Origin of the sequence: Bradyrhizobium sp. 6(2017), assembly GCF_011058295.2 — a bacterium.
Lineage (GTDB): Bacteria > Pseudomonadota > Alphaproteobacteria > Rhizobiales > Xanthobacteraceae > Bradyrhizobium > Bradyrhizobium septentrionale.
In genome coordinates, this window is the sequence record NZ_CP049289.2 from 3,537,567 (window position 1) to 3,768,252 (window position 230,686).

Genomic DNA, 230,686 nt, shown 5'->3' on the forward strand with positions numbered 1-230,686 from the left:
TCGAGCGCGCGATCAGGAGTTACTTGAACCGCGCTCACCTCGAAGACCCCGCAGGCGGGTGCCCCTCGGCGGCGTTGCTCCCGGAAATCGCCCGTCAGCCCCGGGCCACGCGGCGGGACTACGAGAAAGGCCTACGAAGCTACGTTTCGACGCTGGCCGCGCTGCTTCCTGACGCCGATTCCGTAGCGAACGACCGCCGCGCGATGGCCATCTTCGGCCTCATGATGGGCACCCTCCAGTTCGCTAGGGCCGTGCCCGACGCTGCCCAGGCGGAGCAGATCCTGGAAGGCGGCATTGAGGCTGCGTTGCACCTGGCACGAGCTCCATCTTCCTGAATTAGGGAGGCCGGAGGCTCAGCTTGGACATCTTTGTGGGCGGGATCACCGAGGTCAGCGACTGGCCCGACCGGACCTCCGGAGAGGTCCGTTTTGTGCGCCGCTGTTGAGGCATTGTAGATTTCAACGACGCTCAGGCGCGCAGCGTCCCGGTTCGCGAAGACACACTCCAAGCCGCGTCGCTTGCGCGCGCGGCCTGCCGGGGCAGCTTCACCAGCTCCAGCAGCATGGCTTCGCCGGCATCGCGCGCCGGCCGTGCATCGATGCCGCTACGCAAAACCACATGCTTGAGCGGGACATTGCTGGTTCCGAACCGGAAATTTCGTGCCTTTTTGATCTGGATCAAGGCCGGGAAACGATGCGCGGAATTGGCTCTAGGTGTCGGTAATCTCATTTGGGAGACATGCATGATGCGCTTGGCTGCGGGTGCGCTTTTCGTTGGCGGGTTGTTAGCGGTGTCGCCATCCTCAGTTGGCGCTCAAACGTCGATCACCGAACAAGAGGCGCACGCGATCGGCGTCGATGCTTATCTTTATTTTTATCCGCTGATTTCGATGGACGTTACGCGGAAGGTGGCCACGAATGTGGAAGCCGGCAAGATACCGGGCTTCGGCCCAGCCAACATGTTTCACAACTTCACAGCCTATCCGGCCGCTGACTTCAAGGCCGTGGTTCGGCCGAACTTCGACACGCTCTACTCCACCGCCTTTCTCGACCTGACGACAGAGCCGTTGATCGTGTCGGTGCCCGATACCAACGGCCGGTATTATCTGCTGCCGATGCTCGACATGTGGACCGACGTCTTCGCTTCACCCGGTTGGCGAACGACCGGCACTCAGGCGGCCAACTTTCTCATCACGTCGCCTGGCTGGAGCGGAAGCCCTCCCTCGGGAGTAACGCGCATCAGTGCACCAACGCCCTACGTGTGGATCATTGGACGAACCAAAACGGACGGCCCGCCGGACTATGACGCGGTTCACAAGATTCAGGCTGGCTACAAGATCACCCCGCTGTCGGACTGGGGCAAGCCGGCAAAGCCTGTGGAAGTGAAGATCGATCCGGCCGTCGACATGAAAACCTCCCCGAAGGTTCAGGTCGATACCATGCCTGCAGACAAGTTCTTCGCTTACGCCGCTGAGCTTCTCAAGGTCAACCCGCCTCACATGACCGATCAGCCTATCATCGCCCGGTTGAAGAAGATCGGCCTCGAGCCCGGCAAGAGCTTTGAACTGGATAAGGCGGACCCTGTCATTCGCAGCGCTTTGGCGAATGCTCCGGAGGATGCGCAGAAGCTCATCGCGTGGAAGTTGCCAACCCTTGCCCGGGTCGTGAACGGCTGGTCGATGAACACCGACACCATGGGTGTGTATGGCAACTACTACTTGAAGCGTGCCCTGATCGCGCAATTCGGCCTCGGCGCGAACGTCCCTGAAGATGCCGTCTACCCGGCCAATCTGGCCGATGAATCCGGCAAGCCGCTCGATGGTTCAAACAAATACGTGCTTCACTTTGAGAAGGGCAACACGCCTCCGGCGAACGCCTTCTGGTCGATCACCCTCTACGACAACGATGGTTTCCAGGTGGCGAACCCGCTCAACCGATTCGCCGTCAGCAGTTGGATGCCATTTAGATACAACTCAGATGGGTCGCTCGATCTGTACTTCCAAAACGAAAGCCCCGGCAAGGATAAGGAAGCCAACTGGCTCCCGGCGCCGAAAGGCGCGTTCAACCTGACCATGCGCATTTATGCTCCGAGATCGGAAGCTCTCACCGGAAAATGGAATCCGCCGCCGATCACGCAGGCGCAGGCACTTCCAGGCTTGGCCGCTCAGTAACGGCGGCCAACGATCACGGTTGGGTGGCGGCATGGTCAATATCGCCAGCCCGACCGATGGCATATCGAGGGCACGCAGCTCCGGCCGCTCCCAGGCGTGCCTGCCGCCGCATGCACATCGACCGTGCGTCAATCTGAAGGGAATGCCCCAATGCACTGAAGATGACCATGGGGCCCCAATGATTCCCGACATGCCGTCCGTCGAACAACTTTCGCAGGTGTTTGAACTGGCGGCGGGAGCGCTTGAGACCGATGTCTCGCCGACGCTGCTCGACCGCGCCGCACCGCTCACGCGCGCGCGGCCTGCCGGGTCAGTTTCACCAGCTCCAGCAGCATAGCTTCGCCGGCATCGACGAGCTGTTCCAGCGTGATCTCTGATTTGCCTGATGTGGCCGTTCCGTCATGGGCGAGCGGCGGGACATGGACGAATTGCGCCAGCCGCAGGCCATTGTTGCCGTTCACGGCCTCGATCGCGCGCCAGCTCAGATAGTTGCAGAGATAGCTGCCGGCATCGCGCGACAGCCGCGCGTCGATGCCGGTGGCCAGTGCGGCGCGCAGCAGCTTTTCGCTGTGTGGCCCGAACATTTGCGCATCGGCGCCGCCCTCGATCGATCCTTTGCGGGCATGCTGGCGGCCGGCATCGGGAAATCTGGTCGTCACCGCGTTGCGGGCGCGGCTTTCGATCCGCAAATATTCGGTGCGGCCGGCGAGGCCGAACATCAGGAGCGCCTGCGGGCGATGCGTTGCGATCAGCTCCGGCAATTCGCGATCGACGGCAGCATAGGTGACGTCGAAGATGTGGCTGGTCAGCGCGACATCGTCGAACGCCGGGCGGCGCAGCGTGGTCAGCCGCCTGACCAGCGGCATGGTCGGGTTGAACGGCGCACCCGGGAACGGCCCGAAGCCGGTGAGGAGGATGCGCAGCTTCTCGCTCAATGCAGCATCTCCGCGATCTGTCCGGCGGCGACCGCGGGCGAGATGCGGCCGGCGGCGACCTCGGCCTCCATCTTCTTCACCCTGGCGCGGATCGCGGCATCGGCGCGCAGCCGCGCCATCATCCGGCCCTCCAGCATCGACCACATCCACTTCACCTGCTGCTCGCGGCGGCGGGTCTCGAATTCGCCGGAGGCATTCATCGCGCTGCGGTGGTCGAGGATCTTCTGCCAGAGCCGGTCGAGCCCGGCGCCGGTCAGCGCGGAATAGGTCTCGACCGGCGGATGCCAGTGTTCGGAGCGCGGCGCCAGGATGTGCAGCGCGCTGCGATAGTCGGCGGCGGCGAGGTTGGCGCGCTTGAGGTTGTCGCCGTCGGCCTTGTTGATCGCGATCATGTCGGCGAGCTCGACCAGGCCCTTCTTGATGCCCTGCAGCTCGTCGCCGGCACCCGGCAGCATCAGCGCCAGGAAGAAATCGGTCATATCGCAGACCGCGGTCTCGGACTGGCCGATGCCGACGGTCTCGACCAGCACCACGTCGAAGCCGGCGGCTTCGCACAACAGCATCGCCTCACGGGTTTTCGCCGCGACGCCGCCGAGCGTGCCCGAAGACGGCGAGGGACGGATGAAGGCCTGGTCGGAGACGGCGAGCCGCGCCATCCGGGTCTTGTCGCCGAGGATCGAGCCGCCGGTGCGCGCCGAGGAGGGGTCGACCGCCAGCACCGCGACCTTGTGGCCGCGCTCGATCAGAAACATGCCGAGCGCATCGATGGTGGTCGACTTGCCGACGCCGGGCGAGCCGGTGATGCCGACCCGCACCGCCTTGCCGGTGTCCGGCAGCAGCGTCTGCACCAGCTCGCGCGCCGCCGCCTGGTGATCACCGCGCCGGCTCTCAACCAGCGTGATCGCCCGCGCCAGCGCGGCGCGATGGCCGGCGCGAAGGTCTTTGGCGAGGGTACGGATATCGGGAGAGGCAGGCTTCGACGCGGTCATGGCACTGGTTTACAACGGCCGGCGATTGCAGGCGAGGGGGACGCGGAGTGGCGCCAGCGAGGCTTGTTGATGACGTCTATTGCTGGTCGTCCGCGTCGCCCTTGGGCCGTGCACTGCCAAAAATCCTGGCGCCTTCCGGCGTCAGATACGGCTTCAGCGTCTCCCACGGCACGAAGACGACATACTGGCCTTCGGCATAGGGGCCGACGGCATAGGGCGGGTAGTGGAAGGTGAGGCCGGAGCTCTTGCCTGACACGGTCGACGGCGCCAGCGTCACGGCGCCGATCTTGAGCAGGGTCGGCTTCAGCTCCTTGTACCACTCGGCGGTGGCCGTTTCGCCGGCGCCGCGCCGCTTCTTCTCGGCGTTCAACGCGCTGACGATGGCCCTGCGCATCGCCGTCAGGGTCGGGCCGTTGTCAGCGGTCTCGGTGAAGAAGGGGCGGATGCTGATGCGCTTCTTCGCGCTCGCGTCCCACAGGATGGTGTTGACGTCGGTGTTCGGGTGCGCGCCGAGCGTGTCCATGTAATCGTCGCGCAGCACGCTCACATAGCGGTCGTCAACGACGGAGCGCACGGAATATTTGCGTTCGAATGAATAGCCGCCGCGGTCCTTGAAGAGGTCAGGCTCATCCTTGCGCGCCGCCGCGGCCTCGGCGGCGTTCTTGTCGATCCATTTCCTGCCTTCGGCGAGGCAATCGGCCGCCAGCGCGCTATCTGCCTTGATCTTGTCGTCGAGATAGACGGTGGCCTCGATGCTCGCGGTCTTGATCGTGGCGTCCGGCTTGGGATCGGCGGCGCGCGCGGGAAGGCAGAGGCAGGCCAGCAGGCCGGCAAGACAAAGCAAGTAAACGGGCGTCACGAGCCGCGCGGCACGCATTGAGAACTCCGTTCGGAGGACAGGCAATCGCGTAATAGCGCTGGTGGGGTTCTGGAGCCACCAATTCGCCATCGTCATGGCCGGGCTTGGCCCGGCCATCCACGTCTTTCTTCCGTTAGAACCAAAGACGTGGATGCCCGGGACAAGCCCGGGCATGACGAGTCTTGTGGACGGGGACGCGGCAGCGTTACTCCGCTGCCGCCTCGCTGTGGCCGAGCCGGGCGTTGAGCTTGCGGATCAGCTCCTCGGCGGCATCCGAGATCACCGTGCCCGGCGGGAAGATCGCCTCGGCCCCCGCGGCATAGAGCGCGTCGTAGTCCTGCGGCGGCACCACGCCGCCGATGATGATCATGATGTCCTCGCGGCCGTGCTTCTTCAGCGCGGCCTTCAATTCCGGCACCGCGGTGAGATGCGCCGCGGCCAGCGAGGAGACGCCGAGGATATGGACGTCGTTCTCGACCGCTTGCCGCGCAGCCTCGTCGGCGGTTGCGAACAGCGGCCCGATATCGACGTCGAAGCCGACATCGGCGAAGGCGGATGCGATCACCTTCTGGCCGCGGTCATGGCCGTCCTGGCCGATTTTTGCCACCAGGATGCGCGGCCGGCGGCCCTCGGCTTCCTCGAAGGCGTCGATCAGCTCCTGCACCTTTTCGACCTTGTTGGACATCGCCGCTGCCTCTCGCTTGTAGACGCCGGTGATGGACTTGATCTCGGCGCGGTGGCGCCCGAACACCTTTTCCATCGCGTCCGAAATTTCGCCGACCGTGGCCTTCGCGCGCGCGGCGTCGATCGCGAGCGCCAGCAGATTGCCGTTGCCTTCGCCGGCCGAGCGGGTGAGCGCGGCGAGCGCCGCGTCGACGTCTGTCTGGTTGCGCTCCTTCTTGAGCCGGCCGAGCTTGTCGATTTGCAAACGCCGCACGGTGGAGTTCTGCACCTTCAGGACGTCGATCGGCTTCTCGTTCTCCGGCTTGAACTTGTTGACGCCGATCACCGCCTGGCGGCCGGCATCGATCCGCGCCTGGGTCTTGGCTGAGGCTTCCTCGATCCTGAGCTTCGGCACGCCGGCCTCGATCGCCTTGGCCATGCCGCCGAGTTCTTCAACCTCCTGGATGTGACCCCAGGCCTTCTGCGCGAGATCGCGGGTCAGTCGCTCGACATAATAGGAGCCGCCCCAGGGATCGATGATGCGGTTGGTGCCGCTCTCCTGCTGCAGGAACAGCTGCGTGTTGCGGGCGATGCGCGCCGAGAAATCGGTCGGTAGCGCCAAGGCCTCGTCGAGCGCGTTGGTGTGCAGCGACTGGGTGTGGCCCTGGGTCGCCGCCATCGCCTCGATCGTGGTGCGCATCACATTGTTGAAGACGTCCTGCGCGGTCAGCGACCAGCCCGAGGTCTGGCAATGCGTGCGCAGCGAGAGCGAGCGCGGATCCTTCGGATTGAACTGCTTGAGCAGCTTGGCCCACAGCAGCCGCGCCGCGCGCATCTTGGCGACTTCCATGAAGAAGTTCATGCCGATCGCCCAGAAGAACGACAGCCGCGGCGCGAAGCGGTCGACGTCGAGGCCCGCGGCAAGCCCGGCGCGCAGATATTCGACGCCGTCGGCCAGCGTATAGGCGAGCTCGAGGTCCTGCGTCGCGCCGGCCTCCTGCATGTGGTAGCCGGAGATCGAAATGGAATTGTATTTCGGCATCCGCTGCGAGGTGTAGGCGAAGATGTCCGAGATGATCCGCATCGAAGGCGCCGGCGGATAGATATAGGTGTTGCGCACCATGAACTCTTTCAGAATGTCGTTCTGAATGGTGCCCGACAGCTTTTCCGGCGGCACGCCCTGTTCCTCGGCAGCCGCAACGAACAGCGCGAGGATCGGCAGCACCGCGCCGTTCATGGTCATCGACACGCTCATCTGGTCGAGCGGGATGCCGGCGAACAGCGTGCGCATGTCGTAGATGGAATCGATCGCGACCCCAGCCATGCCGACATCGCCGGAGACGCGCGGATGATCCGAGTCATAGCCGCGGTGGGTGGCGAGATCGAACGCGACCGACAGGCCCTTCTGTCCCGCCGCGAGGTTGCGGCGGTAGAACGCGTTGGAATCTTCCGCCGTGGAGAAGCCGGCATATTGCCGGATAGTCCAGGGCTGGTTGACATACATGGTCGGGTAGGGGCCGCGCAGATAGGGCGCAATCCCCGGCCAGGTCTCGAGGAAGTCGATGCCTTCGAGATCGGCCTCGCTGTAGGCCGATTTCACCGGAATGCCCTCGGGCGTCAGCCACGGCTCAGCGCTCGCGGCCGGCATTGCCGGGGCAACGGGCTGGAAGGCGACATCGGCGAAATTGGGAATGCGGGTCATTCCTAGGCTTCCTCAAACTGGCGATTTCGTTCGATCAATCGCTGTAGATTCTTCTTGTAGACGGGATCTTCGAACCCGGTCTTGCGCGGCTCGATCGGAGCATTTTCTGGATCATGCGACGCATTTTCGAACGCCCGGACTGCGAGCAAGATCGCAAGATCCGGTGAAAAGAGCGCAGTCGTCAGGAAATACCACATGGTCCAATTCTAGCACGGTCGGAGCCGGTCACGTGCCGCGAAACCTCAATCATGGTCCGGATGCTGATGGCTGGTGATGGTCGCCATCTTCTCCGGTCCATAGTTCTGCATCGTGGTCTGGCTGGGCAGATTGGCGATACCGACCACCCAGCCGTGCCGGGACTCGGTTCCGAATTGCTGCGTCGGGATCACCCGGTCGGGCCGGTCGAAGGTGCCGGTCATGATCTCGATGCGGGGACCGTCGATCCGGCGGAAGCTGAGCGGCGTGCCGCAGGCGGCGCAGAAGTCGCGCTCGGCGATCGAGGAGGATTTGAACGCCGCCGGCTTGCCGCGGGTCCAGGTGAAGTTCTCACGCTCGATATCGGCGAAGGAGGCGAACGGCGCGCCGGAGGCCTTTTGGCACATCCGGCAGTGACAGATGCTGATCTTGGCCGGGACGCCCGTGACCGCAAAGCGGACGGCGCCGCACTGGCAACCGCCGGTCAGAACGTGGGTCGATGGTGCTTCTGCAGTCATGCCTGCTCCATCCGCCGATAGGCGTCGCGCAATGTCGCCAGCGCATCACCGCCGGCGAACACGAACTCGCCTATGCCGGCCGCTCGCAGCGCCGCTTCCTGGTCGCCGGGCCGCCCTGCCAGATAGATAAGCCTTGCTCCGGCGCCGTGAAGGGCCTTGGCGGCGTCAGCGGCGCTCGTGGCATAGACCTTGTCCGAGGAACAGATGCACGCTATCGCGGCGCCCGAGGCCTTGAAGGCCGCGGCAAGCGCCGCCGCATCGGCAAAGCCCTCGCTGTCGATGGCCTCGATCCCGCCAGTCTCGAAGAAGCTTTTTGCGAACGTCGCGCGCGCGGTGAAATCAGCTGCTGTCCCGAGATTGCCGAGAAAGACCTTTGGCCGCGCGCCGCGCGCCTTCAATGCGGCGTCGGACTTGTCGCGCAGCGCCTCGAACGGTTCGGCGAGCCGCATCGGCGCGAGGGCGTCGAATTTGACCTTGGCATCGGCTGACGACACCGGCGCGGACGGCTTCACGTCCAGCACCGCGATGTCGGCCTCGTGCAGGTTCGGGAATTCGCTGGCGCCGGTCAGCACGTCGCGGCGCTTCGCCACATTGGCTTCGCGCTGCGCCCGCGTCGCCGCGACTTTCTTTTGCAGCAGCCCCTGCTGGAGTGCCGGGAAGACGCCGCCGGCCTTTTCGAGCTCCTGGAACAGCGTCCACGCCGCCTCGCAAAGCTGCGCGGTCAGCGTATCGATGCTGCCTGAACCCGCCGCGGGGTCGGAGACTTTTGCAAGGTTGGATTCCTCGAGCAGCACGAGCTGGGTGTTGCGCGCCACGCGCCGGGCGAAATCATCCGGCAGGCCGAGCGCCAGCGTATGCGGCAGCACGGTGATCGCGTTGGCGCCGCCGAGCCCCGCGGCAAACGTTGCCATGGTGGCGCGCAGCAGGTTCACATTGGGGTCGCGCTGGGTCAGCATCCGCCAGGCGGTCTGCGCGTTGACGAAGATCGGCTTCGGCGCAAGACCGCAGGCCTCTTCGATCCCCGCCCAAAGGCGACGCAGCGCGCGGAATTTCGCCATGGTCAGGAACTGGTCGGCGTCGGCGCTGAGCCGGAACGAGACGCCTGCGCGCGCCGCATCGAGGTCGATCCCGGCGGCTTCCAGCATGCGCAGATAGGCCAGCCCCAGCGCGAGCGTGAAGGCCAGTTCCTGTACCTCCGAGCCGCCGGCATCATGCACCGGCCGGCCATCGGCCAGCACGAACGGCCCCTTGAAGCCGCGCTTGATCAGCCCGTTGACCACCTGGCCGAACGGCTTTGCGTAGTCGGCCCAGGCTGCGGCCGCCGCACCGCGTACGGCCGCCGTGCTGAGCGCCTGGTAATTGAAATGAAGGTCGAGCTTGGCTGGATCGAGCTTGCGGGCCTCGACCATGTCGGCAAAGGTCTCGCCGGCGTTCTCGCGTCCGAGCACCGGGTTGAGCGCGATCATGATGCCGGCATCGAGATGGATGCCGCCGCAGGCCCGCGCCAGCGTCTTCTTGCTGGCATCGGCAAGACCGAAGCCACGCGTGCCGGGACCGCCGGCGAACTCGAATTCGAGACCGGTCGCCCCGTTCTCGAGATCCTCCAGCGCCTGCGCATTGGCCTGCGCGGCATCGGGATGGTCGACCCGTTGCAGGATCTGCCAGGGGGCCGCAGCGGCGCGGCCGGGAAGTGGGCCCGTGTTGGTGGCGCGGCGGTAGATCGGATCGATCTTGAGGCCATCATAGGTCTTGCCGACCAGCTTCTCGAACGGGGCGCCCTTCAGCACGCCGTCGACCAGCTTGCGCCAGTCGTCGTAGGTCGCCGATGCAAAATCCGAAGCCAGAGGCAAGTCGTCAGTCGAGGTCGTCATCCGCCCAGAATATCCTTCACCGGCCCCCGCGAGGGGGTCCCTTGATTTGGCCGGAAATTGCCACGGGCGGGCGGCCAAGCCAAACGGTTGTTTGCGGTGGTTCGGCTTTAATCGAGGTCCGCTAGACGGAAAATACCGTCGGCGGAGACCTCGGCCAGCGCGTCCGCGACGCGGCGCCCGGCGATGATGCGGTCCGGAACGATCTCGGCCAGCGGCACCAGCACGAAGGCGCGCTCGAACAGGCGCGGGTGCGGCAGCGTCAGTTCCGGCTTGTTCAGTGTGACGTCGTCATAGGCGATCAGGTCGAGGTCGAGGGTGCGCGGGCCCCAGCGCTGCTCGTTCTTGCGGTCGCGGCCGAACTTGGTTTCGATCTTGTGCAGCGTGAACAGCAGCGCATGCGGATCGAGGCTGGTCTCGATCTCGATGCAGGCATTGATGAAGCTGTCCTGCTGCTGATCGCCCCAGGGCGGCGTCGAATAATCCGACGAGCGCGCCAACAGCGCCGCCTGCGTCATGCCGCAGATATTGGCGATCGCCTTGCGAAACGTCGCGCGGACGTCGCCGACATTGCCGCCGAGTGCGATCAGGACATCAGCCATCGGGGGTCACCCTTGGGGCGGTGAATGCGGCGGCGGATGGCGCGAGCGGGTCAGCACCACGCCGACATCGTCGAAGATCGCGGCGATCGGCGCATGCGGCTTGTGCACGGTGACCTTGACCGCCCTGACGCGCGGGAAGGTGGCCAGGATGTCGTCGGCCACCGCGCCGGCGGCGCGCTCGAGCAGCTTGTAGTTGGTGTTCTTGAACGCCGAGGTCGCGGTCGCCACCACGTTGGAATAGGAGACGGTGTCGGAGAGGCGGTCGGTGCGCGAGGATTCCGAGAGGTCGGTGTAGAGCTCGAGATCGATCACGAAGCGCTGCCCGACCTCGGTCTCATGTTCCATCACGCCATGGCGGGCATGGATGACGATCCCGGTGATGAAGATCGTGTCGGTCATTGCTGTCCCTTGATTGCTGCGGCCACCCGCAGCGCCTGAACGGTTTCCGCGACGTCATGCGCGCGGATGATGCGGGCGCCATTCTGCACGGCGATCAGGTGCGCGGCGATCGAGCCGCCGATCCGCTGTTGCGGCTCCGAGGGCACGACCGTGCTGATGAAGCGCTTGCGCGAGGCGCCGACCAGCACCGGCAGGCCGAAGCAGTCGAGCTCGGCGAGCCGCGCCAGCGCCATCATGCTCTGCTCCGGCGTCTTGCCGAAGCCGATGCCGGGATCGAGCACGATCCGGTCGTCGGCAATGCCGGTGCGCGCGGCAATCTCGAGCGAGCGTTCGAAGAAGGCGGTGATATCACGCATGATGTCGATCGTCGGATCGGCCTGCTCGCGATTGTGCATGATGATCACGGGCACGCCGCGCGCAGCGACCATTGGCGCCATGCCGGCATCGCGCTGCAGGCCCCAGACGTCGTTGGCGATCGCAGCGCCCTGATCGAGCGCCCAGGCCACGACCTCCGACTTCATGCTGTCGATCGAGACCGGCACGCCGAGCGCGATCACCTCGGCCAGCACCGGCTTCAGCCGCGCCATCTCGGCATCGGCGGAGACCGGCTGCGAGCCGTAGGGACGGGTGGATTCCGCGCCGATGTCGATGATGTCGGCGCCCTCGGTGACCAGCCTGCGGGCCTGCGCCAGCGCCTGCTCGGGTGCGACGAACTGTCCGCCGTCGGAGAATGAATCCGGCGTCACGTTCAGGATGCCCATCACGGCCGGATAGGGCATCGACAATAGCGCCGGCAGCACCGCTGATACGGCCGTGCCGGCCCCCGCCGATGCTATGGGCTTGGTCGCCATCATGCGGTGGCTTTGCGCTGACGACAGCGGCAAGTCAAGATGTCGCAGGGATGCATGGGCGCCTGCGGCCGCTGAGTGCCTTTAAGGAGGGCTAATAGGTCACCCTAGTAGGTGATTTTGGGAGGCAGCTTGCGTGCCTGCTCGATCAGCAACTCGACCGATTTCTCCGACGGCATCACGCGGACGAGCTTCCGTCGCACATTGGCGTCCTTCATGCTCTGCGCCAGCCGAGACGGGTTGCGGTGGGCGAGCTCGCGCACCGTGGTGACGCCGGCTGCGCGGACCAACCCGACCTTCGCCTTGCCCATGCCGGGAATCCGCATGTAGTCGGAGATGTTGGCCCACTCGAGCAGTTGCTGTTCGCTGATCCCGGTCTTGGCGGACAGCTCCTTGCGTCCCTTGACGGTGCGGGCGGCTTCAAGCAGCCCTTCGGTCGTGCGGATACCCTGCGATTTCAGTTTGTTGGCGCAATAGGCGGACAGGCCTTCGATCTCGGAGAGGGGGTATGTCATGATACTCGTATGCAGGTAGAAGGGAGCGCACGCGCAAAAGGCGTTGGGAAAATGCTTCAGGCGAACTGGCTGAGGCCCGGCGTCCCCGAGATGATCTCGCCCATTTGATCCGCTCCGATTTTGTCGCGGCCAAACCTAAAAAGTTCACGCGCGACGTTCTGTATCTCACTCATGCTCAATCCGAGCGCCATCAGCCGGGTGCCGACGGCCATCAGCCCGCCACCCATCAACCGCGATAGACCACCGCTGTTGTTGGCGGTGGCAATTGCCGCTTCGGCGCCGGGGATTTGGTCAATCAGAGCCTGGACCTTGTCGGAAGGTCCCTCATTACGGAGGAAACCCAGAACGATGCCGATGGTTTTTTCAGCGACAGCACCATCGATGCCGGCCTTCGCGGCCAGCCGTCCAACCAATTCGTCCATATTGCCCCGCCTCAACCGGCTTTAGCCGGATCGTTCTTGAGGATTTATCTTGAGCGCCTGTGTCACGAAATTCAAGCGATCCGCGCATTTCAGTTCGTTTTCTTTTTCGATCGCGCCGTGACTGTTGCCTCGCTGCAAGAGTGAGCGGCGGATTCACACTATCTTGTCGCAATGCGCAATGCCTTTCGTCACTTGGCCGGGAATAAAGTATGAGGAACTGGTGAAGCGACAATCTACGTCGGCACGCGTCGATGGTTTCAATCGACCTGCAAGATGCAATATGATGGCGTAGGTTCGACACATCGAACCGATCTAATCCGCGCGAAGAGGCGAAGCGATGGCGACCTCCGACAACAAATTGGCCGATACGGACGAGAAGATTTTTATCGGCAAGGGCGAGGAGACGGCGTGGCTGACGCTGGCGCTGGCCAACCGGCATGGCCTTGTCACCGGCGCAACCGGAACCGGCAAGACCGTCTCGCTGCAAGTCATGGCCGAAGGATTTGCACGCGCCGGCGTTCCGGTTTTCGCAGCCGACATCAAGGGCGATCTCTCCGGTATCTCCGAAATCGGCGAGGCCAAGGACTTCATCGTCAAACGCGCCAAGGACATGGGGCTGACGTTCCAGCCGGATCAGTTCTCGACCGTGTTCTGGGACGTGTTCGGCGAGCAGGGCCACCCGGTGCGCGCCACCGTCACCGAGATGGGACCGCTGTTGCTGTCGCGGATGCTCGATTTGAATGACGTGCAGGAGGGCGTGCTCAATGTTGCCTTCCGCGTCGCCGACGAGAACGGCCTCACGCTGATCGACATGAAGGATCTGCGTGCGCTTCTGGATGCGATCGCGCCCGACGGCAGCAAGAAAGCGGCCGACGACGAGGAATATCCGCTGGCGCCGATCCGCAAGGCGGCCCAGAGCTACGGCAACGTCTCCAAGGCGACGGTCGGAACGATCCAGCGCCAACTCCTGGTGCTCGAGAACCAGGGCGGCGCGAAGTTCTTCGGCGAGCCAGCGCTGACGCTGAAGGATTTCATGCGCACCGACCGCGACGGCCGCGGCATGGTTAACATCCTCGTCGCCGACAAGCTGATGCAGAGCCCACGGCTTTACGCCACGTTCCTGCTCTGGATGCTCTCGGAATTGTTCGAGGAATTGCCGGAGGCGGGTGACCTGCCGAAGCCGAAGCTGGTGTTCTTCTTCGACGAGGCGCATCTGTTGTTCACCGACGCGCCGAAGGCGCTGATGGACAAGATCGAGCAGGTGGTGCGGCTGATCCGCTCCAAGGGCGTCGGCGTCTATTTCGTCACGCAGAATCCGATCGACGTGCCGGACAAGGTGCTGGCGCAGCTCGGCAACCGTGTGCAGCACGCGCTGCGCGCCTTCACGCCGCGCGACCAGAAGGCGGTCGCCGCGGCCGCCCAGACCTTCCGCCCCAATCCGAAGCTCGACACCGCACGGGTGATCATGGAGCTCGCCAAAGGCGAGGCGCTGGTGTCGTTCCTCGAAGGCGGCGGCACGCCGTCGATGGTCGAGCGCATCATGGTGCGGCCGCCGTCGGCGCGGATCGGGCCGATCACGCCCGAGGAGCGCAAGGCGATCATGGATGCGAGCCCGGTGAAGGGCAAATACGACACCGCTGTTGACGCCGAATCCGCCTACGAGATCATCCAGAAGCGGCTGTCCGGGGCGGCGGCAGCGCCGGCCGATGGCGGCGGCGAGGGTGGCGGCATCCTCGGCCAGATCGGCTCGATCGCGGCCACGATCTTCGGCACCAACGTCAAGCGCGGCCGGCTCTCGACCGGGCAGGTGATCGCGCGCAACGTCACGCGCTCGGTGACCGACAAGGTGATCGGCGGTGTGGTTGCCGATCTCGGCAAATCGGTCGGCGGTTCGGTTGGCGGCTCGATCGGCCGTGCCCTGGTGCGCGGCGCGCTCGGCGGAATTCTGCGCCGGTAGCGTCGCGCCGCTCCGGGTGGAGCGCGGGAGCGGCTTTGCCTCCGGCGGCCGGCGCGCTACAAGTTGGCGCAACGTCCAACCAATAGGATATCCGCGATGTCCAATGCCAAGCTGCAGCCCGTCCTCGACCGCATCGACGCCGATTTCGACAACAGTCTGGAGCGGCTGTTCACGCTCCTGCGGATCAAATCGATCTCGGCCGATCCGGCCTTCGCCAATGACTGCAAGGCTGCCGCCGAGCATCTCGCCAAGGATATCGCAACCCTCGGCTTCAAGACCGAGGTGCGGCCGACGGCGGGCCATCCGGCCGTGGTCGGCAAGCTGAACGGCTCGACCGACGGCCGTCCGCATGTGCTGTTCTACGGCCATTACGACGTGCAGCCGGTCGATCCCTTGAATCTCTGGCACCGTCCGCCATTCGAGCCCGTGGTGACCGACCATGCCGACGGGCGCAAGATCATCGTCGCGCGCGGTGCCGAGGACGACAAGGGACAGCTGATGACCTTCGTCGAGGCATGCCGTGCCTGGAAGAACGTGACGGGATCGCTACCGGTCGACATCACCATCGTCATCGAAGGCGAGGAGGAGATCGGCTCGAAGAATTTCGTGCCGTTCTTGGAGGCGAACAAGGATGACCTCAAGGCCGACTTCGCACTGGTCTGCGACACCGGCATGTGGGACCCCAACACGCCGGCGATCACGACGTCGCTGCGCGGCCTGGTTTATGACGAGGTCAAGATCAAGGCCGCCAACCGCGACCTGCATTCCGGCGTGTTCGGCGGCGGCGCGCAGAACCCGATCCGCGTGCTGACGCGGATCCTCGGCGGCCTGCATGACGAGAACGGCCACATCACCATTCCCGGCTTCTATGACGGCGTGAAGGATCTGCCGCCGGACATTCTGGCGCAGTGGAAGCAGCTCAACCTGACGCCGGACAGCTTCCTGAAGCCGATCGGCCTCTCGCTGCCGGCCGGCGAAAAGGACCGGCTCCTGATCGAGCAGGTCTCCTCGCGCCCGACCTGCGACATCAACGGCATCGTCGGCGGTTACACCGGCGAGGGCTCGAAGACGGTGATCCCCGCCGAGGCGTCGGCGAAGGTCTCGTTCCGCCTGGTCGAGGGACAGAATCCCGAGAAGATCCGCCAGGCGTTCCGCGACTACGTGAAGGCGCGCGTGCCGGCGGATTGCAAGGCCGAGTTCACCGATCATTCCTCAGCGCCGGCGATTGCGCTCGACTGGAACATGAAGCCGCTCGCGGCCGCCCGCCGCGCGCTGACCGATGAATGGGGCAAGGAGGCGCTGCTGGTCGGCTCCGGCGCCTCGATCCCGATCGTCGCCGACTTCAAGCGCACGCTCGGCCTCGACAGCGTGCTGGTCGGCTTCGGGCTCGACGACGACAACATCCATTCGCCGAACGAGAAGTACGACCTCAAGAGCTACCACAAGGGCATCCGCTCCTGGGCGCGGATTCTGGCGGCGTTCGCCGACGCCAAATAGCGCGAGGCGCCCCGCACGTAAAAACGCCGCCCGGAATTGGGCGGCGTTTTGATTCCGAACGTACAGAGGGTGTTGGCGAACAGTTTACCCGAAGATTGTGAAATTTCAATCGCGGTAGCCGGGGTTCACCCGGTCGAGCTTGCGCAGCAGCGGCGGCCAGACGAGCTGGGTCGAACGCAGTTCGGCGCGGTCCGGGTTGGACAAGAGCTCGGTGTTCTTGTCGATCGCCTCCGCCTCGACCGGATAGGCGATCGGGCCAAGTGCGCGGGTCGCCACCTGCATCGAGCAGGCACGCTCCAAATGGTACATCCGCTCGAAGGCGGAGGCGACCGAGCGGCCGACCGTCAGCGTGCCGTGATTGCGCAGCAGCATGTGGTTCTTGCCGCCGAGATCGCGCTGCAGGCGCGGGCGCTCGTCGTGATCGAGCGCGATGCCTTCATAGTCGTGATAGGCGAGGTCGTGGGTGATGAGCTGCGCGGTCTGGTTCAGCGGCAGCAGTCCCTCCGGGCTCGACGACACCGCGGTGCCGTCGACGGTGTGCAGATGGAGCACGCAGCCGGCGTCCTCGCGCACCTCGTGGATCGCCGAATGAATGGTGAAGCCGGCCGGGTTGATGCTGTAGTCGCTCTGCGAGAGCTGGTTGCCGTCGAGGTCGACCTTGACCAGGCTGGAGGCGGTGATCTCGTCGAACATCAGCCCGTAGGGGTTGATCAGGAAGTGATGCTCGGGTCCGGGCACGCGTGCCGAGATGTGGGTATCGACCAGATCATCCCAGCCGTAGAGCGCGACCAGCCGGTAGCAGGCGGCGAGATTGACCCGCTGTTGCCACTCCGCGTCCGTCATGCCGGACGGAATTTCCTTCAAGCGTGCTTCGGCCGGCGACATGGGTGGGGTCTCCCGTGAATATTGGTTGTCTGGGAAGGATAGACCCGTGTGCTTCCCCCAGCAAGGCACGGGCGGGGTGGCAGTCATGCGTCGGCGGCGTTTCGCGCGGAATGTGCGAGATTGTTGACGAAGTTCGCCAGCATGTTCGCGCCGATCACCGTAGCGATCTCGACGATCTCGGCGTCGCCGAATCCCGCGTCGCGGACGGCCGCGAACTCCACGGCATCGACACCGCCGCGCGCAGCAATCACAGCCTTGGTGAACCGCAAGACCGCGGCCGCAGCCCGGTCCCGCGAGCCGAATGCTGTTGCCGCATCGAGCTCCTGATCGCTGACGTCGGCGCAACGCGCAAGGTGGCGGTGGTTGACAAGGCAGGAGTTGCAACCGTTTGTGTTGGCGACCGCAATGGCGATCCGTTCGCGCAAGGCTGCCGGCAGCACTCCGCCCTTCAAGGCGGCGCGCAGTGCGAGGTAGCCGCGCAGGGCCGCCCGCGAATGCGAGAGCACGCGCATCAGGTCAGGCACGAAACCCAACTCCCGCTCGATCGCCGCAATGGATATTGCGCTGTCGCCCGTCAGTCTCTCGATAGCGAGGGGCTTCAGATCAGACATTGTGCTGCTCCCGCGCAACGGGGCCGTCTGGTCGACGGCCCCGGGTCATCGTCAGCTGGCCGGCGGCTTGCAGGCCGAGCAGCCCTCGACAATGAAGGACCGGAAGTTCGCGGCTTTGTCGCGGATCGCCGCGAGCTCGGCTTGCTCGGGCGCATCGTGCCAGGCCTGCGCCTTTGCCAGGCTGTCGAAGATATAGATCGTAATACGATGCGGCAGCGGAGTTCCGGCGACGGCTTCGGCCTTCCCGCCGCGCGCCAGGAAGCGGCCGCCGAATTTGTCGATCAGTTCGCCCTGCCGCTTGGCGTAAGTGGCAAAGCCCGCCTGATCGGTCACGTCGACCTCGTTGACGACATAGGCGGGCGCAGAAGCCGTGCCTTGTGCGTGCAGGCCGGACAATGCGAGGAAGCCGAGGCTCACGGCCGCGGAAGTGACGCGCGCGAATTTCGAAGTCGGTGTCATGGCGGTCTCCGTCGAGAGGGGCGAGCATGTTGGTGCTCAACGGCCGTCACCTTGCTGCGACAGGGCTATAATCAGAATGGCGAAATATCGCATAGGGGTATAATAATATCTGATGGTTGGGAAACTCACGGATTGGGAACAGCGTATCGGCCGCCGGCTTCGTCTGCGCGACCTGCATGTGCTGGCGTCGGTCACCAAGCTTGGCAGCATGGCGAAGGCGGCTGCGGAGCTTCGGCTCACCCAGCCGGCGATCTCGCAGGCCATCGCGGATCTCGAAGCCGCGCTAGGTGTCCGCTTGCTCGACCGTTCACCGCGCGGTGTGTCGCCGACCGCCTATGGCGAGGCGCTGCTCCGGCGCGGCACCGAGGCGTTCGACGCGCTGGCGCAGGGCATCAAGGACATCGAGTTTCTGTCCGATCCCGGCAAGGGCGAGGTATGGGTCGGAACGTCGGAATCCTATATCTCCGGCGGGCTTCTTTCGGCCGTCATTGCCGGACTCGCCGAGCAATATCCGCGCATTGTCGTTCACGTTCTCGAGGCGAATACGGCTGCGATGGAATTTCGCGAGTTGCGCGAGCGCAAGGTCGACATGATGCTTGGTCGTATCTCCGGCCCGGTGCGCGACGACGATCTGAAGGTCGACGTTCTCTATGACGAGCCAATCGTGGTTGCCGCCGGCACGAACCATCGTCTCGCCCGGCGCAGGCAGCTCACCCTCGGGGATCTGACCGATGAATCCTGGATTCTTGCGCCGCCGGGTACGGCGGTGCGCGACCTCGTGAGCGGCGCGTTCAGCGCGCAGGGACTTCCGGTGCCGCGATTGGGCGTCACGACCTATTCGATGCAGTTGCGCATGCAGCTGATGGCGACCGGTCAGTATCTTACACCGGTGCCGGCTTCATTGCTGCAGTTCAATGCCGAACGCTGGTCGCTAACGGGCTTGCCGGTGTCGCTCGGAAAGCCCTTGCCGGTCGCCATTGTCACGTTGAAGCGCCGGCTGCTTCATCCGGCTGCGCAGCTGCTGATCGAGCAAGCGCGGAAGGCGACGGCTTCGGCTTCGAAGGCCGGCACGACAAAGCGTGCCACGCGAGGCTAGGGCATTTTCGGTTCTGATTGGATCAGAACCGAAGCTCTAGCTTTTTGTTTTGACGCGTTTTCTTCACGCGAACCGGTGTCCACTTCGCTCGAAAACGCTCTAGGCGGTCCCGGTATCGTACGCTACGGCGCCGGGATCGCCAGCAGGCTCGAGATGCTGCGGCCGCGGATGTCGTAGACGCGGGCGAACACGACGTCGTCGCGCTTGATCTCGACCATCACAGGCGCGGTGAGGCCCTTGCAGTAGAATTCGCCGAGCGTCATGGCGAAGTCGGCGGCATTGCTGTCCCAGCCGATCGTGAAGTCGGGCCCGAGCGCGACCTGCGCGGGGCGTTGCGGTCCGCACACCGCGACCTTCCACTTGCGATGCTGCGGCGGCACTTCCTGCCGCTCCGCCAGCTGCTCACGCAGCCCGTCGGAGGCCTGCTTCAGCGCCAGGCCCCAATAGTCCAGCATGAAGAAGTTGTCCGCGGTCCGCACCGTGCCGGCGATGTGGTTGAAGTGCGTGTACTGATAGGGATGCAGGCGGATCATTTCGCTGAGCGGCAGCAGCAGGCCGAACGCGAACACGGCGAGCGCCGCAGGCTGCCAGGCGCGGCGGTTCTCGCCGAGCCAGTCCATGCCGCGGGCGAATGCGACGCCGGCGAGCACCGCCATCGGCGGGATCACGAAGATGAAATGGCGGATGCCGTTGTAGAGCGCCGGCCGCTTCACCATCGCGATCACCAGCGGCAGCGTCGCCGCCAGCGTCAGCATCAGCATGATCGACTTGCGCTTCGCCGGCACCTCGGCGCGCGACAGTGACATGAAGGTGATGACGATGGCTGCGGTCAGCAGCACCAGCATCACTTCGGGCAGCTGCAGCGCGAACAAAGTGGGCAGATAGGACCACGGCATGTCCGGCACCGACACCAGCGCGCCGTCGAACATCTCCTTCCACGGTTTCTCGAAGAAGTGCGAGAAATAGGTCACCGCTTCGAACGGATGCCCGGGCTCCATGATCGACCACGGCCAGATCAGGCCCATCACGAGATAGCCGAACACAAGCCCCGGCAGCAGCACATAGATGACATGGGCAAAGCGATGGGTCGCCTCGCGCGCGCCCTGCTTGCGGAGTTCCTCGATCCAGAGCGGAGCGAAGCCGACGACGGCGTAGATCAATGCGAGCCCGCCGAGGACGCGGCAGCCGATCGACAGGCCGGCCCCTAAGCCCACGATCAGGATCGTGCGCGGCGAGGGCGCCGGATATTCTTCCATCAGGCGGACGAGGCCCATGATCAGGATCACCATCGCCACGGCGAACGGCGCATCCTTCGGATTCATGAACATGTGGCCGTAGAAGGTCGGGCACAGCGCCAGCAGCAAGAGCGCCGCAAGTCCCGCCAGCGGACCACCGACGCGGCGCGCCAGGCGCCAGGTTACGGCGAGGCCGATCACGCCGACGATCGCGCCGAGCAGGCGGCGCGTCTCGAACAGTTCGAGCGGGATGATCTTGTGCAGCAGGGCAGCGGCCATATCGAAGCCGCCGCCGTACATATAGAGGTTGGCAAACGACAGCGCGCCGGTGTCCTTGAACCCGGACCCGTACATGCGCAACAGCAGGTCGGCGTATTCAGCGTGGGTGTAATCGTCCCAGCCCAGGCCGTAATCGCGGAATGTGAGACCGGCGACCACGGCGACCACGCCGAGGACGAGGAATGCGAGATCGTCGCAGGTCTTCTCCATCGAGCGCCGCGCAGGCGCCTCGAATGCAGACGTCGTAATCGATGACATAGCTAGTGGTACCGGCGTGCCTGTGGCCCTGTTTGGCGCTCTAGGGCCTCATTCCCCGGCATCCATAGCGCAGTTCCGTTTCCAAGTAATTGGTAATTGTGGCGTAATTTCCCAGATGCATTGCAATATATTGGCAGCAATTCGTCGTCAGTAAATTTACGGGAGCTGTGCTGCGGCGCAGTCGTTTGGAGCGCGATCAGCCGTGCGCCGCGCCGGTTAAGCGGGATGTTAGGGAACTCTGCCTACAATTGGCGGTTGGCGGTGTGGGCACTATGACGGTATCGTGGCGTCGGTGGCTCGCGCCGATTTTCGGTCGGGTCTCCCGGGGGTTAGTTCGATGAAGGTTGGTCTGTTGGTCGTCGGTGCGGGCCTGGTTTTGGCAGGCTTGGCGGCGGTCGGCTTGGGAATCCAGGACAAGGAGTTCAGCTTCGGCAGCACCATGATCCTGGTCGGCGTGACCGGTGTATGCTCGGGCGCGATCGTCCTGGGCCTCGCCGCAGTCGTTCGCGAGCTCCAGGCCATGGGCGGACGGCTCGACGCGGTTGTTGCCGCGGGTATCCGGTCCGGGGGCCCGTCGCCGTCTTCAACTTCCCCGCGTAATGCCGCCGACGATCCGGTGTTCCCGCCGTCGCGTGAGCCGAAGGTCGCGGCGCCTCCGCCGCTGGCTCCATCGGTCCAGCCATCCGCGCCCGCGGCGCCGCCGCCCTGGCACGACGAAATCCCCCAGCGTGGCGCGTCGGGCGAGGTGCCGCCGCCCGTGCCGGGCGCAACGCCCGCGGACGGCGAAGGGCCGCCCAAGCGGCGCAACCTCTTGTTCTCGTCCTCGCGGAAGGAGCGCGACAGAACCCAGGGGCGCGCTGCCGAGCCGCTCACGCCGGATCTGTTGTCGCCGGAACTGCGTCCGAATCCGGCCGCTGCGGCCGAACCTGCGCCGGCAACCTTCGATGATGCCTGGCCGAAGGCCGAGCGGCCGAGATCGGTCGATGTCGCCCCGCGGCGTACGCCCCGGCCGTCCACCTTCGGCGAGACCCAGTCGGCCGCCGCCGCCGCGCCGTCGCCGTCATCAGGCCATCCGCCGGCGCCGCAGGAGCAGCCCCCGGTCACCGTGCTCAAATCGGGCGTCGTCGACGGCATGGCCTATTCGCTCTATTCGGACGGATCGATCGAAGCGCAGATGCCCGAGGGCATGATGCGGTTCGCCTCGATCGACGAGCTCAGGTCGCATCTCGAGCAGCGGCCGTAGATCCGCGCCAATACTTGCGAGCCGCCGGCGTGAAGCCTAAAATTCGGCCGTTCTTGTCAGGCTTGCTGCAATCCGCTCATATTCGCCAAGTAGTACGCGATTCCATTTATGTATTGCTGCACATGGATACTGTCCGGTGGGCGCCGGGCCGTCGCTAGCACGGGGAAGATTGAGCCATGTCCGATATCTCAGGCAAAACACCGGTCGAGCTGACCGCAAGCATCGTTTCGGCCTATCTCAGCAACAATCCGACGCCGGCCTCGGAAATTCCGAACCTGATCAGCCAGGTCCACGCCGCCTTGCTGCGGGTGTCCAGTGGGCGCAGCGACACGCCGAGCGAGCCGGCCAGGCCTGCGGTGTCGATGAAGAAGTCGATCACGCCGGAATATCTGGTGTGTCTCGAAGACGGCAAGCGCTTCAAGTCGCTCAAGCGCCATCTGCGCACCCAGTACAACATGACGCCGGAGCAATATCGCGACAAATGGGGTCTGCCGGCGGATTATCCGATGGTGGCGCCGAACTACGCGGTGGCGCGGTCGCAACTCGCCAAGAAGATGGGACTGGGCCAGCAGACCCGGAAGCGGAAGTAGGAGCCTACGCCGCGGACGCCAGCGCCTCGCGCGCATCGTTGCGGATGCGATCGACCATCGAGCGGAGACCGTTGGAACGCTGCGGCGTCAGATGGTCGCGGAAGCCGAATTCGTCGAACAGCGCGAGCGCATCGGTGGCGAGGATGTCCTTCGGCGTATGCCCGGAAAACAGCGTCAGCACGATCGCGACCAGGCCGCGCACGATGTGGGCATCGCTGTCGCCGACATAGATCAGGCGGGGTTTGCCATTGGCATCGCGCTCGACCCGTTTCGACAGCCAGACCTGGCTGACGCAGCCCTGCACCTTGTTCTCGGCCGAGTGCTCCGCTTCCGACAACGGCTCGAGCGTGCGGCCGAGCTCGATGACGTAGCGGTAGCGGTCGTCCCACTCGTCCAGCAGCGCAAAATTGTCCCTGATTTCGTCGATCGTCGTCATCGTGGCCAGCGTCCTATCCTTAACGGCTTATATAGGGAAGGCGGGCCGCGAAAGCGACGAAAATGGAACCGGTTCCGCGGCTATTATTGTTTCGACCTGTTTTCTTGACGCGAACCGGTACCCACTTCGCTCGAAAACGCTCTCATTTTGCGCCTACGGCGTCGGCGGCAGGCGGAATTCGATCGTCTGATCGTCCGCTGTCAGCGTGTCGCGGGATGTGGCAAGGGCTGACGCGGTATCGTCTCCGCCGATCGAGCCGGTGTGATCAGGCGGCTTCTTGTCGGTGATGAGCTGGTAGAGCTTGCGCGCGCCGTCGGTTGCGCGCTGGCCGATCGCGGTCGCGGCCTGGCCGCCGACTTCGCAGGCGGACGGCTGGCGCTTGCAGAACTGGCCCATGTCGTTGATCGTCGCCGTCGCGGCCGACACCGCGTCCGACGCGTTGATCTGCGGCACCTTGTCCGCTTCGGGTGTTTTGTCTCTCGGCAGCAGCACGAGCACAAGCCCGAGCCAGAATGCCAAACGCAGCAGGAAGAACATGGCGCGATCCCGGTCGTCTATCTTGTCTTTTGCTTCTTGGGCGGTCGATGCCGCAATTGCCCTCAGGCTTAGCAGCGGTCGATAAATCGGAAGTATCTGCATTGAGGTAAATCCGCCGAAAAATCGCGGAAAATTCGCCTCAATTGATTCGCCGTAAATATTCGATTGATGGCGGCTGATGAGCGCCGGATGCGCAGAATGCGCTGCGTCCACCCTTTCGAAACCATAGATCGTCGTATCCGGAAACCAGTCGTTCACCATCCCCGACAAATGGGCGGTGAATGGCTGCGTCAAAGCCTCGCCAATGCACGGTGTTTGGCAGCAGGCCGCATTGCCTTAGCGTTCGCTTAAGTTCGCTCTGACACGTTGACCTGCAATCACCAAGGAGGCGTTCCGGCGCGTCTGTCTGACGACTAAGCCGAAGCGCGAGTGCTGTGAGTAGTTTGAGTCTGATCCGCGATTGCCTGGATGCGCTGCTGCATCCGTCGGCGCAATATGATGCGCTGACGCGTGCGCGCCATCGTGCCTTCATGGCGCCGCGGCTGCTCGGCAGCCTGGCGGCGCTCGCTTCCTTTCCGGCCTTCCTGGCGATGCGCGGTGCGCCCACAGCGATCGAGGTCGCGGCATTTGCCTGGCTGATCGCGCCGATCCTGCTGTCATGGTTCCTGTCGCGCACCGGCCGCTATGAAGGCGCGCATGTGCTGTCGTCGCTGGCGCTCGCGGGTCTCGTGATGATGATCGCGGCGTCCACCGGCGGCATCGCGTCGTTCGCCACGGTTTGGCTCGTCGTGATTCCGATCGAGGCCGCATTGTCGGCCTCGCGGCGCGTGGTCGCCTTTGCGTTCGCGCTCGCGATGATCTGTGCGGCGTTGCTCAGCGTGCTCGGCCATTATCACCTGTTGCCGGTCGCCGATCCCGCGGTCGCGACCAACGGCACGCTGATCGGCTTCGGCGTCGTGTCGGCGATCTTCTATGCGGCCGGGCTCGCCTTCGGCGCAGAATCGCTGGCGCGCACCAGCGTGGCGCTGCTCTATGTCGAGGAAGAACGTTACCGCCTGCTCGCGCACAACATGAGCGACGTGCTGTCGCGGCACAGCCGCAACGGCGCGGTACGCTTCATTTCGCCTGGGGCCGAGATCATGCTCGGCGTGCCGGCATCGCGGCTGTTGGGCCATGGCCTGTTCGACCGCGTTCATGTCGCCGATCGCCCGGCCTATCTCACCGCGCTGTCGGACGCGGCACGCGGCGAGTCCCGCAGCGTCGAGTTCCGGGTGCGCCGCGACGCCGCGCGCGGCGAGACCGCCGAATTCATCTGGGCCGAGATGCGCTGCCGTCCGCTGGAGCAGACCGCCACCGATGCCGAGGTCGTCGCGGTGATCCGCGATGTTACCGATCGCAAGGTGCAGGAGCAGGCGCTGGAACAGGCGCGCAACGCGGCCGAGCAGGCCGATGCCTCGAAGACGCGCTTCCTCGCCACCATGAGCCACGAACTGCGGACCCCGCTCAACGCCATCATCGGCTTCTCCGAGATGATCGCGCAGGAAGACGTGCTCGGGCTCGATGCGGCCCGCCGCAAGGAATACGCGCAGCTCATCAACGACTCCGGCCAGCATCTGTTGTCCGTCGTCAACGGCATCCTCGACATGTCGAAGATGGAGTCCGGCAATTTCGAGATTTCGCCGGAGCCGTTTGCGCCGCGGCCGGCGCTGCTCAATTGCTGCAATCTGGTGGCGCTGAAGGCACGCGAGAGCGGTGTCGACCTCGTCACCCGGGTGCCCGACGATCTGCCGATCGTGAACGGCGATCCGCGCGCGTTCAAGCAGATCGTCCTCAATCTGGTCTCCAACGCCATCAAGTTCACCGAGCGCGGCGGCAAGGTGACGGTATCGGCCGCCGTCGAGGGATCGCGCCTGCTGCTGTGTGTCTCGGACACCGGCGTCGGCATCGCCGCAGACGATCTCAAGCGGATCGGCGATCCGTTCTTCCAGGCCGGCAAGACCTATCAGCGCCGCCACGAAGGCACCGGCCTTGGCCTGTCCATCGTCAAGGGACTGGTGGGCCTGCATAACGGCGAAATGAACCTGGAGAGCAAGGTCGGCGAGGGCACAATTGTGTCAGTCGCGCTGCCGCTGGCGTTCACCCCGCCGGCCGCCGTCGAGCCGTCCAGCAATGTCTCGACCCTGAAGCCCGCGCTGCGGTCCGGATTACAAGAGCAAACCCATCAGGTGAAGAAGAGTGCCTAGACAGACTTTGGATGACGATGAAACGCCGCGCCGTCGCCGCGGCGCCAAGGCAGTGGCCATCGCGGCCGAGGAACGTGGCCTCGTGCTGCGTCTGCTGCTGCACAGTCCGAAGGATCTCGTCGCGGGTGTGCTGGCCGTTTCCGCCATCGTTGCAATCCTGATCAATGCGCTGTTCCTGCAGGCCGGCCGCCATCCGTCGCCGATGTTCGGCGGTTCGGTCGTGACGCTGCCGCCGGCACCGCCTGTAGCGGCCGCCAGTCCGTTGCCGCGCCCGCGCCCGGCGGAGGCCGCCGCTGCCCTGGAGCCGCCCCGGCCGGTCGAGGTGAAGCCGGTGGAGACCAAAGCGGTTGAAGCGAGGCCAGTCGAATCCAAATCCGTTGAAGCAAGATCCGCCGAACCCAAGCCGGTTGAAGCGAAGCCGGTCGATCCGATGGCGAGCCTGGTGATGAAGTCGACCGCCGCGCCGCCGGCCGCCGCACCGTCGAGCGTCATTCGTCCGCCGGCACCGATCCCGACGTCGCATCTGAGCCCGGCGGGCAAGCGCATCGCGGCGGTCCAGCGTACGCTGACCGAATATGGCTACGGCCAGCTCAAGCCGACCGGAACGATCGGCGCGGACACGCAGACTGCAATCGCGAAGTTCGAGCGCGCCCGCAAGCTGCCGGTGACCGGGCAGATGTCCGATCGCCTGGTGCACGAACTCAGCGTGATGATTGGGCATTCGATCGACTAGGCTTTGTCCTCTCGTCATGGCCGGGTGTCATCCGGCCATGACGTCTCTCCTCGACGCGTTGAACTGTCGTCAGACAGCTTCGCCCAGCAGAACGTCCCTGACCTCGTCGGAGAACAGCTTCTTCCGGCCGGCAAGCAGCACCCATTCCGGATCGTCGCGATCCGGGACGGCGCGTGGCATGCCGTGATCGAGCAGGGCGTGCGCGCAGCCCACCCAATCGCCGCCGCTGACCGGCTCATTGCAGGAGGCCCACGACAGGCTGCCGGACGCGTTGTCGCCAAAGCCGTGCTGCTCGGTCCACTCCGCGCCGTGCTCGAGCAGGAAGCGCGTCAGCGCGGCGTTGCCGCGGAATACGGCGTGATTGAGCGCCGAGCCATCCCAGTCGCCGCCGCGCACCGTGATGGGCCAGCCCAGCTCGACCATCAGCCGCACCGCGTCGTCGCCGCCTGCGGCGGCGAGCTCCGGAAGCAGGCGCAATTGCTGTGGTGAAAGCGCGCCGGGAAGGTCGGGCCGGCTGGCCTGGATCCGCCGCGCTTCACGCGCGTCGCCGCTGCTGCACGCTGCGACGAAGCGTTCGTCATCGGCCAGCGTCTCGGCACCGGTGCGCTCCCGCAGCAGCTCGGCGACCTCGGTCAGTCCGAATTGCAGGGCGTAACGGTAGGCGCTGAGACCGTCCGGTGTCGTGATGTGCGGGTCGGCGCCGCGTCGAGTAAGGCCGCGATGCACGTCCGCGACCGCCGCCGCCGGATCGCCCACATCAGCGGCGAGCCGCAATCGGTCAACGGCGCGTTGCGGGCGGGCTCGTTTGGATCTCCGCCATGCTGCAACAGCAATTCGAGCGCCGCCACGTTCTCGTCGTCGAGCACCTTGTACATCGAATTGGTGCCGGCGATCCGTGCGCCATGCGCGAGCAACACGCCGGTCGTCACGAAACCTTCCAGCGAGTGGTACAGCGATTCATTGTCGTTGGGATTGGCGCCCGCTTCGAGCAAAAGCCTGGTCAGCTCGAGATCGTGATTGCGCCCCGCGGCGCCATACAGGGCCGACAGCGGATTGCTGTCATCGGGCGCAGCGAGCGATCCCGGCGGCCAGCGGCTGCCGATGTGCTGGTCCGGATCGGCACCGGCCTGCAGCAACAGGCGCGCGCAGCGATGCAGCCGCGGCTGAAATTCCGGAATCTGCAGCAGGCTGGAATGCGTGACCGCGACCAGCGGCGGCAGCTTGAGCGGACCACCGGGACGGTTGACCCATGCCGGATCATCGGCTGCGGTGCGCCGTATCGTTTCTTCATCGCCAATGGCGCAGGCGAGATAGGGATCATCGGCGGCAAGACCGGGATCCTCTGCGAGCATCCGTACCGCAACGCGCGGATTGGCGCGATTGGTGGTGCCGTCGACGTCGGCGGCATAGACCAGCTGCAGCCATCGCCGCACGCGATCGTCCCTGCTTTTGCCGGGCGGCAATTGCGTCTCGACGTAACGCCGCAGGTCCGGCCACGACGCAAAACCAAGATCGCGTGCCACGCAGGACTGCGCGTCGTGGAGCCGCAGATTGAGTGCGGCGATGTCGGCGTCGCTGCGCCCGGCCGCGGCCGGAAGCGCGTGGCGGAAACGGGCGTAAGCCTCTGGCGTCTGCCGCCGGTAAAGGCGGATCAGCTCCTTGGCCTGCTTCTTCAGATGTTCGAGATTCAATCGCGCGCGCGATCGGTCCATGGAAACCTCCGTGCATCACGCCGATGGTCCACAAAACCGGCTGCACAAAGGCTTGATTTGCCGCTTCAATGTTGCAAGTGGGTTCAACCCTTCCCGTGGACCCGGGCGCGGCTTGCACCGCAAGCTGAGGATATGAGCGGCCGGCGCGACGGTCAACCCGCCGTTTGGCGTGCGGCGATTGGACGGCGTCACGCCGCTGGCCTATAGGTCTGCGCATGCGATTGAAAACAAGTATTTGGGTGGCGGCCTATCTGCGCCGCTGCCAGACCGAGGGCGTGTTCGGCGCGATCCGCAAGAAGGGCGCGGAGGAGGCCGGTGCCGTCTTCGTCAAGGTGGCGCTGATGGACGGCAACGCGATGTTGTACGCGCCGGCGCCGCAGACGGTCTATGACGACAGCCGTCCGGCGGAGCGGCTGTTCGTGCCGGCGGCACCGCAGCCGGTGTCCGAGCCGTCGGTCGACGAACGCTTGACCAAGGAGCTGCGCTTCGATCCCGACGCCTGGATCGTCGAGACCGAGGACCGCGCCGGGCGGCACTTTCTCGATCTGGCGAAAGGCTAACTTCCGGACTTCTGGTTGCGAACGGCGGGCGCGCTGCCGGGCTGCACCGCGGATCGCGTCTGCGAGGCTGCTGCACGCACGCGATGGCGCTCATCGTCGTAGAGCGACGAGCGATACTTGGCGCGCGCCACCGCCATGGTCGAGCCGCGCCACGCCGCCAGCATCACCAGCGCCGAGCGCTCGCTCAGATGATCGTACAGCCGCGACAGGCGGTAGACATAGTTGACCGACGAGCCAGCTTCCGGATTGAGGAACATCAGGATGCGCTGGAACGCGGCGCTCGACACATCGAGCGCCCGCATTGCGCAGGCGAGCGGCTCGCCGCCGGGATCATTCACCACGTCGGCAGCGATCCGCGACGGCAGGATCAGCGCCTCGCCGAGTTCGAGCGTGAAATTATCGATGTCTTCGGCAAACGCCGCCATCTCCAGGATATGGATCGCCCGCGTGGCGCGGGCGGCCGGAATCCGCGCCGCCGCCTTCAGCGGCGTCTCCTGCAGATTGTGCAGGATCTGCGTGCGTTCCTTCGCGTTGGCGGCAAAGAACATGTCGGAGATCTCGGCGGCATCGTTCGGCCGCATCGCGAGGCTCGCCGCCATCCGCAGCTCGGCTTCGGTCGGAATCTTGGCGGGCAGCGCTGACGGTGACGGCGCGGGAATTGGACCGGCAGCCGGCATCGGCTGGTCTGGACCGCCGCGCCGTAGCCCGAGCTTGTCCATGATCCCAGCGGGCGTTGCCGGATAGATCGCAAGCCGCGCGCGCACGGCGGCGCGTGTCGCGTCGTCGACCTCGTCGATCAGGCGCGAGGTCAGCTCGACGAACTGGCGCTCTTCGTCCGCCGAGTGTGCGCTGGCCTGCACATAGAGGTCGGTCAGGACGCGCAGCAAAGTGGGGCGGATGTCGACGCCCTCGCGGCGGGAGAGCGTCATCAGCCCATCGAAACCAGGAAATAACGGAGCTGCGCTCATCTCGGGCGTACGCGACTTGCCAGTAAGGAATCGGTTTGAAAACCTTGTGGCAGCGAGCCTACGCAGGCTGTTTTAAGAGCCGGTTAAGGAAAACAAGCCGTGAAGGCGAATGCTCGCATTTGCGCGTGTCCATTAAGGCACAGCGCCATATCCGTAACCGTCCGTATCGGCGGCTTAAGATGTCATTAACCATGCGCGTTCTTAACTCGGCAGGCGCGGGGCAAATCATGTCCGTGCGGGGCCAGAGAGAGCGGAACATGGGCACCATCGTTGAGTTTCCGGCGGATGCGGCTGCGCGGCGGCCGAGCATGGCCGGTGCTGCCGGCGAAGGCATGGGGACCGTGCTGATCCTTCCCGTCGTCCGGATCGAGCGAACGACGGAGGAGACCGGTGGTGATCGCGGACCGGAGCAGGGCACTGCGCAGGGCCGCCGTCGCCGACGTCGCTCCTGATCGCGGGCATCGTGCAATGCCGGAGCTTGTGCAGCGGATCGCCGCGTGGCGGCCATTCCCGGCGCTGATCCTGCTGCTGGCGGGCTCGGCGCTCGCGGGCTGCAGCGGCGGCGATTTCGGCCGCACCCGCGCCGATTTCCGCAACGACGACATGCATCGCTGGATGGGTGCGGAGGCGAACGGCAGCGTCGGCAAGAACGCCTCGCAATTCCAGCTCACTGAACACGAACGTCAGCTGCGCGATCTCGCCTACCAATTCATCGAGCCGCCGCTGTCGCGTCCGGCGTGGAAGAGCGTGTTCGGCGACTACCAGCCGCTGCCTGCGCCCTGGCGGCAGAGGGTCGTGTTCGACCGCACGGCGTATGGCCGCAATCTGATCGACGAGCCGCATCGTTCATTCGCCTCGCGCTATTCGCTCTTGATCGACGAGGTCCGCGACGACATCACCCGGTTCGAGCCGTTCTTCGCCGTCGCGATCCAGGTGATCGAGCTCGACCGCAAGCGCAATGCCAGCCTCAAGATGATCGCGGACGTGTCGCCGCGCGAGCGCGCTGATGCGGTCGCGCGGATGGAAGAGAACACGCTGATCGTGCAATGGGTCGGGCAGAGCCTGGAGCGGCGGATCGCGTCCTATCGCTGGGCGCTGGAGCGGCTGGTGATCCAGGCGCCCGACGGCATGGCCGCGGACGCCGAACGCCAGATCAACGAACTCGCCCGGCTCACCGCCAATGCGCCGCTGGTGTCCGCGCCGGTTGCCGGCCAGGCCGTGGTGACGAAGGGCTAGGCCCGCTTCGCTTTCCTCGTTGTTGATCTGACGCGGCGACTGCTCGGTTGCTGCGGCAGGCTCGCGATGAACGCCTTCAGCGCATCCGATGGCGGGTGGGCCGCGGGATAGGCGAGGCCGACCTGGCGCGTCACGTCGGTATCGAGCGCCCGCACCGCGACATCAGGATTGCCGCGCGCCACGCCTTCGGGGACGATCGCAACCCCGACCCCGGCCGCCACCAGCGCCATCGCCCATTCCTCGGATTCCGCGATCGCCACCGGTCTGCGGGGCGGTGACGTGCGCTTGAAGAATTCCTGCTGCTCGCAATGGCAACGATCGATCATCGAAACGCCGGCGAAGTCGGTGGTCCGTAGCGTCTCCTTCAACGTCAGGGGATGCGACGGCGGCAATGCCGCGACATAGCGCTCGCTCCAGAGCGGGATGAAGTGCTCGCCGGCGGTGATCATGGTTTTTGCGACGATCCGCGCGTCGGCCTTCTCATTGGCGCCGACCAGCCGGAGCGCGAGGTCGGCATGGCCCGTCAACGGCTTCAGCAGCGCGATGGTGCGGGCCTGATCGAGCGTCCGCAACAGGCCGAGCGTCAGCGCCTGCCGCGTCGCGGGCTTGCGAAACAGGTTCCGCGCCGCGTCCGCCTCGTCGATGATCTTGCGGGCGATGCCGTGAAACTGCGCGGCTGACTCGGTCGGGGCCATGCCCTTCTTGTGCCGGATGAACAGAGTGGTGCCGAGCTCGGCCTCGAGATTGGTGATCGCCGCCGAGATCGACGGCTGCGAGATGAAGCAGCGCTTCGCCGCGGCGGTCAGGTTGCGCTCGCGGTAGACCGCGGCGAAATAGCGGAGTTCGCGGATATCCATAGATACATCCTATCGTATAGATAGAGAGACAATATTTTACCTATGGAAAGGCGGGTGGCAAGCCTGCGCTGAATTCAGCGGAGGACTGGTCATGCGCATCCACCATCTCAACACCGGCACCATGTGCCCGATCGGCAAGCGGCTCGTGAACGGCAGCGGCAGCATCTTCCAGCGGGCGCGGATGGTCTGTCACTGCCTGCTGGTCGAGAGCAATGACGGCCTCGTGCTGGTCGACACCGGGATCGGGCTCGGCGATATCGCCGACCCGCCGCGGCTCGGACGCAAATGGGTGCGGCAGACGACGCCGCGGCTCGATCCAGCCGAGACCGCCGTCCAGCAGGTGAAGGCGCTCGGCTTCTCGCCTGATGACGTGCGCCATCTGCTGCTGACGCATCTCGATCGCGACCATGCCGGCGGCGTGCCGGACTTTCCGAAGGCCAAGGTGCATGTCCATCGCAACGAATACGACATGGCGGTGACGCATCAGGTCGCGCCGCCGCAAGGACGCTACATCACGGCACAGTGGCAGCACGGGCCGGACTGGGCGTTCTACGACGCCGATGGCGAGGACTGGTTCGGTTTCAAGGGCGTGCGCGCGCTCGGCGACCGCGAGCCGGATATCCTGATGATCCCGCTGCCGGGGCACACGCTCGGCCATTGCGGGATCGCGGTGCGCTACAAGGACAGGTGGCTGCTACACGCCGGCGATGCCTATTTCCATCACGCCCAGCTCGACGCCAGGCCGCGGATCCCGCTGGTGCTCGGCATGTTCCAGCGGCGCGCGGACATGGATCGCGCGACGCGCATCCAGAACCAGGAGCGGCTGCGCCAATTGAAGGCTGTGCACGGCGCCAGCATCACCATCGTCAACAGCCACGATCCCGTCGACTACGAGACCTGCCGCTGCGGCCGGCACGCGCTGGCGGCGAGCTAGCGCTTGCGCGCCGCGGGCGGTGGTGCCGGCGCGGGCAGCGGCGGCGGCGCCTCCTGCTTGGCCGCGACCGGCTCGGTTTGCGGCTTGCAGGAGGAGGCCGCGAGCGAGGCCTGCGCCTGCGGCATCAGGCCGGGCTCCGGCGCCAGCGCCTTCAGCAGGATCAGGCCGGTTGATGTCGGGGAGTCGATGATCAGCCGGTCGGCGGCGGTGACTTCCTCGTCCTCCGGCAGCTCGTTGTGCTGCGCTTCGGTCATCAAATAGAGCTCGATCACCTTCTTGCCGGCGGAGCGGTCGTTGATGGCGTAATAGGCGACCTCGTTGCGGGTGTAGAACGACACCGACGTGTAGGCCTGGCTGACCGGCACGGTGAGCTTCAGCGGCGCGCTGGAGAGATCGTAGCGGCAGATCGCCATCGCGAACGCCGGATCCATCAGCGGCATCGGCGAGTGGGTCGGGTCGGCCAGCGGCAGCTGCGTCACCTCGTTGAGCTTGGTCATCGGCGTCAGCCGCGAATAGGCGTCCTGCGAGGCGATGCGCGGCAGCGCCAGCACGCTGACAAGATGCACCACGCCGCCGAGCAGCACGCCTGCGAGGATGGTGAACAGCAGCCGGATCATGGGCAGCCCGTGGTTGCGATCGAGGGCATCGGCGCGTCGCGCTGGGTGCGGGTCGCGACCCCGACCGGCGTGTCGTAGAGGCGCAGCATCAGCGCGTAGCGCTCGATGCCGCCGGTCGGCAGCCAGTTGCCGGCGCGCGAGCGCGAGGCGATGTGGATCTCGAACGTGCCGTCGGAGGCGCGCATGATCTCCTGACTGGTGAAGCCGTAGCGCTGCAGCGAGTTGGCGACCAGATGGCCCTTGCGGTCGAACAGCGTCAGCGTCCAGAACCGCGCCGCCGGCGTCACGCCGCTGACCACGATGTCGCAGCGGCCGTCGAGCGGTTTGTTCTTGTCGTCTGATGTCGCCGAGAACGCGATGCCGTCGCCGGTGCCGATCGGCAATTCGCCGCTGCGCGCGATGGTGGCGCGCGAATAGGGGTCGACGTCGGAGGTGCCGTTTTTCGGCCGCGCAGTCCAGGCGCCGATCTTCAAGGTGCCGAGATCGGTGCCGCGCGTCGCCGTCGCGTAGGTCAGGCCGAGGCCGACGGCGGTGGCGATGACGAGGGCCAGCAGGGTGGTGAGGAGGAGCCGCACGTCAGTTCTTGCGTGGCGCAGGAATTGTTGTCGCGCCGTCCGGCCCGGCCGCGGCAATGTAATTTTCGGGGAACGCCAGCGCGCTCGAGGATTCCGGCTTGCCGGCCTTCGAGGGCTCGTTCAGTGTGGTCTTGTTGGCGGTCTTGGCCGCGTCGTCGAGCAGCTTCTCGACCCGCACCAGGATGTCGGCGCCGCGTTTGGTCAGCACCGGCGGCGGACCCGGCTTGGTCTCCAATATGCGCGGCGCGGCGTTGGCCTGGGCATTGGCCTGCACCGGCTGCGGCGGCAGCTTCTGGCCCATGCCGACGCCGTTGAGTTCTTTCACCTCAACACCCTGATGCGCGGCGACCATGATGTCGTGCCAGGTCTGCGCCGGCAGCGAGCCGCCGGTCATGCGGTTGGTCGGTGAATAGTCGTCATTGCCGTACCAGACCGCGCAGGTGAAGTTGCCGGTGTAGCCGACGAACCAGGCATCGCGATACGCGTTGGTGGTGCCGGTCTTGCCCGCGGTCGGAATGCCGTCGAGCGCGGCGCGGCGCGCGGTGCCTTCGCTGACCACGTGGCTCATCATGCCGGCCATGTCGGCGGCGATATTCGGCGGAATGGCCTGCCGCGGCTTCGGCCCGTCGCGGTCCCAGCGCCACACCAGGTCGCCGGCGCCGGTGCGCACCTCGAGCACCGAATGCGGCGTCACCGCCTTGCCGCGGTTCGGGAAGGTCGCATACGCCACCGCATGCTCGATCACCGTGACTTCGTCGGAGCCGATCGGCAGCGACGGCGTGTCGGGCAGCGGCGCCTTGAGGCCGAAGCGGCGCGCGACCTCGATGATCTTGGCGCGGCCGGCCTTCGGGCCGCCAATGTTCTTGCCGAGCTCGATCGAAAGCTTGACCGGCACCACGTTGATCGAGCGGGTGATTGCCTGCGTTAGCGTCACCGAGCCGGAATAGGAGTGGCCATAGTTCTGCGGGCACCAGTTGCCGATGCAGACCGGGCCGTCGACGATCTTCGAGTTCGGCGTGAAGCCGTTCAGCAGCGCCGTGGTGTAGACGTAGGGCTTGAACGACGAACCGGGCTGCCGATAGGCGTCGACGGCGCGGTTGAACTGGCTCGCACCGTAGTCGCGTCCGCCGACCATGGCGCGGATGCCGCCGTCGAGATCGGACACCACGGTCGCCGCCTGCGTCGCGTGATAATCACGCCCGAACTGCCGGAGCTGATTCTCGATCGCTTCCTCGGCCGCCTTCTGCACGTTCATGTCGATCGCGGTGCGGACCACGAAGACGCGCTCGGTGTAGGATTTCGGGAAGGTGTCGACCAGCTTGCGCATCTCGTCGAAGGCGTAGTCGAGATAGTAGTTCGGCGAATTCTCGTCACGCCGGTCGACCGCGACCGCCGGATTGCGGCGGGCGCCGAACACCTGGCCCTCGGTCATGAAGCCGGCATCGACCAAATTGTCGAGCACGACGTTGGCGCGAGCGCGTGCCGCGGGCAGGTTGATGTGCGGGGCGTATTTGGTCGGCGCCTTGAACAGGCCGGCGAGCATCGCGGCCTCCGCGAGGTTCACGTCGCGCACCGACTTGTTGAAGTAGAAATGCGCCGCGCCGTCGACGCCGAAAGTGCCGCCGCCCATATAGGCGCGGTCGAGATAGAGTTTTAATATCTCGTTCTTGGTGAGGCGCGTCTCGAGCCAGATCGCGAGGAAGGCTTCCTTCACCTTGCGTTCGATGGTGCGCTCGTTGTTCAGGAACAGGTTCTTGGCGAGCTGCTGGGTGATCGACGAGCCGCCCTGGCGGACGCCGCCGGCCTGCGCGTTGGTGACGAGCGCGCGGGCGAGGCCCGGAAAGTCGATGCCGAAATGGTCGTAGAAGCGGCGGTCTTCGGTCGCCAGCGTCGCCTTGATCAGATTGTCCGGAAAATCTTCCAGCGGGATCGAGTCGTTGTGCTTGATACCGCGGCTGCCGATCGGGTTGCCGTAGCGGTCGAGGAACGTCACCGCGAGATCGGACTTCTTCAGCCAATCCTCGTCGGCGGTCTCGCGGAAGGCGGGGATCGCGAGCGTCAGCATCAGGATCATGCCGCCGAGCCCGATGGTCGCGGCTTCCGACAGCGGCTCGATGAACACCCAGCGCTTCCAGCGGCCGACATAGAAGCGGTCCATGAAGGTGGAATAGCGTTCGTAAAGCTCGCGCAGGCCCTTGCCCGACGAGAACAGCGTCGAGTCGATACGCGCATCGAGGTCCAGGAAGAAGTTCCGGACCTTCTGTTTCCAATGCGACGGCATGATCTGGCGGACCGGACCCTTGATCAGTTCGACAGCGCTGCGCCTGCCCAAAACGGGCACAGGCCAGCGTCTTGCTTCGATGTTGCGGCAATCCCAAGGCGCTTTTGCGTCGTTGGGGACTCGTTCGTTGTTCTATCCGAGCGGCTGCCATAAACCAATGGCGCGGCTGGTGAATTTGATGAAAGCCCTAACGCTGCCCACCGGCTTTTGCGACCCCGCAGGTGCACCCCCTTGCGGAGCCGGCGCCGGCATCCCAAGAAGAGCTGCACCGCCATGTCAGGGATATCATGACCGCACCGCCCAAACGCCCGTCGGACCAGGAGGGATTCTTCTGGAAAACCAAGACGTTGGAACAGATGTCTAACGCCGAATGGGAGAGCCTGTGTGACGGCTGCGCACGTTGCTGCCTGGAGAAGCTCGAGGACGAGGACACCGGCAAGATCTATTTCACCCATATCTCCTGCAAGCTGCTCGATGCCGGCCTGTGCACCTGCAAGGACTATCCGAACCGCTCCGACCAGGTTCCGGATTGCGTCCGCCTGACGCCCGAAAACGTCCGGACCCTGAACTGGCTGCCGCCGAGCTGCGGCTACCGGCTCGTGGCCGAGGGGCGGGACCTCTATTGGTGGCACCCTTTGATCTCGGGCGATCCCAACACCGTTCATGAAGCCGGCGTCTCGGTGCGCGGGCGGGTGCAGGGCACCGAGATCGACGTCAACGACGCCGATCTCGAGGATCATATCGTGCGCTGGCCGGGATTGTTGCCGAAGCAAGCACGGCTGAAGAAGCGGCCGAAAGCGCTGGGCAAGACGACCAAGGCGTGACGTCGCAACGAGCGCCGCGATCACGTCATCGCGAGAAGGTCGCGGCGGGATGCACCCATGCGCTGGGGTGCCTGCCTCAGCATCGATTTGCTGCATAAATTGCGAAGCAGAGAATGATTCCATCGCGGGATCAGCCCGCGCAGCAGCATTACGCCTCAAATGAACAAGTATGAACGGCAGAGCCGGATTCCTGCCGACCAAGCGACATTGCCCGACGACATTGCCGAAGAGCTGTCCCGCCTCCCGAGCGAGGTGATCGAACTCAGCGACGCGCCGCCGCTGGCGCCGCCGGCACCGCTCAATCCGGATGAAGTCCGCACCATCGTGATCAGCCTGATGCTGACGATGTTCCTGGCCGCGCTCGACCAGACCATCGTCGCCACTGCGCTGCCGACGATCGGACGCCAGTTTCACGACGTCACCAATCTGTCCTGGGTGATCACGGCCTATCTGCTCGCCTCCACCGCGGTGGCGCCGGTGTTCGGGACGCTGAGCGACATCTATGGCCGCCGCGTCATGATCATCACCTCGCTCAGCCTGTTCGTGGTCGGCTCGGTGCTGTGCGCGATCGCGCCCAACATCACCATGCTGATCGTTGCCCGCGGCCTGCAGGGGCTTGGCGGCGGCGGCATCATGCCGGTTGTCCAGACCGTGATCTCCGACGTGGTGACCCCGCGCGAGCGCGGCCGCTATCAGGCTTATTTCTCCAGCGTCTGGATGGCCGGCGGCATTCTCGGCCCCGTCGTCGGCGGCGTGTTCGCCGAGCATCTGCACTGGTCGATGATCTTCTGGATCAATTTGCCGCTCGCCGCGGCGGCGCTGGCGCTGCTGCTGCCGAAGATGAGCAAGATCCCGGTGTTCCACCGCAAGCGCAAGGTCGACTGGCTCGGCGGCGTGCTGCTGATGGCCTCGGCCGTCGTGCTGATGCTGGTGCTGACCTGGGGCGGCACCCGTCTGTCCTGGCTGTCGCCGACCATCACGGCGATGATCGGCGCCTCGATCGCGCTCGCCGGCGCCTTCGTCTGGCATGCGCGCCGGGCCGACGAGCCGTTCCTGCCGTTGTCGCTGCTCGGCGGCTCGGTGGTGCCGTTCGCGATGGGCGCGGGCGGCTGTGCGCTTGGCGCCATGGTTGGCCTGACCGTGCACCTGCCGCTGTATTACGAGGTGGTCTATCACCTCACCGCCAGCGAGGCCGGCCTTGCGCTGATCCCGCTCGCGGCGATCTCGACCTTCGGTGCGGCGATCGCCGGACGGACGATGGCGAAGGCCAGGCACTACAAGCGCGTCGCGATCGTCGGCACCTCGGTCGCTGCGATCTGCGCCGTCGGCATGGCGGTGACGACGCTGCCGCTGTGGGGGTTGCTGCTGTTGATGAGCGTGTTCGCACTCGGGCTCGGCACCACATTCCCGATCAGCGTGGTGTCGCTGCAGAACGCAGTGGCGCGGCCGCAGGTCGGCACCGTGACCGGCGCGATGAACTTCTTCCGCGCGATGATGGCTTCCTTCACGGTCGCCGCCTTCACCACGATCCTGCTGATGACCTTGGGCCCCGATATTTCGCTCAACGGCGAGCATCATGCTGCGGCCGCAGGCGCCGTGAGCGCGATCCCGATGGCCGACATGATCACGGCGTTCCGCTACGTGTTCGGCGCCGCCGCCGCGCTGCTGACCACGGCTTCGATCTGCATGATCACGATGGAAGAGCGCCCGCTCGCCGGGCCAGCTGCGGCACCGGCCGAGATGGCGGAGTAGGGCGTGAGCCAAGCTCACCGATGTCGTCCCGCTGAACGAACGCAGGAATGATTCTGCGACGACGCCAAATTCACCGCTGTCGTCCCGGCCTAGGTATTTAGTCCCAAGCTTTGATGGTGCATTCTTATCGCACGATTCGAAGGATGCGCTATGGGACAGGTTTTACACGGCTGCGCCACCACGACGGAGGCAATCCGTCGAGCAATACAAGATAGTCAAGAGAGCCTGAGAGCGCTCGCCAGGCGCTACGGGATCAACCAAAAGACCGTCGCGAAGTGGAAGGGGCGCGAGACAGTCGCCGATCTCCCGACAGGCCCAACGGAAGCCAAATCGACCGTGCTTTCCATCGAGGAGGAGGCGATCATTGTTGCTTTCCGGCGGCATACGCTATTGCCGCAATCGACGATTGCCTCTATGCGCTTCAGCCGACCATCCCACATCTGACGCGATCATCCCTGCATCGCTGTCTCCAGCGCCACGGCATCAGTCGATTGCCGGAGGTCGAAGGCAGTAAGCCTCCGAAGAAAAAGTTCAAGGCTTATCCGATCGGCTATTTCCACATCGACATTGCTGAGCTCCAGACCGCTGAAGGCAAGCTCTATCTCTACGTCGCCATCGATCGCACCAGCAAGTTCGCCTTCGTGCAACTGGTCAGGAAGACGGGAAGGACCTCCGCCTCCGCCTTCCTCGAAGCTCTGATCGCGGCTGTGCCCTACAAGATCCATACGGTTCTCACCGACAATGGGATCCAGTTCACCTTCTTGCCGCGCTACGCGGACGGCCCGACGGCAAGATACGTGACACATATGTTCGATATGCGCTGCCAAGAGAATGGCATCGAACATCGGCTGACCAAGATCAAGCATCCCTGGACCAATGGGCAGGTCGAGCGCATGAACCGCACGATCAAGGAAGCGACCGTCCAACGCTATCATTACGATCGACACGATCAGCTCGAAGCACACCTTGCTGACTTCATTAACGCATACAACTACGCTCGGCGGCTGAAGACCCTGAAGGGCCTCACGCCCTACGAATATATCTGCAAAGCCTGGACAAAGGAGCCCGAACGATTCACCCTCAATCCGCTCCAGCAAATGCCGGGACTAAACACCTAGTGCGCAATTGCGCACGGGAGCCGGGACCCATGACCACCGATTTTGGTTGTCGTAGCGATCGTGGCCGCAGCGTCGCGCAACAATTGCCATTTGGGGTAATGGGTCCTGGCTCCCGTGCGCAATTGCGCACTAGGCCAGGACGACGATGAGGATGGTTCTCGATTCAACCTGTCAAACCGCGCGGTGTCATCGCCCGGCTTGACCGGGCGATCCAGTATTCCAGAAACAGTTGTGCTTGAGTGGATGGGCCACGGCGTACTGGATCGCCCGGTCGAGCCGGGCGATGACAGTGTGAGTGGGGATACAGCTTCGCGTTCTCACGACATGAATTGCCCGAGTCTTGCTCTTCGTTCCGCCCTCTCGTTGAGCAGAGGGCGCAGGGAAAGCCGGGTGCCGATCGCACCCATGGGCCCCGAGCAAAGGTAGAAAGCTCGGGGGTAGGACCACAGGTGTAACCGGAGCAATCCGGCTTTCCCTGCGCGATGGGTTACGGCTTATTTCGTGCTCTCCCCGGCGAGACTGGGCTTGTTTGTCACCGCCTTCGCAGAAACGCGTTCGCGTTTCGCAAGGGGACACCGGCCACTAGGGCGTCAGGACCACACGACTTCACCGTCCGCCTCCAATCACGCTTCGTCCGTCGTGATCTCAGCGTCCACCGCATCTCACACCGCGTTCGTGACGACCGCGAAGCGCCCCTCGATCGGGTGAGACGGACGGATTTATACACTGGGCTAAACTTCTGATAAAGCGAAATATTTTTGCGCGAGGGGCTTGCGCCGTCGGGCAACTCAGTGATTGGCGTGTAAGGGAAGCACCGGCGGACGGGTTCCCTCTCCCCTTGCGGGAGAGGGTTAGGGAGAGGGGTGCTACACGACGTGCTCTCTCAATGTGTGCTTGAATGCTACGTGATCGAAATTGCGAGAACGAGCTTCATGGCGACTATCTCGCCCGCGGCTTACCCCTCTCCCCAACCCTCCCCCGCAAGGGGGGAGGGAGCCCAATCGGCGTGCTCACCTCGCTGTCATTCCGCGACATCGCGATGCGACGAGCAGGAATCCATGTCACCCAATGCATGCTGCTCGATGGATTCCGGTCTCTCGCTTCGCTCACCCCCAGATGCGCAATTGCGCACCGGGGAATGACGAGAAGAGAGATCGGCGTTCGTCGGACTGAAAGGAGTCGTCAGCCATTCCGCGTCCTGCTTCACGGAAGATCACGGCGCCGAGACCCCACTGCCTCATCTTTGTTCAGCCCGAAAGCGCCGACCCACTACTTTAGTTGCCGTCGATGCATGGCGATCTGCGCGCAGTTTCACTTGCTGCGCATTTTGTCGCAGCTATAGTCCCGCCCCAAGAGCTCGAAGCGGCCGAAGAAGAACAAGAGGAGTGAAACAGGGTGAAAACAACATCGCGACTGCCTTTTCATGCGATGCAGCAACTTACCGGAGCGGCCGTGTTGGGCCTGCTGGCCGCGGCGCCGAGCGGAGCGCTGGCCGCCGATACCCTCAAGATCGGCGTGATCGCCGAAGCGCAGGCGATCGCGGGGGCGTCGATCCCGCAGGCGGCGCAGCTGGCCGCCGACGAGATCAACGCCAAGGGCGGCATCGACGGCCGCAAGATCGAGATCGTCTCTTACGACAATCACTCATCCTCGGCGGATTCGGTGCGCGCATTCCAGCGCGCGGTCAACGAGGACAAGGTCAACGTCGTCATCTCGAGCTATATCAGCGAAGTGGTGCTGGCGCTTGAGCCGTGGGCCTCGCGCCTGAAGACGCCGTTCGTCACGCCCGGCGCCGCCTCCAACGAGATCAGCAAGAGCGTTCACGCCGACTATGAGAAGAACAAGTACACCTTCCACGGCTATCTGACCTCGGCGGCGCTGGCGCTGTCGGTCTGCGATGCCGCCAAGGATCTTTTGGTCGATCAGAAGCACATGAAGACCGCGGTCATCATGAGCGAGGACGCGGCGTGGACCAAGCCGCTCGATGTCGGCTATGAAGAATGCCTGCCGAAGATCGGGCTCAAGGTCGTCGACCATATCCGCTTCTCGCCCGATACCACCGACTTCACGCCGATCTTCAACAAGGTCGAAGCCGCGAAGCCCGACGTGATCATCAGCGGCATCTCGCATGTCGGCGTGCAGCCGACGGTGCAGTGGAAAAACCAGCAGGTGCCGATCCCGATGTTCGGCATTTCCTCGCAGGCGACCAACGAGACCTTCGGCAAGGACACCAACGATGCGGCGGAAGGCGTGCTGTATCAGGGCGTGTCGGGCCCGAACGTCGCGGTGACGCCGAAGTCGGTGCCGTTCGCGGAGGACTTCAAGAAGCGCTACGGCAACTATCCGTCCTACGCCGGCTACACCGCCTATGACGAGGTCTACTACATCGCCGATGCGGTGAAGCGCGCCGGCTCGGTCGAGGCCGACAAGATGGTCGATGCGCTGGAGAAGACCGATTGGGAAGGCACCATCGGGCGCGTCCAGTTCTACGGCAAGGACGATCCGTTCACCCATTCGATCAAGTACGGCAAGGGTCTGATCACCGGACTGATGCTGCAGTGGCAGGGCGGCAAGCAGGTCGCGGTCTGGCCGAAGGAGGTCGCCAAGAGCGATCTCAAGTTCCCGAGCTTCGTCAAGGTCCCCACGAACTGACCGATCAGCATGCTCCCGAGTCCCTCCCGGGAGCATCCGTTTCGGTTTCGCGTCCTCCACAACAGGCAGCCTTGCTGCCGCGGCCAATCTGAGATGCTCGCCTTACAAATCCTGATCGATGGCTTTGCCATCAGTGCGCTCTATGCGCTCGGCGCGACCGGCTTCACCCTGATCTTCGGTGTCTCCGGCGTTCTCAACCTCTCCCACGGTGCCATCATGGTGGCCGCAGCGGTCGCGGCTTGGGCCGCGGCCAGCGTGTTGCACCTCGACATCTACACCGGCGCGCTGTTCGGTGTCGGCGTGGCGCTGATCGTGTCGTTCGCGACCTATTTCGCGGTCGTCAAGCCGATCCAGAATTCCAGGCGAATCCCCAACGAGGAGAAGGAAATCTTCGTCCTCACCGGCACCTTGCTGTGGGGCATCATGATCCAGGAACTGATCGCCTATTTCTTCACCAACAACGCCAAGACGGTGCTGCCGATCGTCGAGGGCGTCGTCGATATCTTCGGCAACCGCACGCCGCGCAACAACATCTTCACCGCGCTGGTGTGCTGCCTCGTGATCGGCCTGCTCTGGCTTTTGGTGAACCGCACCCGCACCGGCAAAGCAGTGCTGGCGGCCTCGATGAACCCGCGCGGCGTCACCTTGCTCGGCCTCGAACTCACGCAGATCTATATCGTGGTGTGGGGCATCTACGGCATTCTCGCCGGCATCGCCGGCGTGCTGCTCGGCATGTTCCTCGGCGTCAGCTCCTACAGCGTCGGGCCGCTGACCGCGAGCGCGTTCTCGATCGTGGTGCTCGGCGGCCTCGGCAGCGTCTCGGGCTCGCTGATCGCGGCCTTCGTCGTCGGCTATCTCGAGACCATCACGGCCTACATGATCTCGCCGGCCTACCGCACCATTCCAGCGCTGCTGCTCTTGGTGTTCGTGATGTATATCCGGCCCCAGGGCCTGCTCGGGAGGCGCTGACATGGCCAATTTCTTCACGTCGCGCCTGTTCTTCATTTCTCTGGTCTGCGTGGTGCTTGCCGCAACGCTGCCGTTCTACGTCTCGGGCTACATCCTTGGCCTCCTCACCGTTGCGTTCTATTTCGGCGTGTTCGCGATGGCCTGGGACCTCTTGTTCGGCTTCGCCGGCGAGGTCAATTTCGGCCCGACCTTCCTGATCGGCACCGGCGCCTACACCGCGGGCATCCTCAACAACCAGTTCGGCTGGTCGGTCTATCTCTGCATCCTGCTCGGCGCGCTGGCGTCGGTCGTCGCGGGCTTCGTGCTGGCGCTGCCGGCGCTGCGGGTGAGGGGGCCGTATTTCGGCCTGACCACACTGGTTGCTGTCTTGATGCTGCAGAATTTCATCGTGGTGTTCGCTGACCTGACCGGCGGCGAGATCGGGCTCACCATTCCCGATGTCATCACCATCAATGCCGGCGCCAATTACTGGATCGCGCTCGGTTTCATGACCATCAGCGCGGCTATCCTCTACGGGCTGTCGCAATCGCCTGTCGGCCTGGTGCTGCAGGCGAGCGGGCAGGACCCGGTGCAGGCCGGCGCGCTCGGCTTCAACATCGTCAAGCACAAGCTCGCGGCGTTCATCGTCAGCGCCTTCTTCTCGGGCCTGTCGGGGGCGCTGCTGGTGTTCTACTTCGGCACCGCCTCGGTCGGCACCGTGGTCGACGTCGCGGTCGGCGTGAACGTCATCGTGTCTGCCGTGCTCGGCGGCCGGCGCACCGTGCTGGGTGCTGCGCTCGGTGCGATCTTCCTGATCGTCGCCGGCGAATTCCTGCGCCCGACCGGCGAGCTTGCGACCTTCATCGTCTCGGCGGTGGCGCTGCTCGTCGTCCTGTTCTTCCCCGGCGGTTTCCTCGGAGCGGCCCTGTCACGCGAGGCGCGCTCCTGATGGACCAGACTGTGATCACCACCCCGACGCTCGCGGTGCGCGGCCTGACCAAGCGGTTCGGCGGCCTCACCGCGGTGAAGAATCTAAGCTTCGAGCTGCGCCCCGGCGAGATCCTCGGCCTGATCGGGCCGAACGGCTCCGGCAAGTCGACCGCGATGAAGAGCGTGATGGGCATCGAGCGCCCGACCGCGGGCGAGGTGCTGTTCGAGGGCGAGAACGTCGCCGGGCTGCCTGCGCACAAGATCGCGCGCAAGGGCTTTGGCATGGTGTTCCAGCACTCGCGGCCGCTGAACCGGCAGACTGTGCTCGAAAACATCATGGTCGCGCTGCTGCCCGACAGCCTGTTCATGCTGTTTCCCGACAAGGCGCTGACCGAGCGCGCCAAGTGGATCGCCGAGCGCGTTGGCCTTGGCGCGGTGATGAACCGTCGTCCACCGACGCTGCCATTCGCGGATCTGCGTCGGCTGGAACTCGCCAAAGCGATCGCGCGCGATCCAAAAGTCGTGCTGGTCGACGAGCCCTTCGCGGGCCTCACCAGCACCGAGGTCGGAACGTTCTCGCAATTGATCCGCAGCTTCCGCGATGAGGGCCGCGCGGTGATGCTGGTCGACCACAACGTCAAGAGCGTCGCAGCGCTGGTCGACCGCGTGCTCGCGATGTATCTCGGCGAGGAGATCACGACCGGCCGCGCCGACGAGGTGATGAAGAACGAGACCGTGCGTCGGGTCTATCTCGGCGGCGCGATCGAAACCCATGCGCGGCCCGAGACCTCGTTCAAGGACAAGGTGCCGCTGCTGCAGGTCCAGAATGTCAGCGTGCATTACGGCAAGGCGCAGGCGCTGGAGAACGTCTCGATCCACGTCCATGAGGGCGAGTTCGTCTCCATCGTTGGCCTCAACGGCGCCGGCAAGACCACGCTGTTCAACACCATCTCGGGCTTCCTGCCCTATACCGGCGAGATCCTGCGCGGCGGCGAGAAATTGCACGGCACGGGGCCGGCGAAGATTGCCCGCTCGGGCCTCGTGCAGTGCCCGGAATCGCGCGAACTGTTCGGCGAAATGACGGTGCGGGAAAACCTCGATCTCGGCGGCCAGCATCTCGACGACGCGGCGCGGGCCAAGCAACTTGCCTGGCTGTTCGAGCTGTTCCCGATCCTGAAAGAACGTCAGGGCCAGATGGCGCAGACGCTGTCCGGCGGCGAGCAGCAGATGCTGGCGATCGGCCGCGCGCTGATGATGCAGCCGCAGATCCTGATCCTGGACGAGCCGACGCTTGGACTTGCGCCGGTCATCCTCGAACTGCTGTCGAAGGCGCTGGAGAAGCTGCGCCAGACCACCAGGATCACGGTGCTGCTTGGCGAGCAGAACGTGACGTTTGCGCTTCCGCATGCCGACCGCGTCTATGTGCTGGAGCACGCGCGGATCGTGTGGGAGGGCGACCCCGGCCGGTTCGCGGCGGAGGCCGGCAAAGACTTTCTCTGACGTTCGACCATCAACAACAAGAAAGCAAAGCAAGGGAGATCATGATGCCAGGATATTCGACCGCCACCCGCGTGAGCTTTTTGGCCTCCGCGCTCGCGCTATGCCTCGCGGCGCCGGCCTATGCGCAATCCAACGACCCGATCAAGATCGGCGTCATCGCCGAGGTGCAGTCGATCGCGGGTGCGGCGACGCCGGGCGGCGCGCAGATCGCGGCCGACGAGATCAACGCCAAGGGCGGCGTGATGGGCCGCAAGATCGAGATCGTGACCTACGACAACAAGAGCTCGTCGGCGGACTCGGTGCGCGCCTTCCAGCGCGCGGTGAGCGAGGACAAGGTTTCCGCCGTGATCGCAAGCTACATCAGCGAGGTCGTGCTCGCGCTGGAGCCGTGGGCCTCGCGGCTGAAGATGCCGCTGATCACGCCGGGCGCCGCCTCGAACGAGATCACCAAGGCTGTTCATAACGACTATGAGAAGAACAAGTACACGTTCCACGGCTATCTGACCTCGGCGGCGCAGGCGCAGCTGGTCTGCGACGCTGCCAAGGAGCTGCTGGTCGACCAGCTCAAGATGAAGACCGTTGCGATCATGAGCGAGGACGCGGCCTGGACCAAGCCGCTCGACGTCGGCTACGAGGCCTGCCTGCCGAAGGCCGGGCTGAAGGTGGTCGAGCACATCCGCTTCTCGCCCGACACCACCGACTTCACGCCGATCTTCAACAAGATGGAGAGCGCAAAACCCGACGTGATCGTCACCGGCATCTCCCATGTCGGCGTGCAGCCGACCGTGCAGTGGAAGAACCAGCAGGTGCCGATCCCGATGTTCGGCATCAGCGCGCAGGCGCTGAGCCCGTCGTTCTGGGGCGATACCAACGGCGCGGCGGAAGGTGTGCCATCGCTCGCGGTGGCGACGCCCGACGTCGCGGTGACGCCGAAGACAAAGCCGTTCGCGGCCGCCTTCAAGGCCAAGTTCGGCACGCCGCCGGCCTATACCGGCTACACCGCCTATGACGAGGTCTATATCATCGCGGAGGCGATCCAGCGCGCCGGCTCGACCGATCCGGACAAGATGGTCACCGAGCTCGAGAAGACCGACTTCGACGGCACCATCGGCAAGATCCAGTTCTACGGCAAGAACGACGAGTTCACCCACGGCATCAAGTCCGGTCCCGGCGCGGTCACCGGCCTCGTGTTCCAGTGGCAAAGCGGCAAGCAGATCACGGTCTGGCCGAAGGCGATCGCTGAGGGCCAGCTGAAGTTTCCGAATTTTGTGAAGCTGTCGCAGTAAGGGAGCGAGCCGTCACGTCTAGAGAGGGGCGGTCACACGGTGGCCGCCCTTCTTACTTGCGCGTCGGCGGTGCCGCCTGGGTGGTCGGCGCCGCCGCGGCGAGCAGTGCGGCGCGATCGCCGTTGCGCGGCGGATAGATGCGCTGCTGGTTGATGGTCTGCTTGGTGAGCTTTGCGGCGGCGCCGGTGGTGTGCACCTCGCGGTCCCAGCCGGTCGTGTAGAGCGCGCCCCAGGCGCCGAGATCGAGAACCGTCACATACCAGTCGATATTGAGCGGCAGCAGCTTTTCACCGAACAGATCCGCCACCACATTGTGGCCGGCGAAGCGGCCCATCGGCCGCGCGAACTGGCAGGACATCACGGTCGGATGCTCGCCGTCGATCAGGCAGGCGGCGACATCGCCGGCGGCGAAGACATCAGCAAGGCCCTCGGCGCGCATATAATCATCCACCGTAAGGCGGCCGAGCCCGTCGCGCTTGACCGGCAGCGTTGCGGCGAGGTGGCTGGCGCGCATGCCGCCGCACCACACTACGGTCTCCGTCGGAATGATCTCGCCCGAGCTTAGTGTGATGCTCGTGGCATCGACGGCGTTGACCCTGACATTCAGCCGCGTCTCGACGCCGAGCGCGGACAGCGCCTCGTTGATGACGGGACGGCCATGCGCGCCGAAGGTTGCGCCGACCACGGGATTGGGATCGACGAGAATGATGCGGCGGTCGCCCGTGATGCCGGCGTGCGCGAGCTTGGCCGGCATCTCGGCCGCGACCTCGATCCCGGTGAAGCCGGCACCGACCACCACGACCGTCGCGCGGGCCTGCGACGGCGGCTGCTTGCCGAGTGCCGAAAGATGCGCGTCGAGCTTGATGGCGGCTTCATAGGTGTCGACGTCGAAGCCATGGGCGGCAAGGCCTGATATCGCGGGGCGCACCAGCTCGCTGCCGGTCGTCAGCACCAGCCGGTCATAGCCGAGGTGCTCGGTGCCTGCGCTCGTTCTGACCGTGACCTCACGCTTCGCCGGATCGATCGCCGCGACATCGGCCACGATGTGCTTGACGCCGACCGGATCGAGCAATTCCTTGAGCGGCAGCGCGACATCGCCGAGATCGACCTCGTAATTGCGCACCCGGATGTTGTGATAGGCGTTGCGATCGACGACGAGAATCTCGGTGTCCGCCGCCCGCGCGCCGATCTCGTCGCGCTTGCGGGCAGCACCAAGCGCAGCCCACAGCCCGGCAAAGCCGGCTCCCAGCACCAGGATGCGCGCCATCTCTCCCTCCGATCTTCTGTCGGAGGGAGCTTGCCCGCGCATGCGAGGTCAAATCAAGTGGGCTGTGAAATTGGACATTTGAAACTCGTCATGCCCGGCCTCGTGCCGGGCATCCACGTCTTTGCTTCAGTCAGTCAAGAAAGACGTGGATGGCCGGGACATAGGCGAGCGGAAGCGACGCCGTCCTTCGGACGGCTATGCCCGGCCATGAAGGTGGGTCACATTCTGATGCTGCTCACGTCCCCGGCCGCGACACCTCGGTTTCCTTGCTGGTGATGAACTCCAGCAGCACCGGCACGCCTTCTTTGGTTTTCTGGATGCCGCGCTTGATCGCGGCGATGATGTCCTCGGGCCTGGTCACCCGCTCGCCGTAGCCGCCGAAGGCGCGGGCCATCGCGGCGTAATCGCCGGAGATATCGGTCGAGCGGTATTTCTCGGTCGAGATCGGCATCACCTTCAGTTCGATCGCCATCGAGAAATTGTTGAGCAGGATCGACATGATCGGAATCCGCTCGCGCACCGCGGTCTCGAAGTCCATCCCAGTAAAGCCAATCGCGGCATCGCCCCAGACATTGATGCAGAGCTTGTCCGGTTTTGCCAGTTTGGCGCCCATCGCGAGGCCGAGGCCGTAGCCGAGCTGCGTGGTCTTGCCCCAGCCGATATACGACAGCGGCTCGACCGACTTCCAGAACGGCGAGAGCTGGTCGCGCGGGCTGCCGGCGTCGTGGGTGATGATGGTGTTGTGGATGTCGACGGTGTGCTGCAGGTCCCACAGCACGCGGTAGGGATTGAGCGGCGCGTCGTTGTGCGTCAGCTTCGGCATCCATTTGGCGAGCCACTCCTTGTGGGACGCGGCGATCTCCTCGGCGACGGCGCTCGCGCTGCGATCCGCGGGCACGGTCTTGCCGATCTGCTCCAGCAGCGCGTCGAGCACGAGGCCGGCATCGCCGACCAGGCCAATCCTGGCCTCGACATCCTTGTTGATGTGGTTCGGATCGAGCGTCGAATGGATGATGGTCTTGCCCTTCGGCATCGCGATGCCGAACGACGTCTCGGTGAATGAGCAGCCGATGCCGAAGATCACGTCAGCTTCGGCCAGGAATTTCGGCACCGCGCGCGGCACCGCCAGGCCGCCGGAGCCGAGCGAGAGCGGATGGGTCTCCGGGAAGGACGACTTGCCGCCGAGGCTTGTGGTGACCGGGATCGCGAGCCGCTCGGCGAGGCGCTTCAGCTGCGGCCAGGCCTTTGCGTAGTGCACGCCCTGGCCGGCATAGATCACCGGACGCTTGGCGTTGACGAGCAGGGCGGCCGCCTCCTTCACATGGACGGGGTCGGCGCCGTAGCGGGTACGCAGCACCGGCGTGTAGTTCAAGGGCTCCGGCACCTCCTCGTTCCACATGTCGGCGGGGATTTCGACGATCACGGGCCCGCCGCGGCCGTTCTTCAATTTGGTGAAGGCGCGGCGGAAGATGTTGCAGACCTCCGAGGCGATGTTGATCGGCTCGGACGACTTCGAGAACGCCTTCATCGCCTGGCTGGAATTGAAGTTCGGATCGATGTTGGCAAGCCTGCGCGCATAACCCATCGGCAGCACCAGCACCGGCACGGATTCGCCATAGCACTGCGCGACGCCGCCCATCGCGTTCTCGGCGCCCGGGCCGTGCTGCATGCAGAAGGCGCCGATCTTCTCACCCGAGGTGACGCGGGAGATGGCGTCCGCCATGTGCACGCCGATGCGCTCCTGGCGCACCATCACCGGGCGGATGTCGGCACTGGCGGCGTATTCGATCAGGTGGTTGACCGGGTAGCCCGTGAGGATCTCGATCCCCTCGCGCTTCATGATTTCCGCGATCGCGGTGCCGAGCTTCATGACGGTCACTCCCTTTGGATGCGGCCGGTTTGGTCCGGCCTCGTTGTCGTCCTGTCCGATAAAGGAACAGGATTCCATCGACCGGTAAAGCGCGGCCGAGGCCGGATCAGGTAGTCCTGATATGCGTTTACGCCCAATCGCGGCTTGGCGCCTTGCCGGCTGGCGGGAAGCCGCAGGCAGAACTAGCATCCAGTTTCTGTGCAACCTTTAAGCGACCGTTCATCCTGTCCCTCAACGGGCCGTCAACCAATGTGACCTAGTTTTGCTGGCATATTGCTACGGCGCGGGCGAAAAAGCCGCGAGCGTCGGACAGGAGCTTTTCATGCGCGCGTTGCTTGCAAGATTTCTGGGTGATGAGGTCGGCGCGACGGCGATTGAATACGCCATCATCGCGGGCGGCATCAGCATCGTGATCGTCGCCGGCGTCAGGGGCATCGGCACCAGCGTGAGCGGTCAATTCAACGCCGTCAGTTCGGCCTTCAAGTAAGCGGGGTCGGAAACGCTTCGCATTCTTCCGGATTCAATCGTCCCCGTTCAACGCGCGCAACATCGCGATGTGCGCAAACATCAGCCAGCCCGTTATTGCGCCGTGTTGATCGGATGCTCGAGCGATCTGCCAGCGTGCCTCCCGCCGGGCGTCTTCCAATAATCTCATGATGTAGCCGGCGGCCTGTTGCTATCGCCGGGTGACGCCCGCTCAGCCCGCCTTCTTGCGCGCCGTGGTGCCTTGCGCGCGCGCCGGCTTCTCGGCCTTCTTCGGCTCGGGCTTGACCGCCTCCTTGGGCTCGCGCTTGCCGCTGCCCGAGATCGGCAGCAGCATCTCGCGCTGGCCCTCGATGCGCTTCTTCGGCTTCTTGCCCTTCGCCGCCTTCGCCTCAGCCTTGGCGGGAGCCGCCTGCTTCTCGTTGGCGAGGCTCTTCTTCAGCGCGTCCATCAGGTTGATGACGTTGCCGCTGGTCTTCGCCGCGGGCTTGGTGATCTTGATGCCGTTGCGCTTCTGGTTGATCAGGTCGATCAGCGCCTGCTCGTACCGGTCCTCGAAATCCTCCGGATCGAACTCGGCGGACTTCTGCTCGACGATATGCTTGGCGAGATCGAGCATGTCCTTGGTGATCTTCACATCCTGGATGTCGTCGAAATACTCCTTCTCGCTGCGCACCTCATAGGGGTAGCGCAGCAGCGTTCCCATCAGCCCGTTGTCGAGCGGCTCGAGCGCGATGATGTGCTCGCGATTGGTCAGCACCACGCGGCCGATCGCGACCTTGTTCAGGCTGCGGATGGTCTCGCGGATCACCGCAAAGGCGTCGTGGCCGACCTTGCCGTCGGGAACGAGGTAGTAGGGGCGGATCAGATAGCGGCTGTCGATCTCTGTGCGCGGCACGAATTCGTCGATCTCGATGGTGCGGGTCGAATCCAGCGCGATATCGTCGAGCTCTTCCTTGGTGACCTCGATATAGGTGTCGGTGTCGACCTTGTAGCCCTTCATGATGTCGTCGGTGGCCACTTCCTCGCCGGTCTCCGCGTCGACCTTGGCGTATTTGATCCGGTGGCCGGTCTTGCGGTTGATCTGGTTGAAGGAGACCTTTTCGGTATCCGAGGTCGCCGGGTACAGGGCAACCGGGCAGGTCACGAGCGAAAGGCGCAAAAAGCCCTTCCAGTTGGCGCGGGGGGCCATAGGCAAAACTCCGATAACGCAACCGACGGAACGGTCAAGGATAACACCGGGAACCCCAGTTTGAAACAACACGGGCCGGTGAATCTCGCAACGGCGTTAACCGTGGCCTCGAGCCTGCGCCGGTTTGACGCGGTCCGCGGCGGTATCGCCGGCCGGCCGCGCACAGAAGGCCCGGAACATCGCCCCCGATCTGGCGTTGGCTTTTCGAAGGGGAGCGGCAACCGCCGGAATTACAAGCACTTAAGCACAGACGTCGCCATGGCAACGGAACGGCACGGTCAGATCGTTGAAACCCCGACCGCGGTGCGCCAGGCCGAGCCCGGACCTTCGGTTCTCGCGCTTCTCACGGCCTCGACAGGGCTCGCGGTCCTGATCCTCGGCATCGTCTGGTTCGCCTTCTTCCGCGTCTGAAGCCCTTATCGGTTACGGCGCATGCGAGGCCTCATTGTTAAACGAGGCGCGGCGCAACGCTCTACCCGCAACACGCGCGCCTGGTCCTCTGAAAATCGCCTGAGCGCAAAAGATAGCTGCGCGGAGGCGCGCAATCGATCACGGTTGCCGCAGTCCAACTGCGGATCATGTCGAGTAGAATTTTCTTGAGCCAAACATTTTTTCTTGAGCGACGGCTCGCGCCTCTCGGCCTCACAAAATTCTGCGATGACGATCAGTGATGCGCGGGGCGAATAGCTGCCTCGCGCCGCGTCACGAGATCATCGAAATTGACTGCTAGCTGATTTGAATCAGATCTGCCTCGAGCTTGAGATGTTCTATCAACAGGAAGAAAAAACCTCGCTGCTGGCGCGCTTCAAGGAGAAAAGCGTTTCAGGCGCGTTCGTCGGATTGACGGTTCTGGCGATGGCGGGATGGATCTATCTTCTCAGCTCGATGTTCCTGAAATTCATGCTCTGGTGGTTTTCCTGAGACGTCGCTGTCGAGAACGCTTCTCTCTCGAGAACACTTCTCTCTCGCCAACACCTGCCGCGCGAGAACACCTGACGTCGGCGCCTGATTATTGTCGCGCCGTTCGGTTGCACAAAAATTTCGGCCGCTGAACAATTTTTCGGCGCGCCCAATCATGATGTCGTCACAACTCGGAATGTTAATAACATCGGGGCTGATGTGGACGATCGTGATGCTTTCTTCTGTTGTTATTCTCGCGGCGGTGTTCGTCGCAGGCTTTTTCGCCGGTTTCGCCGCGCGTTCGTGGCGATCGCACAGGCGCCGCGCGCGGTATCGGATCTATGCGCCGTATGTGGCGCCGTCAGCCGCCAGATCGTCGAGACCGAAACAGCCGGTCACCGCGTTCGGCCACATGCGTCGCGCGTTCTAAAGCATGATCCGGAAAAGTGCGGAGCGGTTTTCCCTCGCGACAAACGCGAAGCGTTTGCGCGGGGATCATGCTCAAACAAGCGAAACGGGCTAGTTCGATCGAGGTAGCGCGACGTTGTGGTGAGTTGGGGTTGGCGGGCGACATGCAATCGGTCATCCTGTCTTCGTTGCGGCAGCCGGGCTCGGTTCGCGTGCCGTTGGCCCTGCGCATCGTGAGGGAACTTGCACAGCATGAGTGATCTCAGGGGTCATTCGCCGAGGCGGTATGTCGTCGATGTCAGTGGCCGGCGCGTGCTGGTCGGTCTTACGCTCGAAGAGACGTCGGAATTCGAGGGGCTGGACACTTCCCTCCCGCAACTGCCGGACCGGGGCGAGCAGGGTGCATCGGCCGTCGAGGGACGGTGGCTCGAGCTCTATGACAAGCACGACAAGGCCTGGATCAAGTGGAAGGCCGACCTGAGGGCCGGGCAGCAGGTCAATTCACCCTTTTTTAACTAAGACCGGGCGATTTTGATCTATGCCGCCTGAATGGGCCCGAACCGGATACTGACAGATGTTTCAGCTGTTTCTGCGGGCTCGCGCGCATGACCTGTCCCGGTCGCGGCGTGGCGAGGAAGGCTTCAAGGCACGCTCGGCCGAGCGGGATGCCGAGACCGATCGCGCCCGGATCGGATCGATCATCGCCGCCATCGACGCCGCGCTGCAGGCCGCCGAAAGCGAGCAATCCGGCCTTGGCCGCCGTGTCGATGATGTGCTGGCCCGCGCCGCGGTGACGCTTGGCAACGGCACCGACGAATATCTGGAACGCGAGGCGCTTGACAACCATCATCAAGACCTGTTTGACGCCGAGATCTTGAACGGCCAGCGCCGGCTGAAGGAATTGGCGACCGAGATTGCGCACTTCAAGTTCGTGAAGGCCGCAGTCCTGAGCCGCTTTCCGGACTACAAGGCTCCGGCCGCCAGCAACTGACGCGTCAACCGAGGCGCCTTGCGGCCCGGAACGCACAGCCAGTCGCTGCGGCCGCGTTTGAGGGCGGTATCCGGCCGGCTTCGGCGCAAGGCGAAAGGCACAGGCAGGACGTGGTGATCGCAGGCAATCTACTCGTCACGGGCTGCGCCGGCTTTATCGGCTTCCATCTGGCAGAGCACCTGCTGCGGGCGGGGCAGCCGGTCATCGGCATCGACAATCTGAACGATTACTATGACCCGGCGCTGAAGCGCGCGCGGCTCGACCTGCTCAAGCAGCACCGTGGCTTCACCTTCCAGCAACTCGACCTCGCCGACCGCGCCGGGATGAAGGCGCTGTTCGAGCGCTATCGCTTCGAGGTCGTGGTACATCTCGCCGCCCAGGCCGGCGTGCGCTACTCGCTGCAAAACCCCCATGCCTACGCGGATTCCAATCTGGAGGGGTTTATCAACGTGCTGGAGGGCTGCCGGCATACCGCGTGCCGGCACCTGCTGTTTGCCTCCTCATCGTCGGTCTACGGCGCCAATACCAAGCTGCCGTTTTCGATCCACGACAATGTCGATCATCCGGTCAGCCTGTACGCCGCGACCAAGAAGGCCAACGAACTGCTCGCCCATTCCTATAGCCACCTCTATCGCGTCCCGACGACCGGGCTGCGCTTCTTCACCGTGTACGGGACTTGGTATCGGCCGGACATGGCGCTCTATGCCTTCGCGGACGCGATCACCAAGGGGAAGCCGATCCAATTGTTCAACAACGGCCAGATGCGGCGCGACTTCACCTATGTCGATGACGTGGTCGAGGCGATGGTGCGCCTGATCGGCCGCGCGCCCGAGGGCGATGCCAACTGGTCGGGCGCGCATCCCGATCCGGGCTCGAGCAGGGCGCCCTGGCGGGTCTACAATATCGGCAACTCCAGGCCAGAAGAACTGATGCATGTGGTGGGGCTGCTGGAGCAGGGCTTCGGCCGGCAGGCCGAAAAGCAGTTGCTGCCGATGCAACCTGGGGATGTTCTGGAGACGGCAGCCGATGTCTCCGATCTCGAGCGCGAAATCGGCTTTCGGCCGCAGACGCGGATCGAGGACGGCATCGCCAGATTTGTCGATTGGTATCGGGCCTATCACAACGTCGATCGGACGTAGTGCGCTGCTTGCGAATCCGGGCGCCAGAAAAGCTGGTTCGGCGTGGAACGGAGTTTCACAATGAGAGTTATCATCGGTTTTGCCGTCGTTTCGGCCGTGACCATCGTCTCCAGCGCAATCGTTCCGGCGCGCGCGATCGACGTCAAGGTGGCACGCGCCTGCGATGCGCTGGTGGCGAAGGCATTTCCGCCCCGGCAGCCGGGCAATCCGGCATCCAGCAGCGCGAACGGCAATGCGAAGGTCCAGCGCGACTACTTCAACAAGTGCGTCGCCAATGGCGGCAAGATGGACGACGCCGCCGCTGCCAAATCGAAATAGCGTGCGATCGCGACGCGTTGCGAATTAGCGATGCTTATGGCAGTTGGCGCACGAATTGCCGCTCGTCGCGATGATTGCGCCATGCGCCAATGCGGGGACGAAGCGCGAAGGCGTTCGGCCCATCCGTCCAGGCCGAAAGCGCATCGATGCCATCTCTCGAATTGGAATAGCATTGTCGCGTTCGGCTCCGGTTCGAGGCGAATATTGTGCGTGGCCGGACGTCGCGCGTTGAAAGCTTCCGCTGCATCGTCAGAGCCGATCGGAACGGATCAAATCAGAGGATGTCTCACTATCCGTAATGGATCGAAACATTCTGCGATCCGTGCAGATGGCGGCGTTCGCTGCCCACATCCATGCTGCTCGGTTCAACCTGTTATGCGCAGAGCGAGTCCGATCGATCGGCAGCAGCAGATTTAGTGTGTGCGCGCTGCCTTTGGTGGAATATCTGGTTCGGCGTCGGAACTCCTCTTCAACGCGCGAGCCTTTGACGCGGCGGCATTTTGATCGCTCGAACGCGCGCCTCCGGTTTCAATAGCGATCGCTTCAATCAACGATCGCCGAATGATTTCATGCGCTTGGTCGCGTTCAACGCTCGGCGCGACCTGCGCCGTTTCGCCGCGCATCTCATAGCTGCCGCTGACTTCCCATCGCGACGACACAATACGGTCATCGATTAAATGTTTCGCGATCTGGTTGTGGAACCCGAATGGGAAAATTTCTGTCAGAGCCATGTTGGTCGCAAACCTGCCCCATTAATTTCCTTCCATGTGCGTGATCAGCTCTGTCATTCAAACTTCAATCACATCGCTCATACCCGTAACCGCAGAGCGAGGGCGCGCCATGAAGCAGCACAAGATTCAACATTTGCATCGGCCGATCGAAGAGGCGTTGCTCGCGACCAATCGATCGCTGCGCGACGAGGTCGTTGCGCTGATGCTGGATATCGCTGAGTTGCGTGAGCTGCACGAAGGCCCGGTTGCGTCTCGTTCGTTCGGTGCATCCTGTGAGCAGACCCGCCCGCGCGTCGCGCTGCGCCGGGTTCATCGCTGACATTCGTCCGCGAATTCCTCCCTGAGCAGTTGTGTCTAGTCTGCGCCGGCGCTAGCGAAGGCCGCCGGCTCGCATGTGGTTGCGGGTGATTCAATCCAGAGTTGAAGAGTATTCGGCCCTCTCCGCAATGCGGCCGGGGCCCCTGACGGCTTTTCCCGGCAAGTCCGCGTATGAGGGAGGGCAGCTGGAGCGATCAGTGCTCTTGCGGCACGGACTTGTGCGCCCCGACATCGGACAGACGCTCGCGCAGGATCCAAGTCTGCAAGACCAGCTCGACGGCGGTATGTCGGAGTTCGAAATTCTCCGCGACGAGCCGTTCCAGGGCGTCGGTCGCATCGCTGGAAGCGGACTGGTTCCCCTCGAAGACCTTGAGACGCGCCATAGTGTCGATCCTCGCAAAAATGTTGATCAGAGACGGGCTCTGACAAGCGTCAGCATAGAATAGTTCGCAGACTCTCAGGCGGTCGTGGTTCCGCCTGATCGCCAAGGGTGGGAAAGCGCTTAATCGTTAATTTGTGGGTCGAGCGATCAACGTTAGGTTTCGTGAAAATAATCCTCAAATATGTTGAAACCCTCATGACACCCAATGTCTTCGTACGTACCGCTGCGCATGCGCGCCCGCAAGCCGCCGGACGCGAAGGTCGAGAGATTAATTTGTTAGGATTTTGTGAAAGTCTTGCTTGACTGGCTGCGCGGATATCACAGAGGGGCATGGTGCACTCACAATCTGTCGAGGGACCGATTGGGTATTTCTCATTTGCTTCTCACTTGGGAATGCAAACGGTGCGCCAGTTATCCAGATCAAATTCTCATACGTAGAAAGTCGTATAACTTTTTCTCCCTGATACCATTTGCGGGGGAATATTGCGTACATATTCCGGGTAAATACCTTGCAGCTTCGGCGTTTCTTCGCACAATGCGTCGCTGCCGACGGCAAGTTCGAGGCTCCCGAAGGCCCCCCGGGATATCCTCAATTTGAATTTCCTGTTGCATTTACATAGCTTATAGGCCATGCGATTATTGCTAATCTAGGGGGCAACGAGATGACCAATGAGGCGTCATTCTACTGAGGAGATCACTTCCAAGGTCAAACAGGCCGAGGAACTCATGGCGCGGGGGCAATCACAGGCCCAAGCGTGCAAGGTGCTGGGCGTGAGCGTGATGACGTTTCACCGCTGGCGCAAGCAGGAAGCCGCGCGCGGTCACCATGGGAATGGTACTGTTACTGAGCTCGTCGCTCGTACCGATGATCGAGATGGGAGCCCCCCCGTCCGCAACCGTATTGACGAATTGCGGCTGGAAAATGAACGGCTGCGTCGGATCGTAACCGACCTGCTCCTCGAGAAAATGAAGATTGAGGAGAAGCTTGCGCTCAGGTCCAGCGGCGGCAGCGGTTTGCCCCGCCGTGGTGAAGTCCAGAGCTAACGTAAGCTGATCCGTTAATGGATCCGTGAGGGCCTGGGCGCCAGCAGCAGCTGGTCGCTCAGATGCGCTTTCTCTGATCGTGCGCGCAGCTCCTCGAAGATCGGACGTAGTCTGGCCTGCGCCAGGTCCAGACCTCCGACAATGTCCTGATTCGGCATTTCTGCCGGGAATCGGGCCGCTCTCAGCTTTGTTTCGATCGCCTTGACCAGCACCTCGACATCGTCGCGATGCTGGCCTGCGACCAGCTCGGCGCCCATCAAGCGGATCAAATGGAGGAGGGCCACCAGCGCGGCCTCGGTTTCGCCAGCTGACGAACTCATCGTCGTTCTCTGCCCGATATGTGCGGCAGGTCTTGCGAGCTTATCACCTGCCTGATAAGAGAGATATGAATTGTTAACACGAATGTTAATTCCCGATGACCGACCTTTCGGACGCTCGATTAGCGAAGGCACCGGTTAGCTTCGGCGCCTTTTCATTCGCTTTCGCCTCTCTCGAGGCGTTCGCCGTCACCTTCGAGATGATCATCGTCGTGCTGTCCAGCATCATCGGCGGCGCGGCCTATCATCTGTTTTACTACCACACGGTTTATAGCAACAGCTTCGAGGGTTTTCTAGGGATCGGCGTCCTCGCCGCGATCCTTCACATGTTCGTCGCCAAGTCGCAGGGCCTCTACAATGCGCAGGTGCTGGCCGGCCTCGACCGGCGCTGGAGCAGCCTGCTCGGCGGGTGGCTGCTGGTCGTCCTGCTGATGACCCTGATCATCTTCCTCCTGAAGGTGGGTTCCGGCGTCTCGCGCGGCTCGGTGATGTCGTTCGGGCTGATCGGCGGCCTCGGGCTGGTGACCGGACGGATGCTGCTGCAGGCGCCGCTGCAACGCGCGATCGACCGCGGCATGCTGGCGACGCGCCGCGCCGTCGTGGTCGGGATGGCGGACGAATTGTCCCGGGTGCGGCAATCGAGCCTGCTGCGCGATTTCGGTCTCAGCGAGGTGCGACGGGCGCAGCTTTCCGGCACGTCGGACGACGACGGCGACCGGGCGGCGGTCGCGTCAGCCATTCGCGCCGCGCGGGAGTGCGGCGCCGACGAGATCGTCCTGGCGATGCCATGGCAGCAGGAGCCGCGCATCCAGTTCGTGTGCGACCTGCTGCGGGCGTCGCCGCTGCCGGTGCGGCTGTTGCCCGACCGGACGGCTGAACGGTTCCTGGCGCTGCGGATGGTGGCGTCTGGCCCGATCCCGACGCTGGAAATGCAGCGCTCGCCGCTCACCTCGTTCGAGCGCGCCGGCAAGCGGCTGTTCGACATCGTGGCGTCCAGCGGCCTGCTGCTGCTGTTCGCGCCGCTGCTGATCGGGACGGCGATTGCGATCAAGCTCGACTCCCGCGGGCCGGTGCTGTTCCGGCAGCGCCGCAACGGGTTTGACGGCAAGCAATTCCACATCCTCAAATTCCGCTCCATGCATGTGCTCGAGGACGGCGATGTCATCACGCAGGCCCGTCCGAACGATCCGCGGCTGACCGGGATCGGCGCGACGCTGCGCCGCCGCAGCATCGACGAGCTGCCGCAGCTGGTGAACGTGCTGCGCGGCGACATGTCGCTGGTCGGGCCGCGGCCGCACGCACTGGCGCATGACGACAAATATTCCAAGCTGATCGCGAGCTATGCGCAACGCCAACACGTCAAGCCGGGCATCACCGGTCTCGCGCAGGTGCAGGGCTTGCGCGGCGCGACGCCCGCGATCGAGGACATGCAGCTGCGCGTCGCCCACGACCTCGTCTACATCAAGAGCTGGAGCTTCATGCTGGACCTGCGCATCCTGTTGCGCACGATCGGCGCAGTGCTGCGGCACAAGGGCGTTTGAAAGTTGGGTGTTCGAAGGTTGGGCGTCTGCCGGCTGCTCGCGCTACTGCGGAATGCTTTGATTGGCGTCCCTGAATTCCTGCTCGATGATGCGCCGGTTGGCGTCATCAGCCACGCGATAGGCCTGTCCGATCGCGCCCTTGAGCTCCGGCGCGCGGGTGAGGATCAGGCGGATCTGCCGCCGCAACAGATCGACCAGCTCGACATCGCGCGTCGTGTCGACTTGCGCCAGCAGGATCAGGCGTGGCGCAATCAGATCGCTGCGGTTGAAGCCGGTATAGTAGGACATCTTCAGCGCCCGCGACGCGGTCGGATTCAGCCAGTCGAACCGGCCGGTCGCCGAGGCGAGGCCGAACCAGGCGCCGGCGTCCATCGGCGAGAGCCGAAGCGCGCGCGTAAAGGCGGCTTCGGCCGCCTCTGGCGATGCCGGCAATTCGCTCCAGCCGTCGGCGAGCCACAGCTCGCTTCTGACCATACCGACCTCGGCAGCGAGCCCAGGCTTGCCGCGCAACGCATCGGCGACGAGCCACCAGGCCGACAGCGCCAGCGTCGCGGCACCGATTGCCACTGCGGCCGGCAGGAAAGCCGGCGACAGGCGTCGCGCGTGCCGGCGGACCGCGTCAGCCATTGTGTTAGCCATCGTTATAGCCATGGCGCGCTGCGCGGTTGCCGGTCATCAGCAGGGTTCGCCGCGGTCCCTCCAGCTTGACGCAGGTCAGGCGGCCGGTGGCGTAGGCGCCGGTGTCGACATTGATGCGGTTGCGCAGCAACTCGGCCTCGCGCACCGGCGTATGGCCGTGGACGACGACCTTGCCGAAATCATCTTCCGACACCAGGAAATCGTCGCGGATCCACAGCAGGTCCTCCTTGCGCTGTTGCTTGAGCGCGATGCCGGGCCGGACGCCGGCATGCACGAAGAAGTAACGGCCGTAGGAAAAGGTGATCGGCAGCGCGCGCAGGAAGGCGAGATGCGCCGGCGGCATCTGACGGATCAATTGTTGCGCCAGCGCCCTGCGTTCGGCGGCGTCGGGATTGGGCGAGGGCGACAGGCCGTAGGACATCAGTGTTTGCAGACCGCCGAACTGCCGCCATTGCGCGAGCATGTCGGGATTGACGAGAAACTCCAGCAGGCAGGCCTCGTGATTGCCGAGCAGGCAGACCACGCTGTGGGTTCGGCGGCGTTGATCGAGCATCGCGATCACATCGCGCGAATCCGGTCCGCGATCGATGTAGTCGCCGAGGAACACCTGGATCGGCCGTGCCGGCCGGAACTTGCGGATATCGGCATCGATGCGCGCGCAGATATCGTGCAGCAGCTCGGCGTGTCCGTGGATGTCGCCGATGGCGTAGATGCAGGTCTCGTCGCCCTCATGTTCGAGGTCGCCGGGCTGGCCGACAAGGCGCCGGAAGAGGCTGCGCATCTTTGGTCTAGCCCGCCTGCAACCGTGAACGGCTGATCCGCTGTGCCAGTCCTGTTCCGATCACGGCTCCCAACACGATCACTCCGGGCAGCGCCGGTAATTCCGGCAAGGTGAAGGCGCCGAGCAGCAGCGTCAGCAGGACGGCTGCAGCGGATGCGGGATAGGACCAGTCGCGGCCGCGATTGCGCGCACCGGCCGTGAAGGCAGCGATGCACGTGACCGTAACCGCGAGTAAAGTCCAGAACATGGCGGAACCGAACTGGGCGATCAAGGCGGCCGCGCTGGTCGCCACCACGGGGCGCGTGGCTGCGCCTTGCCAGTCCATATAGGTCGACGCCAGCGTTGCGGTGGTACCGGCGCCGCTGCCGAGCGCGGGCAGGTCGGCGAGCAGAGTGTGGGTCGACTGCACGAGGTCGGCCGGGGCATCCGCGAAGGCGACGGCAAAGGCCAGGTCGGGATGACGGTTGGCGACCGCCGTCGCCAGCGCGATCAGCGCGACCGCCGTGGCCGCGCCGGCGCTGCTCCAGCGATGCAGATGAAGCTTTCGCGCGGCGAAGGTCATCAGGACGAGCCCGATGCCCGCAGCGAGTGCGATCGCGGCGCCGCGATGCCCGTACCAGCAGGCGCTGGCGGCGCAGAACAGCGCGCTCGCGGCGAACAGCGCGCGCAGCTGCGCGAGCTGGGCCGCGCTGCGGCCATCAGCGTGACCGCCGATGTCGAGCGCGCGCGCGAGGCCGAGCGGAGCGCCCACGAGAACGAGCATCAGAAATCCGTTTGCTGTCTCATCGCGCGCAGCTCCGGCAGCGCCAAGCCAGGCCTGGAGCGGATCGCTGTGCAGCAGCACGATCAGTGCGGCGACCACGGCCGTCGCCGCAATGCTGCGGCTCATCATATCGGCGCGGCGGGCATCGATCGCGATCGCGGCGGCGGCGATCATCACCGACAGCAGCGACAGCCAGAGCAGCAGCGCGCCAAGGCTTGCGCCGGTATCGACCGTGATGCTGCCGCTGAACGGCACGCCTAGTGTTTCGCCGGCGAACTTCCACACCGGATGCGCCCAGAACGATAGCGGAAGCATCTGCAGGATGATCCAGACCGCCGGAACCAGCGCCGCCGCAACCGCAGGGCCGACAATTTGTTTCAGGAAGGACAGTTCACCCGGACGGATCGCGGTCAGGCCTGCCAGCAGGCCAAGCGACGTTGCGGCGCCGACGAGACCGGTGGCGAGCGAGGCGTCGAGCAGACCCAGGGGAATCGACGCCCCGATCAAGATGCAGATGAAAGCCGTGACGTTCCACACGAGAGGGGCAGATCCTGCGGAAGATGACAACGCAAGGCAGCGGGATGCCCCGGGCTTGTCGCGAGGTCAACGGAAATCGGGCGCGCCAACTGAGCACCGTTATGCCGCGTTAGAGCATTTTCGGTTCTGATTAAATCCACCGGCTAAAGCGCCGGAACACGCTGTTCCAGTCGCCGAACGTTTGGGCACGGATTTTCGAGGCGATGTCGGACGATCCGGACTTCGAATATCTGATCGTCGACTCCACCATCGTCCGGGCGCATCAGCACGCCGCCGGAGCGAAAAAAGGGGGTCTGAAGATCAAGCGCTCGGCCGCTCGCGCGGCGGCCTGAGCACCAAGATACATCTGGCCGTCCGAGGCCTGGGATGCCCGGTGCGGTTCACGCTGACCGCAGGCCAGAAGGGCGACGCGCCGCAAGCTGCCGAACTGATCGAGGGATTGCCTGCCGAGGTCGTTATGGCTGATACGGCCTACGACGCCGATCATTTGCGCCAAGCCATCGCAGCCAAAGGGGCACTCGCCGTCATCCCCAACAACCCGTCGCGGGCACTCAAACATCCGCTCGACAAGCATCTCTATGCCCAGCGCCATCTCGTGGAATGCTGCTTCAGCAAACTCAAGCAGTTCCGTCGCGTCGCAACCCGCTTCGAAAAAACCGCCCGAAATTACCTTGCCGTCGTCACTCTCGCAGCCATCGTTCTATGGATGCGATAAGTGTCCACGCCACCTAGTGCGGGCGGCGCAGGGCGAGGACAGGGATACGCGGGCGGGACCAGAGCAGTGGGGCGAAGGTGCTCGCGAGATATCCGCCTTGCAGCGATACGATGGCGATGACCATGAGCAGCATGGTCTCCGACCACGTGCCTCCGATGGCGGCGAGCAGCGCGAGTTCCGCGAGCATCACCGGCACCAGCACCAGACAGTGCCGGCGCAGCCCGAGAACGCCGCCGCCGATCAAATTGCCAAGGAAGACAAATAACATAACCAAACCCTGTGCCCGCATCATATCGGGCCGGGTCCTAAGTCGGGGTTAACCCGATCGCCGCAAACCGCCGGCATGACGGCCGACGCTCGAATGATGGGCTGTTATGTTAGTCGATTAACATTCAGAACGGGCGCAGGTCGCCGTAACTATACGAGGCCCAATAGTCGCGGCCGCCATAGGGTCCATAGGCGCCGTAGAGCGGGGCGCAGGAGTAGCGGTCGGGACAGCCGTGCCAGCAAACCCGTTTCCACTGGCAGACGTCGCCGTGGCAATATTGCAGCCGCTGGCAGTGGCCGCCGACGCGCTCGGCGACGCGCGGGGCCTTGGTAATGCTCAATTCAGCGGCATTTGCGCCCGATCCGCCAAGCAAAACCACAGAGGTTGCCAGCGCGATCGTCAGTGGCTTTAGGCGGGTCATCACACCCTCAATCGGTCAACTCAAACCATCTCATTCAGAGATAACGGGGACATCACACGAAAGCAAAGCCGCAGTGGCGTCCTGCAGAGCTTTGTCCCGCGATGATGTTGCCGGTGTCGCCGAATTACCTCACCTTGCTAACATTCTCTATCAATTGCATCGCAATATATCACGGAACCTTGTGATTTTGATAGTCGGCATGTTACGGCACGGTCGGAGTATTTAGATGTCGCGTGCGAATTTCATTCGAGCAATGTTATTGCTTGCGGCCGCCGGATCGGTCAGCGGTTGCCATTACATGCCGACCAATGGTCCGACGAGTTCTGATGTCGTGGCCGGGCAGAAGGATCCGGAAAGCCTGCCCTATGCGATGGTCAAGATCACGCCGCAAGTCGAGAACGTGCTGGCGTCGTTCGCGCCGCAACTCGCCGGAGGCATCCAGGGCCCGCCGCCCAAGGACATCCACTTCGGCATCGGCGACGTCGTCAGTGTCACGATCTTCGAAGCCGCCGCTGGCGGTCTGTTCATTCCGGTCGAGGCCGGCGTGCGCCCCGGCAATTACATCACGCTGCCGAACCAGAACGTCGATACCGACGGCAATATTTCGGTGCCCTATGCCGGCGCGCTCCGCGCCAAGGGCCGCACCCCGACCGAGGTGCAGCGCTCGATCGTCGACGCGCTGAAGAACCGCGCGATCGAGCCGCAGGCCGTGGTCGCCCTGATCGAGCAGCGCACCTCGCTGATCTCTGTGCTCGGCGAGGTCAATACGCCGAACCGCTTCCCCGCCAATGCCGCAGGCGAGCGCGTGCTCGACTCGATCACGCGCGCCGGCGGCCCGAAAGGGCAGGGCTTCGATACCTGGGTTATGCTCGAGCGCGACGGCAAGCGCACCACGGTTCCGTTCGGCCAGCTGGTCTACGAGCCCAAGAGCAACATCTACGCGCATCCGGGCGACACCATCTATGTCTACCGCGAGCCGCAGACCTTCGTCGCCTTCGGCGCCTCGGGCGCGCAGGGCCAGTTCAACTTCGAGGCCTGGCGCATCTCGCTCGCCGAAGCGGTCGCCAAGGCGGGCGGCCTGAATGATTCCTCGGCCGACCCGGCCTCGGTGTTCGTCTATCGCGGCGAGTTGCCGGAAGTCGCCGCTAAGCTCGGCGTCGACGTCAGCAAATATTCAGGGCCGATCATCCCGGTCGTCTACAACATCAATTTCCGCGATCCGGCCGGCTATTTCCTGGCCACGCGTTTCCAGTTGCGCAACAAGGACGTGCTGTATGCGTCGAATGCGGCGTCGGTCGAAGATGCCAAGGTCATGCAGCAGATCCGCCTCGTGACCGCAACGGTGAACGATCCGATCGTGGCCGCCTACAACGCAACCTTACTTCGCAATTCGATCAAGCTTGCGCCCTGATTTCGGGGCGTGAGCCGGCCCGGCCGGCTTCATGACAAATTCACGATTACCTTCCGGCTCGCGCGAGGCGACGGCACTGCCGTGGTCAGTGCGATGGTCGTCGTGGCTGTTCTGCGCCGTCGTCGCGCTGGCGCCGCTGCCGCTTGGCTCGGTCGGTGTCACAGCACCCGCGATCTGGTCGATCCTGCTCGCCGTCGCGCTGCTCGGGGCATTGCCGATGCGTCTGCGCGACAGCCAGCTTGCAATCCTCGCGGTGACGGCGCTGCTGGCGGCGCTCGCCCTGCTGGTGCTGCACGAGCAGTCGGCGGTCCACCTCTGGCTCGGCGTGGCGCCGAACGCGCTGTGGGCGGAGGCCGGCAGATTGTTGCCCGCCGAACTGCCGCCGATCGCGTCGATCGCACGCCATCAGCCGTTTTATTCCGCCGGCCTTGGGATCGTCTGCCTGCTCTCTTTTGCGATCGGTGTCGTGCTCGGTGCCGATCGCGCGATAGCGCGCGGGCTGTTGCGGACGGTGGCCGCGGCCGGCCTCGTCTATGCGATCGCCGGTATCGTCACGTTCGCGATCGATCCGACCCGGATTTTCCTGCTCCATGAGAAGGAGGCGCATCTGACGTGGCTGACGTCGCCCTTCGTCAACCGCAACACCGCGGGCATCTACTACGGCTGCTGCGCCCTGATCTGGCTGCTGTTTGGCTGCGAGCTGATCGAGCGCAACTGGCCGCCGCGGCGTTTCAGCTCGTCGCGCCTGCTGGCGCGCCTCGACAGGCCGGCACGGCGCCGGCTCGCCGGCCATGCGCTGGGCTGGCTGGTCTGCCTGCTGGCCATGTTTCTGACCGGATCGCGCGGCGGCGTCGGGATTTCGCTGCTCGCCGCGGTCGTCGCGGTCGCGATCTTCTTCCGCAAGCGGATGCCGCCGCGCTACGGCCTGATCATGGCGCTTTGCGTCGGCAGCCTGGTCGCGCTCGCCCTGCTGCAGCTTCTCGGCGGCGGCGTCGGCGCGCGCTTCAGCACCATGGGGCTGTCGGATGAGGGACGGTTCTCGACCTATCGCGCGACGCTGCGGATGATCTTTGACCATCCCTGGCTCGGCGATGGTTTCGGGAGCTTCGAATGGGTCTATCCGGCCTATCGGACCGATGACATCTCGCTGCGCGGGACCTGGAACCGAGCGCACAACAGCTGGCTCGAACTGGCGTCCGACGGCGGAATGTTAATGGCCGGCGCCGTCATTGTCATGCTGCTCGCAGCGTTCGCTGTGCTCGCGCATGGCGTGCGGAGCCGCCGCCGCGACGTGATCGTGCCGCTTGCGGCATTGTGCGCGTCGGCCGCCGGCGCCATCCATTCGATGATCGATTTCTCGCTCCAGATCACCGGCTACGCGGTCGTCATCGCGGCCTTGCTCGGGGCGGGACTGTCACAATCCTTCCGCTCCGGACCGGGCGGCGGCCGCGGCGGCGCCAATGTTATGGCGGGGCCGCCGGTTAACGTTGATTTGGCAGGGCGCGCCGGGGCCGCGGCCGGCGAGGCTATTTAATTGGCGCGATAACTCCGATTATGCTAACGAACTGTTAGTATTCGTTAGGGAGATAGCGGTGTTCACATTTGAGCGATCGGGCGGCTTTTCTGCCTCGCGCGTGGCGGTGTTGATGATGTTGGCGCTCGCGGCGCCCGGCGGTGAAGTATTGGCGCAAGCCGCCGGCGGGCAGAGCCAGCTCTCCCAGGCGATCACGAATTTCAAGGGCTCTCCTGAGCAGCTGCTGACCCAGTATCCGAACGCGGGGGTGGAATTGACCTCGCGGGCGCGCGATTTCGTCACCAACGATCCGACGACGCTGGATACGATCATCGGGCTGCTCGCCAAGGCAAGCAAGGACCAGAAGACCGCGATCGCCGCCGGTCTCGCCCAGGCCGCGCGCATCGTGGTGCGCAGCAACCAGCCTTATGCAACGCGCATCCAGCGGGCGATTGCCGACACCAAGGATCTCGACACCGTGATGGCGTTCGCCGCGGCGTCGGGAGATAGCGGCACCGCTGCGACCGGTGGCGGCGGCGCAGGCAGCGCCGGTGCATCCGGCGGCCAGACCGGCGCCCTCGGCGCCAACGGCGCTGGAGGCGGCGGCGCGCTCGAGGCCATCGGCGGCAACAGCGTGAACACCGGCATTTTCAGCTTCACCTCATCGGTCACCGGATCGGGCAACGGGACGACGGGCACGACCGGCACCACCACACTTCTTACTACAGTTACTCCCTGAGCCGGCTTCCGATCGTCAATGGCGAACTCTCTGCAGCAATGCGCTTCGGTGTCGGCGGCGGGACGCTTCCCAGTTTCATTGGAGGGCGCGAGGGCAGGCTCCGGCCTGCCGGCGCGGCGATAGGACGAGATGCTTCAGCGCAACCAGATTTCGCCGTCCGTCGATCTGAGAAATCGTCCGGCCGAGCTGCCGTCGCTGGCGGAAACGTTCGACGCGTTCGTCACCTATCTGCTCCGGCAGTATTGGGTCATCCTCGGGACCGCCGCGCTCTGCCTGTTCGGCGGCATCTGCTACCTGGCAACGGCGGCGCCGAGCTATACCGCGCTTGCCACGATGATCATCGACACGCGCAAATTCCAGGTCTTCCAGCAGCAATCGCCGGTCAGTGACGTCCCGGTCGATTCCTCCGCGGTCGAGAGCCAGGTCGAAATCCTGAAGTCGGAGAACGTGGCGCTCGCGGTGATCCGGGACCTCAAGCTCACCGACGATCCGGAATTCGTCGGCTCCAGGGCGGGCGCGGCGGGAGCGGTGCTGGATTTCGTGTCCGGCCTGTTCACGGGCAGCGGGCCGCCCAACGAGTTCGACCGGACCCGGCGCGCGGTCCGTACCTTCCAGAAACAGCTCGAGGTCCGCCGCCGCGGCCTGACCTATGTGATCGAGGTCAGCTTCCGCTCGCTCGATCCCGAGCGCGCCGCGCAGATCGCCAATGCCGTCGCCGACGCCTACATCGTCGACCAGCTCGATTCCAAGTTCCAGGCGACGCGCCGCGCCAGCGTCTGGCTGCAGGACCGCATCCAGGAGCTGCGCTCGCAGGCATCCAGTGCCGAGCGTGCGGTGCTCGACTACAAGAAGACCAACAACATCGTCACCTCCAGCGGCAAGTTGATGAACGAGCAGCAGCTCGGCGAGCTCAACACGCAGCTGCTTCACGTGAAGTCGCAGGTCACCGACGCCAAGGCCAAGCTCGACCGCATCGAGGCGGTGGTGAAGAGCGGCGTCCCCGATGCGACGGTCGCCGATACCCTGAACAACCAGGTCATCACCAAGCTGCGCTCGCAATATCTCGAGCTTGCCAACCGCGAGGCCGACTGGTCGTCGCGCTATGGCTACAATCATCTGGCTGCTGTCAATCTGCGCAACCAGATGCGCGAGATCCAGTCGTCGATCATGGATGAGCTGAAGCGGCTCGCCGAAAGCTACAAGAGCGACTATGCGATCGCCCTGCAGCGCCAGAGCGAGATCGAGCGCGCCGTGAACGATTCGGTGTCGCAGTCGCAGTCCACCAACCAGGCGCAAGTGACGCTGCGCGAGCTCGAGAGCTCCGCGCAGACTTATCGCTCGCTGTACGACAATTTCCTGCAGCGCTACATGGAGAATGTGCAGCAGCAGTCGTTCCCGGTCAGCGAGGCGCGGGTGATCACCCGTGCCTCGCGTCCGCTCGGCAAGAGCCACCCGCAGACCTTCGTCGTGCTGGCGCTCTCGATGCTCGGCGGCCTGATTGCCGGGCTCGGGCTCGGCGTGTTGCGCGACCTCTACGACCGGGTGTTCCGCACCGCCGAGATGGTCGAGACGATCCTCGACACGGATTGCGTCGCCATCGTTCCCCGCGTGCCGGCAGGCCAGATCAAGGCCGCGGTCGCCGTCCGTCCCAATCTGCCGACCGGTCCGCGGACGATCCGGCGCGGCGACGAACCGGTGCTGTGGGCGGCGATCGATTCGCCATTCTCGCGGTTCTCGGAAGCCATCCGCTCGATCAAGGTCAATGCCGACCTCAACGTCACCAAGCCGTCAAAGATCCTTGGCCTGACCTCGGCGCTGCCCAACGAGGGCAAGTCGACGCTGGCCTTCGTGTTCGCGCAGCTGGTGGCGCAGAGCGGTGCGCGCGTGCTGCTGATCGATTGCGACCTGCGCAATCCCTCGCTCAGCCGCAAGGTCGCCGCGAATGCCGAGCGCGGCATCCTCGACGTGCTGTCGAACAATGCGACATTGCAGGACACGATATGGCGCGATCCCGAGACCGGGCTTGCCTTCCTGCCGGGCGCCACACGATCGCGCATCGCGCATTCGCACGAGGTGCTGGCGTCCGACCAGATGAAGGACTTCATCGACGCGGCCCGCAGCCAGTATGACTACGTGATCGTTGATTTCCCGCCGTTGACGCCGGTGGTCGACGTCCGCATCACCGCGCACTTCGTCGATTCCTTCGTCTTCATCGTGGAGTGGGGCAAGACCCAAGTGCAGGTGGTCGAACGGGCGCTGCGCAGCGCCCGTGCCGTCAACGAGAACCTGCTCGGCGTCGTGCTGAACAAGGCCGATATCGCCGCGATGAGCCGCTACAGCGGTTATGGCGGCAAGAACTACTATTACAACTCGCACTATGGACGATATGGCTACACCGAGTGAGCCGCGTGGTGAGGCGATCGGGCGTGCAGGCGTCTGGCTCGCGCGCGGCTTGCTGGCCGCGGCCGCGTGCTCGTCCGTCGCCTGGGGCGCGACCACCTTGCCTGACTTTGTCGACCAGACCCGGCTGGATGGCGCCAGGGACGTGATCCTGCGCAACGTACCGATCAGCGATGCCGAGCTCGATGCGCTGGGTCCGGCCCTCGCGCGTGCCGCAGCACGATCGGATTGTATGCCGGCCATCGATCGCAGCACGGCGGTGATCCGGCTGCGGCTTGCCGAGAACGCGCTCGCATCGGGCGATCGGGTGGACGCTCGGATGGGCGAGCTCGACGCGGCCATTCACAAGTCGCTCGGCTGTGCGCCGGCCGATCCTTACCTCTGGCTCGTGCTGTTCTGGCTCCGCAATATCAGGCAGGGCCTGACCGACGCGAATTTCGACCTGCTGCGGATGTCATACCGGCTCGGCCCCAATGAGGGCTGGATCGTGGTCAAGCGCAGCGCCATGGCGCTCGCCATGTTCGATGCCCTGCCGCCCGACCTGTCTGATACGGTGGTTGCCGAGTTCGCGCGTCTGGTGAAGACGGAGCTGTACACCGAGGCGATCGATCTCCTGAAGGGACCAGGATGGGCGCATCGGGAGAAGCTGCTGGCCGGCCTCGCAACTGTCCCCAAACGGAACGTCGACATCCTGACCCGCACCATGGCCGACATCGGATACGATCTCGATCGCCGCTCGCCGGCGGAACGGCGCAACCTGGAGCGTGAACCGGATTTCGGACGTGACGAGCTCGCCCGAATGCCATCAGGAGCTGTGGCTAGACCATGACGATGGAATTCAGCGTCGGACAGCACAACGCGCATTATGAGGGTGTCTATTCGGCACGCGAGCGCGACTGGCGGCGGGTCTGTGCGGTCGACAAGGCCGATCATATCGCGGGCCTGCTGGGCGGCTCCGCCGTCGCGATCGGCAACGTCCTCGAGGTCGGCTGTGGCACCGGCGCCGTGCTGGCGCGGCTGTCGGCGGTCGGTATCGGCCGCGACTTCACCGGCATCGACGTCATCGATCCCGCGACCAATCTGGAGACCGACGGCGCGGCGGCGGTCCCGTTCCACTGGTTGAGCTATGACGGTGTGACGATCCCGTTTGCGGACGGATCGTTCGATCTGGTCTATGCCAGCCATGTCCTGGAGCATGTGCCTGAGCCGCGCGCATTCCTGCACGAGCTTGCCCGCGTCGCGCGGGGTTTCATCTATGTCGAGGTACCCTGCGAACTGCACGCGCGCACCAGCCGCCGGGCGCTGCAATCCACGCTCGACATCGGCCATATCAATTTCTACACACCCGACACGTTTCGCCTGGTGCTGGAGACCGCGGGGCTCAAGGTCATGGGCTTCGGCACCTATGACCATAGCCTGCCGGTGCACGCGTTTCATGCGTCGCGGGTCAAGGGGCTTGCGAAGAGCATCGTGCGGAAGACGCTGTTGTCGGCCAGCCCGGCGTTCGCGACGAGGCTTGCGACCTATCATTGCGGGGCGCTCTGCCGGCGCGACAAGGCGCCGCCGCTGCCGCAGGATCGCTGAGCCATGGCGCCGCGCGTGGTCGTCTTCAACAACATGATCACACCCTACACCAACCGTCTCTACAACGAGCTGGTCAGTCGTGGGCTGGATCTCGCCGTGCTGTCCTGCACCGCGCAGGAGGCCGACCGCTCCTGGGCCGGCTCCTTCTCGCCGCGCTACACGACGCGGACGGTGCCCGGCATATCGATCCCGCTGTCGCGGTCGCGTCACACCCATGTCAATGTCGGGATCGCGCGCGGCTTGAAGAACCTCGCGCCCGACCTGCTGTTCGTCAACGGCCTCTATCCGTCTATGTTGGCCGGCGCCGCGTGGGCACGCGCCAACGGCATGCCGCTTGCACTGACGATCGACGGCTGGCGCGAGACGATGCCCAATACCGCCTATCATCGTCTGGCGCGGCCCTGGCTGCTGCGCCAGTGCGACGCGGTGGTATGCTGCAGCGACAAGGGCAGGGATTATTTCCGCGGCGAGGGCGTCCACGACGCGGATCTGTTCGTAGTGCCGCTGGTGCCGGCATGGGATCCGCCGAAAACTGTGCCTGATTTCCTGGAACGTCCGTTTCATCTGCTGTGGTGCGCCCGGATCAATGACGACGCCAAGAACGCGATCTTCTTCGAGAACGTCGCGATCGCGCTCGGCCGCATCCTGCCCGCCTTGAAGGTCCGCGTGGTCGGGTCCGGCGTCGCCGAACAGCGTATGCTGGCGCGGCTTGCCGCCGCCGGGATCGAGGTCCGGCACGATAGCTATGTGCCGTGGCCATCGATCTCGGAGGTCTATCTGCAATCACGGCTGCTGCTGCTGCCCTCGCTCCTGGAACCGTGGGGGCTGGTCTGCAACGAGGCCTTGCAGTGCGGGGTTCCCTGCCTGGTATCGCCCCATGTCGGGGCCGGCGGCGAGCTGGTGCGTGACCACGACAATGGCCATGTCCGCGCGCTCGATGAACAGGCGTGGGTCGATGCGGCGCGCGCCTTGCTGGAACAGCCCGCGCGCTGGCGGACGATGTCGCAGCAGGCCCGGCAGAGCGTGCGACGCGATGCGCTTCAGGACGCGGCCTCGCGCTTCATGACCGCGGTCGATCATCTTGTGGACGCGCCAGCCCGACAGGAAGCCGTGCAATGATCGGCAGATGGTGGTCGCGAACCGACGTCTTCCTGCACGCCTATCTGGTAATGGTGCTCGGCTGCATCTATTTCCTGTTCAATTTCGTCGAGGGGATCTCGTTTGCGGAACGGGCCGGCGAATCCAGTCTGTTCCGTGGCGCGTGGCTGCTGCTCTACGTCCTTCTGATGCTGCATATCGCGGTCGACCGGACGCGCTTCGGCCTGCTGCTGCTGCATTCGCATCTCTATCTGGCATTCGTGGCCTTCGCCGTCGTCTCGCTCGCCTTGAGCGCCGACCCCGCCGGCTCGTCGGTCAAGTTCGCAATGTATCTGCTGACCACGATGTTCTCGGCGTGGGTCGTGATCAGCTGCCCGGTCGATCGCCTCGTCGACACGCTGTTCCGGATCGGGATCGTGGTGCTGATCGTCCACGTCCTGCTGTTTCCGGTGATCGGCTCGGAATGGAACTACGATGCGCTGAATCGGCCGACGGTGCTCGGGACCCAGGCCTATGCCGGCGTGTTCGGCCACAAGAATCTCGCGGGCGCCTTCTTCGGGCTGATGGTGCTGATCTGCTTCGTGCGCATGCTGGCCGGACCACGGCGGCAATTCGGCTGGTCGCTGCTGCTGATGGGATGCCATTTTGTCGCGCTCGCCGCGGCCGGCTCCGCAGGGCCGCTGATCAGCATGTTGACGACGGTCGCTGTCACCTTCGGGCTGTTGCTGGTGGTGCTCGGGCGCCGCGGGGCCGCGTCGATCTACTGGCTTGGGCTCGCGTCCTTTGCGCTGGTCGTGCTCGTCGTGCCCAGCGACTATCTGTATGCGTTGGTCGGCCGCAGCGGAAACCTGACCGGACGCTCGTTCCTCTGGTCGGTATGGCCGCACTTCTTCTGGCAGCATCCCTGGCTCGGCTACGGGTTTTCCGGATTCTTCAACGAGCTGCCGAACTCGCCCGCCAACGAGCTGACGAGCATGGCGCCATGGAACACGGAGTTCGGCTCGTTCGAGAATTCCTATCTCGACGCCTTCCTCCAGTTCGGTCTGCTCGGCGGCGCGCTCTACGTGCTGCTGCTGGCACGGGCGTTGTGGAACAGCATCGTCTTCACATTCGAGCGGCGCGGGATGTACTGGCTGGCGCCGTTCGCGATGCTGCTGTTCGTTGTGATCGCGTCAGCCAACGACTCCAGCCAGCTGCTGCACAATTATTTCGGCTGCGTGCTGGTGTTCTGGTGCTATTTCGGCCCCGAGGCCAGGCTGCAGATGGCGCCGCGGCGGGCGTTCACGAGACTGCGTGCGAGTGCGGCGTGAGTGCATTGACCGACCGGCTGGACCGAGCGGCGGCCCAAATGTGGGTCACCAATGCCGTGCGCGGATCGCTCCGCCGGCTGCGGCGCGCCGGGGGCAATGTCGCGCTCGGCCTGGTCGATCAGGCGCTGCTCAGCGGCTCGGCCTTCGTGCTGACGATCGTGCTCGCCAATGTGCTCGATGTCAGTTCGTTCGGCAGCTTCAGCGTCGCCTGGTCGTTCTCGATCCTGATCGAGGCGGTGTTTTTGCGCGGCCTGTTCGACGACGGACTGCCGGCGGCTGCGCATCGGATTCCCAAATCTTTGTGGCCACAGCTGCGGCTCGGCCTCTATCTGTCATCGTTGCTGGTCTCGGCTGCGCTCGGCCTGCTGCTGGTGATGGCGGGCCTTGTGATCGTTGCGTTCGGCGGGGGCGCCGGCGGGCTCGTGATCGCGACCGGGCTCGCGATCCCGGCGGTGCGTTTGCAAAGCATGTTCCGCCGCATTTGCTATCTCGACGGCCGGCTGCCGCGCGCGGTGGCGTCATCGCTGACCTACTGCGTTGCGCTGGTCGTCTCGGCCGGGCTGATGATCGCCTTCAGGCTCGCCGGCGCTGCGGCGGCGATGGCGTGCATCGCGATCTCGGCGGCGCTCGCAGCTAGCTGGCTGCTTGCCCACACCAGCGAGCTCGCCTGGCCGCAAGCCAGAATCTTCCGTGGCTCGCTGCGGCGGCTGTTCCGTAACGGCCGCTGGTTCGTCGCGACCTCGCTCACCTACTGGATCGGCAGCATCGGGCTGATCCCGGTGTGCGGCCTGCTGATCGGGCTGGAGGCGAGTGCGTCGCTGCGCATCCTGCTGCTGGTGTTCGCGCCGCTGAGCCAGTTCTGTGCGACGATGTTCTCGGTCCGCCTGCCGGAGATCGCGGCAGAGCTGCGCGCGGGCAGGCGCAGCGCCGTCGCCGCTGCCGCACGCGAAAATGCGCTGCTGCTCGGGTCGATCGCAGTCGCTTACGGTGCGGTGATCGTGTTGCTTGGCCAGCGCATTCTCGCGCTTGTCATCCATGGACAGAGTTACGAAATCGGTGCCGGCAGCCTCGGCCTGATGGCGGGGGCGATGGCGCTCGATGCGGTGTGGCTCGGCCTCGCGCTGCCGCTGTTTGCGACCGGCAAGCCGCAGCGGTTCATGCTGAGCCGGATCGCGGGCCTCGCCGCGCTGTGCTGCGTCCTGCCGTTTGCGGCGGAGGCCTGGCAGGTGACGGGCGCGGTTGCGGCGATGGTCGCCTCCAGCGCGGCGTCGGTGATCACAGTGGTGCTGACCAATTCGGCGCGGGAGCGGACATGACCGACGACACAGCCGGCCGCGCGCTATCTAAGTTGCATATCGGTGCCTTCAATTGCGGCATCGAGGGCTGGATCAACACCGACATCACCACGCATCTGTGGATCGCGCGGGTGCCGTTTGCGGCGAGGGCGCTGCATCTTGCCGGCCTGCTCAGCGATGCCCGCTATGCCGAGCACCGCCAGGGGAGATTTGCCGGGCTGCGCTACATGGATCTGACAAAACCGCTGCCGTTCGCGGACGGCAGTCTCTCGGCGGTGTTCAGCGCACACGTCTTCGAGCATCTGTTTCCCGATGAGGTCGCGCGACTGGCGCGCGAGATCGCGCGGGTGCTGGCGCCGGGCGGGGTGTGCCGCATCGTCGTTCCCGACATGGAAAGGATCGTCGCGCTCTACGATCCGGCCGCGCCGCAGGCCTTCCTCAAGGGCGTGTTCGAGATCGAGCGGCGCTCCGAGGTCGCGTTCGCGCATCACTGGGGTTATACCCGCGCGTCGCTCGCAACGCTGTTCCGCGCCGCGGGGTGTTCAGAGACCCATACAAGGGCCTACCGGGAGGGCGTCTGTCCCGACATCGACCGGCTCGACAACCGGCCGGACGAGTCGATCTTCTTCGAGGCGATCAAGTAAGGCAGGAGACTGACATTGCTGGGCGCAATTCAAGCCCGATTTTCCAGTGCAGCGCGCAAGCGGCGCGGCGAGTTCCTCGTTCGCACCGTGAATCTGCCGCTCGACGCCAAGATTCTCGATCTCGGCGGCGGGACCGGCCGGCATATTCGGGCGATCCTGCCCCGCCATCGCGACATCACGGTGTGCGACATCTCGGCCGACGACCTCAAGGCGGCGCGCGAGCGCTTTGGCTTCAAGACCGTGCTGCTGCAGGAAGCCGAACGCCTGCCGTTCGACGATCAGGCGTTCGACTTCTGCTTCTGCTCGTCGGTGATCGAGCACGTCACCGGGCCGAAGCAGGAGGTCGTGACGATCGAGGATGGGGCGGCATTCCTGAGCATCGCGCGTCAGCACCAGAACCGCTTTGCCGGCGAGATCTCGCGGGTGGCAAAGTCGTTTTACGTGCAGACGCCGTACCGTTACTTTCCGATCGAGAGCCATACCTGGCTGCCCGGCATCATCGTGCTGTTGCCGAGGCGGCTGCAGATCGCGCTGATCGGGGTGTTCAACCGCTTCTGGTTCAAGCGGACCGCGCCCGACTGGCACCTGTTCGACTGGCGCGAGATGACGGAGACGTTTCCGGACGCGACAATCTATCGCGAACGATATCTCGGCATGACCAAGTCGCTGATGGCGGTCAAGACATGAGGCGGGTGTCCGCCGGCCGCATCAATCGTCGCGCCGGGCCAGGATATTGATCAGCGTACCCAGTGTGGGGCGGCGATCGAGCGCCGGCGGCAGCGGGGAGCCGGCAAAGCTCGTGCGGAGCATGGTGAGGCCATGTTGCCGCAGCAGGTCCTGCATGGCGGCCGGCGAGGCGTCGAATTTGGAGAAGGCGAGGTAGCGGAACAGCGGCCGCGCCGACAGGCGCGAGGAGGCCGCGTGCGCGAGCTTGTAGCTCTGGCGCAGCAGCGATCCGCGGTTGGGGATCGAGACCAGCAACAGGCCGCCGGGCCTGAGCACGCGATGGATCTGGGCGAGGCACTGCGCCACGTCGGGGACATATTCCAGCACGCTCGCGCAGAGCACGCCGTCGAAGGATCGATCGGCAAACGGCAGGCTTGCGATCGTCGGGATCTGCTGGAAGGAGAGCGGTCCGGCCGGCGTATCATCGGCGGAGCGGCCGCGTGCCGCCGCGACCATCTCCGACGACGCGTCGACCCCGGTGACGTCGCAGCCGCGCGCGGCGAGCAGCCGGGACAGCGTTCCGGTGCCGCAACCCGCATCCAGCCAATGCTGCCCGGCGAGGTCCGCATTGCCGAGCAGATCGAACATGGCGGCGGTGCGTGCCCTGAAGGTGCGGCTCTGATGCAGCGCCTCCCACCCCGACGAAATCTCGTCGTGAAAGCGGATTTCAGGTCGGTCGATCTGGCCCGTTGTGGCCATGCTGTTCCCTACCAGTGGAAGCCGCTCACTCTGGCGCGCACCTCATCGGGCAATCCGATATCGGACAGTTCGAGCACGATTTGGTCATGGCGCGTTGCCTTCAGCGCTGCGACGAAGCGCGGATCGGGCGTCGTCAGCACGACAATGTCGGCCCATTCAATCGTTGCGGTGACATCGTCATGCAGCAGGCCGACCAGCTCCGGGTTGCGCATCAGGAAGTCCCGGTTGGCGCCGATCAGCTGCGACAGCCGCACGTTGGGGTCGTAGATCCGGATGTCGCGCTGCTCGCCGCGCAGGCTCTTCACCAGTTCCACGAACGGGCTGTCGCGGACATCGTCGGTGCCGGCCTTGAAGCTGATGCCGAGGAACGCAATGCGGCGGCCGTCATGCGACAGGATCCAGTCGGCGCCGCGCGACATGATCATGTCGTTGCTGGGCAGGATGCTCTCGAGCACCGGCGTCGACAGCCCGCGGCTGTGCGCCAGATGTTTCAACGCCTTGACGTCCTTCGGGAGGCAGGAGCCGCCGAAGGCAAAACCCGGCCGCAGATAAGCCGACGAGATGTTGAGCCTTGTGTCCTGCAGGAAGATGTTCATGACATCGCGGCCATCGATGCCGAGCGTCTTTGCGATCGTCCCGATCTCGTTGGCGAAGCTGACCTTCAGCGCGTGCCAGCTGTTGTCGACATATTTGACCAGTTCGGCGGTCTCGACCGGCGGCGTGATCTTGGCGCCCGGCAGATCCTTGTAGAGCGCCATCACGCGGTCGGCGGTCTCCTGGTTGAAGGCGCCGACCACGGTCTTGGAGGGTGCGTTGAAATCCGCAATGGCGCTGCCTTCGCGCAGGAATTCCGGATTGAAGGCGAGGTCGAAATCGCGGCCGATCCTGTTGCCGGAGGCTTCCTCGATCAGCGGTCCGACGGTGCCGCGGGTGGTGCCGGGCAGTACGGTGGAGCGGATCGTCACTGTATGCGGTGCGTTCTTCGCGCGCAGTCCGCGGCCGATCTCGATCGCGACCTGTCGGATCGCGGTCAGGTCGAGATTGCCGTTGCCGGACGAGGGCGTGCCGACGCAGACCATCGATATGTCGCTGTTGACGATCGCCTCGGTGGCGTCGGTGGTCGCGGTCAGCTGACCCGTGGCAACCGCGCGCGCCACCTTGTCCGAGATGCCCGGTTCGATCACGGGCGATCTTCCTTCGCGGATCAGGTCGACCTTGTCGACGCTCTTGTCGACGCCGATGATCTGGTGGCCGAGCTCGGTGAAGCAGGCGGCGCAGACCGTTCCGACATAGCCGAGGCCGAAAATGCTCACATTCATACTTCGACCTTCAATAACCTTGGCGCGCGACCGCGGCGGCGTCGCGGTTGACGTGAATGGAGCGGCAAGCCGTTCAAGACGATGCCCGCCCGGCCGCTGCGTTGGCGCTGGAATGCGAGGTTGACCGCTCGGCGGTCGCGTTTGCGCGTGGCGCAAGGCTTTGCGCGGGGGCTTTCGCGGCGAACAGCGCCTCATAGGCTGCAAGCAGCTTCGGCTCCTCATGCGTCCAGGACAGCGCGCGCTCGACGCGGCAGCGGCCGAATGCCCCCATCGTCTGCCGCAGCGACGGATCGTCGATCAAGGCAATGATCTTGCTGGCAAAATCCTTCGGATCGTTCTTCGCCGCATAGAGCGAGGCGTCGAGCGCCGAGCGGCGGCCTTCGCGGACGTCGAACTGAACGATCGGCCGTCCCAGCGCCATATACTCCATGATCTTGTTCATGGTGGAGATGTCGTTCATCGGTGTGACGCGGTCCGGATTGACGCAGACGTCCGCGGTCGAGAGCATCGTGAACAGCGGCTCATCCGCGACAGCGCCGGTGAAATTGACGTAGTCGGAGAGCCGCATCTCCTCGCAGAGCTGGACGACCGCGTTCCATTCCGGCCCGGTGCCGGCGACGTTGAACTGGATGTCGGTGCGTCCGAGATTGTGCACAATGTGGCCGATCGACTGCAGCAGCAGATCGATGCCTTCCGACTGGCCGATCACGCCGACATAGCCGACGCTGTAGCGCCGGCCACGGCGCCAGGCCGGATCGGCAGGGCGGGAGCGCACCCGGTCGAGATTGGGGCCGGAGCGCACCACGAAGACCCGGTTGGCCGGCATGCGGCCGCGCGTGATCGCGATCTCGCGATAGGACTCGTTGGTCGCGATCGAGATGCTCGCGGTCTTGAAGGTGAAATATTCGACCAGCCGCAGCAAATGCCAGAACATGTCCCGGCGGCCGAACTTCGCCTCGTAGAGCTCGGGATTGACGTCGTGATGATCGAACACGAAGCGCTTGCCGCCGAGCTTGAACAGGAGGCCGATCAGGAAGATCAGATCGGGTGGATTGCAGCCCTGGATCACGTCGAAGCCGTGCTTCCACGCCACCCTGATCGAAAGCCACGTCTCCCAGAACAGCGCGACCGGATATTCGATGAGGTAGGCGGCGATCCCGCGCGCTTCCACCGGCATCGGATGGCGGTAGATGTGAATGCCCTCGAGGCATTCGTAAGACGCGTCATGGCCGCGGCCCTTCGGGCAGATCACCGAGACCTCGTAGCCCGCCTTGCGCAGCGACGTTGCTTCGCACCACACCCTGCGATCGAAAGGAACCGGAAGGTTCTCGACGATGATCAGGATCCGCCGCGGTGATGGTTCAGCTCTCGACATCTGCGATGATCTATACCATTGACCTAACAACATCACAATCTGACTAACATCGGCATTAACATGCGCGGCTTGCACTATGCAATCCCGGCACCGATGTGACGGCGACGAGACGCGGACATGGCAGGCAAAGCGAGGGATTGGGGCCACAGGGCATTGATTGCCCTGATTTTGAGCGCAGTGGTGCCGCTGGCCCACAAATGGCCGCTGCAGTGGGGTGGTGCGTCGGCAAGCGATGCGCTGAATGCGAGCCGTTTGAATGCGGTGATCCCGTCGACGCTGTTCGGCATGACGATCAACGCGATCGGGCAGCCGCAGCCGCAGTCGCATCCTTGGCCCGAGCTCAAATTCGACGGCGTTCGGCTGTGGGGCGCGATCTATTGGGCGCAGGTCAATCCGGCGCCCGGCATCTTTAACTGGGCGCGCTTCGACGCCATCCTCACGGCGGCCGAGCGCGAGCATGTCGATATCGTGCTCAATCTCGCCTACACGCCGCGATGGGCGGCGTCGGTGAAGGATGCGCCGCCGGCGTTCACGCCGGGCGCAAGCTCGCCGCCCGGTGATCTCGCGTCATGGGATGACTGGGTGCGCGCAGCGGTGGCGCGCGCTGCCGGGCGCATCAAATATTGGGAAATCTGGAACGAGCCCGAGGATCCCAAATATTACTCGGGTGATATCGCTACCATGGTCCAGATGCAGAAGCGGGCCTATCAGATCATCAAGGCTAGCGATCCCCGCCTGATGGTGCTGACGCCGCCGTCCAACGGCACGCCGGACGGCTATCGCTGGCAACAGGCCTTCATGGCGCAGGGCGGCGGACAATATGCCGATATCTTCGCCTTCCACGGCTACACGAGCGAACCGGAAGCCGTGATTGGGATCATTGCGCGCTTCAGGCGGATCCTGGCCGCGCACGATCTGTCCGCAAGGCCGATCTGGGACACCGAGGCCGGCTGGTCCTCCTACGAGGACAATCCGGATGGCTGTCTGGCGCGGGCGTATATCCTGAAATGGATCAATGGTGTCGACCGCTTCTATTGGTATGAATTTGCAGGCGGGGGCAGCGATTTTGGAAAATTATGGGACCCGGCGCGTGGGCTGCTTCCGGGTGGCGTAGCCTACCGCACGGTCCAGTCATGGCTGGTCGGCGCACGCATCGTGACCGCCGTCCGGACCTCGCCGTCGACCTGGCGCGTCGCGCTTCATATGCAGGATGGCCGCGACGGCTTGATCCTGTGGACCACCAAGGGGCGGTCAGTTTACCGGGTCGACCCGCGCTTTAGCCGCTATCAGGGCCTGGATGGCGGCGAGGGACCTGTCGCCAACGGCGAGGTCGAGATCTCGCCAAAACCGATCCTGTTGCTCGAATGATACGATGTTAATTCACGAACAACAGGATAACTATGATGATGTTCCTGGCTTCATTGCGGGCGGCAGGCGCGATACAAGGAGCGCTGTTAACGTGAGGCGATTGACCGACTGTGAAGCAGATCGCGCAGAACTATAAGAGCGGCGAGCTCAAGCTGATCGATGTGCCGTCGCCACGCTGCCGCCCCGGCGGGGTTTTGGTGCGCACGGCGTTCTCGGCAGTGTCGACCGGCACCGAGATGATGAAGTTTACGGAAGGGCGCCTGTCGCTGCTCGGCAAGGCGCGCGCGCGACCCGACCAGGTCGCCAAGGTGGTGCGTTCGGTCCGCCAGCAGGGATTGCTTGCGACCTATCAGAAGGTGATGAACCGCCTGGATTCCTACACGCCGCTCGGTTACTCGCTGTCCGGCACCGTCGTGGAAGTGGGTGAGGGCGTCGGCGGCTTCTCGGTCGGGCAGCGCGTCTGCTGCGGCGGCAATCAATATGCGACCCATGCCGAATATAATTGGGTGCCGGTGAATCTCTGCGTCCCGGTGCCGGACAGTGCAGCCCTCGATCAGGCCGCCTTGACCACGATCGCCTCGATCGCGCTGCAGGCGATGCGTCAGTCGGAGATCCGTTTCGGTGAGACCGCCTGCGTGATTGGCCTCGGCCTGATCGGGCAGATCATGGTGCGCCTGCTGCGCAGCGCCGGCGTCGTGGTTGTTGGCCTCGACAGGCTGGAGGCACGCTGCCGCCAGGCGGAGGCCGCGGGCGCCGCGGTCTGTGCGGTCGCGTCGGACGATGCCACGGCTGAGTTTCGCGCCCGCGTCGACCAGTTGACCGCGGGCAACGGCGTCGATTGCGTGTTCATCACGGCGGGCAGCGACGATCCCGATCTCGCATCGCGTTCGGCAGCATTGCTGCGCGACCGCGGCCGCATCGTCGACATCGGCAAATGCACGCTGAACCTGCCGTGGAACGAATTCTACGACAAGGAGCTCGACGTTCGCTTCTCGCGCTCCTACGGCCCCGGCCGCTACGATCCGCTCTACGAGGAGGGCGGCATCGATTATCCGATCGGTCATGTGCGCTGGACCGAGAAGCGCAACATGGAGGCGATCGTCGCGCTGCTTGCCGACGGACGGCTCGATTTTTCGTCGCTGATCTCAGAAGTGGTGCCGCTTGAGCAGGCGACGTCGGCCTTCGAGCGCATGAGCCGCGGCGAGGTCGGTCTCGGCATGGTGTTCGCCTATCCGGATGCCGCTCCCCGCGCGCTGCAGATGATTTATCGCCCGGTCGCGGCCCTGCGCAGCGGCCGGGTGCGGCTCGGCGTCATCGGCGCCGGCAATTATGCCTCCAGCATGCTGTTGCCGCAGCTTGCGAATAACCAGCGCGTCGATCTCGTCGAGGTCGCCACCAATACCGGCCTGAGCGGCGCCACCGCCGTGCGCAAGTTCGGCTTCGCGCGCGCCTCGACAGAAGCGGCCTCGGTGCTCGAGGCCGACGATATCGATGCCGTGCTGATCGCGACACGCCATGCCTCCCACGCCGACCTTGCGGCACGCGCGCTGCGCGCCGGCAAGGCGGTGTTCGTCGAAAAGCCCCTGGCGATCGACACTAATGCGCTCGATCAGCTGGAACAGACCATCCGCGAGACCGGCAACAACAGGCTGATGGTTGGCTTCAATCGCCGCTTCTCGCCGCTGCTGCAAGGCATGCGCAGGGCGTTCGCGCCGGCCGGGCCGCAGACCCTGCAATATCGGGTCATCGCCGGCCCGCTGGAGAAATCATCCTGGTATCTGCAGGCGGAGACCGAAGGCAGCCGCTTCGTCGGCGAGGGCGGGCATTTCATCGACGTGTTGTCCTGGTGGCTCGGCGGCGAGCCCGTGCGTGTCTCCGCCAGTACCGCCGGCAAGGACGTCGACAATCTGGTCGCGACCTTCGACTTTGCCGATGGCTCGGTCGCGAGCCTCAGCTATCTCACCGGCGGCGATCCGCGCGTGCCGAAGGAGGCGCTTGAAGTATCGGCAAGCACGGGCTTTGCCGCCTTTGACAATTTCTCGCGCTTCGAGATCTGGCACGCCGGACAGCGGACGGCGCAGAAAGCGCGGCTCGACAAGGGCCAGCGGCCGATGCTGGATGCCTTCATTGCGGCGGTCGCATCGGGGGCCGCGATGCCGATTGCGCTCGACTCGCTGCTTGCGACCACCCGCGCAACGCTTGCCGTGCAGGAAAGCGCGGCCTCCGGGACGCCGGTCGATCTGACGATTGGCGCAGCGGGGCATGGCGCTGTGCGCGCTGCGACCGGCGCGAGATGAATCCGGCCTGGTATCTGCGCAGACTGCAGCGCATGGAGCCGTCCGAGCTTGCCGGACGGGTGAACGATCAGGCGCTGCGCCTGCTCTGGCGGATCGCTCCGCCCGACATCGCGCGGCGCGCCGGCGCCAGGCTGATGGCGGGCGCACGGCAGCCGCGCCTGAAGCCGCTGCCCTTGTCCGCCAATGCCCCGCAGCAAGCTGCCGAGCGGCTGATCCATAGCGCCGATCAGATTCTCGCCGGACGCTGGCGGGTTTTCGCCAGAGATCATGAGGCGCTGGGCGAACAGCCCGACTGGTTCGTCGATGTCCGCAGCGGCAAGCGTGCGCCGGGTGACATATACGCGTTTGCGGTTCCCTATCGCGACGAAGCGGCGGTCGGAAACATCAAATACATCTGGGAGCCGTCGCGTCACCACCATCTCACGGTGCTTGCATCGGCCTATTACCTGACCTCGGACGAAATTTACGCCCGGCGCGTGGCCGAGCATCTCACCAGCTGGTGGCGCGAAAATCCATTCCCGTGCGGCCCGCACTGGATCAGCGGCATCGAGCTTGGCGTGCGACTGATCTCATGGACCTGGGTGCGCCAACTGCTGCAGAACTGGCCTGGCGCGCCCGCATTGTTCGAGGACAATGAGCTGTTCGTGACGCAGCTCCATGCGCATCAATACTGGCTGTCGCGATTTCCGAGCCGCGGCTCGTCTGCCAACAACCACGTCATCGCGGAGGCTGCCGGGCAGTTCGTCGCGGCCTGTGCGTTTCCCTTCTTCCGCGACAGCGCGCGATGGCGCCAGGATGCAGCCAGCACGCTGGCACACGAAGCCATCGCGCAAACCCTCGCCTGCGGCAGCAACGGCGAGCTCGCGACCGATTATCACGGCTTTGTCCTCGAACTCCTGCTGGCGGCGGCGGTACAGGGCGAAGCGTCCGGGCACCCGCTTGACGATGCGGTCTGGACCACGATGTGCCGCATGAGCGATGTCATTGCCGCGATGCTCGACGATCGCGCTCGTCCGCCGCGTCAGGGCGATGGCGATGACGGCATTGGCCTCTTGCTCGACGATCACGGCGGCAATCGCTGGCTTGGCCTGCTCAGCACCGGTGCGCGCCTGTTCGGCGGTCTGCCCTGGTGGCCCAGCTTGCCGGAGCCTGATCTGCGCACGTTTGTTCTGACCGACGGCATCAAGCCGCGTGCGGTCGCCGTGCGGCCCGCCCGCCGCCCGCATTTGCTTGACCGGGCGGGGCAGACTTTTCTCGTCGACGCTGAGCGAGCAGTGTGGTGCCGCTGCGACCATGGCCCGCATGGCTTCGGCCGGATTGCGGCGCATGCCCATGCGGATGCGCTGTCGATCGAATGCCGGATCGCCGGCGTCGAGATCTTCGCCGACCCCGGCACCTATTGCTATCACGGCGATTCGCGATGGCGGGCCTACTTCCGCTCCACGCTGGCCCACAACACGCTCTGCCTGTTCGCGCGCGATCAGTCGGTGTCGGGCGGGCCTTTCCTCTGGACACGGCATGCGCAGAGCCGGCTCGTCGCATCCAGCGGCCTTGACGAGCGTGATGCGGACGCAGACTGGGTCGCCGAGCACGCGGGATATCAGGGCGGCGCAGGCCTCCTGCATCGCCGTTCGGTGCAATTGCAGCGTCAGGCGGCGCGGCTCCTCGTCACCGATATTGTGCTTGGCGATGAAGGGCTTACCGCTCCGGCGAGCCTCAGCTGGCATCTCGGTCCCGAGGTGGAATGCACGCTCGAAGGGCGCACGGCACTGCTGTCGTGGCCCGGCGGGCGCGGCGAGCTCGATCTGCCGGCAGAACTCAGCTGGATGGCGTATCGCGGTGACGAGACCCTGCCTGCCGGCTGGTATTCACCGTCGTTCGATCTCAAGGTGCCGGCGACGACCTTGATCGGCTCCGGTACGCTCGCCGCCGGACAAAGTCTGGTGACGGAGTTGCGCTGGTTCTCAGACCCGGCACGCTGATCATGAAGATTCTCGTCGCGCACAACAGGTATCAGGGACGCGGCGGCGAGGACGTCGTCTTCGAAGCGGAAGTCGACCTGCTGCGCAACGCAGGCCACAGCGTCGAAACGCTCACGGTGAGCAACGAGGCGATCAATTCGCTGGCCGCGCGTATCGCGACGACGCTGTCGATCGCCGACAATGCGCAGGGAAAGCAGCGCGTGGCGGAGGCGATCGATCGCTTCCGCCCCGACATCGTCCACGTCCACAATTTCTTCCCGCTGCTCTCGCCGGCGGTGTTCGATCTGTGCCGGCAAAAGCGCGTGCCGGCCGTGGCGACGCTGCACAATTATCGCACCATCTGCACCGGCGGCATGCTGCTGCGCGACGGCCGCATCTGCCACAAGTGCCTGGACGGTGGGCATTTGTGGGGTGTCGTGCATCGCTGCTACCGCGGATCGCTGCCGGGCTCGCTGGCCTCCGCCTACATGATCGCGCGGCACCAGCGCCGCGGCACCTGGACGCGTCCCGGCCTGCGCCTGATCACGTTGACGCAGTTTGCCCGAAATCTGTTCACGCAGGCCGGCTTCGACGCCGGCCGGATCGATGTGAAGCCGAACTTCATGGCCGACCCGGGGGCACCTGATCCAGCGGCGCCGCGCACCGGGCTGCTCTATGTCGGACGGCTGAGCCGCGAGAAGGGCATCGATGTGCTGCTCGAGGCCGTTGCGGGCACAGCCGTGCCGTTGCGGATTGCGGGGGAGGGGCCGGAGGCGGCTGCGCTGAAGGCCCGGGCGAGCGGCAACGTCACGTTCCTTGGCGCCATCTCGCGCGAGGAGGTGTTTGCAGAAATGGCCAAGGCGCAGGCGCTGGTGGTGCCGTCGCTGTGGTACGAGGGATTTCCCATGGTCGTGGTCGAGGCCTTCGCGCGCGGGACGCCGGTGATTGCGTCCGAGATCGGCGGGCTTGCCGAGGTGGTGAGCGATGGCGGAACGGGCGCACTGATTCCGCCGGGCGACGCGGCCGCGCTCCGGCAGCGGATCGCTGACGTTGTCGGCGCCCCCGATCTGGCGGCTGCATGGGGACGGGCCGCACGGGCCGCCTATCTCGAGCTCTATGCGCCGGACGAGAACCGCCGGCTGCTCGAGGCGATATACGCGCGTACCGTCGGCGGATGATCGCCGCAAATCGGCACTCCGCGGGTAATCGGGCATCGTCGCGCCGTTTCCACGCCGGAGTCGCTAACACATTGCGGCAAATCTGGTGTTAATTTGTTATATTGCGGCGTCGGGCGGACGACACGCCGGGTTTGGCCTGGTGGTCGAGCGGCCCTGATTCTGCGGTTGATTCCACGAATTTCGCCCGATTGAAGCTCACAAATTGCAACCTGGCAGCGTCATAACACTCGGCTGACGACCCGCCGGTTGTGAAGTTTGACGCTTTTTTGGAAAAGCTCTCACGCGGTGCAGAAATATTTTTTCAGAACAGAAAATCGCGTCGAAGCGCGCACAACATCTGCGAAATTCGGTGCGCTCGCGCCAACCCGAGCCCCCGTGAAACCCCGTATAATCGCTACCCTTTTTTGCGCCGCGGCTAACATTGGCGGCTTGCCTGCACTGAATGTTAGCGCGCGCCTGAAATTGCGTTAAGTCTCGCAAAAACCTCACGGAACCAGACGTTAATAGCACATTGCTGATTGACTCTCGCATACCGCGGACTTAACAATGGACTTAACAAGTTCGTAACGTGTGTCCACATTTGAGCTGCGTCGCAACAAACGAGTTGTGATTCAACAGCTTACGTGTGGGCGAGCGGCTTGAATCCTCGTATCCCAAGCAGGGGCTACCTCGATGGCGACTTACAATCTCGACCAAACCGACCTCAAACACGCGATCAACTCGACGATCGATCACGCGACCCAGCAACAGATCATTGACTATTTGATCAATGCAGGGGTCGGCTACACCAGCCCCGATGACGGAACGGAGATCCCGGTCCAGGTCGGCGCCGGAATCTCCAACCCGGATCCGGCTGCCAATGTTCTCATCGAGACCAACGCCAATAACGTTGTTAACACTGACGCCAACCTGAAGGCGATCATCGAAGCCACCAGCAGCGACGTGACGCTGACGGTCAACGGCAGCACCCCGGTGCTGGTCGCAACCGGCGACGGCAACGATCAGGTCTTCATCAACAACACCGGCGATACGACGGTTCTCACCGGCGCCGGCAATGACACCGTCTTCGGCGGGTCGGGGCACGATTCAATCAGCGGTGGCGCCGGCAATGACGTGCTCGTCGACAATGCCTCCGGTCACAGCACGCTGGACGGCGGCACCGGCAACGATCTGCTGTTCGGCTCTGGTTCCGACACGCTGCTCGGCGGCGCCGGCAACGACACGCTCTACGGCGGGACCTCGTCCGATCTGGTCGGAGGTCGCGGCAACGACGTGCTGGTCGGCGGCACGGGCAACAATCTGCTCTCCGGCGGCGCCGGCAACGACGCGCTCTACTCGAACTCGGATGCGTCGCACGGCTCGGTCCTGAGGGGTGGTGACGGTGCCGACTCGCTCTACGGTGGCGCCGGCGCCGATACGCTGTATGGCGGCGACGGCAAGGATCTGTTCGTTGGCGGCACCGGGACTGTCGCGGAGTACGGTGGCAACGGTAACGACATCCTCTACTCCGGTAGCGATGCATCGCACGCGACGGCGGTCTACGGCGGCAACGGCAACGACTCGCTCTACGGCGGTGCCGGCAACGACACGCTGTATGGCGGCAATGGCAGCGACACGCTGGTCGCTGGTTCGGGCACGCAGACGCTCATCGGCGGCAACGGCAGCGACTCGTTCGTCGGCTCCGCCACCGGTACGGCCTCGATGGTCGGCGGCAATGGTCAGGACTACTTCTATCTGTCCAACGCCACCAGCAGCGACACCATCGACGGCGGTGCCAGCAACAAGGACTCCCTGACCTTCCTCGATCATGCCTCGACCGACGTGACCGACATCAGCGCCGGATCGAACGGTTCTCTGGACATCACCTTCAGCAATGGTCAGGTGACCCAGATCAGCAGCATCGAATACCTGATCTTCAACGATGGTCACTCGACCAAGCTGTAAGATCTCAGGTCTTCACAAACTAGGTCTTCACTAAACGAAGGCGCCGCCTCAACCCTGGTTGAGGCGGCGCTTTTTTGCGATTGCAGGTGGTGTTCTGAAATGCTGTCTGATAATCTCGGAGTGTTGCAGCCTGCTCCAATTGTGAGTCATCGAGATAATTTAAGCGTTTGCTTAGCGATGATGTAGCGCGTTCAAGCAGGGGCTCCATCGATGGTGACGCAAAACCTGAACCAGACGGGGCTCAAGGCAGCGATCGGCTCCACGATCGATCACGCAACCCGGCAACAGATCCTCGACTATCTGATCACGGCGGGGATCGGGTACACCTCGCCGGATGACGGCACCACGATCCCGGTCCAGGAGGGCGCCGGGATCAGCAACCCGGATCCGGACGCCAATGTCCTGATCGAAACCAACGCGAACAATACGATCAAGCTTGACGCCAAGCTGAAGGCGATCATCGAAGCCACCAAGAGCGACGTGACGCTGACGGTGAACGGCGCCGCCCCGGTGCTGGTCGCGACCGGCGCCGGCAACGACGTTGTCACCTTCAACAACAACCGCGGGACGACGGTCCTCGTCGGTGCCGGCAACGACACGGTGTACGGCGGTGGCGTGGGTCACGAAACGATGGACGGTGGCGCCGGCAACGACTGGCTTTGGGGCGGTAGCTCAGCGCAACTGTTTGGCGGTAGCGGCGACGACACGCTGCTGTCCGGCGGCCCGGTGTTCGATACGAGCATTTCCAGTACGCTTTACGGCGGTACCGGCAACGATGTGCTGTTCGGTGGCTGGGGCAACGATCAACTGTTTGGTGGCGCCGGTGACGACTGGTTGAGCGCAGGTTTCGGCAACGAGATTCTCGACGGCGGCGCGGGCAATGACACGCTGGTTGCCGGCATGGACAGCTGTCAGCTCTACGGTGGCGCCGGCGACGACATACTCTACGCGGACCTGTTTGCGGGGCGCGGTTCGATGCTGTCGGGCGGTGACGGCAACGACACGCTGGAGGGCGGTGCCAGTGGCGTCGCCGACACGCTGGATGGCGGCGCCGGCGACGACTTGCTGCAGGGCGGCGTCAGCACTGTTGCGGAGTACGGTGGCAGCGGTAACGACGTTCTCAAGTCAGGCGCCGGTTATGGGCTCGGCACGTTGCTCGATGGCGGTGCGGGCGACGACACGCTGGTTGCCGGTGCAGGGTATAATCCTGCCAATATCGGTTCCGACACGCTGGACGGCGGTGCCGGCGACGACCTGCTGATCGGCGCTGCCGGGACTGTTGCGGGGTATGGTGGCCGCGGTAACGACGCGCTCTACTCGCACTCGGATGCATCGCATGGTTCGCTTCTCGACGGTGGTACCGGCAGCGACTCGGTGTATGGCGGTGCGGGTGCCGACACGCTCTACGGCGGTGCCGGCAACGACCTCCTGGTCGGCGGCGCCAGGACTGTCGCGGAGTACGGTGGCGACGGCAAGGACGTGCTTTACTCCGGCAGCGACGCGTCGCATGCGACCTCGCTCTATGCCGGCGATGGCAACGATTCGCTCTACGGCGGCGCGGGCAACGACACGCTGTATGGCGGCTCCGGCAGCGACACGCTGGTCGCCGGTTCGGGCACGCAGACGCTGATCGGCGGCAACGGCAATGACTCGTTCGTCGGCTCCGCCACCGGTACGGCTTCGATGGTTGGCGGCAGTGGTCAGGACTACTTCTACCTGAAGAACGCCACCAGCAGCGACAGCATCGACGGCGGTGGGGGCAGCAGGGACTCGCTGACCTTCCTCGATCACGCCTCGACCGACGTGACCGACATCAGCTCCGGATCGAACGGCTCTCTGGACATCACCTTCAGCAATGGCCAGGTGACCCAAATCAGCAACATCGAATACCTGATCTTCAACGATGGTCACTGGACCAAGCTGTAAGATCCTGGGTCTGCACCAAACGACGACGGTGCCTCAACCTGGCCGAGGCGGCGCCTTTCTTTTGCATCCGAACATGCTGAGCTTTGTCGATCGACCCGCTCGAATGGCTGATCTCCATTACAAGTCCCGCGCCAGGCATTTCCCGTCGACGGATGTTAGAAGTTACTTTGTCACATTCGGACCACGTAGCTTTTGTAAAGCCGGGAAGCTTGCTTGACCCGATGGAACTGTGGCCAATAGCTTTCCACGGCCTTGGTAACATCAGTCAAGATAAGCGATCGCTGTAGAAATCAGCCGCTTAACGGACCAACGCGTGGAGCTCTCGAATTGGCCAAGAAGAAGATGCTGAATGCCGGTGCTGGATTGACGGTTGCCAAGCGGATCCAGCCGCTCCTGACATCGCCTGAGTGGGAAGAGATTCGATTGGATGTCGACGCAGACGTGGATCCGGACATCGTCGGATCGATCACCGATCTCTCCGAACTGTTCCCGCCGGCCTCGTTCGACGCGATCTGGTGTTCCCACCTGATGGAGCACCTCTATGCCCATGAGATTCACCCGACCTTTGTCCAGTTCCGCGAGGTCCTCAAGCCGGACGGATTCGCGCTGATCATGTCGCCCGATCTCGAGGCAGTGGCCCAGCACATGCTGACTCAAGGTCTCGGTGCGATCGCCTATGTCTCGGCGGCCGGTCCGATCCGGCCATTGGACATGATCTACGGACATTCCGGCGCAATCGAGCAGGGGCGTCATCATATGGCGCACAAGACCGGCTTTTCGACCGACCGGATGGGGAACCTGCTGCTCAGCGCCGGGTTTCCGACCGTCTCCGTGCGCAGCGGGAATTTCGAGATCTGCGCATTGGCGCTGATGCCGGAAGCCGATGATGGGCGGATCCGGCCGCTCCTGGAGGCCTGCGGGTTCGACTTCCGGGAGACCGTCAGCGCCGCCTGACGGTTGTCGATGTTAAACAATGTTATAAGATTCCGTGGTTAAACCCGATCCGCAGCAATGTCGGGACAGGCTTCTCAAACCTTCTCGATACATATATTTTTGGCTGGCTTGCTGAAAATGCTGCGTTAGCGAACTAACAATGATAAGTTATAGTTCGCTGAGAACCGGATCTGCGCAGTCGAAACTTCGAGGCATCCATGACCACACACCTCTCGCTCGTCGGCGCTGCTTCGGTGGACGACCTGCCACCCACCGGCCTCGCATGTCTCGTCATCGTTGCAAGACAGCATGGTTTGCACCTCACCACGTCCCAGCTCATCCATGACAATCTCCTGCGCGATCAGGAAGTCACGCTCCCCGAGCTCCTGAAGTGCGCGAATTCGTCGGGCATGACGGCAAAGGCCGTCAAGCTGGACTGGAAGGGCCTGAGCCACCTCAAGCGGGCGCTGCCGGCAATCGTTCGCCTGCGCGACGGCAGCCACATGGTGTTGCTGCGCCTTGAGGGCGATGAGAACAGCACCCGGGTGGTGTTGCGGGATCCCAACGCGAGCGAGGATGCCCTGCTCGTGATCGATCAGCCGCGTTTTGAGGACATCTGGTCGGGCGATGTCGTCATGGCCAAACGCGATTACGAGATTTCCGACGAGACCCAGCCGTTCAGCTTGGGTTTTGTCGTCGCCTTGCTGTTTCGCGAACGGCGCATCCTGCGCGACGTCGCGATCGCGGCGCTGATCCTGGGCTTTATGGGCCTGGCGCCGATCATGTTCTGGCGGCTGCTCTCGGACAAGGTCATTTTCTACAAGGCCTACAACACGTTCTACGTGCTGTGTGTTGCGATGTTCGTCGTCATCCTGTTCGAGGCGGCATTCACGTTCCTGCGGCAGTATCTGGTGCAGCGCCTGACGGCACGCATTGACGTCAAGCTGTCGACTTACGTGTTCGAGAAGGTCCTCAATCTGCCGATCGATTACTTCGAACAGAACCCTGTCGGCCTGATTTCCCGGGACATCCGCGAAGTGTTCCGGATTCGTGGCTTTCTGACCGGGCAATTGTTCGGGACTGTTCTCGATTCGACGACGCTCTTTTTCTTCCTGCCCGTCATGTTCTTCTTCAGCCCGATCATGACGCTGATGGTTCTGGCTTTTGCTGGAGCGATCGTTACCTGGCTCGTCCTGATGCTGCCGGCCTACCGGAAGAAGTCCTCGGCAACTTTGGCGGCTGAGGGCGCGCAGGGCGCGTTTCTGATCCAGAGCCTGAACGGCATGAGGACCATCAAGTCGCTGGCGCTTGATACGCGGCAGCGGCACATGTGGGATGTGCTGGTGGCGCGCGTCGCCAAGGCGCGTCTTGCGGAAGGCTTGACCGGAACTGCGATTCAGACGCTGGTGCGTCCCCTCGAACGGCTGGCGGTGAGTGCTCCCTATGCGTTCGGTGTCTACCTGGCGGTAAGCAGCGGCGATCCGGTCTATGTCGGGGCGCTGTTTGCCTTTTTGATGCTGTCGCAACGTGTTGCCGGCCCGCTGATGCAGATGGCTCAGCTCATCAACCAGTATGACGAGGCGCGCACCGCAGTCACGATCGTCGGCAGGCTGGTGAATCAGCCGGCGGAAGAGGGACGTTCCGGCCATGGCGTGAGGGACCCGCTGAAGGGTTTGATCGAGTTCTCCGGTGTCACATTCAAGTACAAGGGCGCGGTGTCGCCGGCGCTGAACAATGTCTCCTTCGAGATTCCCCTCGGCACCACGCTCGGCGTGATGGGCAAGAGCGGCTCGGGCAAGACCACGATCACCCGGCTGTTGCAGCGCCTGCACTCCGACTATGGCGGTCTGATCAAGGTCGACGGTATCGATGTCCGCGAATACGATGTCGATCATCTCCGGCGCAATGTGGGCGTCGTGCTGCAGGAGAACTTCCTGTTCAGCGGCACCATCCGCGAGAATATTTCCGCCGCAAAGCCGGATGCGACCTTCGACGACGTTGTCAGGGCGGCACGAATGGCCGGCGCCGAGGAATTCATCGACAAGCTGCCGCGAGGCTACGAGACCTATATCTACGAGGGTTCCACCAATCTCTCCGGCGGCCAGCGTCAGCGGCTTGCGATCGCGCGTGCCCTGATCGTCAATCCTCCGATCCTGATCCTGGACGAAGCGACCAGCGCGCTCGATGCGGAGAGCGAGACCATCGTGAACGCGAACATTTCGCGGATTGCGCATGGCCGCACGCTGATCATCATCTCGCACCGCCTGTCGTCGCTGACCAAGGCCGATGCGATCCTCGTGCTCAATCGCGGCGTGGTCAACGATATCGGACGTCATGATGAACTTCTGGAACGAAACGACATCTATAGCTCGCTCTGGTACCAGCAGAATACACACCTTGTTCCGACGGGCCGCAGCGACAAGAACTTCAGGAGCCCGACCCTTGTCTCCTAACCAAGCTTCGCTCGCGACCGTTCGCCAGTTCCAGTCCGAGACCGACGCGATCCGCGAGGCCGCCGAGCCGCTACTGGCCCGCGCGACGCTTTTCGTGCTGTCGGCGTTCCTGGTATCGCTTGTGGCGATCATGTGCCTCACGCGCCTCGATCGGGTGATCACGAGCGTGGGCGGCAGGATCGTTCCCGTCGATTCGATCAACGTGCTGCAGGCGCTCGACGCGTCGATCATCAAGACGATCGATGTTCGGGACGGTCAGCAGGTTGAGAAGGGGCAGCTGCTTGCGACCCTCGATTCGACCTTCACCGCGGCCGACGTCACGCAGTACAAGTCGCAGGTTGCGAGCCTTGACGCGCAGGTGGCCCGCGATGAGGCCGAACTGTCCGGAAAACCGTTGTCATTTGGTGGGACCAAGGATCCGGAGGCCACCAAGTACAACGCCTTGCAAAAGGCGCTCTACGACCAGCGCGTTGCCCAGTACAACGCGCAGGTGACGAGCTACGATTCCAAGATCAGTCAGACCGAAGCGACGATCCAGAAGGCGAGAAAGGACGACGAGCGGTATGGTCAACGCGCCGAGATCGCCAGCAAGATCGAGGACATGCGCTCGACGCTTGCCGAAAGCGGCAGCGGATCCAAGCTCAACCTTTATCTATCGCAGGATACCCGCCTGGAGTTGTTGCGTCAGATCGACAATACGCACAACACCTTGCTGGAAGCGCAACACCAGCTGGACTCGCTGAAGGCGGACCGCAAGGCCTTCATCGAGCAGTGGAACGCGCAGCTGAGCCAGGATCTGGTCACGACGCGCAACAGCCTGGACACGGCCCGCGCATCCTTTGACAAGGCCACCAAGCACCAGGACCTCGTGCGGTGGACGGCGGCAGAGCCATCGGTCGTGCTGACGCTCGCCAAGCTCTCGGTCGGATCCGTGCTGAAGCCGGGCGATCCCTTCATCACGCTGATGCCGCTGAGGACGCGGCTCGAGGCCGAGATCCAGATCCTGTCGCGCGATGTCGGCTTCGTTCGGCCGAACGACCCCTGCACGATGAAGGTCGATGCCTTCAACGCGGCCGAGCACGGTACGGCGCAAGGCAAGATTCGCTGGATCAGCGAAGGTGCCTTCACGACCGATGATGACGGAAAGGCCGTCGATGCCTTCTACAAGGCGCGGTGCTCGGTCGACGAGACCAACTTCAAGGATGTTCCGAAGAACTTCCGCCTCATCCCCGGCATGACGCTGCAGGGCGATGTCAATGTCGGCACCCGCTCGGTGGCGATGTATCTGCTCGGCGGCATGCTGCGCAGTGCCAAAGAAGCTATGCGTGAGCCATGACGGTATCGGCGCGATCCCTGCTTGAGTTGTTCCGATCCGGTTCGTCCCGTTCAGAGTCACAGCCGTTTGAACGGGGATTGGCGGCTTACGAGAACCGGCAATATCTCGAGGCGTTCCGCCTTTGGAGGCTTGCGTCGGAAGCGGGCAATCCGGAGGCGGATTACCGGATCGGACTGCTCTATGCGAAGAACGAGGGTGTTATCGGCAGCCTTCCGGACGCGGTCGCGTGGTATGACCGCGCCGCCCTGAGCGGACATACCGATGCGCAATTCCAGCTTGGCTTGATCTACTTCCACGGCGTCCAGGCTGCCGTCGGACCGAACAGGCCCGAGATGTGGCGGCAGTCCACTGCGGCGCGTCTGGGTGACAAGGCCGCCAGCGTCCACGATCTGGTGTTCCCGAACGGGACCGGCGTACCGAGGGATCTCGACATCGCCTTCCTCTGGATGTCGGTGGCGGCAGAAGCCGGCAAGGCGGAGGCGCAAGCGATCCTTGGTGACATGTACGCCAACGGGCAAGGCTGCGCGCGGGATCACGCGACTGCCCTGCGTTGGTACCAGGCCGCGGCCGAGCAGAACGCGGCGTCAGGTCAATTCGCACTCGGTGACGTGCATTATCAAGGGCGCGGCGTTCCGGTTGATTTCGCGCAGGCCGCGGCCTGGTATCAGAAAGCTGCGGAGCAGGGGCATGTCCGCGCACAGGTTGCGCTCGCGTTCATGAGCCTCAAGGGCACCGGCCTCCCCGCGAACGCTGAAGAGGCCGCGCGGCTGTTCCAGAGTGCGGCCGCCCACGACGATACGATCGCGCTCTACAACATCGCGCTGCTGCGGCTGAGCGGCAAAGGGACCGTCAAGGATCTCGACAAGGCCGAGACCGCGTTGCGCAAGGCGGCACGGAAGGATTACCTGCCGGCGATCCAGGCGCTGGCTGAATTCTATGCGCTCGGCACTGCTGCGGAACCGGATCTGCGCGAGGCGGCGTATTGGTACGAGAAGGCGGCAGAGCGCGGCGACGCGCAGGCGCAGTTCTTTACCGGGCGCTTCTATGCCACCGGCACCGGCGTTGCGCCCAGCATTCGCCAGGCCGCGAAGTGGTTCGAACGCGCGGCCGAGAACGGCCATGCCACGGCGGCCCACAACATCGCGGTGTTCTACCTCAACGGCAACGGCGTGACGCGCGACGCCGCGACCGCGATCAAGTGGTTCGAGCGCGCCTCCGAGGGCGGCATCAGCGCCGCGGGCGTGCAGCTCGGCCGGCTCTACTCGGCGGGTAACGGCGTGCCGCGCGACCAGGCGCGGGCAGCCGAATGGCTTAGCAAGGCGGCCAACGGCGGCGACGCCGATGCGAAGACGGCCTATGCCGTGTTTCTGATCCAGGATGACCCATCCGAAGCGCGTCTTGCGCAGGCACGCACGCTGCTGACCGACGCCGCTGAGGTCGGTCACTCCGCCGCGGCATTCCAGCTGGGCGGGCTTCACATGGGGAGATCAGGTGGTCCCGTCGATCTACCGGCGGCCGCCCAATGGTTCAAGCGTGCGGCAAGTGCCGGCCATGTCGAGGCCCAGCACAGCCTGGCGCTCCTGTATTCCGATCCCAAGAGCAGCCTCAAGGATCCGCAGGCCGCCACAAGCTGGATCGTCAAGGCTGCCGAAGGCGGCAACGCCGCAGCGCAGTTCAAGCTTGCGGTGATGTATTGCACCGGGCAGAGCGTCGAGCAGGATCTTGCCCAGGGCGTCAGGTGGTACGAGGCGGCGGCGCGCCAGGGCCATGCGACGGCGCAATACAACCTTGCCGCGATGCTGGGGCGCGGACAGGGCTGCGAGGCCGATCCGGCGAAGGCGGCCGAATGGTTCAAGGCAGCTGCGGAGCAGGGCATGGTGGAAGCCCAGCTCGCGCTTGGCGATGCGCTGCGCGCCGGCAGCGGCGTCGCGCAGGACCGCGATTCTGCGCTGCGCTGGTATCGACAAGCGGCACAGCGGAACAACGAAGGGGCGCTGCGCCGCCTGCAGGCGATGGGCGAGAGCGTCGGCTGATGTTGCTGGATGCGTGCCTCTCGTCGTGCGCAGCTAAAGCAGAGACGATCGGCGGCTTTGTTGTTGGGCGCGAAGGCACGGAAGCAGGCACGTCTGGATGACAATCTGGGCAAGACGAACGATGACTTTCATATCGACGACAGAGAGATTGCGTTAATGTTGCGGTCGCGGAGCAAACCTTCCATGTATCATTGGTTGTGTGAAGATGACCGATAGCACCGGGAGGTCATCGATCTTGGGTGTGCTTGAATAACAACGTGATCTCGGAATCGAACTTTTGGTTCACCGAGAAAGAACTGGGACCAACGTTAAACGTTGGCAGGAGATTGAGTGGCAATGAACAAGATTGTTGAACGGAGCGTCAGGGACACAAGGGACATGCAGCCCGTTGCCAGTCCGGTTCAGCAGGACGATCATTCGCAGAGCGTGTTCCTGGATCCGGATGTAAGCGATCTTCAATCCGGACCAAGATTGCGCGGCGCTATCCTCGAGTATTCTGGGCGGGCGATTTCCGGTTGGATTGTGGACGCTCAATCGCCTGCTTCGACCGTCTCGATCGCGCTCTTTGTCGCTTCGCATTGTGTCGAAGAGGGACGGACAGGCCGACCGGCGCCGGCCAGCATCGGCAAGCAGAGCGCGATCGGGCGTCCCGGATTTCGGATCAATCTATCGACGCGCGGCGTGCGCCGCCGCCTCGCACGCGCGCTGAGAAACGCGCTGGTCGAACCCAAGCATGCGCAGATCTATCTCCGCGTCAGCCTGAACGACGGCGAGTACTACGAGATACCCCTGTTCGAAAACTTCGCGCCAAGCGAGGTAGTTGTTGCGCTCGGCTTCTCGACCGAAGACTACGACGATCTCCTGTTTCCGAACAACGACGGCAGGGTCGTTACCGGACTTGCGGAGGGCACCAGCAAGGAGGTGCGCTACATTTGTTTTTACCTGCCGCAATTCCATTCATTTGAAGAAAATGACCGGTGGTGGGGACCGGGGTTCACCGAGTGGACCAACGTCGCGCGCATGCGCGCGCAATTCCCCACGCACGAATCGCCATGGCTGCCGGCTGATCTCGGCTTCTATGATGTCCGGCTGCCGGAAACGCGCCGTCAGCAGGGTGACCTGGCGCGCAAATACGGCGTCGACGGGTTCTGCTACTACGTCTACTGGTTCCAGGGTCGGAGGCTGTTGGAAAAGCCGCTCCAGCTCATGCTTGAGGACGGAGAGCCGAACCTGCCGTTCTGCATCTGCTGGGCAAACGAGAACTGGTCCCGCCGGTGGGACGGTTCGGATGCCGAACTGCTGCTGGGGCAGAATCACTCGCTGGACGATGATGTTCGCTTTATCGACGACATGGCCGATCTGCTGCTCGATGAGCGCTACATAACCGTCGATGGTCGAAAGATCATCGTCATCTACCGGCCGTCATTGTTGCCGGACAAGCAGCACTTGTTCGAGATCTGGCGCAAGCGAGCCAGAGAGCTCGGGATCGGTGAGCTTCTGATCTGCAACGCGATGACGTTCGGAGAGTTCGACCCGCGAGACGTCAATTGTGATGCCGCAATCGAATTTCCGCCGCACACGGTCTCGACGAGGGAGGTGCCGCCGACCGACGTCCACGCACCGGCGACCTTCGCCGGAAAGGTGTACGACTATGTCGACGCCATGCGGTCGTCTCTCGGCAAGAGCTACGATTTCCCGTTTTTTCCCGCCGTGATGCCGCGCTGGGACAATACGCCGCGCAAGGGCGCGCGCGGTCACGTCTTTACCAGGTCGAGCCCGGAGGCGTTCGAGGTCTGGCTTCGCGACGCGACCCTGCGGGCGAAGGGCAACAGCTTTACCGAGTCATTGGTCTTCATCAATTCCTGGAACGAGTGGGCGGAGGGCGCTCATCTCGAGCCGGACTCGCGCTATGGACGCGCGTTTCTGGAGGTCGTGCGGCGGGTCGCTTCGGCGGAGCCTATTTCGGCCCAGATTCGAAATACTCCGGACCTTCTGGATTGCCTGAGCAGGCAGGAGCTCGAATGGGCGGTGAAGGAATCATCCGCGCATGTCGAGGTGCTGGCAAACCTGCATCGATCGGGTCTCGGTCAGTCGGGGGTGCAGCGTATCAGAAGCGGCGTCCCGGTCGAGGCAGAAGGCGCGTCCGATGGTCCGGTGGGCTCGTTGCTGGTCATTGAAAACATCAACTCCCAAACGAGCGAGCGGGTGATCGCCGATCCGCGATACGAGATAGTGGTGCGCGGATGGATCTGTGCGGGCACTGCTTTCGAAGCAAGCAGGCAAAGAACGGGCTTCCTGGTCCTGTCGTCGCTTGCCGCGGAGAATGCAGCGAACAGCGGGTACTGTCTGATCGTTGACTGGCACGAGCGCGTCGACGTGAAGGAATACATGAAGGCCGAAAGCAAGGACTCCTATTTCGGTTTTCAGGTGTCCTTCTCGATTCGGGATCTGGCGGATGGTGAGTATCAACTCGCGGTCCTGGAGGTCGGCGACGGAGCCAGTCTCCTCGTGAGGTCGCGTCACTCGATCATCGTGAGACGTTGAGGCCGGCTATGCTCGCAAGTGTCGTCATCGCCTGCTACAAGCACGAACAGTACCTCGAGGAATGCCTCGAGACTGTCTATCAACAGACCTTTGCCGACCTCGAACTCGTCATCGTGGACGACAATTCGCCGGACAAGAGCTTTGAGGTCGCGCAGAAGGTCATCAAGAAGAAGTCGTTTGGGAAGCGCTTTGTTTCCTGCAAGCTGCTCAAGAACCCGCAAAATCTGGGCGCCCACTACACCTGGAACAGAGCATTGTCGCTGACCGGCGGCGACCTGATTTTCCTTTTGAACTCGGACGACGCCTTTTCCAGGGATCGGGTTCGACAGTTCGCGGACAAGTGTGGCAAGGAGCGGCTGTTTTTCGGCTTCTCGGCGGTCGAGCCGATCGATGAACACGGCAAGTCGATCGCCAACTATCAGTTTCCGACACGCCTGCGCTATGCAATCGACCGCGCTCAAATTGCCAGCACGCCATTGTCATGGACGTTCCTGGATTCCCAGATCGCGGCCTCAACCGGAAACTTTGTCTTCAGCCGCGAGCTGTTGCGGCAGGTCGGCTGGCTCGCCGATCTCAAATACTGCCACGACTGGGACTTCGCCCTGCGCGCCGTAACGAAAGTCGAGCCGACCTACCTTGAGACCGACCGCTATCTGTATCGGCTTCATTCAACCAACAGTTTCCGAAGTCTGAGCAAGGTGGCGGAGAGCGAGACCAAGGCCTGCATGGAGTCGTATTGTCTGAATGCGATCGCGTCGAGGCCTCAGAACAAGACCTGCCTCAGTCCGTCGAATTTCGGCGATTCATTCTATGACTTCGTGAAGCTGCATCCCAATTTCAATTATTGGGTGAAGCAGATCTACGCGCCGTATCATCTGGAGCATCGGACCGTGGAGTCGAACGATCGGACCAGGCCGCTTCGCTGGCGCTGATCAAGGCGCGTAAGGCCGGCGCTGTCCGTTCCGATCGAATCGGAACGGAGCGGGGCTTCAGGTTCGGCGCACCTGCTTCACGGATGCCGGCACGCGGTTCGCGCCAAGGCGATCTAACACAGGTTCTTGGACGACGACTGCGCAGTCGCTTTCAACACTTCGCGTAGCGCTTCGAGGCGATCGGTTTGACAAGGCATGGTGGGGACCAGCCAGCCACCCTCGTCATTTTCGTTCCAGGCATAGATCAGTACTGCGGGCGCCCGGCGATCGGGTGCGCGGCTGTTCACCCAGCTGATCGATTGCGCCAGATGGCCAGCCAATTCCTTCTTGGTCGGAGCTGTATAGAAATTGGTGATCCCGTCGCCGGGACGCTGCTTTGTCTCCCAGGGCACGGGGTGTTCGATGCGAGGGCGCCTGTCCCATCCCGTCATCACCGTGGGCACAACGGGGAGCTGGCTGGCGGCCAGATCATTCCAGCCTTTTTCGGCATATTTCGCGAGATCGGCAAAGCTTCCCCGGCCGTTGCCGGTTGTCAGCGCATACGACCCGACTGCGTCGGCGCCCACATTGGCGGCCTCCTGGCTCAGGAATTTCATGTCTCCTGCCAGCACGATGTAGGGATCCGCGAGACCAGCTCCGTTCGCGTCGGATTTGAACTTGCTCAACTGGCTCCGGAGGCCTTCCACACCTCCCCAGCTTCGCTGCACATCTGCACCCTTGATGAAGCCCAGGAAGTAGAGCGGCCGATCGTTCTCCACCTTCAGATAGTTCTTGTCCGCCATCAGGCCGATGTGCTCGTGGGGGAGCGAGGACAGCTTGGCCAGCGATCCCCACCGGCCGAGCTCGGTGAACATGCAGTATCGGAGATTGGCGGCCTTGGGACGTGCCCTGAACTCGTAAAGGGCTTTCGACATCGGATGGTTGGCCCCGTAGGCGGCAAATGCCCAATAATCCAGTCCGGCAAAAATCGCCTGGTCGATCTCCTTATCCATCTCGTTCTCGATCGAGGTCGGGAAATCAAGCGTGTTGGGCGCGCGGTTCACCTGCGTCCCGAAGAAGGGAGTCCGCCAACGATATCTTTCAGGGGCGAGCGATTGCTTGACGGCCTCGGTTGGTTGCGAGCCCGGTGAATACCAGGCGTCCCATCGAATTGCGCCCACGAGCGGCCTGTGAGGGACCGGGGCCGCGGCAGACTGCCCGGAACCCAAGACGCTGAGCGCGCCGGGCAGGAAGCTTGCGGATAGTGATGTTAAAAACATCCTTCGCGTGAGCGCGAACGGCTTCCGAGCTGCTTCGTTCCTATTGTCCATTGGCGATCTCCGATCGTTCCCGTCCCGTGACACGATTTTCGTGCAAACGACACCAAGCCTCTCTGCTCTATTGTATTGATTTTCCTCGAAATAACCTTACAACAGTTAAGTGTGAGCACTTCGTGTTATAGCCTTAATCTCGCAAAATAAGTGCGTTAGTAGGGAATTCGTGGTGCGAGCCAATGTTAATTGCTTGTTGATCTCGTGGGGAGCGGCGCAGGTTGGACATGGAAATTCCAGCATTGTCTAGTTTCAGCTCAGGCGTGAATCTCGATACGCTTCCAGCAAGTGAGATCGAGACAAGGCTTAGAGAATTCTTTTCCGGGCGGATCGCAAATCCGAATCCCGACGAACTGATCCAATCGGTCAAGCAGTTGGAGCAGCAGTTCGGTGATTACAGGGAATTCCAGTTTGCAAAGGCGGCGGCGCTTGTGCAGGCATGTGATTTCGCCGGAGCGCGCGGTATCCTTCTCGACCTCGTCAAGCAGCTGCCGTCCGACTCGCGGGTGTTGCATCGCCTCGCGATCGCGGATCTCAACATGGGAGCCGCCTCCGAAGCGCAGGACGTCTATCTTTCCGCGCTCGCTGCAGCCCCGAAAAGTGAAAATCTGCGGCGAGAGTTTGCCGGCCTCCTGCGCGTGATGGAGGCGAGGAAGCTCTATGCCGGGATCGATCGCAAGAAGCACGGCCTCGCAGTGGTGTGCGCCATCAAGAATGAGGGCGACGATCTGCTGGAATGGCTGCACTTCCACAAACTGGTAGGGGTCGATCACTTCTACCTTTACGACAACGGCAGCACCGATAATACGCATGCCGTCATCGAGTCCTTCCCGTGGCCCGAAATGATCACGTATCATTTCGTCGCAGGGGAATTCGGTCAGATGCGCGCATTCTCGCATGCGATCGACAGCTATCGCAATTGTTCGGAATGGTGCGCCTTCATTGATGCGGATGAGTATCTGTTTCCGACCGAGGCCGGCAACATCAAGGACGTCCTGGCGGAGGTCGGGCCGGCGCCGGCCGTGGCGGTGCAGTGGTTGAATTTCGGATCGAACGGTCACGACGCGAGGCCGGCCGGCTTGTGCATCGAGTCCTTCACGCGTCGGGCGCCGGACGACTTCCCGGATCATTTCATCATGAAGTCGATCCTGAGGCCCGACACGATCGTGGCCTACCTGCATCCCCATCAATCCCTGATTTTGGGTTGCTACGTCCAGGAAGACGGCACGCCTGTGTTTCCGATCGGCGGGCGCATTACCGCTCCAAAGCGGAACAAGCTCGTGATTAATCACTACTACACGAAGTCGAGGCAGCAATTGCTGAAGAAGCGCGAGCGCGGCAGGCCGTTGGCCGATGGTGATCCTGAAAAGATCCGCGCGATGGAGTTCTTCACCTTGCGCGATCGCAATGACGTTGAAGACGCAACGATTCAACGATTTCTTCCGGAGCTGAAGAAACTGATCCCGAGCTGAATCTGGGGAACAGCGATGTTCCTCGCTGGGGGAGGGCTATCGCCCAGGCGTCCCTTCGGCGACCGTGCAAGCGTCTGGCCTCGTGGCTCGAGACGCGCCGCAAGCGGCGCTCCTCGCCATGAGGGTCTACAGCTCTGCCACAAAAACAACGCCTCATCCCCGCGCAAAGGTTTTGCCTTTGTCGCTGGAGGTGCCTGCCATGGGCGGCGTCGCGAAGGATGGCCGCAAAGACGCGGCGCACAGGATTTTCCAAATACGTTAGCCCCGCTCGCCTGGTAGAGGGCGGCAGGCGAGCGCCCCGATAAATCGTGGGGTGCTTGCAGCGATCCCTGATCGCAGCGGTCGGCTACAGGGGCTCCAGCCGGTATTTCTGCAGCAGCGCTTGCGCGGCGTCGACGTCGATCCTCGGCGGCCTCTGGAAGATCGACATGTTGTTGGCACGCGCGATTTCCCGGGCGACCGTCCGCACCGGATGGTAGTGGGGGCGGTTCTCGAAGTCATGAATTGCAATGAAGGCGCCCGGTGCGGCGTGAAGCACGCACTGCACGAAGCAGGCCACGCGAAACCGGCCATCGATGAAATACAGGTCGGCAGTCCTGCTTTCCGGACGCTCCCAGACGAGTTCGTGATAGTCGGGCCACGAGCTCTCTCGCTCCCGGTCCGCCGGATGACCCCATTCGCGCAGCTTGCCGATATCGACGTGCAGCAGCAGCGGTTTGGTGCTTGCGCCTTTTGTGGCGTCGCCGACGTTGGAGAGCCATTCCTCGGAGGAATCAATGGAGATGACCCACTCCTTCTTGGTTTGGCAGGCCAGCCAGGTGCTTCCTCCCGAGCCAAATTCCAGATAGCGCGTCGAGATATCCACGAAACTCTTGAACAGTGTCAGTTCCTGACCGTCCATTGCGACATTCATGGCGAATCCTGTCGTTTCTTGATTGCTCTGGTGGGTGGCGCCCACCATTGGCGGAAGGCGGATGTGGCTCGTCAAACGGCGATGAGGTTGAATCGTCATCGCGCTTCCCGGCTTCCTGCTTGGACAACGTCCCTCCGCAAGACCGCCTCTGGCATTTCGAGCAAGCGCCGGATGTTCACATCCTTGAACCCGGGCGCTCGCGAGAGATCGGCGACTACTGGTTCAGCCCGACGCGCTCGACCTTGTAGCCGCGCTCCAGGATCGCGCGCCACCATGGCTGCTCGTCGACATACCAGCGCACGGTCTTGGCGATGCCGGTTTCAAAATTCTCCTCGGCGCGCCAGCCGAGCTCGGTTTCGAGCTTGGTGGCGTCGATGGCGTAGCGGCGGTCATGGCCAGGCCGGTCTTTGACGAAATTGATCAGTTGACGCCGCGGGCCTGCCGCAGCCGGCGCGACCTCGTCGAGCAGGTCGCAGATGCTCTCGACCACGTGCAGATTGGTGCGCTCGTTGCGGCCGCCGACATTGTAGGTCTCGCCGACCTCGCCGCGCTCCAGCACCAGCGTCAGCGCCTTGGCGTGGTCCTCGACGAACAGCCAGTCGCGGATGTTCTGACCGTCGCCATAGACCGGCAGCGGCTCGCCGGCGAGCCCCTTGATGATCATGTGCGGGATCAGCTTCTCCGGGAAGTGATAGGGCCCGTAATTGTTGGAGCAGTTGGTCACCAGGGTCGGCAGCCCGTAGGTCTCGTGCCAGGCGCGCACCAGATGATCTGATGATGCCTTGCTGGCGGAATAGGGCGAGTTCGGCGCATAGGCCGTGGTTTCGGTAAACAGGCCTTCGTCGCCGAGCGAACCGAACACCTCGTCGGTCGAGATATGCAGGAAGCGGAACTGGTCGCGCTTCTCGGGCGAAAGCGTACGCCAATGGCGCAGCGTCTCCTGCAGGATCGTGAAAGTGCCGACGATATTGGTCTGGATGAATTCGCCGGGGCCGTCGATCGAGCGGTCGACATGGCTTTCCGCGGCAAGGTTCATCACCGCGTCGGGCTGATATTTTTCGAACAGCCGGCGCAGGTTCTGCGCCTCGCAGATGCAGGCCTTTTCGAACGTATAGTTCAGGCTCTCGGTTGAGCCGGGCAGCGATGCCAGGTTTGCCGCATAGGTCAGCTTGTCGATGTTGACGACGCGGGCGTGGGTGTCTCGCAGCAGGTGACGGACCACGGCGGAGCCGATGAAACCCGCTCCGCCGGTGACGAAAATCGTCGATCCCTTAAACCGCATGTTTCAATACCTCGGCAGTGCGGGGTTGGCCCTGGAAGGAGCGATAGACCGACAGCAGATACTCGCCGTAGCTGCTCTTGGCGGTCTTCTGTGCCACCTTCGCGAAGGCTTCGAGCGAGATGTAGCCCTGGCGCAGCGCGATTTCCTCGGGGCAGGCGATGCGCAAGCCCTGGCGCTGCTCCAGGATCTGGACGAAGTGGCTCGCCTCGACCAGCGAGGAATGGGTGCCGGTGTCGAGCCAGGCAAAACCGCGGCCGAGCACCTCGACATAGAGGTCGCCGCGCTCGAGATAGGCCTTGTTCACGTCGGTGATCTCGATCTCGCCGCGCGGCGACGGCTTGATGCCGGCCGCGATGTCGACCACGTCATTGTCGTAGAAGTAGAGGCCGGTGACGGCGACGTTGGATTTCGGCCGCTTCGGCTTCTCCTCGATCGACAGCGCCCGGTTGGTGCTGTCCAGTTCCACCACGCCATACTGCTCCGGCGCGTTCACGACGTAGCCGAACACGGTGGCGCCCTTCTTGCGGACCGAGGCGGCCGACAGCATGCTCGGCAGGCCGTGGCCGTAGAAAATGTTATCTCCTAACACAAGAGCGACGGAGTCATCGCCGATGAAGTCGCGCCCGACGATGAAGGCGTCGGCCAGACCCCGCGGGGTCTCCTGCGTCGCATAGGAGAAGCGGATGCCGATCTCGTGGCCGTCGCCGAGCAGGCGCTGGAACAGCGGCTTGTCTTGCGGCGTCGAAATGATCAAAATGTCGCGAATTCCGCCCAGCATCAGCGTCGACAGCGGATAGTAGATCATCGGCTTGTCGAACACCGGCAGCAGCTGTTTGGAAACGACGGTAGTCACGGGGTAGAGGCGCGAGCCGGTTCCACCGGCGAGGATAATGCCCTTCATGGTCCCTCACAGTTTGATTATCAAAACATAACATATAGCGTGCGCCGCACAAGTTTGTTATGAGAGCGAATTAACATTTCGGGCCTGCGCAGATCGGAACCCTTGTTAAATGAACGTCATCAAGACCGAACTTCCCGAAGTCCTGATCGTCGAGCCGAAGCTGTTCGGCGACCAGCGCGGCTTCTTCCTGGAGACCTACCAGTTCCCCCGTTATGTCGAGCACGGCATCACGCGGCCCTTCGTGCAGGACAACATGTCCCGCTCGGCCTATGGCGTGCTGCGCGGGCTGCATCTGCAAAACCCCGTCACCCAGGGCAAGCTCGTCTCCGTGCTGCGCGGCAAGGTGCTGGACGTTGCCGTCGACGTGCGCCTCGGCAGCCCGAATTTCGGCAAGCATGTCGCGGTCGAATTGAGCGAGGAGAACCGCCGGCAATTGTGGGTGCCGCGCGGTTTTGCCCATGGGTTCGTGGTGCTCTCGGAAACCGCCGACTTCTTCTACAAATGCGACGATTTCTACAGCCCCAAGGACGAGCTCTCGATCCGGTGGAACGATCCCGCGATCGGGATCAAATGGGGCGTCGACAAGCCGCAGCTGTCGGCCAAGGATGCCGACGCACCGCTGTTGGCCGACGCCAGCAATCTTCCGACCTACGGACAAATCTGATGCGGATCTTGTTGACGGGAACACGTGGCCAGGTTGGCAGTGCGCTCAAGCCGCTGCTGGAAGGACACGGCACGGTCATCGCGCCGCCGACCGCGGAGTTCGATCTGTCGAAGCCGGAAAAGCTGGCGGGCCAGCTTGAAAGCCTGAAGCCCGATCTCATCTTCAATCCGGCGGCCTATACCGCGGTCGACCGCGCCGAGGACGAGCGCGAGCTGGCGTTCCTGGTCAACGCGAAGGGACCTGAAGCGATCGCCAAATGGGCTGCGGCGAACCGCGTGCCGCTGGTGCATTTCTCCACCGACTACGTGTTCAATGGTTCGGGCGACCGGCCGTGGCGCGAGGACAGCCCGACCGAGCCGCTGTCGGCCTACGGCGCGAGCAAGCTTGCCGGCGACGTCGCGATCCAGGCGGCGGGCGGCGCGCATCTCATCGCGCGCACCTCATGGGTCTATGCCGCAACGGGCACGAATTTCCTGCGGACCATCGCGCGGCTCGCCGGCGAGCGTAAGGAGCTGCGGATCGTGGCCGATCAGATCGGTGCGCCGACGACGGCACGCGCGATCGCCGGCGCGGTTGCCGGCATCGTGCTGCCGAACGTCACCACGTTGCACGATCAGCTCGTGCGCCGGGGCGGCGTCGTCAATCTTGTTTGCGCCGGCGAAACCAGCTGGCACGGTTTTGCGCGTGCGATCGTTGACGGACTGAAATCACGTGGCGTCACGCTGGCTGTCGAGAACGTCGTTCCGATCGCCACGGCCGATTTCCCGACCAAAGCGGTGCGCCCGGGCAATTCGCGGCTGGATCTGTCGCGGCTGAAGGCGCAGTTCGGGGTGACGATGCCGACCTGGCAGGAAGCGCTCGCACCTGAACTCGATGCATTTGTCCAGCTCGGCGCGCCGGCCCACGCCTAGCGCGTCTTCGCGCGACGTGGACGCCGGTTTGCGCGAATAAAGCGCGTCAAACAAAAAGCCTCGGTTCTGAGTCCATCAGAACCGAGGCTTCGTGATTGAGTCGACCCGCGGTGATCGCCGCCGGGCCCGGCCGCTCAGCGCGGCCGGCCGATGCTGTCGTAGGTGAAGCCGTGCGCGGCCATCTCGTCCGGACGGTAGATGTTGCGCAGGTCGACGACGACCGGATGCCTCATCTCCTGCTTGATGCGGTTGAGATCGAGGGCGCGGAACTGGCGCCACTCGGTCACGATCACCAGCGCATCCGCCTGCCGCGCGCATTCATAGGCATCCTTGCAGTACTCGATCTCCGGCAATTCCTTGCGCGCCTGCTCCATGCCGACGGGATCGTAGGCCTTCACCTTGGCGCCGAAGTCGATCAGGCCGTTGATGAGCGGGATCGAGGGCGCCTCGCGCATGTCATCGGTATCGGGCTTGAAGGTCAGGCCGAGCACGCCGATCGTCTTGCCGCGCAGCTCGCCGCCGAGCACGTTGGCGACCTTGCGCGCCATCGCGCGCTTGCGGTTGTCGTTCGCGGTCAGCGTGGCTTCGACGATTTTCAGCTGCACGTCGTGGTCGAGCGCCGTCTTGAACAGCGCGCGGGTGTCCTTCGGGAAGCAGGAGCCGCCATAGCCCGCGCCGGCGTGCAGGAACTTGGTTCCGATCCGGTTGTCGAGCCCGATGCCGCGCGCAACCTCCTGCACGTTCGCCCCGACCCTTTCGGAGAGATCGGCGATCTCGTTGATGAAGGTGATCTTGGTGGCAAGGAAGGCATTTGCGGCATATTTGATCAATTCCGCCGTGCGCCGAGCGGTATAGAGGATCGGCGCCTGGTTCAGATAGAGCGGGCGATAGACATCACCCATCACCTTCTTGGCGCGCTCATCCTCGGTGCCGACGACGATCCGGTCGGGATGGCGGAAATCCTGGATTGCCGCGCCTTCGCGCAGGAATTCGGGGTTTGACGCCACGGCGAAATCAGCGCTGGGATTGGTTTCGCGGATCAGGCGTTCGACCTCGTCGCCGGTGCCCACGGGCACGGTCGACTTCGTCACCACCACGGTGAATTTCTTGAGCGCCGCGCCGATCTCGCGGGCGGCCGCATAGACGTAGCTCAAATCCGCATGGCCATCGCCACGCCGCGACGGAGTTCCGACCGCGATGAACACGGCATCGGCTTCTCCGACGGCTCCCGCGAGCTCGGTCGTGAAGGTCAGTCGCCCGGCACCGGTGTTGGTCTTGACGAGCTGATCGAGGTCAGTTTCGTAGATCGGGATCTTGCCGCGCTTCAGGGCTTCGATCTTGTCGGCGTCCTTATCGACACAAACGACCTGATGGCCGAAGTCGGCAAAACACGCTCCTGACACGAGACCTACATATCCCGTTCCAACCATTGCAATCTTCATGAATCCGCTCGTCGATCAGTGTGTGGAGAGGAGGAGTTAGCACTAGCACAATTGGCACCGATAACGCCAAGTTTTATAACGTATAGTTTGTGTTGAAGGTCGGCGGCTTTTTGTGCAAACGGTGATTGCCTGAGTGCAGTTGAGTGCTCGCTAGTCACCCAGGGCGCGCCATGGACGTCATTCTCAGTTTGCAATCGATTGACAACCGAGCCGCCGTTTGAGGGTTGACATGAGGATGAAGACGATCAGTAAGCACAAGCCCTCAGGAACTGAATACGCGTCGTTGCAAACGCAGTTCTCCAGATACGATCGCACCACGTTTTCTGGGTTTGTTTATGACCGCACCGATCTCGGCCGACGCTACACCGTCGAACTGCTCGTCGACGGCGAGCCATACATGTCATCATTGTGTGACGAGTTTGTAACAGAGCTGGCCGACGCCGGGATTGGCGATGGCCGATTTGGCTTTACCTTCCACGTGCACGATCAGGTCGGCTCGAACGCGGGGATCGTTGAAGCCAGACTGGCAAATATCGGAAGTCCCGTCGGTGCTCCGATTCGTTGCGATGTCGCCGCACCAGAGGCGCAGTGGCACCGGATCGGCGATATCAAATGGGCCGGAGGTTTGCGCTTCGAAGGCTGGCTTGCTCAAGACGTCGACGAAGACATCGAAATCCTGATCGCGCAACGGCCGGTGATGACCGTGAGGCCGATCGGGTGGACCAACGTCGCGCGAGGAGGCGAGTTCGGGGTCGGCCGCCGGATTGATTTTCATCTGCCCGAGCATTTTGCGGATGGTCGCGTGCGTGGATTGTCGGCGCGGACAATGTCGGGGCGGAATCTGGTCTCCGAGCCGCTTGCATTTGTCGCGTTCGATCGCGGGCTGGAGCAAACCCTCGCCGATCTCGGGCGCTGGGACAGCGAGCGGTTGCGCGGACAGCTGTTCGACCAACTGCTGCCGGCCTCGGTGCCGTTCCACGCCTATCAAGGCTGGAAAGCGCGCTTCTGGCCGGCCACTCAGTCTGACGTGTCGTCCGAGGCCGCGGTCGTGCTGATCGGCGACGTCAGGGTGGACGAAAGCATCGAGAGCCTCGAAGCCCAACGGCACGCGGCCTGGACGGCGGCGAGCCTGCCAGCACAGGGATTCAGCCAGTTCGATCCGAGAGCTGCGCGCGAATTTGTCGACGGCGATTCGGCCAACAGCGAGTTCTTCGTGTTCTGCCTGAGCGGGACAATTTTCGCGGAAGACGCCCTGCAGCGCTTCGCCGATGTGTTTGCATGTGAAGTCGACTGCGATCTTGTCTACGGCGATGTCGAAGTCCAGGGCGGCGCCGTCTGGCCGCTGGCGTTTTCGGCCTTCGACCTCGAACGTGCGCTCGAGCAAGCCTATGGCGCGTATTGTTTCGCGGTGCGCCGGGAACGTGCGTTGGAAGCACTGCGATCGGCGACGTCGCTTTACGATATCTTCCTGTCCTGCGTGAAGCCTGATCGCACGTTTCATCTGCCGGGATCGGTTGCGGCATTGCCGCGGATCGATGCGTCGGCTGCGACCGCCGAACTGATCGCCGCAAGCGAAGCGCATTTCGCCAGAGCCGGCATGGACGCGAACGTCGAGCCGCGAAAGGCTGGCCTGCTGCCGGCCGTTCGGGTCAAGCGCGCGGTCGATTGGAACGAGCGCACCACCATCATCATCCCGAACAGGAATCGCGCCGAGCTTCTCAAGCGGTGCATCGAGACGGTGACGCCGGCGGTACATGAGACCAATGCCCGGATTCTTGTCGTCGATAACGGCTCGACCGAGCCTGAAACGCTGGACTATCTGGAGAGCCTGCCTGCGGAGGAGATCGACGTCATTTCGGTCGAAGGGCCCTTCAATTTCGCAGCGATCAACAACGCCGCCGTCGATTGCGTCGACACGGAGAATATCTGCTTTCTCAACAACGACGTTCAGGCGCTCGACGACGGCTGGCTGGCGGAACTGTTGTGGCGGCTGGCGGCTCCCGATGTCGGAGCTGTCGGCGCGAAGCTGCTCTGGCCGAACAGCGTCGTGCAGCATGGCGGGGTGGTGCTGGGCACCAACTTCTTTGCCGCGCACGCCTTCAATGACCGGATGGATGGCGATCCCGGCTACGGCGATCTGCTCCAGGTGGCGCACGAATGCTCGGCGGTGACCGCGGCGTGCCTCTTGATGCGCAAGCGCGACTTCCTCGCCGTCGGCGGCATGGACGCGATCCGCTTTCCGATCAATTTCAACGATATCGATCTGTGCCTGAAGCTGCGCCAGCTCGGAAAGCGGATCGTATTCACGCCCGACGCGAAACTCGTTCACCTGGAGTCGGCGAGCCGGGGCCGTGATTCCGCGCCGGATCGCAAGGCCCGCTTCAATCGCGAGCTGGCGATGCTGCGCGCGAAATGGGGAGCGGTGCTGCTCGACGATCCCTATTACAGCCCGCTGCTGGGGCTGGATTCGGCGCCGTTCTCCGCACTTGCATGGCCGCCCCGGTCATGGAAGGCGCGTGCCAATTTGCCGCCCGTTCCGACTGTTCCCCCGATCGGGATGTAGCGCGACATCCTCGATCAGCCAGTCGCGTACGGCCGCGAGTGTCGCGTCGGCATCAAAGCCACGCCGCCGCTTCAGGTCGGTTGTTCGGCCGCGCCCTTGTGTCGGAATCCACTCCGTCGCGGCGGCCGGCAGCCCGGTTGCCAGCAGCGCGTCCACCAGCGGATGTCCAAACGCCGGCGCGCCGATGTCGAGAACCAGTTTCGTGATGCCGTGACCCGCGATGAGTGTGGCAACGTCGCCCGTGGCGATCTCGCCGGTGACCGTGACATTGGTCCGCTGCATCAGCTTGAGATCGTCGAGGGTGGTGCCCAGCACGATGATCTCGACCTCGTCGTCGGCGTCGGCCATTTGGTCGCTCAACGCACGGATGAAGCGAAATTCGGCCGCGCTGGCGTGGAGGGCAAGCAGGCCGAGGCGCGCCGGGCCGCTCGCGGCGTGAGGCCGCGTTGGCGATGCAGACGGTTCACCGAACCTGACCACTTGCAGGCCGAGCACCGCGTCCGAAAAGTCGGCGCCGCTCTGACCGATCGCAGTCACGCGTCGCGCCCCGGCGATCAGGCTTGACCAGTCGGGATCAACGCCAGCTCCAATCGCCGGGCGCGGTGCAAGCGCGGTGTCGGTGATCAGGAGATCGTAGACGAAGCGCTGGGTGAGCTCCGCCAGGCATGCGCTGGGGATGCGGTTCGGCTCTGCGATCGTAAGCGAGCGGATGTCGAGACCGGTGAGAAACTTCAGAAAGGCCTCGCCGCCCTGATGTGTCGCGACGTCGAACGCGATCGACTGCGGTGTTCCGCCGTCGGGGTCGAACGCTGCAACCAGCTGGCGTTGTCCCTCGGAGCGGAAATGCACGATCAGGCTGCGCTCGCCCTCCGCCGCGAGCTGCCGGCATCGCCTGATGGCGATCGCGCGGCCGGCGGCGGAGCCGCACAGGATGATGTGCGGGCCGGTGCCGCGCGCTTCGTGCGCGAGCAGCTTGAGCTCAAGCGCCGCGCGGCAATCGCGCAGCGGATCGGCAAGTAGGAACGCCGCGCACTCGGTCGCGTAGCGCCGGTAGCGGTGCTCGAGAACGCGAAGGTTGCGCATCACCAGCGAGCGCTTCTCGCCAAGAAACGAGCGCGAACCCTCATGTCCGACGAACACCGAGGGGATGCATACGTTTCGGAAACCGGCCTCTGCGGTACGCAGGCAGAAGTCGACGTCCTCGAGATAGCCACGATAGAAGTCGTCGGAGAGCTCACGCACGGCGTCGAGGCATTCGCGGGTGATGTAAAGGCAAAACCCGATGCCGTTGGGGATGTCGATGGCGATGCCGGAATTCGCTGCGCAGGCAAGCTCATCCAGCAATTCCAGTTCGGCGAGCGAGGGCAGGGGGTTCGACCTGTTTGCGACCGGAAAGCTGGTATATTCGCCATTGTTCGAGAGCGGCGTCGCGGTACCTATCCCCGGCATCGATCGTACGACGCTGCGCAGGCGCTGCAGCGCGTGTTGCGGCACGATTGCATCCGAATTCAGCAGCACGACATCGCCGGTCGCCGTCTCGGCAAGGGCCCGGTTGACGGCTCCGACGAACCCAAGATTGTGCGCATTGGTCAGGAGCCGTATGCGAGAGTCCGCAGCCAGCTCGCCGAGCAAATGCTTGATGTCGGGTTCAGGCGATGCGTCGTCCACGACGACGATGGTCGAATCCGGCGTGCAGGCGACCGCGGTCAACGCGCTCTCGATGCAGGCGCGCGTTGCGGTCAGATCCCGATACACCGGGATGATGATGGTGAGCGGAGGTGTTTCGCCGTGTCCGGTGCGAACCGGCCTATGCGCCGCGATCCGGCGATCCGGGGCGCGGTTGGCCGGGAGTTGGACACTTGCGATGACCCGGTCCGCCTGCGTGATCTCGAGCAGCTGCGAGGTCGTGGACGCTGGCCGCATCAGGCGGAAGCTCGCGGCGCGTCGCCCGTTGAGGGCGAATCTGTGGCGTGGATCGGCGGGAAGCGTGACGGTGCTCGATTGGCCCGCCTGCGCCAGTGAAAGATGCGGGGCGTCCGCTCCTCGCCATGTCACCCATCCCTTCACCTCCTCATCGAGGAAGTCGACGCGGGCGCAGCTGTCCTGACCGGCCTGTTCGAGGAGCAGGAGGGCGCCCCTGACCGAATCCGGATCGTTGTCGCGCCGCGCGACGCTTCGTGCGGCGTCGATCTGCTCGGCGCCGTCGCCCCATGCCATCATGCGCCGCGCGGCGACCAGATCGTCCGGCTCGAGCTCGAGCGCCCTTGCCACGCTGGCGACCGCCGCATCCAGCAGATCAAGATGAAACAGCGCTTCCGCGCGCAGCAAATGGGCGCGGGCGTCCGCATGCGGCAGGATCCGGCAGCGGCGATCGGCGAGCGCAAATGCCAGGCGGAAGTCGCGCGCCTCGAGCGCCCTGACGGCGGCCCGCTCGAGATCGATGTGGTGGAGCGTTCTAGACGTGAAGGCGATCCTGCGCGCGACGGCGGTCAAATGTTGCCCTCATGCGCCCGCATGTCAGCCGGCCGTCTTTGCGGCGCTCTGCCGGCTCCGGAACACGCGCACCCGTCCCTCCAGGCGCGGTATTTGATCGACTGGCTCAACGCGCCTCGGCTGCTGGGGCGCAAGCGGCGCTGCCTGCACACGGCGCTCTTCGAGGTTGAGCTTGAGCCCGACCAGCGGTTCCCGGCCTGATGGGCCCGACACCACAATCCGGTTCCCGGACACCCGCAGGGCTGGAGCCCCAAGGAAGATAGTCTCGGCCGAAATGGCGTAGCGATCGACGCCGGGGCCGGTGGCTTCGAGCGAGAAGCCGGTGATGGCCAACGCGCGTCCCCGGGTTCCGGCAAAGGTTCCAATGGGAACGAACTGATTGTCGCCCCGCTGCGGCCTGGCGAATTTGACGGCATATTGCAGGTTGAGATCGTGCGGCATGTTCGGCCATTCGAGGCAAATTCCCTCGATCCGGGCCGGAGCCGACGGTCCGGCAATCCAGGCGTTGGCACCGACCGTCACATCGCCCAAACCCGCAACATGTGCGAGCAGCTTGAGGTCGTCCAGCTCGCCGGCGGCGGCATTGGGCTCGGGCTCGTAGGTGTCGACCGGCTGGCTGACCGGCTGCGCGACCGCTTGTCCAACCTGCTGTCCCTGGGTCAGCGGCTCGATCTTGATATTGGCGGCGGTCGACCCGCCGGCACGCCCTGCCGTGACCTCGACGATCAGGCGGCTTGGCCGGGCGACCGACACGACCAGCGCGCTCTCGGGCGCGAACAGGGTTCCATTGACCACGTCCGGCCCGGTAATGATATTGCAATTGTTAAGGCTGGCGCGATCTGCATATACGCGCACCACCGGAGGTGACGTCTTATCATCTGCGCCATTGTACCGGACCAGGAAGAGACCTCGTGCCAGGTCAACGGTTTTCTGCTGGATCTGTTCGTTCATCGCCGCCTGTGAACCTAACCGAATGTGTCGATATATCTCTCACACAGTGTGCCCCAAAAATTGATGTGATAGAAGGGGTCTTAATGTTAATCTGGTAAGATAGTTTCACCCGTGCAGATCGATGACACACGCCCGGTCATGGTGCCGACCCTGACCTCCATGGAAGATCGCGCGGCCGGGGGGCGCGCTCGCCCGCCGATGAACGTCCTCTTCGTCCACAATAACTTTCCAGCCCAGTATCGCCACATCGCGCGTGCGCTTGCGGATCAGCCCGGAAACAGGATCGTTGCGGTCGGTTCGTCGACTGCAGTCACTTCGCCCGACATCCGGCTGATCAAATACTCGACCACGAAGGCGGACGCCGCCGCGGTGCATCCCTTTGCCCGCCGTTTCGATACCGAAGCCCGGCGCGCGGAAGAGGTTCTGTACGCGCTGTCATCGCTGTCGGGGCAGGGCTTTGTCCCGGACCTGATCTTCGCCCATCCCGGATGGGGCGAGACGTTGCCGCTGCGCACGATGTTTCCGAGGGCGAGGATCATCCTGTATTGCGAATTCTACTACGGCGCCGAAGGCAGGGACGTCGGCTTCGATCCGGAATTTCCCATGACCGGCCTTGATGGCAATGTCGCGCTCCACCTGAAGAATGCGACCACGCTGCTGGCGCTCACCGAATGCGACGTGGGCGTTTCACCGACGCCATGGCAACGGTCGACCTTTCCCGCCGAGTTTCGCAGCAAGATCGAGGTCATCCACGAGGGCGTGGACACCGACGAGGTGAAGCCCAATCCTGTCGCGAGGCATCAGCTTTCGAACGGTGCGATACTCTCGGCAGACGACGAGGTGATCACCTATGTCTCGCGCAATCTGGAGCCGGTGCGCGGATTCCACGTCTTCATGCGATCGCTGCCCAGGATCATGGCTGCGCGGCCGAATGCGCAGGTCGTGATCGTCGGCGGCAGCGGCACGTCCTATGGCGCGCATCCGCCCAAGGGCGCGAGCTGGAAGTCGACGTTCCTGGACGAGATCAGGTCGGACATCGACCTGCGCCGCGTGCATTTTCTCGGCCGGATTCCGCGGGAACAGTATCTCGAGCTGCTGCAGATTTCCTCGGTGCACGTCTATCTGACCTATCCCTTCGTGCTGTCGTGGTCGCTGCTGGAGGCCATGAGCGCGGGATGCGCGGTGGTGGCGTCCGACACTGCCCCGCTGCGCGACATCATCTCGGATGGCAACGGCCTTCTCGCGCCGTTTTTTGATATTGATGCGCTGTCGGATCAGGTAATCTCGGTGCTGTCACGGCCCAGGGCCTTCAAGAAGATGCGGATGAAGGCGAGGAGCTTTGTGAGAGACAATTACGACGCAAAGCGCGTCTGCTTGCCCCGGATGCTGACGCTCGTTGGATGACGGCGTCCTCCCGCGCACCAATGGGAAGAACGCCAGGAGTTTGCGATGCCGCTTGTCATCTCAGTTGCCCAGCGCAAGGGCGGGGTCGGAAAGACGACCCTTGCGGTCCTGCTGGCCGCAGAACTGGACCGGCGTACGCGCGCGGTGGGACTGGTCGACGCCGACTCGCAGGCGTCGGCGTGTCACTGGGCCGAGCCCGGTAATCTGTCATTTCCGGTCTACCAGCTCGATCCTGAAACCCGGCCGGTCGCCGAATGGGCCACGCTGATGCGCCAGGTTCCGCATCAGATCATCGTCGTGGACTCCGCGCCCAACGATCGGGCACTGGGTGCCGTGCTCGCAGTCGCCAATATTGTGCTGATGCCATGTACGCCCTCCGGACTCGACATCGAGGCGACCGCAAGGACGCTCGACATCGTGCGGGAGGTGCGCGCATCGCGGCGAACGGCGCTCCGCGCCATGATTGTGCCGAACCGCGTCGACCACCGCACCCTCGAAGGCCAGCAATTCATCGAGGAGCTCGATACATTCGAGGAAGCGATCGGGCCGACGATCGGAAGCCGCTCGGCCTATGTTCGCGCCTTTGCGTTGGGGCAATCAGTTGCCGATTTCGCCGGCGGTACGCCGGCGGATATCGAGATCAAGACGCTTGCCGATCTCGTCATGAGCTGGAGCGGGATCGCGCCGCGACAACGGGTGACCATTTAACAAAGCGCCGGCCGCTTCACGCGTGGCTAACCATGCCGGCGTGGGAACAAAAAAATTCTGCAGCGTAGTCGGCGCCTTCATCCAGCGGCCGCCTTGGCAGAAACCGCGGAATGAGGCCGCAAAAGCCCATAACGTTAGGATTTGTTGACGGTCGCAGATCGGTGCGCGCGCCATATCGGCAAGCCGAAATGCCCGCCATCGGGGGGAACCCTTGCTTGGTTAACGCATTGCTCGCGCAGAGCTGAGCATTTGAAGCAAATGCCGCTGCGCGCTTGAGGCTAGGCTCAAGACATTTCCCGTACATGCTTCCCGTCACGGTGGGGAGTGAAGAATGTACAACGTCAAGAGATTGGTGGCCCTGGTTCTGGCCATCGTTGCGCTTGGGACAAGCGCACGGGACACGCAGGCCGGCATGATCGGCCTTCCGCTGCCGCTGCGCGGCGTGATCGAGAAGATCCGCTTCAGCGAGCCGACGCTGGCGCCGATGGCCTACACGATGTTCTGCATGCGCTATTCCGACGAATGCAAGCAGAAGCCGCGCGCCCGCATGGTGTTCCGCGGTGGTGCGATGCGCTTGACCAAGCAGCGCATCGCCGACCTGATCGAGGTCAATGCTTCGGTCAATCGCCAGATCACTCCGCAGCGCAATGAACGCGGCCTTGCCGACGAGGAATGGCTGATCAATCCGGCGCGCGGCGATTGCAACGACTACGCCGTCAGTAAGCGCCATGAGCTCTTGGCGCGCGGCTGGCCGATGCGCAATCTGCTGCTGAGCGAGGTGGTGACCTCCTGGGGCGAGCATCATCTGGTGCTGGTGGTCCGCGCCAAGGGCGGCGACATCGTGCTCGACAATTTGAACGCGCAGATCCGCAACTGGTCGCAGGCGCATTATCGCTGGGTCAGGATGCAGACCCCGGCGAACCCCGATCACTGGGCCGCCGTCGCGCAGCTCGGCGCCTGAGTTTTCAAGTTTGCCCTATCGATCGAAAAGTGGCGCGGCGAGACATTTCGCCGCGCCATAAGGACGACGAGGTAGCTGGGGCTTCCGTCACGGTCCCGGAACGATTGGCGGCGTGACCGGTTGATGTCGATCCAACCCATCGAGGCATCGACATGAAGCTGGCCAGTCTTGTCACAACTGCGGCGCTGGTCGCAGCCTCCGGCGCTCCGGTGCTTGCGCAGGGCACCGGGCAGACCACGCAGGGTGCACCCCGCTATTCGATCGATGGACCGGGCGGTGGCGTTCCGACATCGCGGCCGCAGGCGACCCAGCCGGTGCCGCCGGCAACACCGGTTTACCCTAATGGGAGGCCGTCGCGACACGCGCCGCCGGTCGGGCAACGGACCAACGTCCCGCTCGGGTCGCGCTAACCGTCACGTCGGCGGCAAATCCGTTCGGTCTTAACGCTAATCCCATCGTCGTTTTGCCGCGTCAGACGGAATGTCGTACCCATGCAGTCGCTGCGTCTGTTGAGATGCAGGATTGGTCCGCGCAGGGACGACATTTTCAATGGCGAGCAGGGGTTCGATACTCATCACGGGCGGCGCGGGATACATTGGGTCCCACTGCGCCAAGGCTATTGCCGAGGCGGGATTTGTCCCCGTGGTCTACGACAATCTGTCCACCGGCCATCGCAATTTCGTGCAATGGGGACCGCTGGTGATCGGCGACGTCGCCGATCACGGCAGGATCGCCGCTACCATCCGCGAGCACGATGCGCTCGCCGTGATGCATTTCGCCGCATTCAGCGCCGTCGGCGAGTCCGTCGCGGATCCGCAGAAGTACTACACCAACAATGTGACCGGCACGCTCGGCCTGCTGCGCGGCATGCGCGAGGCGGGCTGCGACCGCCTGGTGTTCTCCAGCACCGGCGCGGTCTACGGCAACGCCGGGCGCGATCCGATTCCCGAGAGCGCTGCAGGTCCGACCGTCAATCCCTATGGCCGGTCCAAATTCATGATCGAGCAGATGCTGGCCGACTATCGCGCGGCCTATCAGTTCAAATCGGTCTGCCTGCGCTACTTCAACGCCTGCGGCGCCGATGCCTCCGGCACCATCGGCGAGCTCCGCGATCCCGAGACGCACCTGATTCCGCGCGCGCTGATGGCGCTGCTCGGGCACGTGCCGGACTTTGCGATCTTCGGCGAAGATTATGAAACGCCTGATGGCACCGCGGTGCGCGACTACATCCATGTCGACGATCTCGCTGCCGCCCATATCGCGGCGCTCGAGCTGCTGTTGAACGGCGGCGCCGGCGGCGTGTTCAATCTCGGCACCGGCACCGGCTATTCGGTGCGCGAGGTGCTCGACGCGATCCGCGCCGAAACAGGCGAAGCGGTGCCGAGCGTGGTGCGCGAGCGCCGGGCCGGTGATCCGCCGATCCTGGTGGCGGATCCCTCCAAGTCGGAGAGCGGCCTCGGCTTCAAGGCGAGCCGGTCCGATCTCGGCTACATCATTCGTTCGGCCTGGGCGTGGCACCAGAAGGCGCATCCGCGCCGGCGATAAACCCGCGCCGCGAGATTTCAATCGAGGGTGATGTAGTGCTGCTCCGCCAGCCGGGCGAGGAACGGCATGTCGACAAAGCTTGCCACCAGAAAAACGGCGACCAGCGCCAGCACGATCAGCATCAGGCCGCGCTCGCCATAGAGCTTCTCGGGCTTCTGCGCCGATGATCCCGGCGATGTCGACATCGAAAAATAGGTGGTGAACAGCATCACCACCAGCGGCATCGCCAGGATGTATTCGATGCGGTACTTCACCAGGAACACCGAGAGGAAGAACACCGAGAACAGCGAGTAGCTGAGGCAGGAGGCGGTCAGCGACACCTCGCTATAGTCTGCAAAGCTCGCGCGGTAACGCGCCAGCAGTTCCCTGCCGTGGGACGCGGCAATCTCGCGGTATTCGGACAGCCGCTTGGCGGCCATTAGGAATGCGCCTCCGAACCAATAACACAGGATCACCGAGCCTGGCGGCAGCGACGTCGGGTCGATCATCGCCCAGCCGATCAACAGCCGCAGCGGATTGTTGACGGACTCCGAGATGACGTCGAAATAGGCCTTGTCCTTGCTGCGGAGCGGCGGGACATTGTAGACGATGCCCTGCAGGGCAAAGATGCCGGTTGCAAACAGCATCAGACGGCTGCTCGCAGCTGCGCAGACCAGACCAAGCGCGACCAGCAGCAGCCATTCGATGCCGATGATCTTGCCGTCCATCGCACTCTGGACCGCGGAGCGCTGCGACTTGGTCGGGTGATGCCGGTCGAAGTCGCGGTCGAACCATTCGTTGATGACGTAGTTGGCCGACGCGATGCAGACCGCGGCCACAAGGCCAAGGACGATCGAGCCGGCAACATGATCGCCTCTTACGCCGCGCAGCAGGCAGGCGAGGATGACCCCGGGAACGATGAAGATGTGCTTGGTGCTGTGATCGAGCCGCAGGATCGCGAGGTACTGCCGGATGCCCGCGGCAGGCGGCTTGCCGGCTTCGACCTTGCTGTCCATCAGCGCCATCGCGCGATCCTTTCCTGTTGTCCTCGATCTCGGCGATCGCCTAATTGAGGAGGTAGACATCGAAGCTTTCGTCGGTCCTGGCGGGGCCGAAGCGGCGGATCATCGTGGTCGCCTCGCGGAAATCGCGGATCTGCGCGGCCGAGGCGCGGAATGTCCGCCAGTCCTTGCCCTCGTCGTAGATCCGGTCGGGCGTGATCTCGTCGAGCCGATAGGCCAGCAGGATGATGACGGGCGCGCCGGTGGTGTCGCGGAGCGAGCGCGCCAGGCGCAGGGTCTCGCCGAGATCACTGTCCATCCTGCCCTTGCGCGAAAAGATCACGACGCTTCCGAACTTGTGATCGCGGGCGAGATAGACCCGGTTCTTGACGTAATAGGGGAGCGCCTCGACCAGGTATTCCGGCTCGCTGAGGATAACCGCGTCGGCGAGATCCGCGCGTGAGGCGATCAGGCGGCCGAGATCGGCGCTGCGGCTTGCGACGACACCGGTCGCCGCGTTGCGCAGGTCGTTGACGCCTGCGGCGGTCTGGATCGCGAGCACCAGCAGCAGTGAGACGCGTCCGATTGCCGCCAAGAGCCGGTCGCGCGACGTGCGAGAGGTGGATGTTGCGGTGACCTGGCGCCAACTGATCCAGTACAGCGTGATCAGGAAGCACAGCCAGACCGCGGCGTGGCGGTAGGCGCCGTTGGCGGCGACGGCGAAGAACAGCGACGTCAGCAGGAGCGAGCTGAAAGCAGCAAGAAACGCCGGCCGCCGCGGCAGCAGCCCGAGCGTCACGGCGAACAGCAGGACCGAGCCCACGATCCCCGGCAGCAAATTGGCAAACAGCGCTCCCAGCGACGTCCCGCCGGGGTTCACCAGGGACAGAACTGCAGCGGTCAGCGGTGATGAGTGCGACCAGTCGCGGGCCGCAGCATCATTATAGGTCGGCAGCATCGTCGCCGCGCAGATCACGACGCCGATCGTTGCGATGATGGCATTGGTCGCGAAATTGGTCAGTTGCGGCGACCAGCGCCAACCGTGAACCTCGAGCAGGTCGAACAGCCAGAACAGCAGGAACGCGCCGGCCATGATCGCGCCGACGACATTGGTGTTTGCGAGCAGGAATAATAAGGCGCCGAGCAGGACACCGCGGTCGCGATGGGCCGGATAGCAGGCCGCGATCGCGAACAGGAACAGGGCCGAGATGCCGTAATTCCGCGCCATCACGACATATTCGAACAGTAATGCATGGCTGGTGATCAGAAGCAGGACCAGCGGCCGTGGGAACGGCGACCGGAAGATCAGCAGTGCGACCGTGACAAGCCCGGCCACGAAGGCGACACCTGACAGCACCTCGACGCGGCCGAACGCGGCATGCGCACCGCGTAGCAGCAGGTACCAAAGGGCAGGGTGGCCTTCGCCGTGCAGTCCTCTCAGCATCGCGATCAGATCGTCGCCGTTCAGCGCAATCGTGAGCGCGCGGATTTCGTCGCGCCACATCACGTGACGGGCGATCTGGAAACCCACCAGCGCGATCCATCCCGCAAGCAGCAGGATGTCGCGCCAGGATCGGCGGTCCCGCTTCGGCGCGAACAACCAGTCGTCCAGGATCTGCCCGGGAAGGATCAATGAACCCCGCTGCGGTTCGGTACGATAGGGTTGGAGCACGGTGTCATCCGCGAGCTGCGTCATTTGTGTTAACAGTGAAAGCCACCTAGAATACATTAACGTTATGATCAAACCAGACTAACATTTATGACGTCGACGCCGGCCCAAAGGACGGTCAGGGACATCAGCCCTGCGCACCCCGAGGCGGAGTTCGCGCTGGTGCTGGCGCGAACCATCGACTTCGTGAGTTCAGATCCGCAGCAGCTGCGCAGCGCGGTCTACGAGCTCGCGCGGCAGAAGCTGCAGCAGCTCGCCCATGAGGATCCGAACGAAAAGCAGCGGCTGCTGCAGGCGCTGGAAGCGGCGATCGAAGGCGTCGAAGCGCACACCAGGAACCATCCGGTCGAGAAATTCCCGGTGCCGCCGGCGCGGGCGCTGCCGGCATTTCTGGAGGCGGCGGGCGCTGCGCGGAGGATCGAGGGGCCGCCCCGGATCGATGCCGAGGACGCATTTGTCACGACGCTCGAGCGTGGCGAGCCCGTCGAGGTGTTGCGCCGTCCGCGATGGTCGTCGTCGGCGCCGCTGCGTTATGTTGCCATGCTGGGCTTCTTTGGACTGATCGCGGCGGTTGTCCTGCTGCAGCAACGCGGTGCGTCCTTCGGAGCCGCACGCGCGATGATTGCGGGCGCACCCACGCCGGCGCCGGTTGAAACCCAAAAGCCTGCCGTCGCCGCCGTGCCTGCACCGGCCGTTGCCGCCGCGCCGCCAGCGCCGAAACGGCCGTTGCCGACCGCTTACGGCGTCTACGCCGAGAGCGGCGGCAGGCTGTACGAACTGCAATTGATCCAGGGGCGGGCGCCGGATCCGCGGATAGCGATATCGGCTGCGATCACGAGGCCGAGCGAGACCGCATTGCCTGACGGCCATCTCCGCTTCATCGTGTTCCGGCGCGAAGGCAGTAGCGGCGCCTCCGACCCGATCGATGTGCGCCTGATCGCGCGCGTGACCCAGCAGACCACGTTCGACGCGACCGGCAAGCCGGTGGTCTCGCCGGGTGACGACACCTGGGTGATCCGCAACATCTCGATCCCGTTCCGTGCCGCGCCGCTGAGCGAGGATCCGCAGATGTTCGAGGTCCAGCCGCGCGACGACGCGCCGCTCTCGCCGGGACGCTACGCGCTGATCCTGAAGGCGCAGGCCTACGATTTCACCGTCGAGGGCGCGGTGACCGACAAGCGGCATTGCCTGCAGCGGCTGGCGGCCGCAAATGGCGTGTTCTATTCGGAATGTGAGAAACCGTGAGCGGCGCTTGGCTCCGGTTCAGTGCCGTGTTGGCGCTGTTGGTGGCGTCGAACGCCGCCGTCGCAGCACCCGATGCCGAGACGGCGAAACGGTGCTTGCGCGCAGCCTACATGGTCTACCCGTACAAGCGGCCGGGTGCCGCGCCGATGAATGGCGACCGGCTGCACTTCTTTCAGCAATGCATAGCGCAGGGCGGCAGCAAGTCGGCGGAAGTCCCCAAAACCGATTGAGCCGGAATGAAGCCCCGCGCAGCCGCAAGTGTGGCTTAGGGCGCAGCGCGCCGGCGGCTCAGCTCGCGGGATGTTCCGCGCGCGATCTCAACCTGCCGAACTGGCTGCGCAGCACAAGCAGCACCAGACGACCGGCGCCGATGCCGGCGAGACCTCCCGCCACCTTGACGACCGCATCAAGCAGCCGGCCGTGGCGGTCCGGCGTCAGCAATTGCATCGCCTCGAGCGTGAAGGCGCTGAAGACGACAAAGAGCACGATCAGCGCGGTGCGCCGTGGATAACCCAGCACGAAGGCCAGCGCCATCACCGCATACGCCGCGAAACGCTCGGCCTGCGGATGGGCAAACGAGGGCCGGTCCTGGATTGAGGACAGTGTGACGAATGCGATGAAGGCCAGCGCGAGCCAGCCGACAACCACCGCGAACGTCCTGATCTTTGAAACAAGCAACGATCTTTTCCGATCCCTGTGCCCCCGCCGCACCGTCGCTGGATTAGCCCATCGCTTGGGTCGGCGACACGGAAATGGCCGGCGAAGGTTAACTGCCCGCCGTCTGTGCAAATGGTCACAGCGCTGACGGCACCGGTTCCGCAACGAAGGGTTGGCCGGCGAAACGTTCGAGTGACAGGTATTATAGTGCCCCTATTTGAAACCCGAACGCGCTCCATCCGCATCTGATTGATGGAACCCGCGAGGCTTGCGCGCGTCTTGGGGATGGTGCACCTGACGAAATATTTAGGTTCGTCTGGCTGTTCCATTCATAGGCCGTTCACGGCGGGAAGCCTCATTTGATGCTGGATATCGCAATGCTCACTCTCGGAGGCCAATGTGCGTCTGCTCGTCGTAGAGGATGACCCGGATCTGAACCGCCAGCTCACCACCGCGCTGACGGATGCCGGCTATGTGGTCGATCGCGCTTTCGACGGCGAGGAGGGGCATTTCCTCGGCGACAGCGAGCCTTATGACGCGGTCGTGCTGGATATCGGCCTGCCGAAGATGGACGGTATCTCGGTGCTTGAGGCCTGGCGGCGGAACAAGCGGGTGATGCCGGTGCTGATTCTCACCGCACGCGACCGCTGGAGCGACAAGGTTCAGGGCTTCGATGCCGGCGCCGACGATTACGTCGCCAAACCTTTCCATCTCGAGGAGGTGCTGGCGCGGATCCGCGCCCTGCTGCGCCGGGCGACCGGGCATGCCCAGGTCGAGCTGGTCTGCGGGCCGGTGGCGCTCAATACCCGCACCAAGCGCGTCACCGTCAACGGCAACCCGATCAAGCTGACCTCGCACGAATACAATCTGCTTGATTACCTGATGCACCACACCGGGCGGGTGGTCTCGCGCACCGAGCTGGTCGAGCATCTCTACGACCAGGACTTCGACCGCGACTCCAACACCATCGAGGTGTTCGTCGGCCGCATCCGCAAGAAGTTGGAAGTCGATATCATCCAGACCGTGCGCGGCCTCGGCTACATGCTGTCGCCGCCGATCTAAGGCATGATCCGGAAAAGTGTGAAGCGGTTTATCATGCTTAAACAAGAAGCTAAGGCGCGATTACGATCCAACTGATCTCATCGCGCTTCAGCGCGTCTTCGAGCGAAGTGGATACCGATTCGCGTGAGGAAAGCGCGACCAAACAAAGGGATAAGAGTATATCCTGTTCAATCGGATGATGCTCTTAAGGCGCTTGATCGCCATGCGGGCATTGGCATGATCCGCGCCAGGAGAAACTGGATTCGCCAATGTCTTTTGCCGCTGAATCTGTTGCCGCTGACCCGATGTTCGGGCCCGTGCCCTGATGGGCGGCAGCTCGCTTGCGACCCGCCTGTTCGTCTCGGCGACCGCCTGGGTGGTGGTGATCCTGGCGATCACAGGCGTCATCCTGTCGTCGGTCTATCGCGACGCGACCGAGCGCGCCTTCGACCGGCGGCTCAATCTCTATCTGCGCACCCTGATCGCCGAGGTGGCGACGCCGGACGAGCCGGCGGACCGCCAGTTCCAGTCGCTCGGCGAGCCGCTGTTCGACCTGCCGCTGTCGGGTTGGTACTGGCAGATCACCCGCACCGATACCGAGAAGGGCGAGACCCGCGCCTCGCGCTCGCTGTGGGACAAGAAGCTGCCGAAGCTCGAGGAGCACGGCGCCGAGCTGACCGCCGCCGGCGTCCGCCTCGGCTATGTCGACGGACCCGAAGGCCAGAGCCTGCGCGTGGTGGAGCGTCCGGTCGATCTCGGCGCCGACGGCAAGTTCCTGGTCAGCGTCGCCGGCGACGCCACCGAGATCTTCGATGAGACGCGCAGCTTCGACTATTATCTGTTCGGCACCTTTGCCGCCCTCGGCATCGTGCTGCTGCTGACCACGATCTTCCAGGTGCGCTACGGCCTTGCGCCGCTCAAGCGCATTTCCGATTCAATTGCCGATATCCGCTCCGGCCGCGCCGAGCGGCTGGAAGGCCGGTTTCCGGTCGAGATCGCGCCGCTGGCGCGCGAGACCAATGCGCTGATCGATGCCAACCGGGAGATCGTCGAGCGTTCGCGGACCCATGTCGGCAATCTCGCCCACGCGATCAAGACGCCTTTGTCGGTGATCGTGAACGAGGCGGCCGCGCATGCCGCCGATCCCTTCGCCAGCAAGGTGTTGGAGCAGGCCGACGTGATGCGGGACCAGGTCGCGCACCACCTCGAGCGTGCGCGGATCGCTGCCCGGGCCACCATCGTCAGCACGATCACCGACGTCGCTCCGGCGATCGAGGCGCTGCGCCGGACCATGGAGAAGATCCATCGCGACCGCGACCTCGCCATCGAGGCGAAGGCCGATCCGTCGGCACGGTTTCGCGGCGAGCGGCAGGACCTCGAGGAGATGGTCGGCAATCTCGTCGACAACGCCTGCAAATGGGCGGCCTCGCAGGTGTTCATCGAGGTCACAGTCGTGCCGCCGGAGGCGCAGGGTGCCGGGCCGAAGCTGCGCATCGTGGTCGATGACGACGGACGCGGCCTGTCCGAGGACGAGCGCGCCCAGGTGGCGCGGCGCGGCCAGCGGCTCGATGAATCAAAGCCCGGCTCGGGGCTTGGCCTGTCGATCGTGACCGATCTCGCCGGCCTCTATGGCGGCAATCTCACCCTGAATAACGCGCCGATCGGCGGCTTGCGGGCCGAGCTCGTGCTGCCGGCGGTCTAGGCCGTGGTGGGATTGGGTTGAGCTGGAGAGGCAGCGAAGTCTCACCTCTCCCTTGGGAGAGGTCGGCGCGTAGCGCCGGGTGAGGGATTACGGTCTCTCGTTAGATCCGCGGCCCCTCACCCGATTTGCTGCGCAAATCGACCTCTCCCCGTCGGGGAGAGGTGAGCAGAGTCCGTGATCAACCCGGCGGAGCCCCCCGGCACGGAACCGTCATTATTCCTAAACGGCTTCTTAACGCGCCGACCTCTATCATCGCGGGCGGACGGGCTGCGGCGGTTTCGCCGGGCACCAAGCTTTCACGACCGGGCGCATGAGCCAGAAATCGACCGAGCGGCTGAGGGATTATCTCGCGCAGCTTCCGCCGCAATCGCAGGCGCTGCTGATGCGCGAGCTGGAGCGCGCGGTCGAACGCGGTGATGACGTCACTGTTGCCAATCTGGTCCTGGAGCAGCTGCGCAAGATCGTGCGCGGGGCCGAGGAGGACGAGCAGATCGAGCCGCGCAGCGACGACCCGGCGCGGCTGCTGTTCCGGCCGCTCGAACCGTTCCTTGCCGAGACCAATTTCCCGACGCGGGCGGGCCAGCTGCGGCGCGCCTCGCTGCTGCCGATCTGGCAGTGGCTGGCCGGTGAGGGCGCGCCGGAGGCGGCCCGCGAATTCGAGGCGGCGCTCGCGGCGGCATCGGAGAGCGGTCCGATAGAGATCGCCGCGCGCAAGTTCCAGCTGGCTGCCGCTGAAGCCATTCTCAAGATCGCAGCTCCTGCTCAGGGCGACGATCGCCAGCGCGCGTTGTTGCGCGTCGGTCCGACCAGCGTTGTCGAGGATTTGCTGCCGATCGGCCTGGTGCTGCAGGCCCGCGAAGCGCTGGAAACCCTGGGAAGCCGGCTGCCCAGCCAGATCCGCGTGTTCGCCGATTCCCAGATCGCCTCCGCCACCGAGGCGCTCAAGCTGCCGTCGCTGCAGACGCCGCAGCTGTTGCCCTTCGCGCTGTCATTGATCGCGCAGCGGCTCGCCGCGCCATGGCAGATCATCCGCCTCGCCATCAAGATGGCGGCCTCCGACGACGAGCTGCGGGTCGCGGCAACGCCGTACGGCGTCGCCGTCACCATCGCGCTGCACGACCTGTCATTTGTCGCGGCCTGTCTGCGCACCGACATCAGGCGTGGGCATTTCGATTATGTCGGCGAGCAGCTCAAGACCCTGCATGACGGTGTCCGCGGCCTGCGCACCGAGCTCGATCTGCGCAACGATTCCACCTGGGGCCGCCAGCTCACCTCGGTGCGCGCCGATACTTCCAACGCGCTGCAATCGGAGATCGACAGCGTGCCGGGCCGGGTCCGCCGCATCCTGCGCCAGCGCGCCGACAAGGATATTGCCGCCGGCGCCAAGATCGACATGTCCGAGGTCGAGGACGCCGCCGCCCTGATCGATTTCGTCGCGGTCTGCCGCACCTATGCCAGCGAGCTCGCCATCAACGAGGTGACGCTGCGGACCTTCTCCGACCTGCAACATTATGTCGAGCAATCGACCGAGGGGCTGGTGCAGTCGCTGCGCGGCGGCGACGCCCGCGTCCGTGCCTTCCGGCAGCAGCAGGTCAAGGCCGCGATCCGCTTCTGCGAGGTGTTGTTCGGCCACGACTACGCCTCCCTGATGAACCGGGCGGCCGAAAACGCCGTGACCGGCGAGCGGAAGTCGTCCCGCGCGGGGTAACTACTGTGATACGGCCCGATCGCAGTACCGAAGACGAGCATGAAAAAGGGGCTGCGCCGCGAGCGTTGGTGTTTGTTCTGTCTGCTGTAATCACGACATGCATTGAGCTTCTGCTGTGGCGATATGAGCCTTTGCTGGCAATGGTGTTACCGGCGATGGCTTATTTTCTTGGCTCTATGAGGATTTTTCCTCGCGGAACGCCAATGCGGCAGGCCATCTCGTATGGTGTCCTGACGAGTATGTTTGTTCTCATGGTGATGTTTGTATTTGGAGTTCTGGAATTACGGTGACAGTGCAATTGCAAAGTCGCGCCCTGAGGGGGAGCACTGCCGGACATCCTATGGGTCAAACAATCAAATGCACCGTAGTTCGCAAGCATTTTCGACGGCAAACCGATGAGCCCGCCAAGCCGGGACGACAAGCGCAATTTCGGAATAATGGAAGTGTGGCACTGAGTTGCCCGACATGTCAAGTCGTCAAGCGAGCGCCGGCGGAAGCCTGCTACTTTGCATGGGGTTGTTTTCGATATTTTTGTATTGCGCGCCTTCGCGAGGTGTATTGGAGCATCGGCTCCGAACCCGGTCCTCGCTTCGCCCTGGAACGCGCTTGCAGTACCGCCGGACCGGCCACCGGAAGCCACCTGATCCCACCTTCCGCCGATCCAGCAATTGTCAATTGCCGGGCTCGCCGCCGGTAGTGTAAAGCGATTCTAAGGCGGCTTGCCGGAAGCCGCCGCACCATCCGGGAACCGCTTGATGACGCTGTGGTTTGTGTTCGCGCTGATGACGGTCGCGGCGATCTTTGCCGTGCTTTGGCCGCTCGGCCGGCGCGGGCGGACGGATACCGGCGGCAGCGAGGTCGTGGTCTACCGCGACCAGCTCGCCGAAATCGACCGCGACATGGCCGCCGGCATCATCGGTGCCCCCGAGGCCGATGCCGCGCGGACCGAGATCAGCCGCCGGCTGCTGGCCGCCGCCGACCAGAGCGGACGTGAAACCCCGGTGCAAGGCAGCCTCACGCTGCGGCGGGCGGCTGCGATCGTGGCGCTGGTCGGTTTGCCGGTCATTGCCTCCAGCTTCTATCTCGCGCTCGGCTCGCCGCGGCTTGGCGACTTCCCGCTTTCCGAGCGCAGCCGGGTCGCCGACGCCAACCAGCCGCTCGCCAATCTGGTCGCGCAGGTCGAGACCCATCTGGAGAAGAATCCGACCGACGGCCGCGGCTGGACCGTGCTGGCGCCGGTGCTGTCACGCCTCGGCCGCTACGATGACGCCGTCCGCGCCTATCGCAATGCCATTACCTACGCCGGCGACAGCGCCGATCGCCGCGCCGATCTCGGCGAGGCAATGATCGGGACCGCCGGCGGCGTCGTCACCGCGGAAGCCAAGGCGGAGTTCGAGCGCGCCGTCGCGCTGAATGCCGACGATGCCAAGGCCAATTATTTCCTCGGTCTCGCCGCCGAGCAGGACGGCCGCAAGGCTGACGCCGCCGCGCTCTGGCAGAAGATGCTGGCGAAGGCGCCACAGGATGCGCCGTGGCGGCCGCTGGTGCAGGCCGCGCTGGTCCGCGTCGGCGGCGTTAGCGTGCCCGGTGGCGTCAGCGCACCCGCCTTGCCCGACAGCGCGATGGCCGCGGCCAAGGACATGAGCGAGGCCGATCGCGGCACCATGATCCAGGGCATGGTCGATCGGCTGGCGACGCGGCTGAAGACGAATGGCGACGACGTCGAGGGCTGGCTGCGGCTGGTCCGCGCCTATCTCGTGATGGGCGAGCGCGACAAGGCGATGAGCGCGCTCGCGGATGCCCGTCAGGCCGTGGCCAACGATGCCGATCGGTTGCGTCAGCTCAATGAGGGGCTGAAGAATCTCGGGTTGGATGGATAAATCATGACGCCGAAAAGCGGGCAGTGGTTTTCGGAGAACGTCATGCGCAAGGATGGACCATGACCAGGAAGCAACGGCGTTTGACATTGATCGGCTGCGCGCTCGTCGTGCTTGCGATCGCCGCAGGCCTGGTGCTGAATGCGCTGCGCGATTCCATCGTGTTCTTTTCGACGCCGTCGATGGTCGCCGAGAAGCACCTCGGCCCGGGCAAGCGTTTCCGCCTTGGCGGCCTGGTCGAGCAGGGCTCGCTCAAGCGCGGCGACAATCTCGCCGTGACCTTCACCGTCGCCGACGGCGGCGCGACGCTGCCGGTCGCCTACAAGGGCATCCTGCCGGATTTGTTCCGCGAAGGGCAGGGCGTGATTGCGGAAGGCGCGCTCGATGACAACGGCGTGTTCCGCGCCGACACCGTGCTCGCCAAGCATGACGAGACCTACATGCCGAAGGACGTCGCCGACGCCCTGAAGAAGCAGGGCCACTGGAAGGACGATTACGGGGCCAAGCCGAACAGCATGCCGAGCGCCTCCGCGGCGCCGACCCAGGGAGCGATGCGGTGATTGCCGAAAGCGGACACTATGCCCTGGTGCTGGCGCTCGGGCTGGCGCTGATCCAGTCGATCGTGCCGATCGTCGGCGCGCGCTGGCGCGATGCGGCGCTGATGAACGTGGCGCGCTCGACCGCGCTCGCCCAATTGCTGTTCGTCGCGGCGTCGTTCGCGGCGCTGGTGACGCTGCACGTCAGCTCGGATTTCTCGGTCGCCAATGTCTACGAGAATTCGCATTCGCTGAAGCCGCTGCTCTACAAGATCACCGGCGTGTGGGGAAACCATGAAGGATCGATGCTGCTGTGGGTGTCGATCCTGGCGCTGTTCGGCGGCCTCGTCGCAGCCTTCGGCAACAATCTGCCGCTGTCGCTGCGGGCGCATGTGCTGGCGGTGCAGGCCTGGGTCGCCAGCGCCTTCTATCTGTTCATCCTGATCACCTCGAACCCGTTCCTGCGCATCGCCAATCCGCCGCTCGAGGGGCGCGACCTCAATCCGGTGCTGCAGGACATCGGCCTCGCGGTGCATCCGCCGATGCTCTATCTCGGCTATGTCGGTTTCTCGATCTCGTTCTCGTTCGCGGTGGCGGCGCTGCTGGAGGGGCGGATCGACGCCGCCTGGGCGCGCTGGGTGCGGCCGTGGACGCTAATGGCGTGGATCTTCCTGACGCTCGGCATCGCGATGGGCTCCTACTGGGCCTATTACGAGCTCGGCTGGGGTGGCTGGTGGTTCTGGGATCCGGTCGAGAACGCTTCGCTGATGCCTTGGCTTGCCGGCACTGCGCTGTTGCATTCGGCGCTGGTGATGGAGAAGCGCAACGCGCTGAAGGTCTGGACCGTGCTGCTGTCGATCCTGACCTTCTCGCTGTCGCTGCTCGGCACCTTCCTGGTGCGCTCCGGCGTGCTGACCTCGGTTCACGCCTTCGCCACCGATCCGACGCGCGGCGTGTTCATCCTGCTGATCCTGTTCGTCTTCATCGGCGGCAGCCTCTCGCTTTACGCCTGGCGCGCGCCGGCGTTGAAGCAGGGCGGGCTGTTCGCGCCGATCTCGCGCGAGGGCGCGCTGGTGCTCAACAATCTGCTGCTCACCACCGCCTGCGCCACCGTGTTCATCGGCACGCTGTATCCGCTGGCGCTCGAGGTGTTGACCGGCGAGAAGATCTCGGTCGGCGCGCCGTTCTTCAATTTCACCTTTGCGCCGCTGTTCGTGCCGCTGCTGCTCGCGGTGCCGTTCGGGCCGCTGCTGGCCTGGAAGCGCGGCGACCTGCTCGGCGCGGCGCAGCGGCTGATGGTCGCCGGCATCGCTGCGCTGGTTGCGATTGCGCTGGTCTGGGCGTGGACCTATGGCGGTGCGACGCTGGCGCCGCTTGCGATCGGGCTTGCGGTGTTCGTGATATCAGGCGCGCTGTGTGATCTCGCCGAACGCGTCGCGCTGTTCCGGATTCCGCTGTCGCTCTCGCTGCGCCGCGCGCGCGGCCTGCCACGTGCGACCTGGGGCACCGCCTTCGCCCATGCCGGCCTCGGCGTCGCGCTGATCGGGATCGTCTGCGAGACCACCTGGAACAGCGAATATATCGGCGCGATGAAGCCGGACGATGTCGCCCGGGTCGCCGGCTACGAGTTGCGGCTCGACGGCGTGAATGCACGGCAGGGGCCGAACTACCGCGAGATGGTCGCGCAATTCACCGTGACCCGTGACGGCGACAAGCTCAGCGTGATGACCCCGTCGAAGCGCAACTTCACGACGCGCGGCGCCTCGACCACGGAGGCCGCGCTGCTGACCCGCGGCGCCAGCCAGCTCTACATCTCGCTCGGCGACACCTCGGCCGACGGCGCGATTGCGGTGCGCATCTATCACAAACCGCTGGTGCTGATGATCTGGTGGGGACCGGTGCTGATGGCGTTCGGCGGCATGCTGTCGCTGTCCGACCGCCGCTTGCGGGTCGGTGCGCCGAAACCGGCCACCAAGGCGGCGCGCGCATTGCAGGCGGCCGAGTGATGCGGCCGCGCAGCCTAGCAGTCGCCGTGCTTGCGGCGATCCTGATGTTCGGTGCGATGCCCGCCCGGGCGGTGCTGCCCGACGAGATCATGGCGGATCCGGCCAAGGAGGCGCGGGCGCGCGAGCTCTCCAGGGAACTGCGCTGCATGGTTTGCCAGAACCAGTCGATCGACGATTCGGAGGCGCCGCTGGCGCGCGACCTCCGCCTCCTGGTCCGCGAACGCATCGCGGCCGGCGACAGCGACCGCCAGGTGATCGATTTCCTGGTCGCCCGTTACGGTGAATTCGTGCTGCTGAAGCCGCGCCTCAACGAGCATACGCTGCTGCTTTGGCTGACCCCGCCTTTGGCGCTGCTGCTGGGCGGTTTCGCGCTCTGGCGGCTCGGCCGGCGCAAGGTCAATCCGGCCGAGGGCGAGGGCGATTCCACCCCCGGATTGACGTCGGACGAGCAGGCGCGTCTGGAACGGCTCTTGGCGGCTGAATCCGGGCCGGACAGACCGGTTTAGTTCCCCCTTTTAAGCCCTTTATTTGCCTGCGCTATTCTGCCGCAGCAGCGGCCCGCTCAATTACAAAAGTTTAATTCCGCAGCCAGCGCGCCGTAAGGCTGATGACCCCATGTTCAGACGCATCAGGTGCTTGCCCCTGCACCAATGATTCTGGCCCTGGAGATTTCAGCCTATGACCGAACGTCCCGACCTCTCGACCCTTCCGTCCTACAAGGCGCCGAAGCGCTCGCTGTTTTCTGCCCGCAAACTCGCGCTGATGGCGTCGGTCGTGGCCGGCCTCGGTGCCGCCACCTATGGCCTCAGCCCCTCGCATAATCCTGCCGACCTGTTCACGACGCCTGCGCACGCCCAGGTCAACAACGAGGTCCGCAAGGTCCAGCAGCCGGTCGGGTTTGCCGACATCGTCGAGCGCGTCAAGCCGTCGGTGATCTCGGTCAAGGTCAACATCAACGAGAAGGTTGCCAAGGACGACAGCAGCAACAATGACGATTCGCCGTTCCAGCCGGGTTCGCCGATGGAGCGCTTCTTCCGCCGCTTCGGCGGTCCGGATGGCCTGCCCCCGGGCCTGCGCGGTGGACCGCGCGGCGGCGGCCGGGCCGTGACTGGCCAGGGCTCCGGCTTCTTCATCTCGGCTGACGGCTTTGCGGTGACCAACAATCACGTCGTCGACGGCGCCGACAAGGTCGAAGTCACGACCGACGACGGCAAGACCTATTCCGCCAAGGTGATCGGCACCGATCCGCGCACCGACCTCGCACTGATCAAGGTCGAGGGCGGCTCGAACTTCCAGTTTGCCAAGCTTTCCGATAGCAAGCCGCGCATCGGCGATTGGGTGCTGGCGGTCGGCAATCCCTTCGGTCTCGGCGGCACCGTGACCGCGGGCATCGTGTCCGCCTCCGGCCGCGACATCGGCAATGGCCCGTACGACGATTTCATCCAGATCGATGCGCCCGTGAACAAGGGCAATTCGGGTGGCCCGGCGTTCGACGTGTCCGGTGAGGTGATGGGCGTCAACACGGCGATCTACTCGCCGTCCGGCGGCAGCGTCGGCATCGCGTTCTCGATCCCCGCCGCGACCGTGAAGAGCGTCGTCGCCCAGCTGAAGGACAAGGGTTCGGTCAGCCGCGGCTGGATCGGCGTCCAGATCCAGCCAGTGACCTCCGACATCGCCGACAGCCTCGGCATGAAGAAGGCGGAAGGCGCGCTGGTTGCCGAACCGCAGGCCAACGGCCCCGCGGCCAAGGCCGGCATCGAATCCGGTGACGTCATCACCGCCGTCAATGGCGAGGCGGTGAAGGATGCCCGCGAGCTCGCCCGCACCATCGGCGGCCTCGCGCCCGGCAATGCCGTGAAGCTGAACGTGCTGCACAAGGGCCAGGACAAGACCATCAACCTCACGCTCGGCCAGTTGCCGAACACCCTGGAAGCCAAGGCTGACACCGACAACAGCGACAAGGGCAACTCGTCCCGCGGCACCGACGTGCCGAAGCTGGGCCTCACCGTGGCGCCTGCCAACAGCGTGGCCGGTGCCGGCAAGGAAGGCGTGGTCGTGACCGAAGTCGATCCCAAGAGTGCTGCCGCCGAGCGGGGCTTCAAGGAAGGCGACGTGATCCTCGAGGTCGCCGGCAAGTCGGTCGGCACTGCCGGTGAGGTGCGTGACGCGATCACCGCGGCGCGCAGCGACAACAAGAACAGTGTTCTCATGCGCGTGAAGAGCGGCGGTTCGTCGCGCTTTGTGGCAGTGCCTTTGGCCAAGGGATAACTATCTATGAGTTGGAAAGTGTCGCCGGCATCAGTCGCCCCCGCCGACGGCGCTTTCCGGGGGGCGGGCCCCTTGCTCGCTCCCTATGTTGCCTTTCGATGGAATATGCCCCCCTCCGTCGGAAGGTCTCAGGGCGGTGAGGTCCCCCAGCTTCACCGCCCACTTTTCTCTAACAATTCGAGATTATGCGCGGTCGTCTTGCATGTGCAGGCCGGCCGCGCCATGCTGACAGAGGGCCAATTCCCGTGACTGCAACCGCTCCGCAAATGCGCATCCTGATCATCGAAGACGACCGCGAGTCAGCCGACTATCTGGTCAAGGCATTCCGCGAAGTCGGCTATATCGCCGATCTCGCCGCCGACGGCGAGGAAGGGCTGTCGATGGCCGACACCGGTGATTACGACGTGCTGGTTGTGGACCGCATGCTGCCGAAGCGGGACGGCCTGTCGCTGATCGGCATTCTGCGCGACAAAGGCAACCGGACGCCGGTCCTGATCCTCTCGGCGCTTGGCCAGGTCGACGACCGCATCAAGGGCCTGCGCGCCGGCGGCGACGACTATCTGCCAAAACCCTATTCCTTCGCCGAGCTGCTTGCGCGCGTCGAGGTGCTGTCGCGGCGCAATGTCGGGCCGGCCGAGGAGACCACCTACCGGGTCGGCGACCTCGAGCTCGATCGGCTGTCGCATCGCGTCGCCCGCGGCAAGGATGAGCTGACCTTGCAGCCGCGCGAATTCCGCCTGCTCGAATATCTCATGAAGCACGCGGGGCAGGTGGTGACGCGCACGATGCTGCTCGAGAACGTCTGGGATTATCATTTCGATCCGCAGACCAACGTCATCGACGTGCACATTTCGCGGCTGCGCTCCAAGATCGACAAGGGCTTTGAGCGGCCGCTGCTGCATACCATCCGCGGCGCTGGGTATATGATCAGAGATGGCATAAGGTAGATCGTGACGGCCTTCGGCAAACTGATCCGGACCACGGCGTTTCGGCTGACGCTGGTCTATCTGTTCCTGTTTGCGCTGTTCGCCGCCTCGCTGCTGGCGTACTTCGCCTGGAATACGCGGCGGCTGATCACCGAGCAGATCACCACGACCGTCAACGTCGAGATCGGCGAGATCACCGCCATCTATAACCGTCGCGGCCTGCACGGCCTGCTGACCACCATGGGCAATCGTGCGCTGCGGCCGGGCGCCAATCTCTATCTCTTGACGGCGCCGAACGGGCAGGCGCTGGCCGGCAATGTCGGCTCGCTGGCGCCGGGCGTGATGAGCGTCCAGGGCTGGAGCGAGACCGCCTATCGCCGGTTCGACGACCAGGACAATACCGATCACCGCGCGCTGGTGCGGGTCACCGAGATGGACAACGGCTTCCGTCTCCTGGTCGGGCGCGACCTCGAGGAGCGGCGGCGGATGTTCGGCATCGTCGCCAAGGCCGCGCAATGGTCGATCCTCGTCGTTGTCGTGCTCGGTATCGGCGGCGGCATCTTCGTCGCGCGCCGCGTGCTGCGCCGGATCGACGCCATGACCGGTACCACCAAGCGCATCATGGCGGGCGATCTGTCCGGCCGGCTGCCGGTCGGCCGCAGCGGCGACGAGCTCGACCGTCTCGCGGAAAACCTCAACGCCATGCTGGAGCGCATCGAGGCGCTGATGACGGGGCTGAAGGAGGTCTCCGACAACATCGCCCACGACCTCAAGACGCCGCTGACGCGGCTGCGCAACCGCGCCGAGGAGGCGCTGGCGCGGTCGGGGAGCGAGGCCGACTATCGCGCGGCGCTGGAACGGACCATCGAGGAGTCCGATGGGCTGATCCGCACCTTCAACGCCCTGCTGATGATCGCGCGTGCCGAGTCCGGCCAGGCGCGCGGCAACATGGACGATTTCGACGGCGCCGACGTCGCCAAGGGCATCCACGAATTGTACGAGCCGCTGGCCGAGGACGACGGCATGACGCTGCAGGTCAAGACCATGCCGGCGCCGATTCACGGCAACCGCGAATTGATCAGCCAGGCGGTCGCCAATTTGGTCGAGAACGCCATCAAATACGGCAAGCCGGACGCGGGCGTCGAGCCGCTGAAGGCGGATGCGCGCGAGATCCTGATCGAGGCGCGGCGCGAGGGCGACCAGGTCCTGCTCAGCGTCGCCGACCACGGTCCGGGCATCCCTGAGGGCGACCGCAAGCATGCGGTGGAGCGCTTCGTCCGGCTCGAGGCGAGCCGTACCTTGCCCGGTTCCGGCCTCGGCCTCAGCCTGGCTTCGGCGGTTGCCACGCTCCATGGCGGCGAGCTGCGGCTCGGCGACGCCCATCCTGGGCTGGTGGCGACCCTGGTGCTGCCGGCGCGGGCGGGCGGCAGTGACAGGCTTGCGGCTCAAACGCAGGATGTGCCACAGAAGGCGGCATGAATGCCGCCGCGCCGGGAAACGCGGATCGACATCGTCTGGCCGCGCGGTTCGCGGACGGACCGCATGTCGCCGTTTCCGTATCCGCCGATCAGCGCCTGACCGACTGGTTCGCCGAGCTCGAGCCGGCGCAATCGGCCGCGCTCGCGGTGCTGCTGGAGCATCCGTTCGCACGGGACATCCTGCGCGGCATCGCCGAATTCTCGCCATACCTGTTCGAGCTCGCGCGCACTGACCCCGCGCGCCTGATCCGGATCCTGTCATGCGACCCGGAGTCGCATCTTGCCGACCTGATCGAGACCACGTCGCGCGAGGTGCTTGCCGCCGGCAGCGAGGCCGACGTGATGCATCTGCTTCGCCGCATGAAGGCGGAGGCCGCGTTGATGATCGCGCTGTGCGACATCGGCGGCGTCTGGCCGGTGATGCGGGTGACCGCGGCGCTGACCGACATCGCGGTAACTTCGGTGCAATCGGCGCTGCGATATTTGTTCCGGCAGGAAATCGCCCGCGGCCGGATGACCGCCGTCGATCCTGAGCATCCTGAAGCGGGTTCAGGTCTGATCGTGCTCGCGATGGGCAAGATGGGCGCGGGTGAACTGAACTATTCCAGCGATATCGACCTGATCGTGTTCTTCGATCGCGCGGCCGCCACTGCGCTTGCCGAGGATATCGAGCCGCAGCCGTTCTATGTGCGCGTCACCCAGGCGATGGCGCGGATGCTGCAGCAGCGCTCGGGCGAGGGCTACGTCTTCCGCGTCGATCTCCGCCTGCGCCCGGACCCGGCCTCGACCCAGGTAGCGATCTCCACCGACGCGGCCCTGCATTATTACGAGCGCGAGGGACGCACCTGGGAGCGCGCCGCGATGATCAAGGCGCGGCCCTGCGCCGGCGACCCCAAGGCCGGCGATGCGTTGATCGCCGAGCTCGCGCCCTTCGTCTGGCGCAAGCATCTGGACTTTGCCGCGCTGACCGACGTCCACGACATGAAGCGGCAGATGCAGACCTATCGCGGCCAGAGCGAGATCTCGGTCGAGGGCCACAATGTCAAGGTCGGCCGCGGCGGCATCCGCGAGATCGAGTTCTTTGCCCAGACCCAGCAGCTGATCGCTGGCGGCCGCCATCCGGAGTTGCGGGTGCGGCCGACGCTAAAGGCGCTCAACGTGCTCGCCGACAGCAACTGGATCACCTTCGAGGCGCGCGACGAGCTGACGGCGGCCTACGAATTCCTGCGCCGGGTCGAGCACCGGCTGCAGATGATCGCCGACGAGCAGACCCACTCGCTGCCCGAGGAGCCGGAAGCCGTCGAGCGCTTCGCGAATTTCTTCGGTTACGAGAATCGCGAGGCTTTTGCCAAGGACCTGCTCGGCCAGCTCAAGATCGTGCAGAACCACTACGGCAAACTGTTCGAGGGTGACGATCCGACCGGCACCGCGAAGCTGCCGGATATCGACTACGGTGCTGGCCCCGAAGACGCCCGCCTGATCGAACATCTTGCCCATCTTGGGTTCAAGAAGCCAATTGCCGTCGCCGCAACACTGCAGCAGTGGATCGCGGGCGATTATCGCGCGCTGCGCGTGGAGGCGACGCGTGCCGCGTTCCTCGAGTTCATTCCGGGCCTGATCGACGGTCTCGCCGATGCCGAGGAGCCGGACGATGCCGTGGCGGCGTTCGACCGCTTCCTCGGCGCGCTGCAGCGGGGCGGGCGGCTGATCTCGCTGCTCAGCCAGAACCGCGACTTCGTTGCGCTGGTGGCGCTGATCCTTGGTGCTGCGCCGCGGCTCGGCGACATGCTGGCGCGGCAGCCGCAGATCATGGACGGCCTGGTCGACCCGCGCTTCTTCGGCGCCATGCCGGACAAGAAGGAGCTGTCGGAGCGGCTTGCCGCCACGCTGCAGGATGCGTCGTCCTACGAGGATTTCCTCGACCGCCTCCGCCTGTTCGGCCAGGAGAGCCTGTTCCTGATCGGCACGCGGATCCTGTCAGGCACGGTGTCGGCGCAGCACGCCAGCACAGCCTTTGCCGACGTCGCCGAGGGCATCGTGCACACCGTGCACGGCCTCGTCACCGACCAGTTCGCCGCGCAATATGGCCGGATCAACGGGCAGGAGACCGCGATCATCGCGATGGGCCGGCTCGGCAGCCGCGAGATGACGGCGTCTTCCGACCTCGATTTGATCCTGCTCTACGATTTCGACAGCGAGTCGCCGGATTCCGACGGCGAGCGCTCGCTGCACGGCGCGCAGTATTTTGCCCGCTTCACCCAGCGCCTGATCAGCGCTTTCACCACCCGCACCAATTACGGCGTGCTCTATGAGGTCGACATGCGGCTGCGCCCGTCCGGCCGCGCCGGCCCGGTCGCCTCGCGGATCGATGCCTTCGCCGACTACCAGGAGCGCGAGGCCTGGACCTGGGAGCACATGGCGCTGACGCGGGCCCGCGTGATCTCGTCGTCGCCTGCATTCCGCGAGCAGATCGAGGCGATCATCCGCCGCGTGCTGACCCGGCCGCGCGATGCGGCATCGACCGCGGCCGACGTCGCCGACATGCGGCGCGCGATCGCGCTGGAGAAGGGCGAGGACGACGTCTGGGACCTCAAGCTCGCCGCCGGCGGGCTCGTCGACATCGATTTCATCGCGCAATATCTCCAACTCGCGCATGCCTCGGTGAAGCCGGAAATCCTCAGCGTCTCGACGCTGCAGGTGCTCGAGCATGCGGCCAGGCTCGGCCTGCTCGGCCAGTCCGAGGCCGAGATATTGCGCTCGGCGGCGCGGCTCTATCACGATCTGACGCAGATCCTGCGGCTCTGCGTCACCGGCAAGTTCAATCCGGAGACCGCGGGCGAGGACCTGCGGCGCGTGATGGCGCGGGCCGGCGACGCGCCGGATTTCTCCGCGCTGGAAGCGCGCCTGCGCGAGACCCAAAGCGAGGTGCGCCGCGTCTTCAACGCGATCGTGGGCGGCGGCTAACTCTCGACCCGTCATCCCCGCGCAAAGGCTTTGCCTTTGTCGCTGGAGGAGCCGCGTAGCGGCGTCTCGAAGGATGCACGGCCACACTCGGGCCGTCGACCCTTCGAGACGCGCGCAAGAGCGCGCTCCTCAGGGTGACGGTCTAAGAGTACGAGCGTCGTCGGCCTGCTACGCCTGCTGCTTCAGCTTCTGCAGTGCGTCGAGCACGTCAGGGTCGAGGCCGGCGCCGCCGGCGTCGAGATGGGCGAAGATCTGCTTGCGCATCCGCGGGTCCCAGAACTTCCAGATGTGCTCGAAAATGCCCTGTACGGCGCGGTCGTGGCCCTGGCTGTGGAAGAACTTCCCGATCTGGTTCGCCATGTAGATCAGTTTTTCAGGCGACGACGACATAAGCGGACTCCTTGCCGGCCACCGCGCCTGTGACACGTTCCGGATGCGTAAAAATTTCAAATCCATCCGCGCGCGCAATCGCGGCGAGCGTGATGCCGGCGGCGTCCGCCATCCGCACCGCAAGCGCGGTCGGGGCCGATACCGCTGCGATCAGCGGCGCACCGATTGCAGCGGTTTTCTGCACCATTTCGACTGAGACGCGGCTGGTCAGCAGCACCATGCCATCGCTGGCGACGACCTTGTCGCGGGCCAGCGCACCGGCGAGCTTGTCGAGCGCATTGTGGCGGCCGGCATCCTCGCGCAGCGCAACGATGCCGCGCGACGCCGTCCAGAACGCGGCGGCGTGCACGGCGCGGGTCTGGTGATTGATCTCCTGCAGCGGCGCGACCGCCGCCACCGCGGTCATGATCTCGCGCGGCGAGAAGACACGGCCCGCGGGAACGACCGCCGCCGGCCGGACGGCCTCGGCGATGGAATCGATGCCGCAGAGGCCGCAGCCGGTCGGGCCCGCGATATTTCTGCGGCGCTGGGCGATCTGCGCGGCCTTGTCAGGCTTGAGCCACATCCGAAGCTCGATGCCGTCATCGAGCTCGACGATGTCGAGCGTCTCGATCTCGTCGGCCGATTGCACGATGCCTTCGCTGAGGCTGAAGCCGACAGCAAAGTCGCCGAGGTCCTCGGGCGAGCCCATCATCACGGCGTAGGTGCCGCCATTATAGGTCAGCGCGAGCGGCGTCTCCTCCGGGATCAGGCGCGCGCCGTCGCTGAAGACGCCGTTGCGCCAGACCTTCCGGTTCGCCTGGTAGACGGGCTCGCGCATCGTCACTCCGCGGCTTCCACCACCGGCGCGATGCGGCGGGAGTGGCGTGCCTGTTCGTCATAGGCCTTCTGCCAGTCGGACGGACCGTTCGACGGCGAGATCTGCACGGCAGTGACCTTATACTCCGGACAGTTGGTCGCCCAGTCGGAGAAGTCGGTCGTGATGACGTTGGCCTGGGTGTCCGGGTGGTGGAACGTGGTGTAGACCACGCCCGGCGCCACGCGGTCGGTGATCTCGGCGCGCAGCGTCGTTTCGCCGGCGCGGCTCGCCAGCCGCACCCAGTCGCCGTCGCGCACGCCGCGCAGCTCGGCATCGTGCGGATGGATCTCGAGGCGATCCTCGGCGTGCCAGACCACGTTCTCGGTGCGCCGGGTCTGCGCGCCGACATTGTACTGGCTGAGGATGCGGCCGGTGGTGAGCAGCAGCGGGTAGCGCGGGCCGGTGCGTTCGTCGGTCGCGACATATTCGGTCACGATGAACTTGCCCTTGCCGCGTACGAAGCCGCCGATATGCATGATCGGCGTGCCCTCAGGCGCCTTCTCGTTGCAGGGCCACTGCACCGAGCCGAGCTCGTCGAGCCTGGCGTAGGAGACGCCGGTAAAGGTCGGCGTCAGCGCCGCGATCTCGTCCATGATCTCCGACGGATGGTTGTAGTGCATCTCGAATCCCATCGCCTTGGCGAGCAAGATCGTCACTTCCCAGTCGGCATAGCCGTTGCGCGGCGACATCACCTTGCGGACCCGCTGGATGCGGCGTTCGGCATTGGTGAAGGTACCGTCCTTTTCCAGGAAGGTCGAGCCGGGCAGGAAGACGTGGGCGTAGTTCGCGGTCTCGTTCAGGAACAGATCATGGACGATCACACATTCCATCGCCGACAGCGCCGCCACCACATGCTTGGTGTTCGGATCGGATTGCAGGATGTCCTCGCCCTGCACATAGAGGCCCATGAAGCTGCCTTCGATCGCAGCGTCGAACATGTTGGGGATGCGCAGGCCCGGCTCCTTGTTGAGCTTGACGTTCCACATCGCCTCGAACTGCTCGCGCACGGCGTCGCCCGAGATATGGCGATAGCCCGGCAGCTCGTGCGGGAACGAGCCCATGTCGCAGGAGCCCTGCACGTTGTTCTGACCGCGCAGCGGGTTCACGCCGACGCCGGGCCGGCCGATATTGCCGGTCACCATCGCAAGGTTGGCGATCGCGATCACGGTGGTCGAGCCCTGGCTGTGCTCGGTGACGCCGAGCCCGTAATAGATCGCGCCGTTGCCGCCGGTGGCGTAGATCCGCGCCGCCTCGCGCAGATCCTGGGGATCGACGCCGGTCATGATCGCGGTCGCTTCGGGGCTGTATTTCTCCTGGGCGACGAAGGCCGCCCATTCCTCGAACTCGCTCCAGTCGCAGCGCTCGCGCACGAAGGCCTCGTTGACGAGCCCTTCGGTGACGATGACGTGGGCGAGCGCCGTGACCACCGCCACGTTGGTGCCGGGCATCAGCGGCAGATGCAGCGCCTTCACATGCGGCGATGCCACCATCTCGGTGCGGCGCGGGTCGAGCACGATCAGCTTGGCGCCCTGGCGCAACCGCTTCTTCAGCCGCGAGGCGAACACCGGGTGAGCGGAGGCCGGGTTGGCGCCGATGATCATCACGACGTCGGTGTCCTCCACCGAGTCGAAATCCTGCGTGCCTGCCGAGGTGCCGAAGGTTTGCGACAGGCCGTAGCCGGTCGGCGAATGGCAGACGCGGGCGCAGGTGTCGACATTGTTGTTGCCGAAGCCGCCGCGGATCAGCTTCTGCACCAGGTAGGTCTCTTCATTGGTGCAGCGTGACGAGGTGATGCCGCCGACCGAGTCGCGGCCGTATTTCTGCTGGATGCCCTTGAACTTCGCGGCGGCGAAGTTGAACGCCTCGTCCCACGACACTTCCTGCCACGGATCCTCAATCCGTTCGCGGATCATCGGCTTCAGGATACGCTCCTTGTGGGTTGTGTAGCCCCAGGCGAAGCGGCCCTTGACGCAGGAATGGCCGCGGTTGGCCTTGCCGTCCTTCCACGGTACCATGCGCACCACTTCCTCGCCGCGCATCTCGGCCTTGAAGGCGCAACCGACGCCGCAATAGGCGCAGGTGGTGACCACCGAGTGTTCGGGCTGGCCGATCTCGATCACCGACTTCTCGGTCAGCGTCGCGGTCGGGCAAGCCTGCACGCAGGCGCCGCAGGACACGCATTCGGAGCCGAGGAAGCTCTCGCTCATGCCGGGCGAGACGCGGCTGTCGAAGCCGCGGCCGGAGATCGTCAGCGCGAACGTGCCTTGCACCTCCTCGCAGGCGCGGACGCAGCGCGAGCAGACGATGCACTTCGAGGGATCGTAGGTGAAGTACGGATTGGATTCGTCCTTCGGCATCCAGTTGTCGTTTTCGCAGCCGTGCGATTTGGCGAACACGTGGTTCTCGCCTTCATAGCCGTAGCGCACGTCGCGCAGGCCGACGGCGCCCGCCATGTCCTGCAATTCGCAGTCGCCGTTAGCCGCGCAAGTCAGGCAGTCCAGCGGATGGTCGGAGATGTAGAGCTCCATCACGCCCTTGCGCAGCTTCTTCAGCCGCTCGGTCTGGGTGTGCACAACGAGGCCGTTCATCGCGGGCGTGGTGCAGGAGGCCGGAGTGCCGGCGCGCCCTTCGATCTCGATCAGGCAGAGCCGGCAGGAGCCGAACGCGTCGACCATGTCGGTCGCGCAGAGTTTTGGAATCTGGGTGCCGGCTTCCATCGCCGCGCGCATGATCGAGGTGCCCTCGGGCACCGTGACCTGATTGCCGTCGATGGTCAGCGTGACCATCGTCTCGGATTTGGACTTGGGCGTACCGAAATCGGTTTCCTGGATCAGCGACATCGTGATCTCCTGTTATTCCGCGGCCTGCAGCCGGGCCGGTGCGGGACCTAAATCTCCGCCAAAATCTTCCCGGAAGTGTTTCAATGCGCTCAGCACGGGGTAGGGCGTGAAGCCGCCGAGCGCGCAGAGCGAGCCGAATTTCATGGTGTTGCAGAGGTCTTCGACCACCGCGAGGTTTTCCGCCACGCGGTCGCCGTTGATGATCTTGTTGATGGTCTCGACGCCGCGCGTCGAGCCGATCCGGCACGGCGTGCACTTGCCGCAGGATTCGACCGCGCAGAACTCCATCGCGAAGCGCGCCTGCTTGGCCATGTCGACGCTGTCGTCGAACACCACGATGCCGCCATGTCCGATCAGGCCGTCGCGCGCAGCAAACGCCTCGTAGTCGAACGGCGTGTCGAACAGCGCGCGGGGGAAGTAGGCGCCGAGCGGACCGCCGACCTGCACCGCGCGCACCTCGCGTCCGGTGAATGTGCCGCCGCCGATCTCGTCGACGAGCTCGCCGAGCGTGACGCCGAACGCGGTCTCGAACAGCCCGCCATATCTGATGTTGCCGGCGAGCTGGATCGGCATCGTGCCGCGCGAGCGGCCCATGCCGAAATCAGCGTAGGCCTTGGCGCCGTTGTCGAGGATGAAGGGGATCGCCGCGAATGACAGCACGTTGTTGATCACGCTCGGGCGGCCGAACAGGCCCTTGTGCGCGGGCAGCGGCGGCTTGGCCCGCACGATGCCGCGGCGGCCCTCGAGGCTTTCCAGCAGCGAAGTCTCTTCGCCGCAGACATAGGCGCCGGCGCCGACCCGCACTTCGAGATCGAATTCATGCGCCGAGCCGCCGATGCGCTTGCCGAGCAAGCCCGCGCGCCGGGCGGCTGCGATCGCCGCGCTCATCGCCGCGACCGCATGCGGGTATTCCGAGCGGATGTAGATGTAGCCCTTGGTGGCGCCGACGGTGATGCCCGCGATCGTCATGCCCTCGATCACGACGAAGGGGTCGCCTTCCATGATCATGCGGTCGGCAAAGGTGCCGCTGTCGCCTTCATCGGCGTTGCAGACGATGTATTTGCGGTCGGCGCTGGCCTGGGCCACCGTCTTCCATTTGATGCCGGTGGGGAAGCCGGCGCCGCCGCGGCCGCGCAGGCCCGAGGTGGTGACGTCGGCCAGGATCTGGTCGGAGGTCAGCGTCAGCGCCCGCTCCAAGCCCTTGTAGCCGCCATGGGCGCGGTAGTCGTCGACCGAGCGCGGATCGACCACGCCGCAGCGCACGAAGGTCAGGCGGGTCTGGCGCTTCAGCCAGGGAATCTCCTCTGTGACACCGAGCCGCAGGGCATGCTGACCGTTGCCGGCCATCGCATCGAGCAGGGCAGGGACGTCACACGCGGTCACCGGGCCGAACGCGATGCGGCCCTGGGCGGTCGCAAGCTCGACCATCGGCTCCAGCCAGCACAGCCCGCGCGAGCCGTTCCTGACGATCTCGACCGCTGCGCCACGCGCGGTGGCAGCCTGCTCGAAGGCGAGGGCGACATCGTCGGCGCCGACGGCGACCGCCGCGGCATCGCGGGGGATGTAAATCCGCATCGTCATCGCTGTGCCTCCGCGACCAGCGCATCGATCCGCGCCTCATCGAGCCGGCCGACCACGCGGCCATCCAGCATCGCCGACGGCGCGGTGGCGCACAGCCCGAGGCAGTAGATCGGCTCCAGCGTCACGCGCTCATCCGCCGTGGTATGTCCCAGCGAAACGCCGAGCTTGGCCTCCGCACGCGCCGCCAGCGCATCGCCGCCGGCAGCCTGGCAGGCCTCGGCGCAGCAGAGTTTCAGGACATGGCGCCCGGCCGGTTGCTTGCGGAAGCCGTGGTAGAAGGTGAACACGCCGTGCACCTCGGCGCGGGACAGATTGAGCGCTTCGGCGACCATCGGGATCGCCGGCTCCGGCACGTAGCCGAACGCCTCCTGCAGCGCATGCAGGATCACCAGCGTCGCGCCTTCGAGCTTGGCGTGCTCGGCGATGATTTCAGCGCCGCGCGCCGCGTCCCAGGGTTCGTATCCCACCGTCATTCGCGCTTCTCACGATCAGTTTTCTGCTTTGCACATCTGCATTGGAATCCCTCGAAACATCAATAAAGCTGTCTCATGCGGCGATTGCGAAACGCGATTAATAGCGTTGCGCAATCGGATGATTTAGGATCGCAATAATGGTCTGGAATCACGCACTTCGGTCGCGTATTGGATTGGGGATCGCGTGGCGGTCGTGGTACGTGTGACAGTGTTGGGACACCGTTTTTCCGATGGGGTTTGATCCTTGATCGACAAGCTGGAACTTCTGTTGGCACTGGCCAAGGAACGGCATTTTGGCCGGGCCGCGGAGGCCTGCGGCGTCACCCAGCCGACCATGTCGACCAGCCTCAAGCAGCTCGAGGAAATCCTCGGCGTGATGCTGGTGCAGCGCGGCTCGCGCTTCCAGGGTTTCACGCCGGAGGGAGAGCGGACGCTCGACTGGGCCCGGCGCATCGTCGGCGATACCCGGGCGATGAAGCAGGAGATCAACAGCCTCAAGGACAAGCTGTCGGGCGAGATCCGGATCGCGGCGATCCCGACCGTGCTCGGCATGGTGGCGGCGCTCACCACGCCGTTCCGGGCGCGCCATCCCGATGTGCGTTTCCGCATCCAGTCCTGCACGTCGGCCGACGTGCTCGGCCTCTTGGAAAATCTCGAGGTCGACGCTGGGCTGACCTATATCGAGAACGAGCCGATCGGCAAGGTCCGCACCATCCCGCTCTACAACGAGAGCTATCGGCTGTTGACCGCGCCCGACGCGATGTTCGGCGACCGCAAGCAGGTGACGTGGAAGGAAGTCGGCACCGTGCCGCTCTGCCTGCTGACGCCCGACATGCAGAACCGCCGCATCATCGACCGTGCGCTGACCTCGGTCGGCGCGGAGGCGACGCCGACGCTGACCTCGAACTCGCTGCTGGTGCTGTACACCCATGTGAAGACCGGCCGCTGGGCCAGCGTGATGCCGGCCAAGCTCGCCGAGACGCTCGGCCTTGCGGATGCCGTGCGCAGCATTCCGATCGTCGATCCGGTCGTGGACTACAGCATCGGCATGGTGATCCCGCAGCGCGATCCGATGACGCCGCTGATCGCGGCCCTGGTGCAGGTCGCGCGCGAGGTCGCGCCGACGCTGGAGAGCGCGTAGCGGAGCTTACGCCGCTTCCGGCAGCTTGCTCTGCAGGGTGCGCGGATCGCGCGGCAGCGTGATACGGACGACGGTGCCGACGCCGAGCCTGGAGCGCAGCCGCATCGAGCCGCCGTGCAGGTTGGTGAGCGAGCGCGCGATCGCAAGCCCGAGGCCCGAGCCCTGGTAGCTCTTGGTGAGCTGGCTCTCGACCTGCTCGAACGGCTTGCCGAGCCGGCGCAGCGATTCCGGCGCGATGCCGATGCCGCTGTCGGCGATCAGGAGCACGATCGAGTCATCGAGCATCTGGCCGCGCACCAGCACGCGGCCGTGGTCCGGCGTGAACTTCACGGCGTTGGAGAGCAGGTTGACGATGATCTGCTTGACGGCACGGCGGTCGGCGACAACCGAGATCGTGCTTTCGATCTCTGATTCCAGCGACAGTCCCTTGTGCTCGGCGCGGCCTGAGACCACCCGCAGCGACTCGGCGAGGATGCCCGAGAGGTCGAGCGGCTCCATGTCGAACTTCATGCGGCCGGCCTCGATCCTCGACATGTCGAGGATGTCGTTGATGACCTCGAGCAGGTATTTCCCCGATGTCAGGATGTCGTGGCAGTACTCTTGGTATTTGTCCGAGCCGAGCGTGCCGAACAGTCCGCTGCCCATGATCTCGGAGAAGCCGATGATGGCGTTGAGCGGCGTGCGCAGCTCATGGCTCATATTGGCGAGGAACTTCGACTTCGCGGCGTTGGCGTCCTCGGCGCGGGTCTTTTCCTGCGAATATTTCTCGGCGAGGTCGGCGAGCTCGACCGCCTGCCGCTCCAGCTCGGATTGCGAGCGCTGCAGGTCGATCACGGTGGCGCGCAGGCGCAGATCGTTGTCGACCAGCTTCTGCTCGTGCGCCTTGATGCGGGTGATGTCGGTGCCGACCGAGACGTAGCCGCCGTCCTTGGTGCGGCGTTCGCTGATATGCAGCCAGCTGCCGTCGTCGAGCTGGGCCTCGAAGGTGCGCGCGCCGGGCGCCGGCACGCCGCTCTCGTGCAGGCGGGTGCGCACCTCGGGCATGCTGCCGACTTCGATCACGGTCTCGTAGGAGGTGCCGGGGCTGACGGCCGAGTCCGGCAGCTTGTGCAGCCGCTGGAAGTGCGAGTTGCAGAGCACGAGGCGGTCCTCGGCGTCCCAGAGCACGAAGGCCTCCGGAATGGTCTCGATCGCGTCGCGCAGCCGGAGGTCGGCTTCGACCGACTTTTCCGCGAGGCTCTTCTGCTCGGTGACGTCGATCGCGATGCCGATCAGATGCAGGCCGCTGTCCGCCGCGGCGTGGCTGAGCTCGCAGCGCACGCGGAGCCAGATCCAGTGGCCGCCGACATGCCGCATGCGGAAGCTCTGGTCGATGTGATCGATCTTGCCCGAGATCAGCTGCTCGGCGATGTCGAACAGGTTGATGTCGTCGGAGTTCACGAGCGCGTTGACCTCGCCGAAGGTGAGGAGGTCGTTGCGGGTGTCGAGGCCGAGCAGGGTGAACATCGACTGCGACCAGAAGATCCTGCCGCGCGACAGGTCCCAGTCCCACAATCCGCAGCGGCCGCGATTAAGCGCGGTGTCGATCCGGCCGCGCACGGCGTCGTTGATCAGGTCGCCCTCGCGGGCGCGGGTCGATTGCCAGTGGAAGGCGAAGCCGAGGATCAGCACCACGAAGCTCGTGGTCGCCGACAACGTTATCGAGAGCGCTGCGTCCGATCCCCAGATCGGCTCGTTCATCTCCTGGATGACGACGACCTGGCCGGGCAGCGACTTGACGAGCTGCGAGATCGCCAGCGCGCCGGTGCCGCCCGGCAACGTCATGTCATTGACCGTCCCCTGCTGGCCCGGCGCGATCATCAGCTGCGCGGTGGAGACGATGTCGAGGATGCGGTCGTTCTCGCCGGCGCTATCGATCGGCACGCGCGCCAGCACGCGGTGATCGGCGCCGGTGATGATGACGTGGCGGCCGTAGGCGATGCCCCAGGACGGAATCAGGTCCGGCAAGAGCTCCTGCATCCGCTCGATGTTGACGAGCCGCTCGCGACGCACCGAAGTCAGGCGATCGAGACGTTCGGCGAGGATGTCGGACAGCGCGGCGAGGTCGCGCTTCATCGCGCCGCGCTTCTGCCGGGTCTGGTCGATCACCTGGACGAAGGCGCCGAGGCAGATCGTGATGAGGAAGGCGATGATGAGAGTAGGCACAGCGCGGCGCAGTGCAGGCTCGGCCGTCAGGAGCCTGTGATAGGCCGGTTTTGCGATCGACTGCGCCAATCCCTTGATCGAATCGGATTGGACGCACGCGTTCGCTGCATGCGCGCGCGCCATGCCCTAGACCCCCGCTCTAAGCTGATTTTTTACCCGGTTCGGATGCTCCCCACGAGGCATCCGAATCATGATGATTTGAATCCAGATTTCCCGGACTGTCGAGAGTCAACGATTCGTTAATGCGAAATAATTCTTGTCCAAATCAGAATCAGTGCGCGCAAACTGAGTCCGAAACAGGAACGGCTCCGTAGAATTACGCGCGCGTCGGTTCTGCGTGACTGATCACACGTTTCACGGTGGGGAACGCGCGGCGCAGCTTGCGTTCGATCTCGTCGACGCTTTCGTGCACCTTGATCACACTCATCGCGGGTGCGGCGCGACAATGGAAGTTGACGATCTCGCCGGCGTCGGTGTTGCGGACCCGCACATTGTGGATGTCATGGATCGCGCCGCCAGCGGCATAGCCGGTCAACGCGGTCCTGATGACCTCGACGCGGTCGGGCGCGGCGTCGGTTCCCCACGGCAGTTCCGGCTCGAGCGGCTCGATATGGGTGTCGACCTCGACGTCCTCGCCAAAATCCTCGCGGATCGCGCGCTCGAGCCCGTGGGCGATGTCGTGCGCGGCGACCAGCGCCATGTCGCTGTCGACTTCGAGGTCGATGCCGACGATCAACCTGCCGCCGATATTGTGCACGGTGACATGATGGATGGCGAGGCCGGAATTGCGCGCGATCACCATGATGCGCTCGCGCACGCTCTCATTGTCGCGCGCCACCGGCACCGCGGTGAAGGTGAGGTCGGCGTCGCCGAACGTCTTGGTCATCGCCTGCTGCGCCCTGCGCTTGATGTCCTCGACGCGGTCGATCGGATAGGTGCGCGGCACCTTGGCGATGGCATCGATGAAATGGGTGGCACCGACCATGCGGACCCGCAGGCGATCGACGTCGACGACGCCAGGCACCGCCTTGATGGCGGTAGTCGCCTTTTCCAGCGCGCCTTCGGGCGCGCGGTCGAGCAGGGTCTCGACCGTCTCCCGCGCCATGCGCAGGCCCAACAGCGCAATCATCACGGCGACCGCGATCGCGGCCGCAGCGTCGCCCCACCAGAAGCCGAAGCCCGCCAGCACGAGGCCGACGATGACGGCGGTCGATCCCATCACGTCGGAGGCGAAATGCAGCGCGTCGGCGGCCAGCGCCTGGCTCTTGGTGTCGCGCGCGGCGCGGTGCAGCGCGCGGGCGCGCCACAGATTGACGCCGATATCGATGACCAGGACGATGAAGGGGACAGCCGAGATCGACGGCGGCGGCGCGCCCTCGCGCAGATGGCTATAGGCCTGGACCAGGATGCCGCCGGCCAGCACGTAGAGCAGGGCGATGATGAAGAGCGCCGAGACGCTCTCGAACTTGCCGTGGCCGTAATGATGCTCGGCGTCGGCCGGCTGGTCCGATACCCGCACCACCGCCCAGGTGATGATGGTGGCGACCAGGTCGATCGTCGAATGCAGCGCCTCGGAGATCAGCGCCAGCGATCCGATGGCAATGCCGACGACGAATTTTGCAACGGCCATGGTGCCGCTGGCGAGGATCGAGATCGCGGCGACGGAGGTCTTGGTGGAGGGTGCGCTGGTGTTTGAAGAGCTCATGGGCGGCGGTGTAGCAGGCCGACTGTGAACATCAAGTGTCGTCAGTCACGCGCAATCGCCACTCACTTGCAACAGCAAACTGGATCGCGGAGTTGTTGCGAACTATTCCGAATCCAGCAGGCGCGTTGCGCAGGTTCATTGGCGTCATTCGGACATCAATCCTCGTTCTCGCGGCGCGTTTCCCCCGCGCTCTGCAAGTGACCGCGCCGTGAGAGGATGGGTTTCGCTGCGCTCTACCCATCTTACGCGCTGGGGTCGAGTTTGGACCCCGGTGCTTTGCGCTCGAATGCGATCACCACTCACGATCCACCACCGTCGAGATGGTGGCCGCGCGTGGAGCAGTTCGAGTTCACTGGCGAGTCTTGTTTTCGCTATAGCTGTTTGACGCAGCGAGGCTGTGGCAATACCAGGAAGCTTCGACGCTGCGCCAGCCTGCGTTCAGGCCGGCCTCGAGGCATTGGTTGTAGTTCTTGAAGTTGGCGGGGTTTCTGCATGTCGTCGAGTAGGCGTATTGACCGGAAACGGAGCAGCCGACCCAGGGCCGGTCGCCCGACCTGAAGCTGGATACGCAACCATCGATGCAACTCGTCGAGATCGTCGACGACCGAGCGGAGGGGGCACGGTGGACAGCTGCGCGTTTGCTCGGTCTATGTGGAGAAGTGACTTGCCTCGGCGCTTCGACCGTGATGTTGGGGAGCGATGTGGAGCGATCGCCCGCAGGCGTTGCGGCGTTTGAAGGTGCCACGCCGCCGGGGCCGCACAGAAGAATTGCAATCGATGTGGTCGCGGCGACCTTGTTGAAGACGGCTTTGTCCGAGACGATCTGGTTCAAGCGGAACGAGGCTCTCATGGCTGTTTACCTCCCAAATCGGATGGCGATGCCATCCGGGCGACGCTCCAAGTTAGCAGATGCCTGACGAAACGTCGCGTCAGGGCTTTGTTTTCAAACGTTTCTGTGCGGTGGCGGACAAGCTGCAGCGTTGCCACGATCTTGCCGCGGTGATTGTCGGCTTCCATGTGGTCGAACGCCTTGCCGATGTCTGCGAGTTTGTAGACCTGGTCGATCACCAGCCGCAGCTTGCGCGCCGCATCCGTGGGCCAAATGTCCACGCGTACCTTGTCGAAGATCTCGCGGATCTGCTCGATCGAGCGGGCGCGGAAGGTGACGCCGATATGCTATTCACGCGTCGTCGAAGAGGTTCTGTTCAGTCATGTTGCTGACGCAATCTCTGTCTTAGACGGGCGAGAATTAAAAACACTGCGTGGGACCGCGCCCGGTTCCCACACTGGTTCCGTCGCCGGAATTGGCACGAATCCGCAAAGAATTGGCACGAGTTAACGCCTCCGCGTTCGCTTGACCCTGTTTTGCGGAATCGGGAACCGAACGATCGAAAAATCAGTCAAGGAGTTATGATGCTGTTCGGCTCGAGCGCCGCAGTTTGCGGCGCCGTAGTTGCGCTCGCCATTGTTGGCACCGCTGCTGGAAGTGAAATCGGTGCGGTTCATTCAAGCGATGTCGTCAATGCCGCTCGTGGGGATGCGATCGTTGGCGCGGCATCCATGTACAATCCGTTCAAGCCCGGCAAGGAGGAGGGCGGACCGAGCACTGCCTCCGGCGAGCGCCATGATTGCTCGGTCTGGGCGGCTGCCATCAGGACAAGTTTGCGTCGGAAGTTTGGTGGGGTCCAATTCGGCGCGAGGCCGAAATATGCCCTCGTCGAGGCTGTAGGCAAGAAGGTCATCGTCAAGATAAATGATGTGGGGCCACTACGGCCTGGTCGTATCATTGACCTCAATGAGCGAACGATGCGCTATTTCGATCCGAGCCTGGAGCTCGGAGTCATTAGCGACGTAAAAGTTAGCCCGCTTGCGGGCGATTATTGGATTCCCGGACCGGCCGGCTGAAGGTCGAACGCGAAAGAGCCAGGGCACAGCTCTCTGGAAGTGGGAATGCTCAGCTCCAGCCGTCGCGCCGGATTGCGCTTCGCCAACTCATCCGCGCTTAGCGTGCCTAGGCGGGTTAGTCCACCGGGTCCGCGCGAAGCGCGGCCCGATGACATGCTCCGGCGTAACCCGCCGTCGTATCCGAGAGAAGGATGGCGGATTGCGCTGCGCTAATCCGCCCTCCGCACCTACAGCGTCACCACGATCTTGCCGAGGTGGTTGTTGGCTTCCATGTGCGCGAACGCCTTGCCGATGTCGGCGAATTTGTAGACCTGGTCGATCGGCAGCTGCAGTTTTCGCGACTCGACCGCGGGCCAGATGTCCTTGCGCACCTCGTCGAAGATCTCGCGGATTTCCTCGATCGAGCGGGTGCGGAAGGTGACGCCGATATACTGGATGCGGCGCGCCGCGTGCAGGTCGAAGTTGAAGTCGCCATGGGTGCCGCCGAGCCGGCCGACATTGACGATGCGGCCCTTGACCTTGGTGGCCTTGAGATTCTGGTTGGCGACCGGTCCTGAGACCTGATCGACGATCAAATCGACGCCTTCGCCGGAGGTCGCCTGCAACACCTGATCGACCCAGCCGGGATCCCTGGAATCGACCGCGAGATCGGCGCCGAATTCCTTCAAGCGCCCGCGCCGCATCGGATCGGTCGAGGATCCGACCACGAGCTTGGCGCCCTTGAGTTTGGCGATCTGCATCGCCATCAGGCCGACGCCGGAGCTCGCGCCCTGGATCAGCACGGTCTGGCCCGGCTGCAGCGCGCCGTTGGTAACGACGGCGTTGTGCATGGTGGCGAGCGCGACGGGCAGGGTGGCGGCCTCGTCGAAATTCATGTTCGAGGGGTTGCGGAACAGCCTTCCGTGATCGGCGAGCGTGTACTCGGCGAACGCCGCGCCGCCGGAGCCCATGATCTTGTCGCCGACCTTGACGCCCTTGGCGTCCGGTCCGAGCTCGGCGACCTCGCCGGCCCATTCCATGCCGAGCACGGTGCCGACGCCGCCGGAGGCGCCATGGACGTGGCCCTTGGTCATGCCGAGATCGGCGCGGTTCAGCCCGCAGGCATGGACTTTCACCAGCACCTGGGTGCCCTTCGGCACGGGTTTTGCGACGTCTGATATCTCGGGGCCGTTTGCGCCGTACACATAGGCTTTCATGGGATTGTTCCTGGCTTGCGTGAGATTAATTCCGTCATCCTGAGGAGCGCGAAGCGGCGTCTCGAAGGATGCACGGCCCGGCCGGTGGCCGTCGACCCTTCGAGACGCGCTTCGCGCTCCTCAGGGTGACGGATCACTACTGGACGCCTATTCCGCCGCCTGGCGCTTGCCGCCGGACATCATGACTTCGAGCCGCTCGCGGATGATCGCTTCCGCCTCGTGGACGATGCGCGAGATCAGTTCGCCGCAGGTCGGGATGTCGTGGATCAGGCCCTGCACCTGGCCGGCCGACCAGATGCCCTCGTCGGCATCGCCGGTCGAATAGACCATCTTGCCGCGGGCGCCGGCGACCAGCTCGCGGACGTCCTCGAACTTCGCGCCTTCCTTCTCCATCTGCACGACCTTGGTCGAGATCGCATTCCTGGCGACGCGCGAGGTGTTGCGCATGGTGCGGAAGATCAGCTCGGTCTCGCGCTCGTCATTGGCGACGATGCGTTCCTTGACGAGCTGATGGATCGGGCTCTCCTTGGTGCACATGAAGCGCGTGCCCATGTTGATGCCTTCGGCGCCGAGCGCCAGCGCGGCAACCAGGCCGCGTGCGTCACCAAAACCGCCGGAGGCGATCATCGGGATCTTCACCTTGTCGGCGGCGGCCGGGATTAGGATCAGGCCGGGCGTGTCGTCCTCGCCGGGATGTCCGGCGCATTCAAAACCGTCGATCGAGATCGCGTCGGCGCCCATCCGCTCGGCGGACAGCGCGTGGCGGACGCTGGTGCATTTGTGCAGCACCTTGACGCCGTGCTTCTTGAACTCGTCGACATGTTCTTGCGGCTTGTTGCCGGCGGTCTCGACGATCTTGATGCCGCTCTCGATGATGGCCTGGCGGTACTCGGCATAGGGCGGCGGCTTGATCGCGGGCAGGATGGTCAGGTTGACGCCGAACGGCTTGTCGGTCAGCTCGCGGCAGCGCGCGATCTCCTTGCGCAGATCGTCCGGCGTCGGCTGGGTCAGCGCGGTGATCATGCCGAGCGCGCCGGCATTGGCGACCGCGGCAACGAGCTCCGCGCGCCCGACCCATTGCATGCCGCCCTGCACGATCGGGTGGTCGACGCCGAACATCTCGGTGAAACGTGTCTTGATCATTCTGCCCTCGGTTTCCGCTGGAATTTTCCGCGACGCGGACGGCTGCGCACGGTTTGTTTTTGATGTCGAGCGGAAGGATGCAGTCCTGACAGGCAAATGTCTACCGGCCGCCGGCGCCGCGCCCATGCGGAAATGAAGGGGCGCGCAGCGGTCAGGTGAGGGCGGGCTCGAGGCTTTCGGTCAATTGCTCAGGCGCTGATGTTCGACACGCAGCGCCTCGAGCTATTTCCGTTCCGATTGAATCGGAACGGAGCTCTCGATTCTTCTTGACGCGTTTTCTTCACGCGAACCGGTACCCACTTCGCTCGAAAACGCTCTGTTGCGAGCAAGGCAAGATGATGCGCGTTACGCCGGCACAGCCTGTTTCATCGACGCGGCGGTTTCCTCGTCGAACGCGGCTGCGATGTCGCGCATGCTGACGACGCCGATCAGGCTGTAATTGTCGATCACCGGCACGTGGCGGATGTGGTGCTTGGTCATGAGATGACGGATGTGCTCGAGCGTGTCGCTCGAGGTGCACGACACCAGCTGCTGCACCGAGACGAACTGCGACACCTTCATGCTGGCGCCGGCTGCGCCGTGCTCGGCGACCGCGCGCACCACGTCTCGCTCGGTGAACATGCCGACTGCGGTGTTGCCTTCGGTGCGAACGACATCCTTGACCACCAGCGCGCTGATATTGCTGGCGCGCATCAGTTGCGCGGCGATCGCAACCGTCTCGTTCATGCGAACCGTGGCGACGCGAGGGGTTTTCTTGCGCAGGATATCTCCGACTTGCATGGCAACCTCCTTGGTAATCGTTGACAGGATTCTGGTATACAAAATACCAATTGTCAACGCAGCCATTGCAGAAATCTACCACCAAGAAATCGCTGAAATAGGCAGGGACGCTGACATTTCGGACGATTATGAGCTGCGATGAGTGACCGGACCTTCGGCTGCCTCGGCTCATTGGTATCTGGCATGCCTGACTGCGCCAAAAGAAAGAGGCGCACCGAAGTGCGCCTCTGTCAGTTCGGGAGGAAGTCTCGAAATCAGGCCCGTCAAATCAGGCCGTCACATCAAGCGGTCTTGGCGCTCGTCGCGGTTTCGGTCGCGGCGGCAGCCTCGTTGCCGTGGATGAAGGCGCGGCGCATCGGCTTGACCACGAACAGCGCCATCAGCGCCGCGGTGGCATTGAGCGCGACCGCGATCACGAACACCGCCTGCCAACCATAGCTGGCGGCGACGATGCTGGCGGCCGGCACCAAGAGCGCGGCGGTGCCCTTTGCCGTGTACAGCATGCCGTTGTTGGTGGTCGCGAACTTCGAGCCGAAGGTGTCGCCGCAGGTCGCGGGGAATAGCGAGTAGATCTCGCCGAACACGCCGAAATAGACCGCGGTTGCCAGCACGAACACCAGCGGGTTGTGGCCCCAGGTGGAGAGCGTCAGCAGCATCAGCGCGCCGGTACCGAACGCGATGAACATGGTGTGCTCGCGGCCGATATTGTCGGAGACCCAACCGAAGAACGGCCGTCCGAAACCGTCGAAGATGCGGTCGAGCGAGATCGCAAAGGTCAGCGCCGCCATCTGGAAGCCGGCGAGCGTCACCGGCGTGTTGGCGATCTTGTAGTCGTGCGCGATCGGCGCGATCTGCGCCGCCGCCATCAGGCCGCCGGAGGCGACCATCACGAACACCAGATACATCACCCAGAAGATCGGGCTGCGCAGCACTTGCGGCGGCGTGAAGTCGATCTTGGTCTGCGGCAGATTGAGCTGCTTCTTCTTCGGCGGGATCGTGACCGCAGGCTTCTGGATGAAGAAGGCGAGCAGGAACACGATCAGGCCTTGCCCGATGCCGAAATCGAAGAACGCGGCCTGATAGCCGCTCGAGGCGATCATGTTGGCGATCGGCACCACGGTCAGCGCCGCGCCGGCGCCGAACCCTGCGGCCGTTGCGCCCGCGGCAAGGCCGCGGCGATCGGGAAACCATTTCAGCGCATTGCCGACACAGGTGCCGTACACCGAGCCGGCGCCGATGCCGCCGATCACCGCCGCGGCGTAGAGCATGGTGAGTGAATCAGCGTACGAGTTCAGTACCCAGGACAGCGTGATCATGACGCCGCCGAACATGATGACGATCCGCGGGCCGTATTTGTCGACGAACCAGGCCTCGACCGGCACCAGCCAGGTCTCGGTCACCACGAAGATCGTGAAGGCGAACTGGATCGCCGCGCGGCCCCAATGATGCGTGCCGTCGATCGGGTCGACGAACAGCGTCCAGCCGTATTGCAGGTTCGCGATCATCGCCATGCAGACGATGCCCATCACGAGCTGCAGCCAGCGGAAGCCACTGGACGAAGGTTGATCTTGTGTGACGGCAGTATTGCTGGAAACCATCAAGTCCTCCCGAGCGCGCTGGTCTTGTGACCGAGTGTCGCAATTATTGTGGCGTATCGTCGCAAGCGCTCGCGGAAGTTGGTATACTATATTCCAGAAAGCAAGCCCATCTTTCTGCTGCGTCGCAGCAAATCTGGCATACGGAGCGCCGGAACCGGCGTCCATTTCGCTCGAAAACGTCCTGGAAGAAACGAAAACGCCCGGCTTTTGGCCGGGCGCTTTCGTTGGCAGGAGTGAGGTCGTTGTTCAGGCCATAGCCGATTTCGCGACCACGATCTTTCGCCACGGTTTGAGCAGCGCGATCGCGAGCAGCGAGGCGAGGATGTTGGCGCCTGCCGCGATGATGAACACGCTGTCCCAACTGCCCGACGACTGCTGCATGTAGTTGGCGATCGGCACCAGCAGCGCCGCCGTGCCTTTCGCGGTGTAGAGCAGCCCCGCATTGGTGGTGGCGAACTTGCTGCCGAACGTGTCGGTGCAGGTCGAGGGGAACAGCGAGTAGATCTCGCCCCAGGCAAAGAACACGAAGCCCGAGAGCAGCACGAACCACACCGGATCGTGTCCCCAGAGGTAGAGCATCCAGATGCCGAAGCCTTCCATGCCGAAGGCGATGAACATCGTGTTCTCGCGGCCGATCATGTCGGAGATCCAGCCGAAGAACGGACGCGTCAGGCCGTTGAGGACGCGGTCGATGGTCGCCGCGAAGGTCACGGCCGTCATGGTCACCGCCATCAGCGTCACCGGCACGCTGTCGACCTTCCAGTCGACCGCGATCGGCTTCAGGTTCGCCGTCACCATCAACCCGCCGGCGCCGACGATCACGAACATGAAGTACATTAGCCAGAAAATCGGCTGCCGCAGCACTTCGGTCGGCTGATAGTTGCGCCGGGTCTGGATGATGTTGGCATTGGCCACGACCGCCGGCACCTGTCCGGCCTTCGGCGCCAGCAGGAAGAAGGAGAGCAGCACGATGATGATGCCCTGGCCGAGACCGAAATAGAGGAAGGTGGTCTGGAAGCCGGAGTCCTTGATCATCGCCTGGATCGGCGCGACCGTGAGCGCCGAGCCTGCGCCGAAGCCGGCGGCGGTGATGCCGGCGGCAAGTCCGCGCTTGTCGGGAAACCATTTCAGCGCATTGCCGACGCAGGTGCCGTAGACACCGCCGGCGCCGATGCCGGCGACGATCATGCCGAGATAGTAGCCGTTCAACGAGGTCGCCTGCGCGTTGATCGCCCATCCGATCGCGCAGAGGATGCCGCCGACCAGGACGACGATGCGCGGACCGTATTTATCGACGAACCAGCCCTCGATCGGCACCAACCAGGTCTCGAACAGCACAAAGAGCGTAAAGGCCCACTGGATCGATGCGCGATCCCATCCAAACTTCTTCTGGATGTCGGGGACGAAGAACGTCCACCCGTATTGATAGTTTGCGATCATCACCATCGCGGCGACGCCGATCGCGAGTTGCGTCCAACGATATGTGTCGCTGACACGCGCGGCCGCCGATGAAGGGGCGGGGCCAATTCCCTTCACCGCGTCCAGTCTTCGCCGGCGCACAGCGTTCCCATGCAGCCGCGAACATTCAGCGTGCCCGACGAGACCAGCGTCTCCGAGCTCTCATAGGTCTTGCCGTCACCGGCGTTGTAGATCCTGCCGGCCCATCTGTTCAGGCGTGCGGGCTGCATGTTGATGAAGAGCGGCATCTCCATCACCGGTCGGGTCCGCTGCGCGGGATCGGCATTCTTGTCGTCGAGCTGCGGCTTGTCGGTGGCCTTGTCGGTCGGCTCCTTCAGCCAGACGACCCGGCCGCACAGCGCGCTGCCGCAGCGGTGGACCTTGATCGGGGCGTCGCCGGACTGAGTCAGCCAGACGCCGGCCGGGTCGTTGGCGTCGCGGAACCGACGGGCATTTCGATCCAGAACCTGTCGATCCTGAAGACCGGCAAGGCCAAGGCAATGCGCTTCTCGACGCTGTCGGCGATCTGCCGCGAACTGGACTGCCGGCCCGGGGATATCCTGGAGTATGTGCCGGGCGATGAGGGTGACGCTGATGGCGGTGAGGGGAACAAACCGAAGCGCGATCACGTGACCCTCAGCGGAAGTCCGGGATACGCGTTAAACTCCCGGAATTGTTCGACCGAGAGCTTGGCCAATGATTGAGCTGTTGGAGGTTCGACCGGATGATCTTGGCGGTGGTGATCTCGCGCCCGGAGTCCTCGTGCTGCTCAGGGATGCCTTCCCCGAAGATGGTCCCAATGAGGGAGACTATTATCGGGCAGTCGGCGCCCCGGAAATCGCGTTGATCCTTCGTGACGGGCCAATGGTCGTCGGCCATTTGGGTCTCTATGCGCGCGAGGTGAAAATCGGAAGCGCGAATGTCGAGATCGGGATGCTCGGTGGAATTGCCGTTGCCCCCGATCGCAGGCGAAATGGTTACAGCCGCCTTCTGGTTCGGCGTGCGCATGAGCATCTCGCGAAGCGGCAAATCGCTTTCTCGATCCTGTTTGCCTATGAGCCTCGCATCTACCAGGGGAGCGGTTACAGGCTGATGCAGAATGCCACGCACTTCATCGAGCCGGACGGGACACCAAACACTCTGGTTTATCGGGGAAGCATGTACGCAGAACTGACGCGCGATGGCCAAATCAACTGCTCGATCTGCGCGGCCGCACGGTGTGAACAGCAGACGAGCAAGGTCTCATCGTGGCGCTAAGGTCCGCTTCTGATCCGAAGCGGTCATTAAAGCGGCAGCGAGAGTTCTTGCGCCAACCGGGAAAATGATTGCTGATGATCCCACCGACACGCAGCGGGATCGGGCCGATTCGTATTCCGGATGCCGCTGCGCCTTGTGTACCGCCGCTGTTAGGTCAATGGTACTGTCCGATGGCCCCCCGTCCGGAAGTTGCCTGGCGCCTTTCTACGCACGATCGTGCGGCCATGTTTTGGTCAAAACTGCATCCGCATTCTTGAGATGCCCACTGCAAAGGCTCGCGATGGAAAGGGCAGGGTTCGCCAAGGCCAAGATTTTCGCTTTTGGCGACGCGCGGAGCGTTGCCACCTACGCGGCCGAAATCCTGATCATTGCCGCGATTTATGGCGGCCTTGCCGAATCCGCGCGATTGCTTCCTGCAATCAATCCAACCGCGACACCGCTATGGCCACCAACCGGGCTTGCGCTCGCGCTGGTGCTGCTGCGCGGCTACCGGATCTGGCCCGCGATCCTGGTGGGGGCCGTCTCTCCTTGCCTCATGGCCGACCGATCGCTCCTGGAGTTCGGCGCCGCCGGGATCGGCAGCCTGCTTGCTGCATTTACCGGGACATGGCTGATCGGCCGCTGGTCGAACGGTGGCCAGACGTTTGCCACCCCGTCGGGTGTCGCAAAGTTTGCGATCATTTGCTTTGCGCCGACCACGATAATCAGTTCAACCATCGCCTTGGCCGGCGTCACGCTCGCCAACGAATCGAGCTTGTCCGATTCCGTCGTCGCCGGGTTGACCTGGTGGCTCGCGGACGCTGCTGCGGCCCTGGTGATTGCTCCGGTAATCGTGCTCTGGGCGACGATGCCCTTACGCATTTTCTCCAAATGGAACCTGTTGGCATCGATCGCGGTCGCTGCCCTCGCGGGTATCATCGGGCTCGTTGCTTACAGCCCGCTCATCGGGAGCGACCTCGTCAGCAACGACCTCGACGTGTTGCTGCCGCATCGGAGCCTTCTGGGCTTTCTGGTCTTGCTGCCCTTGATCTGGGCCGGCCTGCGCGGCGGTCGATGCACCGTGGCGACGGCTGCGTTGATTTTCATCGGAGTGGCCGTGTGGGGATTCTCGGCGGGGAATGATCCATTTCCGAAAATGGATCCGAATGGAGCTCTGCTATCCCTGCTCGTGCTTTCGATCAGCGTATCGGCGCCTCCTCTTGCCCTGGCCGCGGCAATCGCGACGCGCCAGACCAGGGAAGCCCATTTGCTTTCCGTCCAGGGCGAACTGAGCAGTCAGCTTGAACGCAAGGCCTTGGCGCTCGACAACATCAGACGGCACTTCCAAACCCTTATCGAGGGCGTTGTCGACTATGCAATTTTTGCGCTTGATAGAGAAGGACACGTTACGAGTTGGAATAGCACCGCTCAAAAGATCACCGGTTACACTTCGGAAGAAATCATCGGCAAGCACTTCGGGATATTTTATCGGCCGGATGAACGCCGCGCGGGTTCACCGACACACGCGCTGGAGTCGGCAATCCAAGGAGGCAAGTACGACGTAGAGGGTTGGCGTATCAGAAAGAATGGCACGCCGTTTTTCATCACCGGCTCGGTCTCCTCGAGCCGTGATGACGCAGGAAATCTGATCGGTTTCATCAGTATCCTGCGCGACGCGACGGAGCGACGCGACGCCGAGGAGAAGCTGGTCCAGGCGCGCGAACAGCTCGCGATGTCCCAGAAAATGGAGGCCATCGGCAAGCTGACCGGCGGGATCGCACACGACTTCAACAATCTATTGATGATCATCGGAGGCAGTGCCCAGATATTTCAACGCCTGCTTGATCCAAAACTGCCAAAAGCAATCGAAGCGATACAAACCGCAGCCAAACGCGGCGAAAGTCTCACGCGCCAGTTGTTGACATTCTCCCGTCACCAGCATCTCAGCCCGACGGTCGTTGATCTCCATGCGTCCATCAAGAACATGCGGACCATGATCGAGAGCTCGCTGCGCGGCAACATCGTGTACAACGAGAACGTTGGCGACGGTGTTTCGCCGGTCAAGGTGGACCTCGCCGAACTGGAACTTGCGATCGTCAACATCGCCGTCAATGCGCGAGACGCAATGACAAGCGGCGGCACATTCACGTTATCCGTCCACGCGGTGACCGCAGATCAGGACACCGGCGGCGATCGCCGTGGGAAGGCCTTCTTTGCGATAACGCTTGGCGATACGGGCACCGGTATTCCGCCGAATCTTCTGTCCAAGATGTTCGATCCATTTTTCACGACCAAAGAGGTCGGCAAGGGGACCGGGCTCGGTTTGTCCCAGGTTTATGGTTTTGCACACCAGGCGGGCGGAACGGTGACGGCGGACAGCAAGGTTGGACAGGGAACAACGATTACAATCTATTTGCCGTCCTGTGCAGACGAGCAAATCACCAGCAAGGAGCTCGCCGCTGCCCGGGCAAAGCCAAGGCAGCCGCAGCGGCAGACGGTTCTCGTTGTCGACGACAGCCCCGAAGTGGCGGATGTGACATCCTCGCTGTTCGAGCATCTGGGCTATGAAACCATCTATCGAGATTCAGCCGAAGCGGCATTGAAATTGCTCGATACCGGTACAAAGATCGATCTCGTCTTCAGCGATATCGTCATGCCGGGGACCATCGATGGCGTCGGGCTCGCGAGAGAAGTTCGGTCGCGGTATCCCGGTTTGCCGATAGCCCTTACAACCGGTTACAGCGATGCCGCAAAAGCAGCTCCGGCAAGTCTAAGAATACTTCGCAAGCCGTTCGATACCGAGGCACTGAGAGATTTTATCCAGGATCTTGCGCCGCCGAGATCAGCGCGATCGTCCGGCATACCCTTGGCGTCAGGCACGACTGACGCCGTGCGCAGAAGTTGACTGGTTGCACCATCGCGGGCGGAGGCGTCGATCTCATTGAGGTCCGCTATCGACGCGGAGAGCGGGCAACCAGCCCAAACAAAAATGGCCGCGGTTGCCCGCGGCCATTTGTCGTTTGACTGAGTGCAGCCGTTACTCCGCCGCCTGCTTGCGCGGCGGATCGAGCGCGCCGGAATCGTGGACCTCGGCGACCTGGTGATCGGAGAAGCCGAGCACCTCGCGCAGGATCTCGTCGGTGTGCTCGCCCAGCAGCGGCGAACGCGCGACCTCGCTCGGCGAATCCGACAGCTTGATGGGGTTGCCGACCGGGATGTACCTGCCGCGGGTCGGATGATCGACCTCGACCACGGTGCCGGTCGCGCGCAGCGGCAGCGGCCTGACTCCGGGCAGACTTTATGCCTCCGGCACTCCGGACAAGCGCATGCCTTCGTAGAGGCGTTCGCGTCCGGCAAGATAAACCGGATTGTCGCTCGGCACGTTGGCGCGCAACCTTTGGATGGTAAAGGTCGGATCGAGTGCAAGTCCGTCCTGCGCCGCCTGTCGTGCTTCGCCCAGCGAGCCCAGCAGGGCCAGAGCGGCGGCCAGATGGAAATGCGCCAGCGGATAATTGTAGTTGTCTTTCAGACCATGCCTGAGCCATTCAATCGCTTCGTCGTAGGCACTGAGCTGAATCCTGGAGAAGCCGACAAACGCCCTCCAATAGCCCGCGAAGCTATCGCGAGGAGACAGGCGAAGCGCTTCATTGACATGCGCTTCCGTCTCCAAACCGCGGCCCAGAAGATATTTGGCGTTGCCAATGAAGGCGTGCGCGTCGGCTGAATTTCGATCGATTGCCAGCGCCTGCTGCAAATGTGCGATGCCTTGGGTGGCGCGCTTCGTCGAGACTTGCAGGAGGCCCAGAACCTTGTGCGCAAAGGCGTGCTGCGGGACGATCTTGAGCGCGTTCACCAACTCCGCCTCGGCAGCCGCGAGGCGCGCTGCACGGTCGTCGCTCAAAAACGCGAGGCCGACCGTCGCGTCAATGTTAGCCATACCGACGAGTGCGTTGATGTTGCCGGGGTCGAGTGCCAGGGCGCGCTCGAGAAAGCTGCGCGACCGGGCCAGATTGTCGTTGGTAAGCCCCCTGTGCCAACAGGCTCTGCCTTGAAAATACAAGTCCATCGCATCCGGATGCTGGGCGCGTTCAGACCGTCGCGCCTCGGCTTCGACGAGCTCGATGTCCAGGGTATTGGCGAGTCTCGATACGATTTCGTCCTGCATATCGAACAGATCAGCCTCGGGTTTGTCGAACCGTTCCGCCCAGAGGTGATTGCCAGTTTCAGCATCGATCAGCTGAACGTTGACTCGAAGCCGGTTGCCGCTTCGTTGCATCGAGCCTTCAAGTACATAGCGAACGTTCAACTCCTGCCCGATCTGTTTCACGGGTACCGCCTTGTTCTTGAAGGTGAACGCGGTGTTGCGGGCAATGACGAGCGCTCCGTTGATACGCGACAGGTCCGTCGTCAGGCTCTCGGTTACGCCATCGACAAAATAGTCCTGCTCGGGATTGCCGCCGATATTCGCAAACGGCAGCACCACGATGGACAAATGAGGTGCGAATGGCCGGTTCTGCGTTGCCGCGCTGTCGCGCGCACCGGGGCGAAATCCATCCCGGGCCACGGCGTAGGCCCTTACTGGACGCGCAATATTCTTGAGGTTCTGCTCACCCAAATCGGTGAATTCGACGTCGATCTTGCCTCGAACCTGCTCGTAGGCGGAGGATGAGATGCAGATGCCGCCTGGTTCGGCAATGCTCTCAAGCCTTGCGGCGACGTTGACGCCGTCACCGAGAATGTCGTCGCCTTCGATCAGGATGTCGCCGAGATTGATCCCGATCCTGAGCAGCATACGCCGGTCCTGTGGGATACCGCCGTTCCGCTCTGCCATCGCGGCCTGTACGGTAATCGCGCACTCAACCGCATCGACCACGGAGGGAAACTCAAGCAACAGTCCGTCGCCCGTGGTCTTGACAATGCGGCCGCCATGTCTTGCCACGATCGCGTCCGTTACGGTGCGGTGTTCACGGAGGGTACGGGCCGTGCCGACTTCATCGAGGCCCATCAACCGCGAGTAGCCGACCACGTCGGCCGCCAATATCGCCGATAACCTGCGTCCGACCCGGCCTGGCTGCTCTTGCACCATTGATCTGCAAGTCCCTTCGCCGACCCTTTGTAGGATAATTGAACTGCGCTGCCAACACGCCCGATCGTGACGGCAGCCGGGCTTTCGTCCGCTTCCGGACCAACAGCGGAAAATGCGCTCAATCTCATTGGTGTCCGGTACCGAAGGAGAGCGGACGATCCGTCGGCACCGCGCCACCGCGTTTCCGTTCTCCAAACAAAAATGGCCGCGGTTGCCCGCGGCCATTTGTCGATTTGATTAAGTGCAGCCGTTACTCCGCCGCCTGCTTGCGCGGCGGATCGAGCGCGCCGGAATTGTGGATCTCGGCGACCTGGTGGTCGGAGAAGCCGAGCACCTCGCGCAGGATCTCGTCGGTGTGCTCGCCGAGCAGCGGCGAACGCGCGACCTCGCTCGGCGAATCCGACAGCTTGATCGGGTTGCCGACCGAGATGTACTTGCCGCGGGTCGGGTGATCGACCTCGACCACGGTGCCGGTCGCGCGCAGCGACTGGTCTTCTGCGATCTCCTTCATCGAGAGGATCGGGCCGCAGGGAATGTCATCCTTGTTGAGGATCTCCATCGCCTCGAATTTTGTCTTCGTCATCGTCCACTGTTCGATGCGACCGAAGATCTCGTTGAGGCGCGGCAGGCGAGCCGGCGGCTTGGCGTAGTTCGGATCGGTCTTCCAGGTCGGCTCGCCGATCACGTCGCAGATCTTCTCCCAGACCGGGGCCTGGGTGATGAAGTAGATGTAGGCGTTCGGGTCGGTCTCCCAGCCCTTGCACTTCAGGATGCGGCCGGGCTGGCCACCGCCGGAATCGTTGCCGGCGCGCGGCACCGCGTCGCCGAACGGAATGCCTTCGCCGAACTGGCTGTATTCCTTGAGCGGGCCGTGGGCGAGGCGCTGCTGGTCGCGCAGCTTGACGCGGGCGAGGTTGAGCACGCCGTCCTGCATCGCCGCGGTGACGCGCTGGCCCTGGCCGGAGTGGGTGCGCTGATAGAGCGCGGTGACGATGCCGAGCGCGAGATGCAGCCCGGTACCGCTGTCGCCGATCTGCGCGCCGGTGACCAGCGGCAGGCCGTCGCGGAAGCCGGTGGTCGAGGCGGCGCCGCCGGTGCACTGGGCGACGTTCTCGTAGACCTTGCAGTCCTCATACGGGCCGGGGCCGAAACCCTTGATCGAGGCGACGATCATCTTCGGGTTGATGGCGTGGATCTTCTCCCAGGGGAAGCCCATGCGATCGAGCACGCCGGGGCCGAAATTCTCGACCAGCACGTCGCACTGCTTGATCAGCGCGGTCAACACTTCCTTGCCCTTCGGGTTCTTGGTGTCGAGCGTGATCGAGCGCTTGTTGTGGTTCAGCATGGTGAAATACAGGCTGTCCACGTTCGGGATGTCCTGCAGCTGGCCGCGCGTGATGTCGCCGACGCCGGGACGCTCGACCTTGATCACGTCGGCGCCGAACCAGGCCAGCAACTGCGTGCAGGTCGGACCCGACTGGACGTGGGTGAAATCGAGAATGCGAACGCCCTTGAGCGCCTTGGTCATATCGTTTGCTCCGTGTACTCTGGTCTACCCCTGCACCCGCAGGGAAAATGGGTTGAAGGGGTGGCTTACTTCTTCTTCTGCAGCACGCTCTGAGGATTGAGGTTGCCGATGCGGCCGCTCTCCGAGCCCGCCGCCGGATCAATCACTGCGTTGATCAGCGTCGGCTTGCCGGAATCCAGCGCCGCATTGACGGCGCGCTTCAGCTCGTCGGGGGAGGTGGCGTTGACGCCGACGCCGCCGAACGCTTCCATCATCTTGTCGTAGCGCGAGCCCTTGACGAACACGGTGGTCGCCGGATCGTCGCCGGCAACGTTGACGTCGGTGCCGCGATAGATGCCGTCATTGTTGAAGATCACGACGCAGATCGGCAGCTTGTAGCGGCAGATGGTCTCGACCTCCATGCCCGAAAAACCAAAGGCGCTGTCGCCTTCGACCGCGAGCACGGGCAGGCCGGTCTCGACCGCAGCCGCGATCGAATAGCCCATGCCGATGCCCATCACGCCCCAGGTGCCGACGTCGAGCCGCTTGCGCGGCTTGTGCATGTCGACGACGCCGCGGGCGAGGTCGAGCGTGTTGGCGCCCTCGTTGACGAAGATGGTGTCCGGGCGTTCCGCGATGATGGCGCGCAGCGCGCCGAGCGCACCGTGATAATCCATCGGGGAGGCGTTGCTCATCAGCTTCGGCGCCATCTTGGCGACGTTGTCGTCACGCTTCTTCGCGACCGTGGCGAGCCAGTCGCTCGGCGCGGCCGACCAGTTCGCGCCCATCGCGTCGAGGAACGCGGATACGCAGGAGCCGATATCGCCGACCACGGGGGCGACGATCTCGACGTTGGAATCCATTTCCTTCGGCTCGATGTCGACCTGGATGAATTTCTTCGGGGCCTCGCCCCAGGTCTTGCCCTTGCCGTGCGAGAGCAGCCAGTTGAGCCGGGCGCCGATCAGCATCACGACGTCGGCGTCCTTCAGCACGGTCGAGCGCGCCGCACCTGCGCATTGCGGATGCAGGTCGGGCAGCAGGCCCTTGGCCATGCTCATCGGCAGGAACGGCACGCCGCTCTTCTCGACGAAGTTCTTGATCGCCTCGTCGGCCTGGGCATAGGCCGCGCCCTTGCCGAGGATGATCAGCGGACGCTTTGCGCTCTTGAGCACGTCGAGCGCGCGCTTGACGGATGACGGGGAGGGGATCTGCTCCGGCGCCGCGTCGATCACCTTGACCAGCGACTTCTGGCCGGCGTCGGCGTTCATCACCTGCGAGAACAGTTTTGCGGGCAGGTCGAGATAGACGCCGCCGGGGCGGCCCGACACCGCGGCGCGAATCGCGCGCGCGAGCCCAATGCCGATGTCCTGGGCGTGCAGCACGCGGAACGCCGCCTTGCACAGCGGCTTGGCGATCGCGAGCTGGTCCATCTCCTCATAGTCGCCCTGCTGCAGGTCGACGATCTCGCGCTCGGACGAGCCGGAGACCAGGATCATCGGGAAGCAGTTGGTGGTGGCGTGGGCCAGCGCCGTGAGGCCGTTGAGGAAGCCGGGCGCCGAGACCGTGAGGCAGACGCCGGGACGCTTGGTCAGGAAGCCGGCGATCGATGCCGCATAGCCGGCGTTCTGCTCGTGGCGGAACGAGAGCACGCGAATGCCCGCCGCCTGGGCCATGCGGCCCAGGTCCGTGATCGGGATACCCGGCACACCATAGACGGTGTCGATGCCGTTGAGCTTGAGCGCGTCGATGACGAGATGGAAGCCATCGGTCAGCTCTTGCTCGGTGCCCGGTGCCTCGGACTTCGTAGCGGTATTCAGCATCGGCATCGTCTCCCTGGTCGTTCTTGTTCGGACGATCTGAATGTCGTCTGAAGCGTGTGTGAACTCTAAGTCTTAGGTGAACAGTTCCTGGCCGTGCGCCTCGACGTAAGCCGCCAAGCCAAGCGTGTGATCGCGGGCGCGCTTTTCCGCGAGTTCGGTGTCGCGCGCCTCAAGTGCCTCGATGATCCCGAGATGCTCGGGCAGCGAGGTCGCGGTGCGGTCCTTGCGGCCGATCGTGAGCTGGCGATAGCCGCGCACATGCAGCAGCAGGTCATTGGTAAGGTCGACCAGCACAGGTGATTCCGACAGCGAGATCAGCGCCTGGTGGAAGGCGATGTTGGCCTTGGAATATTCCTCGACGTGATCCTGCGGCAGGCGATCGTCGCTGAAGTCCTTGAAGAAGTCGCGCAGCGACGAGATGTCCTTCTTGCGCGCGGTGGTCGTGATCAGGCGCGCCGCCATGCTCTCCAGCGCCGCCCAGGCGCGGATCATGTCGACGATCTCCGCCTTGGTGCGGCGGACCACCACGATGCCGCGGCGCGGCACGGTCTTCACGAAGCCGTCCTGCTCGAGCATCGCGATCGCTTCGCGGATCGGCGTGCGACTGACGCCGAGACGCTCGGACAATGCGCGTTCGTCGAGCATCACCGGCTCCGGCGTCGCGTAGATGTCCATCTTCAGGATCGCTTCCTTCAAGGCCTCATAGGCCTTGTTCTTGAAGCTCGTCTCCGGCGCGATCCGGACGATGGCGATATCTGTGTCAGCCATGTTGGGTGACGCCTTGGTCTGTTTCGGTTCTGGCACGACTCGTCTCCTCCTCTTGGAGACGTCTTCTTAGCAGAAGAAATACCCTAGATTTTTGGCATGCCAAATACCAGGATGTCAAGCTGCCTATATTTTTCGATATTTTTCGACATCAAGCGACCTTGACAATTACGTTTTTGGCATACCAAATGCCACGAAATCTGTCCCAGGAGGAAGCCAATGTCAAATTCTAAGGATGCGGTCCGCAAAATTCTCGATGCGGTCAAGGCCGACAAGCGCACGAGTCTCACCGCGCCCGAAGGCAAGGTGGTGTGCGATGCCTACGGCATTCCGGTGCCGAAGGAAGGCGTTGCCAAGTCGGCGGCCGAGGCCGCCCGGATCGCTTCCGACATGGGTTTCCCGGTCGTGATGAAGATCGTCTCGCCCGACATCCTCCACAAGACCGAGGCGGGCGGCGTGGTGGTCGGCGTCAAGAGCGCCGCGGACGCCGAGAAGAGCTACGAGACCATTCTCGCTAACGCCAAGAAATATAAGGCCGATGCCAAGATCGACGGCATCCAGGTCCAGCAGATGCTCGGCGGCGGCACCGAGGTGATCGTCGGCTCGATCACCGACGGCTCGTTCGGCAAGCTGGTCGCCTTCGGCCTCGGCGGCGTGCTGGTCGAAATCCTCAAGGACATCACCTTCCGCCTCGCGCCCGCAACCAAGGACGATGCGCTGTCGATGCTCGACGGCATCCAGGCCCATGAGATGCTGAAGGGCGTACGCGGCGGCGAGCCGGTCAATCGCGAGGCGCTGGCCGACGTCATCGTCAAGGTGTCGCAGCTGGTCAGCGATTTCCCCGAAATCGTCGAGCTCGACCTCAATCCGGTGTTCGCCACCAGCAAGAACGCGATAGCGGCCGACGTCCGCATCGTCGTCGACTTCGACTACAAGCCGCGCCCGGCGCCGCGTCCGACCGAGGAGATCGTCGCGGCGATGAGCCGCATCATGCAGCCGAAGGGCGTGGCCGTGATCGGCGCCTCCGCCGAGGACGGCAAGATCGGCAACTCCGTGATGAAGAACCTCATCAACGGCGGCTACAAGGGCGAGATCTATCCGATCCACCCCAAGGCCGAGGAAATCCTCGGCTACAAGGCCTACAAGAGCGTCAAGGACGTCCCCGGCGTGATCGACACGGCGGTGTTCGCGATCCCCGCGAAATTCGTGGCCGGCGCGCTCGCGGAATGCGGCGAGAAGAAAATCCCCGGTGCGGTGCTGATTCCGTCGGGCTTTGCCGAGGCCGGCGCGCCCGAGCTGCAGGCCGAGATCGTCGAGGTCGGCAAGAAGTACAATATCCGCCTGATGGGGCCGAACATCTACGGCTTCTATTATACTCCGGCCAATCTGTGCGCGACGTTCTGCACCGCCTATGACGTCAAGGGCCACGCCGCGCTGTCGTCGCAGTCGGGCGGCATCGGCATGGCGATCATCGGCTTCTCGCGCTCGGCCAAGATGGGCGTGTCGGCGATCGTCGGCCTCGGCAACAAGTCCGATATCGACGAGGACGATCTGCTCGCCTTCTTCGAGCAGGATCCCAACACCAACCTGATCGCGCAGCACTGCGAGGACCTGAAGGACGGCCGCGCCTTTGCGGAGGCCGCCAAGCGCGTCTCCAAGAAGAAGCCGGTGGTCGTGCTCAAGGCCGGCCGCACCTCGGCTGGCGCCAAGGCTGCCTCGTCACACACCGGCGCGCTCGCCGGTAACGACAAGATCTACGAGGACGTGTTCAAACAGTCCGGCGTGATCCGGGCCCGCAGCCTGCGGCAGCTGCTGGAATTCGCCCGCGGCGTGCCGGTGCTGCCGACGCCGAAGGGCGAGAACGTGCTGATCATCACCGGTGCCGGTGGCTCCGGCGTGCTACTCTCCGACTCCGTGGTCGACAACGGCCTGTCGCTGATGCAGATGCCGCCGGATCTCGATGCGGCGTTCCGCAAGTTCATCCCGCCGTTCGGCGCGGCCGGAAATCCTGTGGATATCACCGGCGGCGAGCCGCCGATCACCTATGTCAACACGGTGAAGCTCGGCCTGTCGGATGAGCGCATCCACGCGCTGATCCTCGGCTACTGGCACACCATCGTCACCCCGCCGATGGTGTTCGCGCGCAACATGGTCGAGGTGAAGAAGGAGATGGAGGCCAAGGGCTTCGTGAAGCCGATGGTCGCCTCGCTCGCCGGCGACGTCGAGGTCGAGGAAGCTGCCGAATATCTCTACCAGAACGGCATTCCGGCCTACGCCTATTCGACCGAGCTGCCGGTCGAGGTGCTGGGCGCCAAGTACAAGTGGGCGCGCGGCGCGGGCCTGCTCTGATCGTCTGATCCATCGAAGACCACAGGCCGCCTCGGACATCGTCCGGGGCGGCCTTTTTATTAGGTTAGCCCCGTCCGAGCCCAGCCGCTGAGGTGAGCGGGAAAGGGCGGCATCAGCCTGATCGTTCGAAACCAGCCCAGGCTTTCCTGCTCCGTCTTGCGCGGGTTCCGCGCTTGCCTTTCGCATCTGATGTGCTACTGATATGTCAGATGAGGCACGATGGGAGGACCACGATGGAATTGGCTGCAACAGGGATGACCGACCGCCAGCGCAAATATCGCGCGACCTACCGCGAGCGCGTGGTGGGCTGGTACAATGGCTGGCTGCACGTCGTGCTGATCTACACGATCGGCTTCACCGCGCTGTACGTCTACCTGGCCAATGTGCATGACGTGAAGTGGTGGGAATACCTCACCATTCCGGCGGTCTTCCTGATTGCAAACTTCTTCGAATGGGCGGTGCATCGCTTCGTCATGCACAGGCCGTCGAACGTGCCGCTGCTGCGCGCGATCTACAGCCGCCACACGCTGATGCACCATCAGTTCTTCACCGAGGAGGAGATGCGCTTCGCCGATCATCACGACTGGCGCGTCACCTTCTTCCCGCCCTATGCGCTGGTGGTGTTTACCCTGATGTCGATCCCGCCGGCGATCGTCGCCGGTCTCGTGATCTCGGCGAATATCGGTTGGCTGCTGATCACCACGACCACGTCGATGTACCTGATCTACGAATTCATGCACTTCTGCTGCCACGTCGAGGATAATGCCTTCGTGCGCAACATGCCTTTCGTCAACACCATCCGCCGGCATCATACCGCCCATCACAACCAGTCGATCATGATGGAGCGGAATATGAATCTGACCTTCCCGGTGATGGACTGCTTGTTGGGCACCTCCGATCTCAATCGCGGCCTGCTCGGCCACATCTTCAACGGCTACAGCACGCGCTACGTGAAGACCGACATGCGACGGACGGCGAGGACGCCGCGGGTCGCGGTGAAGGAGCAATCGGTGCCGCATGCCGCAGCTTGAACCCAATCTCGCAGGCCTCGCCTGGTTCGGCCTGCTGTGGAGCGTGTGCTGTATCGGCTTCCTACAGCTGGCCGGGATGTATCCGCTGCGCGGACGCGCCGTTCTGCCGGTGACGGTGACGACGATCTTGTGGTTGATGTTGCTCGCCGGCACGCTGGCATTCGCCCTGCTCGAGCTGCGCTGGACAACGGTCGTTGTCGTAGGCGGCGTGCTGTTCCTGTTCCTGCCTGCACTGTTTCAGGTGCTGCCGGAATGGTGGCGTGACGGACGGGCGGGATTGCGCCTGTCATGTTGCGCCATGATTGCGGCGCTTGCGCTACTCGTCGGCGTGGCTGCACCGTCTTTTCACACTGGATGACCTGAAGGGAGGTCTCGATGCCAAGCCACATCAAGCTCATGCTGTCGCTGGCGTGCCTCGCCACGGCGGCCTGCGGGTACTTTTTCATGGTCTATCTGGGACAGCCGGGACCGAGCTACGCGGTCGCCTTCCTTGGCGTATTCGCCACGGTCGCGATGTGGATCTTCCCCGAGGTCGTCAAGAAGGACCTCAAGATGCGCCCGCCGGGATCTTGATATGATGCGGCAGCACAGGGAGGATCAGATGGCGAGCTACACGGGCGACCGCACCATCGACGGAATTTCCGTTCTCGTCGACGGTGCGCCGCTGTCTGCGCATTACGACCAGCTTCGGCTCACCGAACACGGTTTTGAATGGAGCTATGAGGGGCCGGAGCCGGCACAACTGGCCTTCGCGCTGCTCTATGATCATCTGCACGACGCCACTGCGGCGAAGGCGTTGCACGAAGTGTTCATGAGGCGCGTCGTCGCCAATTTCGACAATGAATGGGAACTTTCCTCCGCCGATCTCGACGAGGCGGTCGCGGCGCTGCGGTCCGGGCAGACGGCCTAACCCCACGCTGATTTTTCCGACAGAGAGCCCTTCGAGATGACCCTGACCTGTCGCGCGGCGGTGCTGCATCAAAGCGGAACGCCACTTTCCGTCGAGCGCGTTTCGCTTGCGCCACCCGCGCCGACCGACGTGGTGGTGAAGGTGCGTGCCGCGGGGCTCTGCCACACCGATCTGGAGGTGATCGACGGATCGCTGCGCTATCCCTTGCCGATGATCCTCGGGCACGAGGCGGCCGGCGTGGTCGAGGAGGTCGGCAGCGCGGTGCGTGACGTGCGAGCCGGCGATCACGTGATCCTGTCCTGGAATCCGCATTGCGGGCACTGCTTTCACTGCGACCGTGGGCAGCCGATCCTGTGCGAGACCTATCTCGCCAGGGGCGCGGAAGGCGTGCATTTCGACGGCGCGTCGAAGGCGCAGCTCGCGGGCGGCAGCGGCCTGGCGCATCTGATGTTCCTCGGCGCGTTCTCGGAATATGTCGTGCTGCCGGCGCAGCAGGCGATCGTCGTGCCGAAGGACATCCCGTTCGATCGCGCGTGCCTGATCGGCTGCGGCGTCATGACCGGCGTTGGCGCCGCGCTGAACGTCGCCGACATCGGCCATGGCGATACCGTGATGGTCACCGGCTGCGGCGCGGTCGGGCTGGCAGCGATGCAGGGCGCCCGGCTCGCCGGCGCCGGCGCGATCATCGCGGTCGACCTCGATGATGCAAAGCTTGCGCTGGCGCGAACGCTCGGCGCGACACAGGTCGTCAACGCGGCGCGCCAGGACCCGGTCCAGTTCGCAAAGGAGGCGACGCGCGGGCGGGGCGCTGACGTCATCCTCGAGGCGGCGGGCCATCCGCTGGCGTTTCGGCACACCGCGGAGGCGGTGCGGCCGGGGGGTGAGGTGATCCGGCTCGGCAAGATCGACGTCACGCAAGACGTGAGTTTCCGCTGGGGGGCGTTGATGGGCGAGAAGCGATTTCGCCGCTCGAGCTACGGCGGGGCGCGGCCACGGCGCGACTTCCCTTTGCTGGCGCAGGCCTATCTCGACGGCCGGCTCAAGCTCGACGAACTGATCACCGGCCGCTGCACCCTCGACGGCATCAATGATGGCTTCGAGGCGTTGCGGCGCGGCCGCTCGATCCGCACGGTCGTCGAGTTCTAGAGCATGATCCGGAAAAGTGGTCCGGTTTTCCGAAGAGATCATGCTCAAACAAAGAGATGAGATCATGATGCGATTTCATGTAATCGCATCATGATCTAAAGCTCTCACAGCGTCGAACGTGCAAAACTTTCGATGTAGTCGATCAGGCTGTCGGACGCCGCGCCAGCGGCGTCGACGCGGCGCTCGGCGACGGCTTCGGCGACGTCGGCATGCAGCCGCGCCGCGAGCGGCAGATCGGCCGCTTCCTTGTAATGCTGGTACCAGAATCGGCGCGACAGGCCGTGCATCAGGCCCATGGCGCGGGAGGCGAACTCGTTGCGCGATGCCGCTGAGATCAGTGTGTTGAACTGGTGATCCAGCCGCATGAACAGCAGATCGTCGGATTTTTCCGCCGCGCGCCGCATGCCGGCGGCGATCTCGGTAAACTGGGCGCGCTGCTCGCTGGTGGCGCGCTCGGCGGCGCCGCGCGCCATCAGCCGTTCCAGCTCGCGCCGGACCTCGAACAGGCGGAGCTGGGCCCGCAGGTCGATCTCGGACACCAGCACGCCGCGACGGGCCAGGATGTTGACGAGGCCGTCGCGCGACAGCCGCTGCAACGCCTCGCGAATCGGCGTACGGCCGATGTCGAGCCGCTTGGCGAGCACGAGCTCGGAGAGCGCGGTGCCGGGCGGCAGTTGCAGGGTCACGATCAGCTCTTCCAACTCGGCATAGGCGCGATCGGTGAGGGTGACGTCGCCTTGCGGGAGTGGGGCCTGCGCGGCAGCGCGCGGCTTATCGGCGGCGGCGGACGATCGCCGCGCCGGCCGGCGGCTTCCTGCTGCGCGCGCGCGCACCGTGCTGGATCGCTTGTTCGAATCGGCCATCGGGGTCACGCGTGCTGCTGTACAGCAGATATCTCACACGCCCCGATGGCACTGACAAGGCCAGTCGATCAGCGCTACGCCGAATCCGGCCGCATGCGGCGAACAGCAGCGCATCATCAGTGCGAAATGCTCTCCAGCGTCCGGCCGCGGGTTTCCTCGCCGAGCAACAGCACCGCCAGCGCCGCCACCACGAACGCGCCGGCGCCCAGTGCGAACACGCCGCTCTGTCCCGCCGCAGGCAGGATCACGCCGATCACATAAGGGCCGATCAGTGAGCCGATTCGGCCGACCGCGGAGGCAAAACCGGTTCCGGTGGCACGGACATGGGTGGGGTACAGTTCAGGCGTATAGGCGTAGAGCGCCGACCACATGCCGAACAGGAAGAACTGCATGCAGAGACCGGCAATGATGAGCTGGGTCTGGTCCGCCGCCGAGCCGTAGAAGTGGCAGGCGATCGCGCCGCAGAGCAGGTTCATCACCAGCGTCGCCTTTCGGCCCCAGGATTCGACGAGCCACGCCGAGACCAGGAAGCCGGGGATGCCCGTGAGCGAAATCAGGATCGTGTAGAACACCGATTTGGTGATCGGGAATCCCTTGGCCTGCAGCAACGCGCCGAGCCACGTGGTCAGACCGTAGAAGCCGAGCAGCGCGAAGAACCACAAGGTCCACAACATCGTGGTCCGCTTGGCGTAGATGCCTGAAAACAGCGTCCTCAGGCCCGTCACTTCGGACGCGGGAGCGGCGGCCTGGCGCACGACCGGCGGCAGTTCCTTGCTGCCGAGACGATCGCGGACCCTGCTTTCGATGTCGCGCACGGTCGCTTCGGCCCGCTCGGAATAGCCGTGGGACGCGAGCCAGCGCGGCGATTCCGGAACGTAGCGTCGCACCACAAGCACGAAGACGGCCGGGATCGCCTGCAAGATGAAGACCCACCGCCAGTCGGCGGCCTGCAGCACGAAGTAGGTCAACAGGCCCGACGCGATGAAGCCGAGCGGCCAAAACCCTTCGAGGAAAGCGATGTAGCGGCCGCGGTTCCTGGCCGGCATGATCTCCGAGACCATCGACTGCGCGACCGGAAACTCCATGCCCATTCCGAAGCCGAGCAGCAGGCGGGATGCGCCGAGCGCGGTCGCCGTCGTCGAGAGACCGCAGCACAGGCTGCCCAATCCCCAGAAGATCATGCTGACCTGGAAGACGCGGGCGCGGCCGAAACGGTCGGCAAGCAGGCCGGCGGAGGCAGCGCCTACGAACATGCCGAGGAAGCTCATGCTGGACAGCAGCCCGGCTTCCGCCGTCGAGAGGCCGAAGGTTTGGCGGATCGAGCCGAGCACGAAGGTCAGCGCGGCCAGGTCCATGCTGTCGAAGAACCATGCGGTTGCGATGATTCCGAAGATCCAGCGCTGATAGGAGGTCAGCGGCAGGCGCTCGAGCCGTGCCGCGATGTCGGCGACCTGCTGGGCTTGCGCGGTGCGCGCGACGGCGGCCGGAGCCCGGCTTCCGGCCGATGCGGTGACGTCGGAAATTGTCATGGCTGTCCTCCCCAGGTGGACGTTGCCGGGCTCTTGTCGGCCCGTCCATGAAATGTCACACGGATGGCAGTGATATGTCAATTGGTGATCAGTGCGGAATCGGCGGTACGAACCCGGCTGCGGCGCCGGATGCGGCCGCGGATAAATCGGCGCACGGCGCGGGCCTGCTGTGATCTGGTCGACGATCCATGCCGCTTCGGGCATCCTCCGGAGCGGCATCGCCACCCGGTTAACGGCATCCGAGAAATCGGGGGTTAACGGATAATCGGGCTTTAACGGGGGGCGGACTAAACGTCTCGTGATTGCACGCGCTGGAACCCGGCAGGTATCCGATGGCGCGTCCGGAGGAGGCGTTTTCCCTACCATGTCAATTCAGCTCGATTCGGATTTTGAAAGCGACGATCGCGCGAGGGCGCAGATCGACGCGGCGGTCAGCTATCTGCTCAGGGACGCGACCGGCGTGGCGCGCGACCATGCTGTCGAGGCCATCGTCGAACTGGTCCGCGATATCGCAAGCCGGCCGCCCGGTCTCGACATGGCATCGCGGCAGCCGCTCATGAGCGGCGTCGCCTACAAGGATTATGTGATCGATGCCTACCGTCGCGATGTCGATCGCTGGCGCGCCACCATCCGCCGGTCGAACGGCAAGAAGATCCGGATCGCCTTTCCGCCCTCGGTGCGCGACGACGCAACGACGACGGCGGATGCGATCACCGCCGAGAAGGCCATCGAATTCGCCAGGCGGGCGATCGACATGGGCGAAGTGATCTGATCCGCACCGCCTGATGGCTGCCGTCGCCGCGAAAATCCACCCGACGGCCGCCAAGCCTATGCTTGGGACGCGCGATGTGCTCCGATGCGGCGGCCGCACCGGTTCCGCTGCCGTTTGCGGAGACGTCGATCCATCGCTTCCCAGCCGAGAAAAGCCATGCCTTCCGAACTGCGTTCGCCCCGACTCGCCGTCCTGATCGACGCCGACAATGCATCTGCACGGATCGCCGATGCGCTGTTCGAGGAGATCGCCAAGATCGGCGAGGCCAGCGTTCGCCGAATCTACGGCGACTTCTCCAATCCGCGATCCAAGGGTTGGGCCGACGTGCTGTCCAAGCACGCCATCATCCCCCAGCAGCAGTTCGCCTATACGACCGGAAAGAATGCGTCCGACATCACCTTGGTCATCGACGCCATGGACCTGCTGCACAGCGGCCGGTTCGATGGCTTCTGCCTGGTGTCCTCCGACAGCGATTTCACCCGTCTGGCCGCCCGCATCCGCGAGCATGGCATCGACGTGTTCGGGTTCGGCGAGCAGAAGACACCGGAGAGTTTTCGGCAGGCCTGCCGCAGGTTCGTCTATACCGAGAATTTGCGCGGCGGGGTGACGAGCAATCAGGATGCGGCCATGCGTGCCCAGCCGTTGCAGCCGCCTGACGCCGCGACGTCCATCCTCAAGAAGGTCATCGGCCAGATGGCGAGCGAGGACGGCTGGGTGACGCTTGGCGAGGTCGGACGGCAGCTCGCCAATCTGGCGTCCGATTTCGATCAGAGGACGTACGGCTTCCGCACCCTGGGCGAGCTGGTGCGCAGGACAAACGCTTTCGAGATCGAGTCCAAGGGTGGGACGATGCGAATCCGCGTCAAGCCGGCGGCTGCACCGCCGCCAAGGCCGCCAAGACGGCGAGCCGTGCGAAAACCTGCGGAATGAGCGGCCCGCGCTTGCTGTGCTCCGCCTCAATCTGAACCGATCATGAATGCCGCTCGGACATCATCCGAAGCGGCATTTTCATGTGCGCAGGAACTGAAGGGAATTGCGCGCGGAACCGCAGTCTGCGCGCAAGTTTGCGCTGTTGGAACTGGAACGTTCTCATTGCTTGCGATGTTGAGGGGCAGCTCACAACTCGGAGGAGGAGAATGATGAACAAGCGTTTTGCCGTTTCCCTTGTCGCTGCTGCGTCGCTGCTTGCGTCCGGTTCGGCCTACGCGCAGTCCACGACTGCAGCGGGCGCCGCGAACGGTGCGCGGACCGGTGGTGAAATCGCAGGTCCCGTCGGCGAGATCGTCGGCGGCACGGTTGGTGCTGCGGTCGGCGCCGGCCTTGAGATCCCGAATGCGGTGATCGGATCGATCCCGCGCGGCGAGCCGTCGGTGGTGGTGCGCGAACGCGTCGTGGTCGGCGAGCCGCTGCCGGATACGGTCGTGCTGCACCCCGTGCCGCGCTACGCCGAATATCACTATGCGATCGTCAACGATCACCGCGTGATCGTGGATTCCCGGACCCGCAGGGTGGTGAGGGTCATTGACTGATCGCGCCCGGATTTCTGACTGTCGACATCCTCGCGGGCACATCGCCCGCGGGGATTCGTTTGTCCCATGATACGGGCATGGCACAGGTCCGCTTTTGGCATGCACGGAGCGGTTGGCCTGACGGCCTGATCCCCTAGACTGGCTCCAACGAGCGGACGCGGCCAGCGTCCGCCAAGAGCAGGGGATGGAAACATGGGTCGGAAGATCGCGATCGTCGGCGCGGGTGCGGTCGGCGGCTACGCCGGCGCGCATATGGTGCAGTCCGGTGAGGACGTCACCTTCATCGATCCCTGGCCCGAGCATGTCGAGCACATGCGCAAGCACGGACTGCGGGTCACGCACGCGATGGACGTTGCCGAATTCTCGGTGCCGGTGCGCGCGCTGCACGTCACCGACGCGCAGCAACTGGCGAAGGAAAAGCCGGTCGACATCGCCTTCGTCTGCCTGAAGTCGTACGACACGGCCTGGGCGACGATGCTGATCCGGCAATATCTGGCGGCGGATGGTTACGTCGTGTCGCTGCAGAACTGCATGAACGAGGAGACGATCGCCGGCATTGTCGGCTGGGGCAAGACACTCGGCTGCATCGCGAGCAGCATCACCGTCAATCTGCCCGAGCCCGGCCATATTCACCGCGGCGCCGGCAAGGGCGGGGCTCAGCACACCGTGTTTCGCGCCGGTGAGGTGCATGGCCGCATCACCGCGCGGGCGGAAGAGGTTTGCCGTCTCGTCGGCTATTCCGACAGCGCAAAAGTCACGGGCAATCTGTGGGGCGAGCGCTGGTCGAAACTGGTCGCCAATGTGATGGGCAACGGGCTGTCGGCCTGCACCGGCCTGCCGGGCGGCGGGGTGCTGCAGAGCGAACCGCTGCGCCGCTTTTCAACGCGGCTCGGCAGCGAGGCGATCCGGGTCGGGCAGGCGCAGGGCTATCAGCTGGAGGAAATCCTGCATCTGCCGCCAGAGACCATCGCGCGGGCCGGCGAGGGCGATGAGGCCGCGACGCGCGCCTGCGACGCGCAACGCTTCAAGGATGCCAAGCGCACGTCATCGGCGCAGCGCCCCTCGATGGGCCAGGACATGCAGAAGGGCCGCCGCACCGAGATCGAATTTTTGAACGGCCTCGTGGTGCGCGAAGGCGAAAAGCTCGGTATCGCCTGCAACGCCAACGCCGCGCTGACCGACATCGTCAAGCGCGTCGAACGCGGCGAACTCGCGCCGGATCCGCGGCACATCACGGAGTTGCGGATGAATTGAGCGGAGTCGCTGACCCCCACCGTCATTGCGAGCGAAGCGAAGCAATCCATTCTTCCGCACGTCTGGAAAGATGGATTGCTTCGTCGCTTCGCTCCTCGCAATGTCGGATGCGTAAGGCCCTACAGCAGCTGCCGCACCCCCATTCCGTTCATGAAGCGTTCGCGAATCTGCACGGGGTCGCGGCGGGTAGTGCCGGTGCCGGGCTTGTCGTCGATGCGGACGCCGATCAGCGACGGCCCCGAGGCCGATTTCGACTGCTCGATCAGGCGTTCGAAATCATCCTCGTCGGCGGCCCAGGAAGAGTGGGCAAGGCCGCTGGCAAGCGCGAGCGCGACGATGTCGGCATGGCCGGCGGCAGGCGTCGGCTGCGCGCCCGTGATCTGGTAGATGCCGTTGTCCATCACGACCATCGTCAGGTTCTTCGGCGCCAGCGTCGCAATCGTCGAGAGGCAGCCGAGCTGCATCAACAGCGAACCGTCGCCTTCCAGCGCGAACACCCGCCGGTTCGGCTGCGCCAGCGCGACGCCGAGCGCGATCGGAAACGCAAGTCCCATGCTGCCCAGCATATAGAAATTCTGCGGGCGGTGGCCGGCGGCCCACAGGTCGAAATTGGTGTTGCCGATGCCGCCGATCACGGCCTCGTCCTTCAGTTTTGCAACCAGACGCTGGGTGAGGTCGAAGCGGTTCATCACCTTGGTGTTGCGCGCGTGTGTGTTGGTCATGGCGGCGCTCACTTGTCGAAGGTTTTGCCGCCGGTCAACAGCGGCGAGAGGATCAGCGCCACCGGCGCCTGGGTAGCGACGGCCTGCTTGATCGAGCGGTCGGCGATGAATTCGAGCTCGTCGAGCCGGGTGATGGTGTGATGTTCCATCGCAAGCGAATCCAGCACCGGGCGCATGGTGCGGCATACCAGCGCCTGGCCGTAATTGAACTCGCCGAGCGTGCCGCGCTCGGAGACAAACATGATCAGCGGGATCTGGTAGGGCACCGCGAGCGAGGCGAGCACATTGGCGAGCGTCGCAAAGCCCGAGGTCTGCATCAGCACCGCGCCGCGCATTCCGGCCATCCAGGCGCCGGAGACGATGCCGACGGCCTCTTCCTCGCGCGCGGTCGGAAACGTCGTGAAATAGGGATCGGCGTGCAGGTTCTTGATCAGCGTGGTCAGCACCCGGTCGGGCACATAGGGCACCAGCTTGATCTCGTTCCGCTTCAGCGTCTGCAGCACGATGCCGTGCCAGGTAGCCTTGTCCTGAGGCGAGGCTTGTTCCGCGGCCGCCATCCCATTCTCCCTGTTCGCGCGCGACGCTTAAGGCCGCTTGCGACACGCAACTTGACGCCGTGCATGCGATTGTCAACATGCCGCGGCCGCAACGCGATCTGCGGAATTCGGCCATCCCAGCGCCGAACCAACGTGCGATAGAGACGGTAACGATAAAGGGACGGGAGGCGTCGATGGCCGGATGGGTCTGGCGGACCGCCATTGCGGCAGCGGCCATGGTGATGGCCGGCCTTGCGTCCGCGCAGCCGTTCCCGGCAAAGGCCGTTCACATTCTCGTCCCATATCCGCCCGGTGGCGGCGTCGATGTGCTGACGCGGACGCTGGCCGAAGCGGTGTCAAAATCCTGGACGCAGTCGATCGTGGTCGAGAATCGGCCGGGCGCCGGTGGGGTGATCGCCTCGCAGGCGATCGCGACCTCCGCGCCCGATGGCTACAATCTGATCATGGTGGCGAGCGGCCACGCCACCAATCCTTTCCTCTACCCAAAACTGCCCTACGACACGTTCAAGGACTTTTCGCCGATCTCGCTGCTCGCGTCATCGCCGAACGTGCTGCTGGTGCGCGCGGACTCGCCGTTCAAGTCGGTCGGCGACGTCATCGCTGCGGCGAAGGCAAAGCCGGGTAGCCTGTCCTTCGCCCATGCCGGCAACGGCACCTCGACCCATCTGGCCGGCGAGCTGCTCAAGAGCCTTGCGAAGATCGATCTCAACGCGATCCCCTACAAGGGCGGCGCGCCCGCAATCAACGATCTGCTTGGCGGACAAATCCCGATGTCGTTCAACAACGGGCCGGAATCGGTCGGGCAGTTGCAAGCCGGCACGGTTCGCGCGCTGGCGGTGACGACGGGCTCGCGCGCGCCGTTCCTGCCAGACGTGCCGAGCATGTCGGAGACCGTGCCGGGCTACGACACCGAGGTGTGGTGGGGCCTGATCGGCCCTGGCGGCATGCCCGCCGATCTCGTCGCAAGAATCTCGCACGATTTCGTCGCGGCAGTGAACACCGAGGCCGTGAAGGAGCGTCTCGGCAAGCTTGGCGCGATCCCGATCGGCTCGACGCCGGAGACATTCGCAGCCAAGATCAAGGCCGACTACGACAAATGGGGGCCGATCATCAAGGCCGCCGGCATGAAGGCGGAGTGAGCCGATGGCTGCGTCAGAGATTCCCGCCTGCCTGCCGCCGCGTCCGGTGACGCCGCCTAGGGAAAGGTTGCCGGCGAAGGCCTGCGATACCCATGCGCATGTGTTCGGGCCGGCGGACCGCTTTCCCTATGCGGGAGATCGCAGCTACACGCCGCCGGACGCGCCGCTTGCGACCTATCTCGGCATGCTCGATGCGCTCGGCTTCAGCCGCGGCGTGCTGGTGCAGGGCAGCGCGCACGGCCACGACAATTCGGCGATGCTAGACGCGTTGCAGCGCGAGCCGGCGCGGCTGCGCGGCGTCGCGGTGGCCGATGCCGATGTCGCGGCGGGCACGCTGCGGCAATGGCACGTGCTCGGTGTGCGCGGCTTCCGCTTCAACCATTTCTTCCGCGCCGGCCAGTTGCACTATCGCGGCGGCATTCCGCTCGGCGTCGCTGAGACGCACGCGGCTGTGATGGCCGAGCTCGGCTGGCATCTGCAGCTCTGGATCGATGTGAAGGACTTGCCTGACACGATCCCGACGCTGAAGACGCTCGGGCTGCCGGTCGTGGTCGATCACATGGGCCGCACCGATGCGCGCGCCGGCGTCAACACCGAGGGCTTTCAGAGCCTGCTGCGCGCGGTCGGTGAAGGCTGGTGCTGGGCGAAACTGTCCGGCGCGCATCGCTTGAGCCTCAGGGCGCCGGATTATCCGGATGCGCGGCCATTCCACGAGGCGCTGGTCGCGGCCAACTCCGAGCGGCTGGTGTGGGGCGGCGACTGGCCGCATCCGCGGGTCGAGGGCGAGATGCCCGACGCCGGCCATCTGCTCACACTGTTCCAGGAATGGACGCCGGATGCGGCGGCCCGGCATCGCATCCTCGTCGACAATCCCGCAAAACTCTATGGCTTCCCAAACTGAGAGCTGTCCGAAGACATGACCGTCAACATCAAGCGCGTGTTCTACGTCAAATACCTCGCCCATGAGATCTACGTCGATATCTTGAAGAAGCGGCCTGACGTCCGGCTCGACCGTCTCGAGAACGACACACCGGAGACGCAGTTCGCGCCGGTTCTCGCCGACGCGCATGCCTATCAGATCGGCGCGGCGCGCGATGAGCTGGCACCGCATTTCCATGCCCATGCCGAGCTGTTGAACCGCGCGCCGAACCTCTTGATCGTCTCCTCGAACGGCGCCGGGTTCGATCCCGTCGACGTCGATGCCTGCACGGCGGCGGGCGTGCTGGTGGTCAATCAGTCCGGCGGCAATGCCAATTCGGTCGCCGAGCACGCGCTCGGCATGATGCTGACGCTGTCGAAGCGCATCATCCAGTCCGACCGCCGGCTGCGCCGCGAGGCCAATGTCAACCGCAACGACCTGATCGGCAACGAGCTGAAGGACAAGACCGTCGGCATCGTCGGCCTCGGCAATGTCGGTCGCCGCATCGCCGAGCTGTGCAAGGGCCTGCTGCACATGAAAGTGATCGCCTACGATCCGTATCTCACGGCGGAAGAGATGGCGAAGCGGGGCGGCGAGAAGGTCGAGCTCGACGATCTCTTGCGCCGCGCCGATTTCGTCTCGATCTCCTGCCCGCTGGACAGCAAGAGCAGAAGCATGATCGACGCGCGCGAATTCGCGCTGATGCAGCCGCACGCGTATTTCGTCACCACCGCGCGCGGCTTCATCCATGACGAGAAGGCGCTTGAGGGTGCATTGCGCGACAAACGCATTGCCGGCGCCGGCCTCGACGTCTGGTCCAAGGAACCGCCGCCACCGGATCATCCGCTGCTGCAGTTCGACAATGTGCTGGCAAGCCCGCACACGGCCGGCGTCACCCGGGAGGCGCGCATCAACATGGGCCGGATCGCCGCCGAGCAGATCCTCGATGCGCTCGACGGCAAGCGCCCGCCGCGCATCATCAACCCCGAAGTCTGGCCGGTTTACGCGAAGCGGTTCGAGAAGGCGTTCGGGTTCATGCCGCAGTAGCAGACGGGAGTGTGGAATATCGTGTGCCTGGGGCGTCGGCGTCGCATCGTGATGGCCCCGTTAAGCCCGGTGCCGGTCATACAGCTCGGCGCAACTGGAACAGGTGAAGTGTGTTCGGCACTCTGTGCACTAAACCTCAAGCTGTGGTTTATTCGCAACGCGCGAGAGCAAACCGCAGGAAGGGGCGCAGTTTCATTGCTGGACGACCAGGACTCCTGCACTCTGCGCGCGGGGCGCTTCGCGGTGACTCCAGGGGAATGCAGTGGGAACTTTTGTGGTGCCCGACCAGCACGGCGTGTGCGCGCGACGAACGCTGGCTTGGTTGCGTGCCGGGTTGCTCGCGACGGTGGCGCTATTCGTGACTGGCCTGCCGGCCGCGGCTCAGGACGCGACCTGGGTTCTCAACCCTACGGAAAGTGGACCCAACCCGGGGACGGCCGACTACAACAACGTCGCCAACTGGACACCGGCAACAGTACCGATCGGCACCGCCACATTCGGAGTGACGAACAGCTCAAGCCTGTCGTTTTCGGCGTCGAGCACCAGCGTCGGTGGCTGGACTTTCAATGCCGGGGCTTCAGCCTATACGTTTACCCTTGGCGAAGTATTCTTCGGTCGGACACTTACGTTCAATGGCGCCGGCATTGTTATCAACGGTGGCAGCGCAACCATCAACAGCATCACCGACCACGCGCCGTCCGAAATCCAATTCCTCAACGCGAGCACGGCCGGCAGCGCCACGATCAACAACAGCGGCACGCTCTCGTTCTCCGACAGCAGCTCGGCCGGCAGCGCCACCATCGTCAACGACAGCTTTACCGGCAGCGCAATAGGGTTCTCCAACACGAGCACGGCTGGCAACGCCGCCATCACCAATAATTGGACTCTCCAGTTCGGCGACAACAGCACGGCCGGCAATGCCAGCATCCGCAACAACTTCTTCATGGATTTCTTCAACGCGAGCACGGCGGGTAACGCCAGAATTATCGAGAACGGTTTTCTGGTCTTCCACGACACCAGCACGGCCGGCAACGCCACCATTACCAATAATGGCGGCAGCGGAATGAGGTTCCAGGATAGCAGCACGGCCGGCAATGCGACGATCATCAACAATTTCGATTTGGCTTTCGTGAATTCGAGCACGGCCGGCAACGCCACCATCACGACCAACAGCGGTGGCACGACTTCTATTCAGGACACGGCCAGCGGCGGCACCGCGCGCTTCATCCTGAACGGGACCGGTGCGCTCGACATTTCGGGCCTCACGACCGGCGGCACCACGGCCGGGTCGATCGAAGGGGGCGGCAACATCCTGCTCGGCGCCAATACCCTGACGGTCGGCGGCAATGACCTCTCGACGACATTTTCCGGCGTTATCACTCCGGTTTCCGGCGTTTTCAGCGGGACCGGCGGGCTGATCAAGGTTGGCACCGGCACGCTGACGCTGACCGGAATCAACACGTATACGGGCGGGACGACCTTTTCATCAGGCACGCTCTCTGTTTCGGGGGATGCCAATCTTGGGGATTTCTCGGGACGATTGATTTTCGATGGCGGCACGCTGGAGGTCAGCGGCGCCGGTTTCACCTCGTCCCGTGCGGTCCAGATCGGGAGCAATGGCGGGACGGTGCAGGCCGACACCGGCTCGCTCGCACTATCCGGCGTGATCGCGGACTTGGGCGGCGCAACGGGTGCCGTCACCAAGACCGGCAACGGCACGCTGGTGCTGTCAGGGAACAACACCTACAGCGGCGGCACCATCATCAATGCGGGCATGCTGCAACTGTCCGGCGCCGGCACGCTGGGCGCGGCGAGCGCAACGACGACCGTCAATGGCGGCGGAACGCTCGATCTCGGCGGCACCACGCAGACGCAGGCGGCGCTGAAGCTTGCCGGCGGCACCTTGCAGAACGGCTCGCTCAACGGCGCTATCACCTCGACAGGCGGCACGATCGACGGCCTCGGCGGTGCCGCGAGCCTCAACGCGACCGCCGGCACGACGCTCGTGCTCGGCACCAACACCTTTACCGGCGGCACGACGGTGAGCAATGCGACGCTGACGGTGAACGGCTCGCTCAGCGATCCGACCATCGCCGCCGGCGGCCTGCTCAACGGCACCGGCTCGGTCGGCGACACGACGATCCAGAGTGGCGGCACATTCGCGCCGGGCTCCGGCACGCCGGGCACGTCGATGACGGTGAACGGCAATCTCGCGTTCCAGTCCGGCGCGCTCTATCTCGTCGCGGTCAATCCTTCGACCGCATCGTTTGCCAATGTCAGCGGGGCTGCGACGCTCGGCGGCGCCAGCGTCAACGCAACGTTCGCCAACGGCAGTTACATCTCCAAGCAATACACCATTCTAAGTGCCGGCAGCGTCAGCGGCACCTTCGGCACGCTTACCAACGTCAATCTGCCGGCAAATTTCAGCGACACGCTGAGCTACGACGCGACTCACGCCTATCTCAATCTGGCGCTGAATTTCACGCCGCCGCCATCCGCTCCGAACTACGGCCGCGGCCTGTCGATCAAGCAGCAGAACGTTGCCAACACGCTGGTCAATTACTTCAACACGACAGGCGGCATCCCGATGGTCTACGGCACGCTGACGCCATCGGGCCTGACGCAGGCCTCGGGTGAACTGGCAACCGGTTCGCAGCAGACCACGTTCGACGCCATGAACCTGTTCCTGGGGCTGCTGACCGATCCCTTCATGAACCGGAACGGTGGAGTAGCTTCGGCGTCGGGCGCGCCGAGCTATGCGGAGGAGGGCGATACAAACGCCTACGCGGCCACAAGAAAGACGAACGCCTACGCGATGTTCACCAAGGCGCCGCCGATACCGTTTGTGCCGCGCTGGAGCGTCTGGGCGGCGGGCTATGGTGGCTCGCAATCGACCAGCGGCAACGCCGTGGTCGGATCGAACGATACCACCAGCAGCGTGTACGGCACCGCTGTCGGCGCCGACTATCTGTTCTCGCCGAACACCATTGCGGGCTTCGCGCTGGCTGGTGGCGGCACCAACTTCTCCGTCGTCAACAGCGACAGCGGCCGATCCGATCTGTTCCAGGCTGGCGCCTATATCCGCCACATCGAAGGTGCGGCCTACATCACCGCCGCGCTCGCCTATGGCTGGCAGGACATCACCACCAACCGCACCGTCACGGCGGCCGGCCTCGACCAGCTCCGCGCCGAGTTCAATGCCAATACCTATTCCGGCCGTCTCGAAGGCGGCTATCGGTTTGTCGCGCCGTGGGCTGGCGGCCTCGGCATCACGCCTTACGCCGCAGGTCAGTTCACGACTTTCGACTTGCCCGGCTATGCCGAGCAGGCGCTGGTTGGCTCATCCGCCTTCGCGCTCGCCTACGCTGCGAAGAGCGTCACCGATGTCAGAAGCGAACTCGGCTTCCGCACCGACAAGTCGTTTGCGATGGCCGACGGCGTGCTGACGCTGCGCACCCGGTTTGCCTGGGTGCATGATTATGATCCGGACCGCTCGATCGCCGCGACCTTCCAGGCGCTCCCCGGCGCCAGCTTTGTCGTCAACGGCGCGGCGCAGGCCAGCGATTCCGCGCTGACCACGGCATCGGTCGAGATGAAATGGCTGAACGGCTGGTCCGCCGCGGCGACCTTCGAAGGCGAGTTTTCCGACGTCACCTCGTCCTACGCCGGCAAGGGTGTGGTGCGGTACACTTGGTGAGCGCCGGTATCCGCGATGCAGCGTCTCAGAGGGTCGGAGAATATCTCCTTCGCCGTAACCCAACATGAAGCAATAAACCCACTGTCAAACTGCGGCCGGGCGAAGCGTCCGTTGTTATTTTCCTTGAGATATCGACGGCTTAGCCCGATATCGCCATTTTCCCTTTGTGCCCGTCCATTCCGGGCACGGAAGGAAGATGCGTCATGCGACAGGTCCAGTCATACCTCCGTGCAGCTCCGGCCAGGATCGGCCGCCGCATTGCGCAGATCGTCGCGATCGCTGCCGCCAGCCTGCCGCAGGCCGGCGCGTAAGTTTTCCACCGTGCGCCGCAACCGCGCGCCGAATTAACTCAACACCGCCTCGCGTCAGTGCTAGCACGTGAACCCCGGGCTCTGCCCCCGCAGCAGGGAGGGTTCCATGTCACGCTTCGTCGTTCATTTCATGAAGGACGTGCTCGGCGGCAATGGCCGCCAGCGCGAGGTCTGTCAGGGCGCGCTCGAGATCGACGCCTCGAGCGAAGGCCAGGCCACCGAGATGGCCAAGCTCAAATTCTGTCAGGAGCAGGCGCTGTGCGACTGGTCGCTGCACGCCGACCGCATCCGGATCGAAGCGGCCGACTTGCAAGTGACCTGACACTAGTTCGCGATCGGCCGCATTCGCTCTGCGCTCCCTCTCCGCTTGCGGGTAGGGCAATCGCATATGCGTCTGTTGCAGAAGTCCGGAAATGCCGATGCGATAGTCCCGGGGCGAGGGGCGTCTGCACGATTTCTGGATAATGGAAAATACCGCTGAGTTGCCCGTCGAGTCAAGTTGCCCGTGTCCGCCGGCTACTTTGCATGGGGTTGTTTTCGATATTTTGGCAGTGCACCCCTGCGACGACCTCTCCCGCAAGCGGGAGAGGTGCAGCTAGTCTGCCGCGAGACCGGAGCCAAACGCGGCCAAGCTCGTCGCTTATTCTTCCGGCAGGATGCGCACCGCACCCTTCGCCGCGCTGCTTGCGAACGCCGCATAGGCCTTCAGCGCGGTCGAGACGGCGCGCTTGCGCGGCGCCGCCGGCTTCCACGCCGCTTTGCCCTTGGCTTCCATCGCCGCGCGACGGCGCTTCAGCTCGGCATCGTCGACCCTGAGGTTGACCTTGCGGTTCGGGATGTCGAACTCGATGATGTCGCCTTCCTCGACCAGGCCGATCAGGCCGCCTTCGGCGGCTTCCGGCGAGACGTGGCCGATCGACAGGCCGGACGATCCGCCGGAGAAGCGGCCGTCGGTGATCAGCGCGCAGGCCTTTCCGAGTCCCTTCGACTTCAGATAGCTGGTCGGGTACAGCATCTCCTGCATGCCCGGACCGCCGCGCGGACCTTCATAGCGGATCAGCACGACATCGCCGGCCTTGACCTTGTTGCCCAGGATGGCTTCGACCGACGCGTCCTGGCTCTCGAAGATGCGGGCCGGGCCGGAGAATTTCAGGATGCTCTCGTCGACGCCGGCGGTCTTCACGATGCAGCCATCTTCCGCCAGATTGCCGAACAGCACGGCGAGGCCGCCATCCTTGGAATAGGCGTGCTCGGCGTTGCGGATGACACCCTTGGCGCGGTCGAGATCGACCTCGTCGAAGCGGCGGTCCTGGCTGAAGGCCTCCTGGGTCGGCACGCCGCCCGGCGCGGCCATGTAGAAATTGCGGACCTTGTCGCTTGATGTGCGCACCACGTCCCAGCGATTCAGCGCATCGTCGAGCGTCGCGGCATGCACGGTCGGGCCGTCGGTGGTGAGCAGCCTGGCGCGGTCGAGCTCGCCGAGGATCGCCATGATGCCGCCGGCATGATGCACGTCCTCCATGTGGACGTCCTGCACCGAGGGCGCGACCTTGCAGAGCACCGGCACCTTGCGCGAGAGGCGATCGATGTCCGTCATCGTGAACGGCACCTCGCCCTCGCGCGCGGCGGCGAGCAGATGCAGCACGGTGTTGGTCGAGCCGCCCATCGCGATGTCGAGCGTCATCGCGTTCTCGAACGACTTGAAGTTCGCGATATTGCGCGGCAGCACCTTGGCATCGTCCTGCTCGTAGTAGCGGCGGGCGAGGTCGACGATCAGATGGCCGGCCTCGACGAACAGGCTCTTGCGGTCGGCATGGGTGGCCAGGACCGAGCCGTTGCCGGGCAGTGCGAGGCCGAGCGCCTCGGTCAGGCAGTTCATCGAGTTTGCGGTGAACATGCCGGAGCAGGAGCCGCAGGTCGGGCAGGCCGAGCGCTCGATCACCTCGACCTCTTCGTCCGACACGTTGGAGTCGGCGGCCGCCACCATCGCGTCGATCAGGTCGACCGCGCGCTTCTTGCCCTTGAGCAGGATCTTGCCCGATTCCATCGGGCCGCCCGAGACGAACACAGTCGGAATGTTGAGCCGCAGCGTCGCCATCAGCATGCCGGGCGTGATCTTGTCGCAGTTCGAGATGCAGACCATCGCGTCGGCGCAATGCGCGTTGACCATGTATTCGACGCTGTCGGCGATCAGCTCGCGCGAGGGCAGGCTGTAGAGCATGCCGTCATGGCCCATCGCGATGCCGTCATCGACCGCGATGGTGTTGAACTCCTTGGCGACACCGCCGGCCTTCTCGATCTCGCGCGCGACGAGCTGGCCGAGGTTCTGCAGATGCACGTGTCCCGGCACGAACTGGGTGAAGGAATTGACCACCGCGATGATCGGCTTGCCGAAATCCTCGTTCTTCATGCCGGTGGCGCGCCAGAGGCCGCGAGCACCCGCCATGTTGCGGCCGTGGGTGGTGGTGCGGGAGCGATAGGCGGGCATCGTAAATCCTTGGGCTATGGGCGCTTTTTTAGGGGAGACGGGCCCCTTATGCCCGCCCATGCCTGCGGATTCAAGCGCGGAACCGCATGGCAGAACCCCGCTATTCGGACCATTCCGATGGGCCAGCTTGATCTCAGCCGGCCCCGCGCATTAGGTGGACGGACCGGGCAAGACAATGAACAAGAAAGAACCAAAAGGGAGAGACGCGTGGCAAGGCTGCCCCTGATTGATCCGGACACGACCGGCGGAGACATCCGCGCCGCGTTCGACCGCATGCCGGTCAAGCTCAACATCTTCCGCATGATGGCCCATGCCGAGGCCAATGCGATTCCCGTGATGCGGCTCGGCAACTCCATCCTGCACAAGCAGAAGCTGTCGGCGGTCAACCGCGAGCTCTTGATCCTGCAGGCCGCGCAGCTCGAGGGCGGCGCCTATGAGTGGCGGCAGCACGTGCCGATCGCGCTTGGCGTCGGCGTGACGCAGGCGCAGATCGATGCGGTGGAGCGCGGCAATTACGACGATGCTGCACTTGATGCGGCCGAGCGCGCGCTGCTCGGCTTTGGCCGCGAGGTGGTCGAGAAGGTGCGCGTCAGCGATGCCGCCTTTGCCGGCGTACGCCAGCACTTCAGCGACCAGGAAATCGTCGAGGCGATCGTCGCGCTCGGCTTCTACATGATGATGGCACGGCTGACGGAGGCGACCGAAACCGATCTCGATCCGGCCGCCGGCATGGCCGTCTACGAGGGCGGCAAGAAGCGGAGCTGATGAGATGTCGGAGACGTCGCAAGACTCCAAGCCGGAGCGCTATGTTCGTCCCCTGAGCGCGGAATCGTCAGGCATCGCGCCGGGCAGGGGGCGTCTCAACGGCCGCCGCATTCTGGTGGTCGGCGGCGGCCAGCGCGTGTTCGATGTCGCGACCGATCCGATCGGCAACGGCCGCGCCATGAGCCTGCTGTTCGCGCGCGAGGGCGCGCATGTCGCGGTCGCCGACCTCAATCGCGCCTCCGCCGAGGATACGGTCGCGCGCATTGCTGATGACGGCGGCCGCGCGTTCGCGATCGCTGCCGACGTCACCACGGAGGCCGATGTCATCAGGATGATCGACGAGGCGCACCACACGATGGGCGGGCTCGACGGCATGGTGCTGAACATCGGCACCTTCGGCAAGACCGGGCTCGACAATGTCAGCCCCGAGGAGTGGAACAGGATCTACGACGTCAACGTCCGCGGCCCGATGCTGTGCTGCCGCGCTGCCTTGCCTAAATTCGCGGACGGCGGCGCGATCGTCTTCATCTCCTCGATCGCGGCGCTGAAGGCGGGATCGCAGATGGCGGTCTATGATTCCTCCAAGGCCGCGCTCGGCGGTCTGATGCGCAACATCGCTCATACCGGCGCACGGCGCGGCATCCGCGCCAATCTGGTCTATCCCGGGCTGGTCGACACCCCGAACGGCCGCGAGGCCGTCGCGGGCCGGCCGTCGCGCGGCAAGGCGCATGTCCCGTTCGGCCGCCAGGCGACGGCGTGGGAGATCGCCTATGCGGTGCTGTTCTTCATGTCGGATGAAAGCGTCTACGTCACCGCGCAAACGCTGGCGGTGGACAGCGGACTGAGCGGAATGTGACCGAATCGAGCTCCGCCGCTATTCCGCGGCGATGCTGGTCGGCACCGGGATGCCGACCCTGGGGCGCGTCTTCGCCGCGCGGCGGTTCTTCTTGCTGAAACGGCTGCCGGCCAGCAGCGAAGCGGCGGCGCGCAGCTGCTCGCGCAGCCATTGATTGGTGGTGTCGCCCTCGGCGGTGGCATGCCAGTAGAGATAATTGACGTGCGGGCTGATCGGGAACGGGCAGGGGAAGCACTGCAACAGCCCGGGATCCTCCAGCACGGAGGCGGCGCTTTCCGACGCCGTCAGCAGCATGTTGCTGCGGCTCACGACGTGGCAGGCGGTCGCGAAATTCTGGCAGGTCAGGCGAACGGTACGCGTCAGGCCGAGGCGCTGGAACTGGAAGTCCTCGAACGACAGGCCGCTGCGCCGCGACGTCACGCAGACATGCTCCATGCGCAGATACGCCTTCTTGTCGAGCCTTGTGCCGAGTTCGGGATGGCCGCGCCGCGCGAATACCGCGATATGCTCGGTCAGGATCTGCTCGCGCCGCACCTCCGTCGAGAGCGGCAGCAGCGTATCGATCGCGACATCCAGCGTGCCGGCGGCAAGCTCGCGCTCCAGATTGTTGCGCTCGCTGCGCACGGTCGCGATCTCGACCAGCGGCGCCACCGTGCTGATCCGGTTGATCAGCGCGCTCAGCATTGGCGCCTCGAGATTGTTGCGCAGGCCGATCACGAACCGCTTCGGCGTCTTCGCCGGATCGAACCGGTGGGTGTGGGTCAGCGTAGTCTCCAGGCCGTTGAGCGCCTGGCGCACCGTGGTGATGATCTGGCGCGCCAGCGGCGTCGGCGTCATCACGTGGTTGCGGCGCACGAACAGCGGATCGTTGAACATCGCGCGCAGCCGGCCCAGCGCATGGCTCACCGCGGGCTGCGTCAGATTGAGGCGGAAGCAGGCCCGGCTGACGCCGCCCTCGGAATAGATCGCGTCGAACACGACGAACAGATTCAGGTCGACGTCGCGTACATGCATGGAAATGATCTACCCGTATCCGTCGAATGCATTTGACGAATACTAGTCGGCACTCTTAAAGTCTCAAACAAAATAATACCTGGAGGAAACGATGAGCGTGCAATCGCCATCGCGCGGCGTTGCTGTCCCTGCGGCATCATCTCGCTCGGGCACAATGTTCGCAAAGCCGAGCCAGGAGCAGATCGTGCTCCTGATCACGATCGCGCTTCTGGTCGTGTTCGGCCTGACGCTGAACGGCTTTGCCACCGTCTCCAACCTCCTGAATCTGTTGCGGAGTATCTCCATCCTCGGCGTGCTCGGCCTCGGCATGGGGCTGATCGTGATCAGCCGCGGCATCGACCTCTCCGAGGTCGCGATCATGGCGGGTTCCTGGGCGATCGCGCTGATCGAGATGCAGAACGGCATGCCTGTTTTCACGGCAGTGCTGCTGGCGCTGGCGATCGCGGTGCTGATCGGCGTCGTCAACGGCGTGATGGTCGCCTTCGTCGAGGCGCCGGCGCTGTTCGTGACGCTGGCCGCGGGCTTCGTGATCTATGGCCTGGCATTCTGGATCGCGCCGGCCTGGGTGGTCTACGCGCCGAAGGATGCGCCGGGCCTGATGTATCTCGGCGCCGGACGGCTGTTCGGCATCCCGGTTCCGATCCTGGTGTTCGCGGTCTGCGCGATTGCGATGCACCTGTTCCTGTCGCGCACCTCGATCGGCCGCTTCATCTATGCGCAGGGCGACAATCCGGAGGCCGCGCGGCTGACCGGCGTCCCGCTGCGGCCGCTGATCGTGCTCGAGCACGTGCTGGTTGCACTGCTCGCCTGGATTGCAGGTCTGGTCTGGGTCGGCACCACAGGCAGCATGCAGATGGCGATCACCCAGGGCACCATGATCTTCGACGTCGTGCTGGTCGTCGTGATCGGCGGCATCAGCCTGATCGGCGGCCGCGGCAGCGTGTTCAGCGTCGTGGTCGGCTGCGTCCTGATCGGCACGCTGCTCAACGCCTTCACCATCATGGACGTCAACAGCGAGGTGCAGAACATCGTCAAGGGCGTGGTGCTGCTGGCCGCCATCGTGCTCGACAACTGGCTGCATCCTCGCGACGAGGAGACCGCGCGGCAAGGCGACTAAAACAAGGCGACTAAGCAAGACGACTGAGCGCGCCCCTCGCGCCAATCAATCGGAACAATTCCCAATCAATCAAAAGAATTTTGTGTGGAGGAGACGATGAAGACGACCAAGTTCTGGACGATCCTGCTCGCCGGCGCGACGCTGGCCGCGATGCCGTTTGCGGCATCCGCGCAGGAGGAAGGCACCAAGACCGCGCGCGAGCTGCGCGCCGTCTACGACAAGGCGCTGCAGGGCAAGACGATCGCCTATCTGCCGATCGCGCTCGGCGTCCCGCTGTCCGACGAATGGGGCCGGGTGGTGCAGGAAGAGGCCGAGTGGCGCGGCATGAAATACGTCGTGCGCGATCCCAACAACAACCCCTCGGCGATGCAGCAGGCGCTGACCGCGCTGGTCGACCAGAAGCCCGACGTGCTGATCGTGCAGAATCCGAGCGTCACGCTGTTGATGAAGGACCTCAAGCGCGCCGAAAGCCAGGGCACGCATGTGATCCAGATCAACATGTCCTCGAACTACAAGTCCGGCGCCTTTGTCGGTGCCGACTGGCGCGAGATCGGCAAGATGCTCGCGAGCGAAACCGTGAAGGCCTGCGGCACCGGCTCCGGCAAGTCGGGCAAGGTCCAGATCGTGCAGGGCGAACTGACCGCGGCCGCCAGCGTCGACCAGGTCGGCGGCATCATGGAGGTCTTGAACAAGGATCCCAACATCAAGGTTGTTTCGAACCAGGCCGCCAACTGGGACGCCAACACCGCACTCAATGTCACCGCAACCGTGATCCAGCAGCATCCTGATCTCTGCGCCTCGATCGGCTTCTGGGGCATCATGGAGTCGGGCGCCGCGCAGGCGATCCGCAACGCCGGCAAGATCGACGATGTGAAAGTGTTCGCCTCGGGCGAGGGCTCGCAGCTCGATTGCGATCAGGTCAATTCGGGCAATTTCTACAAGTTCCTGAGCTACAAGGCGACCGAGCAGGGCCATGACCTGATGTTCGCCGCCGAAACCCTGCTGGTATCCGGCGAGAAACCGGGCGGGCGCAATCTCGTCTACTACACGCGGCCGATCTGGCTCGATAAGTCGAACGCCTCGGGCGCCAACTGCTTCGCGCTACCCAAGAAAAACTAACAAGGCGCGAGACAGCCGGCGCGGGGGGCATTCCCGCGCCGGCTGTATCACAAGCATGATCCGGAAAAGTGGAAGCCGGTTTTCCGAAAGATCATGCTCAATAAGAGAACGAGATCACGATGGGAGTTCTCACATCATGATCGAGGGAGTGCTTTGACGATGTCGATGGCTGTCGATTCCTTTGCCGCATCGGTGCGGCGGTTCTCGCCCCGGCTTTTGCTGTCCGAGCTGTTGCTCAAGCAGTGGTTCGAGCCGGTGGTTCCCTTCACCGTGATGATCGGGCTGTGGACCTATTTCGCGCTCACCATTCCCGACTACGCCTCGGTGCAGAACTCGGTATCGCTGCTGCGGCTGTTCGCCGAATTCGGCTTTGTCGCGCTGGCGATGGGCTTCTGCCTCGTCACCGGGGGCATCGATCTCTCGGTCGGCGCGATCTTCGCGCTGTGCAATTTTGCAGCACTGTATTTCCTGCTGGTGCGCGAATGGCCGGTCGGTCTGGCTATTCCGGCGACGCTGGCGGTCGGCGCGCTGCTCGGCAGCATCAACGGCTTCCTGATCGGCTTTCTGAAGACGCGGCCCTTCCTGACCACGCTGGTGACGCTGATTATCCTGCGCGCCTCGGTCAATCTGCTCAACACCAGCTATGCTCAGGTGTTCGCGACCAACTCGGTCGAGAGCGACGCGTGGGACTTCGTCGGCGGCGGCAGCGTGCTCGGCATTCCCATCAATGCGGCGACGCTGTTCGTGGTGCTCCTGATCTGCCACATCTTCCTGTCGCGCTCGCGCTATGGCTGGCATCTCACCGCGATCGGCGCCAGCCGCAAGGCGGCGCGCCACGCCGGCATCCGTGTCCGCCTGATGCTGTTCATGACCTATGTGCTGTCGGGCACGCTGTGCGCGGCGAGCGGCATCTTCTACGCTGCACGTCAGGCCTCGACAGATTCCACCACCGGCGTCGGCTGGGAGTTCCAGGCGCTCACCGCCGTGGTGCTCGGCGGCGTCTCGCTGGCCGGCGGCAAGGGCACGGTGTGGCGGGCCATGATCGGCGCGCTGATCATCTTCCTTCTGATCAACGGCCTCGTGCGCATGGGCATCCCCGGCTACGTCACCTCGGCGGTGACCGGCATGATCCTGCTCGCCGCCGTCGGCATCGACGTCAAATGGTCGAAGAACCGCGGCAAGGCGATCCAGAAGATCTACGTCAACCCGGCCTTCGTGCCGCTCGCCTCGGCGCCGGCAGTGCAGCCCGGCGCGACCTCGCCCTACGCGCAGAACGACCGGCTGATCAACGCGCAGGCGATCGGCGTCGATCAGGTCGAGGGGCCGGAGGACGTCATCCTGGACCGCCAGGGCCGGCTGTACGGCTCGACCCGCGACGGCAATGTGATCCGCTTCTCCGGGCCCGACTTCAAGACCCGCGAGGTGTTCGCCCATATCGGCGGCCGGCCGCTCGGCATGCAGTTCGATCGCGACGAGAACCTGATCGTCGCGGTCGCCGGCATGGGCGTCTACGGCGTCGCGCCCGATGGCCGCATCTTCAAGGTCACCGACGAGACCAACCGCACCTGGTACAAGCTGAACGACGATTCCCGGCTGCGCATGGCCGACGACCTCGACATCGCGCCCGACGGCAAGATCTATTTCAGCGACTGCACCACGCGCTACGAGATGACCACCAACACCCTCGACATTCTCGAGGGCCGGCCGAACGGCCGCGTGGTCTGCTACGACCCGGCGACCAAGACCACACGCACCGTGATCAACCACTTCTATTTCCCGAACGGGATCTGCGTCTCGCATGACGGCAAGTCGATCCTGATTGCGTCGACCTCGCTGTGCAAGGTGTTCCGCCACTGGATCAAGGGGCCGAACAAGGGCAAGACCGAAGTGCTGATGGACGAGCTGCCGGGCAACCCCGACAACATCAACCGCGCTTCCGACGGCACGTACTGGCTGGCTTTGGTCGGCATCCGCACGCCGACCTTCGACCTTGCCGCGCGAAAACCCGGCTTCCGGTTGCGCATGGTCAAGCAGGTGCCGACTGACGAGTGGCTGGCGCCGGCGCTCAACCATGGCTGCGTGCTGAAGTTCAACGAGCAGGGCGAGGCGCTGGAGTCCTGGTGGGACCCGACCGGCATCTCGCATTCGACCTTGACCTCGATGCGCGAGCACGAGGGCTATCTCTATCTCGGCGGGCTCGAGAACAACCGGATCGGCCGCATCAAGCTCGACGGCGTCGACGACAGCTGGACCGGCTACGACGCCTATTGGGGCGCAAAAAGCAGGGTGGCGAAATAATGGGATTTTTCGATCATCTGCTGCGCGATATCAGAAGCGTCATCGACCGCGACGGCGGCCAGAACGCGATCCCGCCGCTCGACGGCGCGATGAGCCCGAACGATCGGCTCGACACCGCCGTGCCGATTGGCGAGCCGCTGCCCGGCATCGACGACGTCATCGCGGCCGGCGACGGTGCGGTCTATCTCTCCGCCGGACGGCAGGTGGTCAAGCTCAGCGGCAATGATCTCTCGACCCGCACGGTCGTCGCCGAATTCGAGGACGATGCCGGCGGGCTCGCTTTGCATCCGGACGGCCGCCTGCTGGTCTGCGTCGCGGGCAGGGGGCTTGCTGCGATCGATCCGGCAAAGCCCGATCCGCGCTGGCTGGAGGCGGCCAGCGGCAGCGCGCTCACGGGGCTGTTGTCGGTCACGGCGGCGCCCGATGGCCGCATCTATGCCGTCGAAGGCAGCGCCGGCCGTCGCCCAGGCGAGTGGCGGCATGATTTGATGGAGAAGCGCACCAATGGCCGCCTGATCAGCTGCGGCGCCGGCCTCGACAATCCGCAGGTGCTGCTGCGCGATCTGGCCTATCCCTTTGGCGTCAGCGTTTCGGACGACGGCAACAGCCTGTGGCTCACCGAGAGCTGGGCGCATCGGCTCAGCCGCTTCGCGCTTGGCGGCAACGCCCTTGGCGCCCGGGAGATTGTCGCCGCCAACATGGCGGGCTATCCGGCGCGGCTGCATCCGGACGGCCATGGCGGGCTGCTGCTCGGCGTCTTCGCGCGCCGCACGCATTTGATCGAGTTCGTGCTCAAGGAAGACGATTTCCGCGAGGAGATGATGGCGACCATGCCGCCGGACTACTGGGTGGCGCCGGCGCTCACCGGCGGCAGCGATTGCCTGGAGCCGATGCAGATAGGCAGCGTCAAGGCACTCGGCATCCAGAAGCCATGGGCGCCGCCGCGGTCCTACGGCCTGCTGCTGCATCTCGATGCCGACGGCGAGGCCAGCGACAGCCTGCACAGCCGCGCCGGCGGCCGCTTCCACGGCATCACCGCCGCCTGCGCCACGCCGTCCGGCGTCGTCATCGCCGCGCGCGGCGCCGGACGGCTGCTGCGCTACACGGGAGACCTGCGATGAATGACGGTTTGATGCAGGCGACACCCAGCGCCAAGACAGCAGATGCGTCCGCAACCCGCGAGCCGGTGCTGCGGATCACCGGCGGCTCGAAAATCTATGGCGGCGTCCATGCCATCGAGGGCGTCAATTTCGATCTCTATCCTGGCGAGGTGCATGCGCTGGTCGGCGAGAACGGCGCCGGCAAGTCGACGTTGTGCAAGGCGATCGCGGGCGCGATCAATCTCACCTCCGGCGACTATCTGCTCGACGGGAGGCCTGCCAATTTTGAGCAGCCGCGCGATGCGCTCGATGCCGGCATCTGCATGGTCTATCAGGAGACCAGCCTGGTGCCGACCATGACGGCGGCGCAGAACATCGAGCTCGGCAACGAGAAGCTGCTGACGCGTTTCCGCACCCTGAACATCCAGGCCCAGCAGCTGCTGCAGTCGCTCAACTTCCACGTCGATCCGGCAACGCCGGTGGCGCTGCTCGGCACCGCCAAGAAGCAGATGGTGGAGATCGCGCGCGCGATCTACAACAAGGCGCGCATCATCATCTTCGACGAGCCGACCGCGTCGCTGACGCCGGAAGAAATCGTCCACTTCTTCCATCTGGTGCGCGACCTGCGCGCCCGCGGCGTCTCGATCATCTACATCTCGCATGCGCTGGAGGAATCGCTCCAGATCGCCGACCGCATCACCGTGCTGCGTGACGGCAAGCTGGTAATCACGGCGCCCGCCAAGCAGCTAACCCGCGACGCCCTGGTGCAGCACATGGTCGGGCGCGAGGTGGCGCAGGCGGTCTACGGCCGCAAGGAGAAGACCCATCAGCGCCGCGAGAAGGTGCTGACGGTCGAGAACGTCACCATGGGCATGGCGGTCAAGAACATGTCGTTCTCGGTCTATGCCGGCGAGGTGGTCGGCATCGCCGGCCTGATCGGCTCCGGCCGCACCGAGATTGCAAAGATCATCTACGGCGCGTTGAAGCGCAATCTGGTCAATGGCGGCACCATCCGGCTGCGCGGCAAACCGATCCGCTACCGTGTGCCGCGGCAGGCGATCAATGACGGCATCGCCTACATCACCGAGGATCGCAAGGCCAACGGCTTCTTCGAGACCATGGTGGTCGACGACAACGTCTATATCGGCAGCCTCGCCACACGGAAGGGCTGGAGCTTTCTGCTGTCGCGCGCCAGGCGCAGCAAGCTCGCCAACTACTGGGTCGAGCGGCTCAAGATCAGCGCGTTGCAGCGCAAGGCGCGGATCGTCGAGCTGTCCGGCGGCAACCAGCAGAAGGTGGTGCTGGCGAAGACGCTGGTGCAGGAGCCCTCGATCATCTTCTTCGACGAGCCGACGCGCGGCGTCGACGTCGGCACCATCCCGCACATCCACGGCGAAATCCGCCGCCTCGCCGACGAGGGCAAGGCGGTGGTGGTGATATCCTCATATCTGCCGGAGATTCTCGCGGTGTCCGACCGCATCCTGGTCGCCCGCACCGGCCGCATCGCCGCCGAATTCGACGCCGCCGACGCGACGCAGGACAAGATCCTTTACGCTGCGGTGCATTGAGGGCGCGCCACCGCGCCACAAACTCAGTGTCGTCCCGGCGAAGGCCGGGACCCATAACCACAAATTGTCGTTGTTACGCATCGCTAGCACGACGAATCGCGCTGACAACACCTGCTGCGGCGTATGGGTCCCGGCCTGCGCCGGGACGACAGATGCGTAGGGCGGACTAGGTGGCGTGGACACTTATCGCATCCATAGAACGATGGCTGCGAGAGTGACGACGGCAAGGTAATTTCGGGCGGTTTTTTCGAAGCGGGTTGCGACGCGACGGAACTGCTTGAGTTTGCTGAAGCAGCATTCCACGAGATGGCGCTGGGCATAGAGATGCTTGTCGAGCGGATGTTTGAGTGCCCGCGACGGGTTGTTGGGGATGACGGCGAGTGCCCCTTTGGCTGCGATGGCTTGGCGCAAATGATCGGCGTCGTAGGCCGTATCAGCCATAACGACCTCGGCAGGCAATCCCTCGATCAGTTCGGCAGCTTGCGGCGCGTCGCCCTTCTGGCCTGCGGTCAGCGTGAACCGCACCGGGCATCCCAGGCCTCGGACGGCCAGATGTATCTTGGTGCTCAGGCCGCCGCGCGAGCGGCCGAGCGCTTGATCTTCAGACCCCCTTTTTTCGCTCCGGCGGCGTGCTGATGCGCCCGGACGATGGTGGAGTCGACGATCAGATATTCGAAGTCCGGATCGTCGACATCGCCTCGAAAATCCGTGCCCAAACTCCCTTGATGCTCCACCGGCTAAAGCGCCGGAACACGCTGTTCCAGTCGCCGAACGCCTCCGGAAGGTCACGCCAGGGAGAGCCTGTGCGCACGATCCAAAGTACGCCTTCCACAAACATCCGGTTGTCGCGTCCCGTTGAGCCCTTCTGGTCAGGCCGACCGATGATCAGCGGCGCCATCCGCTCCCACGCCGCATCGCTCAAAACCAACCGCTCCATCACACCCAAGACTGCCTCCCAAAAGCAGCTTTGAATCTGATTTGCTCCTAAAAAGGAATCCCTAGAGTCCACACCACCTAGCGCAGCGTAATCCGCCATCTTCTCGTGCCGTCGCGAACGGCGGATTACGCCTTCGGCTAATCCGCCCTACAGCACCCGGAATGATGTCGGGAAAGCTGCGACAAACTAACCCGACAGGCAAATCAGCGAAAGCTGTCAATCCCAGGACGCAAATCTCGGGCGCATTGCGCCGCGGAGAATGTCGATACATGTTTGCCGGCGGCGCTCATATTCGATGTCGTCCCGGGCAAGCGCAGCGCGACCCGGGACCCATAACCACGAATGGTTATCGTCGTGCGACGCTGGGGCCACAGCTCATTTCAACAACACGACCCTGTGGTTATGGGTCCCGGCCTTCGCCGGGACGACGGCTGTAGGACGGCAGCATCCGCCCTTGACAATTATTTTAAGTATAAAATAATATCCGGCATCGGCTCGCTGGAGAAATGCCCCCAACCCGCCGAAGCCAACGGGAGAACGCCATGCGCATCGTTTGCATTGGAGGCGGGCCGGCCGGGCTCTACTTCGGCATCCTGATGAAGATGCTTGATCCCGCGCACGTCATTTCCGTGGTCGAGCGCAACCGGCCCTACGACACCTTCGGGTTCGGCGTGGTGTTCTCGGATGCGACCATGGACAACATGCGCAAATGGGACCCGGTCACCGCTGACACGATCGAGCAGGCCTTCAACCATTGGGATGACATCGAGGTCCTGATCAAGGGCCGGCGGATGCGCACCACCGGCCACGGCTTCGTCGGTATCGGCCGCAAGCGGCTGCTCAACATCCTGCAGGCGCGGGCCGAGGAACTCGGCGTCGAGCTGATCTTCGAGCGCGAGGTCAATTCCGATCTCGAGTTTCCCGACGCCGATCTGATCGTGGCGTGCGACGGCGTGAACTCAAAGGTCCGCACCAAGTACGCCGAGACCTTCCAGCCCGACATGCTGATGCGGCCGAACCGCTATATCTGGCTCGGCACCGTCAGGCCGTTCGACGCCTTCACGTTCGACTTCCGCAAGACCGAGCACGGCTGGTTCCAGGCGCACATCTACAAATTCGAGGAGGGCGCGGCGACCTTCATCGTCGAGACCACCGAGGAGGCGTATCTCGCCCACGGCCTCGACAAGATGGAGCAGGGCGACTCCATCGCGTTCTGCGAGAACGTGTTCGCCGAGATTCTTGAGGGCCATCATCTGGTCTCCAATGCGCGGCATCTGCGTGGCTCGGCCTGGCTGTCGTTCCCGCGGCTGATCTGCGGCAAATGGACCGCGTTCAACGGCAGCAGCCAGGTCGTGCTGATGGGTGATGCCGCCCACACCGCGCATTTCGCGATCGGCTCGGGAACCAAGCTCGCGCTGGAGGACGCGATCGAGCTCACCAACCAGTTCAAGATCCACGGCGCTGTCAGGGACAGCATTCCGGCGGTGCTGAAGGCGTATGAAGAGCTGCGCCGGGTCGACGTGGCGCGGATCCAGAACGCCGCGCGCAACGCGATGGAATGGTTCGAGGTGGTCGGCTCGCGCTATGCTGATACGCTGGAGCCGGAGCAGTTCATGTATTCGCTGCTGACCCGCTCGCAGCGCATCAGCCACGAGAACTTGAGGCTGCGCGACAAGGCGTGGCTCGAAGGCTATGAGCGCTGGTTCGCGGAGCGGAGCGGCGTGCCTGCCACCAACGAGCGCGTCACGCCGCCGATGCTGACGCCTTTCCAGATTCGCGGCCTGTCGCTCACCAACCGGATCATCGTCTCGCCGATGGCGATGTATTCGGCCGAGGAGGGCGTCCCGAACGATTTTCATCTGGTGCATTTCGGCTCCCGCGCGCTCGGCGGCGCCGGCCTGTTGTTCACCGAGATGACCTGCGTCTCGCCGGAGGCGCGGATCACGCCCGGATGCTGCGGGCTGTGGAACGACGAACAGGCCGCGGCGTACAAGCGCATCGTCGACTTCGTGCATCGCAATTCGGGGGCCAAGATCGGCATCCAGCTCGGCCATGCCGGCCGCAAGGGCTCGACCCGGGTTGCCTGGGAGGGCATGGACGAGCCGCTGCCTGAGCACAACTGGCCGCTGGTGTCGGCCTCGTCGGTGCCTTACCTGCCCGACGGCCAGGTGCCGGAGCCGATGAGCCGCGCCGAGATGGACGAGGTGCGCGAGCAGTTCGTCGCGGCGGCCAGGCGCGCCGCAAGCGCGGGCTTCGATATTCTGGAGCTGCACTGCGCCCACGGCTATCTGCTGTCGAGCTTCCTCTCGCCGCTGACCAACCGCCGCACCGACGCGTATGGCGGATCAATCGCGAACCGCGCGCGTTATCCGCTGGAGGTGTTCCGCGCCATCCGCGCGGTATGGCCGGACGACAAGCCGATGTCGGTCCGCCTGTCGTGTCACGACTGGGCCGAGGGTGGCAACACGCCCGAGGATGCGCTCGAATTCGCAAAGCTGTTCAAGAAAGCGGGTGCGGATCTGATCGACTGCTCCTCAGGCCAGGTCTGGGCCGACGACCATCCGGTCTATGGCCGGCTCTACCAGACGCCGTTCGCCGACAAGATCCGCAACGAGGTCGGCATCGCCACCATCGCGGTCGGTGCGATCTCGGAAGCGGACCATGCCAATTCGATCATCGCCGCCGGCCGCGCCGATCTCTGCGCCATTGCGCGGCCGCATCTCGCCGATCCGGCCTGGACGCTGCACGAGGCCGCGAAGATCGGCGTCAAGCAGATCGCCTGGCCGAAGCAGTATCAGTCGGGCAAGTCGCAATACGAAGCCAATCTCGAGCGCGCATCCGCAGGAGTGAAGCCATGACCCGGTTCTGGCCCAATGCGCATGCGCTGGTCACCGGTGCCGGTTCCGGGATCGGCGCCGCGACCGCGATTGCACTGGCGAAGGCCGGCGTCCGCGTTAGTATCGCCGGGCGCCGGATCGACGCGCTGAAGGCGACGGCGGCCTTGCTCGGCAAGAACACGGGCGCGGTTGTCGCGATCGACGTGACCGATGAAGCGGCGGTGACCAAGGGTGTCGCGCAGATCGAAGCCGCGGCCGGCCCGATCGATATCCTCGTCAACAATGCCGGCAAGGCCGCCAGCGCGCCGTTCGACAAGACGAATGCGGCGCTGTGGGCCGATATGCTGGCAAGCAATCTCTCCAGCGTGTTCTTGGTGACGCAGGCGGTGCTGCCAGGGATGGCGCAGCGCGGCCGCGGGCGCGTGATCAACGTGGCCTCGACCGCGGGCCTGACCGGTTACGCCTATGTCTCGGCCTATGTCGCGGCCAAGCACGGTGTCATCGGCTTCACGCGTTCGTTGGCGCTGGAATATGCGCGGCGCGGCGTGACCGTGAATGCGGTCTGCCCTGGCTACACCGATACGCCGTTGGTGGCGGATGCCGCCGCGAACATCGTCGCCAAGACCGGCCGCAGCGAGCAGGAGGCGCGCGCGACGCTGGCAAAAGTCAATCCAATGCAGCGGCTGGTCACGCCGGAGGAGGTCGCCGACAGCATCCTCTGGCTGGCGTCCGAGGCTGCATCGTCAATCAACGGACAAGCCGTGGCGGTCGCCGGCGGCGAAGTCCTTACCGGGTGAAGGAACAGATCATGTCCGAGATGAAAGCAAAGCTCCGGCCGTTCAAGGATTATCCCGCGAAGCACTTCCGCTGGTCCACCGATGTGAGCGGCCGTGTCGCCACCATCACGCTGAACCGGCCGGACAAGAAGAACCCGCTGACCTTCGAGTCCTACGAGGAGCTGCGCGACCTCTTCACCAATCTCAAATATGCCTCCGATGTCCGCGCCATCGTGCTGACTGGCGCCGAGGGCAATTTCTGCTCCGGCGGCGACGTGTTCGAGATCATCGAGCCGTTGACGCGGATGGCGATGCCGGACCTGCTCGCCTTCACCCGGATGACCGGCGAGGTGGTGCGGGCGATGCGCAAATGCCCCCAGATCATCGTTGCCGCGATCGACGGCATCTGCGCCGGCGCCGGCGCCATGCTGGCGCTGGCGTCCGACCTGCGGCTGGCGACGCCGCAGGCCAAGACCGCATTCCTGTTCACCCGGGTCGGCCTGGCCGGCGCCGACATGGGCGCGTGCGGATTGCTTCCGCGTGTGATCGGGCAGGGCCATGCTGCCGATCTGCTCTACACCGGCCGGGCGATGAGCGCCGAGGAAGGTTTCACATGGGGCTTTCACAATCGCCTGGTGCCGCCGGCGGAGCTTGCCGGCGCCGCGCACGAACTGGCGCGCTCGCTCGCCGATGGACCGTGGTTCGCGCATGGCGTGACGAAGACGATGTTCAACCAGGAATGGGCGATGGGCGTCGACGAGATGATCGAGTCGGAAGCGCAGGCGCAGGCGATCTGCATGGTGACGGGTGATTTCCGCCGCGCCTTCGAGGCCTTCGCCGCCAAGCAGAAACCCGCCTTCGAGGGCAATTGAGATGATCGAGATCCTGCAACCGGACGGATGGGCGAAGCCGATCGGCTACGCCAACGGCATGGCCGCGCGCGGCAAGCAGATCTTCATCGCGGGCCAGATCGGCTGGAACGGGCAATGCGTGTTCGAGACCGACGATCTCGTGGCGCAGATCGCCCAGACCCTGCGCAACATCGTCGCGGTCGCCGCCGCCGGCGGGGCCGGGCCCGAGCACATCGTGTCGATGACCTGGTACCTCCTCGACCGCAAGGAATATTCCGCGCGGCTGAAGGAGATCGGCGTCGTCTATCGCGACGTCATCGGCCGGAGCTTTCCGGCGATGACGGCGGTGCAGGTTGCCGGCCTGATCGAGGACCGCGCCAAGGTGGAGATCCAGGCCATCGCGGTGGTGCCGGATTGATCGGAAAGGCCTAGGGTAGTCCGTCATCCTGAGGAGCGCGGAACGCGCGTCTCGAAGGATGCACGGCCCGGCTGGTGGCCGTCGACCCTTCGAGACGCCGCTTCGCGGCTCCTCAGGGTGACGGTGAAGGAAGGGGATCTGCTGAGCCAATGTTAATCCTAAGGCGAAACAGCGTGGATTGGCCAAGGCTCGCGGCGGCAAACCCGCTTGCGGCCAGACAAGCGGGCGTGCGACCCTAGGCGCAGCTACAAAAACGTCCTGTTGTGAGTGGAGTAAAGGACGATGAAGGTGATTATCGTCGGAGGCGGAATCGGAGGCCTCACCACTGCGCTGATGCTGCGCTCGCGCGGCATCGCTTGCGAGCTGTATGAGCAGTCGGAAACGATCCGCGAACTCGGCGTCGGCATCAACACATTGCCGCATGCGATCCGCGAACTGGCGGGGCTTGGCCTGCTCGACAAGCTCGACGACGTCGCGATCCGCACCTATGAGCTGTTCTACCTAACGCGGCACGGCCAGCAGGTCTGGCACGAGAAACGCGGGCTCGACGCCGGGCACGATGTGCCGCAATTCTCTGTTCATCGCGGCCGCCTTCAGGGCGTGATCCATCAGGCCGTGATCGACCGTCTTGGCGCGGATGCGATCCGCACCGGCTGCCGGCTCGGCTCGTTCACGCAGGACGAGGGCGGCGTCTCGGCCCATTTCTTCGATCGAAGTGGCAGCCATGTGCACACCGCGCGCGGCGATATCCTGATCGGCGCCGACGGTATCCACTCCAAGGTGCGCGAGATGCTGTTTCCGGATGAGGGCGGGCCGTGCTGGAACGGGCTAATGCTGTGGCGCGGCGCCACCGATTGGCCGGCCTTCCTGACCGGGCGGTCGATGATCATCGCCGGCGGGCTGAACGCCAAGGCCGTGATCTATCCGGTCGCGCCGGGCTCGAGCCCGGCGAGCCGTCTCACCAACTGGGCGGTGCTGGTGCGGATCGGCGACGGCTCTTCGCCGCCGCCGCGCCGCGAGGGCTGGTCCAATCTCGGCCGGCGCGACGAGATGATGCCTTACGTCACTGGTTTCACGATCCCGCAGGTCGACTTCACCGGCCTGATCAACGCGACGCCGGAGTTCTGGGAGTACCCGTGCTGCGACCGCGATCCGCTGCCGTACTGGTCGAGCGGCCGCGTCACGCTGCTCGGCGACGCTGCGCATCCGATGTATCCGGTCGGCTCGAACGGCGCCTCACAGGCCATTCTCGATGCGCGCTGCCTTGCTGATGCGCTGGCGCGGGCCGAACATCCGCGCCAGGCGCTGGCCGGCTATGACCGGCAGCGGCTGCCGATGACCGCCGACATCGTCGCCTCCAACCGCCGCGGCGGGCCCGAGGGCGTGATCGACGCCGTCGAGCAGCTCGCGCCGCAGGGGTTTACCGACGTCGACACCATCCTCAATTACGAGGCGCGCGAGGCGATCGTGCGCGGCTATGCCGCGAAGGCCGGCTTTGCCGCGCGCGTGGTGGCGCGGCAGTAGCGGGGGACTGCTGAAGGAGGACGACGCTCCCAAGCCCGGTTCGGATCGTTGACCCTCCTGGTGGAGACGCAACACCCTATCCGTCACCCTGAGGAGGCCGCAACGCGGCCGTCTCGAAGGGTCGACGGCCACCAGCCGGGCCGTGCATCCTTCGAGACGCCGCTTCGCGGCTCCTCAGGATGACGGAGAGAGGCCGGCTTTGCCGCGCGCGTGGTGGCGCAGCAATAGCGCCAAAGGAGAGGCTTACGCCGGAGGCGGCGGCAGGAAGTGGATGTTGTGCTCGGCGGCGAGCCGCACCACGTCATCCGGGTTCTGTTCCTTCATGTTGTGGATCGCCCAGAACAGGTCGTAGAGCCTGCGGGTCGGTGACACCCAGAACAGCGTCTTGGCCGGCTGCTGCGACTTGTTGAAGATGCCGTGCGGCTTGCCCATCGGCAGGCGTACTAGGTCACCAGGCGTGGCGGATTCATCGGCGCCGTCGAGCATGAAGTCGAGCTTGCCCTCGAGGATGTAGAGGTACTCGTCCTGATCGGGATGGATATGCGGAGGGACGAAGGTGCCCGGCGGGAAGGTGGCGTGCCAGGAGAAGGAATGCTCGCTACGCGTCTTCGGCACGTAGGTCTGGCCAAGGATGCTCCAGGAGATGCCCTGGATGCCTTCATTGGCGCGGGTGATGCCGGCGATCTCGTCTTTCATCGTCATGTTTCCCTCGCTTTGTTTGGCGCGTTTTCTTCACGCGAACCGGTGTCCACTTCGCTTGAAAACGCTTTGAGTGTCTTACTTGGCGGCGCAGTCCTTGGCGTAGCGGTCGCCGTAGTTCGAGAACACCTTTTCGACGATCTCGGTCTGGAATTTGCCGTCCGGCCGCTTCGCGACCTTGGTGAGGTAGAAATCCTGGATCGGATAGCCGTTGGTGTTGAACTTGAAGTTACCGCGCAGCGAGGTGAAGTCGGCCTTCTTCAGTGCCGCCGCGACCGCGTCCTTGTTGGAGAGGTCGCCCTTCACCGCCTTGACCGCGCTGTCGATCAGGAGCGCCGCGTCATAGGCCTGCATCGCATAGGTGCCGGGCACGCCGTTGTAGGCCGCCTCATAGGCCGCGACGAACTTCTTGCTCCTGACATTGTCGAGGTTGGGCGCCCAGTTCGCGCCGCCGAACATGCCGACCGCGGCGTCCTGCTGCGCAGGGAGAGTGGATTCGTCGACGGTGAAGGCGGAGAGCACCGGCACGGTGGCGCCGGCCTGCTTGTACTGCTTCACGAGGTTCACGCCCATGCCGCCCGGCATGAAGGTGAACAGCGCGTCCGGCTTCAGCGAGGCGATCTTGGAGAGCTCGGGCTGGAAATCCAGCGTGTTAAGCGGCGTGTAGGATTCCTCGACGACCTCGCCCTTGTAATCGAGCTTGAAGCCGGCGACGGAGTCGCGGCCGGCCTGATAGTTCGGCACCAGCAAATAGACGCGCTTGTAGCCGCGGTCCTGCGCCACCTTGCCGAGGATCTCGTGCACCTGATCGTTCTGGTACGACGTCACATAGAAGAACGGGTTGCACTCCTTGCCGGCGTAGCTGGAGGGGCCGGCATTCGGGCTGATCAGGAAGGTCTTGCTGTCGGTGACCGGTCGGTGGATCGCCTGCAGAATATTGGAGAAAATCGGGCCGACCACGAAATCGACCTTGTCGCGCTCGAGCAGGCCGCGCACCTTGACCACGGCGCCGTCGGGCTTGAGCTCGTCGTCGGCGTTGACGATCTCGACATCGCGGCCGGCCATCTTGCCGCCGAGATCCTTGATCGCAAGCGCAAAGCCGTCGCGGACCTGCTGGCCGAGCGCGGCGGCCGGCCCCGAGGTCGTCACCAGCACGCCGATCTTGATCTTCTCCTGCGCGGCCGCCGGGCTGACCGCAATACCCAGCAGCGCCGCCAATCCCGCGAGCTTCGTCAATTGCTTCATCTCACTCCCCCAACCACTGGCTTGGTGCCTCGGCTTCAACTTGTTTGGCCTTAGCTTAGTCTGACGCGCGCGACCGCTGCAAGCGATGTGGCATCGCGTCAAGGCGATCGTCGCGGAGCATGCACACGCCGCACATGCAAGCGCCGCGCCAATTGCTTGAAGTTTAAAGAAATTGCAGGATCGGCCTGATGTAGCAGGCAAGATTCGCATTTGTCCTTGCGGGGCGCCGCGAATTGCTTGAAGCTCAAAGCAATCGGTCCGACCGGAACTCGCTGTAGAGGCGCGATCGCCGCATGATCCTTGATTCCGAAACCAAAGCCGTCGAACTGCCCGACGATCACGGCACCGAGCTCAGGCTGTGGCTGCGGCTGCTGACCTGCACCACGCTGATCGAAGGCGAGGTGCGCAGCCAGCTGCGCGAGAAGTTCGACGTCACGCTGCCGCGCTTCGACCTGATGGCCCAGCTCGACAAGGTATCCGACGGCATGACGCTGTCGGATCTGTCGAAGCGGATGATGGTGTCGAACGGCAACGTCACCGGACTGGTCGAGCGCCTGGTCGAATCAGGCCATCTCGATCGCCGCACCTCGGAGACGGACCGCCGCGTCCAGTTCATCCGGCTGACTAAGCTCGGCCGAGCGGAATTCCGTAAGATGGCAGCCGAGCACGAGAAATGGATCGCCGACATCTTCGGCGACCTCTCGCCGAAGGACATCCGCGAACTGATGCGGCTGCTCGCCAAGGCCAAGGGCTCGGCGCAGCGCTCCGCCAAGGCGAGGACCGCGTAGCGCTGTGACCGGGCTCGATTACGAGGTCGAGTACAACAACCGGGCGCGGGTGCCGGAGAATCCGGCGCTGATGGCCGGCTGGGCGAGGGACTCCGCGGCCTATCGCGAGCAGCACCCGCCGCGGCGGCTGAGCTATGGTCCGGGCAGCCGCAACGTCATCGACCTGTTCGAAGCCGATCGTGACGGGCCACTCGTCGTCTTCATCCATGGCGGCTACTGGCAGGCGCTCGACGGTTCGTCATCGAGCCACTGCGCGCGCGGCCTCAATGGCCACGGCATCAGTGTGGCAGTGCCTAGCTACGATCTCTGCCCCGACGTCTCGGTCGGCGATATCATCGAGGAGATGCGCGCGGCGTCACGCGAACTGGCGAAGCTCGGCCGGCCGCTGGTCGTGTCGGGACATTCCGCGGGCGGACATCTTGCCGCATGCATGCTGGCGACCGATTGGCCGGCCTACGATGCGTCGCTGCCGAACAACCTGGTCAGGGCTGCTTACGCGATCTCCGGCCTGTTCGAGCTCGAGCCGCTGGTCGGCACCTCCATCAACAAGGCACTCGGCCACGATGGCGCTGCGGCAAGAGCGGCGAGCCCGCTGTTCTGGAAAGCGCCTGCGGGCTTGACGCTCGACGCCGTCGTCGGCGGCAACGAGAGTGCCGAATATCACCGGCAGAGCCGGACCATTGTCGATGCCTGGGGCAAGGCGGGCGTGGCGACGCGCTACGGCGTCGTGCCCGATGCCAATCATTTCACTGCGATCGCACCGCTTGCCGACCCGGGATCGACGATGGTCGCGCGGCTGAAGCAGCTCACACAGATCTGAGGCTCGGGAGGGGCGCGGCTATTTCCACGCCATTTCCACCCTTGCGCCAAATTATTTTAAGTATAAAATGATTGGCGATTGGAACGCTGCCGGGCGTCCTCGATCTTCTCGATATTGGTCTTGGTGGACAAGATCTTGGCCTTTCTGGATGGAAAGCGAGGGGCAATCGAATGTCAGGTGAATTTCCCGGGCTCGGCCCATCCGGGCATGTTGACGATTTCGCACGGCGCAACCTGCCGCCAGTCGAGCAATGGCCGCAGCTGCTGCTCGATCGGCCTGAATTCAGCTATCCCGACTATCTCAACGCCGCAGTCGAGCTGACCGACCGCATCGTCGAGCAGGGCATGGGCGATCGCATCGCGCTGATCGGCAACGGACGTCAGCGCACCTACAAGGAATTGACCGACTGGTCGAACCGCTTGGCGCATGCGCTGGTGGAAAATTACGGCGTCAAGCCCGGCAATCGCGTCCTGATCCGCTCGGGCAATAACCCGGCGCTGGTCGCGGCCTGGCTCGGGGCGACCAAAGCGGGCGCCGTCGTCGTCAATACCATGCCGATGCTGCGCGCGGGCGAACTGGCCAAGATCGTCGACAAGGCCGAGATTGCGCTGGCGCTGACCGACAGCCGTATCGCGGACGAACTTGTGGCCTGCGCCAAGACCAGCAAATTCCTCAAGCAGGTCGTCAATTTCGACGGCACCCAAAACCACGATGCCGAGCTCGACCGGATCGCGCTGAACAAGCCGGTGAAGTTCGATGCGGTCAAAACGGGTCGCGACGATGTCGCGCTGCTCGGCTTCACGTCGGGCACGACAGGCGAACCCAAGGCGACGATGCACTTCCACCGCGACCTCCTGATCGTGGCGGACGGCTATGCCAGGGAAGTGCTCAAGGTGACGCCCGACGATGTGTTCGTCGGCTCGCCGCCGCTTGCCTTTACCTTCGGCCTAGGGGGGCTCGCGATCTTCCCGCTGCGCTTCGGTGCCACCGCGACGCTGCTGGAGAACGCGGCGCCGAGCGAGATGGTCAGGATCATCGAAACCTACAAGGCGACGATCTGCTTCACCGCACCGACCGCCTATCGTGCGATGATGGCCGCGATGGACAAGGGCGCCGATCTGTCGTCGCTGCGGCTCGCGGTCTCGGCCGGCGAAACGCTGCCGGCGCCGGTGTTCGAGAGCTGGACGACGAAGACCGGCAAGCCGATCCTCGACGGCATCGGCAGCACGGAGCTGCTGCACATCTTCATCACCAATCGCACGGGCAGCGCGGTCGGCGGCACCACTGGCACGCCTGTCACCGGCTACCAGGCCAGGATCGTCGACGAAGACATGAACGAGCTGCCGCCGGGCCAGGTCGGCAAGCTGGCGGTTCGCGGCCCGACTGGCTGCCGCTATCTCGCTGATACCAGGCAGACCAAATATGTCCGCGGCGGCTGGAACATCACCGGTGACGCCTTCGTCAGCGACGAGAACGGCCGGCTGTCGTTTGTGGCGCGTGCTGACGACATGATCATCTCGGCCGGCTACAACATCGCAGGTCCCGAGGTCGAGGCCGCGCTGCTCGGGCATCCCGATGTCGCAGAGTGTGCCGTGGTCGGCGCGCCCGACGAGGAACGGGGACAGATCGTCTCCGCCTTCATTGTGCTGAAGCAGGGCGCCCGCAACGACGATATCGAGGTCAAGTTGTTGCAGGATCACGTCAAGGCGACGATCGCGCCGTACAAATATCCCCGCGCGATCGCCTTTGTCGATGCGCTGCCTAAGACCCAGACCGGAAAGATCCAGCGCTTCAAGCTGCGAGAGGCTAGTTGAGAGCAGGGCGACGGCCGCGGCCGCCGCCCTCGAGAGTTCAATGCGCGCCGGCGCCGCCTGCCGCGCTCTTCGGCTTGCCGGTCAGAACGATCGCGATCGCGGCCAGCACCAGCACGACCCCGATCACAGCAAACGCATCACTGAAGCCGAGCACCAGCGCCTGGCGTTTCACGATATTGCCGATCGCCACGATCGCCTGGCTGTGTGCGGTGGCGGGGTCCGAGATGCCGTGGCTGAGGAAGTAGTTGGTGATCTCGGCGATCCTGGTGCGCACCTCCTCACGGCCGAGATGGACGGACTGGCCGATGATGTTGGAGTGGAACTGCTCGCGCTTGGTGACGATGGTCGCGAGCAGCGCCGTGCCGATCGCACCACCGAGGTTGCGCATCATGTTGGAGATGCCGGAGGCTGCCGGTGCATCCTGCGGCGCGACGCTGCCGAGGCTGATCGCGGACAACGGCGCCAACGTAATCGCCTGGCCGACGGCGCGGACGATGTTCGGGAAGAAGAACTGGTCGCCGGAATAGTCGAGCGACATCTGAATGTTCATGAAAGAGGAGACCGCGAACAGCGCCATGCCGGTGAACGCGATCAGGCGGGCATCGAAGCGCTGCATCAGCATCGGCACCAGTGGGATCAGGATCAGCTGCGGCAGGCCGGTCCAGGCCAGCACCTGGCCGATCTGCTCGGCATTGTAGCGCTGCACCTGGCCGAGATAGGCGGGCAGCAGGTAGACCGATCCGAACAGCGCGAAGCCGACGAACACTGACGAGATTGTGCCAAAGCCGAAGCTGCGCTGGGTCAGGAGCCGCAGCCGGAGCAGCGGCTTCTCGACCACAAGCTCGATCCAGACGAACAAGGTCAGGCTGACGGCTGCGATCACCGCGAGCTTGACGATGAAGGGCGAGCCGAACCAGTCGTCCTTGTTGCCTTCCTCGAGCACGGCCTGCAGCGACGACAGGCCGATCGCCATCGTGATGATGCCGAGCCAGTCGCCCTCGCGGAGCAGATGCAGCTGCATCGGCTGGCGTTCGAGCGTGAAATAGAGCGTGATGACCATCACCGCGGTCGGGATCACGTTGACGAAGAAGATGGTCTGCCAGCCATAGTTCTCGGTGAGGTAGCCGCCGATGGTTGGGCCGATCGCCGGGGCAAAGGTCACGGCGAGCGCGAACATCGCCAGCCCAATCGGCTGCTGCGGCTTCGGCAGCTTGGTGAACACCAGCGTGAACGCCATCGGGATCAGCACGCCGCCGAAGTAGCCCTGCAGGCCGCGCATCGCGATCATCGACGGCAGGTCGTGGGTGAAGGCACAGGCGACCGAAAAGATCGCGAACAGCGTGGCGTGTACGATCATGATCTTGCGGAACGAGAACACGCGGCTGAGATAGTCGGTCAGCGGGATCACCACGATCTCGCCGATCAGGTATGAGGTCGAGATCCAGGAGCCATTGTCGACGCCGGTGCCGATGCCGCCCTCGATGTTGAGCAGCGAAGCGTTGGTGATCTGGATGTTCAGGATCGCCATGAAGGCGCCGATCATGGCTGCCAGGATCGAAATCCAGACGGTCACGCTGGCGCGGTTCGGATCGACGGCCGCGGCGCGGGGCGCGGGGGAGGAGAGCGCGAGGTCGGACATGACATCACCTATTTGAACGAGGCGACAGCGAGTTTCGGGGTGGCCTTGGCGTGCGGAGCGTCCTCGGCAGGATGTGAAAGCGTCGCGATGGACGGGATCACGGACATGCCCGGCCGCAGGTCGACGGAAGTTGCGTCAAGCACGATCTTCACCGGGATGCGCTGCACCACCTTGGTGAAGTTGCCGGTGGCGTTGTCAGGCGGCAGCAGCGCGAATTCCTGACCGCTGGCGGGCGCGAGGCTGTCGACATGGCCGCGCACGACCTGACCGGGGAACATGTCGACCTCGATCTCGACCGGCTGGCCCTTGCGGACATTGGTGAGCTGCGTCTCCTTGTAGTTCGCGATCACATAGGCGCCGGTGGCCGGCACCAGCGACATCAGCTGCGTGCCGGCCTGGACGTACTGGCCGGTGCGCAGCGTGCGGTTGCCGACCACGCCGTCAATCGGCGCGGTGATGGTGGTGTAGCTGAGATTGAGCTCTGCCTGGTGTTGCAGGGCGGTGGCCCGTCCCAACGCCGCGACCGCCTGGGCGATGTCGGCCTTGAGCAGTTCCACCTGGCGCTGGGCGGAGGCGAGGTTCGCGGTGTCCCGAGCGATCGCCGCCTGCGCGCTGGCGTAGCGCGACTGCGCCTGCTGCGCGTTCTGCACGCTGCCGTAGCCGGTGCCGGCGAGGTCGGTGTAGCGCTTGTTCTCCTGCTCGGCGAAAGTCTGCGTTGCGGTGTCGACATCGAGCGTCGCACGGGCCGCTTCGATCACGGAATGCTGCACGTCGAGCTGCGCGCGCTTGCTGGTGATCGCAGCTTCAGCGGCGGCGACGTCGGCCTTCGACTGATCGAGCGCGACCTTGAAATCGCGCTCATCGATCCGCGCCAGCATCTGGCCGGCGTGCACGCGCTCATTGTCGCCGACCAGCACCGCGCTGAGATAGCCGGAGACCTTGGGCGCGATGGTCGTGTTGTCGGCCTTCACATAGGCGTCGTCGGTCGAGATCTGAAAGCGGCCGACCGTCCAGTAATCCCAGCCATACCAGACGCCGCCCGCGACAAGGGCGAGAGCTGCGCCGGTCAGCAGCAGACGGCGAAGCTTGCCTTTGGCGGCAGGGGCCTTCCCGGCCACCGGAGGTGTGATCAACTGCTTGGCGGTCTCGGCCGGAACCTGGCTCTCGGCCTTGAATGATGTCTCATGCTGGCTCATGGCGGCGCTCCTGATCCGTTCTATCCCGTTGTAAAATCTTGCCGATTTCAGCGGCGGCCGGCGGGTTAATTAGGAAACTTGATATTTTCCAAAATAGCGCCCATATTGGGACTGTCAATAGAATGACAGGCATCATCTAAAAGCATGGCTCGGATCGACCGATGAACGGAAACGGCAAAGGTCAGGCAGGACCTCAGGCAGGACAAAGCGCGGCGGCACCGGAGCGGCGCGGCCGCGGGCGGCCGCAGCTTCGTTCCGATGACGAGACGCGCGCGCTGATCTATGAGGCCGCGCGGCGTGAGTTCTCGGAACGTGGCTTCGCTGCGGCCAACATCGCCGACGTGGCCTGCCGCGCCGGCGTCTCCACCAAGACACTCTATCGGCTGATCCCGACCAAGCTCACGCTGTTCGAAGGCATGGTGACGGACAGGGTGGACCGGTTCCTGTCCATCGTGAATCTCGGCGCCTGCGACGGCCGCAATATTGCGGCGGCGCTGGAGGCCGCCTTGCTGAGCTGCGCCGAGCTCATTCTCGATGGCGAGGTGATCGCGCTGCAACGGATCATCCTGGCCGAGAGCGACAAATTCCCCGACATTGCCGAGACCTTCTACGAAAAGGCCATGCAGCGCACCGTCGCCGCGCTGGCGAATTGGCTTGGCGTGCAGCAGAGGCGGGGGCGGATCGTATTGGACGATGCCGAGACTGCCGCCGGCATGCTGCTCGGCATGCTCGTGTTCAAGCCGCAGCGCGACGTCATGTTCGGGCACAAGCCGCCGCCGGCACGCAGCGAGATCGAGGCGCGCGCCAGGGCCTGCGCGGCGCTCTTCCTGTCAGGATGCGCGGTGCCGGCCGGCCAGACCAGCAAGCAGAGTGGAGACGCGTGATGCCGGAGCCGGTGCCGACCTACACCGTCGAGGCGCAGATTTCGCGCGACGACCAGGCCAAATGCCAGGACGTGCTGACGCGCTGGATGGCGGCGCTCAATCGCTACGACGCCGCAGCCATGGATGCGCTGATGCACTTCCCGCATGTGCGGATCGCGGGCGGCGTGGTCACGGTCTATCAGCAGGGCGGCAGCAATCCGATGGACCTGTTCGAGCGGCTGCGCAAACAGGACGGCTGGCACCACAGCGCATGGAACGAGACGACGCTCGTGCAGTCCTCGCCGGCGAAAGCCCATTACGCCGTTCGCTACACGCGTTATCGCGATGACGGATCGATCATCGGGGTCTACGATTCGCTTTACGTGCTGAGCCTGCTCGACGGCGCCTGGAAGATCCAGAGCCGCTCGAGCTTCGGGCCTTGAGCAGGCCGCGCTACTTTGGCGTTACTTGGCCGCCGCCGATGCAGGCGGCTGGGCCAGCACCTGGCGGATCATCCGGGCCAGATCGGATTTGCGATAGGGCTTCGGCAACAGCGTCACATCAGGGTCGAGACGGCCGTGATGGATGATCGCGTCCTCGGTGTAGCCGGACGTGAAGAGCACGCGCACTGACGGCAGCTTCGCGATCACGGCATCGGCCACCTGCCGGCCGTTCATGCCGCCGGACATGATGACATCGGTGAACAGCACGTCGCAGACGAACCCGTTTTCGACTGCAGCCAACGCTTCCGGGCCGTTGGCGGTGACCATCGTGTGGTAGCCAAGCTGCTCTAGCTGGGCGCTGACGTAGTTGCGGACCAGCGGATCGTCCTCGACGACCAGGATGGATTCCTGGCCGCCCCGCGTGTCGACCAGAGGAGGCGGCTCGACGTCGACCATGTCGCCGCTGCTGCGCGGCAGATAGAGCTTGATCGACGTGCCGTGGCCCTCTTCGGAATAGATCTTGAGGTGGCCGTCGGACTGCTTGATGAAGCCGTAGACCATGCTGAGCCCAAGCCCGGTGCCCTTGCCGGTGTCCTTGGTGGTGAAGAACGGTTCGAACACTTTTTCGCGGATCCCCTCCGGGATGCCGGCGCCGGTGTCGCTGACCGCGACCATCACATATTCGCCCGCCCGCGCATCGAGATTGGCGGCGGCATAAACCTCGTCGAGGATGACGTTGCTGGTCTCCAGCATCAGCTTGCCGCCATCGGGCATCGCATCGCGGGCATTGAGGGCGAGATTGAGCAGCGCGGTCGACATGTGGTTGGGGTCGATGAAGGCCGGCCAGGCGTCGGGCTCGAGCGCGGTATCGATTTCGATCTGCTCGCCGAGCGAGGGGCGCAGCAGCCGCGCGGTGTCCTGCACCAGCGTGTTGAGGTCAGCTTCACGCGGTTGCAGCGGTTGCTGCCGCGAGAACGCCAGCAAATGCTTGGTCACCTCGGCGCCGCGAAATGCCGCGTCGCTGATCATTTTCGTCACTGATGACAGCGCGGCATCGTGCTCCACGGCCTCGGCGAGGATGTCGATCAGGCCAGTGATGACGGTCAGGATGTTGTTGAAGTCGTGCGCGATGCCGCCGGTGAGGTGCCCGACAGCCTCCATCTTCTGCACCTGGCGCAGCTTCTGCTCGGCTTCGAGCTGTTCGCGGGCGGCCTCGACCTCGCGGGCGCGCATGAAGATTTCCGCTTCCATCTGCTCGGTGCGCTCGCGCAGCAGGTCTGTCAGCTTGTCCTGCTCGACGCCGCGCTGCTTCAACTGGATGAAGCTGGTGACGTCCTCGACCCGATGGATGATGTAGGTGAACTGCCCGCTCGGCCCGAGCACCGGCGAATTGCGCGGGCTCCAGTAACGTTCCTCGAAGCCGCCGCCCTCCGAGTCGGGCTTGCGGATATCGTATTTCTGCACCGACATGGTGTCGGGGCGGCGGAACTGCACCACGCGCTCGAGCGAGGCGCGCAGGTTCCGCACGCCGTCGGCGGCCGGATCGTCCGGATTATCGGGAAAGACCTCGAACAGCCCGCGCCCAAGGATCGCGGCGCGCTCGGTCTTGGTGGCACGCAGATAGGCGTCGCTTACTGCCACGATGCGGAAGTCGGGCTGGGTCAGCACCAGATAGAGGCCGGGCGCCGCCTCGAATAACGCCTTGAAGTCAGGCATCGGCGGGGACTGGTTCTGCAGTTCATCCTCCCTTGGGGGATACGGTCAGGTGGCCGCACTCAAGATGTGACATGCGCCTCGCGGAACTTCAATGCCTAACATACGGCGCCACCTCGTTTTTCTCGATCGCGCGTGCATCGCGGCAACGCGCGGCACTAGCGCGAATTCGGCAGATAGCGCCAGCCCTCCTTGCCGAGGAAGTCCAGCATGGCCTGCGCGGGCGGCAGCAGGATCTTGTCGACGCGCCTGATTGCGTGCCACTGCCTGACGATCGGCAGGCCCTTCACCTTGAGCACCACCAGCCGGCCGTCCTCGAGTTCGTGGAACACCGTGTGCTGGGAGATGAAGGCGATGCCGAGCCCGGCCATGACGGCCTGCTTGATGGTCTCGTTGCTGTCCATCGCCATGCCGAGCTTCGGCTCCAGTCCGACCCGCTCGAAATATTGCTGCATCAGCATCCGCGTGCCCGATCCCTGCTCGCGGGTGATGAAGGTCTCGTTGGCGAGCTCCGATGTGGCGACGTGCCGTCGCCGCGCCAGCCGATGATCGGGCGCGGCGATGATGAAGTGCGGATGCCGGCCGAGCGGCTTCATCTCGACCTCGACATCGGCCGGCGGCCGGCCCATCACCGCGATGTCGAGATCGTAGCCGCGCAGCGCGTCGCGGATCTCCTCGCGGTTGCCGATCCTGAGCGTGACCTCGATCTTGGGAAAGCGGCGCGAGAACGCCGCGATCGCGAACGGCACGAAGTATTTCGCGGTCGAGACCGCGCCCATCGCGACGCGGCCGCCGCTGCGGCCTGCGATCATGTCGAGCGACTGCTCGCAGTCCTTGAGCGCCGCCTCGATCCGCTCGACCAGCGTCAACACATGCGCGCCGGCATCGGTCAGCGCCATGCCGTCGCCGGTGCGCTGGATCAGCGGCAATCCCGCGAGCGCCTGCAGGTTGCGGAGCTGCAGCGTCACCGCCGGCTGCGTCAGGTTGAGCTGGTTGGCCGCCGACGTGATCGAGCCGGCGCCGTGCACGGTGGACAGCGCACGCAGCTGGCGGATGGTGAGGTCCCGCGAGAAGTTCCCGGCCACGACAAGCTCCATAAGAAATACTTTGCCCGGACCAAAGATAATAAAATTTCCCTAATTCGGCAAATCGCGCGTTGATACGGCGAAGGCGACTCCCTGTGGTCGCCTCTCGACACCTCGGGACAGAGGGCGATCAAAGGGAGAGGCCGGTGGAGATTCGTCCTGCATTGCATGCCCATCTGGAGTGGCCGACGCAGCACAACCCGTTGCGTGCCGCGACCGTTGCGGTGATCGAAGCCCTTGCCGGTGCCGCGATCGAGCTCTCGCGCATCATCGCCGCCGGATCGCTCGCCGGGATCGGCGGGGAGAGCGGCGGCGTCAATCCCGACGGCGATCGCCAGAAGACCATCGACATCGTCGCCGACCGCCTGATGCGCGACGCGCTGCGCACTGCGCCGGTCGCCGCGGTGCTGTCGGAGGAGGTCGAGCTGCCGGAGACGCTCGATCCCGATGCGCCGCTCTGTGTCGCGATCGATCCGCTCGATGGATCCGCGAATCTCGAAAACAATATCTCGATCGGCACGATCTTCTCGATCCGGCCCAAGGGAAACGACCTCATCTCGACCTTCTTCGAGCCCGGCACGGCGCAGTGTGCCGCCGGCTGCTTCATCTACGGTCCGCAGACCGTGCTGGTGCTGGCGCTCGACCAGTGCGTCGACTGCTTCACGCTGGACCCGCGAACCGGCGAGTTCGTGCTGACGGCGCGTGACCTGCGGGTGCCGCAGGATGCCTCGGAGTTCGCCATCAATGCCTCGAACCGGCGGCACTGGAGCGGCCCGGTGCGCAGCTACATCGACGAGTGCCTCGCCGGGGTGAACGGCGAGCGCGGGCGGGACTACAACATGCGCTGGATCGGCTCGCTGGTGGCGGAAGCCTACCGCATCTTGATGCGCGGCGGCGTGTTCCTGTATCCGGCGGATGCGCGCCAGGGCTACCGCGAAGGCCGGCTGCGCCTGCTGTATGAGGCGCATCCGATCGCGCTGATCATGGAATGGGCGGGCGGCGCCGCGTCGAGCGGGCGGTCGCGCATTCTCGAACTCTCGGCACGTACGCCGCATCAGCGCGTGCCCCTGATCATGGGATCGGCGCGCGCCGTGCGCGACGTCGATGCGATCCACCTGACCGTCGAGCCGTTGTTCGAGAGCAGCGATGCCCCGCTGTTCGCGCGGCGCGGCCTGTTCCGCTGAGGGGGAGCGCATGTCTCGTCGACATCCCATCATCTCGATCACCGGCTCCTCGGGCGCCGGCACCACCTCGGTGAAGAAGACGTTCGAGAACATCTTCCGCCGCGAGAATGTGGTCGCGGCCTACATCGAGGGCGACGCATTCCACCGCTACGACCGCGCCGAGATGCGCAGCCAGATGCTGGAGAAGGCCGAGCGCGGCGACAAGCATTTCAGCCATTTCAGCCCCGAGACCAATTTGTTCGAGGAACTGGAGAAGCTGTTCAGCGACTATGCCGAGACCGGCACCGGAACGACGCGGCACTATGTCCACGACGAAGAGGAATCCCGACTCTACGGCGCCAAGCCCGGCACCTTCACCAAGTGGGAGCCGCTGCCGGAGAATTCCGACCTGCTGTTCTATGAGGGCCTGCATGGCGCCGTGGTCACCGACAAGGTGAACGTCGCGCAGCACGCTGACCTCAAGATCGGCGTCGTGCCGGTCATCAATCTCGAATGGATCCAGAAGCTGCATCGCGATCGCAGCCATCGCGGCTACTCCACTGAGGCCGTGACCGACACCATCCTGCGCCGCATGCCTGACTATGTGAACTACATCTGCCCGCAGTTCAGCGAAACCGACATCAATTTCCAGCGTGTGCCGACGGTCGATACATCGAATCCGTTCATCGCGCGCTGGATCCCGACGCCGGATGAATCGATGGTCGTGATCCGGCTGAAGAACCCGCGCGGCATCGATTTTCCCTATCTGCTCTCGATGATCCCGAACAGCTTCATGTCGCGCGCCAACTCGATCGTGATTCATGGCGCCAAGCTGGACCTGGCGATGCAGCTCATCCTCACCCCGCTGATCCTGCAACTGATCGAACGAAAGAGGCGAACGATATGACCGCACTTGCGTCCGTTGCCAACCGGCCCGACGTCAGCCATGACGAGATGGCCAACGCCATCCGCTTCCTCACCATCGACGCGGTGGAACAGGCGAAATCCGGCCATCCCGGCATGCCGATGGGTATGGCCGATGTCGCGACCGTGCTGTTCACCGACTTCCTGAAGTTCGACCCGGCCGATCCGGCCTGGCCCGACCGCGACCGCTTCGTGCTGTCGGCAGGTCACGGCTCGATGCTGCTCTACGCGCTGCTCTATTTGACGGGCTACGAGAGCATGACGCTCGATCAGCTCAAGGCCTTCAGGCAGTGGGGATCGAAAACCCCGGGCCATCCCGAATACGGGCACACGCCGGGGGTCGAGACCACGACCGGGCCGCTCGGGCAGGGGATTGCGACCGCGGTCGGCATGGCGCTCGCCGAGCGCTTGATAAACGCCCGCTTTGGCGACGAGCTGGTCGACCATTACACCTATGTGATCGCCGGCGATGGCTGCCTGATGGAGGGCCTCAGCCATGAGGCGATCTCGCTCGCCGGCCATTTGCGGCTGAACCGGCTGATCGTGCTGTTCGACGACAACCACATCTCGATCGACGGCGCCACCTCGCTGTCCTGCTCGGACGACCAGACGGCGCGGTTTGGGGCCAGCGGCTGGAACGTCTGCCGCATCGACGGCCACGATCCGCAGGCCATCTCTGCAGCGATCAGGCAGGCGCGGTCGAGCGATCGTCCGTCGCTGATCGCCTGCCGCACCGTGATCGGGTTCGGTGCGCCGAACCGGCAGGGCAGTGAGAAAGTGCATGGCGCGCCGCTCGGCACCGATGAGGTGGCGAAGACCCGCAGCGCGCTGCGCTGGCCGTATCCGGCATTCGAAATCCCCGACGCGGTGCTGGCCGAGTGGCGCGAGCTCGGCGGCCGCGGCCGCGACGCGCGGCGGGCCTGGATCGAGCGCTCGCGCAGCGCCTGCAAGGCCGACACGGGCGTGCGGTCTGCGTTCCACGACGCGCTGAACCGGAAATTGCCCTGCGCCTATACCAAGGCGATGGCCAAGCTTGTGGAACGGTTTGCGACCGAGCGGCCGAAGCTCGCCACGCGGCAGGCCTCGCAGCAGGTCATCGACGTCATCGCCGAGGCCTTGCCGAACCTGCTGGGCGGCTCCGCCGACCTCACGCACTCCAACCTCACGCTGGCGAAGTCGCAGGTTTCGGTGCGGCCGGAGACGCTCGACGGCAGCTATATCCATTATGGCATCCGCGAGCACGGCATGGCCGCGGCGATGAACGGCATCGCGCTGCATGGCGGGTTCATTCCCTATGGCGGCACCTTTCTCAGCTTCGCCGATTACAGCCGGCCGGCAATCCGTCTTGCGGCGCTGATGGGGATCCGCGTCATCCATGTGATGACCCACGATTCGATCGGGCTCGGCGAAGACGGGCCGACGCATCAGCCGGTCGAGCATCTGGCGGCGCTGCGGGCGATCCCGAACCTGCTGGTGTTCCGCCCGGCCGATGCAGTGGAGACGGCGGAAGCCTGGGACTGCGCGTTGAAGGCGGAGACCTCGCCGTCGATCCTCTGCCTGTCGCGGCAGGCGCTGCCGACGGTCCGCGACGATATCAAGGACAACCAGGTCGCGCTCGGCGCCTACGTTCTCGTCGAGCCGGCCTTCGGGCGTGACGTCACCCTGATTGCAACGGGTTCGGAGGTGGCGATCGCGCTCGAAGCCGCAAAGCTGCTGGCGGAAGACGGAGTACAGGCCGCGGTCGTCTCGGCCCCGTGCTTCGAGCTGTTCCGCCAGCAGCCGAGCGGCTATCGCGCCAAGGTGCTGGGCGACGCCCCGCGCGTCGGTGTGGAGGCCGCAGTCGAAGGCGACTGGGCGCGCTGGCTCGGCGACGACGGGGCGTTCGTCGGCATGACCGGCTTCGGTGCCTCCGCGCCGGCCGACGTGCTCTACCGCGAATTCGGCATCACGCCTGCGGCAGTTGCCGCGGCGGCAAAGCAACTCAAGCAACGAGCGAATTGAAAGGAGGACGCCATTATGGCGCGGATCACACTGAGGCAATTGCTGGACCACGCCGCCGAACGCGGCTACGGCGTGCCGGCCTTCAACATCAACAATATGGAGCAGGGCCTCGCCATCATGGAGGCGGCGGCCGCCTGCGATGCGCCGGTTATCATCCAGGCCTCGCGCGGCGCGCGGTCCTATGCCAACGACATCATGCTGGCGAAGATGATCGACGCGCTGGAGGAGATGTATCCGCAGATCCCGCTCTGCCTGCATCTCGACCACGGCAACGAGGAGGCGACCTGCGCCACCGCGATCCGCTACGGCTTCACCTCGGTCATGATGGACGGCTCGCTGAAAGCCGACGCCAAGACCGCGGCCGACTACGACTACAATGTCGATATCACCCGCCGGGTGGTCGAGATGGCGCACTGGGTCGGTGCGTCGGTCGAAGGCGAACTCGGCGTGCTCGGCTCGCTCGAACATGGCGGCGGCGAGCAGGAGGACGGTCACGGCGTCGAAGGCAAGCTGAGCCATGACCAGCTGCTCACCGATCCCGACCAGGCGGTCGATTTTGTCCGCGTCACCAAGGTCGATGCGCTGGCGATCGCGATGGGCACTTCGCACGGCGCCTACAAGTTCACGCGCCGCCCCGACGGCGAGATCCTGGCGATGCGCGTGGTCGAGGAGATCCACACCCGGCTGCCGAACACGCACCTCGTGATGCATGGCTCGTCCTCGGTGCCGCAGCCGCTGCAGGATATGTTCAACCAGTTCGGCGGCGAGATGCCGCAGACCTGGGGCGTGCCGGTCGAGGAGATCGTCCGCGGCATCAAGCACGGCGTGCGCAAGGTCAACATCGACACCGATTGCCGGCTGGCGATGGCCGCGGCCTTCCGCAAGGTCGCGGTGCAGTCGAAGAGCGAGTTCGATCCGCGCAAATTCCTGAAGCCCGCGATGGATGCGCTGCGCGAACTCTGCCGTGACCGCTTCGAGCAATTCGGCACGGCCGGCAATGCCGCCCGGATCAAGGTGGTGGCACTGCCCGAGATGGCCCGTCGCTACCGCGCCGGCGCGCTCGATCCGCAGATTGGAAAGATGACCCAGGCCGCCTGAGCAAATGGCGGCGAACGACAGGAGATTTTGATGAATATTCAGCAGTCGATCACGGTGCGTGGCAAGGATCGCTACAAGTCCGGCGTGATGGAATACAAGCGGATGGGCTATTGGGAGCCGAACTACGAGCCCAAGGACACCGACGTGATCGCGCTGTTCCGCGTCACGCCGCAGGACGGCGTCGATCCGACCGAGGCCTGCGCGGCGGTGGCGGGCGAATCCTCGACCGCGACCTGGACCGTAGTGTGGACCGACCGGCTGACCGCCGCGGAGAAATACCGGGCGAAGTGCTATCGCGTCGATCCGGTGCCGAACTCGCCGGGCAGCTACTTCGCCTATATCGCCTACGACCTCGATTTGTTCGAGCCGGGCTCGATCTCGAACCTGACGGCGTCGATCATCGGCAACGTGTTCGGCTTCAAGCCGCTGAAGGCGCTGCGGCTCGAGGATATGCGGCTGCCCGTCGCCTATGTGAAGACATTCCAGGGCCCGGCAACTGGCATCGTGGTGGAGCGCGAGCGGCTCGACAAGTTCGGCCGTCCGTTGCTCGGCGCCACCGTGAAGCCGAAGCTCGGCCTGTCCGGCCGCAACTACGGCCGTGTTGTCTATGAAGCCTTGAGAGGCGGGCTCGACTTCACCAAGGACGACGAGAACATCAACTCGCAGCCCTTCATGCACTGGCGTGAGCGCTTCCTGTACTGCATGGAGGCGGTCAATCGCGCCCAGGCCGCCACCGGCGAGATCAAGGGCACTTATCTCAACGTCACCGCGGCGACCATGGAGGATATGTACGAGCGCGCCGAATATGCCCACGAGCTCGGCTCCAACATCGTCATGATCGATCTTGTGATCGGCTACACCGCGATCCAGTCGATGGCGAAGTGGGCGCGCAGGAACAACATGATCCTGCATCTGCACCGCGCCGGCCACTCCACCTATACGCGGCAGCGCAGCCACGGCGTCTCGTTCCGGGTGATCGCGAAGTGGATGCGGCTGGCCGGCGTCGATCATATTCATGCCGGCACGGTGGTCGGCAAGCTCGAAGGCGATCCGAACACCACGCGCGGCTACTACGACATCTGCCGCGAGGACTTCAATCCGATGCAGCTCGAGCACGGCGTGTTCTTCGATCAGAACTGGGCGAGCCTCAACAAGCTGATGCCGGTGGCCTCCGGCGGCATTCATGCGGGCCAGATGCACCAGCTGCTCGATCTGCTCGGTGAGGACGTCGTGCTGCAGTTCGGCGGCGGCACGATCGGCCACCCCCGCGGCATCCAGGCCGGCGCGATCGCCAACCGCGTCGCGCTGGAAGCGATGGTCCTCGCCCGCAACGAGGGGCGCGACTACGTCCATGAAGGACCGGAGATCCTGGCCAAGGCGGCGCAGACCTGCACGCCGCTGCGCGAGGCGCTCGATGTCTGGAAGGACGTCACCTTCAACTATGAGTCGACGGATGCCCCCGATTTCGTTCCCACGCCGAGCTTGGCGGTTTGACAGGAGATTCTGATGCGCGTGACCCAAGGCTGCTTTTCGTTCCTGCCCGATCTCACCGACGAGCAGATCGCCGCACAGGTGCAATACTGCCTCGACAAGGGCTGGGCGGTGAACATCGAGTTCACCGACGATCCGCATCCCCGCAACACCTATTGGGAGATGTGGGGGTTGCCGATGTTCGACCTGCGCGATGCGGCAGGGATCATGAAGGAGCTCGCCGACTGCCGGCGGGTCTATGGCGACCGCTACATCCGGATCTCCGGTTTCGATTCCGGCCACGGCTGGGAGTCCGTTCGCATCTCCTTCATCGTCAACCGGCCGCGCGAGGAGCCGGGCTTCCGGCTCGACCGCCAGGAGGCTGCCGGACGCAACCTCCGCTACGCGACGCGTTCCTATGCGGCGACGCGCCCCGAGGGCGAACGCTACACCGACCAGTGACCGCGTCCGGCCAGTAAA

Annotated in this window: 200 protein-coding genes and 5 pseudogenes (1 of these 205 running past the window's edge); 121 read left to right on the plus strand and 84 right to left on the minus strand. The window is 64.3% G+C overall.

From position 1 onward, the window contains the following. Positions 1-335, plus strand: partial view of a TetR/AcrR family transcriptional regulator gene (locus tag G6P99_RS16455; RefSeq protein WP_029082086.1) — the 3' portion only. The gene continues 247 nt to the left of window position 1, outside the view; only the last 335 of its 582 coding nucleotides appear in the window; the start codon falls outside the window, past its left edge; its stop codon occupies positions 333-335. A gap of 133 nt (positions 336-468) precedes the next feature. On the opposite strand, the gene G6P99_RS16460 is transcribed toward G6P99_RS16455, so the two are convergent. Continuing rightward, positions 469-681: a hypothetical protein gene (locus G6P99_RS16460; RefSeq protein WP_029082085.1), complete on the minus strand. Its 213-nt coding sequence runs from the start codon at positions 679-681 to the stop codon at positions 469-471. A gap of 61 nt (positions 682-742) precedes the next feature. On the opposite strand from G6P99_RS16460, the gene G6P99_RS16465 reads away from it, so the two are divergent. Continuing rightward, a complete protein-coding gene (locus tag G6P99_RS16465) occupies positions 743-2,170 on the plus strand; it encodes a DUF1254 domain-containing protein (protein ID WP_035977196.1) in 1,428 nt (475 codons plus the stop codon). 287 nt (positions 2,171-2,457) lie between these two features. On the opposite strand, the gene G6P99_RS16470 is transcribed toward G6P99_RS16465, so the two are convergent. From G6P99_RS16470 to G6P99_RS16525, 12 genes are all read right to left on the minus strand, one after another. Continuing rightward, positions 2,458-3,105, minus strand: a complete 648-nt coding sequence (locus G6P99_RS16470) for a pyroglutamyl-peptidase I (RefSeq protein ID WP_029082083.1) — start codon at positions 3,103-3,105, stop codon at positions 2,458-2,460. After that, positions 3,102-4,094: a methylmalonyl Co-A mutase-associated GTPase MeaB gene (gene meaB / locus G6P99_RS16475; protein ID WP_029082082.1), complete on the minus strand. Its 993-nt coding sequence runs from the start codon at positions 4,092-4,094 to the stop codon at positions 3,102-3,104. Before meaB ends, G6P99_RS16470 begins: the two co-directional genes overlap by 4 nt. Before the next feature lie 76 nt (positions 4,095-4,170). Continuing rightward, on the minus strand, positions 4,171-4,971 hold the full coding sequence (locus tag G6P99_RS16480; protein ID WP_165128741.1) for an RsiV family protein: 801 nt from the start codon (positions 4,969-4,971) through the stop codon (positions 4,171-4,173). Positions 4,972-5,158: 187 nt separating this feature from the next. Continuing rightward, complete coding sequence (scpA, locus tag G6P99_RS16485) at positions 5,159-7,318, minus strand: methylmalonyl-CoA mutase (RefSeq protein ID WP_029082080.1); 2,160 nt, start codon at positions 7,316-7,318, stop codon at positions 5,159-5,161. A 2-nt stretch (positions 7,319-7,320) separates the two neighbouring features. Then, positions 7,321-7,515: a hypothetical protein gene (locus tag G6P99_RS16490; protein WP_029082079.1), complete on the minus strand. Its 195-nt coding sequence runs from the start codon at positions 7,513-7,515 to the stop codon at positions 7,321-7,323. A gap of 45 nt (positions 7,516-7,560) precedes the next feature. Then, entirely contained in the window at positions 7,561-8,031 is a 471-nt protein-coding gene (locus tag G6P99_RS16495) for a GFA family protein (protein ID WP_029082078.1), read from the minus strand. Continuing rightward, entirely contained in the window at positions 8,028-9,902 is a 1,875-nt protein-coding gene (locus G6P99_RS16500) for a methylmalonyl-CoA mutase family protein (RefSeq protein WP_029082077.1), read from the minus strand. The genes G6P99_RS16495 and G6P99_RS16500 overlap by 4 nt, the downstream gene beginning before the upstream one ends. A 107-nt stretch (positions 9,903-10,009) precedes the next feature. Next, the gene (gene folK / locus G6P99_RS16505) at positions 10,010-10,501 is read right to left on the minus strand and encodes a 2-amino-4-hydroxy-6-hydroxymethyldihydropteridine diphosphokinase (RefSeq protein WP_029082076.1); all 492 of its coding nucleotides are present in this window, start codon (positions 10,499-10,501) and stop codon (positions 10,010-10,012) included. Positions 10,502-10,507: 6 nt separating this feature from the next. Next, positions 10,508-10,900, minus strand: a complete 393-nt coding sequence (folB, locus tag G6P99_RS16510; RefSeq protein ID WP_029082075.1) for a dihydroneopterin aldolase — start codon at positions 10,898-10,900, stop codon at positions 10,508-10,510. Next, positions 10,897-11,754, minus strand: a complete 858-nt coding sequence (folP, locus tag G6P99_RS16515; RefSeq protein WP_029082074.1) for a dihydropteroate synthase — start codon at positions 11,752-11,754, stop codon at positions 10,897-10,899. Before folP ends, folB begins: the two co-directional genes overlap by 4 nt. A 101-nt stretch (positions 11,755-11,855) precedes the next feature. Then, positions 11,856-12,263, minus strand: a complete 408-nt coding sequence (locus tag G6P99_RS16520; RefSeq protein ID WP_029082073.1) for a DUF4332 domain-containing protein — start codon at positions 12,261-12,263, stop codon at positions 11,856-11,858. 56 nt (positions 12,264-12,319) lie between these two features. Further along, the gene (locus G6P99_RS16525) at positions 12,320-12,685 is read right to left on the minus strand and encodes a hypothetical protein (protein WP_029082072.1); all 366 of its coding nucleotides are present in this window, start codon (positions 12,683-12,685) and stop codon (positions 12,320-12,322) included. Between the two features lie 337 nt (positions 12,686-13,022). Here G6P99_RS16525 and G6P99_RS16530 point away from each other — a divergent pair, with 337 nt between their 5' ends. Both G6P99_RS16530 and G6P99_RS16535 read left to right on the plus strand, forming a co-directional pair. Beyond that, positions 13,023-14,642 carry a helicase HerA-like domain-containing protein gene (locus tag G6P99_RS16530; RefSeq protein ID WP_029082071.1) on the plus strand — a complete coding sequence of 540 codons (1,620 nt, stop codon included), beginning with the start codon at positions 13,023-13,025 and terminating at the stop codon, positions 14,640-14,642. A gap of 96 nt (positions 14,643-14,738) precedes the next feature. After that, the gene (locus G6P99_RS16535) at positions 14,739-16,139 is read left to right on the plus strand and encodes a M20/M25/M40 family metallo-hydrolase (RefSeq protein WP_165128743.1); all 1,401 of its coding nucleotides are present in this window, start codon (positions 14,739-14,741) and stop codon (positions 16,137-16,139) included. A gap of 105 nt (positions 16,140-16,244) precedes the next feature. Here G6P99_RS16535 and G6P99_RS16540 read toward each other — a convergent pair whose 3' ends face one another. The 3 genes from G6P99_RS16540 to G6P99_RS16550 all read right to left on the minus strand — a co-directional run bounded on the left by G6P99_RS16540 (position 16,245) and on the right by G6P99_RS16550 (position 18,094). Beyond that, on the minus strand, positions 16,245-17,024 hold the full coding sequence (locus G6P99_RS16540; RefSeq protein WP_165128745.1) for a class II aldolase/adducin family protein: 780 nt from the start codon (positions 17,022-17,024) through the stop codon (positions 16,245-16,247). An 83-nt stretch (positions 17,025-17,107) separates the two neighbouring features. Then, positions 17,108-17,635, minus strand: coding sequence for a carboxymuconolactone decarboxylase family protein (locus tag G6P99_RS16545; RefSeq protein WP_029082068.1), 528 nt, complete (start codon positions 17,633-17,635; stop codon positions 17,108-17,110). Positions 17,636-17,686: 51 nt separating this feature from the next. Further along, positions 17,687-18,094 carry a DUF1330 domain-containing protein gene (locus G6P99_RS16550; RefSeq protein WP_051346433.1) on the minus strand — a complete coding sequence of 136 codons (408 nt, stop codon included), beginning with the start codon at positions 18,092-18,094 and terminating at the stop codon, positions 17,687-17,689. A gap of 112 nt (positions 18,095-18,206) precedes the next feature. Between G6P99_RS16550 and G6P99_RS16555 the strand changes: the two genes are divergently transcribed. Beyond that, positions 18,207-19,190 (plus strand): LysR family transcriptional regulator, encoded by a 984-nt coding sequence (locus G6P99_RS16555; protein ID WP_165128747.1) that lies wholly within the window; start codon positions 18,207-18,209, stop codon positions 19,188-19,190. A 122-nt stretch (positions 19,191-19,312) separates the two neighbouring features. Here the strand turns inward: G6P99_RS16555 and G6P99_RS16560 are convergent, their stop codons facing one another. After that, positions 19,313-20,962 carry a glycosyltransferase family 39 protein gene (locus tag G6P99_RS16560; protein ID WP_029082065.1) on the minus strand — a complete coding sequence of 550 codons (1,650 nt, stop codon included), beginning with the start codon at positions 20,960-20,962 and terminating at the stop codon, positions 19,313-19,315. Between the two features lie 337 nt (positions 20,963-21,299). On the opposite strand from G6P99_RS16560, the gene G6P99_RS16565 reads away from it, so the two are divergent. Beyond that, the gene (locus G6P99_RS16565; protein WP_029082064.1) at positions 21,300-22,205 is read left to right on the plus strand and encodes a hypothetical protein; all 906 of its coding nucleotides are present in this window, start codon (positions 21,300-21,302) and stop codon (positions 22,203-22,205) included. A gap of 176 nt (positions 22,206-22,381) precedes the next feature. Next, complete coding sequence (locus G6P99_RS16570) at positions 22,382-22,795, plus strand: MucR family transcriptional regulator (protein ID WP_029082063.1); 414 nt, start codon at positions 22,382-22,384, stop codon at positions 22,793-22,795. 4 nt (positions 22,796-22,799) lie between these two features. Here G6P99_RS16570 and G6P99_RS16575 read toward each other — a convergent pair whose 3' ends face one another. Both G6P99_RS16575 and G6P99_RS16580 read right to left on the minus strand, forming a co-directional pair. Continuing rightward, the gene (locus G6P99_RS16575) at positions 22,800-23,231 is read right to left on the minus strand and encodes a SufE family protein (protein ID WP_029082062.1); all 432 of its coding nucleotides are present in this window, start codon (positions 23,229-23,231) and stop codon (positions 22,800-22,802) included. A 153-nt stretch (positions 23,232-23,384) separates the two neighbouring features. Continuing rightward, positions 23,385-23,768: a DUF5330 domain-containing protein gene (locus tag G6P99_RS16580; protein ID WP_029082061.1), complete on the minus strand. Its 384-nt coding sequence runs from the start codon at positions 23,766-23,768 to the stop codon at positions 23,385-23,387. Positions 23,769-24,202: 434 nt separating this feature from the next. On the opposite strand from G6P99_RS16580, the gene G6P99_RS16585 reads away from it, so the two are divergent. Then, positions 24,203-26,011 (plus strand): PAS domain-containing sensor histidine kinase, encoded by a 1,809-nt coding sequence (locus G6P99_RS16585; protein WP_035977191.1) that lies wholly within the window; start codon positions 24,203-24,205, stop codon positions 26,009-26,011. After that, positions 26,004-26,744, plus strand: a complete 741-nt coding sequence (locus tag G6P99_RS16590; RefSeq protein WP_029082059.1) for a peptidoglycan-binding domain-containing protein — start codon at positions 26,004-26,006, stop codon at positions 26,742-26,744. Before G6P99_RS16585 ends, G6P99_RS16590 begins: the two co-directional genes overlap by 8 nt. Positions 26,745-26,813: 69 nt before the next feature. Here G6P99_RS16590 and G6P99_RS16595 read toward each other — a convergent pair whose 3' ends face one another. Both G6P99_RS16595 and G6P99_RS16600 read right to left on the minus strand, forming a co-directional pair. Then, positions 26,814-27,470, minus strand: a complete 657-nt coding sequence (locus G6P99_RS16595) for an ankyrin repeat domain-containing protein (protein WP_246709551.1) — start codon at positions 27,468-27,470, stop codon at positions 26,814-26,816. After that, the gene (locus G6P99_RS16600; protein ID WP_246709552.1) at positions 27,377-28,456 is read right to left on the minus strand and encodes a hypothetical protein; all 1,080 of its coding nucleotides are present in this window, start codon (positions 28,454-28,456) and stop codon (positions 27,377-27,379) included. Before G6P99_RS16600 ends, G6P99_RS16595 begins: the two co-directional genes overlap by 94 nt. Positions 28,457-28,671: 215 nt before the next feature. Between G6P99_RS16600 and G6P99_RS16605 the strand changes: the two genes are divergently transcribed. Next, positions 28,672-29,016, plus strand: a complete 345-nt coding sequence (locus G6P99_RS16605; RefSeq protein ID WP_165128749.1) for a DUF1491 family protein — start codon at positions 28,672-28,674, stop codon at positions 29,014-29,016. Here the strand turns inward: G6P99_RS16605 and G6P99_RS16610 are convergent. Beyond that, the gene (locus G6P99_RS16610) at positions 29,013-29,945 is read right to left on the minus strand and encodes a DUF2336 domain-containing protein (protein WP_156928683.1); all 933 of its coding nucleotides are present in this window, start codon (positions 29,943-29,945) and stop codon (positions 29,013-29,015) included. The genes G6P99_RS16605 and G6P99_RS16610 overlap by 4 nt on opposite strands. A gap of 296 nt (positions 29,946-30,241) precedes the next feature. Here G6P99_RS16610 and G6P99_RS16615 point away from each other — a divergent pair, with 296 nt between their 5' ends. Beyond that, complete coding sequence (locus G6P99_RS16615; RefSeq protein ID WP_029082055.1) at positions 30,242-30,436, plus strand: hypothetical protein; 195 nt, start codon at positions 30,242-30,244, stop codon at positions 30,434-30,436. Between the two features lie 16 nt (positions 30,437-30,452). Continuing rightward, positions 30,453-31,220 carry a hypothetical protein gene (locus G6P99_RS16620; RefSeq protein WP_029082054.1) on the plus strand — a complete coding sequence of 256 codons (768 nt, stop codon included), beginning with the start codon at positions 30,453-30,455 and terminating at the stop codon, positions 31,218-31,220. Here G6P99_RS16620 and G6P99_RS16625 read toward each other — a convergent pair. Continuing rightward, positions 31,217-32,077, minus strand: coding sequence for a LysR family transcriptional regulator (locus tag G6P99_RS16625; RefSeq protein WP_029082053.1), 861 nt, complete (start codon positions 32,075-32,077; stop codon positions 31,217-31,219). The two genes, G6P99_RS16620 and G6P99_RS16625, sit on opposite strands and share 4 nt — an antisense overlap. Positions 32,078-32,168: 91 nt before the next feature. On the opposite strand from G6P99_RS16625, the gene G6P99_RS16630 reads away from it, so the two are divergent. Continuing rightward, entirely contained in the window at positions 32,169-33,011 is an 843-nt protein-coding gene (locus G6P99_RS16630) for an MBL fold metallo-hydrolase (protein ID WP_029082052.1), read from the plus strand. On the opposite strand, the gene G6P99_RS16635 is transcribed toward G6P99_RS16630, so the two are convergent. From G6P99_RS16635 to G6P99_RS16645, 3 genes are read right to left on the minus strand one after another with little or no spacing between them, the layout of a single operon-like run. Then, entirely contained in the window at positions 33,008-33,628 is a 621-nt protein-coding gene (locus tag G6P99_RS16635; protein WP_029082051.1) for a DUF1254 domain-containing protein, read from the minus strand. The two genes, G6P99_RS16630 and G6P99_RS16635, sit on opposite strands and share 4 nt — an antisense overlap. Next, positions 33,625-34,203 (minus strand): DUF1214 domain-containing protein, encoded by a 579-nt coding sequence (locus tag G6P99_RS16640; RefSeq protein WP_029082050.1) that lies wholly within the window; start codon positions 34,201-34,203, stop codon positions 33,625-33,627. Before G6P99_RS16640 ends, G6P99_RS16635 begins: the two co-directional genes overlap by 4 nt. Before the next feature lies 1 nt (position 34,204). After that, entirely contained in the window at positions 34,205-36,484 is a 2,280-nt protein-coding gene (locus G6P99_RS16645; RefSeq protein ID WP_029082049.1) for a transglycosylase domain-containing protein, read from the minus strand. 287 nt (positions 36,485-36,771) lie between these two features. On the opposite strand from G6P99_RS16645, the gene G6P99_RS16650 reads away from it, so the two are divergent. The 8 genes and pseudogenes from G6P99_RS16650 (at position 36,772) to G6P99_RS16685 (ending at position 47,494) form a co-directional block, all read left to right on the plus strand. Then, positions 36,772-37,308: a YcgN family cysteine cluster protein gene (locus G6P99_RS16650; protein WP_165128751.1), complete on the plus strand. Its 537-nt coding sequence runs from the start codon at positions 36,772-36,774 to the stop codon at positions 37,306-37,308. Positions 37,309-37,467: 159 nt separating this feature from the next. Continuing rightward, positions 37,468-39,060, plus strand: a complete 1,593-nt coding sequence (locus tag G6P99_RS16655; protein WP_029082047.1) for an MDR family MFS transporter — start codon at positions 37,468-37,470, stop codon at positions 39,058-39,060. A 150-nt stretch (positions 39,061-39,210) separates the two neighbouring features. Beyond that, a pseudogene (locus tag G6P99_RS16660) lies at positions 39,211-40,178 on the plus strand (IS481 family transposase). Between the two features lie 1,428 nt (positions 40,179-41,606). After that, on the plus strand, positions 41,607-42,830 hold the full coding sequence (locus tag G6P99_RS16665) for an ABC transporter substrate-binding protein (RefSeq protein ID WP_029084098.1): 1,224 nt from the start codon (positions 41,607-41,609) through the stop codon (positions 42,828-42,830). 93 nt (positions 42,831-42,923) lie between these two features. Further along, positions 42,924-43,799: a branched-chain amino acid ABC transporter permease gene (locus G6P99_RS16670; protein WP_018270667.1), complete on the plus strand. Its 876-nt coding sequence runs from the start codon at positions 42,924-42,926 to the stop codon at positions 43,797-43,799. A gap of 1 nt (position 43,800) precedes the next feature. Continuing rightward, on the plus strand, positions 43,801-44,727 hold the full coding sequence (locus tag G6P99_RS16675) for a branched-chain amino acid ABC transporter permease (RefSeq protein WP_029084096.1): 927 nt from the start codon (positions 43,801-43,803) through the stop codon (positions 44,725-44,727). Then, positions 44,727-46,208: an ATP-binding cassette domain-containing protein gene (locus tag G6P99_RS16680; RefSeq protein ID WP_029084095.1), complete on the plus strand. Its 1,482-nt coding sequence runs from the start codon at positions 44,727-44,729 to the stop codon at positions 46,206-46,208. The genes G6P99_RS16675 and G6P99_RS16680 overlap by 1 nt, the downstream gene beginning before the upstream one ends. A gap of 41 nt (positions 46,209-46,249) precedes the next feature. Then, positions 46,250-47,494: an ABC transporter substrate-binding protein gene (locus G6P99_RS16685; protein ID WP_029084094.1), complete on the plus strand. Its 1,245-nt coding sequence runs from the start codon at positions 46,250-46,252 to the stop codon at positions 47,492-47,494. 52 nt (positions 47,495-47,546) lie between these two features. On the opposite strand, the gene G6P99_RS16690 is transcribed toward G6P99_RS16685, so the two are convergent. Together G6P99_RS16690 and G6P99_RS16695 are read right to left on the minus strand one after the other, a co-directional pair. After that, on the minus strand, positions 47,547-48,761 hold the full coding sequence (locus tag G6P99_RS16690) for an NAD(P)/FAD-dependent oxidoreductase (protein ID WP_029084093.1): 1,215 nt from the start codon (positions 48,759-48,761) through the stop codon (positions 47,547-47,549). Positions 48,762-48,996: 235 nt separating this feature from the next. Beyond that, positions 48,997-50,631 (minus strand): thiamine pyrophosphate-requiring protein, encoded by a 1,635-nt coding sequence (locus G6P99_RS16695; RefSeq protein ID WP_165128753.1) that lies wholly within the window; start codon positions 50,629-50,631, stop codon positions 48,997-48,999. 322 nt (positions 50,632-50,953) lie between these two features. On the opposite strand from G6P99_RS16695, the gene G6P99_RS16700 reads away from it, so the two are divergent. Further along, positions 50,954-51,118, plus strand: coding sequence for a Flp family type IVb pilin (locus G6P99_RS16700; protein WP_029084091.1), 165 nt, complete (start codon positions 50,954-50,956; stop codon positions 51,116-51,118). Between the two features lie 210 nt (positions 51,119-51,328). On the opposite strand, the gene G6P99_RS16705 is transcribed toward G6P99_RS16700, so the two are convergent. Continuing rightward, a complete protein-coding gene (locus tag G6P99_RS16705; protein ID WP_029084090.1) occupies positions 51,329-52,306 on the minus strand; it encodes a Ku protein in 978 nt (325 codons plus the stop codon). A 258-nt stretch (positions 52,307-52,564) separates the two neighbouring features. Between G6P99_RS16705 and G6P99_RS16710 the strand changes: the two genes are divergently transcribed. The 7 genes from G6P99_RS16710 to G6P99_RS16740 all read left to right on the plus strand — a co-directional run bounded on the left by G6P99_RS16710 (position 52,565) and on the right by G6P99_RS16740 (position 56,062). Continuing rightward, entirely contained in the window at positions 52,565-52,717 is a 153-nt protein-coding gene (locus tag G6P99_RS16710) for a hypothetical protein (RefSeq protein WP_165128755.1), read from the plus strand. A gap of 351 nt (positions 52,718-53,068) precedes the next feature. Further along, positions 53,069-53,227 (plus strand): hypothetical protein, encoded by a 159-nt coding sequence (locus tag G6P99_RS16715; protein ID WP_165128757.1) that lies wholly within the window; start codon positions 53,069-53,071, stop codon positions 53,225-53,227. Between the two features lie 91 nt (positions 53,228-53,318). Beyond that, the gene (locus tag G6P99_RS16720; protein WP_198031241.1) at positions 53,319-53,636 is read left to right on the plus strand and encodes a hypothetical protein; all 318 of its coding nucleotides are present in this window, start codon (positions 53,319-53,321) and stop codon (positions 53,634-53,636) included. A gap of 230 nt (positions 53,637-53,866) precedes the next feature. Continuing rightward, the gene (locus G6P99_RS16725) at positions 53,867-54,133 is read left to right on the plus strand and encodes a hypothetical protein (protein ID WP_029084088.1); all 267 of its coding nucleotides are present in this window, start codon (positions 53,867-53,869) and stop codon (positions 54,131-54,133) included. 55 nt (positions 54,134-54,188) lie between these two features. After that, the gene (locus G6P99_RS16730; protein ID WP_029084087.1) at positions 54,189-54,605 is read left to right on the plus strand and encodes a hypothetical protein; all 417 of its coding nucleotides are present in this window, start codon (positions 54,189-54,191) and stop codon (positions 54,603-54,605) included. Between the two features lie 110 nt (positions 54,606-54,715). After that, positions 54,716-55,744, plus strand: a complete 1,029-nt coding sequence (locus G6P99_RS16735; RefSeq protein WP_371261240.1) for an NAD-dependent epimerase — start codon at positions 54,716-54,718, stop codon at positions 55,742-55,744. 60 nt (positions 55,745-55,804) lie between these two features. After that, on the plus strand, positions 55,805-56,062 hold the full coding sequence (locus tag G6P99_RS16740; RefSeq protein ID WP_051346652.1) for a hypothetical protein: 258 nt from the start codon (positions 55,805-55,807) through the stop codon (positions 56,060-56,062). Positions 56,063-56,475: 413 nt separating this feature from the next. Here the strand turns inward: G6P99_RS16740 and G6P99_RS16745 are convergent, their stop codons facing one another. Next, positions 56,476-56,793, minus strand: a complete 318-nt coding sequence (locus G6P99_RS16745; RefSeq protein WP_165128759.1) for a hypothetical protein — start codon at positions 56,791-56,793, stop codon at positions 56,476-56,478. A 109-nt stretch (positions 56,794-56,902) separates the two neighbouring features. Between G6P99_RS16745 and G6P99_RS16750 the strand changes: the two genes are divergently transcribed. Further along, positions 56,903-57,112 (plus strand): hypothetical protein, encoded by a 210-nt coding sequence (locus tag G6P99_RS16750; protein WP_029084083.1) that lies wholly within the window; start codon positions 56,903-56,905, stop codon positions 57,110-57,112. A gap of 193 nt (positions 57,113-57,305) precedes the next feature. Here G6P99_RS16750 and G6P99_RS16755 read toward each other — a convergent pair whose 3' ends face one another. Beyond that, positions 57,306-57,494 carry a hypothetical protein gene (locus G6P99_RS16755; RefSeq protein ID WP_029084082.1) on the minus strand — a complete coding sequence of 63 codons (189 nt, stop codon included), beginning with the start codon at positions 57,492-57,494 and terminating at the stop codon, positions 57,306-57,308. A gap of 668 nt (positions 57,495-58,162) precedes the next feature. Between G6P99_RS16755 and G6P99_RS16760 the strand changes: the two genes are divergently transcribed. Beyond that, positions 58,163-58,537, plus strand: a complete 375-nt coding sequence (locus tag G6P99_RS16760; RefSeq protein WP_029084081.1) for a helix-turn-helix domain-containing protein — start codon at positions 58,163-58,165, stop codon at positions 58,535-58,537. Between the two features lie 14 nt (positions 58,538-58,551). Here the strand turns inward: G6P99_RS16760 and G6P99_RS16765 are convergent, their stop codons facing one another. Next, the gene (locus G6P99_RS16765; protein ID WP_245284852.1) at positions 58,552-58,794 is read right to left on the minus strand and encodes a hypothetical protein; all 243 of its coding nucleotides are present in this window, start codon (positions 58,792-58,794) and stop codon (positions 58,552-58,554) included. A gap of 158 nt (positions 58,795-58,952) precedes the next feature. Here G6P99_RS16765 and G6P99_RS16770 point away from each other — a divergent pair, with 158 nt between their 5' ends. Beyond that, positions 58,953-60,395: an undecaprenyl-phosphate glucose phosphotransferase gene (locus tag G6P99_RS16770; RefSeq protein ID WP_224741734.1), complete on the plus strand. Its 1,443-nt coding sequence runs from the start codon at positions 58,953-58,955 to the stop codon at positions 60,393-60,395. A gap of 42 nt (positions 60,396-60,437) precedes the next feature. On the opposite strand, the gene G6P99_RS16775 is transcribed toward G6P99_RS16770, so the two are convergent. Genes G6P99_RS16775 through G6P99_RS16785 form a run of 3 tightly spaced genes read right to left on the minus strand, consistent with a single transcriptional unit; the run spans position 60,438 to position 63,115 of the window. Beyond that, positions 60,438-61,022 (minus strand): hypothetical protein, encoded by a 585-nt coding sequence (locus G6P99_RS16775; protein ID WP_029084078.1) that lies wholly within the window; start codon positions 61,020-61,022, stop codon positions 60,438-60,440. Positions 61,023-61,026: 4 nt separating this feature from the next. Continuing rightward, positions 61,027-61,815 carry a metallophosphoesterase family protein gene (locus G6P99_RS16780; protein WP_029084077.1) on the minus strand — a complete coding sequence of 263 codons (789 nt, stop codon included), beginning with the start codon at positions 61,813-61,815 and terminating at the stop codon, positions 61,027-61,029. 7 nt (positions 61,816-61,822) lie between these two features. Then, the gene (locus tag G6P99_RS16785; RefSeq protein ID WP_029084076.1) at positions 61,823-63,115 is read right to left on the minus strand and encodes a hypothetical protein; all 1,293 of its coding nucleotides are present in this window, start codon (positions 63,113-63,115) and stop codon (positions 61,823-61,825) included. A gap of 182 nt (positions 63,116-63,297) precedes the next feature. On the opposite strand from G6P99_RS16785, the pseudogene G6P99_RS16790 reads away from it, so the two are divergent. Next, a pseudogene (locus tag G6P99_RS16790) lies at positions 63,298-63,830 on the plus strand (IS5 family transposase); the annotation flags it as partial. Positions 63,831-63,843: 13 nt separating this feature from the next. Here G6P99_RS16790 and G6P99_RS16795 read toward each other — a convergent pair. Both G6P99_RS16795 and G6P99_RS16800 read right to left on the minus strand, forming a co-directional pair. After that, complete coding sequence (locus tag G6P99_RS16795; RefSeq protein ID WP_156928698.1) at positions 63,844-64,122, minus strand: hypothetical protein; 279 nt, start codon at positions 64,120-64,122, stop codon at positions 63,844-63,846. A gap of 100 nt (positions 64,123-64,222) precedes the next feature. Continuing rightward, positions 64,223-64,519 (minus strand): hypothetical protein, encoded by a 297-nt coding sequence (locus G6P99_RS16800; protein ID WP_029082402.1) that lies wholly within the window; start codon positions 64,517-64,519, stop codon positions 64,223-64,225. A gap of 226 nt (positions 64,520-64,745) precedes the next feature. Between G6P99_RS16800 and G6P99_RS16805 the strand changes: the two genes are divergently transcribed. From G6P99_RS16805 to G6P99_RS16855, 11 genes are all read left to right on the plus strand, one after another. Next, positions 64,746-65,930 (plus strand): polysaccharide biosynthesis/export family protein, encoded by a 1,185-nt coding sequence (locus G6P99_RS16805; protein WP_198031189.1) that lies wholly within the window; start codon positions 64,746-64,748, stop codon positions 65,928-65,930. 31 nt (positions 65,931-65,961) lie between these two features. Then, positions 65,962-67,464, plus strand: coding sequence for an O-antigen ligase family protein (locus tag G6P99_RS16810; protein ID WP_245284745.1), 1,503 nt, complete (start codon positions 65,962-65,964; stop codon positions 67,462-67,464). A 58-nt stretch (positions 67,465-67,522) separates the two neighbouring features. After that, positions 67,523-68,182 (plus strand): hypothetical protein, encoded by a 660-nt coding sequence (locus G6P99_RS16815; RefSeq protein WP_029082399.1) that lies wholly within the window; start codon positions 67,523-67,525, stop codon positions 68,180-68,182. Between the two features lie 129 nt (positions 68,183-68,311). Continuing rightward, on the plus strand, positions 68,312-70,585 hold the full coding sequence (locus G6P99_RS16820; protein WP_029082398.1) for a polysaccharide biosynthesis tyrosine autokinase: 2,274 nt from the start codon (positions 68,312-68,314) through the stop codon (positions 70,583-70,585). Beyond that, positions 70,569-71,411: a hypothetical protein gene (locus tag G6P99_RS16825; RefSeq protein ID WP_051346463.1), complete on the plus strand. Its 843-nt coding sequence runs from the start codon at positions 70,569-70,571 to the stop codon at positions 71,409-71,411. The genes G6P99_RS16820 and G6P99_RS16825 overlap by 17 nt, the downstream gene beginning before the upstream one ends. Further along, a complete protein-coding gene (locus G6P99_RS16830; protein ID WP_165128761.1) occupies positions 71,408-72,166 on the plus strand; it encodes a class I SAM-dependent methyltransferase in 759 nt (252 codons plus the stop codon). Before G6P99_RS16825 ends, G6P99_RS16830 begins: the two co-directional genes overlap by 4 nt. A 3-nt stretch (positions 72,167-72,169) precedes the next feature. Beyond that, positions 72,170-73,285 (plus strand): glycosyltransferase family 4 protein, encoded by a 1,116-nt coding sequence (locus G6P99_RS16835; RefSeq protein ID WP_165128763.1) that lies wholly within the window; start codon positions 72,170-72,172, stop codon positions 73,283-73,285. Further along, positions 73,282-74,574 carry an O-antigen ligase family protein gene (locus tag G6P99_RS16840; RefSeq protein ID WP_029082394.1) on the plus strand — a complete coding sequence of 431 codons (1,293 nt, stop codon included), beginning with the start codon at positions 73,282-73,284 and terminating at the stop codon, positions 74,572-74,574. Before G6P99_RS16835 ends, G6P99_RS16840 begins: the two co-directional genes overlap by 4 nt. Continuing rightward, positions 74,571-75,890 (plus strand): polysaccharide transporter, encoded by a 1,320-nt coding sequence (locus G6P99_RS16845; protein WP_029082393.1) that lies wholly within the window; start codon positions 74,571-74,573, stop codon positions 75,888-75,890. The genes G6P99_RS16840 and G6P99_RS16845 overlap by 4 nt, the downstream gene beginning before the upstream one ends. Beyond that, positions 75,887-76,513, plus strand: a complete 627-nt coding sequence (locus G6P99_RS16850) for a class I SAM-dependent methyltransferase (RefSeq protein ID WP_029082392.1) — start codon at positions 75,887-75,889, stop codon at positions 76,511-76,513. The genes G6P99_RS16845 and G6P99_RS16850 overlap by 4 nt, the downstream gene beginning before the upstream one ends. A gap of 15 nt (positions 76,514-76,528) precedes the next feature. Beyond that, entirely contained in the window at positions 76,529-77,200 is a 672-nt protein-coding gene (locus tag G6P99_RS16855; RefSeq protein ID WP_029082391.1) for a class I SAM-dependent methyltransferase, read from the plus strand. Between the two features lie 21 nt (positions 77,201-77,221). Here the strand turns inward: G6P99_RS16855 and G6P99_RS16860 are convergent, their stop codons facing one another. From G6P99_RS16860 to G6P99_RS16870, 3 genes are all read right to left on the minus strand, one after another. Continuing rightward, positions 77,222-77,938, minus strand: coding sequence for a class I SAM-dependent methyltransferase (locus G6P99_RS16860; protein ID WP_029082390.1), 717 nt, complete (start codon positions 77,936-77,938; stop codon positions 77,222-77,224). Between the two features lie 8 nt (positions 77,939-77,946). Next, positions 77,947-79,257: a nucleotide sugar dehydrogenase gene (locus G6P99_RS16865; RefSeq protein ID WP_035977270.1), complete on the minus strand. Its 1,311-nt coding sequence runs from the start codon at positions 79,255-79,257 to the stop codon at positions 77,947-77,949. Positions 79,258-79,330: 73 nt separating this feature from the next. After that, positions 79,331-80,632: a glycosyltransferase family 4 protein gene (locus tag G6P99_RS16870; RefSeq protein WP_029082389.1), complete on the minus strand. Its 1,302-nt coding sequence runs from the start codon at positions 80,630-80,632 to the stop codon at positions 79,331-79,333. Positions 80,633-80,749: 117 nt separating this feature from the next. Here G6P99_RS16870 and G6P99_RS16875 point away from each other — a divergent pair, with 117 nt between their 5' ends. From G6P99_RS16875 to G6P99_RS16930, 12 genes are all read left to right on the plus strand, one after another. Continuing rightward, positions 80,750-82,000, plus strand: a complete 1,251-nt coding sequence (locus G6P99_RS16875; RefSeq protein ID WP_246709553.1) for a glycosyl hydrolase — start codon at positions 80,750-80,752, stop codon at positions 81,998-82,000. A 110-nt stretch (positions 82,001-82,110) separates the two neighbouring features. Then, on the plus strand, positions 82,111-84,297 hold the full coding sequence (locus G6P99_RS16880; protein ID WP_029082387.1) for a bi-domain-containing oxidoreductase: 2,187 nt from the start codon (positions 82,111-82,113) through the stop codon (positions 84,295-84,297). Continuing rightward, positions 84,294-86,279, plus strand: a complete 1,986-nt coding sequence (locus G6P99_RS16885) for a heparinase II/III family protein (protein ID WP_029082386.1) — start codon at positions 84,294-84,296, stop codon at positions 86,277-86,279. Before G6P99_RS16880 ends, G6P99_RS16885 begins: the two co-directional genes overlap by 4 nt. A 2-nt stretch (positions 86,280-86,281) precedes the next feature. Next, positions 86,282-87,436 carry a glycosyltransferase gene (locus tag G6P99_RS16890; RefSeq protein WP_029082385.1) on the plus strand — a complete coding sequence of 385 codons (1,155 nt, stop codon included), beginning with the start codon at positions 86,282-86,284 and terminating at the stop codon, positions 87,434-87,436. A 672-nt stretch (positions 87,437-88,108) separates the two neighbouring features. Beyond that, positions 88,109-89,380, plus strand: a complete 1,272-nt coding sequence (locus tag G6P99_RS16895; RefSeq protein ID WP_029082384.1) for a calcium-binding protein — start codon at positions 88,109-88,111, stop codon at positions 89,378-89,380. Positions 89,381-89,590: 210 nt separating this feature from the next. After that, positions 89,591-91,306 (plus strand): calcium-binding protein, encoded by a 1,716-nt coding sequence (locus G6P99_RS16900; RefSeq protein WP_165128765.1) that lies wholly within the window; start codon positions 89,591-89,593, stop codon positions 91,304-91,306. A gap of 342 nt (positions 91,307-91,648) precedes the next feature. Next, positions 91,649-92,260, plus strand: a complete 612-nt coding sequence (locus G6P99_RS16905) for a class I SAM-dependent methyltransferase (protein ID WP_029082382.1) — start codon at positions 91,649-91,651, stop codon at positions 92,258-92,260. Between the two features lie 197 nt (positions 92,261-92,457). Further along, positions 92,458-94,692: a peptidase domain-containing ABC transporter gene (locus G6P99_RS16910; RefSeq protein WP_029082381.1), complete on the plus strand. Its 2,235-nt coding sequence runs from the start codon at positions 92,458-92,460 to the stop codon at positions 94,690-94,692. Beyond that, the gene (locus tag G6P99_RS16915) at positions 94,682-96,028 is read left to right on the plus strand and encodes an HlyD family type I secretion periplasmic adaptor subunit (RefSeq protein WP_029082380.1); all 1,347 of its coding nucleotides are present in this window, start codon (positions 94,682-94,684) and stop codon (positions 96,026-96,028) included. The genes G6P99_RS16910 and G6P99_RS16915 overlap by 11 nt, the downstream gene beginning before the upstream one ends. Then, the gene (locus tag G6P99_RS16920) at positions 96,025-98,061 is read left to right on the plus strand and encodes an SEL1-like repeat protein (protein WP_029082379.1); all 2,037 of its coding nucleotides are present in this window, start codon (positions 96,025-96,027) and stop codon (positions 98,059-98,061) included. The genes G6P99_RS16915 and G6P99_RS16920 overlap by 4 nt, the downstream gene beginning before the upstream one ends. 336 nt (positions 98,062-98,397) lie before the next feature. Beyond that, positions 98,398-100,605 carry a glycoside hydrolase family 99-like domain-containing protein gene (locus tag G6P99_RS16925; RefSeq protein WP_029082378.1) on the plus strand — a complete coding sequence of 736 codons (2,208 nt, stop codon included), beginning with the start codon at positions 98,398-98,400 and terminating at the stop codon, positions 100,603-100,605. An 8-nt stretch (positions 100,606-100,613) separates the two neighbouring features. Next, positions 100,614-101,537 carry a glycosyltransferase family 2 protein gene (locus G6P99_RS16930; RefSeq protein ID WP_029082377.1) on the plus strand — a complete coding sequence of 308 codons (924 nt, stop codon included), beginning with the start codon at positions 100,614-100,616 and terminating at the stop codon, positions 101,535-101,537. 113 nt (positions 101,538-101,650) lie between these two features. On the opposite strand, the gene G6P99_RS16935 is transcribed toward G6P99_RS16930, so the two are convergent. Next, positions 101,651-102,847 carry a hypothetical protein gene (locus G6P99_RS16935; RefSeq protein ID WP_051346462.1) on the minus strand — a complete coding sequence of 399 codons (1,197 nt, stop codon included), beginning with the start codon at positions 102,845-102,847 and terminating at the stop codon, positions 101,651-101,653. 242 nt (positions 102,848-103,089) lie between these two features. Here G6P99_RS16935 and G6P99_RS16940 point away from each other — a divergent pair, with 242 nt between their 5' ends. Further along, the gene (locus G6P99_RS16940; RefSeq protein WP_029082375.1) at positions 103,090-104,319 is read left to right on the plus strand and encodes a glycosyltransferase family 92 protein; all 1,230 of its coding nucleotides are present in this window, start codon (positions 103,090-103,092) and stop codon (positions 104,317-104,319) included. Between the two features lie 346 nt (positions 104,320-104,665). Here G6P99_RS16940 and G6P99_RS16945 read toward each other — a convergent pair whose 3' ends face one another. The 3 genes from G6P99_RS16945 to rfbA form a co-directional block, all read right to left on the minus strand. After that, positions 104,666-105,331 (minus strand): hypothetical protein, encoded by a 666-nt coding sequence (locus G6P99_RS16945; RefSeq protein ID WP_245284742.1) that lies wholly within the window; start codon positions 105,329-105,331, stop codon positions 104,666-104,668. A gap of 115 nt (positions 105,332-105,446) precedes the next feature. After that, positions 105,447-106,514 (minus strand): dTDP-glucose 4,6-dehydratase, encoded by a 1,068-nt coding sequence (gene rfbB, locus G6P99_RS16950; protein ID WP_029082373.1) that lies wholly within the window; start codon positions 106,512-106,514, stop codon positions 105,447-105,449. Then, entirely contained in the window at positions 106,504-107,415 is a 912-nt protein-coding gene (rfbA, locus tag G6P99_RS16955) for a glucose-1-phosphate thymidylyltransferase RfbA (RefSeq protein ID WP_029082372.1), read from the minus strand. The genes rfbB and rfbA overlap by 11 nt, the downstream gene beginning before the upstream one ends. Before the next feature lie 109 nt (positions 107,416-107,524). On the opposite strand from rfbA, the gene rfbC reads away from it, so the two are divergent. After that, positions 107,525-108,079 (plus strand): dTDP-4-dehydrorhamnose 3,5-epimerase, encoded by a 555-nt coding sequence (rfbC, locus tag G6P99_RS16960; RefSeq protein WP_029082371.1) that lies wholly within the window; start codon positions 107,525-107,527, stop codon positions 108,077-108,079. Then, a complete protein-coding gene (gene rfbD / locus G6P99_RS16965) occupies positions 108,079-108,990 on the plus strand; it encodes a dTDP-4-dehydrorhamnose reductase (protein ID WP_029082370.1) in 912 nt (303 codons plus the stop codon). Before rfbC ends, rfbD begins: the two co-directional genes overlap by 1 nt. A gap of 134 nt (positions 108,991-109,124) precedes the next feature. Here the strand turns inward: rfbD and G6P99_RS16970 are convergent, their stop codons facing one another. Both G6P99_RS16970 and G6P99_RS16975 read right to left on the minus strand, forming a co-directional pair. Next, positions 109,125-110,432, minus strand: coding sequence for a UDP-glucose dehydrogenase family protein (locus G6P99_RS16970; protein ID WP_029082369.1), 1,308 nt, complete (start codon positions 110,430-110,432; stop codon positions 109,125-109,127). 403 nt (positions 110,433-110,835) lie between these two features. Then, on the minus strand, positions 110,836-111,219 hold the full coding sequence (locus G6P99_RS16975; RefSeq protein ID WP_245284741.1) for a hypothetical protein: 384 nt from the start codon (positions 111,217-111,219) through the stop codon (positions 110,836-110,838). A 39-nt stretch (positions 111,220-111,258) separates the two neighbouring features. On the opposite strand from G6P99_RS16975, the gene G6P99_RS16980 reads away from it, so the two are divergent. Then, positions 111,259-112,995 carry a glycosyltransferase family 2 protein gene (locus tag G6P99_RS16980; protein WP_246709554.1) on the plus strand — a complete coding sequence of 579 codons (1,737 nt, stop codon included), beginning with the start codon at positions 111,259-111,261 and terminating at the stop codon, positions 112,993-112,995. On the opposite strand, the gene G6P99_RS16985 is transcribed toward G6P99_RS16980, so the two are convergent. Next, on the minus strand, positions 112,936-115,488 hold the full coding sequence (locus G6P99_RS16985) for a glycosyltransferase (RefSeq protein ID WP_029082367.1): 2,553 nt from the start codon (positions 115,486-115,488) through the stop codon (positions 112,936-112,938). The two genes, G6P99_RS16980 and G6P99_RS16985, sit on opposite strands and share 60 nt — an antisense overlap. 24 nt (positions 115,489-115,512) lie before the next feature. After that, positions 115,513-116,439 carry a hypothetical protein gene (locus tag G6P99_RS16990; RefSeq protein ID WP_029082366.1) on the minus strand — a complete coding sequence of 309 codons (927 nt, stop codon included), beginning with the start codon at positions 116,437-116,439 and terminating at the stop codon, positions 115,513-115,515. Positions 116,440-116,637: 198 nt separating this feature from the next. On the opposite strand from G6P99_RS16990, the gene G6P99_RS16995 reads away from it, so the two are divergent. From G6P99_RS16995 to galE, 5 genes are all read left to right on the plus strand, one after another. Then, a complete protein-coding gene (locus G6P99_RS16995; RefSeq protein ID WP_029082365.1) occupies positions 116,638-117,843 on the plus strand; it encodes a glycosyltransferase family 4 protein in 1,206 nt (401 codons plus the stop codon). Between the two features lie 45 nt (positions 117,844-117,888). Next, a complete protein-coding gene (locus G6P99_RS17000) occupies positions 117,889-118,551 on the plus strand; it encodes a ParA family protein (RefSeq protein ID WP_029082364.1) in 663 nt (220 codons plus the stop codon). A 331-nt stretch (positions 118,552-118,882) separates the two neighbouring features. Continuing rightward, a complete protein-coding gene (locus G6P99_RS17005; protein WP_029082363.1) occupies positions 118,883-119,512 on the plus strand; it encodes a transglutaminase-like cysteine peptidase in 630 nt (209 codons plus the stop codon). A 152-nt stretch (positions 119,513-119,664) separates the two neighbouring features. Beyond that, positions 119,665-119,922 (plus strand): hypothetical protein, encoded by a 258-nt coding sequence (locus G6P99_RS17010; RefSeq protein ID WP_029082362.1) that lies wholly within the window; start codon positions 119,665-119,667, stop codon positions 119,920-119,922. Between the two features lie 139 nt (positions 119,923-120,061). Then, positions 120,062-121,057, plus strand: a complete 996-nt coding sequence (gene galE / locus G6P99_RS17015; RefSeq protein WP_029082361.1) for a UDP-glucose 4-epimerase GalE — start codon at positions 120,062-120,064, stop codon at positions 121,055-121,057. Between the two features lie 17 nt (positions 121,058-121,074). On the opposite strand, the gene G6P99_RS17020 is transcribed toward galE, so the two are convergent. Beyond that, positions 121,075-122,061: a UbiA family prenyltransferase gene (locus G6P99_RS17020; RefSeq protein WP_029082360.1), complete on the minus strand. Its 987-nt coding sequence runs from the start codon at positions 122,059-122,061 to the stop codon at positions 121,075-121,077. A 40-nt stretch (positions 122,062-122,101) separates the two neighbouring features. Next, the gene (locus G6P99_RS17025; RefSeq protein WP_246709555.1) at positions 122,102-123,709 is read right to left on the minus strand and encodes a hypothetical protein; all 1,608 of its coding nucleotides are present in this window, start codon (positions 123,707-123,709) and stop codon (positions 122,102-122,104) included. Between the two features lie 87 nt (positions 123,710-123,796). Here G6P99_RS17025 and G6P99_RS17030 point away from each other — a divergent pair, with 87 nt between their 5' ends. Next, a complete protein-coding gene (locus tag G6P99_RS17030; protein WP_051346460.1) occupies positions 123,797-124,951 on the plus strand; it encodes a hypothetical protein in 1,155 nt (384 codons plus the stop codon). Then, positions 124,948-125,181, plus strand: a complete 234-nt coding sequence (locus G6P99_RS17035) for a hypothetical protein (RefSeq protein ID WP_029082357.1) — start codon at positions 124,948-124,950, stop codon at positions 125,179-125,181. Before G6P99_RS17030 ends, G6P99_RS17035 begins: the two co-directional genes overlap by 4 nt. A gap of 58 nt (positions 125,182-125,239) precedes the next feature. Here the strand turns inward: G6P99_RS17035 and G6P99_RS17040 are convergent, their stop codons facing one another. Beyond that, positions 125,240-125,629, minus strand: coding sequence for a hypothetical protein (locus G6P99_RS17040; RefSeq protein ID WP_063618959.1), 390 nt, complete (start codon positions 125,627-125,629; stop codon positions 125,240-125,242). A gap of 378 nt (positions 125,630-126,007) precedes the next feature. Between G6P99_RS17040 and G6P99_RS17045 the strand changes: the two genes are divergently transcribed. The 11 genes from G6P99_RS17045 to G6P99_RS17095 all read left to right on the plus strand — a co-directional run bounded on the left by G6P99_RS17045 (position 126,008) and on the right by G6P99_RS17095 (position 142,114). Then, positions 126,008-126,670, plus strand: coding sequence for a response regulator transcription factor (locus tag G6P99_RS17045; protein WP_029082355.1), 663 nt, complete (start codon positions 126,008-126,010; stop codon positions 126,668-126,670). A 304-nt stretch (positions 126,671-126,974) separates the two neighbouring features. After that, positions 126,975-128,351 carry a sensor histidine kinase gene (locus G6P99_RS17050; RefSeq protein ID WP_029082354.1) on the plus strand — a complete coding sequence of 459 codons (1,377 nt, stop codon included), beginning with the start codon at positions 126,975-126,977 and terminating at the stop codon, positions 128,349-128,351. Positions 128,352-128,661: 310 nt separating this feature from the next. Further along, positions 128,662-130,059: a hypothetical protein gene (locus G6P99_RS17055; protein ID WP_165128769.1), complete on the plus strand. Its 1,398-nt coding sequence runs from the start codon at positions 128,662-128,664 to the stop codon at positions 130,057-130,059. Positions 130,060-130,814: 755 nt separating this feature from the next. Continuing rightward, entirely contained in the window at positions 130,815-131,939 is a 1,125-nt protein-coding gene (ccmI, locus tag G6P99_RS17060) for a c-type cytochrome biogenesis protein CcmI (protein ID WP_029082352.1), read from the plus strand. Positions 131,940-131,998: 59 nt separating this feature from the next. Further along, positions 131,999-132,496: a cytochrome c maturation protein CcmE gene (gene ccmE / locus G6P99_RS17065; protein WP_029082351.1), complete on the plus strand. Its 498-nt coding sequence runs from the start codon at positions 131,999-132,001 to the stop codon at positions 132,494-132,496. Continuing rightward, positions 132,493-134,478 (plus strand): heme lyase CcmF/NrfE family subunit, encoded by a 1,986-nt coding sequence (locus tag G6P99_RS17070; RefSeq protein WP_029082350.1) that lies wholly within the window; start codon positions 132,493-132,495, stop codon positions 134,476-134,478. Before ccmE ends, G6P99_RS17070 begins: the two co-directional genes overlap by 4 nt. Further along, positions 134,478-134,984: a cytochrome c-type biogenesis protein gene (locus tag G6P99_RS17075; RefSeq protein ID WP_029082349.1), complete on the plus strand. Its 507-nt coding sequence runs from the start codon at positions 134,478-134,480 to the stop codon at positions 134,982-134,984. Before G6P99_RS17070 ends, G6P99_RS17075 begins: the two co-directional genes overlap by 1 nt. Before the next feature lie 172 nt (positions 134,985-135,156). Further along, a complete protein-coding gene (locus G6P99_RS17080) occupies positions 135,157-136,746 on the plus strand; it encodes a Do family serine endopeptidase (RefSeq protein ID WP_029082348.1) in 1,590 nt (529 codons plus the stop codon). Positions 136,747-137,012: 266 nt separating this feature from the next. After that, positions 137,013-137,693 carry a response regulator transcription factor gene (locus G6P99_RS17085; RefSeq protein WP_029082347.1) on the plus strand — a complete coding sequence of 227 codons (681 nt, stop codon included), beginning with the start codon at positions 137,013-137,015 and terminating at the stop codon, positions 137,691-137,693. Between the two features lie 3 nt (positions 137,694-137,696). Further along, complete coding sequence (locus G6P99_RS17090) at positions 137,697-139,151, plus strand: sensor histidine kinase (protein WP_165128771.1); 1,455 nt, start codon at positions 137,697-137,699, stop codon at positions 139,149-139,151. Further along, positions 139,148-142,114: a bifunctional [glutamine synthetase] adenylyltransferase/[glutamine synthetase]-adenylyl-L-tyrosine phosphorylase gene (locus G6P99_RS17095; RefSeq protein ID WP_165128773.1), complete on the plus strand. Its 2,967-nt coding sequence runs from the start codon at positions 139,148-139,150 to the stop codon at positions 142,112-142,114. The genes G6P99_RS17090 and G6P99_RS17095 overlap by 4 nt, the downstream gene beginning before the upstream one ends. Positions 142,115-142,282: 168 nt before the next feature. Here G6P99_RS17095 and G6P99_RS17100 read toward each other — a convergent pair whose 3' ends face one another. The 5 genes from G6P99_RS17100 to G6P99_RS17120 are packed head-to-tail and all read right to left on the minus strand — an operon-like array spanning position 142,283 to position 148,257. Further along, positions 142,283-142,504 (minus strand): formate dehydrogenase subunit delta, encoded by a 222-nt coding sequence (locus tag G6P99_RS17100; protein ID WP_029082344.1) that lies wholly within the window; start codon positions 142,502-142,504, stop codon positions 142,283-142,285. Next, a complete protein-coding gene (gene fdhD, locus G6P99_RS17105) occupies positions 142,488-143,324 on the minus strand; it encodes a formate dehydrogenase accessory sulfurtransferase FdhD (protein WP_029082343.1) in 837 nt (278 codons plus the stop codon). The genes G6P99_RS17100 and fdhD overlap by 17 nt, the downstream gene beginning before the upstream one ends. Before the next feature lie 2 nt (positions 143,325-143,326). Next, a complete protein-coding gene (fdhF, locus tag G6P99_RS17110) occupies positions 143,327-146,203 on the minus strand; it encodes a formate dehydrogenase subunit alpha (RefSeq protein WP_029082342.1) in 2,877 nt (958 codons plus the stop codon). Between the two features lie 12 nt (positions 146,204-146,215). Continuing rightward, the gene (locus G6P99_RS17115) at positions 146,216-147,784 is read right to left on the minus strand and encodes a formate dehydrogenase beta subunit (protein ID WP_029082341.1); all 1,569 of its coding nucleotides are present in this window, start codon (positions 147,782-147,784) and stop codon (positions 146,216-146,218) included. Then, the gene (locus tag G6P99_RS17120; protein ID WP_165128775.1) at positions 147,781-148,257 is read right to left on the minus strand and encodes a formate dehydrogenase subunit gamma; all 477 of its coding nucleotides are present in this window, start codon (positions 148,255-148,257) and stop codon (positions 147,781-147,783) included. Before G6P99_RS17120 ends, G6P99_RS17115 begins: the two co-directional genes overlap by 4 nt. Positions 148,258-148,501: 244 nt before the next feature. Here G6P99_RS17120 and G6P99_RS17125 point away from each other — a divergent pair, with 244 nt between their 5' ends. Beyond that, positions 148,502-149,398 (plus strand): LysR family transcriptional regulator, encoded by an 897-nt coding sequence (locus G6P99_RS17125; RefSeq protein ID WP_029082339.1) that lies wholly within the window; start codon positions 148,502-148,504, stop codon positions 149,396-149,398. 6 nt (positions 149,399-149,404) lie between these two features. Here G6P99_RS17125 and G6P99_RS17130 read toward each other — a convergent pair whose 3' ends face one another. The 4 genes from G6P99_RS17130 to G6P99_RS17145 form a co-directional block, all read right to left on the minus strand. Then, positions 149,405-151,726 (minus strand): PAS domain-containing sensor histidine kinase, encoded by a 2,322-nt coding sequence (locus tag G6P99_RS17130; protein WP_029082338.1) that lies wholly within the window; start codon positions 151,724-151,726, stop codon positions 149,405-149,407. 193 nt (positions 151,727-151,919) lie between these two features. After that, positions 151,920-153,308: a cation-efflux pump gene (locus G6P99_RS17135; protein ID WP_029082337.1), complete on the minus strand. Its 1,389-nt coding sequence runs from the start codon at positions 153,306-153,308 to the stop codon at positions 151,920-151,922. Positions 153,309-153,657: 349 nt separating this feature from the next. Continuing rightward, positions 153,658-154,158, minus strand: a complete 501-nt coding sequence (locus G6P99_RS17140) for a hypothetical protein (protein WP_246709557.1) — start codon at positions 154,156-154,158, stop codon at positions 153,658-153,660. Next, positions 154,155-154,418 carry a zinc-binding dehydrogenase gene (locus G6P99_RS17145; protein WP_029082336.1) on the minus strand — a complete coding sequence of 88 codons (264 nt, stop codon included), beginning with the start codon at positions 154,416-154,418 and terminating at the stop codon, positions 154,155-154,157. Before G6P99_RS17145 ends, G6P99_RS17140 begins: the two co-directional genes overlap by 4 nt. 300 nt (positions 154,419-154,718) lie before the next feature. Here G6P99_RS17145 and G6P99_RS17150 point away from each other — a divergent pair, with 300 nt between their 5' ends. Beyond that, complete coding sequence (locus G6P99_RS17150) at positions 154,719-155,213, plus strand: septal ring lytic transglycosylase RlpA family protein (RefSeq protein WP_029082335.1); 495 nt, start codon at positions 154,719-154,721, stop codon at positions 155,211-155,213. 227 nt (positions 155,214-155,440) lie between these two features. Here the strand turns inward: G6P99_RS17150 and G6P99_RS17155 are convergent, their stop codons facing one another. From G6P99_RS17155 to G6P99_RS17180, 6 genes are all read right to left on the minus strand, one after another. Continuing rightward, entirely contained in the window at positions 155,441-156,409 is a 969-nt protein-coding gene (locus G6P99_RS17155; RefSeq protein ID WP_029082334.1) for a zinc-binding dehydrogenase, read from the minus strand. Positions 156,410-156,556: 147 nt separating this feature from the next. Continuing rightward, on the minus strand, positions 156,557-157,552 hold the full coding sequence (locus tag G6P99_RS17160) for an NAD(P)H-dependent flavin oxidoreductase (RefSeq protein WP_029082333.1): 996 nt from the start codon (positions 157,550-157,552) through the stop codon (positions 156,557-156,559). Positions 157,553-157,897: 345 nt separating this feature from the next. Next, a complete protein-coding gene (locus G6P99_RS17165) occupies positions 157,898-158,332 on the minus strand; it encodes a CBS domain-containing protein (protein WP_029082332.1) in 435 nt (144 codons plus the stop codon). Positions 158,333-158,613: 281 nt separating this feature from the next. Further along, positions 158,614-159,930, minus strand: a complete 1,317-nt coding sequence (oxlT, locus tag G6P99_RS17170) for an oxalate/formate MFS antiporter (RefSeq protein WP_029082331.1) — start codon at positions 159,928-159,930, stop codon at positions 158,614-158,616. Between the two features lie 246 nt (positions 159,931-160,176). Further along, positions 160,177-161,466, minus strand: coding sequence for an oxalate/formate MFS antiporter (gene oxlT / locus G6P99_RS17175; protein WP_165128777.1), 1,290 nt, complete (start codon positions 161,464-161,466; stop codon positions 160,177-160,179). Beyond that, the gene (locus G6P99_RS17180; RefSeq protein WP_156928702.1) at positions 161,463-161,852 is read right to left on the minus strand and encodes a DUF2147 domain-containing protein; all 390 of its coding nucleotides are present in this window, start codon (positions 161,850-161,852) and stop codon (positions 161,463-161,465) included. Before G6P99_RS17180 ends, oxlT (G6P99_RS17175) begins: the two co-directional genes overlap by 4 nt. On the opposite strand from G6P99_RS17180, the pseudogene G6P99_RS17185 reads away from it, so the two are divergent. The 3 genes and pseudogenes from G6P99_RS17185 to G6P99_RS17195 form a co-directional block, all read left to right on the plus strand. Next, positions 161,790-161,969, plus strand: a pseudogene (locus G6P99_RS17185) (helix-turn-helix domain-containing protein); the annotation flags it as partial. The gene G6P99_RS17180 and the pseudogene G6P99_RS17185 sit on opposite strands and share 63 nt — an antisense overlap. A 115-nt stretch (positions 161,970-162,084) precedes the next feature. Next, positions 162,085-162,645: a GNAT family N-acetyltransferase gene (locus tag G6P99_RS17190; protein WP_084518534.1), complete on the plus strand. Its 561-nt coding sequence runs from the start codon at positions 162,085-162,087 to the stop codon at positions 162,643-162,645. Positions 162,646-162,925: 280 nt separating this feature from the next. Next, the gene (locus G6P99_RS17195) at positions 162,926-165,529 is read left to right on the plus strand and encodes an MASE1 domain-containing protein (protein WP_029082329.1); all 2,604 of its coding nucleotides are present in this window, start codon (positions 162,926-162,928) and stop codon (positions 165,527-165,529) included. Positions 165,530-165,661: 132 nt separating this feature from the next. On the opposite strand, the pseudogene G6P99_RS17200 reads toward G6P99_RS17195, so the two are convergent. From G6P99_RS17200 to G6P99_RS17220, 5 genes and pseudogenes are all read right to left on the minus strand, one after another. Then, a pseudogene (locus G6P99_RS17200) lies at positions 165,662-165,895 on the minus strand (formyl-CoA transferase); the annotation flags it as partial. Between the two features lie 27 nt (positions 165,896-165,922). Then, entirely contained in the window at positions 165,923-167,710 is a 1,788-nt protein-coding gene (locus G6P99_RS17205; protein ID WP_029082327.1) for an adenylate/guanylate cyclase domain-containing protein, read from the minus strand. Between the two features lie 250 nt (positions 167,711-167,960). Next, the gene (gene frc, locus G6P99_RS17210; RefSeq protein WP_029082326.1) at positions 167,961-169,238 is read right to left on the minus strand and encodes a formyl-CoA transferase; all 1,278 of its coding nucleotides are present in this window, start codon (positions 169,236-169,238) and stop codon (positions 167,961-167,963) included. 65 nt (positions 169,239-169,303) lie between these two features. Next, on the minus strand, positions 169,304-171,037 hold the full coding sequence (oxc, locus tag G6P99_RS17215) for an oxalyl-CoA decarboxylase (RefSeq protein ID WP_029082325.1): 1,734 nt from the start codon (positions 171,035-171,037) through the stop codon (positions 169,304-169,306). Between the two features lie 72 nt (positions 171,038-171,109). Further along, complete coding sequence (locus G6P99_RS17220; protein WP_051346457.1) at positions 171,110-171,805, minus strand: GntR family transcriptional regulator; 696 nt, start codon at positions 171,803-171,805, stop codon at positions 171,110-171,112. Between the two features lie 216 nt (positions 171,806-172,021). Between G6P99_RS17220 and G6P99_RS17225 the strand changes: the two genes are divergently transcribed. From G6P99_RS17225 to G6P99_RS17250, 6 genes are all read left to right on the plus strand, one after another. Beyond that, positions 172,022-174,151 (plus strand): acetate--CoA ligase family protein, encoded by a 2,130-nt coding sequence (locus G6P99_RS17225; RefSeq protein WP_165128779.1) that lies wholly within the window; start codon positions 172,022-172,024, stop codon positions 174,149-174,151. Positions 174,152-174,384: 233 nt separating this feature from the next. Next, positions 174,385-175,182, plus strand: a complete 798-nt coding sequence (locus G6P99_RS17230; RefSeq protein WP_029082322.1) for a hypothetical protein — start codon at positions 174,385-174,387, stop codon at positions 175,180-175,182. Further along, positions 175,169-175,540, plus strand: a complete 372-nt coding sequence (locus G6P99_RS17235; protein ID WP_029082321.1) for a hypothetical protein — start codon at positions 175,169-175,171, stop codon at positions 175,538-175,540. Before G6P99_RS17230 ends, G6P99_RS17235 begins: the two co-directional genes overlap by 14 nt. A gap of 17 nt (positions 175,541-175,557) precedes the next feature. Continuing rightward, positions 175,558-175,755 (plus strand): hypothetical protein, encoded by a 198-nt coding sequence (locus tag G6P99_RS17240; RefSeq protein ID WP_029082320.1) that lies wholly within the window; start codon positions 175,558-175,560, stop codon positions 175,753-175,755. A 28-nt stretch (positions 175,756-175,783) separates the two neighbouring features. After that, on the plus strand, positions 175,784-176,092 hold the full coding sequence (locus G6P99_RS17245; RefSeq protein ID WP_029082319.1) for a DUF6166 domain-containing protein: 309 nt from the start codon (positions 175,784-175,786) through the stop codon (positions 176,090-176,092). A 36-nt stretch (positions 176,093-176,128) separates the two neighbouring features. Next, on the plus strand, positions 176,129-177,238 hold the full coding sequence (locus tag G6P99_RS17250; protein ID WP_165128781.1) for a Zn-dependent alcohol dehydrogenase: 1,110 nt from the start codon (positions 176,129-176,131) through the stop codon (positions 177,236-177,238). 104 nt (positions 177,239-177,342) lie between these two features. Here the strand turns inward: G6P99_RS17250 and G6P99_RS17255 are convergent, their stop codons facing one another. Together G6P99_RS17255 and G6P99_RS17260 are read right to left on the minus strand one after the other, a co-directional pair. Further along, entirely contained in the window at positions 177,343-178,101 is a 759-nt protein-coding gene (locus G6P99_RS17255; protein ID WP_165128783.1) for a GntR family transcriptional regulator, read from the minus strand. 116 nt (positions 178,102-178,217) lie between these two features. Further along, entirely contained in the window at positions 178,218-179,630 is a 1,413-nt protein-coding gene (locus G6P99_RS17260) for an MFS transporter (protein WP_165128785.1), read from the minus strand. 364 nt (positions 179,631-179,994) lie between these two features. Between G6P99_RS17260 and G6P99_RS17265 the strand changes: the two genes are divergently transcribed. From G6P99_RS17265 to G6P99_RS17280, 4 genes are all read left to right on the plus strand, one after another. After that, a complete protein-coding gene (locus G6P99_RS17265) occupies positions 179,995-180,402 on the plus strand; it encodes a hypothetical protein (protein WP_029082315.1) in 408 nt (135 codons plus the stop codon). A gap of 156 nt (positions 180,403-180,558) precedes the next feature. Then, positions 180,559-181,332 (plus strand): NYN domain-containing protein, encoded by a 774-nt coding sequence (locus tag G6P99_RS17270; protein WP_029082314.1) that lies wholly within the window; start codon positions 180,559-180,561, stop codon positions 181,330-181,332. A gap of 209 nt (positions 181,333-181,541) precedes the next feature. Then, a complete protein-coding gene (locus G6P99_RS17275; RefSeq protein WP_029082313.1) occupies positions 181,542-181,931 on the plus strand; it encodes a DUF1236 domain-containing protein in 390 nt (129 codons plus the stop codon). Positions 181,932-182,123: 192 nt separating this feature from the next. Next, positions 182,124-183,185: a ketopantoate reductase family protein gene (locus G6P99_RS17280; RefSeq protein ID WP_165128787.1), complete on the plus strand. Its 1,062-nt coding sequence runs from the start codon at positions 182,124-182,126 to the stop codon at positions 183,183-183,185. Between the two features lie 119 nt (positions 183,186-183,304). Here the strand turns inward: G6P99_RS17280 and G6P99_RS17285 are convergent, their stop codons facing one another. Together G6P99_RS17285 and G6P99_RS17290 are read right to left on the minus strand one after the other, a co-directional pair. Further along, the gene (locus G6P99_RS17285; RefSeq protein WP_035977274.1) at positions 183,305-183,907 is read right to left on the minus strand and encodes a thiamine pyrophosphate-dependent enzyme; all 603 of its coding nucleotides are present in this window, start codon (positions 183,905-183,907) and stop codon (positions 183,305-183,307) included. An 8-nt stretch (positions 183,908-183,915) separates the two neighbouring features. Continuing rightward, positions 183,916-184,464: a thiamine pyrophosphate-binding protein gene (locus G6P99_RS17290; protein ID WP_029082310.1), complete on the minus strand. Its 549-nt coding sequence runs from the start codon at positions 184,462-184,464 to the stop codon at positions 183,916-183,918. A gap of 173 nt (positions 184,465-184,637) precedes the next feature. On the opposite strand from G6P99_RS17290, the gene G6P99_RS17295 reads away from it, so the two are divergent. The 5 genes from G6P99_RS17295 to G6P99_RS17315 all read left to right on the plus strand — a co-directional run bounded on the left by G6P99_RS17295 (position 184,638) and on the right by G6P99_RS17315 (position 191,899). Continuing rightward, entirely contained in the window at positions 184,638-185,603 is a 966-nt protein-coding gene (locus G6P99_RS17295; protein ID WP_029082309.1) for a Bug family tripartite tricarboxylate transporter substrate binding protein, read from the plus strand. A gap of 4 nt (positions 185,604-185,607) precedes the next feature. Next, on the plus strand, positions 185,608-186,504 hold the full coding sequence (locus G6P99_RS17300) for an amidohydrolase family protein (protein ID WP_165128789.1): 897 nt from the start codon (positions 185,608-185,610) through the stop codon (positions 186,502-186,504). A 15-nt stretch (positions 186,505-186,519) separates the two neighbouring features. Beyond that, entirely contained in the window at positions 186,520-187,569 is a 1,050-nt protein-coding gene (locus tag G6P99_RS17305) for a hydroxyacid dehydrogenase (RefSeq protein WP_029082307.1), read from the plus strand. A 262-nt stretch (positions 187,570-187,831) separates the two neighbouring features. Next, entirely contained in the window at positions 187,832-191,266 is a 3,435-nt protein-coding gene (locus tag G6P99_RS17310) for an autotransporter outer membrane beta-barrel domain-containing protein (RefSeq protein ID WP_246709559.1), read from the plus strand. 417 nt (positions 191,267-191,683) lie between these two features. Continuing rightward, positions 191,684-191,899 carry a hypothetical protein gene (locus G6P99_RS17315; RefSeq protein WP_029082305.1) on the plus strand — a complete coding sequence of 72 codons (216 nt, stop codon included), beginning with the start codon at positions 191,684-191,686 and terminating at the stop codon, positions 191,897-191,899. A gap of 318 nt (positions 191,900-192,217) precedes the next feature. Here G6P99_RS17315 and ilvD read toward each other — a convergent pair whose 3' ends face one another. Then, positions 192,218-194,065, minus strand: a complete 1,848-nt coding sequence (ilvD, locus tag G6P99_RS17320; protein ID WP_029082304.1) for a dihydroxy-acid dehydratase — start codon at positions 194,063-194,065, stop codon at positions 192,218-192,220. Positions 194,066-194,272: 207 nt separating this feature from the next. Between ilvD and G6P99_RS17325 the strand changes: the two genes are divergently transcribed. Both G6P99_RS17325 and G6P99_RS17330 read left to right on the plus strand, forming a co-directional pair. Beyond that, a complete protein-coding gene (locus G6P99_RS17325; RefSeq protein ID WP_029082303.1) occupies positions 194,273-194,830 on the plus strand; it encodes a carboxymuconolactone decarboxylase family protein in 558 nt (185 codons plus the stop codon). A gap of 4 nt (positions 194,831-194,834) precedes the next feature. Next, positions 194,835-195,686 (plus strand): SDR family NAD(P)-dependent oxidoreductase, encoded by an 852-nt coding sequence (locus tag G6P99_RS17330; RefSeq protein WP_029082302.1) that lies wholly within the window; start codon positions 194,835-194,837, stop codon positions 195,684-195,686. 18 nt (positions 195,687-195,704) lie between these two features. Here G6P99_RS17330 and G6P99_RS17335 read toward each other — a convergent pair whose 3' ends face one another. Beyond that, positions 195,705-196,700, minus strand: a complete 996-nt coding sequence (locus tag G6P99_RS17335; RefSeq protein ID WP_035977262.1) for a LysR family transcriptional regulator — start codon at positions 196,698-196,700, stop codon at positions 195,705-195,707. Positions 196,701-196,791: 91 nt separating this feature from the next. On the opposite strand from G6P99_RS17335, the gene G6P99_RS17340 reads away from it, so the two are divergent. From G6P99_RS17340 to G6P99_RS17360, 5 genes are all read left to right on the plus strand, one after another. Further along, complete coding sequence (locus G6P99_RS17340; RefSeq protein WP_224741713.1) at positions 196,792-197,817, plus strand: ABC transporter permease; 1,026 nt, start codon at positions 196,792-196,794, stop codon at positions 197,815-197,817. A 96-nt stretch (positions 197,818-197,913) separates the two neighbouring features. Next, positions 197,914-198,936 carry a sugar ABC transporter substrate-binding protein gene (locus G6P99_RS17345; RefSeq protein WP_029082300.1) on the plus strand — a complete coding sequence of 341 codons (1,023 nt, stop codon included), beginning with the start codon at positions 197,914-197,916 and terminating at the stop codon, positions 198,934-198,936. A gap of 159 nt (positions 198,937-199,095) precedes the next feature. Next, positions 199,096-201,234 (plus strand): ABC transporter permease, encoded by a 2,139-nt coding sequence (locus tag G6P99_RS17350; RefSeq protein ID WP_029082299.1) that lies wholly within the window; start codon positions 199,096-199,098, stop codon positions 201,232-201,234. Then, positions 201,234-202,355 (plus strand): SMP-30/gluconolactonase/LRE family protein, encoded by a 1,122-nt coding sequence (locus tag G6P99_RS17355; RefSeq protein ID WP_165128791.1) that lies wholly within the window; start codon positions 201,234-201,236, stop codon positions 202,353-202,355. Before G6P99_RS17350 ends, G6P99_RS17355 begins: the two co-directional genes overlap by 1 nt. Positions 202,356-202,366: 11 nt before the next feature. Beyond that, a complete protein-coding gene (locus G6P99_RS17360; protein ID WP_205751569.1) occupies positions 202,367-203,902 on the plus strand; it encodes a sugar ABC transporter ATP-binding protein in 1,536 nt (511 codons plus the stop codon). A gap of 183 nt (positions 203,903-204,085) precedes the next feature. Here the strand turns inward: G6P99_RS17360 and G6P99_RS17365 are convergent. Next, positions 204,086-204,848 (minus strand): annotated as a pseudogene (locus G6P99_RS17365) (IS5 family transposase). Between the two features lie 533 nt (positions 204,849-205,381). On the opposite strand from G6P99_RS17365, the gene G6P99_RS17370 reads away from it, so the two are divergent. From G6P99_RS17370 to G6P99_RS17390, 5 genes are all read left to right on the plus strand, one after another. Next, positions 205,382-207,697, plus strand: a complete 2,316-nt coding sequence (locus G6P99_RS17370) for a bifunctional salicylyl-CoA 5-hydroxylase/oxidoreductase (RefSeq protein WP_165128793.1) — start codon at positions 205,382-205,384, stop codon at positions 207,695-207,697. After that, positions 207,694-208,473: an SDR family NAD(P)-dependent oxidoreductase gene (locus tag G6P99_RS17375; protein WP_029080727.1), complete on the plus strand. Its 780-nt coding sequence runs from the start codon at positions 207,694-207,696 to the stop codon at positions 208,471-208,473. The genes G6P99_RS17370 and G6P99_RS17375 overlap by 4 nt, the downstream gene beginning before the upstream one ends. Positions 208,474-208,484: 11 nt before the next feature. Next, on the plus strand, positions 208,485-209,324 hold the full coding sequence (locus G6P99_RS17380; protein ID WP_205751499.1) for an enoyl-CoA hydratase family protein: 840 nt from the start codon (positions 208,485-208,487) through the stop codon (positions 209,322-209,324). A 1-nt stretch (position 209,325) separates the two neighbouring features. After that, the gene (locus G6P99_RS17385; protein ID WP_029080725.1) at positions 209,326-209,721 is read left to right on the plus strand and encodes a RidA family protein; all 396 of its coding nucleotides are present in this window, start codon (positions 209,326-209,328) and stop codon (positions 209,719-209,721) included. A gap of 282 nt (positions 209,722-210,003) precedes the next feature. Next, the gene (locus tag G6P99_RS17390; protein ID WP_029080724.1) at positions 210,004-211,245 is read left to right on the plus strand and encodes a flavin-dependent oxidoreductase; all 1,242 of its coding nucleotides are present in this window, start codon (positions 210,004-210,006) and stop codon (positions 211,243-211,245) included. 243 nt (positions 211,246-211,488) lie between these two features. Here the strand turns inward: G6P99_RS17390 and G6P99_RS17395 are convergent, their stop codons facing one another. Together G6P99_RS17395 and G6P99_RS17400 are read right to left on the minus strand one after the other, a co-directional pair. Continuing rightward, a complete protein-coding gene (locus G6P99_RS17395; protein ID WP_029080723.1) occupies positions 211,489-211,941 on the minus strand; it encodes a cupin domain-containing protein in 453 nt (150 codons plus the stop codon). Positions 211,942-212,022: 81 nt separating this feature from the next. Next, positions 212,023-213,189, minus strand: coding sequence for an ABC transporter substrate-binding protein (locus G6P99_RS17400; RefSeq protein WP_165128797.1), 1,167 nt, complete (start codon positions 213,187-213,189; stop codon positions 212,023-212,025). A 293-nt stretch (positions 213,190-213,482) separates the two neighbouring features. Here G6P99_RS17400 and G6P99_RS17405 point away from each other — a divergent pair, with 293 nt between their 5' ends. The 3 genes from G6P99_RS17405 (at position 213,483) to G6P99_RS17415 (ending at position 216,611) form a co-directional block, all read left to right on the plus strand. After that, positions 213,483-213,977 carry a MarR family winged helix-turn-helix transcriptional regulator gene (locus G6P99_RS17405; RefSeq protein WP_029080721.1) on the plus strand — a complete coding sequence of 165 codons (495 nt, stop codon included), beginning with the start codon at positions 213,483-213,485 and terminating at the stop codon, positions 213,975-213,977. 4 nt (positions 213,978-213,981) lie between these two features. Beyond that, positions 213,982-214,797: an alpha/beta hydrolase gene (locus G6P99_RS17410; RefSeq protein WP_029080720.1), complete on the plus strand. Its 816-nt coding sequence runs from the start codon at positions 213,982-213,984 to the stop codon at positions 214,795-214,797. Between the two features lie 170 nt (positions 214,798-214,967). Beyond that, positions 214,968-216,611 carry a benzoate-CoA ligase family protein gene (locus G6P99_RS17415; protein WP_029080719.1) on the plus strand — a complete coding sequence of 548 codons (1,644 nt, stop codon included), beginning with the start codon at positions 214,968-214,970 and terminating at the stop codon, positions 216,609-216,611. A 37-nt stretch (positions 216,612-216,648) separates the two neighbouring features. Here G6P99_RS17415 and G6P99_RS17420 read toward each other — a convergent pair whose 3' ends face one another. Together G6P99_RS17420 and G6P99_RS17425 are read right to left on the minus strand one after the other, a co-directional pair. Next, positions 216,649-218,250 (minus strand): DHA2 family efflux MFS transporter permease subunit, encoded by a 1,602-nt coding sequence (locus G6P99_RS17420; RefSeq protein ID WP_029080718.1) that lies wholly within the window; start codon positions 218,248-218,250, stop codon positions 216,649-216,651. An 8-nt stretch (positions 218,251-218,258) separates the two neighbouring features. After that, positions 218,259-219,446, minus strand: a complete 1,188-nt coding sequence (locus G6P99_RS17425; protein WP_029080717.1) for an HlyD family secretion protein — start codon at positions 219,444-219,446, stop codon at positions 218,259-218,261. A gap of 161 nt (positions 219,447-219,607) precedes the next feature. On the opposite strand from G6P99_RS17425, the gene G6P99_RS17430 reads away from it, so the two are divergent. After that, positions 219,608-220,330: a TetR/AcrR family transcriptional regulator gene (locus G6P99_RS17430; RefSeq protein ID WP_051346199.1), complete on the plus strand. Its 723-nt coding sequence runs from the start codon at positions 219,608-219,610 to the stop codon at positions 220,328-220,330. Then, positions 220,330-220,752, plus strand: a complete 423-nt coding sequence (locus G6P99_RS17435; protein ID WP_029080716.1) for a nuclear transport factor 2 family protein — start codon at positions 220,330-220,332, stop codon at positions 220,750-220,752. The genes G6P99_RS17430 and G6P99_RS17435 overlap by 1 nt, the downstream gene beginning before the upstream one ends. Positions 220,753-220,773: 21 nt before the next feature. Here the strand turns inward: G6P99_RS17435 and G6P99_RS17440 are convergent, their stop codons facing one another. Further along, positions 220,774-222,468, minus strand: a complete 1,695-nt coding sequence (locus G6P99_RS17440; protein ID WP_165128799.1) for an ATP-binding protein — start codon at positions 222,466-222,468, stop codon at positions 220,774-220,776. 155 nt (positions 222,469-222,623) lie between these two features. Beyond that, positions 222,624-223,550: a LysR family transcriptional regulator gene (locus G6P99_RS17445; protein WP_029080714.1), complete on the minus strand. Its 927-nt coding sequence runs from the start codon at positions 223,548-223,550 to the stop codon at positions 222,624-222,626. A 152-nt stretch (positions 223,551-223,702) separates the two neighbouring features. Between G6P99_RS17445 and G6P99_RS17450 the strand changes: the two genes are divergently transcribed. Genes G6P99_RS17450 through G6P99_RS17475 form a run of 6 tightly spaced genes read left to right on the plus strand, consistent with a single transcriptional unit; the run spans position 223,703 to position 230,668 of the window. Next, positions 223,703-224,734, plus strand: coding sequence for a class 1 fructose-bisphosphatase (locus tag G6P99_RS17450; RefSeq protein WP_371261167.1), 1,032 nt, complete (start codon positions 223,703-223,705; stop codon positions 224,732-224,734). A 10-nt stretch (positions 224,735-224,744) separates the two neighbouring features. Then, positions 224,745-225,620 (plus strand): phosphoribulokinase, encoded by an 876-nt coding sequence (locus tag G6P99_RS17455; RefSeq protein WP_029080712.1) that lies wholly within the window; start codon positions 224,745-224,747, stop codon positions 225,618-225,620. Further along, positions 225,617-227,638 (plus strand): transketolase, encoded by a 2,022-nt coding sequence (gene tkt / locus G6P99_RS17460; RefSeq protein WP_165128803.1) that lies wholly within the window; start codon positions 225,617-225,619, stop codon positions 227,636-227,638. The genes G6P99_RS17455 and tkt overlap by 4 nt, the downstream gene beginning before the upstream one ends. 15 nt (positions 227,639-227,653) lie before the next feature. Further along, the gene (gene fba, locus G6P99_RS17465; protein ID WP_029080710.1) at positions 227,654-228,736 is read left to right on the plus strand and encodes a class II fructose-bisphosphate aldolase; all 1,083 of its coding nucleotides are present in this window, start codon (positions 227,654-227,656) and stop codon (positions 228,734-228,736) included. A gap of 30 nt (positions 228,737-228,766) precedes the next feature. Beyond that, positions 228,767-230,230, plus strand: a complete 1,464-nt coding sequence (locus G6P99_RS17470) for a form I ribulose bisphosphate carboxylase large subunit (protein WP_029080709.1) — start codon at positions 228,767-228,769, stop codon at positions 230,228-230,230. Between the two features lie 12 nt (positions 230,231-230,242). Beyond that, positions 230,243-230,668: a ribulose bisphosphate carboxylase small subunit gene (locus G6P99_RS17475; protein ID WP_029080708.1), complete on the plus strand. Its 426-nt coding sequence runs from the start codon at positions 230,243-230,245 to the stop codon at positions 230,666-230,668. Positions 230,669-230,686: the final 18 nt, after the last annotated feature.

Excerpts from the sequence above, each read along its gene's own strand:
- G6P99_RS16465 (WP_035977196.1), top strand. The coding sequence starts at position 743 with ATGATGCGCTTGGCTGCGGGTGCGCTTTTCGTTGGCGGGTTGTTAGCG.
- meaB (WP_029082082.1), bottom strand. The coding sequence starts at position 4,094 with ATGACCGCGTCGAAGCCTGCCTCTCCCGATATCCGTACCCTCGCCAAA.
- G6P99_RS16480 (WP_165128741.1), bottom strand. The coding sequence starts at position 4,971 with ATGCGTGCCGCGCGGCTCGTGACGCCCGTTTACTTGCTTTGTCTTGCC.
- scpA (WP_029082080.1), bottom strand. The coding sequence starts at position 7,318 with ATGACCCGCATTCCCAATTTCGCCGATGTCGCCTTCCAGCCCGTTGCC.
- G6P99_RS16490 (WP_029082079.1), bottom strand. The coding sequence starts at position 7,515 with ATGTGGTATTTCCTGACGACTGCGCTCTTTTCACCGGATCTTGCGATC.
- G6P99_RS16495 (WP_029082078.1), bottom strand. The coding sequence starts at position 8,031 with ATGACTGCAGAAGCACCATCGACCCACGTTCTGACCGGCGGTTGCCAG.
- G6P99_RS16500 (WP_029082077.1), bottom strand. The coding sequence starts at position 9,902 with ATGACGACCTCGACTGACGACTTGCCTCTGGCTTCGGATTTTGCATCG.
- folK (WP_029082076.1), bottom strand. The coding sequence starts at position 10,501 with ATGGCTGATGTCCTGATCGCACTCGGCGGCAATGTCGGCGACGTCCGC.
- folB (WP_029082075.1), bottom strand. The coding sequence starts at position 10,900 with ATGACCGACACGATCTTCATCACCGGGATCGTCATCCATGCCCGCCAT.
- folP (WP_029082074.1), bottom strand. The coding sequence starts at position 11,754 with ATGATGGCGACCAAGCCCATAGCATCGGCGGGGGCCGGCACGGCCGTA.
- G6P99_RS16520 (WP_029082073.1), bottom strand. The coding sequence starts at position 12,263 with ATGACATACCCCCTCTCCGAGATCGAAGGCCTGTCCGCCTATTGCGCC.
- G6P99_RS16525 (WP_029082072.1), bottom strand. The coding sequence starts at position 12,685 with ATGGACGAATTGGTTGGACGGCTGGCCGCGAAGGCCGGCATCGATGGT.
- G6P99_RS16530 (WP_029082071.1), top strand. The coding sequence starts at position 13,023 with ATGGCGACCTCCGACAACAAATTGGCCGATACGGACGAGAAGATTTTT.
- G6P99_RS16535 (WP_165128743.1), top strand. The coding sequence starts at position 14,739 with ATGTCCAATGCCAAGCTGCAGCCCGTCCTCGACCGCATCGACGCCGAT.
- G6P99_RS16540 (WP_165128745.1), bottom strand. The coding sequence starts at position 17,024 with ATGTCGCCGGCCGAAGCACGCTTGAAGGAAATTCCGTCCGGCATGACG.
- G6P99_RS16545 (WP_029082068.1), bottom strand. The coding sequence starts at position 17,635 with ATGTCTGATCTGAAGCCCCTCGCTATCGAGAGACTGACGGGCGACAGC.
- G6P99_RS16550 (WP_051346433.1), bottom strand. The coding sequence starts at position 18,094 with ATGACACCGACTTCGAAATTCGCGCGCGTCACTTCCGCGGCCGTGAGC.
- G6P99_RS16555 (WP_165128747.1), top strand. The coding sequence starts at position 18,207 with ATGGTTGGGAAACTCACGGATTGGGAACAGCGTATCGGCCGCCGGCTT.
- G6P99_RS16560 (WP_029082065.1), bottom strand. The coding sequence starts at position 20,962 with ATGTCATCGATTACGACGTCTGCATTCGAGGCGCCTGCGCGGCGCTCG.
- G6P99_RS16565 (WP_029082064.1), top strand. The coding sequence starts at position 21,300 with ATGAAGGTTGGTCTGTTGGTCGTCGGTGCGGGCCTGGTTTTGGCAGGC.
- G6P99_RS16570 (WP_029082063.1), top strand. The coding sequence starts at position 22,382 with ATGTCCGATATCTCAGGCAAAACACCGGTCGAGCTGACCGCAAGCATC.
- G6P99_RS16575 (WP_029082062.1), bottom strand. The coding sequence starts at position 23,231 with ATGACGACGATCGACGAAATCAGGGACAATTTTGCGCTGCTGGACGAG.
- G6P99_RS16580 (WP_029082061.1), bottom strand. The coding sequence starts at position 23,768 with ATGTTCTTCCTGCTGCGTTTGGCATTCTGGCTCGGGCTTGTGCTCGTG.
- G6P99_RS16600 (WP_246709552.1), bottom strand. The coding sequence starts at position 28,456 with ATGGACCGATCGCGCGCGCGATTGAATCTCGAACATCTGAAGAAGCAG.
- G6P99_RS16605 (WP_165128749.1), top strand. The coding sequence starts at position 28,672 with ATGCGATTGAAAACAAGTATTTGGGTGGCGGCCTATCTGCGCCGCTGC.
- G6P99_RS16610 (WP_156928683.1), bottom strand. The coding sequence starts at position 29,945 with ATGACGCTCTCCCGCCGCGAGGGCGTCGACATCCGCCCCACTTTGCTG.
- G6P99_RS16615 (WP_029082055.1), top strand. The coding sequence starts at position 30,242 with ATGGGCACCATCGTTGAGTTTCCGGCGGATGCGGCTGCGCGGCGGCCG.
- G6P99_RS16620 (WP_029082054.1), top strand. The coding sequence starts at position 30,453 with ATGCCGGAGCTTGTGCAGCGGATCGCCGCGTGGCGGCCATTCCCGGCG.
- G6P99_RS16625 (WP_029082053.1), bottom strand. The coding sequence starts at position 32,077 with ATGGATATCCGCGAACTCCGCTATTTCGCCGCGGTCTACCGCGAGCGC.
- G6P99_RS16630 (WP_029082052.1), top strand. The coding sequence starts at position 32,169 with ATGCGCATCCACCATCTCAACACCGGCACCATGTGCCCGATCGGCAAG.
- G6P99_RS16635 (WP_029082051.1), bottom strand. The coding sequence starts at position 33,628 with ATGATCCGGCTGCTGTTCACCATCCTCGCAGGCGTGCTGCTCGGCGGC.
- G6P99_RS16645 (WP_029082049.1), bottom strand. The coding sequence starts at position 36,484 with ATGCCGTCGCATTGGAAACAGAAGGTCCGGAACTTCTTCCTGGACCTC.
- G6P99_RS16650 (WP_165128751.1), top strand. The coding sequence starts at position 36,772 with ATGACCGCACCGCCCAAACGCCCGTCGGACCAGGAGGGATTCTTCTGG.
- G6P99_RS16655 (WP_029082047.1), top strand. The coding sequence starts at position 37,468 with ATGAACAAGTATGAACGGCAGAGCCGGATTCCTGCCGACCAAGCGACA.
- G6P99_RS16665 (WP_029084098.1), top strand. The coding sequence starts at position 41,607 with ATGCAGCAACTTACCGGAGCGGCCGTGTTGGGCCTGCTGGCCGCGGCG.
- G6P99_RS16670 (WP_018270667.1), top strand. The coding sequence starts at position 42,924 with ATGCTCGCCTTACAAATCCTGATCGATGGCTTTGCCATCAGTGCGCTC.
- G6P99_RS16675 (WP_029084096.1), top strand. The coding sequence starts at position 43,801 with ATGGCCAATTTCTTCACGTCGCGCCTGTTCTTCATTTCTCTGGTCTGC.
- G6P99_RS16680 (WP_029084095.1), top strand. The coding sequence starts at position 44,727 with ATGGACCAGACTGTGATCACCACCCCGACGCTCGCGGTGCGCGGCCTG.
- G6P99_RS16685 (WP_029084094.1), top strand. The coding sequence starts at position 46,250 with ATGATGCCAGGATATTCGACCGCCACCCGCGTGAGCTTTTTGGCCTCC.
- G6P99_RS16690 (WP_029084093.1), bottom strand. The coding sequence starts at position 48,761 with ATGGCGCGCATCCTGGTGCTGGGAGCCGGCTTTGCCGGGCTGTGGGCT.
- G6P99_RS16695 (WP_165128753.1), bottom strand. The coding sequence starts at position 50,631 with ATGAAGCTCGGCACCGCGATCGCGGAAATCATGAAGCGCGAGGGGATC.
- G6P99_RS16700 (WP_029084091.1), top strand. The coding sequence starts at position 50,954 with ATGCGCGCGTTGCTTGCAAGATTTCTGGGTGATGAGGTCGGCGCGACG.
- G6P99_RS16705 (WP_029084090.1), bottom strand. The coding sequence starts at position 52,306 with ATGGCCCCCCGCGCCAACTGGAAGGGCTTTTTGCGCCTTTCGCTCGTG.
- G6P99_RS16710 (WP_165128755.1), top strand. The coding sequence starts at position 52,565 with ATGGCAACGGAACGGCACGGTCAGATCGTTGAAACCCCGACCGCGGTG.
- G6P99_RS16715 (WP_165128757.1), top strand. The coding sequence starts at position 53,069 with ATGTTCTATCAACAGGAAGAAAAAACCTCGCTGCTGGCGCGCTTCAAG.
- G6P99_RS16725 (WP_029084088.1), top strand. The coding sequence starts at position 53,867 with ATGAGTGATCTCAGGGGTCATTCGCCGAGGCGGTATGTCGTCGATGTC.
- G6P99_RS16730 (WP_029084087.1), top strand. The coding sequence starts at position 54,189 with ATGTTTCAGCTGTTTCTGCGGGCTCGCGCGCATGACCTGTCCCGGTCG.
- G6P99_RS16740 (WP_051346652.1), top strand. The coding sequence starts at position 55,805 with ATGAGAGTTATCATCGGTTTTGCCGTCGTTTCGGCCGTGACCATCGTC.
- G6P99_RS16745 (WP_165128759.1), bottom strand. The coding sequence starts at position 56,793 with ATGGCTCTGACAGAAATTTTCCCATTCGGGTTCCACAACCAGATCGCG.
- G6P99_RS16750 (WP_029084083.1), top strand. The coding sequence starts at position 56,903 with ATGAAGCAGCACAAGATTCAACATTTGCATCGGCCGATCGAAGAGGCG.
- G6P99_RS16755 (WP_029084082.1), bottom strand. The coding sequence starts at position 57,494 with ATGGCGCGTCTCAAGGTCTTCGAGGGGAACCAGTCCGCTTCCAGCGAT.
- G6P99_RS16760 (WP_029084081.1), top strand. The coding sequence starts at position 58,163 with ATGAGGCGTCATTCTACTGAGGAGATCACTTCCAAGGTCAAACAGGCC.
- G6P99_RS16765 (WP_245284852.1), bottom strand. The coding sequence starts at position 58,794 with ATGGGCGCCGAGCTGGTCGCAGGCCAGCATCGCGACGATGTCGAGGTG.
- G6P99_RS16770 (WP_224741734.1), top strand. The coding sequence starts at position 58,953 with ATGACCGACCTTTCGGACGCTCGATTAGCGAAGGCACCGGTTAGCTTC.
- G6P99_RS16775 (WP_029084078.1), bottom strand. The coding sequence starts at position 61,022 with ATGGCTGACGCGGTCCGCCGGCACGCGCGACGCCTGTCGCCGGCTTTC.
- G6P99_RS16780 (WP_029084077.1), bottom strand. The coding sequence starts at position 61,815 with ATGCGCAGCCTCTTCCGGCGCCTTGTCGGCCAGCCCGGCGACCTCGAA.
- G6P99_RS16795 (WP_156928698.1), bottom strand. The coding sequence starts at position 64,122 with ATGATGCGGGCACAGGGTTTGGTTATGTTATTTGTCTTCCTTGGCAAT.
- G6P99_RS16800 (WP_029082402.1), bottom strand. The coding sequence starts at position 64,519 with ATGACCCGCCTAAAGCCACTGACGATCGCGCTGGCAACCTCTGTGGTT.
- G6P99_RS16805 (WP_198031189.1), top strand. The coding sequence starts at position 64,746 with ATGTCGCGTGCGAATTTCATTCGAGCAATGTTATTGCTTGCGGCCGCC.
- G6P99_RS16810 (WP_245284745.1), top strand. The coding sequence starts at position 65,962 with ATGACAAATTCACGATTACCTTCCGGCTCGCGCGAGGCGACGGCACTG.
- G6P99_RS16820 (WP_029082398.1), top strand. The coding sequence starts at position 68,312 with ATGCTTCAGCGCAACCAGATTTCGCCGTCCGTCGATCTGAGAAATCGT.
- G6P99_RS16825 (WP_051346463.1), top strand. The coding sequence starts at position 70,569 with ATGGCTACACCGAGTGAGCCGCGTGGTGAGGCGATCGGGCGTGCAGGC.
- G6P99_RS16830 (WP_165128761.1), top strand. The coding sequence starts at position 71,408 with ATGACGATGGAATTCAGCGTCGGACAGCACAACGCGCATTATGAGGGT.
- G6P99_RS16835 (WP_165128763.1), top strand. The coding sequence starts at position 72,170 with ATGGCGCCGCGCGTGGTCGTCTTCAACAACATGATCACACCCTACACC.
- G6P99_RS16840 (WP_029082394.1), top strand. The coding sequence starts at position 73,282 with ATGATCGGCAGATGGTGGTCGCGAACCGACGTCTTCCTGCACGCCTAT.
- G6P99_RS16850 (WP_029082392.1), top strand. The coding sequence starts at position 75,887 with ATGACCGACGACACAGCCGGCCGCGCGCTATCTAAGTTGCATATCGGT.
- G6P99_RS16860 (WP_029082390.1), bottom strand. The coding sequence starts at position 77,938 with ATGGCCACAACGGGCCAGATCGACCGACCTGAAATCCGCTTTCACGAC.
- G6P99_RS16865 (WP_035977270.1), bottom strand. The coding sequence starts at position 79,257 with ATGAATGTGAGCATTTTCGGCCTCGGCTATGTCGGAACGGTCTGCGCC.
- G6P99_RS16870 (WP_029082389.1), bottom strand. The coding sequence starts at position 80,632 with ATGTCGAGAGCTGAACCATCACCGCGGCGGATCCTGATCATCGTCGAG.
- G6P99_RS16875 (WP_246709553.1), top strand. The coding sequence starts at position 80,750 with ATGGCAGGCAAAGCGAGGGATTGGGGCCACAGGGCATTGATTGCCCTG.
- G6P99_RS16885 (WP_029082386.1), top strand. The coding sequence starts at position 84,294 with ATGAATCCGGCCTGGTATCTGCGCAGACTGCAGCGCATGGAGCCGTCC.
- G6P99_RS16890 (WP_029082385.1), top strand. The coding sequence starts at position 86,282 with ATGAAGATTCTCGTCGCGCACAACAGGTATCAGGGACGCGGCGGCGAG.
- G6P99_RS16895 (WP_029082384.1), top strand. The coding sequence starts at position 88,109 with ATGGCGACTTACAATCTCGACCAAACCGACCTCAAACACGCGATCAAC.
- G6P99_RS16900 (WP_165128765.1), top strand. The coding sequence starts at position 89,591 with ATGGTGACGCAAAACCTGAACCAGACGGGGCTCAAGGCAGCGATCGGC.
- G6P99_RS16905 (WP_029082382.1), top strand. The coding sequence starts at position 91,649 with ATGCTGAATGCCGGTGCTGGATTGACGGTTGCCAAGCGGATCCAGCCG.
- G6P99_RS16910 (WP_029082381.1), top strand. The coding sequence starts at position 92,458 with ATGACCACACACCTCTCGCTCGTCGGCGCTGCTTCGGTGGACGACCTG.
- G6P99_RS16920 (WP_029082379.1), top strand. The coding sequence starts at position 96,025 with ATGACGGTATCGGCGCGATCCCTGCTTGAGTTGTTCCGATCCGGTTCG.
- G6P99_RS16925 (WP_029082378.1), top strand. The coding sequence starts at position 98,398 with ATGAACAAGATTGTTGAACGGAGCGTCAGGGACACAAGGGACATGCAG.
- G6P99_RS16930 (WP_029082377.1), top strand. The coding sequence starts at position 100,614 with ATGCTCGCAAGTGTCGTCATCGCCTGCTACAAGCACGAACAGTACCTC.
- G6P99_RS16935 (WP_051346462.1), bottom strand. The coding sequence starts at position 102,847 with ATGGACAATAGGAACGAAGCAGCTCGGAAGCCGTTCGCGCTCACGCGA.
- G6P99_RS16945 (WP_245284742.1), bottom strand. The coding sequence starts at position 105,331 with ATGACGATTCAACCTCATCGCCGTTTGACGAGCCACATCCGCCTTCCG.
- rfbB (WP_029082373.1), bottom strand. The coding sequence starts at position 106,514 with ATGCGGTTTAAGGGATCGACGATTTTCGTCACCGGCGGAGCGGGTTTC.
- rfbA (WP_029082372.1), bottom strand. The coding sequence starts at position 107,415 with ATGAAGGGCATTATCCTCGCCGGTGGAACCGGCTCGCGCCTCTACCCC.
- rfbC (WP_029082371.1), top strand. The coding sequence starts at position 107,525 with ATGAACGTCATCAAGACCGAACTTCCCGAAGTCCTGATCGTCGAGCCG.
- rfbD (WP_029082370.1), top strand. The coding sequence starts at position 108,079 with ATGCGGATCTTGTTGACGGGAACACGTGGCCAGGTTGGCAGTGCGCTC.
- G6P99_RS16970 (WP_029082369.1), bottom strand. The coding sequence starts at position 110,432 with ATGAAGATTGCAATGGTTGGAACGGGATATGTAGGTCTCGTGTCAGGA.
- G6P99_RS16975 (WP_245284741.1), bottom strand. The coding sequence starts at position 111,219 with ATGCTCGGGCAGATGAAAATCAATCCGGCGGCCGACCCCGAACTCGCC.
- G6P99_RS16980 (WP_246709554.1), top strand. The coding sequence starts at position 111,259 with ATGTCGGGGCGGAATCTGGTCTCCGAGCCGCTTGCATTTGTCGCGTTC.
- G6P99_RS16990 (WP_029082366.1), bottom strand. The coding sequence starts at position 116,439 with ATGAACGAACAGATCCAGCAGAAAACCGTTGACCTGGCACGAGGTCTC.
- G6P99_RS16995 (WP_029082365.1), top strand. The coding sequence starts at position 116,638 with ATGAACGTCCTCTTCGTCCACAATAACTTTCCAGCCCAGTATCGCCAC.
- G6P99_RS17000 (WP_029082364.1), top strand. The coding sequence starts at position 117,889 with ATGCCGCTTGTCATCTCAGTTGCCCAGCGCAAGGGCGGGGTCGGAAAG.
- G6P99_RS17005 (WP_029082363.1), top strand. The coding sequence starts at position 118,883 with ATGTACAACGTCAAGAGATTGGTGGCCCTGGTTCTGGCCATCGTTGCG.
- G6P99_RS17010 (WP_029082362.1), top strand. The coding sequence starts at position 119,665 with ATGAAGCTGGCCAGTCTTGTCACAACTGCGGCGCTGGTCGCAGCCTCC.
- galE (WP_029082361.1), top strand. The coding sequence starts at position 120,062 with ATGGCGAGCAGGGGTTCGATACTCATCACGGGCGGCGCGGGATACATT.
- G6P99_RS17020 (WP_029082360.1), bottom strand. The coding sequence starts at position 122,061 with ATGGCGCTGATGGACAGCAAGGTCGAAGCCGGCAAGCCGCCTGCCGCG.
- G6P99_RS17030 (WP_051346460.1), top strand. The coding sequence starts at position 123,797 with ATGACGTCGACGCCGGCCCAAAGGACGGTCAGGGACATCAGCCCTGCG.
- G6P99_RS17050 (WP_029082354.1), top strand. The coding sequence starts at position 126,975 with ATGGGCGGCAGCTCGCTTGCGACCCGCCTGTTCGTCTCGGCGACCGCC.
- G6P99_RS17055 (WP_165128769.1), top strand. The coding sequence starts at position 128,662 with ATGAGCCAGAAATCGACCGAGCGGCTGAGGGATTATCTCGCGCAGCTT.
- ccmI (WP_029082352.1), top strand. The coding sequence starts at position 130,815 with ATGACGCTGTGGTTTGTGTTCGCGCTGATGACGGTCGCGGCGATCTTT.
- ccmE (WP_029082351.1), top strand. The coding sequence starts at position 131,999 with ATGACCAGGAAGCAACGGCGTTTGACATTGATCGGCTGCGCGCTCGTC.
- G6P99_RS17075 (WP_029082349.1), top strand. The coding sequence starts at position 134,478 with ATGCGGCCGCGCAGCCTAGCAGTCGCCGTGCTTGCGGCGATCCTGATG.
- G6P99_RS17080 (WP_029082348.1), top strand. The coding sequence starts at position 135,157 with ATGACCGAACGTCCCGACCTCTCGACCCTTCCGTCCTACAAGGCGCCG.
- G6P99_RS17085 (WP_029082347.1), top strand. The coding sequence starts at position 137,013 with ATGCGCATCCTGATCATCGAAGACGACCGCGAGTCAGCCGACTATCTG.
- G6P99_RS17095 (WP_165128773.1), top strand. The coding sequence starts at position 139,148 with ATGAATGCCGCCGCGCCGGGAAACGCGGATCGACATCGTCTGGCCGCG.
- G6P99_RS17100 (WP_029082344.1), bottom strand. The coding sequence starts at position 142,504 with ATGTCGTCGTCGCCTGAAAAACTGATCTACATGGCGAACCAGATCGGG.
- fdhD (WP_029082343.1), bottom strand. The coding sequence starts at position 143,324 with ATGCGCGAGCCCGTCTACCAGGCGAACCGGAAGGTCTGGCGCAACGGC.
- fdhF (WP_029082342.1), bottom strand. The coding sequence starts at position 146,203 with ATGTCGCTGATCCAGGAAACCGATTTCGGTACGCCCAAGTCCAAATCC.
- G6P99_RS17115 (WP_029082341.1), bottom strand. The coding sequence starts at position 147,784 with ATGACGATGCGGATTTACATCCCCCGCGATGCCGCGGCGGTCGCCGTC.
- G6P99_RS17120 (WP_165128775.1), bottom strand. The coding sequence starts at position 148,257 with ATGACGGTGGGATACGAACCCTGGGACGCGGCGCGCGGCGCTGAAATC.
- G6P99_RS17130 (WP_029082338.1), bottom strand. The coding sequence starts at position 151,726 with ATGGCGCGCGCGCATGCAGCGAACGCGTGCGTCCAATCCGATTCGATC.
- G6P99_RS17135 (WP_029082337.1), bottom strand. The coding sequence starts at position 153,308 with ATGAGCTCTTCAAACACCAGCGCACCCTCCACCAAGACCTCCGTCGCC.
- G6P99_RS17140 (WP_246709557.1), bottom strand. The coding sequence starts at position 154,158 with ATGAGAGCCTCGTTCCGCTTGAACCAGATCGTCTCGGACAAAGCCGTC.
- G6P99_RS17150 (WP_029082335.1), top strand. The coding sequence starts at position 154,719 with ATGATGCTGTTCGGCTCGAGCGCCGCAGTTTGCGGCGCCGTAGTTGCG.
- G6P99_RS17155 (WP_029082334.1), bottom strand. The coding sequence starts at position 156,409 with ATGAAAGCCTATGTGTACGGCGCAAACGGCCCCGAGATATCAGACGTC.
- G6P99_RS17160 (WP_029082333.1), bottom strand. The coding sequence starts at position 157,552 with ATGATCAAGACACGTTTCACCGAGATGTTCGGCGTCGACCACCCGATC.
- G6P99_RS17165 (WP_029082332.1), bottom strand. The coding sequence starts at position 158,332 with ATGCAAGTCGGAGATATCCTGCGCAAGAAAACCCCTCGCGTCGCCACG.
- oxlT (WP_029082331.1), bottom strand. The coding sequence starts at position 159,930 with ATGGTTTCCAGCAATACTGCCGTCACACAAGATCAACCTTCGTCCAGT.
- G6P99_RS17190 (WP_084518534.1), top strand. The coding sequence starts at position 162,085 with ATGATTGAGCTGTTGGAGGTTCGACCGGATGATCTTGGCGGTGGTGAT.
- G6P99_RS17195 (WP_029082329.1), top strand. The coding sequence starts at position 162,926 with ATGGAAAGGGCAGGGTTCGCCAAGGCCAAGATTTTCGCTTTTGGCGAC.
- G6P99_RS17205 (WP_029082327.1), bottom strand. The coding sequence starts at position 167,710 with ATGGTGCAAGAGCAGCCAGGCCGGGTCGGACGCAGGTTATCGGCGATA.
- frc (WP_029082326.1), bottom strand. The coding sequence starts at position 169,238 with ATGACCAAGGCGCTCAAGGGCGTTCGCATTCTCGATTTCACCCACGTC.
- oxc (WP_029082325.1), bottom strand. The coding sequence starts at position 171,037 with ATGCTGAATACCGCTACGAAGTCCGAGGCACCGGGCACCGAGCAAGAG.
- G6P99_RS17220 (WP_051346457.1), bottom strand. The coding sequence starts at position 171,805 with ATGGCTGACACAGATATCGCCATCGTCCGGATCGCGCCGGAGACGAGC.
- G6P99_RS17225 (WP_165128779.1), top strand. The coding sequence starts at position 172,022 with ATGTCAAATTCTAAGGATGCGGTCCGCAAAATTCTCGATGCGGTCAAG.
- G6P99_RS17230 (WP_029082322.1), top strand. The coding sequence starts at position 174,385 with ATGGAATTGGCTGCAACAGGGATGACCGACCGCCAGCGCAAATATCGC.
- G6P99_RS17235 (WP_029082321.1), top strand. The coding sequence starts at position 175,169 with ATGCCGCAGCTTGAACCCAATCTCGCAGGCCTCGCCTGGTTCGGCCTG.
- G6P99_RS17240 (WP_029082320.1), top strand. The coding sequence starts at position 175,558 with ATGCCAAGCCACATCAAGCTCATGCTGTCGCTGGCGTGCCTCGCCACG.
- G6P99_RS17245 (WP_029082319.1), top strand. The coding sequence starts at position 175,784 with ATGGCGAGCTACACGGGCGACCGCACCATCGACGGAATTTCCGTTCTC.
- G6P99_RS17250 (WP_165128781.1), top strand. The coding sequence starts at position 176,129 with ATGACCCTGACCTGTCGCGCGGCGGTGCTGCATCAAAGCGGAACGCCA.
- G6P99_RS17255 (WP_165128783.1), bottom strand. The coding sequence starts at position 178,101 with ATGGCCGATTCGAACAAGCGATCCAGCACGGTGCGCGCGCGCGCAGCA.
- G6P99_RS17260 (WP_165128785.1), bottom strand. The coding sequence starts at position 179,630 with ATGACAATTTCCGACGTCACCGCATCGGCCGGAAGCCGGGCTCCGGCC.
- G6P99_RS17265 (WP_029082315.1), top strand. The coding sequence starts at position 179,995 with ATGTCAATTCAGCTCGATTCGGATTTTGAAAGCGACGATCGCGCGAGG.
- G6P99_RS17270 (WP_029082314.1), top strand. The coding sequence starts at position 180,559 with ATGCCTTCCGAACTGCGTTCGCCCCGACTCGCCGTCCTGATCGACGCC.
- G6P99_RS17275 (WP_029082313.1), top strand. The coding sequence starts at position 181,542 with ATGAACAAGCGTTTTGCCGTTTCCCTTGTCGCTGCTGCGTCGCTGCTT.
- G6P99_RS17280 (WP_165128787.1), top strand. The coding sequence starts at position 182,124 with ATGGGTCGGAAGATCGCGATCGTCGGCGCGGGTGCGGTCGGCGGCTAC.
- G6P99_RS17285 (WP_035977274.1), bottom strand. The coding sequence starts at position 183,907 with ATGACCAACACACACGCGCGCAACACCAAGGTGATGAACCGCTTCGAC.
- G6P99_RS17290 (WP_029082310.1), bottom strand. The coding sequence starts at position 184,464 with ATGGCGGCCGCGGAACAAGCCTCGCCTCAGGACAAGGCTACCTGGCAC.
- G6P99_RS17295 (WP_029082309.1), top strand. The coding sequence starts at position 184,638 with ATGGCCGGATGGGTCTGGCGGACCGCCATTGCGGCAGCGGCCATGGTG.
- G6P99_RS17300 (WP_165128789.1), top strand. The coding sequence starts at position 185,608 with ATGGCTGCGTCAGAGATTCCCGCCTGCCTGCCGCCGCGTCCGGTGACG.
- G6P99_RS17305 (WP_029082307.1), top strand. The coding sequence starts at position 186,520 with ATGACCGTCAACATCAAGCGCGTGTTCTACGTCAAATACCTCGCCCAT.
- G6P99_RS17315 (WP_029082305.1), top strand. The coding sequence starts at position 191,684 with ATGTCACGCTTCGTCGTTCATTTCATGAAGGACGTGCTCGGCGGCAAT.
- ilvD (WP_029082304.1), bottom strand. The coding sequence starts at position 194,065 with ATGCCCGCCTATCGCTCCCGCACCACCACCCACGGCCGCAACATGGCG.
- G6P99_RS17330 (WP_029082302.1), top strand. The coding sequence starts at position 194,835 with ATGTCGGAGACGTCGCAAGACTCCAAGCCGGAGCGCTATGTTCGTCCC.
- G6P99_RS17335 (WP_035977262.1), bottom strand. The coding sequence starts at position 196,700 with ATGCATGTACGCGACGTCGACCTGAATCTGTTCGTCGTGTTCGACGCG.
- G6P99_RS17340 (WP_224741713.1), top strand. The coding sequence starts at position 196,792 with ATGAGCGTGCAATCGCCATCGCGCGGCGTTGCTGTCCCTGCGGCATCA.
- G6P99_RS17345 (WP_029082300.1), top strand. The coding sequence starts at position 197,914 with ATGAAGACGACCAAGTTCTGGACGATCCTGCTCGCCGGCGCGACGCTG.
- G6P99_RS17350 (WP_029082299.1), top strand. The coding sequence starts at position 199,096 with ATGTCGATGGCTGTCGATTCCTTTGCCGCATCGGTGCGGCGGTTCTCG.
- G6P99_RS17355 (WP_165128791.1), top strand. The coding sequence starts at position 201,234 with ATGGGATTTTTCGATCATCTGCTGCGCGATATCAGAAGCGTCATCGAC.
- G6P99_RS17360 (WP_205751569.1), top strand. The coding sequence starts at position 202,367 with ATGCAGGCGACACCCAGCGCCAAGACAGCAGATGCGTCCGCAACCCGC.
- G6P99_RS17370 (WP_165128793.1), top strand. The coding sequence starts at position 205,382 with ATGCGCATCGTTTGCATTGGAGGCGGGCCGGCCGGGCTCTACTTCGGC.
- G6P99_RS17375 (WP_029080727.1), top strand. The coding sequence starts at position 207,694 with ATGACCCGGTTCTGGCCCAATGCGCATGCGCTGGTCACCGGTGCCGGT.
- G6P99_RS17380 (WP_205751499.1), top strand. The coding sequence starts at position 208,485 with ATGTCCGAGATGAAAGCAAAGCTCCGGCCGTTCAAGGATTATCCCGCG.
- G6P99_RS17385 (WP_029080725.1), top strand. The coding sequence starts at position 209,326 with ATGATCGAGATCCTGCAACCGGACGGATGGGCGAAGCCGATCGGCTAC.
- G6P99_RS17390 (WP_029080724.1), top strand. The coding sequence starts at position 210,004 with ATGAAGGTGATTATCGTCGGAGGCGGAATCGGAGGCCTCACCACTGCG.
- G6P99_RS17395 (WP_029080723.1), bottom strand. The coding sequence starts at position 211,941 with ATGAAAGACGAGATCGCCGGCATCACCCGCGCCAATGAAGGCATCCAG.
- G6P99_RS17400 (WP_165128797.1), bottom strand. The coding sequence starts at position 213,189 with ATGAAGCAATTGACGAAGCTCGCGGGATTGGCGGCGCTGCTGGGTATT.
- G6P99_RS17405 (WP_029080721.1), top strand. The coding sequence starts at position 213,483 with ATGATCCTTGATTCCGAAACCAAAGCCGTCGAACTGCCCGACGATCAC.
- G6P99_RS17415 (WP_029080719.1), top strand. The coding sequence starts at position 214,968 with ATGTCAGGTGAATTTCCCGGGCTCGGCCCATCCGGGCATGTTGACGAT.
- G6P99_RS17420 (WP_029080718.1), bottom strand. The coding sequence starts at position 218,250 with ATGTCCGACCTCGCGCTCTCCTCCCCCGCGCCCCGCGCCGCGGCCGTC.
- G6P99_RS17425 (WP_029080717.1), bottom strand. The coding sequence starts at position 219,446 with ATGAGCCAGCATGAGACATCATTCAAGGCCGAGAGCCAGGTTCCGGCC.
- G6P99_RS17430 (WP_051346199.1), top strand. The coding sequence starts at position 219,608 with ATGAACGGAAACGGCAAAGGTCAGGCAGGACCTCAGGCAGGACAAAGC.
- G6P99_RS17435 (WP_029080716.1), top strand. The coding sequence starts at position 220,330 with ATGCCGGAGCCGGTGCCGACCTACACCGTCGAGGCGCAGATTTCGCGC.
- G6P99_RS17440 (WP_165128799.1), bottom strand. The coding sequence starts at position 222,468 with ATGCCTGACTTCAAGGCGTTATTCGAGGCGGCGCCCGGCCTCTATCTG.
- G6P99_RS17455 (WP_029080712.1), top strand. The coding sequence starts at position 224,745 with ATGTCTCGTCGACATCCCATCATCTCGATCACCGGCTCCTCGGGCGCC.
- tkt (WP_165128803.1), top strand. The coding sequence starts at position 225,617 with ATGACCGCACTTGCGTCCGTTGCCAACCGGCCCGACGTCAGCCATGAC.
- fba (WP_029080710.1), top strand. The coding sequence starts at position 227,654 with ATGGCGCGGATCACACTGAGGCAATTGCTGGACCACGCCGCCGAACGC.
- G6P99_RS17470 (WP_029080709.1), top strand. The coding sequence starts at position 228,767 with ATGAATATTCAGCAGTCGATCACGGTGCGTGGCAAGGATCGCTACAAG.
- G6P99_RS17475 (WP_029080708.1), top strand. The coding sequence starts at position 230,243 with ATGCGCGTGACCCAAGGCTGCTTTTCGTTCCTGCCCGATCTCACCGAC.